Origin of the sequence: Bradyrhizobium sp. AZCC 2289, from assembly GCF_036924615.1 — a bacterium.
Taxonomy (GTDB): domain Bacteria; phylum Pseudomonadota; class Alphaproteobacteria; order Rhizobiales; family Xanthobacteraceae; genus Bradyrhizobium.
The window spans coordinates 2,399,872-2,626,917 of record NZ_JAZHRY010000001.1 but is presented as its reverse complement, the minus strand read 5'-3'; the positions used below and the strand labels follow the sequence as shown (position 1 = coordinate 2,626,917).

The following is a 227,046-nucleotide window of genomic DNA, read 5'->3' as shown; positions in this document are numbered from 1 at the left end:
GCAACGCCGTGCGTCTCGAACCATAAGGCCACGGACTACGCCTCTTCCTCACGCTTGCGCAGCAAATCCTTGGCGAGGTCGGCGAGCGCCGGGCGCGGCAGGGCGGTGAACGGCAGCGGGCGGGTGACGTCGATGGCGGCGAGGCCGAGCCGCGCCGTCAGCAATCCGTTCAGCATGCCCTCGCCGAGCCGCTGCGAGAGTTTTGCGGCGAGGCCGTGGCCGAGCATCTGCTGGATCAGGCTGTCGCTCGCCGCCATGCCGCCGGTGATGGCGAGATGGCCGATGACGTGGCGCATCAGGCGGATCATGCCGAGCGTGCCCGGCCTTCCGCCATAGAGCCGCGCCAATTGCCGGATCATGCGCAACGAGGCGACGAAGACAAACAACACGTCGATCAACGCGCGGGGGCTGACGGCGGTCACGATCGAGACGCGTTGCGCCGCGTTCGAGACCAACCGCCGAGCTTCCTGATCGAGCGGCGACATCAATTCGCGCTCGGCCAGCTTGATCATGTCGGCGCCGTCGATAATGTCGTCGGCATGGTTTTGCAGCGCGGCGCGGGCGCGCGCCAGTTGCGGGTTCTGGTGCGCCAGCTTGAGCAGATCGTCGACGATGGTCCGGCTCGCCTTGCGGTCGTCGCTGAGCAGAACCTCGGCGGCGCGCAGATGCAGTTTTTCGATCGTGGCCAGCCGCGCCAGCCCGAATGCCTCGCGCGCGATCACGACGGTCAGCGCAAGGGCTGCGACCGACGCAAACGCCAGCCCGAGGAAACCCAGGCTTTCGCTTCGGGAAAACAGATCCTCGATCAGATTGACGACGCCAAGCCCGGTGCCGAGCAGCACCAGCCCGCCGACCGCCGTCCAAAACACCGCCCCCCAGCGAAGGCCGCGGCGCGCCGGGAGCAGCGGCGCGTCGATCGGCACCGGCAGCAGCGCGGGGTCGGGTTCCCTGGTGATCTGGACCGTGCCGCGGGCGGGGCGGGCGCTGTCATCCGGATCCATCACGATCACGCCGGGATCGTCGAGCTTGAAGGTCGCCGGCCGCCGATGAGGCGTTTTCTCGCTCATTGCAGTCTGTCTCCGATCAGGAACTGGAGGGCGCGGTCAAGGCGGATGTGAGGCAAGTCCGGCTCGTCCTCGCCGTCGCGTTCGAGCTGTGGCGGCCGGAACCGCAGGAAGCGGAAATCGGCCTTTTCGGAGGGCGTGCTGGAGAGGCCGCGAAACTCGCCCTTGAACAGCGCTTCGGGGTCGCTGGGCAGGTCGCCCGGAAAGGTCGCGACCTCCGTGTTGCCGTCGAACGTCTCGCCATTGGCGATTTCGCCGGGCGCGGGCATCCCGAGGATCGAGGGCAGTTTGTCCCGGCCGCGTGCGACCGTCGCCTCGCGGGTGGCACGCACGGCGGCCAGCGCCACGACGTCGATCGCGGCTCCCGTATGTTCGGCGCGATCGGCGGCCTTGGCGACCGCGCGCCGCAGCACCGCTTCGAGGCGGTCGTGGCTCGAATGATGCAGATGGTCGGCCTTGGTGGCCGCGAACAAGATGCGGTCGATCCGCGGCCGGAATAGGTTGCTCAACAAGGTGCTGCGGCCGATCCGGAAGCAATCGAGGATGCCGGTGAGCGCCGCCTCCAGATCGTGCAGCGCTTCGGGCCCGGCGTTGAAGGCGGCGAGCGCATCGACCAGCACGATCTGGCGATCGAGCCGCGCGAAATGATCGCGAAAGAACGGACGAACCACGACGTCCTTGTAGGCCTCGTAGCGCCGCCGCATCATCGCCCACAGCGAACCGTCCGGTGCGGTGCCGTCGGCAGACACGTCGAGCGGCGCAAAGGTCAGCGCCGGGGTATTGGCCAGATTGCCCGGCATCAGGAAGCGGCCGGGCGGCAGCAGGCTCATCGCAAAGCGCTCGTCGCGGCAGGCGCGTAAGTAATCCGTGAACAGTTTTGCGGCCGCGCGCGTCGCCTGTTCGTCCTCGCGACCTTCGGCGCTCAGCGTCTTCAGATGGTCATGCCACGGCGCCGCCAGTTTTGCGCGCGGCCCCTCGCGCGACAGCGCAAGGCTCTCGGCGGACCATTGTTCATAGCTCTTGTTGAGCAGGGGAAGATCGAGCAGCCATTCGCCGGGATAGTCGACGATATCGAGGGTCAGCGTGCGGTCGGCGCCATTTTGCCGCTGGTAGTCGATCACCAGCCGCAACTCGGAGATGTCGACGGTCGAGTTCGGCCAGCACCGCTCCTGGATCAGGGTGCGGACGTGGTTCTCATAGTCGAAGCGCGGCACCGCGTCGTCGGGCTGCGGCTCCAGCCGGGCGCGGGCGATCCGCCCGGTCGCGTATGGCTCGAACACCGGAAAACGGCCGCCGCGGGTCAGGCCATGGATCAGCGCCGTGATGAACACGGTCTTGCCGGCGCGCGACAGCCCGGTGACGCCGAGCCGCACCGTCGGATTGAACAGACTGTCGCCGTAATCCAGCAGGGCGCGCGCCGACAGGCGCGCTTCCTCGACGATATCTTGAAAACGGGGGGCCATGCGGGGGGCGGCGCTCGCGAGATAAAAACGGGCAAATTGGCGGGATATCACCCGGAAAGTGGCGATTGGCGGGCCAAAATCAAGCTTCACATTTCGGACGCGATGACAGGTCAAGGGTTTGAACGGTTCGTTGACCTCCTGAGACCTATGTTTTATCGCTGACGAAAGTGGCCAGGCCGACATGACTGTCTTTAGACTGAAGCAACTCGCCTCGACTTCGATCCAGGCCGCGGCCGGGGCCATGCATTGGAACTACGACCGGGCCGAGCTGATCGCCGACGGGGTCGTGCATGTCGTCGGCGTCTGTTTTGGCGTCGTGGCCGCCACCGTCCTGATCGTACTGACGGTGGTCTACGCCACCGCGCTCGACGTCGCCGCAGTGTCGGTCTATGTCGCGGGCCTGCTGGCGATGCTGGTGATGTCGGCGACCTATAATCTCTGGCCGGTGTCGCGCGCCAAATGGGTGCTGCGCCGCTTCGACCATTCGGCGATCTATGTGCTGATCGCGGCGACCTATACGCCGTTCATCATGGAACTGAAGGGCAGCTATTTCGCCATCGCGCTCCTGATCGGGGTGTGGTGCGTCGCAATCGTCGGTGTCGCGCTCAAGCTGGCGTTGCCCGGGCGTTACGACCGCCTCGCGGTCGGGCTTTATCTGGCGATGGGCTGGAGCGGCATGATGCTGTATGACAAAGTGGTGAAGGCGCTGCCGGCCATGGCGCTGGGCCTCATCGTCGCGGGCGGTGTGCTGTACAGCCTCGGGGTGATCTTCCACGCCTGGCAGCGGCTGCGTTTCCAGAACGCGATCTGGCATTGCTTTGTGCTGATGGGCGCGGCCTGCCACTACACGGCGATCCTCGATCTGGTTCTGACCTGAAAACAAAAACATAAAGGGGAGAACGACCATGCAGGTGGCTGGCAAAGTCGTGGTTGTGACCGGTGGCGGCAACGGCATCGGAAAGGCGCTGTGCGAGGCGTTTCATCGCGCGGGCGCGGCCAGGGTGGTGGTCGCCGATATCGATCCCGACAGCGCACGCGCCGTCGCCACGCCGATCGGCGGGGCGGCCTTCAAATGCGATGTCGGCAAGGAAAAGGACATCCTCCACGTCATCGAGGAGACCGAGCATCAATTCGGCCCGATTGCGCTGTTCTGCTCCAACGCCGGCATCGGCGGCGGCTTCGATCCGCTGTCGGTCAATGCCGGCGGCACCTCCGACGAACCCTGGTCGCGAAGCTGGGCCGTTCACGTCATGGCGCATGTCTATGCCGCGCGGCACCTGATCCCGCGCATGAAGGCGCGCGGCGGCGGCTATTTCCTCAACACGATTTCGGCGGCGGGCTTGCTGTCGCAGGTCGGCAGCCCGGCCTATTCCGCCACCAAGCACGCCGCGGTGGGCTTTGCGGAAAATCTCGCGATCTCGCACAAGGCCGACGGCATCAAGGTTTCGATCCTGTGCCCGCAGGGCGTCGATACCAACATGCTGCGGTCGATCCCGAAGGGCCCGCAATCCGGCGACGGCGATCTGACGCCGGAGCAGGTGGCGCAGGATGCATTGGCGGGGCTCGAGCAGGAGACCTTCGTGATCCTGCCGCACCCGCAGGTGCTCGGCTACATGCGCAAGAAGACCGAGAACTACGACCGCTGGATATCAGGCATGGCCAAGATCCAGGCCAGGATGCGGGAAGCCTACGGGAAGTGAAGGACCCTCATGGTGGGGAGGGCGATGCGTCCTCATCCGTCATTGCGGGCCAACGGATCGGCGCGAAGCGCCGCCCGATGACAGGCTCCGCGAAGCAATCCATCTCACCAAGCAAAGAAAGAGTGGATTGCTTCGCTGCGCTCGCAATGACGTGGAGGGGCCTGATCCTCAGCCCTTCTGCGCGTAGAGCAGCGGCACCGCGGAATCCACCGTCACCTCGATCAGGCTGGTGCCGTGACGCCCGAGTCCGCGCTTGAGCGCGGCGGCGAGGTCGGATGATTTGCTGACGCGAACGGCGTCGCAGCCCATGCCTTCGGCGAGCTTGACGAAATCGATGTCGGGCAGTTCGAGGCCGGGCACGTTGCGCACCTGCATCACCTGGCTGAACGAGCGCATCGCGCCGTAGCCGGAATTGTTGAGCACCACCACCGTCAGCGGCAGCTTGCGTTGCGCTGCGGTCCACAGCGCCTGGATCGAATACATCGCCGAGCCGTCGCCGATCAGGCAGACGGTCCGGCTGCCGGGACGGCCCAGCGCCATGCCGACCGCGGCCGGCAGGCTGTAGCCGAGGCCGCCGCTGGCCATGGTGTAAAAACTGTCCTGCCCGCGCATCGGCATGAACTTTTGCATCGCCGGGCGATGCGACGGGGCTTCTTCCACCAGCACGTCCTGCGGCCCCATGGCGGCGGAGAGCGAATGCAACAGAAACTCGACCGGGATCGGATCGGCTGCAGCCGGCGCCGGTGGCAATGTGCGGCCTGCGGGAATCGCGCGTTTGGTCTCGGGCAGCATTTCCAGCAGCATCGCCAGCGCCGGCTTCATGGTCGCGATGATGCTGGTGCCCGACGGCGTGACGGCGGCCGCGGTCGGATCGTCGGTGATCTGGAAAATCGTGGTGGCGCCGTCGAAGATCGAGGCGTGGCCTTCGACGTGGAAAGTGAAGACCGGTGCGCCGATCACGACCACCAGATCATGATCGCGCAGCGCGTCCGAGAGCTGGCCAGGTGAAGCGTGCAAAAAACCCGCGAATTGCGGATGCCGTTCCGGGAACGAGCAGCGCGCCGAGAACGGGCTGCCCCAGACCGCGGCTTTTGCTGTCTCTGCGACCTTCACCATGAGATCCACCGCTTCGGCGCGATCGACGCCGGGGCCGACCACGAGAGCAGGGCGCTTGGCTTCCGAAAGGGCTGCGGCCAGCGCCTTCATCGCGCCGGCATCGGGCCCGAGTTCGCGGCTGACCTTGCGGGCCTCGACCGGTTGCGTCGCCCGCGCCCAGTCGTCGATCGGCACCGAGACGAAGGTCGGCCCGCAGGGCGGCTGCATCGCGACATAATAGGCGCGCGCGATCGCCGCCGGCACATCTTCAGGCCGCGCCGGCTCGACGCTGAATTTGACGTAAGGCCGCGGGAATTCCGTCGCGCGCTCGGCATAGAGAAACGGATACAACGGCATGATCGAGCGCGCCTGCTGGCCCGCGGTGATGACGAGCGGCGTCTGGTTACGGTAGGCGTTGAAGATATTACCCATCGCATTGCCGACGCCGGCCGCCGAATGGAGATTGACGAAGCCGGCGTTGCGGCTCGCCTGCGCATAGCCGTCGGCCATGCCGACGACGGAGGCTTCCTGCAAGCCCAGCACGTAATCGATGTCGTCGGGCCAGTCGCTGAGGAACGGCAATTCGGTCGAGCCGGGATTGCCGAAGACTTTCTTGATGCCGAACGCGCGCAACAGGCCGAAGGTGGCGTCCTTGACGGTGGTCGAGGTGTTCGTGGTTTTGGCTGGTTTGCGGGACAATGCCGTATGACCTCAGTTCGTCATTGCGAGGAGCGAAGCGACGAAGCAATCCATGCCGAAGCAAAGGAAGAATGGATTGCTTCGCTTCGCTCGCAATGACGGTCTCACCACGTCGCCGTACCCTTCATCGTCGGCTGGCCCTGTGAATTCGCGGTCCACAATTCCATGCCGGCGGCGGTGTCGTTGGCATTGACCGAAAACTCGCTGCCTTCGAACAGCGGCTGCACGCCGCGATAGCTGAATTTCTTGGGCGCGGTGCCGCCATGCAGCTTGGCGGCCAATTCGACGATGAAAGCCGCCTGCAGTGGGCCGTGGAACACGAGGCCCGGATAACCCTCGACCTTGGTGACGTAATCGCGGTCGTAATGGATACGGTGGCCGTTGAAGGTCAGGGCCGAATAGCGAAACAGCAGCACGGGATCGGCCATGTGGCTTTCGCGGTGCTTTGCGACGGGGGGCGGCGGCGCAGGCTTGGCCGACGCAGCGGGCGCCGCGCCCGACATGTCGCGATAGACGATATCCTGCCGCTCGCGGATCGCGGTGCCGCGCGGCGTCGTGATCGTGTGCTCGACCGAGACGAAGCACAACACGCCGGTAGAGCCGGTCTTCATCGTCACGTCGGAAATGCGGGAAGTGCGTTTCGCCTCATCGCCGACGCGCAGCGCGTCGAGGAATTCAAGTTCGCCGCCGGCCCACATCCGGCGCGGCAGCGGCACCGGCGGCAGGAAACCGCCGCGGGTCGGGTGGCCGTCCTGGCTCAGCTGCGACATCGCAAACACCGGCTGCGCCAGGCACCAATGCGTGGTGAAGGGGGCTGCGTCGTTCGCTTTGGGTTCGCCGATCTCCTGGAACAGCGTCGCGCGCAAACCCTTCACCAGTTGCGCGGTGACGATGTCGGATGCCTCGGTGCTGCGGCCGATCCATTGCCGCAAATGGTCGAGATCGAGTTTTTCGGCGACGGCTTCGGTCATGATGATTTCGCCCGGACACGAGGGGTTTTCGGCAGTTCGCTGTGCTGGCCGATGCCGGGCACCGCGCCGTAGTGGCGGGGTTGGCCGACGAAGATCGCGGCCGGCGCGGCATAGGTTACCTTGCCGTTCGGCGTATCGACCTCGATCCGGCGCAGATGCGGATGCACGGCGAGATCGGCCATGGTGTTGACTTCGGCGAACGCGATATCGGCGTCGGCGAGCTTCTTCAAAAGCACGTCGCGCGTCATGGTCGCAAAGCTGTCGCCGACGGTCTTGTCCGTAGCCACGCGGTTGCGCACGCGCTCGACCATGTTGGCGAAGCGGGGATCGCTGGGCAGGTCGGGCTGATCAAGCACCTCGGCACAGAGCTTCTTCCATTCGCGCTCGCTCTGGATCGAGATCAGGATGCCCTTGCCATCCTTCGAGCTGAACACGCCGTAGGGCGCGATCGAGGGATGCGCCAGCGCCATCCGCTTCGGCGGATTGCCGGCTTCCGAATTGATCAGCGGCACCGCCATCCAGTCGGCCATCACGTCGAACATCGAGATCCTGATGTCGGCGCCCACGCCGGTGCGTCCGCGTGCGATCAGCGCCTCGAGGATCGACGCATGCGCAGTGGCGCCGGTGGCGATATCGACCACGGAAATGCCCACGCGCGAAGGTCCCTCCGGGCCGCCGGTGATCGAGGCCAGCCCGCTCTCGGCCTGGATCAGCAGATCATAGGCCTTGCGGTCGGCGTAGGGGCCGTCGTCGCCATAGCCCGAGATGGTGCAGCAGATCAGCGCCGGATAATCCTTGCGCAGGCGCTCAAGCGAGAAGCCGAGCTTGTCCATCGATCCCGGCTTTAGATTTTGCAGCAGCACATCCGCGCCCGCGATCAGCTGTTCCAGCGCCGCGCGCCCTTCCTTGGTGGCGAGATCGACGACCACGGAATCCTTGCCGCGGTTGAGCCAGACAAAGTAGCTGCTCTGTCCCTTGGCCGCGGCGTCGTAGCCGCGGGCAAAGTCGCCCTCCGGCCGCTCCACCTTGATGACATGGGCGCCGGCATCGGCCAGCCGCGAGCTGCAGAATGGTGCGGCGACCGCCTGTTCGACGGCGACGACGATCAATCCTTCAAGCGGCAGCATCGGCGTTCTCAGTAGGAGCGGGGCATGCCGAGCACATGCTCGGCGACGAACGACAGGATGAGATTGGTCGAGATCGGCGCAACCTGGTAGAGCCGCGTTTCGCGGAACTTGCGCTCGACGTCGTATTCCTCCGCAAAGCCGAAGCCGCCATGGGTCTGCACGCAGGCATTGGCGGCGTCCCAGGACGCGTCGGCCGCCAGCATCTTGGCCATATTGGCCTCGGCGCCGCAATCGAGCCCGGCCTCGTATTTTCGGGTGGCTTCCTTGACCATCAGCTCGGCGGCGCGCATCGCCGCGTAGGCTTTTGCGATCGGGAACTGAACGCCCTGGTTCTGGCCGATCGGACGGCCGAACACCTTGCGCTCGTTGGCATAGGCGGTGGCCTTGGCGATGAACCATTTGGCGTCGCCGATGCATTCGGCCGATATCAGGATGCGCTCGGCATTCATGCCGGACAGGATGTAGCGAAAGCCCTTGCCTTCCTCGCCGATCAGGTTTTCCGCCGGGACCCGCATGTCCGTGAAGAACACTTCTGTCGTGGCGTGGTTCATCATGGTGCGGATCGGGCGTATCTCCAGGCCGTGGCCCTTGGCTTCGCGCATGTCGACGATGAACACCGACAGGCCGTCGGTGCGCTTCTTGGCCTGTTCCTTCGGCGTGGTCCGCGCCAGCAGGATCATCAGGTCGGAATATTCGGCGCGGCTGGTCCAGATCTTCTGGCCGTTGACGACATAGCCGTTGTTGCCATCGCGTTTCGCAAACGTCTTCAGCGACGAAGTATCGGTGCCGCTGGTCGGCTCGGTGACGCCAAAGGCCTGCAGCCGCAATTCGCCGCTGGCGATCTTCGGCAGCCATTTTGCCTTTTGCTCGTCGCTGCCGTGCCGCAGCAGCGTGCCCATGGTGTACATCTGCGCATGGCAGCCGCCGCCATTGCATCCGGCGCGCTGGATCTCCTCGAGGATTGCGGCCGCCGCCGACAGCTTCAGTCCGGCGCCGTCATATTCCTCGGGGATCAGCACCGAGAGGTAGCCCGCCTGCGTCAGCGCATCGACGAACTCGCTGGGATATTTCATCTCGCGATCGAGCTTGCGCCAGTATTCACCGGGGAACTGGGCGCAGAGTTTGGCAACCGCATTGCGGATGTCGGCATATTCGTCGTGCTGGTGTTCTGTGGCGGTCATCGGAACTCAGTTGGAGGATCGAGGGCACGCATATTGGTCGTGCCAAATGCGCGGAGGCCGAAGAACTGCACCAGATCGCCGCGCTGCGCCAGTGCAAGTTCGGCATAGCCGGTTTTCACTTCGGCGAAGCCGCCCGCGCCGGCAAAACCCTTCGCCGTGGTCGATACGGCGAGGCCCGGCGGATGGCGGGCGGCGCCCAGGAAAGGGCTATGCCGGAATACGGACCGGCAACGACTCGATGCCGCGCACAAAACTGGAATAGACCCGCTTCGGCTCGCCGACCACCTCGATGCGGTCGAAGCGTTTCAGCATCTCCTGCCACACGATCTTGAGCTGCAGCTCGGCGAGCCGCATGCCGACGCAGCGGTGAATGCCGAAGCCGAACGACAGATGGGTGCGGGGCCGGGCGCGGTCGATGATGAATTCGTCGGGCTTCTCGATGCCCTCTTCGTCGCGGTTGCCCGAGACGTACCACATCACGACGCGCTCGCCCTTCCTGATCTTCTTGCCACCGATTTCGGTATCGACCAACGCGGTGCGGCGCATGTGCGCCAGCGGGGTCTGCCAGCGGATCACCTCCGGCACCATGGAATCGATCAGCGCGGGATTGTCGCGCAGCTTCTGATACTGGTCGGGATGCTCGTTCAACGCCAGCACCGAGCCACTCATGGTGTTGCGGGTGGTGTCGTTGCCGCCGACGATCAAGAGGATGAGGTTACCCATCAGATTGTCGGAATCCATGTGACGCGTGGCGTCGCTGTGCGCCATCATCGACAGCAAGTCATTGCGCGGCGGGGCATTGACGCGCTCGTTCCAGAGTTTGCCGAAATAGGCCGCGCATTCGTCCATTTCGGCGCGGCGCTGCTCCGCCGATTCCACGATGCCGCTCTTGGGCAGTGCGGTCGAGACGTCGGACCAGCGTGTCAGCTTGCGCCGCTCTTCCCAAGGGAAGTCGAACAGCGTCGCCAGCATCTGCGTGGTCAGCTCAATCGAGACGCGGTCGACGAAATTGAAGGTCTCGTTGCGCGGCAGATTGTCGAGCACCTTGATCGAGCGTTCACGGATCAGTTTTGCGAGTTCGTCCAGATGCGTCGGCGTGAACATCGGCGACACGGTCTTGCGCTGGGCCGAGTGCCGCGGCTGGTCCATCGCGATGAAACTCGGCCAGTCGTAGCCCACCGCCACGTCGCGGATCGAGATACCGCCGAGTGAGACGTCGGAGGAGAAGATGCCGTGGTTGGTATCGACATGCATGATGTCGTCATATTTGGTGACCGACCAATAGGGCTCGATCGGCGCGTTGGTGCAGTAATGCACCGGCTCTTCCTTGCGCAGCCGTTCGAACCAGGGCCACAGCGTATCGTCCTGGAACAGCTTTGGCGCGCCGGGGTGAAAATCCTTCAGCGGCGTGGCATAAGCCTCTTCGCGCGCGAGGCGCAAAAGTTCGGCCTTATCGGCCCGGATGGCGGTCTGGACGTTCATCGGATCGATCCTTGAGCGCGCGTGAAAGAGTTGATTATCCGGCGATGCGGACCGGCAACGTCTCGTAGCCTTTGACAAAGCTGGAATACACCCGCTTGGGCTCGTCCACCACCTCAATCGTGTCGAAGCGCTTGAGGATCTCTTCCCAGATGATCTTCAACTGCAGCTCCGCCAGGCGCAGCCCAACGCAGCGATGGATGCCGAAGCCGAAGGAGATGTGGGTGCGCGGCCGCGCGCGGTCGATGATGAACTCGTAGGGGCGGTCGATGGCCTCCTCGTCGCGGTTGCCCGAGACGTACCACATCACGACCTTGTCGCCCTTCCTGAATTTCTTGCCGCGGAATTCGATGTCCTCGAGCGCGGTCCGGCGCATATGCGCCAACGGCGTCTGCCAGCGGATCACTTCCGGCACGAAACTGTCGATCAATGCGGGGTTTTCGCGCAGCTTCCTGTACTGGTCGGGATGCTTGCTTAAGGCATAGATGCTGCCCGACAGCGTGTTGCGGGTGGTGTCGTTGCCGCCGACGATCAGCAGGATCAAATTGCCGAGGAAGTTCCTTGGGTCCATGTCACGCGTGGCGTCGCTGTGCGCCATCATCGACAACAGATCGCTCTTCGGCGGCTGATTGATCCGCTCCTTCCAGAGCTTTGCGAAATAGCTCGCGCATTCCAGCAGCTCAGCCTGACGTTGGTCCTCTGTTGCGACCAGCCCGCCTACTCCGGGCAACGTCGTTGCGATGTCGGACCAGCGCGTCAGCTTGCGGCGGTCCTCCCAGGGGAAGTCGAACAGCACGGCCAGCATCTGCGTGGTCAGTTCGATCGAGACCCGATCGACCCAGTCGAACACCTCGTTTCTGGGCAAATTGTCGAGGCACTCGGTGGAGCGCTTGCGGATATTGATGGCGAGCTGGTCGAGATGGGTCGGCGTGAACATCGGGGCTACGGTTTTGCGCTGCGCCCCGTGCCGCGGCTGGTCCATGGCGATGAAGCTTTCGCGCCGCAAATCGGCGGGCGCGTCACGGATGGTAATGCCGCCGAGCGACGCCGCCGACGAGAACACCGAATGGTTGGTCTCGATGTCCATGATGTCGTTGTACTTGGTCACCGACCAATAGGGACCGAACATGCTGTCCTTGCAGTAATGCACCGGCTCTTCCTTGCGCAGCCGGTCGAAATACGGCCAGAAGGAATCGGTCTTGAACAGTTCGGGATCGCCCGGATCGAAGTCGGCCAGCGGCATGGCATAAGCGCGCTCGCGCGCGGCTTCCTGCTGGGCGTCTTTAGCGAGATCGATGGTCCCGTGCATGGGTGTCTCCCTGACTGGTATCCCACCGGAGCATGGCCGAAGGGGCGATGTTTTACCCAATTACATCCCGAGCCGGGCGTCAGCGCAAGGGCGAGTTGCGCGCATTTGGCCGCATCGACGACGGGGTCCGGCGAGGGGGCGATTCCGGCCTGTTTCGACCCGTGACAAGGGCATTGGCAGGGACTAAGGCTGATTGAAACAACGTTTAATTTGCCGGAGGCCGCCCGACCATGATCCCCAACGCGTACCGGATATTCAATTTCGATCTCGGCGAGACCGCGGATGCGATTCGCGAGACAGTCCATGCCTTCTCCTCGAACGAGATCGCGCCGCGCGCCGCCGAAATCGACCGGAGCAATCAGTTCCCGCGGGATCTCTGGCCCAAGATCGGCGCGCTCGGCCTGCACGGGATTACCGTCGAGGAGGAATATGGCGGCTCGGGCCTCGGCTATCTCGAGCATTGCATCGCGGTCGAGGAGATGTCGCGGGCGTCGGCCGCGGTCGGCCTGTCCTACGGCGCGCATTCCAACCTCTGCGTCAACCAGATCCGCCGCAACGGCAGCGACGCGCAGAAGCGGAAATATTTGCCGAAACTGATCTCGGGCGAGCACGTCGGCTCGCTGGCGATGTCGGAACCGAACGCCGGCTCCGACGTGGTGTCGATGAAGACCCGCGCCGACAAGAAGGGCGACCGCTTCGTGCTCAACGGCAGCAAGATGTGGATCACCAACGGGCCGGTCGCCGACACGCTGGTGGTCTATGCCAAGACCGACCTTAACGCCGGTCCGCGCGGCATGACCGCCTTCATCATCGAAAAAGGCATGAAGGGATTTTCCACCGCGCAGAAGCTCGACAAGCTCGGCATGCGCGGCTCCGACACCTGCGAACTGGTGTTCGAGGATTGCGAAGTGCCGGAAGAAAATGTGCTCAGCGAAGTCGGCCGCGGCGTCAACGTGCTGATGTCCGGCCTCGATTACGAGCGCGCGGTGCTGGCCGCGGGCCCGCTCGGCATCATGCAGGCGTGCATGGATGTGGTGCTGCCTTACGTGCACGAGCGCAAGCAGTTCGGTGAGCCGATCGGGACCTTCCAGCTGGTGCAGGGCAAGATCGCCGACATGTACACCACGATGAATGCGTCGCGGGCCTACGTCTATGCCGTGGCAAAAGCCTGCGACCGCGGCGAGACCACGCGCGAGGACGCTGCCGGCGCCATTCTCTACGCCGCGGAAAAGGCCACCCAATGCGCACTCGACGCGATCCAGCTGCTCGGCGGCAACGGCTACATCAACGACTATCCGACCGGCCGCCTGCTGCGCGACGCCAAGCTCTACGAGATCGGCGCCGGCACCAGCGAGATCCGGCGCATGCTGATCGGCCGGGAGCTGTTCGACAAATCGGCGTAGAGCTTTTCCGGTTCAGACGACCATGGCCGCGCAATCGGGGCCTCATGGTTCGAGACGCACGGCGGCGCCGTGCTCCTCACCATGAGGGTCTAAGACCTCATCCTGAGGGTCTAAGACCTCATCCGGGCGATGTACCCGAACTTGACAGAAGCTACCCGGCATGGCGTTCCGCTACAATAATCGCTTCAACGAGGACATTTTCGGAACGGCGATTGAGGGCTGCCGATAGGTTAACATATGTCGCATTTGGTTCGGGTGATCGAGAGCAACGGCCAAACGCGCCTTAGCTGGACGTAGTTGAAGCAAACGTCGTAGTAGCCGCCGCCAAGTGGACTGTGGGCGCTCAAGAACGTCTGATTGATTGTGCCTGTACCCTCACGCTTCGGATCGAATCGGAAGGAATGGCTATTCCAAACTTCTCCGTTTCGTTTGAGAAGATCGTTTGCCACACCCGTACCGCGCCTAGCCCATGTCGTTATTTTTTCTGCCGCTAATAGTGCGATGAATTTGGCTCGATCTGTTCCGCCAAGTAGGTCGATTACGGCCGGGGAATCCGCCACGCGAACATTTGGATAACCATCGGCGATATCGTCAGGCTCTCCCGGCCACACCGCGAGCGCATCGCTGCGGTTGACCTGCAAATCTGTGTACGCCGGCCTTCCTGTCTTACGGTCGGCGAAGCAATGCACGCCATCAACCGTTGCTCATGGAAAAAGAAATACGTGAAATACGCTTTGTACCAATACCTCTTTTCAATCGGTGTCAGTGCGGCGCGCGGCCCCACCCAGGGACCGGAATCGGTTTCTTTGAGTCGCCCCCACATGCACAAACGCCCCGTCGAAAGAGCGTCCCTCAATTCATCGCCAACCTTCTCCCAACGGTTATCTTCTAGAAAATCGGGATCAATATGCTGAAAAAGGTCGGTGATCGTCCACTTCGTATCGGCATCTGGTTGTTTTTTCGCAATCCGCAATTCTGCATCCAGGTTGTCCGCTCGCTCCCTCTGCACCCAATAGAGACGGGCAGGCGCCCAGATCAGGCGAAAGAGAAAAATAAGGATGAAGGCTAAGATTACCGACGCCGCTTCAGCCAGCAGCGTGAGCAAAGCCGTCCCCCACATCAGTGCAGGTGCGGCGCTCATCGCAAAATTTCGCAGCGGGGGAAAATAGAGAAGCAGCAGGCTGTGAGCGTCCCGCCAAGAAAGCCAGCCACCGCATTAGCGAGCGTGAGAGAGCCACCCCACGCAAACTTAATGCAGGACCACCCGAATTTGATTGCCTTGCGCATGCAGCCACCCCTCCCACAACCGGGGATCGTACCCCAGAAGGCGGCTTTTGGGATGGCATTCCCGTTCTTTTCGGGTACATCGCCATCGCGTCAGCGATGCGTCTCGAAGGATGAAGTCACTGAACCGGCAGACGCTCTGACGGCTTTATCTGAGGTGTTTCTTCACGCTATTTCCCCGAAAACGCGGTGAAATCGAACCGGATCACATTCCCGGCGACAAATCTGTGGTCTAATCCTGAATTGCCGCTGCCCTGGAGTTGATCCGTGAACCAGATGAGTTGGACCCCGTCGGGACCGCCGTCGCCGCCTCCCGTACCTGGTCCGCCGCCGATGCCGGTGGCGTTTGCCGGCGATCGTGCGGATTTCTTTCGCCTGGTGCAGCGCGGCGCCGGGCTGGAACTCGTCACCCTCGGCTTTTACCGGTTCTGGCTCGCGACCGATATTCGCCGTCATCTGTGGTCGCATACGGAGATCGACGGCGACGCGGCGGAATATACCGGCCGCGGCAAGGAGTTGCTGATCGGCTTCCTGGTTGCGATGGCGATCCTGGTACCGGTGTATCTCGCCTACTTCCTCGCCGGTCTCGAAGCCGAGCGATTCAAGGCGTTCGCCAGCTTTCCGCTGTTCGTATTCTTCTATGTGTTCGGGCAGTTTGCGATCTACCGGGCGCGGCGCTATCGCCTGACGCGGACGGTGTGGCGCGGGGTGCGGTTCTGGATGAGCGGTTCGGGCTGGGCGTACGCCGCGCGGGCGACGCTGTGGGGTCTGCTGGTGATGGTGACGCTCGGACTGGCTTTGCCGTGGCGCAACGCCGCGCTCGAGCGCTACAAGATGCGCCATTCATTCTATGGCGACCTGCAGGGAAGTTTTGAGGGGCGCGGCTGGGAGTTCTTCAAGCGCGGCTGGTGGCTGTGGCTGCTGGCGCCGATCGCCTATTTGGTGTGGCCGATGGCGCCCTTCGTCTATGGCGCGTTCAGGGCGGTGGAATGGCGCTGGTGGCTGTCGGGCATCCGGTTCGGCGGCGTGCGGCTGGAATCGACGTTGCGAAAAAGCGCGCTGATCGGTCTGTACTGGAAGGTGATCGGCTGGATCGCCTTCCTTGCGGCGGTATTCGCCGCCTATCTGGTGATATGCTCGGCGCTGGTCGCAAGCATGAGCGGAACGCCGTTCGAACAGTTCTTCAAATCGCAGGAGTTCCTCAAGAGCATTCCGTTGCTGGTGCTGGCAGGTCTGGGCTATCTGATGGTTGTGCTGGCGATCAACGTGGTGATGCGGGTCTATCTGATGCGCGATCTCTGGGTCAGAATTGTGGGATCGACGATCGTCCTTGACATTGGGGCGGCGGCGAACGTCTCCGCCCGAGGCGAACTGGCCAATGCGCTCGGCGAAGGTTTTGCCGACGGGCTCGATGTCGCCGGCTTCTAGCCCATGACCGATATGCCCACCGAGCGTGGCGCAACCAGCGTTCCGTCGCCGCCTTCGGGCGGCTCGGCCATTTTTTTCGACGGGACGTCGAGCCAGCGGCGCGCGGTCACGCTCCGTTTCGCGGACCGGCTTGAAATCAGCGAGGGCGAACGGACGCTTGGCGTGTGGGCCTATGCCGATATCCGCCGCGCCGACAGTCCGCCCGGTACGCTGCGCCTGAGCTGCGTGACGGCGCCCGCGCTGGCGCGGCTTGAGGTTCGCGACGCCACGGTCGCGGCCGAGCTAGTCGCCCGCTGCAACAGAATGGACGAGAACGTTCCCGGCCGCGGCGTTGCGGCCATCGTCGGCTGGTCGCTCGCGGCCACCGCCTCGATCATTGCCGTCGTGCTGTTCGGGGTCCCGCTCGCCGCCGATCGCCTGACGCCGCTGGTGCCGGATGTCTTCGAACGGCGGCTCGGCGACGTCGCGGATGGGCAGGTCAAGGCGCTCTTCGGCGGCAAGGTTTGCGACAATGCGGCCGGGCAGCAGGCCTTTGCCAAGCTGGTCACAGCGCTTCGCGAACCCGCCGGGCTCGATCCGTCGGTGCAATCCGCCGTGCTGGCGACGCCGGTTCCCAACGCCTTCGCGCTGCCCGGCGGCAAGGTCTATCTGTTCAACGGATTGCTGGCAAAGGCGGAGAATGCCGACGAGATCGCAGGCGTCCTTGCCCACGAACTCGGTCATCTCAAGCATCGCGACAACATGCGGGGTCTCATTCACGACGGCGGCACGTCGTTTCTGATCGGACTGTTGTTCGGCGATATCACCGGTTCCGGCGCGCTGATCTTCGCGTCCCGCACGCTGGTGACGGCGTCCCATTCGCGCGAAGCCGAACAGAATGCCGATGATTTCGCCATCGACATCATGCACAGGCTCGGCCGGCCGACGAAACCGATGGGGGAGTTGCTGTTTCGCGTCACCGGAAAGGAAGGCGAGGGCTTGTCCATCATCTCCAGCCATCCCCTGACCGAGGATCGTCTGGCGCAGATGAGCCGGGAAGACCGACCAGCCTCAGGGCCGCCGCTGCTGACACCGGAAGAGTGGAAATCGCTGAAATCGATCTGCGGTCCTGATCCGAAATTGTGATCGACCGGTCCGGCCGGATATTCCTTACCGTCCGGCGGTTTTTCGCGATCTCGCCGCGGAGATTGGTGCCGAAGCCGCACTGGCCGGCTTGGCGTCCCAGACCGCCAGCATGATCGAGAAGGCGTGTGAAATCGCCGGCTCATGCCGTCGCGAAGTCAGGCAGGCCAGGCTGAGGTCGCAGGTCAGCGTGACCTTGTCGGCGATCACGTAGTTCTGCTTGCGCGGCAGGCGTTGTTCGAGCACGACGTCGCGGGCGAGACAGAGGCAGACGCCGGATTCGACGAAATCGATCATGGCTTCTTCCTGATCGGTATAGGCGACGCGCTTCGGCAAGGGGCCCAGCGGCCGGAAGATATCGTCGAGCAGCCGCCGGTGCGCCGAAGCGGGCGGTGTTGCCAGCCACGGCAGGCCGGCAAGGTCCGCCCAATCCTTTCCCGTCACCTGGTCGCTCCATTCGATGGGGGCGATGACGCGGTAGTCATAGCTCAGCAGCGGAATGAGCTGGAATTTGCCGCCTTCGATCTTGCGCTCGGAAAAGGCCGGCAGCGAAAGCTGTTCGGCGGGCGTCGCATCGACGTAATACCCGACGTCGAGTTCGCCCTTGCCGATCTGGGTCAGCACGTCGTCGCTCATGCCGTAGCGCAGGAAGACCTCGGTCCGCTGCGATTTGGCCAAGCTTCGCACGAACGGCCCGAGCCGGGTGAACTCGGGATCCAGGATGGTGCCGACCCGAAGCGTACCGCGCTGGGACTCCTTCAGCGAATCCGCCATCGTGCAGAAATCCGAGGTCGCCGATACCGCCTTGTGCGCCAGCGGAAGCAGGGCGGCCCCGGCTTCGGTGAGGGTGAAACCACCCGGGGTGCGGTTGAACAGCTGCAGGCCGGTGCTCTCCTCGAGCCCCTTCAGCTGCAGGCTGACGGCGGGCTGGGTCAGGTTGAGAAACGAGGCTGCCCGCGAGACGGTGCCTTCGCGGGCCACGGTGATGAAGCAGCGCAGGGCTTGGGTACGCGGGAGGTCGTTCATTTGAAAATCTTATATAGCATTTCCAAGAACTCATTAGACATGAATCACCCTTGTAAGTCACAACTTTTGGACGACGAAACTCTGCGTTGTCGTGTGCGGAACCCGCCACTCCGTTTCGTGAAAGCGCTGTTGAAGATCGACGATCCGGAGCTCGAGCAGGCGCTGGCCGTGATCATGGACCGGCTGGCGGCAGCGCGTCGGCCGGAGAACGGCATGCCGCCGCCGTCGCCCGAGAGCCCGCACGCCGAGCCGCCGCAGGATTGATTTGATCCATCGTCATTGCCGGGCATAGCCGTCCGAAGGACGGCGTCGCTTCCGCTCGCCTATGCCCGGCAATCCATCATTCTTGAGCGAGAAATCTTTTTGGATGGATGCGCGGGTCAAGCCCGCGCATGACGAATTGGAGATACGGCCATCAGCATCAGCCCGCGCAAGGACTGTTCACTCCGCGAGATTATTGACCTTGCGCACCCAGGCGCGCACGTCCGCGAGCACGTCCGGCAGCACCGCCTTGACCTCCTCGACCGTCATGCCGGCCTTGATCCGGGGATCGTAGAGCACATTGAGGATGTACTGGTCGTAGACGTCGAAAAAACCCATCGAGACGTTGTCGTTGAACATGGTCCAGGGCACGCTGGAGGTATCGTTGATCGGCCCCAGCGACTGCAGCAATTCCTCATAGGCGCAATCGAGGAAGACGAAGTCGCCATTATCGACGGTGAGGATCACGTCGGAATGTTCGATCTCGAACTGTTCGTTCTTGCGGAAGCCTGACAGGCACTGTGGATCCAGCGACGAGCGGATCTCCTTCGCCCGTTCGCTGCCGTAGAACGTGGTGATGGTGCGATAGAGGTCGCGGTCGCGCACCAGCTTCACCAGCACATTGGCATCGTCGCCGTTGTTGGCCATGGCGATGTCGAGATGCTGCACCCGCGCTGCGATGTCGGCCACGACTTTCGTAAGCTGGGCCTTGCGGTCCGCGCGGGTGCCGTCGGCGAACACCCGCACCGGCGTGTCGTATTTGCGGATGCGGTCGACCTTGCCGGCGAGATGATATTCGGCGCCGAACGCGGTCTTCAGAAAGCCGTCGACGATCTCACTGTCGGTGAAGCTCTTCTTCTCGGCGCGCTGGCGTTGCGCTATGGCGGGAATTTCGGCGCCGGCGGCGGGCGGCGCGACAGCCCCGCCGAGTACGGCGGCAACCAAGGCGGCTGCGAGCATTCGCGGAAATAGGGACCGGCCATTGGCGCTCATTGAAATGACGCTGCAGCAATCGGCAGAATCGCGCAAGGATTGTTTCGGGCGCGCCCAACCGCCGGAAAGATGCCGGGTTCCCTGACCGGCACGCGGCCCTAATTCTTCACGACCACCGTAGTGCCGATGGAGACGCGGCCATAGAGGTCGGTGACGTCGTCATTGGTCATGCGGAAGCAGCCCGATGATACCGCCTGTCCGATCGTCTCGGGCTCGTTCGAGCCGTGGATGCGATACAGCGTCGAGCCCAGATAGATCGCGCGGGCGCCGAGCGGATTGTCGATGCCGCCGGCCATATGGCGCGGCAGATCGGGACGCCGCGCCAGCATCTGCACCGGCGGTGTCCAACTCGGCCATTCCTTTTTCGCCGTGATGCGGTGGGTTCCGCTCCAGCGAAAACCGTCGCGGCCGACGCCGATGCCGTAGCGCAGGGCTTGGCCGTTTCCGAGCACCAGATAGAGCCGGCGTTCGGCGGTGTTGATGACGATGGTGCCGGGCGCATAATTGCTCGCAAAGCTGACGGTGGTGCGCGGGATCGGGCTCGCGCCGCCGCCGCCAAAGAAGTTCGGACCGCCGCCCATGATGTCGCGCGAGTCGGTGCCGAAGAAGCCAGAACCTCCGAAGTTTTGCGCCTGTGCGTGGCCGGCGCCGGCCAGCAGCGTCAGTGCGGCAAACAGCAAAGCAACGAAGCGGGTCATTTTCTTCCTCGCGAAAAAATCAAATACGCGATGAGTGAGGCCATAATCGCCGCGATTTCGCAAGCAACCAGTCCGTGAAGCCGCCTATTTCAAACGGTGCGGTTAAAAAAGGCAACACGCCGCAGGCGATGGCTGCAATGATCAGCTAAACCTTTGACGAAACGTGTGAACAATGATTGATCTTGATCGGCCTTCGAGAAAAATCGCGGACGGGAGCGAGACATGAACGGTGCGGAAAGTCTGGTGCGGACATTGGTCGCGGGGGGCGTCGACGTCTGCTTCTCCAATCCAGGCACCTCGGAGATTCATTTCGTCGCTGCCCTTGACCGGGTCGAGGGCATGCGCTGCGTGCTCGGCCTGTTCGAGGGCGTGGTGACGGGCGCTGCCGACGGCTATTTCCGCATGAAGGGCACGCCGGCCTCGACGCTGCTGCATCTCGGACCCGGCCTCGCCAACGGCCTTGCCAACCTGCACAACGCCAAGAAGGCGAATTCCGGCATCGTCAACATCGTCGGCCAGCACGCCACCTACCACATCGGCTATAACGCGCCGCTGACCTCCGACATCGAGGGGCTGGCGCGGCCGATGTCGGCCTGGGTGCGGACCTCGCCGGATGCCAAATCCGTCGCCGCCGACGGCGCGGCCGCGATTGCTGCCGCCAAAAGCGCGCCGCCGCAGATCGCGACCCTCATTCTTCCCGCCGACACCGCCTGGAACGAGGCCGACGGCATTGCCGAGGCGCCGGCAGAAGGCCAGCGTGCCAATTACTCCGCGCAGGCGGTGGACCATGCGGCCAAGGTGTTGCGCAATGGCGGGGCAGAGACGCTGCTGTTGATGACCGGCAGCGCGCTGACCGAAAAGGGACTGGCGCTGGCGGCGCAGATCGCGGGCAAGGCCGGCTGCAAGGTGATGGGCCAGACCTATAATCCCAGGATGGCGCGCGGCAGGGGCCGGTTCGCGATCGACCGGATTCCCTATGTGATCGAGCTGGCTTTGCCGATCCTGAAGGATTTCAAGAACATCGTGCTGGTCGAGGCCAACGACCCGGTGGCGTTCTTCGCCTATCCGAACAAGCCGAGCATGCTCAAGCCGCAGGGCTGCGAGGTGCATCGCATGACCACGGGCGCGGAAAACTCGGTCGCCGCCCTGGAAGCGCTGGCCTCCGCGCTCGGCGCCAAGCCGGAGAACAGGCAGCCGCAAAAAATGGTCGAGATCGCCAGGCCGACCGGGGCTTTGACCTACGCCTCGATCGCGCAGGCGCTGGCGATGGCGATCCCGGAAAACGCCATCGTGGTCGACGAATCCATCACCACCGGCCGCGGCTTCTTTCCGCCGACGGCGGCCGCCGCCCCGCACGACTGGCTGCAGAACATGGGCGGCTCGATCGGCTTTTCGACGCCGGTGGCGACCGGCGCTGCGGTGGCCTGCCCGGACCGCAAGGTGATCTGCATGGTCGGCGACGGCAGCGCGATGTACACGCTGCAATCGCTGTGGACGCAGGCGCGCGAAGGCCTCAACGTGGTCACGATTGTATTCGCTAATCGCATCTACCAGATTCTGCGCGGCGAATTCGACGGCGTCGGCGCCGGCGAGCCGGGCCAACGCGCGCTCGACATGCTGAAGATCGACCGGCCGACCATCGACTTCGTCTCGCTCGCCAAGGGCATGGGCGTGCCGGGCCGCGCAGTCGACAATGCCGACGATCTCAACAAGGCGTTGGCGGAAGCCATCGCCGAGCCGGGACCGCGGTTGATCGAAGTGCTGATGTAAGGGCGGCCGTCGCCGCCCGTCCTTCGGAGGCGACATGCAGGCGGAGTTGCACAAGCTTGTCGGCGCGATCCGGGAGTTCTATGCCCGCGAGGGGCATTTGTTCGAAAAGGATCTGGGCGAGCGCACGCTCACCCACCGCCTGGCGGTACAGATCGAAAAGCACTTTCCGGGTTGGGAAGTCGACTGCGACTATGATCGGCTGGGCGAGCGGACGCTGCGGCTGCCCCATGGGACGGTCGTCTCGACCGACGATCATTTCGGAAAGTCGATCTATCCCGACATCGTCGTGCACCAGCGGGAAATTCCCAACAATCTGCTCGCCATCGAAGTGCGCAAGGCGAACAACCATCAGCCGCTCGAACACGACCAGCACAAGCTGCAGGCGCTGACCGATCCGCATCTGTGGTTCGCCTACCGGATCGGCGTGCTGGTGACGCTCGGCAAGCAGCAGGTGACGTCGTCGGAGGTCTATGTCGGCGGCGCGCTGGACATGAGCCTGTCCGGCTTCTTCGCCCAGCAGCTGAAGGATGTCGGTCTGGAAGCGAGTTAGATGTATTTCGCAACACACGGACTCGCGGCCATCCTTCGAGACGCGGCGAAGACGCCGCTCCTCAGGATGAGGTCCGAGATAGCTTTACAGCCTCCTCACGATGAGCTCTCAAACCCTCATGATGAGGAGCGCGGCAGCGCCGCGCGTCTCCGGACGATGCTTCGCGTCGCCGGGAGAACCATGAGGCCCGGACTCCATCCAAGCCGAATGCCCGCTCTACGCCGCGATGCTCGGGAAGCTCAGTTCGCAGACCAGGCCTTCGGGCTTCCACTGCCGGCTGATGCTGCCGCTCAGCGTGCGGATCACGCCGTCGACGGCGCCGACGCCAAATCCCTTGCGCACGGGTTCGGCGGTTCGCGGGCCGCCGGATTCCGTCCAGTGCAGCAGAAGATTGTCGGCCGCGTCGGTTTGCCAGCTGATGTCGATCGTGCCGCTCGGTTTCGACAGCGAGCCGTATTTGGCGGCGTTGGTCGCGAGCTCATGCACGGACACCGCGATCGCCTGCGCCAGCGTTGCCGGCAGCCGGATATCGCAGCCCGTGATGCTGACCCGCCTGGCATCGTTGGCGGCATAGGGCCGGAGCTCTTCCTCGATGATGGTCTTGAGGCTGGCGCCGGTCCAGCGCGACACCGAGAACAGCCGCTGCACATTGGCCAAAGCGCTCAAGCGGCCCTGAAACGCCGCCTGAAACTCTTCCGCGGTTTCGGCCTTGGTCAATCGCAGCATCGCCTGGATTACGGCGAGCAGATTGTTGGACCTGTGATCGACCTCCTGGGTCAGCAGCATCATCCGCTCTTCGGCCTGCTTGCGGGTGGTGATGTCCACCAGCATGTTGACGGCGCCGATCAGCCGGCCGGACTCGTCTCGAAGCGGCGTCGGATAGGGCATGAAGCAGATGCGCGAGCCGTCCGGCCGTTCGGCGATCGCTTCCATGTCCCGGACCGGGCGATTTTCCTTGAGCGCAATCGCCATCGGACAATCTTCATGGGCCAGCGGCGTGCCGTCCGGCAGGAACAGCTTCCAGGTCACGCACCACATGTCGCCGATTTTCGGCGTCCGTCCGGCGAATTCGACGCAGCCGCGGTTGAAGAATGTGATCCGTCCCTGGGCGTCGGTCGTGTAGATGGCGGCGGGCAGCGCCTGCAGCAGGTCGCGGAATTGCTTTTCGTGGGATTGGCAGTCGTCCGGGGCGCCGGATGCGATGGCGGCGTGCTCGGCCAGGATCCTTTCGAGATCGGCCTCTTCCGAATGCCTGAACAAATTCAACATTATCCGCCCTGTCACCAAACGCCACACCGGTGGCAATGGTCGCTAATTCGTCACAAAGGCAAATGTTCCTGCGGGTTCGTTGCAACTGGCTAAAAATAGCGGAAATCCGCCCCGGGCCGTGATGACGTGCGCAGGCCGGTGCCGGCGAATGAGCCAAGCCAAGTGACAAAGCCAAGCGACAAGGTCAAGTGACGGGTCAAATGAAAGGGCCGCCTGAAGGCGGCCCTTCTGTGCTGCTCGCTCCGTTACTTCGCGTCGTCGCTCGACTTCTTGGCCGGCTTTTTTGACTTCTTTTTGGATGCCATCTTGGTCTTCGGTGCGTCGCCCTTGCTCATGGTGTCGCCGCTCTGGGCTGCGGGCGCCGTGGTGCTTCCGGCCTTGTCCGGCGTTTGTGCCGAGACGGTCGACGACACAAAGGCGAGGGCGGTGGCGGCGAGGATAAGTCTGCGCATCAGGTAGATCTCCAAGTGTTTTTCAGTGAAGTTGTTTTTCAGTGAAGTGTTTTTCTCCTGGTGCTCGTCCCAGGGTTTTTTTTCCGGCGCGCTTCAACGGAACCGGCACGCCCTCGGTTCCACAGCCTGGATCAGTTGTCCGTGAACAGCGCGTGTACGGCACGAGCGGGCAATCCTGCTCATTGCGATCGCAAGCGCCGTCCAGACGCTTGCGATTGCGGTCGTCGGGTTCCCGTCGCATGATCGATGCGTGCGCGACGGCTGCAGTGCCGGCAACAGGGAGTGGAACGATGGCCAAGGGCTCCGACCTATTGGTGGCGGCACTGGAAAACGAAGGTGTCGACCGCATCTTCGCGCTGCCCGGCGAGGAAAACCTCGACGTTCTGGAATCGCTGCGCCATTCGAAGATAAAGCTCGTGCTGACCCGGCATGAGCAGGCTGCGGCCTTTATGGCCGCGACCCACGGCCGGCTGACCGGGCATCCCGGCGTCTGCCTGTCGACGCTCGGGCCCGGCGCGCTGAACTTCACCACCGCCGCGGCCTATGCCCATCTCGGCGCCATGCCGATGCTGATGCTCACCGGCCAGAAGGCGATCAAGAGCGCGCGGCAGGCCCGGTTCCAGATCGTGGACATCGTCGGGGCGATGCGGCCGCTGACCAAGATGACGCGGCAGATTGTTTCCGCCGCCTCGATCCCGGCGATGGTGCGCGACGCCTTCCGCGTCGCCGTCGAGGAACGGCCGGGCCCCGTGCATCTCGAATTGCCCGAGGACATCGCCGCCGAGCCGGCCGACGCGCCTCTGATGTTGCCGCATCCGGTCGACCGGCCGGTGGCGTCCGCCGCAGCGATCGATCGAACGGTCGCGATGATCCTGGAGGCAAAACGTCCGCTGATCATGATCGGCGCCGCCGGCAACCGGCCGCGCCTCGTCGACGCGCTGTCCGATTTCGTGCGCCGCACCCGCATTCCCTTCTTCAACACCCAGATGGGCAAGGGTGCCGTCACCGGCGGCTCGAATCTCTATCTCGGCACGGCCGCGCTGTCGGAACGCGACTATGTCCATGACGCGATCGACCGCGCCGATTTGATCATCGCCATCGGCCACGACACCGTGGAGAAGCCGCCGTTCCTGATGGGCAAGGCTACAGGCGGTCCCAAGGTGATCCATGTCGGCTTCGTCTCCGCCAATGTCGAGGAGGTGTTCTATCCCGACGCCGAACTGATCGGCGACATTGGCGCATCCGTCGCAGCACTGGCCGGACGGCTGGAGGGCAAGCTTACGCCCGATCAGGGTATGCCGGAGCTTCGCAAAAACATTCTTGCCCACATCAACGAGCGCGCCGAGGACGAGCGCTTCCCGATCATTCCGCAGCGTCTGGTGCACGACGTCCGCGCCGTGATGCCGGAGGATGGCATCGTTTGCCTCGACAACGGCATGTACAAGATCTGGTTCGCGCGCAATTATCGCACCCATGTCGCCAACACCCTGCTGCTCGACAACGCGCTCGCCACCATGGGCGCCGGATTGCCCTCGGCGATCTCGGCAAAACTGCTCAACCCGCATCGCCCTGTGATGGCGATGTGCGGCGACGGCGGTTTCATGATGAACAGCCAGGAGCTGGAAACCGCGGTGCGGCTGAAGCTCGATCTGGTGGTCGTGATCGTCGAGGATTTTGCCTATGGCATGATCCGCTGGAAGCAGGCGGTCGATCACTTCACCGATTTCGGCATGACCTTTGGTAATCCGGATTTCGTCACTTATGCCGAGTCCTATGGCGGCCACGGTCATCGCGTCGCCTCCGCCGCCGACCTGGTGCCTACGCTGGAGGCGGCGTTTACGGCCGGCGGCGTCCACATCGTCGCGGTGCCGATCGACTACAGCGAGAACACGCGCGTGCTGGTGGATGAGCTGGGCGGCCGGGTTGGCAATGTGGACGCTGGGTGAGAACCAGACTGAAAGACGACCGGTGTTTTCAGGTCCCGCCAACAACTTGAAAATGATTTGTGCGCCGTTTGAAATCCATAGCGCTGGCGTGCAAGTAAAAGGTAGAGGTCGCCAGCTAAGGCGGCCCGAGGAACGATGGCCATGTGGCTTGTCTTGACGGAAGCTTGATCCGGATCTTCGCCGGAGCGGGTCTCTTTGCGCTGATCGTTTCGAAGAGCTATCTGTTGGCGTTCATTAGGTGCCGGAGTAGTAGTTGTATCCAGCAAAACGAGAATGGACTTCATTCAGGTGGGAGTTGATCTATCCTACCGTCACTGCCAGCACGGAGATCCGACTTGGGGACGATAATTTCTAGCCTCGATGCGCACAAGCACTTGCGCGCCACAATGACGGCCTGCAGCTGGCGAGCCGGTTGGCGCTCGCTGCTGATCCGGGCCTACGAGGATCCGGCAGAGGCCGAGGAATTCGTAACTCCCGCTACTCGCGATCATTTGATCGTTCTCGTTACCGGTGGCTCCTGCGACGTGGAGGTCCGCTATCGCAAGGGTTGGCAGCACTCTCATGCCGAGCCGGGCCACATTGGTATGACGGCTCCGGGACAAGCCGCTACACTGCGATGGCGGGGAAACACGACACACAGCAACCTGCAACTCCATCTTCCGGCCGCGACCATCGAACGCGTCGCACGAGAACTCAGGCGTAAAGGTCCCGCGGCCCCGATCTTGCCGAGCGGTATCGGAAGCAGCGATCCCCTGGTGAGCCAGCTGATGCTGAGTCTGAGCGCTGCGTTTCAAGAATCCGCGCCAGATCTTTATGCTCAGACTGCGGGAGAGATGTTGGCCGCCCATCTCTTGGTCAGGCACGGCGGCTACGGGGAGCCACACTACCGCAACGCGAGCGACGGCCGGCTGCGCAAGGTCGAAGACTTCATGCGCGAGAATCTCGCGTCCGCAGTGAGTCTGGAGGATCTGGCGCGCGAGGCAGGAGTCAGTCGGTTCCACCTGCTGAGATTGTACAAGAAGCTGTATGGGCAGACTCCCCTGCAGCATCTGACCTTCCTTCGCATGGAAGAGGCGAAGCGCCTCTTGAAGGGCCGGAACGAAACGATTCCGACCATTGCCGCCAGATGTGGATATGAGAATCCATCGCATTTTGCGACCGCCTTTCGGCGGGTGGTGGGGGTGACGCCGAGGTCCTATCGCCGATAGATCCATAGCAGGATCGACGAAACTGGGGGCAATAACGCGGGCATCAAAGCAATCCCGCGAGCGACGGTCCGTTCGGGCTGCAATATAGATCTCGTTCCTCAACACTCTATTGGTGCGGGATTGGTGCGGGATGACATACGTTCTCAAGATAAACGGGAAGTCGCATAAGGTGGACGTGGACGGCGAGACGCCCCTGCTATGGGTGCTGCGGGACGTTCTCAAGATGACAGGAACGAAGTTTGGATGCGGTATGGCGCTTTGCGGCGCTTGTACGGTTCACATAGACGGCGCGGCGACACGATCTTGCATCACCACGGTCGACAGTGTCGGGAAGGCCGCAGTGACTACTATCGAAGCCATCGGCGAGACTCCTGCTGGCCGGAAGGTGCAGCGGGCTTGGCTCGATCATGACGTCGTTCAGTGCGGATATTGTCAGTCGGGGCAGATCATGGCGGCAGCTGCGCTGCTGGCGAGCAATCCACGCCCGACGGACTCGGAGATAAACGACGCGATGTCCGGCAATGTATGCCGATGCGGCACCTACAATCGCATTCGAGCTGCCATAAAATACGCGAGCGAGGGAGGGCGTTAACAATGCGGCAAACCACCGACACGCTCACGCGGCCAGTATCGGGCGCAGACGAAGCAAGAGTCTCTCGCAGAGCGCTCCTGAAGGTCGGTGCGACCGCGGCAGGGGGACTCGCCCTGGCGGTTGCCCTGCCGTCCTGGTCCATGGCTGATGGAAGCGATAGCGGCGCGGTCTTGAATGCGTTCGTGAGAATTGAGCCAGACGGCCGCGTACGCTTGACCATACCGTCAGTCGAGATGGGGCAGGGGGTCTATACCTCGCTCTCAATGCTCTTGGCGGAGGAGCTCGAAGTCAAGCTCGACCAGATCGAGGTCGAACACGCGCCTCCGAATGACGCCCTCTACGCCAATCCGTTCCTACATTTGCAGGCGACAGGATTGTCATCCTCGATCCGGGGTTTCTGGTTACCCCTTCGGCAAGCTGGCGCCGCGGCGCGCCTCATGTTGATCACGGCGGCGGCCCGGCGTTGGAAAGTCGACCCGGCGGCCTGCACCGTCAAGGATGGAGTGGTTTTGCATCCGTCGGGCGCCAGGTCGCTGCCCTATCGGGACTTGCTGCGATCCGCGGCCGAATCGGGACCTCCCGCTCTCGATCGCATCAAGCTGAAGGAGCAAGGACAGTTCAGTCTCATTGGAACATCCCCGAAGAGACTTGAGGCTCCCGACAAGATCAGTGGACGAACGCAGTTCGGAATCGACGTGATGCTGCCGGGCCTGAAGGTCGCGGCGATAGCAATATCTCCGGTGCTTGGAGGAAGACCCAAGGCCGTGAACCAGAGCGCGGCACTCGCGATCAAGGGTGTGCATCAGGTGGTCGCGGTCGATGAGGCGGTAGCCGTCGTTGCTGACCATATGGGCGCTGCTAAGAAGGGTTTGGAAGCCGCCGCGATACAGTGGGACGACGGTCCTAACGCCTCGATAGATAGTAAGAAGCTCGTCGAGCAGCTCAAGAAGGCATCCGAAAGCCCGGGGGTCGTGGCGAGAAACGAGGGCCAGTTCGAGCAGGCGTTCTCCGGCGCGGCTCGGCGTTTGGACGCGGTCTATGAGTTGCCGTTTCTGGCTCACGCAGCCATGGAGCCGATGAATTGCACGGTGCACTATCGGAAGGACATCTGCGAAATCTGGGTCGGCACGCAGCAGCCCACCGTCACGCAGGCCGCGGTCGCGACGCTCACTGGAATGCCGAAGGAAGCCATTGTGATCCACAATCAGTATTTGGGTGGAGGCTTCGGCCGCCGGCTTGAGCCAGATGGTACCCTTCTCGCGGTCAAAATTGCCAAGCAGATCGACGGTCCCGTCAAGGTGATCTGGAGCCGCGAGGAGGACATCCAGCACGATCTATACCGACCCTACTACTACGATCGGATATCGGCGGGTCTCGACGAGGCGGGAAGACCTGTCGCGTGGCACCATCGGGTATGCGGCTCTTCGGTCGTGGCCCGGTTTTCTCCGCCCCTGTTCAAAAACGGTTTGGATTTCGATGCGATCGAAGGGGCTGCCGAGCCGCCCTACGCAATTCCCAACATTCTCGTCGAATACGTTCGGGCCGAGCCGCCCGGCATTACGACCGGGTTTTGGCGTGGTGTAGGACCGGTACACAACGTCTTCATCGTCGAGAGCTTCATGGATGAGCTGGCCTCCGCGGCCAGGCAGGATCCCGTCGAATTCCGCAGGAATCTTCTAGCTCACAATCCCCGAGCTTTGGCGGTCCTGGATCTTGCCGTGCAGAAGGCCGGCTGGGGTCAGCCGATTCCTCCCGGAAAGGGCAGGGGCGTCTCACTTCAGTTCGCCTTTGGAAGCTATCTTTCGCAAGTGGCGGAGGTGGCCGTCGACGAGAAAGGAAATGTGAGGGTGGAACGTATCGTCTGCGCGGTGGATTGTGGATTGCCGGTCAATCCGAAGATGATCGACGCACAAATACAGAGCGGAACGATCTTCGGACTCACGGCTGCGCTGCGCGGCGCGATAACGATCAAGGACGGCCGAGTCGAGCAAGGCAACTTTGACTCTTATCCGCCGCTGCGCATCGATGAAACGCCACCAATCGAGACCCATATAGTGGCGAGCACGGCTGATCCTGGCGGCTTGGGCGAAGCGGCTACAGCGGCTGTGGCCCCCGCGGTCACGAATGCCATTTTCGCGGCGACGGGGCGCCGCATCAGAAGGCTGCCGATACAGCCGGCCTAAAATTGGACGCCGATGGGGGGCAAAGTTGAACGCCGATCGACACTTCGGTCCCGGTCCGCCGATGCTTTAGCGAAGGAGGGCACAAGGCCGGGCATGACGAGAGTCTGAGGTGGAACCGGCGACCGTTGCCGGCGTTGTCGTTGCGGGCGGGTCTCGAGGAGAAGCGCCATGCACCGGCGATCGGCAACGGTACGGACCGACACAATGCTCGGGGCCGAAGACGATGAAGCCCTTTACGCCATCGGCTGGACCCTCGGCAGCCTGGCAATGCTGGGGACGATCGTCGCGGTCTGGATATTCGGGATGTGAGGCGTCGGCGTCGTATCGATGATCGACACAGGGGATCGACAGCGGGGATCGAACCGTGGTGATAACCAACCCACGAGAAACAAGGTGGATGCCATGACCTTCGGATATCTCCAGCCGTTTTCCTTCCAGATCGGTCCTCGCACCGGCCCCACCATTTCCCACCTCCGCCATGGCGTGACGGAGATAACCCTGAGCGACGGCCGATCCGTTCGCGCCACTCTGCACGTCAGGTCCGTCACAGCCGACCCAAGAAAGCCGGGTAAGATCGACGTGTCTTACAATGTCATCGCGGAAGTCATCAACACGCCGGACGTTCCAATTCTTGATGTGCACGAAACGATTCAGTGATGGCCGGATGATTTTATGTGAGAATGTCGCGTTCTCGAAGTCCTGATGGCGCTATCTCTGCAGCACCCGCTTGCCGCCGGTCATGAGCAGCCCGAGCCTGCGCCCAATCAACAATCCCAGCACCAGCAGCACGCACCACACCGGAAAGAAAAACAGCGTCAGGATTCCGGCGTCCTCGGGCTCCTTCTGCAGCAGCCATTTGACGACGCCGACCGGTGCGAACAAGCCGATCGCGCCGCCGGTCAGGCTGGTGATGAGGATGACGAGTTTTTGCAGGCTCATGGGCGGCTAGTTCGGCAAGCGTCCGGTGAGGTCCGACTCGCCAGGGAATTTCATCCGGATCGCCAGCGCTTCCCGGTACAGATGCGAAAAGCAGATCAGCAATGAACTGCACAACACGAAGATCGCAAAACTGTCGTAGTCTTCAGGGGTGAGGGGATTGAATTCGAAGATCGGCGGCATGAAGGCCCACCACACGATCGGGATCGCGAGAACGGCGGCAAAAATGCCGGCCGGAACGCCGCCCAAAAGGCTCGCCATCAGGATCGCGGGAAAGAACGCGGCGAAGTACAGCGTAGCGCCGAAAGAGGCCAACACCTCCTGCATGGTCGCTGCAAAAACGACAGCCAAAAATGCAGTCAAGAAGGCGGAGAGCGACCAAGGTTTTAGCTTGAGGATATAATCGGCACCATTACCCATCGAACGCCCCTGAAATCCAACGCTTAAAACTCAAGGGTATCGGAGGCGGAACACAAATAAAAGCCCGGTAAAAGCCCGGATCGGCGTGACGGCCGGGGCCAGTTTCCGGAATTGGCCGGCGCTAGAACCTGCGCGCGCAGCGCGAATTCGTAAGCCGATTCAACGTGATTTGCCCTGCCCAGTCCTTCCTGAGAAAATATTCCTCTTCTCACCTCCCCCAAATCACCGGTAGAAACCCCGCCGTCTCATCCCCCAGAGGGGCGTTGGCCATCGTCACGAACGTTGGGATGAGATGCGGTGGACGCGGCAGCGTCGTCGCGCTTTGGATTCGCAGGGTGGGCTTCGGCTCGTGAGCGATTGACGACGCGCAGACGAACGGCGCTGATGCGTACGGCAAAACCGTGTGGTCCTGGCACCCGTTGCTGGTGTCAAGTCGGCGGAGGTTTTCGTTCGCCCAACCGGGTTCGCAAAACCTTCAATCCGCCGATGACGGTGACAAGACGAATTCGTCGCCGGGAAGAGCGCGGCATAAGCCGTAAAACCATTGCGCGGGGATGCCGGAATGCTCCGACTGTACCTGTATGCTCGTGTGCGCTTTCTTTTGTGCATTTTGCGCACGAGACCGCGGGTGCAGCAAGCACCCGGCATTCCCTGCGCCCTCTTTTCTTTGGGCGAAACGATTTGCAAAGCCCGGCCAAACGCGCCGCGGGAAGGCGGAGGTTTGTTTGATGAGTACGGATGGGCCACATCCTCGGTCGTCATCACCCGCGCATGCGGGTGATCCAGTATTCCAGAGACGCAGCGATTGAACCGAGAGGCCGCGGCGTACTGGATCCCCCGCATGCGCGGGGGATGACGGCTCTGTTGTCATTGCGAGGAGCGACGCGACGAATTGGTCGCGGGGCGAGATGAGGCATGCGGTCGCTCGGCATACGGAACCTGCTGCGGTCAATTCCTCGCCGCAATTATTGAGGTAAATGAACCGTGGCAGGGCAACACAGGACGACGACATGGAGTTTCTCATCCTTGCTGTCATCATCGGCGCGAGCTTTGGCTTGGGGTATGGCGCACGCGAACTCGTTTCCCGCCAACGCCGTCACAGGCGCAGACACAGGCTCCGGGACTGGCCCGGCGAGGCGGTCCCTCGTCCGAACCCAGAGCTGCAAAATCCAGAACCGGATCGGCGGCCTGTCGAACCGGCAGGGGAGTTTGCCATCGATCTCGATCGCCTGCAGATCGCAGCGAACGACGATCGTGCCGGCCGCGACCAGCGATCGCAGGATGGACGGCGTGTCGATCCGGGAATCCGGCGAAACGAGCTTGATGTCGCCGTGCGGGATTTACTGGTCGAACTCAACCGGCTCTCATCTCACGAAGGCGCGTCGCCTGGTCCGGCCAATTTCCAGCGGTTGGGTTAAAGCCGGGATCGCGCTTTGCGCTCTGTCTGTGAATGTCTCTGCCGGGCTTGGCGGCAAAATCAAATATGGTGGACGCACAAGGGATCGAACCTTGGACCTCTCCCGTGTGAAGGGTTTTATCTGAGGTGCTAACATGGCCAGTTCTCCGTCATACGTTGGCGTGAAGGTCTGACAAAAGATGTGGTAGGCAAGCAGTCCTAGTTCGAATCGGCCGCGCATCATGACGGCAGTTGTCTCCGAAGCATCGCGGAATTTAAGCCAAGCCTGTGCCCGTTCGGGGCGGTGTGCGTGAGCAGTGAAAAGAGAATCAACGTCGACATTCGACCGCCAAAAAGGAACGGTCGGGTCGCGGTGGTAAAATTGCATTTCTACTTTTCGATTTCTGCTTACGCGGCGTTCGACTGAGAAGAGGGGATTCCGACTAGGGTTTTTATGTACGCTGGAAAAGTATCGACGGCCCGAAACTCAACTTGCCTAGACGCTTCGCCCACGGCCTCGCACCATTTCTCAGAACACCAACTGTATGACTTTTGTAATTCAGCCCATGCTTCATCGCTGAGTGTGCTGGTTTCACTTGCCAGTCGGTCTAGCTTTTCAGCGGCACGTCCGTTTCGTGGGTCGTCGGGATGCTTGGCCTGCAATGATCTGCGCCAGTTCGCCGAACGTTTCAGGCTGCCGCTAAGAGAAAAAATACAATTCTATTTGCTATTATTTATCATATTCTACTTTTGATGCCGGGTAATCCCGGCTTACTTTGTGCTCACGTCAATTAGCCGCCGTGAGCGGTGCGGTGTTCTTGTTGAATAATTTCGGCCGATTGAGCATTACTAATGCTGAACGTCTGGCACGGTGAGCCGGGTCAGATTAGACGGATAGGCCGCCAACTGAGGCGTTCGATGCGCGACTACACGACGAAAGAGAAAGTTAAGATCACGGTCGGAGCCATCTCCGCCGTCGTCACCGTCGGGTTGCTCGCGGCAATCGCGCTGGGCTTTCTCTGGATGCCACCACCGCCATAGGAAAGTGAGGCGGCCTTACTTCGGCGGTAGGTCGCCAGTGAACCAGCCAACAGCGTCGGATTTCATCGGATCATTCGGAATGGCGATTTGTTCGACGTGATCGCATTCTGAGCAGTTGAACCTGCGAAGATCAAACCCCGTAGGCCCAGGCGAAGTGCGCGCAAGCCGCATGCGCGCTCGGCATTTTGGGCAGCGGAGTTGCTGAATTGCGGACAAAGGGATTGCGGCTGGGTAATCTGTCATTGCATTCCACCTTGCTTCAGGCGGGAGCACAACGCTCTCAGTCACCGGGTAGAAGCCGAAGAGGGCGGTGATGGGATCAGTAGATTCCCCCTACACGCGGGTGTCGACTTTAGAAACATTAATTCGGCGAGCGTGAACCGCGAACGAGCTTAAATTCAAAACAGGCCACTGCACATTTCAAACTAGTACCTCGTCACAGTGATTATGACTCTTTGGACGTTGCGGGATAAGCGCGGCCCATTTTGGCGCGGGCTTTTTCGGTTGTGAACATCCATTTGATGCGGGCAGCGGCGGCGTTTCGTTGCTGCTCCCATGCGGCGATTTCGCTGATCAGACGCTTGGGATCGTCGATTCTGCGGTCCAGGCACTGGCCGCGGAGTACGCCGATCTCGATCTCGACCATGTTGAGCCAACTGGCATGCTTGGGGGTGTAGTGGAACTCCAGCCGGCGCAAGATGCGCCGGGCTTCGGCGGGGGCGAATGCCGCATAGAGGGAGCCTACGGAGTGGGTCGACAGATTGTCCTGCACGACCCGGATGCACGCGGCATCGGGATAATGGACATCGACCAGTTCGCGCATGCATTGGGCGTAATCTTCTGCCGCCCGTCGCTCTGTGACTTTGACCTTGCGCCAGGGCCGATGCACGTCGACGCAGATAAAGAGATTGACGGTGCCGTTGCGGCGATATTCGCAATCGTAGCGTTCGAGTTGGCCCGGCTCGGCGGGGATCGGCTCGCGAACCTCGCCGATGAGCTGGACCGGGCTCTCGTCGAAGCAGACCACCGGCCGGTCGGGATCAGGCGCTTCGGCATAGAGGTCGAGCACGTCTTCCATGCGGGCGACATATTCGCCATCGACCTTTGGAATGCACCACATATCCTTGCGCCATGGCTTGAGGCCGTTTTCGGCCAGCCGCCGGCGTACCGTCTCGCCCGACAGGCTCTCGTGCCCGGTGAGCTTGACCATGGCGTCGGCCAAAAGCTCCAACGTCCAGCGGGCGCGACCCTCCGGAGGGGTTGCGCAAGCCGTTGCCACCAGCAGGGCTTCCTCCTTGCCAGTGAGCTTGCGCTCCGCGCCTGGACGCGGATCCTCGCTCAGCGCCCGTTCCAGATTGCCTTCCACGAAGCGACGCTTGGTCCGGTACACGGTGGAACCGCCCACCGCCACGGCGCGGGCAATCTCTTCATCGCTGCGGCCGGCATCGGCCGCCAGCAAGATCTGGGCGCGCTTGAGCTTGCGGGCGGCCCGCTTGCCCTTGCTCAACATCGCGGTGAGTTCGCTGCGTTCGGCTTGGCTCAATTCGACCCGATAACGTACATTCATCCCGACCTCCTTGTCGGAGGACCGGACGAATCGACAAATGAATCGAAAATCAGGCGCCGCTCGCAGCCTCACGGCTCAAGGCTTCACCGAAAAGCAAGGCCAGTACCTGGCTTTCATCTACACCTACGCGCACATGTTCCGGCGCCCGCCCGCTGAAGCCGACATGCAGCGCCACTTTCAAGTCAGCCCGCCATCGGTCCACCAGATGATCGTGACGCTCGAACGAAACGGTCTCATCAGGCGTCAACCCGGCCTCGCCCGAAGCATCCAAATCCTCGTTGCTCCGAAAGACCTGCCCATCCTGAACTGGCTCGGAATCAACCAGTCATAATCAATGTGACGAGGTACTAGGCCACTGAGGTCGGAAACAGGCCAGCACCCCCTCAGCGGTACTGGCCGAAACAGGCCGCTCTCAGCCAACTGAGGCGGCCTTACGGTAGGCCAATTCGAGCCACGGCCATTTCCGCGATTTCTCGCGGCTCGCTAATGCCGGTCACGCTGACCTCAATAACCTTGCGAGCCACCATCTCACAAAGCGGGTCGTTACGATCAACCAAGCCCATCGCATGTAGGGCAAGGTTGAAGGCCTTGTTTAAAAGTTCGATTTCCTCCGGCGCGTGTTTGCCGGCTTTCAACAATCGATTGATTGGCATTGTCCCGCCCTCAGCCCGAGCGCAAGTTCCGCCCTTGTAGCACGGGAACTCCGTTCACGGGCGGAGAACTACGGAAGTACCTCCAAAAATCTAGGTAGGAGTGCAGACACGCGACCAAATTAGGCCACTACCAAATTCAAAATTGGCCACTAAGGGTCGAAAGAGGCCAGTACCCAAATGACGGAACGTCTCGCGAACCTGCTGCACGGATTTTGCACGGAAGTGCACGCCATTTCGTGCTTTGTTCTGCGTGCAGGCGCCAAACCTCAGCACAATCCACCGCCGCTCTAAACTTTAGATGTTTGATTTTGTTGAGCGTTCTGGTGGACGCACAAGGGATCGAACCTTGGACCTCTCCCGTGTGAAGGGAACGCTCTCCCGCTGAGCTATGCGTCCGGGATTTTTGGCACACGACCAGAGGCCCTAAAGCGGCGCCGGATCGTAAAGATGCCTCGTCAGAGCCCGCGATTTACGAAGTGCAGGCCCATAGTGTCAAGCGATCAGTCAGGTCAAGGGCGAAGAGATTTACGCCCCCTGCTGGCGGGCGCGGGAGGCATGCGACTGCAGCGCCCGGATCCGTTCGGCCAGCGTGCCGCCGCCTTCGGGGATGGCGGCTGGCGCCGCGGCGCCATTGGCCGGTTTAGGCGGGGTTTTGGGCGCCGCCGGTTCCGCGGCCAGCATGGCCTCGATCGCCGAATTCGGACCCTCGAGTTGCATCGCGAGTTTTGCGACTTCGGCGGCGATGTCGTTGATGCGCTCGCGCAGCAGTGCGTTTTCCATCCGCTCGGTCGCCCAGGAACTCTCGGCCTGCTGCTGGATCGCGTTGATGTCGCGCTGCAATTTGGCGCGTTCGTCGCGCGCGACGCGGAGTTGCTCCTCGACCGCGGCCTTCTCGGTGCGCAGCTTTTCGATCGCGGGCGAATTGCCGCCGCCGCTCAGGGCGGCGATCTCGACGCGCAATTCCTTGGCCATGCGGTCGGCGGCCTCGTTGGCCTGCTTGAGCTGGTTGTTTTCATATTCGCGTTCGGCGAGCAGCTTGCCTTGCGTCGCCAGCCGGCCTTCGAGATCGTTGACGCGGTTGCCGAGCATCTCGGCTTCCTTGACCTGGACGATCAATTGGCGGTCCAGATCGGTGACGCGCTGGCTCAAATTCTCAACCCGGCTGCGCGCCTCGTTGAGTTCACGCGTCGCGTTTTCGGATTCGGTCCGCTCCTGTGCGAGGCGGGCCTGGGTTGCCGCGAATTCCTTTTCGGCGTCGCCGACGCGGCCCCTCAATTCCTCGATCTGCGTGCGCACCGCGATCAGTTCGACCTGGCGGCTGTCCGCCATCAACGATCGGTCGGACAATTCGTGATTGATCTTGGCAAGCTCGCGTTGCTTGTCGGTCAGCGCGTGTTCGGCATTGCGCAGCATCTCGGTCTTGGCGGCGAATTCCTCTTCGGTAGCGCGCAACTGCTCCTTGACCGCCTTCTCGCGGGCTTCGAGCGAAAAGATCGTGGCGTTCTTTTCGCCAAGCTCGATCTTCATGCGGTTGATCGCATCGGATTTCTTGCCGAGTTCGGCGAGCTGGCTGGTGGTCTTGTTCTTGAGTTGGTCGACGCTCATCTCGAGCCGCCGCGCCGACATCGCGAATTCCGCGCGCAACTGGTCCTTGTCGGCCTGGATTTCGGCCATCGACAGCGGGGTGGCGGCCTCGAGCCGCCGCGTCGTCAGCCGGACCGCGCGGTTATGCACCAGCGGCACGATCATCAGACCGAACAGCATCGAGACCAGAAAACCGATCGCCAGATACATGATCGGTTCGATCATGGATGGTAACTCCCCGCGGCAATAAACAAATCGTTAATCACAATGCCATGGCGGACCGGCAAAAGGCCAGCCCAATGCCGCGTTAACGTGAATCGTCAACCGGAGGCGTTGCTGTCCCGGACGTTGCCCCGAAAGAGGACGTCAGAACGGGTTCCAGGTCGCGCGCGGGGTGTATTTGAGGTAGCCGATATTGGCGCCGAGTCGCAGCCCGATGCCGGAGCGGATCGGCACCAGCACGATGTTGTTGGCGGTCAGCGCGGTCATGCCGAAGCCGCCGACGATATAGGCCGAGCCGTCGATGCCGACGAAGCGCTGGTAGATCGCGTTGGTGGCCGGTAGATTGTAGACCAGCGTCATGGTGCGAGCGCCGTCGCCGCCCCAGTCGAAGCCGACCGAGGGACCCTGCCAGTAGACCCGCAAATCGCCGGCATTCTTGGTGTAGAGCGTGCCCTCGCCATAGCGCAGGCCGGCCACGAAGGCGCCCGAGCCTTCTTCGCCCAGCACGTAGCCATTGGGCAGGCCCCATTGGCTGACCGCGCGCTCGATGATGGAGGCGAGCCCGCGCGACACGTTGCCGAAGAATTTGTGCCCGGCACCGACCAGTTCGTCCGGCCCGTAGGTGTTGGGGGCGGGCTGGCGCTGTGGCGGAGGTGCCTGCGGCGGCAGCTGTTCCGGTGGCGGTGCCTGCTGCGCCGAGACGGGCACGGTCCAGCACATCAGCGCGGCGAGCGCTACCGCGGCTAGGCGTGATGCGAAAATCATAAAGAACCCCTGGTATCGAATTCCGGCCGCCACCTTAACCTGACACCAACAAGCACGGCTCTAGGTTGCGTCCAGTGTCCCCTCGACTCGAATGTTATCGGTACCAACTATGACGGCACAACGGCAGGAAAGATACGGTTGGCCCCTGGGGAAGGCCTTTTTGGCTCTATTGGCGGGCTTTTTCGCGTCTATTTGCCTTGATTTGCCCGGCTGTGATTTATCGGCCCTGGCCGCGACCACCGAACGGGTGGTGGTCAACCACTATTCGGGCCTCGCCATCGAGGGTTTCGACCCCGTCGCCTATTTCACCGATTCCATCGCAGTGCAGGGCGTGGCCGACTTCGAGGCCTCGGAATCGGGCGCGGTCTGGCGTTTCCGCAACGAGGGCAACCGCGCTTCGTTCGTGGCCCATCCCGAGGTCTACAGCCCGCAATTCGGCGGCTACGATCCGGTCGATCTGGGGCGCGGCGTGACCTATGCCGGTAACCCGCGGTTTTGGCTGGTGACGGGCGCGCGGCTTTATCTGTTCGGCCGCGAGCAAAGCCGCGACGCCTTCGCCGCCGATCCCAACCGTTTCCTGAAAGGCGCCACCGCGCGCTGGCCGGAGCTGGAACAGACGCTGGCGCAGTAAATCAGGACGCTGCCGAAGGATCGCCCCAGGCGATGAACTCCGGCACGATGAAATCCGCAGCACCCGAGCCGAAATGCAAGGCGGCGCCCTTCGAATCCGTGATCTTGCCGCCGGCGGCCGTGACCACCGCATGGCCCGCGGCGACATCCCATTCGCAGGTCGGCGACAGGCGGGGATAGATATCGACGCCGCCCTCGGCCACCCGGCCGAATTTGACCGCCGAGCCGAGCACGGCCCGAACCGCACCCGATCTCGCCGCGATAAAGGCTTCGGTCCGCTCATCGCCATGCGAGCGGCTGACCGCCACGGTCCAGGGCGCGCCACGCGGCGGGCAGGCACGCGTATGGATCGGCTCAACGCGTGGGGCCGCCCCGTCGCGCATCGTCAGCCGCTCCGCGCCGCGGCCGACGATGCCGCGCCAGATCACACCGAGCGCCGGCGCGCCGACGATGCCGAGCAGCGGCGTCCCGTTGGTTACCAGCGCCAGATTGACGGTGAATTCGTTGCGGCCGGCGACGAATTCCTTGGTGCCGTCGAGCGGGTCGATCAGGAAGAAGCTGCCCTTATACGGTAGCCGCGCCAGCTGGACGCGCTCCTCGGACAGCGAAGGCAGGTGGGGGGCCAGCCGCGCGAGGCCGTCGGCGATGATACGGTCGGCCGCGAGATCGGCTTCGGTCACCGGCGATCCGTCGGACTTGCCGTCGACCTGCATGGCCGAACGGTTGACGGCAAGGATAGCGGCGCCGGCCCGGATCACCAGATCGGTCAGCGGTTCGATCAGGCTGGCGGCGGCGTCGCGATCGATCACGGGGGGAAGTGCCTCATTCATATGCGGGGCTCATAGGCTGTTCGTGTTCCCTTGTCATGGCCGCAAGCTGGCCGCACGCGCGTCCACAGTGTATCAAGCCAGCGCGCATGCGTGATTCGTAACTGCCCGCTTCTCGCGCGGCCCTCCAGGAACATCTGATGTCTGCCACTCCGTCTCCCGGTCCCGCTCCCGATGCCCTCGAACTGGCGGCGTTGTTGTGTTCGCGAGTCTGCCATGATCTCATCAGTCCGGTTGGCGCGATCGTCAATGGGCTTGAGGTTCTCGACGATAATCCGAAGCCCGAAGACCGCGAATTCGCACTCGATCTGATTCGCAAGAGCGCCAAGACCGCCTCGGCACGATTGCAGTTCTGCCGGCTGGCGTTCGGCGCCGCCGGATCGGCCGGCGCGCAGATCGATCTCGGCGACGCCCAGAACATGGCGCGGGGCCACATCGAGGACGGCAAGATCACCATCACCTGGAATTTGCCGCGCCTGCTGTTGCCGAAGAACCGGGTCAAGCTGCTGTTGAATATGCTGGTCATTGCGCAGCAGACGATCCCGCGCGGCGGCACGCTGACGATCGATCCGGTCGGCGACGGTGAGACGATGAGCTTTCGCGTTACCGCCGCCGGTCTGAACGCCCGCCTGCCGCAAAATATCGCCGACCTCCTGAGCGCGAGTTCGACCGCATCGGTCGATGCGCATGCGGTGCAGCCCTATTATACCCGGCTGCTCGCACAGGCCTGCGGGCTCAGCGTGACGCTTGCGCCCGACGGGGAAAAAGTGGTCGTCGCCGCGTCCTGAAGCGCAGCCCGGCGCAAACATGGTTAACCAAAGGTTGATCGCCGGTCATCGGATTCGATGAAGCCGTCTTATCTCTTTGTTGATCCCGTTCTTTTCCAATTGCTCAACCAATATTAAACGGTTTGCATAGAAGCTGGCCAAATTCCGTAAGGCGCGTCGATGTCGCGTGCCCGTACGTGCGAAGGCCAGTTTCATGGATGATTTGTTGCGTGAATTTCTGACCGAGACCAGCGAGAGCCTGGATACGGTCGACAATCAGTTGGTGAAGTTCGAGCAGGACCCGAGCGACGCCAAGATTCTGGATAACATCTTCCGCCTGGTTCACACCATCAAGGGCACTTGCGGCTTTCTCGGCCTGCCGCGGCTGGAAGCGCTGGCGCATGCCGGCGAGACGCTGATGGGCAAATTCCGCGACGGCATGCCGGTGACTGCGGGCGCCGTGACGCTGATCCTGTCGTCGATCGACCGCATCAAGGAAATCCTGGCCGGGCTGGAAGCGACCGAGAACGAGCCCGAAGGCACCGACGAAGACCTGATCGAGAAGCTGCATGAGATGGCCGAAGGCGGCGCCCATGCAGCAGCGGCCGAGGTTGCAGCGGCAGCCGTCGAAGTCGCAGCCGTGCCGGTCGTTGTAGCACCACCGGTTCAGCCCGCGGCGACGCAGGGCACGCTGGTGGATCAGGTGCTCGAGCGGCCGTTGCGTCCCGGCGAAGTCTCGCTCGACGATCTCGAACGCGCCTTCCGCGAGACCGCCATCGAAGTTGCGCCCGCGCCGCAGGCTGTGGCTCCCGCCGCCAAGCCGGCTGCGCCGGCGCCGAAGCAGGAAGCCGCCCCCGCCGCTGCGGCCGAGCCTGCGGCCGCAGCGAAGGAGAAAAAGCCGTCCGTGAGGAAGGCCACTGCCGCCGCCGACGGCGATGTCCAGGAGGCCGACAAGATCGCCAACCAGTCGATCCGCGTCAACGTGGATACGCTCGAACATCTGATGACCATGGTCTCCGAGCTGGTGCTGACCCGCAACCAGTTGCTCGAGATCTCCCGCCGCAACGAGGACACCGAGTTCAAGGTGCCGCTGCAGCGATTGTCGAACGTCACCGCCGAGCTGCAGGAAGGCGTCATGAAGACGCGGATGCAGCCGATCGGCAATGCCTGGCAGAAATTGCCCCGCATCGTGCGCGACCTCTCCGGCGAACTCGGCAAGCAGATCGAACTGGAGATGCACGGCGCCGACACCGAGCTCGACCGCCAGGTGCTCGACCTGATCAAGGATCCCCTGACCCATATGGTGCGCAACTCCGCCGACCACGGTCTGGAGACCCCGGCCGAGCGCGCCGCGGCCGGCAAGGGCGAGCAGGGCACGATCCGGTTATCCGCCTATCACGAGGGCGGCCACATCATCATCTGCATCGCCGACAATGGCCGCGGCCTCAACACCGAGCGGATCAAGGCCAAGGCAGTCCAGAACGGTCTCGTCAGCGAGGCCGAACTGGAGAAGATGACCGAAGCCCAGATCCACAAGTTCATCTTCGCGCCGGGCTTCTCGACCGCCGCCGCGATCACCTCGGTGTCCGGCCGCGGCGTCGGCATGGACGTGGTGCGCACCAATATCGACCAGATCGGCGGCACCATCGACGTCAAGTCGGTGGCCGGCGAGGGTTCCTCCGTCACCATCAAGATCCCGCTGACGCTCGCCATCGTCTCCGCCCTGATCGTGGAAGCCGCCGGCGACCGCTTCGCGATCCCCCAGCTCTCGGTGGTCGAGCTGGTGCGCGCGCGCGCCAACTCCGAACACCGCATCGAGCGCATCAAGGACACCGCGGTCTTGCGGCTGCGCAACAAGCTGTTGCCGCTGATGCATCTGAAGAAGCTCTTGAAGATCGACGACGGGACTTCTTCCGATCCCGAGAACGGTTTTATCGTGGTGACGCAGGTCGGCAGCCAGACTTTTGGCATCGTGGTCGACGGCGTGTTCCACACCGAAGAAATCGTGGTCAAGCCGATGTCGACCAAGCTGCGGCACATCGACATGTTCTCCGGCAACACCATTCTGGGCGATGGCGCCGTGATCATGATCATCGACCCCAACGGCATTGCCAAGGCGCTCGGCGCCGCTGGCTCCGCCTCCCGCGAGCTCGCCGACGAGCACGCCGCGTCCCATGCCAATTCCGGCGAACAGCTGACCTCGCTGCTGGTGTTCCGCGCCGGCAATGCCCAGCCCAAGGCGGTGCCGCTCGGCCTCGTCACCCGTCTGGAAGAGATCTCGACCGACAAGATCGAACTCAGTAACGGCCGCTACATGGTGCAATACCGCGAGCAGCTGATGCCGCTGGTGCAGATGCACGGGGTCAATGTCCAGACCGCGGGCTCGCAGCCGATCCTGGTGTTCGCCGATGACGGCCGCTCGATGGGCCTTGTGGTCGACGAGATCATCGACATCGTCGAGGAACGCCTGCACATCGAGGTCGCCGGTTCCGGTGAGGGCATTCTGGGGTCGGCCGTGATCAAGGGTCAGGCCACCGAAGTGATCGACGTCGGCCACTTCCTGCCGATGGCGTTTGCCGACTGGTTCTCGCGCAGGGAGATGCGCCCGGCCGCGACCGCGCAATCGGTGCTGCTGGTCGACGATTCCGCCTTCTTCCGCAACATGCTGGCGCCGGTGCTCAAGGCTGCCGGCTACCGGGTGCGGGTCGCCCCCAATGCGCAGGAAGGCCTGACCGCCCTGCGTTCGGGACAAGTCTTCGACGTGGTGCTGACCGACATCGAGATGCCCGACATGAACGGGTTCGAGTTCGCGGAAGTTATCCGCGCCGACCAGCATCTGAGCACGATGCCGATCATCGCGCTGTCCTCGATGGTGTCGCCGGCGGCGATCGAACGCGGGCGGCAGGCCGGCTTCCACGATTACGTCGCCAAGTTCGACCGTCCCGGCCTGATCGCGGCGCTGAAGGAACAGACCGCCGAGACCAGGCGTGCGGCATAAGGGAATCAGATGATGACCAGCAAGACCGATACCATCGAGGGCACCGTTGCCGAATACGTCACCGCCGTGATCGGCGGGCAGCTGTTCGGCCTGCCGATCTCGCGGGTGCAGGACGTGTTCATGCCGGAGCGGCTGACGCGGGTGCCGCTGTCGTCGGCCGAGATCGCCGGCGTGCTCAATCTGCGCGGCCGCATCGTCACCGTGGTCGACATGCGCGCGCGGCTCGGCCTGCCCAGGAACGACGACGGCAAGCCGCCGATGGCGGTCGGCGTCGATTTGCGCGGCGAATCCTACGGGCTCCTGATCGACCAGATCGGCGAGGTTCTCAGGTTGCCCGACGATAACCGCGAGGAAAACCCCGTCAACCTCGATCCCCGCATGGCCAAACTCGCCGGCGGTGTCCACAGACTGGACGGACAGCTCATGGTCGTCCTCGATGTCGATCGCGTCCTCGAAATCGTGCCCGCCCTGTTGGCGGCGTAAATATCTGCAGCAACGCAAGCGTACTAAAAACTGAAAATGGAAACGTCCCTTTGCGGGATTGGGAAGTAGAGGCCGAAAATGAGAACATGTCTGGTCGTCGATGACTCCAGCGTCATTCGAAAGGTCGCACGTCGTATCCTGGAAGGTCTGGATTTCCAGATCGTCGAAGCCGAGGACGGCGAGAAAGCGCTTGAAGTCTGCAAGCGCGCCATGCCCGAGGCGGTTCTGCTCGACTGGAACATGCCCGTGATGGACGGCTATGAGTTCCTCGGCAATCTGCGCCGCATGCCCGGTGGCGACGCGCCCAAGGTGGTGTTCTGCACCACCGAAAACGACGTCGCGCATATCGCGCGTGCGCTGCATGCCGGCGCCAACGAATACATCATGAAGCCGTTCGACAAGGACATCGTGACCGCGAAGTTCCAGGAAGTCGGCCTCATCTGATCTCGCGTATCCGGTCCGGCGGCAGAGCGGCCTTCGGCGTTAGTGTTGTAACCGTGCCGTTTGAGTCGTTGGTGAAGTAATGAGTGTTGCGTTGACAAGTTCCCCGGCTCCGACTTCGACACGGCAAGAGCCGCTGCGGGTGATGGTGGTCGACGACTCCGTCGTGATCCGCGGCATGATCTCGCGCTGGATCGGCGCCGAACCGGATATGGTGGTCGCGGCCTCGCTGCGCACCGGCCTGGATGCGGTCAACCAGCTCGAGCGCATCAACCCCGACGTCGCCGTGCTCGATATCGAAATGCCGGAGCTCGACGGCATTTCCGCGCTGCCGCAACTGCTGGCAAAGAAGCGCAACCTCATCGTCATCATGGCGTCGACCCTGACTCGCCGTAACGCGGAGATCAGCTTCAAGGCGCTGTCGCTGGGCGCGTCCGATTATATCCCAAAGCCCGAAAGCACGCGTGAAGCCGCCGCCGCCGAGACCTTTCGCCACCATCTGATCCAGAAGATCCGTCACCTCGGCGCCAAGGCGCGCCGCGGCGCGTCCACGCCGGCGAGCCCGCCTCTGGCGCCCGTGCTCGATCGGTCGCGCGACGCATCGGCCCGTCATACACCGGCGCCGGCGGCGCAGCCGCAGCTGATGCGCCGTCCGTTCAGCATGCTGGCACCACGCGTGCTCCTGATCGGTTCGTCGACCGGGGGACCGCAGGCCCTGATGTCGCTGGTCGCCGAGATCGGACCGGTGATCGATCGTTTTCCGGTGCTGATCACCCAGCACATGCCGCCGACCTTCACCACGATTCTTGCCGAGCATCTGGCGCGCACCAGTCGCCGTCCGGCGCACGAGGCCATTGACGGCGAGATCGTCAAGGCCGGCCAGATCTATCTGGCGCCCGGCGGCCGCCATATGCGCGTCGTGCGCCATGGCGCGGATGCCGCGATCGCGCTCGACGATGGACCGCCGGTGAATTTCTGCAAGCCCGCCGTCGATCCGTTGTTCAGCTCCGCGATCGATGTCTGGCAGGGCGGCATCATGTCGGTGATCCTGACCGGTATGGGTTCCGACGGCATGCGCGGCGGCAAGGACATCGTCGCCGCCGGCGGCAGCGTGATGGCCCAGGACGAGGCGACGAGCGTGGTGTGGGGCATGCCCGGTGCGGCCGCCAATGCGGGCATCTGCGCTGCCATCCTGCCGCTCAATCAGATCGGGCCGAAACTGGTTCGGGTGTTTTCGGGAGATCGTTCGTGACGCCTTCCGACTATGAGTATCTGCGCAGGCTTCTGAAAGAGCGTTCTGGCCTCGATCTGTCTGCCGACAAGCAATATCTGGTCGAAAGCCGCCTGGTGCCGCTGGCGCGCAAGTCGGGCCTTCCCGGTATTCCCGAACTCGTCCAGAAGATGAAGAGCGGGGCCGACGCCTTGACCGCCGAAGTGGTCGAGGCGATGACCACCAACGAGACGTTTTTCTTTCGCGACAAGATTCCGTTCGATCATATGAAGGAGACGGTGATTCCGGCGCTGGTTCAGGCGCGGGCCGCCCGCCGCAGCTTGCGGATCTGGTGCGCGGCTTCCTCCACCGGGCAGGAGCCGTATTCGATCGCGATGTGCCTGAAGGAGTTTGGTTCGGCGCTTGCGGGCTGGCGGACCGAGATTGTCGCGACCGACCTGTCGCAGGCCGTGCTGGAAAAATCCAAGGCCGGTATCTTCAGCCAGTTTGAAGTGCAGCGCGGTTTGCCGATCCAGATGCTGGTCAAGTATTTCACCCAGACCGGCGAGCTATGGCAGCTCAACGCCGAGATCCGCGCCATGGTGCAGCACCGCCGGCTCAATTTGCTGCAGGATTTCTCCCACCTCGGCACCTTCGACGTGATCTTCTGCCGCAACGTCCTGATCTATTTCGACCAGGACACCAAGGCCAATATCTTCGATCGCCTCTCGCGCATGCTCGAACCCGACGGCGTGCTGGCGCTGGGTGCCGCCGAATCCGTGGTCGGCATCACCAACGCCTTCAAGCCGTATCCGGAGCGGCGCGGGCTTTATCGTCCGAACACCGCGCCGGCGGCGCGCGCCGGCGTCACGATCATGGCGCCGCCCGCGTTGAGAGCGGTGGCTTCGGCGCGTTGAGCGCGACGGCTGAGAGGCCGTCGTCTTCGCTTGATGATGCTCTACAGGATCGCGTGCGGCAGGAACCGCGACGTATTGCCGGTGATCGGATTCTCGTCCTCGCGGATCGACAGGCCGCACGGCGCATGGTCGACCAGCCAGCTTCCAAGCACCGGATGCTGACCGGAAAAATTCGGCAATGGCGCCAGCGCCTGCCGGACGAAACCCTCGGCGCCATACGGTCCTTCCTGCTCCACGAGCGTGGTGCCGGCGCTGACCAGCGCGATGTTGGCGCCCTCGCGCGAGTATAGCGGCTTGCGCACGAACGACATGCCGAGCCGCGCTGCGTTGGGATCGTCCTCGAAATAGGCCGGCAGCAAATTGGGATGGTTCGGAAACATCTCCCATAGCAGCGGAAGAATGCCCTTGTTGGAAAGGATCGCCTTCCATGGCGGCTCGATCCAGCGCGTCGGCGCCTTCGCAAGTTTTGCGCCGAACGCGTCGCGAAACATCCATTCCCAGGGATAGAGCTTGAACGCGAGCTCGATTTCGCGATCGTCGAGATCGACGAAGCTGCCGTCGTCGCGCAATCCGATGTCCTCGATGTCGATCAGCGTGGTCCCAAGTCCGGCCTGGCTTGCGGTATCCTCCAGATAAGCCAGCGTGCCGGCATCCTCGGTACTGTCGGTCATGCCGGCGAGATGAAGGTGATGCGCGCCGCCGAGTTTCTTCCAGGCCTCGATCAGGCGTTCGTGGATCGAATTGAATTGATCGGCGCGCCTGGGGATGATGTTTCGTTCGATCGCCTGTTCGAGCCAGGTCCACTGGAACACCGCCGCTTCGAAAATCGAGGTCGGGGTGTCCGCGTTGTATTCCAGCAATTTTGCCGGGTTGCGGCCGTCGAAACTCAGATCGAGCCGGCCATAGAGGCTGCCATCGTCGCGGTGCCAGCTCTCCGAAATCAGCGGCCAGAAGGCTTCGGGAATCTTCAGCCGGCCGAGATAGTCTTCATCGTCGACGGCATGGCCGACGAGCTCGAGGCACAGCGCGTCGATCTCGGCGGTCGGCTGCTCGATCTGGCGTTCGATCTCATCGAGCGTGAAGGCATAGTACGCCCGCTCGTCCCAATAGCGCTCGCCGTCGATGGTGTGAAAATCGAACCCGGCGCTTTCGGCGGTCGCACGCCAGTCGTCGCGTTCGGGACAGATGATGCGCTGCATGGGCGTTATTGGCGCACGATCTTGTCGAAAAGCCGATTCCCGCTTTTTTGGATCATGCGTCAGCCGCCGCCATGGCCGTGACCACCGCCGTGACCATGGGCGTGGCCGTGGAAGCGAATACCGCCGAAGCCGCCATAGGCCGCGCGGCAGTAAGGCTTGCCGCCCGGACCGGGCACGGCCGTATTGCCGGGACCGCAGTCCCTTCGCGGCACCAGGCCCATCGATACGGCCCCGATCGCCGCACTTCCCATCAATGTCAGCACCACACGACGCGAGCGTTTCATGGTTGCGATCCTGTTTTCTGAGGGTCCGGAGCGGGTGCGAGTTTCCATCACCTCGTGGCGTCGGGGCAAGCAAAAGCGCTCCATTTCACGGCAACGTGCGGGAAAAAGCTGGTGTGATCAACCGCCGCCGGAAAAATGCGCGGCAAAGCTGTGCGCAAACGAGCCGAAGCCGCCGCGCGTCACCCCGCCCGAGCCGGAATCGGAGCCGCCCGATGACGCATGGCTCGAGGTGGAATCGCCCGAGAAGAAACTGCTGCGGGAGGAGAAGCCTCCGCCACCCGAGCCGCCGGATGAGGATCCCCGCGGGGGGCATTCGGCGTTCATTTGCGGGATCGCCGGACCCGCCATTCCCGGAGAAGGTGGCCGGCAATTCTCGTTTGGCATCAGCGCGTAGGCGCCGCCGCCGATCGCGAGCGTGCCCATCATGAGCAGCCCGACGTGTCCGGAACGCTTCACCGGTGGCTGCGGGCCCGGCCGCGCCACAACCGGTCGGCGTTTCCCGAATTCCTTGTTCTGAGACTTATCCATGGTCAGTAGATCATGCAGGCGGCGTTGAGCGCACCCGCCGCGAGCGAGGAAAGTCCGAGCCAGATCGCAGCCGCAAGTTCGCCCGCCGCGATCCGCGCCGACAGATTCGGCACCGGTATCTTGACGATGTAATAGACGATGATCTGGACCATCAGCGCGATCGTGCTCCAGATCAGGCAATCCCAGACATTGGCGGCGTGGGCGATGGCGCTGACCACCGGCAGCACGAAGCCGAGCAGGCTCAACCCCAGGGCGATCGCCGCCGCCGGGTCATTCTCCCGGATCAACTTGAATTCATCGTGCGGCGTGACGCGGGTGTAGACGAAGAGATAGGCGACGACGGCGACAAGCGCCGCGCAGAAATAGACCAGGAACGCCGGTAGCCCGGCGAGCGATTGTAGGATCATTGAGGGCGCCCCGACTCGTCCCGCTTCGCAGCAGCATAACGCATTAGTCGATGGACGCGAAGCGCTGGTTCAATTTCGAAAGATTGACGGCCGTTCGATCCTCACGCCGCCGGAACGAACGGCCCGTGTCTGTGATCGGCTTCACAGAGAATCCCGGAATGGTCGTCTATAACGCATGCAACCTGCAGTGTTATTCGAATTGGATGACCGACGGATTCCAGCCCTGACATTTTGGAGGAGAGCGACGATGAGACGATCGATCAATACCGCACTCGTTTGTGGTTTATTTCTTCTCCCCCATCTCCCGGCTGCGGCGCAGTCGACGCCGAATCCGGCGATGACGGCGCCGGATCAGGTGGCCTGGCAGCTCTTCATCCAGGCCAATACCCGGGCCGGCGGCAGCAACTCGACATTCGAGACCTGGGCGAGCGACAGCGACACGTTCAAGCCCACCCCGCAATTCCCGACCGGTGCGACGCCGCCGGCATTGCGGCGGCCGATCCTGCCGGCGCTCGCGCGCGAGGGCGTGCAGCAAAGCGGCGGACTGCTTCCCGCGCTGCCGCCCGGCATCGCGCAGGGCGCCACCGAAGAAACCCGCCACAACAAGGCGACGTTCGACTTTATCGTGCAAAACAACCTCTACAAGGTCTCCGGCCTGAAGGCCGCGTTCGGCAAGAATTTGCAGTTCCCGATCGACTCCATGGAGGTCAAGGCAAACTGGATGGCGGTCAGCGATATTCCAGCCTTCACCAATAACCGGGTCACGCTCGCGCAGGTGCCGCAACTCTACCACGTCAACAGCTCCGGCGGCGTCCAGTATGCGATGGTGGCGATGCACGTCATCAGCAAGCTGGTGCCGAACTGGACCTGGGCGACCTTCGAGCACAAGCTCAATCCGGCCAGGTGCGATATCCTCGGCTGCAAGGATGCGTTCGGGGCGCAGACGGCGTTCGTGGCCTCGAACCCGGTCGCCGGCCAGGGTTATCCCGATTGCACCAAGACGCAGGCACTGACCGCCATGCTGGCCAATGCGGACATCGATCCGGTCTATTCGAATTATTGCCTCAAGGGCTCGCAGACCGACTTTGTCGATAATGTCGGTCTCGATATTCGCGTCGGCAATTCCGTGACCGAGGACACCTTCGTGGCCACCGCATCATGCATGACCTGCCACGGCCGGGCCGTGTTCGACAAAACCGGCAAACCGACATCGGTCGCCGGATTCCTCTCGTTCACCGCCAACGGTCCGATCGGTCCGATCGGTCCATTGCTGCCCGCATGGTACTGGACCTTCAACAGCCAGCCGCCAATTTTCGAAGGCAAGCCCGGCCTCAGCCAACTTACCACCTCCGCCGATTTCGTCTGGTCGGTTCCATTATGCGCGATCGACGATACGCAGAATCCGATACCCGCCAGCAATTGCGCCGGAAAATAAAACGGGCTGAAGCGTGGGCATGACCGGGCAAAAGGTAGCGCTCGAAGGCAGTTATCGCGCCGAACCGGAAGGCGCGACTTACGTCGGCGACGTCGATCCGGATCAGCGGATCGTCATCACGGTGCACCTGAAGCGGCGCTCGCCCGACCAGTTTCAGCCGGGCAGCGCCGGCGACCTTGCACGGCTTTCGAAGCCGATCACGCGCCGCGCGCTTTCCGCGCAGCGCCGCCGCACCCACGCCCGGGCGGCGGCGCGCATCAGGAAGCTCGCGAAGGCAAACCACGTTACCGTGCGCAGCTTCGATCTGGCCCAGCGTATCGTGGTGCTGGAAGCAACCGCGCGGACGTTGGCCGAGGTGCTGGGCGCGACGCTGCGTATCTATGACGACGGTCGCGATCGCTTTCGCGCGCGCGTCGGCCAGTTGATGATCCCAAGAGCGATCGCGCCGTGGACCCGCGCCATTCTCGGCTTCGACACGCGGCCGTTTGCGGCGAGGCCGGTGAATTTCGTGCGGCCTCTTGCCGGCGCGGGAAGCGGACCCGGATTGTGGCCGACCGAAGTCGCGGCGCTTTACGGCATCCCGCTGGACCACGACGTGTCGTCGGTCTGCGTCGGCATCGTCGCGCTGGGCGGCGGCTATCTCGCCTCCGATCTCGCCAAGGCGCTGGACGGGATGCAGCGGACGGCCCCTCGCATCATCGACAAATCCGTCGTCGTCGACACCCCGGCCGCGGAAGACGGGTCGGTGCCTGCGGCGAACGGCAACAATTTCGGCGGCGGCACGGTATCCGACCAGGAGATCGCGCTCGATCTCCAGATTCTGGCCGGTTTGCTGCCGAAGGCCAGGATCGTGGTCTATTTCGCCGGCAATACCACGCAGAGCCTGGTCGGCGCGATCAATGCGGCGATCTTCGATGACGTCAATCGGCCGCAGGTGCTTTCGGTCAGCTGGGGCAGCGCCGAGAAATTCTGGTCGGATTCGGCGCGCGACGCCATGCAGGCGGTGCTGGCCGATGCGAAACGCCTGCAAGTCACCGTGCTGTTCGCCGCCGGCGATGAGCTGGCGACCGGTGGATTGACCGACGGCAGGGCTCACGTCTGGTTCCCCGCTTCCAGTCCCTATGCGCTGAGTTGCGGCGGCACGTCGCCGACGCCGGCTGCCGGCGGAACCGGCGTCAGCGCGGAAGCGGTCTGGAACGACGGATCGAGCGGGACCGGCGGCGGTATCAGCGATGCCTTTCCAGTGCCGGCCTATCAATCCGATCTGGCGCTGCCGCCCTCCGTCAACGACGGCGCCAGGCGGCGGGGCGTCCCCGATGTCGCCGGTGCCGCCGCCGGCACGCCCGGCTATCGCATCGTCCTCAATGGCGCCGAGGTGATCAAGGACGGCACCAGCGCGGTCGCCCCCTTATGGGCGGGCCTGATCGCGATCGCCAACGCGAGGCGTGGCGCGCCGCTCGGCTTCGTCAATTCCACGCTCTACGCCAACCCGTCCTCGTTTCGCCAGATCGAGCAGGGCAACAACCGCGTCGGCGGCAAAGGTTATGACGCCGGGCCCGGCTGGAATGCCTGTACGGGATTGGGCGTGCCGAACGGCGCCGACATCATCGCCGCACTCGCCGCGGTGCCGGTGGCATGACGGCGTTGGACGCGATGACGGCTGAACTACCATGGGCTTTTGTGCTAATTAATGTTCCTTAAAGTTGCATCGAGAAACTGGTTTTGCTAGGCTAACGACGTTGTGGGAGCAAGCCATGGTTTGGGCTCTCGACAAGCAGGACTCGCCGGCAGTTGGGTCGCCGCGCGAGCAGGTTGCTACGGAAGTTGCCGGGATCGGCGCGACCGTCCGCCCGGGCAAGGTGCGCAGCTACGCCCTTCTGCTGAATGACCCTATCGCGCGCAACGACTGGGCCTGGTTCGGCGGGGCGATATTCAACCCGATGCACCGGTTGTGCGGGCAGGTCGAAGTCGAAGATCGATTTTTATGCTGTGACTGAATTTTGGCTCCCGCGCGTTTGCGACGCGGGCGCAACCGAGTTGCCGCTGAAGTAAGAGATTTTGGCCGAGTGAGGCTGCAATGAGCGTCATTGAATATCATGATTTCGAGCTAGAGATCAGTTCCGATCCGGCCGGCAGTGGGCCGCAACAATACTATGGCAAGGTGCTGCGGTCTCCGGCCGGGGAAACGCCGCGATGCAAGGTGAAGTTCTGGTTTTCAGAACCGGGCGCGCTCGCCAAGCTGCGCGGCGATCTGGAAAATGCCGTTCTGGAAATCGACGACAAGAATCGCCATGGCCTCGCCTCGCGCGGGGAAAAAGTCCTGCGCGAGTTTGGACAGGAGGTTTTTCGCAGCATCTTCGTGAATACGCCGTCGATCCAGGATCTTTATGCGCGGAGCAAGAGCAAGGACCTGAGAATCAAACTACGCATCGAGTCCGCTGAACTGGCCGGACTGCCCTGGGAATATCTCTACGAAGAAAACGAGATGCCAAGCTTTGTCAGCCTTCGGCTGCCGATCGTGCGCTATCTCGAGACGGCGGGACAGGCCGCGCAAATGGGCGTCAAGGGCCCGCTTCGGATTCTCGGCATGATTGCCGATCCGGCGACCGCGGGCTGGCCGAAACTGGACGTCATCAAGGAAAGGGATCGCATCAACAGGGGGACGGACAGGCTGCAGCGTGAAGGGCGTGTCGACTTCCAGTGGGTTCCGGGCGGGACCGGAAAAGACCTGATGACCAAGCTGCAGGAAGGCGAGTGGCACGTCTTTCATTTCATCGGGCATGGCGGCGTCGAGGAACTGGATGAAGACGGCGGTGCGAGCAGTTTCGACGAGACCGGTTTCATCGTGATGGTCGACGAGGACGGCAAGCCGGTCAAGAAGTTCGCCTCCGATCTCGCGGTGATGCTGACAGGCGCACGCAAATCCCTGCGCCTTATCGTTCTTAACTGCTGCGAGAGCGCCAAGATCAATGTCGGCGACCGGTTCGGAAATCCGGCAATAGGCCTGATGCGGACCGGATGGTTGCCGGCAGTCGTCGCTATGCAGTTTCCGATCACCGATAGTGCGGCGATTTCGATGTCGGAGGGTTTTTATACCGCCTTGGCGAGTAACAGCCCGGTCGACAATGCGATTACGACGGCACGTCAATTCATCCAGAACGGATCGCGGGTCGAATGGGGAATTCCGGTTCTGTACATGCGTTCGGCCGACGGGAAGATTTTCGACGTCGAACACAACCCGCCCCTTGAAGCGACGGCTGCAGCGGTCAAGCCTTCCAGGGAAGTGCTGCTGCTGCAGCGCGCGGAATTCATGCTCGTCGCCGACGCGGCTTCCGGCTCCTCGGAAGAACTCGAGCAACTGTGCCAACGCGGCCAGGCACTGCTTGCCGGCCTGGAGGGCGACACGGAACTTGCCGCGCGTCTTGCAAAGATCTACCTCGATCTGGGAACCCTGCAACAGCGGCAAAAGCTGATCCCGAAAGCCGCAGCCAGCTTCGCCATGATGCTGAAGCTGGATCCTGCCAGGGCCGAGTATCGCGTACGCCGCGCCAATTTCAACGCGATGGTGGGACTCTACGAAAACGCGTTGGCCGATATTACCGAGGCGATCAAGCTCCAGCCGGACAACCCCGAGTTCTACTGGATCAAGGGCATTATCTGCGGCATGGCTTCCGGTCCCGACAACAGGCGCGGCTTCCTGGATGAGGCGATCAAGGCGTACGGCGTTGCGATCTCGCGGAACGCGCAAGAACCGAAATACCTCGTCTCGCGCGCGAACGCCTATGCGCAGATCAAGAATCCCGAGAGCGCGCTGAAGGACATGGACGCGGCGATCGCGCTGGCGCCGGATAACGCGGATTTCTTGTCGCAAAGAACGAGGATCGAGCGCCAGGCGAACGCCAATCAGGCAGCGTAAGAGAGGTCAGATGCCCGCCGTGGCTGGCCTGCATTATCGAGCGTAGCCGCGCATAGGAGGCCACCGTGTCGCTTGAAACGCTTCTCAAGGGATTGAACGATCTTGGTACGCATCTGGGCGGACCGCTGATCGTCGTCCTGTTTTATTGGTTCAGGTTCCGTACGCTGAAGGGCACCCGGTCCTACACCACGCGTGCATTGTTCTATTTCGGCGTCACCATCTTCATCATTCCATTCGTCGTGATCTACCTGTTGCTTCCGGCCAAGCTGTCGCCTCTGGCGGCAATGTGGCTGGCGATCTTCGTTTGGCTGGTACCTGTTATTCCCCTTGCGTGGCGGAACTTCTGTCAGGGCATTGCCGGGATTCCGACCTGTGCGTTCGACCTCCGCGACGAACTGGCTGGATCCCCCTTCGAACTCAGACCTGAAGACTGCGACGTTATCCGGCGAAAGTTCGGGCGGATCGGCTACCAGATTGACGATTTTGTCGCCGTGCAATCAACCGCCATCCAGTCTCGCCTGCTGAAGGTCGCCGCCATCATGCACCATCTGGAGCAGTGGTGCGCGAACGGCGAAACGTTCATCGAGCGCAACTCCGAACATTATGCCGAGCTGCTGCGCGTCTTTGACCTGGTTTCGTTCAAGGCGGTTCGCACGCTCAAGAGCAGCGCGGCAGTCTACGGGGCGATCATGCATGAGGGCAAAGTGGAGCCCGACGACTGGCACGCACTCGACTCGCTTGCCGCGCAAGACAGTCCGAGCAATCAACTTCAGCTGGCGGCCCAGAACGCCGCAGGAGGCATGCTGGAGGATTTGCGCAAGGATCTGGATTTCATGCTCGACAATCTGTTGCTGTTCATTGCGCGCGGGGCATTGGCGGGGGAGGGGGATTTTGCCGGCCGCAAACGCCGGCTGGAAGCGATCGGATTCACGATGAAGGCGCCGCCACCCGGCATCATGTGGACCGTGGCGACCGCGGTGGCGGTCACGGTGGGGTGGTCGTTGCTTTGGCTGATTGCCCTGAACCGTGATATTAGTATCCCCGGGGACAAGCTCTACGGCGTCATGCGTATGTTGATAGTCACGCCGGCGGAATTCGTCGTCAGTTTCTGGCTGGTCCATTATCTCAAGCGTCATTACGCGTTCGCAAACGAGGGTATGTTCGGTCAACCTCCGGTCGGGTTCATCCTGTCGGCCGGCCTTTTGGGCGCGCTGCCGATTTTTCCGGTTCAGGTCTATTTCGACTACAATCAGTTTTACGACCGAAACTTCTGGCAGGTGGTATTGGGCGACCTGCCTGTGTTGCTGTTTCCCTGGAGCCTCGGAACGATGACCGCCCTGCTGGTGCAGGATTCGATGTGGAGCAGCTACAAATCCAGGCGGATGAAGCGCGTACTGGACGGCGTCGTGTTCGGAGCCGGCATGGTGGTGGCGGTGCTGTTGATCTCGGCCATTCACAGGGTGTCCGATATTCCGGTCATGGAGCTGCTGGACCGTACATCCACGGTCGTGATGGTCCTGGGCGTGTTCGTTTGCACCTTCGCCTTTGGATTTGTCATCGGATATCTGGTGATCGCCCGGATCCGGGAGATCTCGTCGTCATCATACGTGGCCGACAAGGCTTTGATCTCGGACCAGGCGCTGATGCGCGCGTAGCCGCGGCAGCGGTGAGGGGCCGGGACAGCCTCCCCGCAAACGAAAACCCCGCCATTTGCGGCGGGGTCCAGTCGGGAGGAGCGAGCCTCGCGGCGCGCGGAAAACCCTGAGAGATCAGGCGGGGATGCGTTCTTCGACTTCGTGCGGCTCGCGCAGCACATAGCCGCGGCCCCACACGGTCTCGATGAAGTTCCGGCCTTCGGAAGCGTTCGCCAGCTTCTTGCGCAGCTTGCAGATGAAGACGTCGATGATCTTCAGCTCCGGCTCGTCCATGCCGCCATAGAGATGGTTGAGGAACATTTCCTTGGTGAGGGTGGTGCCCTTGCGGAGCGAGAGCAGCTCCAGCATCTGGTATTCCTTGCCCGTCAGATGCACGCGCTGGCCGCCGACCTCGACCGTCTTGGTGTCGAGATTGACCACGAGGTCGCCGGTCTGGATCACCGACTGGGCGTGGCCCTTGGAGCGGCGCACGATCGCATGGATGCGCGCAACCAGTTCGTCCTTGTGGAAGGGCTTGGTCATGTAGTCGTCGGCGCCGACGCCGAGACCTTTGACCTTGTCCTCGATCCCGGCGAGGCCGGAGAGGATCAGAATGGGGGTCTTGATCTTCGACACCCGAAGCTGCTTCAGCACGTCATAGCCGGACATGTCGGGCAAATTGAGGTCGAGAAGGATAATGTCGTAGTCGTAAAGCTTACCGAGATCGACGCCTTCTTCCCCGAGGTCCGTCGTATAGACGTTGAAACTCTCGGATTTAAGCATCAACTCGATCGACTGCGCGACGGCGCTGTCATCTTCTATCAGCAAAACGCGCATGCCAGTCCCCTATAGTCGCCGCTCCGGGCGTCAGGTCGGCCGCACTTGCGGCACTCAAAACGCCTTTGAACAACTGATTCGGATCCTGACTGGATATGGTTAACAAAAACTGATTCCTGTTCGCAAGCTCTGACCGTGCAATTTTTGTCGAATCGCCCTAAGATATTGCGTCGAAGCAGCTTTTCTTATCCGTTCTCGTTCAGGCTCCACTTTAAGAGACGGGCCTAACCGACTCCTCCGACTCATCCTTCTTCTGATGGACGAGCGTTCTCAGTCACCAAAGACAGTGACGTAATGATTAACGATGCGGGTAAACACGAGGTTAAGCGCCCCGTTCAAAAACGCGGAAACTTAAGGTTTTCGCAATGAAGGCGCTCGCGGAGCAGATAGGCGACATCGACGGCGTCAATATATATGGCCGCGTGGTCGGCGTGCGCGGGCTGATGGTCGAGATCGCCGGACCCATCCATGCGATGTCTGTCGGCGCGCGCATCGTGATCGACACCGGCGGCAACCGCTTCATCCCCGCCGAGGTGATCGGCTTTAGTGGCAACAATGCTGTCGTGATGCCGTTCGCGGGCCTCGAAGGTGTCCGGCGCGGCTGCCGCGCGGTGATCGCCAATGCCGCCAGTCAAGTGCGGCCGTCGCTGTCCTGGCTCGGCCGCGTCATCAACGCCATGGGCGAACCGATCGACGGCAAGGGGCCATTGGCGCAGGGCCCCTCGCCGATGCCCTATCGCAACTCGCCGCCGCCGGCGCATTCGCGCCAGCGGGTCGGCGCGCCGCTCGATCTTGGCGTGCGGGCGCTGAATACGTTTCTGACCTGCTGCCGCGGTCAGCGGCTCGGCATCTTCGCCGGTTCCGGTGTCGGCAAGTCGGTGCTGCTGTCGATGCTGGCGCGCAACGTCGATGCCGACATTACGGTCATTGGCCTGATCGGCGAACGCGGTCGCGAGGTGCAGGAATTTTTGCAGGACGACCTCGGCGATGAAGGCCTGGCGCGCTCGGTGGTGGTGGTCGCGACATCAGACGAGCCGGCCTTGATGCGGCGGCAGGCGGCTTATCTGACCCTGGCAATCGCGGAATATTTTCGCGACGAAGGCAAGGACGTGCTGTGCCTGATGGACTCGGTGACGCGGTTTGCGATGGCGCAGCGCGAGATCGGGCTGTCGGCTGGCGAGCCGCCGACCGCCAAGGGCTACACGCCGACCGTGTTCACCGAATTGCCGAAGCTTCTGGAGCGGGCCGGACCGGGCACCAGCGCCGGCACTATCACCGGTATCTTCACGGTGCTGGTCGATGGCGACGACCACAATGAGCCGATTGCGGATGCGGTGCGCGGCATTCTGGATGGCCACGTCATGATGCAGCGATCGATCGCCGAGCGCGGACGGTTTCCGGCAATCAACGTCCTCAAATCGGTCTCCCGGACCATGCCGAAATCGGCCGACCCGGCCTATCTGCCCGTCATCACCAAGGCGCGGCAGGTGATGGCGACCTATGCCGACATGGAGGAACTGATCCGGCTCGGGGCCTATCGGGCAGGTTCCAGCGCCGAGGTCGACGAGGCGATCCGGCTGCACGAGCCGCTGGAGGGGTTCCTTCGCCAGGCCAAGGAGGAAAACGCCAGCCTGGGCACCGGTTACCAGCAACTAGCGCAGATCCTCGCGAATTTGGAAACGGAACGCTAACTTTGTCAGGCCATCATCCCCGGCGCACCATTAGCTATGCCGGCGGGGCCCTCGGGGGGAGCCGGCTTTGTCCCGCGTTCAAAATGGGACTTCTGGGGAGTATGAGTCGATGAAGTCACGTGAAACGCTGATCCGCCTGAAGAAGTTTCAGGTCGATGAAAAGCGCCGAAGGGTCACCCAGATCGAAGGCATGATTGCCGACTTTCAGCGGATGTCGGTCGACCTCGAGCGCGAAATCCAGACCGAACAGGACCGGGCCGGGATCAACGATCCCACCCATTTCGCCTACCCGACCTATGCCAAGGCGGCGATCCAGCGGCGGGAGAATCTGACCCGCTCCGCCGACGAACTGCGCATCCAGCTTGAAGACGCCAAGAGCCTGCTGAGCGAAGCCTTCGAGGAGCTGAAGAAGGTCGAACTGCTGGACGAGCGTGACCAGGCGCGCGAGCGCGCCGAAGAAAACGCCCGGGAGCAGGCCGACATGGACAGTATCGGCCTGATGCGCGCCCGCATCGGCGCCATCGCCTGACGCCTCCGCGCCAATCCGAATATTCAATCGAAAGCCCGGGCCCCAAGGCCCGGGTTTTTAGTTTGATAATGCCCTCTGTTCGGCGAGTTGGTGGCCGATTTGGAGCAGGGTATGCTACCAAGGATTCTCGACACCTCCCGGCGTAACAAGCGATGGGGGATCGCGATTGGGGGACGCTGAATGCTGACGCCAGCTGAGCTGGTCTGGCTGATTGCCGCTGTTGCCAAGGGGGATGAAGCCGCTTTTGAGCGGCTTTACGCCGCCACGCGCGCGAAACTCTTCGGCGTGGTGCTTCGTATCTTGCGGCGACAGGATCTAGCGGAGGAGGTCATTCAGGAGACTTACGTCAAGATCTGGAACAGTGCCGGACAGTTCAATCCGGCGCTTGCTTCGCCGATTACATGGATGGCGTCGATCGCGCGCAACCGCGCCATCGACGTGGTGCGCAAGCGCAGCGAAACCTCGATCGAGGAGGAGCCGACGGCGATGGAAGTGGCCGCCGATTCGCCGGATCCGCTGGCGCGCCGCGAGATGACGGAAGAATTGAAGCGGTTGCTTGAGTGCGTCGGCCGTCTGGAGCCGGATCGGCAGAAGCTGGTGCTGCTGGCCTATTACAACGGCTGGAGCCGCGAGCAGCTGGCCGCGAAGTTCGAGACGCCGGTGAATACGGTGAAGACCTGGCTGCGCCGCAGCATGATGGATATCCGGGAGTGTCTCGGGCTTTGAAGGTTCTTGGACTCTGAATGATGGCCTATAGCGAAGACCATATCGCGCTCGCCGCGGAATACGCCCTCGGCACCCTCGATGCCGACGAACGCGCGCAGGTCGAGACCATGATGGCCGTCGACACCGAATTCACCGCCATCGTCCGCGCGTGGGAGCACCGGCTCGGCGCGCTCAACCAGATGGTCGGATCGGTCGAGCCGCGGCCGATCGTCTGGGAGAACATCCGCGCCGCCGTTGGACACGCCGAGCTGCAGACGCCGATGGTGCTGCCGGAAGCGCCGCCGCCGGCAGTACCCGTCGTCGCCGAACAGCCTGCCGCTGTCGTCGAGCCCGCTCCCGTTGCGGACACTTCGAACGTGATCCAGTTGGCGGGCCGGGAGCGGCGGTGGCGCAATATCGCGTCCTTTGCCAGCGCGCTCGCGGCGGCGCTGATCGCGATGCTCGCGGTGCAGCTCTTCCAGCCGGACCTGCTGCCCGAGGGCCTTCGCCCCAAACCGCGCACGCAGGTGGTCGAGGTGAAGACCCAGGTTCCGCCGGCACAGTCGTCGGCGCAATATGTCGCGCTGCTGCAGCCAAACGGCGGCGCGCCCGCGTTCATTCTGACGGTCGACGCCGCCACCATGAATTTCACCGTGCGCAAGGTCGGCGCCGCCGCCGAGCCCGGCAAGAGCTTCGAGCTTTGGCTGATCTCCGACAAGCTGCCGCAACCGCGTTCGCTCGGCGTGATCGGGGCTGCCGATTTTACCGCGCGGCCGGTGCTGGCGTCCTACGACGCCAATACCGTCAACACTGCGACTTATGCGGTGACGGTCGAGCAGGAGGGCGGATCGCCCGACGGCAAGCCGCACTCGGCGCCGGTGTATACCGGCAAGCTGATCGAGACCGTGCCGGCGCGCTGAGTTCCTGACCCCCCCAAAGAGAAAACGCCCGTGGGGAGCGGGCGTTTTCGGTAGTCAACTTGGGGTAGTTGGGGTCTTAAATATCCACGTTGGCGACTTTGGGGGGCTATTAAAGAGCCAGCGTGAATTGGTGAATTCCGTAGGTCCTCTTAGCGTACGAGTGAATTGTTCGAACTGGTGACGGCGACCGGCTTGCCGGCCTTCATCACCCGCGCCGTCTGGGTATAGCCTTCGTCCGAACCGGTGTAGCGCGCCGAGATGCTGACGCCAGCGACCAGGATACCCGCGAAGAGGGCAACGACCACGATCTTGAGATGGGTCATGCGGTCCGCGCTGTAGATCGAATGGTTCATGGAAGTCTCCTGCCGCCCTCCTGCGTTGAGTCTTCGTCGATCTCGTTCGCAGGCAGGTTCAACACCTCACGTCAAGGAACGTAGGGATTCCTCTTTTAGTTCCACAGAGGCGATCACAAGGCGGTGAAAAGACTTGAACGGGCGCGATTGAGGAAATCACGCACAACGCGAATATCGTATTTTATGTAATTATTTCAATTAGTTAAATGCGTAGAAGGTGGGTGGTCAAAACCACCCGCGCCACTGGCTTCCCCGACAAACCATTTGCCTGTGGCGAAAAAGTCTCGCCGCCGGCGCTTGATTTGCCGCCAGCCCTAGACACTGCCGACCGTCTTCAGCCGCGCCCTCGGGTGGATTTCCGCCTGCGACAGCACGGTCGTCTGCGACCGGAAGCGCTCGACCAGCGACCGCACGAACGGGCGGATCGAAGCCGAGGTCACCAGCACCGGCGCCTCGCCTTCGCGGGCGGCCTGCTCAAAGGCGTTGCGCACCGCGGTCATGAACTCCGACAGTTTTGACGGCTGCATCGCGAGGCTGCGGTCGTCGCCGGTGCCGACCAGCGACTCGGCAAAGGCCTGCTCCCATTTGGCCGACAGCGCGATCAGCGGCAGATAGCCGTTGTGCGAGGTGTTTTGCGCGCAGATCTGCCGCGCCAGCCGGGCGCGGACATGCTCGACCATGGTGGCCGGATTGCGCGAGAACGCCAGCGCATCCGCGATGCCTTCGAGGATGGTGGAGAGGTCGCGGATCGAGATGCGCTCGGCCAGCAGCAATTGCAGCACGCGCTGGATGCCGGACACGGTGACCTGGCTCGGCACGATGTCCTTGACCAGTTCGCCCTGTTCCTTCGGCAGGTCCTTCAACAGCTTCTGCACCTCGCCATAGGACAGCAAGTCGCTCATGTTGTTCTTGAGCAACTCGGTCAGATGGGTCGACAGCACGGTGGCGGCGTCGACCACCGTATAGCCCTTCAGGGAGGCTTCCTCCTTCAGGCTGGCATCGACCCAGGTCGCGGGCAGACCAAAGGTCGGCTCGATGGTGTGGATGCCGGGCACGCCGACCTGGTTGCCGGCGGGATCCATGACCATGAACTGGTTCGGCCAGATCTTGCCGTTGCCGGCGTCCACTTCCTTGATCTTGATGATGTAGGTGTTGGCCTCGAGCTGCACATTGTCGAGGATGCGCACCGCCGGCATCACAAACCCCATTTCGACCGCGAGCGAACGGCGCAGCGCCTTGATCTGCTCGGTCAGCCGATCGGTGCCGTCGGGGCCGTTGACCAGCGGCAGCAGCGCATAGCCGAGTTCGATCTTGAGATCGTCGATCTTGAGCGAGTTCGAGATCGGCTCTTCCGCCGCGGCGCTGGCCGCTGCCGCCGCCGCCGCCGGCGCGTTCGCTTCGGCCGCCGCCGCAGCACGGGTGGTGCGGTTGTGGTTGCGCGCCTTCCAGGCGAGGGCAGCCGCGCCGCCGCCGAGCGCCAGGAACGGCAGCATCGGAATGCCCGGCAGCAGCGCCAGCACCAGCATCACGCCGGCCGACATGCCGAGCGCCTGCGGATAGCCCGAGAGCTGCCGGATCAGCGCCTTGTCGGCGGCGCCGCTGATGCCGGCCTTGGAGACCAGCAAGCCCGCCGCGGTGGAGACGATCAGCGCCGGCACCTGGGTGACCAGGCCGTCGCCGACGGTCAGCACGGTGTAGGTCTTGGCGGCTTCGCCGAAAGAGAGGCCCTGCTGGGCGACGCCGATGATGATGCCGCCGATCACGTTGATGAAGACGATCAGGAGGCCGGCGACCGCGTCGCCGCGGACGAATTTCGAGGCGCCGTCCATGGCGCCGAAGAAGCCGCTTTCGTCCTCCAGCGCCTTGCGGCGTTCCTTTGCGACCTTCTCGTCGATCAGGCCGGCGGACAGATCGGCGTCGATCGCCATCTGTTTGCCCGGCATCGAATCCAATTGGAAGCGAGCCGCGACTTCGGCGATACGGCCCGAACCCTTGGTGATGACGACGAAGTTCACGATCACGAGAATCGCGAACACGATAATTCCGATCACGAAATTACCGCTCATCACGAAATTGCCGAAGGCTTCGATGACGTGGCCGGCCGCCGCCGTCCCTTCATGGCCGTGCGCCAGGATCAGCCGCGTCGAGGCCATGTTGAGCGACAGCCGCAGCATGGTCGAGATCAACAGGATGGTCGGGAACGAGGAGAATTCCAGCGGCGCCTGGATGAACAGCGACGTCATCAGGATCAGGATCGACACCGTGATCGAGATCGCCAGAAACAGGTCGAGCACGATCGAGGGCAGCGGCAGGATCAGCACCACCAGGATGGTGAGAACGCCGAACGCCAGCGCCAGATCGCCGCGCCGCAGGATGTCGCCGATTTCACTTAAACTGGGAAACTTGTTGCTGGCGGCTGCGCCCTGACCAGCGGTGACATCGACCATGGTAGCTGCTTCCCCCCGCGAATGCCGGCTGCGGGCGCCAAACGTCTGCGCGGCGGCCGAAAGACCACCGTTTCGAAAGTGAGGCACCGCATTGGCGTCCACGGGGTTCCTCCCGTTTTCCGCGACCGACGACACTCGACTCCACTCGGCAATTTTTGCCGTGTGTATGGTTAGCAAAGGGTTAATTTCCAGCGTCATTCCGGGGCGATGCGTCAGCATCGAACCCGGAATCTCGCCCACACCCACCGCTGTCATACCCGCGCAGGCGGGTATCCAGTACGCCGCGGCTTCTCGGCTCAGGCATCAACCACCACCCCCGTCATTGCGAGCCACCGGGTCGCGCGAACGCGCGCCCGATGACAGGCTCCGCGAAGCAATCCATCGTGCCGCACAAAGGAAGAATGGATTGCTTCGTCGCTGACGCTCCTCGCAATGACGACAAAACACACTTCCGCATTCCCGCGGCGCGTTTCGCCCGGGCCTTGCAAATCGTTTTGCCCAACAAGAAGAGGGCGCAGGGAACGCCGGGTGCTTGCTGCACCCGCGGTCTCGCGTGCAAAAAAACAATAGCAAGCGCACACGAGCATACAGGTACAGTCGGAGCATTCCGGCGTCCCTGCGCAATGGTTTTACGGCTTATGCCGTGCTCTCCCCGGCGACGAATTCGTCTTGTCACCGTCATCGGCGGATTGAAGGTTTTCGCGCCCGGTTGGGTTCGAAAAACCTCCGCCGACTTGACACCAGCAACGGGTGCCGGAACCACACGGTTTTGCCGTACGCATCAGCGCCGTTCGTCTGTCGCGCCGGTCGATCGCTCACGGGCCGAAGCCCGCCCTGCGATCCCGTTCGCGTCCGACGCTGCCGCGTCCACCGCATCCCTGCCCAACGTAGCTGACGATCATGATACGCCCCCTCTCAAGGGCCAGGACGGCGGGAGTTATACTTTTGATTTGCCCGTCGGGATGAACAAGAAAATCTCGCTTCGGGACAGAAAAATGACTCGACAACGGAATTCGGCATTCGAGCAAGTGATTTGCCCGTCGGGCAATTTGGGGCGCGGACTCATGATTAGCGACAACGTAATCTTCGGCCGGACGGCGGATTACGCCTTCGGCTAATCCGCCCGAGCTCAAGTTCACGGGAATGGCTGCGGCGACATTAATCGTCATGTCGGCACACACACGACTCGGTGAAATTTAGGTCTGAATGGATATGTCAGGCCGAAGGGATGAGTAACGAAAATCAGCGCTGGCGCTACAATGGATGCGTAATATCAATCGCGATGTCTGCACTGGTTCTCGGATTGAAGTCCGCCTCGTAAGAGGCAATCTCGTCCTTGAGCATTCTGCTTTCAGATGCATCGCTGCTGGATATGTAAATTACGAAGTCCGGCTTGAGAGCGAGATTTGACAGAAGACGACGCACAGCCACCCCATCGACGATCACAGGTCGTGGCTTTTTGAGCCGGCTCGTAATGACGCGCGCTAGCGCCTCATTCAGGTAGACGAGCTTTCCTTGGTTCGGGATCAGAAACAGATCCGACTCCACCAGCGAAATATTGAACTGCCAAGCCAAGTATCGTCCGAGTGTCGTCTTCCCGACACCTGACTGCCCGTCGATCGCAATCAGCTTTCCCGGCAGATCATAGAGAAGCTGCGTCAGGGACGTGATGACCTCTTTGTATTGAGGTAGCTCTTTAGCATTCATGATTGTTGGTTGCTCCTGTACACCATTGTCAGCGTTGCCGCAGAATACAGGGCCGTAGGGCGGGTTAGTTAGCCGAAGGCGTAATCCGCCATTTTTGTCTTCGATCAGGCGGTGGATTACGCTTCGCTAATCCACTCTACGAGCTGATTTGCCGCCTTGTCACCCATGTGACTCACAAGGTGACGCGAGTCACATAACGCAACCGCGAACCGACGTATTCCTATCGCCACGAGCTGAGGAATGGTCCTCATCGAAGAGACAGGGGAATGACATGAGCAAGCTGAACAACGGCATTCGTGAACTGAACATCGATGAACTCGACCAGGTGAGCGGCGGCAACCGTAGCCAGGTGAACGACCCGTGGTATCGCGGCCCGAAGTTGGGCGCACCGCAAGGCTCAATCGCCCAGGGCGATACGCTCGACAACACGCTGACCTTCGACCAGCTGCCGTGACCGAGGAGGCCGCCTCGGTTGGCGGCCTCTTTATTTCCGATGTTTGCGCCGGGATAATTAGAGTTACGGTGACCAAGCGGCGTTGCGGACCGCGAGGCCGCTGGCTGAGTACCCACCTTCTGCATTGACTCACTGTTCATGTTTTGTTCTTAATATGTCTCTCCCGACCTGGAGGCTGTCATGGATAACAGACTTAACGAATTACGACGCAAAATCAGAACTTTACGCCGGGAAATGCTGGACTTGGAGGCGACCACCCGCGACCAAATCCGGCAAGACCAGGATTGCACGGCCTCAGCCAGTCAGACGATGGCGATGAGGAAGGAGTTGGCCGGTCTCGTCCGGCAATGGGGCATTCTCGGCGGCGGCGACCGGCTTCCGACGATCACGGAACGGTTGCGGAAAAACTCCCGCCCGTTCGTCAGGCCGAAGCCCGGACCGGAGAAAGTGCAAAAGCGCCGGCTCGTCGCCCGAGGCGCTGATCGTTTACGGTGACACCCATTAGCCGGCCGGCTAATGGGTGTCACCGTAATAGCCTGTCACAGAAATTGTCGTGTCTCACTTATGGGGTACAGTCCAGCACTGTCACCGCAGTAACCGGCGACGCTCGCTCTCGCCGGATCACTCACCTTGTTATTGCCGCGTCAAGCGAACCAGGTCCTGCCTCAGGAGATAGAGCGAGACGGCGAGCAGAACGACGTCCTTCATCAAGAAGGGGACGTTGCCGGTCATAGCAGGGAAGCCTCCGGCGGCGACGTCCCAGCCTTCCGGCATGAACGGAATGATGGTGACCGTCGCGATGAAGGTCCCGGTCGAGCCGAGGGCACCGAGAACGCCGAGCCGCTTGTCCCAGAAGCCTGCGAGCAGCAGCGACCCGAAGGTCCACTCCGAGACGCCCAGGAAATAGCTGGCGCCGGCGTGGCCGAACACCGGATACAGCCACCAGATCAGCGGCCCGTTGTCGATGAACGGGACCAGTCTTTCGAACTCGTACGGAAACCACTTCTGGTAGCCGAAGAAGAAGAACATGATCACCATCGCGGTCCGGACGACGTGGTAGTCGAGATCCTCCGCGAGCAGGCCGGACCGGTGCAGCGCGCGGACAAGCGGGTTTTGCGTGATATTTGAGAGCGTGGTCATGGTCGTGATCCTTTCATTCAAGATCTGACGAGGCGCGGCGGCTTCACGCGACTGCGGGAAAGTCGATCTCGGTGTCGTTGATGCGGTTGAAGACGTTGGTGAAGACGGTGGTCGCGAAGGCCAGGCTGATCTCCACCAGCTGGGCGTCGCTGTAGCCCGCCAGCTTGATCGCGGCGAAATCCTCGTCGCTGACGGTGCCGCTGGACTGCGCGAGCTTGCGGACGAAGCCGACCAGCGCGTCACGCCTGGCGTCGCCGCTGGGCCGCCCCTCGCGGATCTGCTTGAGTTCTTCCGGCTTCACGCCGGCGAGCCTGGCCAGATGGTTGTGGGCGGCGACGCAGTAGTCGCAGCCACCGGCGGCGCTGATGACGAGCTTGATGACCTCCTGATCGCGGTTGGTCAGGGTTCCGGCGGCGAGTGTGGCGTCGGCGAACAGGACCGACTTGAGGGCGCCGGGGCCATGGGCGGCGATGGCCGCGAAGGTGTTCGGGACGCTGCCGATGGCCTTCTTGATCTGGGCATAAACCTGGCCCGAGGGACCGGTGTCGGATTCGAGGTTGGGAACTGAAAGACGGGACATGGTGGCACTCCTTCGTTGGGGTTGGTGAACGATTGCGGAGTGACAGTATGGTCGCGCCTTGATACTTTGAATGTCGTGTTGTCTCGACTATATGCTCCATCGTCTCGTTTGGATTGCTTTCTGGAGGTCACCATGGATTGGCTAAGCCGGCTGTTCGAAATGATGCCGGTGCGTGGGCGGCTCGACCTGCGCTGCAACTACGGCACCCCCTGGCGCATCGACCAGGGTCCGGGCGAGGCGAACGAAATCCCGTATCACGCCGTGCTCGCCGGCTCCGGGACGCTGGAGGATCCGGCGGGAGGCCGATCGCTGCAGCTGAGGGCCGGCGACATTCTTCTGCTTCCCGGCAACCCACGGCACGTCATGCACGACGGCAGCGGAGCGTCGCCCCTGCCGGCCCGCAACCGTGCGTCCCTCAACTTCACGATCAGCGAGAATCTCGGTTCGGACGAACGGCTCGATCTGTTGTGCGGACATTTTGCCATCGCGCCGCCGCACGACCGGCTGCTGCGCAGCTATCTGCCGCCGCGCCTCGTCGTGCATGCCGACACTCACACTGGACAGAAGGAAACCGTCGCGCAACTCGCAGGCCTCGTCTCCCTGATGCGCCGTGAGTCCGCAGACGATCATCTCGGCGGCCGCGCGATGCTGAACGCGCTGTCGACGGCGATGTTCGCGCTTGTGCTGCGGCTCGCAAGTGAGACCGACGACGCGCCACGCGGCATCCTTGCTTTGGCTGGTCATCCACGCCTCGCACCGGCAGTGGCCGCTCTGTTCAACGAACCTGCGCGCGCATGGTCGCTGCCGGATCTTGCACGCCTGTGCAACATGTCGCGGGCAACGCTTGCGCGCCAATTCCAGGAGAAGCTCGGACGCTCGGCCAGCGATCTCCTGACCGACATCCGGATGACGCTCGCAGCGAACGAACTGAAAAAATCTTCTCTTTCCACCGGCGCCGTGGCGGAGGCCGTAGGCTATCAATCGGAAGCGGCGTTCCAACGCGCCTTCAAGGGCCACATGGGCGTCACGCCGGCCCAATGGCGCAAGATGCAGGAGCCACCCGGCCAGGATATCTTTGCAAGGCTGGTGGTCCCGGGCGACACGAATCCGACAAAGGCCGAGGGTGGCGGAGCGGTTACGGTGCCAGTGCACTCAATTGATAATTAAACTGTCGCCGCAGTTCCCCGAACGGCTCTCGCCGGGCCATGTGCGGCGGCGTTGGGGCGGCCTACGGCGGCGGGGCACATCCAACCGTTCCCAGAGTTCCGCCCGGCTATGGTTTCAATCGGGCCGTCCAAATTCTCAGCCCCAAATTTTATTGAACCTTGGCATGGCCTTTGCTGACCCAATATCGTCGGGGGGATTTCAGGGGCCCCGGGACTGAACCAACGCCGCCAAGCGATCATATTCCGCTTGGGCGGCGTTGTGCTTTTCTCAGGTGTCCTGATCTGGAATGCGGAGCGTCCCAATTTGGACGAGCACCCGCCCTCCCGGGTACTGGCCTGTTTCGATCCCTGGTGGCCCAATTTGATTTTGGCCGTGGCCTGATTTGAAGCTGTCACGAGCGAGCGACAGTTTTCGCCCGTAGTTTTCCGGTCATGAACAAAGTTCCGCCATCGAACCCCAGGTAAATCGGGTTCGGGACAAGATAGAGGCGGGGCGAATGAAAAAGGGCGATGTGACTTGCTCTGAGTGCGGAGCCGGTTTTCGGCGGCTTGAGCTGGCATCTGGGCCCGCGACCCAGGGCGAATACCGTTGTCCCACCTGTGGCGAGATTTTGGAAAAGTTCGACGGCAGCGCGTTCGTCGCCTATCGCCTCACAATCCAGCCTTCGATAAGGGGCGTGCGCGATTAAGGCCGCCCTCAGCTGATGAACTTCTTTAACTATCTGTTAAATTTCGGGCAGCATGATGCTCCCATGAGAGTAATGACGGCCACTATGGTTGCTCTCCTCATACTCAATTTTGTGGATGAGCATTTCAATGGCGCCCAATATTCCCGCGGGGCGATGGCCGTCATTGCGCACATTGCGAGATCGTTCGGCTAGGCCGCCTCAGTTGGCGGTCTTTTTCATGACAGACCCTTGCCGTCCCCTTGTCGCCGAAACCGGGATTTCGACACGGCCTTTGATGCTGCTCAATGCCGCGTTCTCCGACAATCGTAAGAACCCTCCAACGTCACCACGAACTGCCTGGGGCGGGAGCCTCGGCGATCCTGTCCGACCGGCCGACCGCGGCTTGGCACCTTTGGGAACCTACTCTCGCTAGATCCGATGTGGTGCCGAGGAGTGGTCGGAAGCGCGGGCGCCCAGGTCGTCTGCAGCGTTGCGGCGCCTTCCAGTCTTGCAGGAGGCTATGATGTCTATTGCCGCCGATCCTGACGATCTCGAGTCTGCGGTGCGCGGCGCACTATTGACGACACGGGCGACCGCGGCCTGCCCCTTCCATCCCGACGTAACGATCCGGGTCGGCGATGACGCGGCCGAGACCCATGCCTTCTATCGCGCGAGGAACCTCGTCAAGAGCGACGGCCGCGGCTGGAATCATGAGTTGCTGATGGAAGAGATCGCACGCCAACTCGCCGACGCCGCCGACCGCGTGTGTCCTCGATGTTTGGATGAGTCTTGTGCTTGAGGCCGCTGCGTGCGTATTTTGCGACCGATGGAATTCGGATCCCGAGTTGCTGAAAGGATTCTCGACCAGGTCGCGGATGCCGTGATCTATGCAAACCGTTCCGGCGAGATCATCCTGTGGAACCGCGCGTCCGCCGCTCTGGCCATTCGATTGCGAGCAGCGTCACCAGAGTTCCCCGTAGTCCGGAAACAGTTTGAGTGTCGCGTCGTAGCGCACCGGCACGATCCAGGGTAGCGCCAGCCTGAATATCGCATTCGCAAGGGCGGACGTATGGCGTGCATAGAGATCGATGGGATCGAGCCGGTGCCTCATATGCAGCTTCGGATCATAGTTTAGACCGCTGCTGCGAAACCATTTGTACCCGTTGCTGATCCCCCAACTGATCATGTCGCGAACGATGTAGTGATAAAGATGCAGGTCGAGTGCAACGGTGTAGTCGAAACCCACGTACTCAGCGTACAGCGAATCTCCTTGCACCATGCAAAGGCTGAAGGCCACCAGCGTGTTTCCGCGACGCCAGGCGAAGAACCGAACCTTATCGCTCATTCGCTGGCCGATCTGCCGGAAAAAGTCCTTGGTCAGCTTCTCGAATTGCATTTTCGAGCGCTCGAACACCTGAAGATAGAGGGGGTAAATCTCATCGACGAAACTTGCGGCATCGTCGGTGACGCTCATGCGAATGTCCGATACGCCGGCCGTCGCCGCGAGCTTCTTGCGCAATTTCCTTCGCGATGAACTCTTCAGCGCCTTTTCCGTGTAGGCGTCGAAGCTGTCATATCCGATGTCGAGCATCGTCATGGGCATGCTCGGTGCCCGCGTGAACCCGCGTTGCACGAAGCAGTGAAGTACTTCGCGATAGCGAGAAGGAAATTCCTTCAGTATGATGAGTTGCGCATTCAGCGATCTCGCCTGCTCGACGATGCCGTTCGACAAGGTTTCCGCGACGATGTGGACGGGCAGAGCTTCAGTCGCTGCGAGGTGAGCCTCCCCGGCGGAACAGCCGACCATCAAAGCGCGCAGTTTAAGGAAGCGCGGATAGAAGCGCCGGACCAGCGAAATCCAGTGGATTCGTTCAGCGCCAAGCCCTTCGAGAATATCCTGATCGACGAGGAAGAACGGCTGGATCGCCCGTACCTGGCCGTTGTTGTCGACGATCGCAAAATATCGGTACTCGAAGTTATCCCGGAGAGTGTCGTCAAGGATCTCGTAGTACCGATGATCTTTACGCTGGTCGGCGAAAGTGGATGTCCAGGGCGCGCATCCGGACAATTCGGCGCGCGACACCACGGAAATCGAGAACGATTCACGGGGCGTGCGGGAAATGCCCGGAATAATAGCGCCCATCTCTCCACTCCGCGGGGCTCCAGTGTGATTCATAACCCCGCGCCGGCTAATTATTTCCCGCCTCTTCAGTTGCGGCCGCGCCGGCGCGCAAGAAGCGTAAGAGAGAGTTTCTGACTTGGAATTCTGACTTGGAATTTAGAAACTAACATGCACGGCGCTGGAGGCCGCAGGTTCGTCGCAACGGTGAAATGAACCTGACTGCAAAAAAGAAAACTCCGTATTTACGATCAGTGCGCGCGCTGCGCGTGCACCTCGCGGGGCGAGTACGGCTGCGTCAAAAAGTCGGAACTGACACATCGAACAGGCGTTGAAGCCTTTGGGGCGGGGGCAGGTTTCCATGGTTCAGACAAGCCAGGGAGGACAGTTCATGTCAGTCAAGGCAGTCTTTCGATCGGTCCTTTGCTCTCTCGCGATGGTCGGCGTGTTCTCGCCCGCCCAAGCCCTGACCTAGCAGGAGCTTGTCGCCAAACTTGAATCCGCGGGCTATTCGCAAGTCCGGGATATCAAATCCACCGCTGAAGGCACAGCCGTCAAGGCGACCAAGAACGGCAAGGAGGTTTCCCTCGTCGTCGATAGCAGCGGCCAAATCAAAGAGCGACAGTAAGCGGGGTGGCCGAACGGGTGCGCGTGAGGCGCGCAGCCGGCGCGCGGGGGCGGGTTCATCGAAGGCGTAACCGGCCAGTTCGCGTTGGCAACCGGTGGGTTCGGAACAAGTCTTTCGTCCACGCCCGCCGGTTTCACGCCCGGCGGGCTCGGCGGCCGCATCTAAACTCTCATGAGGCGGAAGGGCTTCACTTGTTCAAGCAGTCTTGTTTCAAGCTGTCTTGTTTCAAGCTGTCTTGGCAAACATCGTCAGGACACCGTCGGCGATGTTGATAGCCACGACCTGTGACGAGTTCAGGCCCTTGGCCTTAAGCACAGCCGCCGCCTCCGGCGTCGCGTCAATAGACTTCCGGAGCGACTGAATATCTTCCTCGCGTGTGTTGGCCACGAGTTCATCCACTTTCGAGCGCACCGCCGGTTGCAGATCCTTGACGTCGACGACCTGTATGCTCCGTATGACCGTGCTGGACTGGGGAGTCTGTGCCTCGGATTGCGAGGGCGCTCCTTGAGATTGCGAGGGCGCTCCTTGTGCCTGCGCGAAAGCCGGCGTCCCCAGGGAGAGGGCTGCAATGATGACGGATGCTGTAACGATGCGCATGCTCACTCCTTTTCAGTTTGCCTGGAGCGTGATCTCCGCGCAAACGCCTGGCGTTTGTCGCGAGGGAAAGCCGGTATCCACTTTTCCGGATCATGCTCGGGAAAAACTTCTATCCACGAAATTTGGTTGGCGTCTGATTCCCATGTGGCCATTCAGTGAAACCAATGCGGCTGCAATGCGTGCGCAAGCCCGCCGGTTTACGCCGGCGGGCTTTCGCGGACGGAACCTTTGCGCGGCTCGGCAGTTTTATGATGACAGCGGCGGAACCGGGAAACCGGCAGTCGCGTATAGAGCCGCACGGAGTCACGCCCGGGGCGGCTTTATGCGTTAGACCACCCTGCGCTCCGGAGAGATATCGTGCGAATAATGAGTACATTCCACGATCGCCGAGAGTGCGGCCCTTCTCAGCGCTACCGGATCTCGCTCGCCTTTCGCGGCGCATGCAAGAATGTGCGACGCCATTTCGGCCTTCCTCGTCGACGTGCGCTTTGCCTCGGGGAGCATGACCGCGGCATCGTCAAGGACTGCCCTCATCAGTTCGATTAGCTCGGGCTGAAAAACCGCTCCAGTTGCACCCATCGCCGTCCTCCCACTCGCTACCCGTTTTCTTCTTTATCCGATGCGGTGATTTGAGCGCGTCTGTTGAACGGACGCAAAGCTTATTTTTATTGCGGCTGATCGTCGCTGGGCGTGCGGCGCAACAAGTCATCAAGTCTGCACCGTGGTTTTCCGGATAGACGCCGCATCGTCGTTTCCCTGAGAATAGGGGCATTCATCTCCTAATCGTTCATCCAATAATACTGGCGCGGTTGCCCGGCGGTTTATCAAAATCGCCGGGCTTTAAATTTGCGGGATCTTGCTTGACCGTCGCCACTGGCATCCGGCGCGGGGGCGATTGAAAGAGGCTGCCAACCGAGGCGGCCTTACTTTGGCGGCTGTAGTTCGCTCTTGAGCCAGCCGGCGGCCTTTTCAGTCTTCAGGGGATCGGGTTCGAACGTCGCTATCTTGCGGTCCGATTGCCAGAGCTCGATGGCGTGGCCGTCTCCCAGCGATGCAGCCTGTTCCCTGGCCGCGTCATCGTCGGCGCAGGTGAGATCGATGCGCTGCTTGATATGGCCATCCTCGCCTAGGACGTAAGCTTGATACTCACGCATCCGGCGGCCTCCGTAGCCGCAACCGATGGAACTTACTTGGCGTCCCACCTGGTTCCTTGGCAAGGAACCTTCTTCTTCACTGGAGACCCTTATGGGGTACCCCATAATATCCATGGAGAACGCACGGCCGCAACCTCATGACGCTCGTTAAGCGTCAGATCAGGTCACGGCTAAATTCAACCTGGACCACGCGTCGGAACAGGCCAATGCGCGTTCCGCTGGAAGAAGCACGGTTTGAAGCGCATATTCGGCGAATGACGACGATTGTCCGATGTACCAATTGCGGCGCCGAGTACAGACGCACTGAAGAAAAGTTCTTGGTGCCACACACCGGTCACGCAAACTGTAAGGTCTGCGGTGACACGCTGGAGTCTTGGCTGGAAAACACCCACGTTCCCATCTTCGAGTTGGTCAAACGTCCGGACGGAACGCCTGAATGAGGCCGCGACCTGTCGGCGTCAGGATGGCTTAACCTGGGCAAAATGAATCGCGGCCACGAAATTGGCGCGGTCCGACGAGAGGTGCACTGGCACTGTAATTCTGTCAGCGTAGTCTTCAGCCTTCGCTATTCGCGCTCACGCCGGACAAGCCACTCATCCACGTCGGCACCGGAAAAATGATCGCTCGCGCCGGGAACGTTATGGTGTCGTGATCATTCCAAATCCAAGGCGTGCGAAGCAAAACGCCAGGCAGGGGTCTCCCTATCAGGGATTTCCATTTCGTCAGCAAGAGATGGAGTTCCGCCAAACAGGCAGAGCAAGCCGATGCTTGCCGCCGCGACAAGCCTCGGATCGGCAGTTGCTGCCGGGGCGTAACCATCAGCGAAAGCAGGTCTGGCAAGCTGCGCGCAGACCGTCGGCAATCGGGGCAGGGCGCAATCCAAACGGCTGAAGGAAACACAGGCCATGAAACTGAATTCGACACAGCTGGAGCGAACCCTGAGCCAGTTTGCGGCGGAAGTGCTGCCAGACGATCATCCGGCACTCAAGCAATTGAGCAACATTTACGGGGATCACACGTTCTTTCTCGACGGGAGCGGCCTCAACGTGCTGGAGCCCGCAGACACCGCGGAAACGGACGCTCAAACCGGCGAAATTGTGAGCCTTGCCGACTGGAGCGATGCGACGCTCACAAGCCTGCGGCCGCACGAGCCGGAACCGACCGGTGTGCTCGTCGTGCTCGAAGCAAAGCACTGATCGGTTGCGACCCTGTCATTCCGGGGCGCGTCGAAGACGCGAACCCGGAATGACGGTTACTGCGAAAACCGCTGCCGATTCAGCTTCACCAAGAACCCGCCACTCGCGCCTACCCCGCCGCTCGCCGCGGCATCGCATCCGCGGCAACATCGGCCGGCGCCGGCACCTGCATCAGGATCGTCTGGTTCGCTGTTGCGATCTCGATCCCGCATTCCTGGAATCGCCGCTTCATGCGGCGGTTGAATTCGCGCTGCACCGGCCAGCGGCCGGCGTCGGTACAGCGGATCTGGCCGACGATCGAGGCCATCGCGCCGTCCACCCGGTCGACGCCCCACAATTCGAGTTGGCCGCGGATCATCGAGCGGTATTCGACCTCGTGGCGCATTTCGTCGACGATGTCCTTCAGGATCTGGCCGGCGCGGTCGGTGTCTTCCTTGTAGGCCACGTTGACGCTGACGGCGGCATTGCCGGCACCGCGGCTGGCATTGGTGAGCGTCGTCACTGCGCTGAAGGGAACGATGTGCACGGCGCCGTCGGCGGCGCGCAGGCGGATGGTGCGGATCGAGACGTTCTCGACCGTGCCCGATAGCCCCGACACCGTGACGTTGTCGCCGACCTGGACGGTGTTCTCCAGCAGCAGAAACAAGCCGGTGATGAGGTCCTGCACCAGCTTCTGCGAGCCGAAGCCGATGGCAATGCCGACGATGCCGGCGCCGGCCAATAAGGGTGCTACGTTGACGCCGATTTCGCTCAGCGCGGTCAAACCGACCACTGTCACGATCAGGCACAGCAGCGCCGTCCGCAGCATCGGCTGAAAGGTGCGCAGCCGGGCCGCGCGCGCGTAATGGCCGTCGCGCGACAGCGCATTCACTTGGCGGTCCATCAGCGCGTTCGCGATCTCCCAGATCGCCGCCGCCGCCAGCGCTGCGATGCCGATCGTCACCACCGCCGACAACAGCCGGCTGCCGATCTGGCCGCCATAGAACCAGACGATGGCGTCGACACCCCAGACCTCCAGCAGGGCCACGAAGCCGATGAAGGCAATGACGGAAGCGACGATCCTGCGCAGCAGCGGCAGATAGCGGTTGGCGCGGATTTCCAGCCCGGGGAAACGCTGCAGGAGTTCCGGGCTGATGCGGAAGCCGCGATCGATCAGGCTCAGCACCACCATGGTGGCGAGACGGCTGATCAGCGCGACCGCGACGGTGCCGACGAAATATTGCAGCAGCAGCGTGTAGCCGTTGTGGATATTGAGCGCCCACACCGCCCACAGCGCGAGGTCGAGCGCGATCGCCAGATAGTGCCACAGCCCGGCGAGACGATTGCGCACACGGGCCGCGGCGCCCTCGCGGCCGGCCGGCGCGCGAATGGCCTCGGCGACGGGCCGGCGGCACTGCAGGATGATGACGACGACAAAGAGATGCACGATCAGCATCACCAGGCGCAGCAGCGCCGCATAGCCGGCGCGATGCAGGCCGAGCAGCAGCGCCACGTTCGCAAAGGCGATGCCCGACACGGCGACGGTGACGATGCGCCGCGCCCAGATCTCGATATAGGCCGCGGTTTCGGCGCTGACACGGAACAGACCGAACGGCCCCGCCAGAGCCCGCACGACGCAGATCAGCCCGCGCGACAGGGCGTAGGCATTCACCACCGCGAGGATCACGAGGCGGGTGGTGGCGAGATCGCCGATCCCGGTCCCCAGCAACATCGTGGCGACGCCGACGAAGACCAATACCGGAAGCAGCTCGAGCGCGAGACGTCCCAGCACGAACGGCAGCCGGACCAGCGATTGCCAGGCGCGCGCCAGGCTGAGGTGCCGTCGATTCCGTTCGCCCGCCGCGGTCACATCCGCGGCCGAGGAGGGCGGATCGGCCATCGCCTGCGTCTGCGCCGGCGCACGCGCGGCTTGCGGAATGCGCGCTTCCAGCAGCGCCACCGGCCGCCTGATCAGGCGGAAGATCAGCCATTCGGCAGCCAAGGCGCAACCGAACACCAGCGCCAGTTTCCAGGCGATATTGAGCAACTGGTCATAGGCCGCGGGATCGTTGGCGGTCCGCACGATCCAGTAATAGAACGCCGGAAAGTGCGTCAGCGACCGCGCCATATAAGCGAACTCGTGCGAGATATCGCCGACCTGCTCGGACACCGTCAGCAGGAGCTGGGCGCCAAGGCTGTCCGCCGTGAGCGGAATCGCGTGGTGCGGTTCGGGCGCTGGCGGTGCGGCTTGCGCCTGCGGCGCGGGTTGGGCCGGTGGCGCGGCTTTGGCGATTGCGCGCAAGATATCGATCATCTGCGCGCGCTTGGTGTCGTCCTGCAGCGTGTCGAGGGCGCGGTTGGCCTGTTCGGGCGTCAGCGTATCGCTGCCATGGGCGGCTGAGGCGGCTGTGTGGGGAGCGGCGCCGGTCTGTGCCAGAGCAGGCCCGGCGAGCAGCGCGAAGGTGAGCAGGATCGCGGACAGGAGTTGGCACAGACGTTGGTGCGACACGAAAGCCCCTTTTTGAAAATTGTGCACGACGGTAAGGCCGGAGCCGGTATTGCCTTCGCGCAAGCGTCATGTCGGATCGCCCCTTTTCGCCGTTATCCTGTGTCGGAAGTTGGCCAGTGAGACGGCTTTGTCTTGGTATTTATTGTTGTATTTTCAATTGCAGTGCTGGGCTGCACTGTCATGGTATTACGTATTACGCGGAAGTGCTGACCACCGTGAGATCAGTCTGCCTGGCGCAGGGAACTTTCGGTTCCTCTCGGCGTCATCTAAATCGGCGTCATTTTAAGGTGACGCGTGAGGCCTGGCGCGGGAGGGTGCCATGTCGAGGTTCCGGATTGGAATTGCCGTTGTCGTTCTGGCAACCCTGCTGTCGAGTGCGGCCCCGGCCGGAGTGCGCCTTGGCATCAGCCCCCTTGGGGTCGCGAGATTCGCGGTAGGGCGCGTATTGTCGCTGGGTGGGTTACATCACCGTCGTGCCTTTGCCCGTCACGGCCAGATCCGCACGGTCTCCCTCAGGCCGCAAGACGTCCGCATTGCCATGGATTCCGGGCTTGGCAGCCCGGCGGCGCGCCGGCAGATCGTCGCGGCTGCAGCGCTGGCCGGCTGGCATGGCGGCCGCGACGCGAACGGGTGGTGGCGACACGGCGACGGCGGATATGGCTGGGTCGGGCCGCTGTTTTGGCCATTCGCCATCTACGATATCTACGACTACGCCGTCTGGGGCGACGGCACCGGCTTCTGGGACTACGGTTATCCGGACATCTATGCCGCGATCTTTGCGCCTTACGGCCATGATGATCTCGCCGCCTATGCGGGACGGGGCCCGCACGGCCCAGGACAGCTCAACTCAAGACATCTCAGCTCGAGATATCGCAGGGTCCCCTTGCTGCAGCAGCTCTGCGGCGATGACAGAAACGACGTTGCCGGCCTCGCCATCGATCAGATGCAGCAGGCAATCCAGCCGAACGAGGTGCTGCGCGCCGCCCTGGACGGTCTTGCCAACGCATTGATCCCGGCCGCCCAGATGATTCAGGCGTCGTGTCCGACCCAGACGGCGTTGACGGCGCCGGGCCGATTGGCCGTCATGCAGCAGCGCATCGGGGCGATGATCATGGCGGCGTCCGCCGTGCAGCAGCCGCTGGGGAAATTCTACGACCTGCTGGAGGACGAACAGGAGGCACGGCTCAATGCACTCGCCGAGGACCGGCGCAAGATGTCCGCCGCAAACGGGGCCACGGAAGCGCCTGCCCAGGCTTGCGGCGTGGCGCAGCCGGCCGCGTTGCAATGGCCGGCGGACGAGATCGAGGCCAGGCTGCACCCGAACGACACGCAACGCGCCGCGCTCAAAGCGCTGCAGGACGCCAACGCCAGGGCGGTCGACATCCTGAACGCCGGCTGCCAGCCGGACGACGCCACCACACCGCCCGCGCGTCTTGACGCAATGGAGGGGCGGCTCGAGGCTCTGCAGCGAGCGGTCTATCTGGTGAGCACCGCGCTCGAAAATTTCTATGCGACGCTGAGCGACGAGCAGAAGGCGCAGTTCGAGGCGATCGGACAAAAACGAACGGCGTGATCCGATCCATTGCCGTCACTGAGCCACGGAGTTACTGTAACAGTGCTTGACTGCACCCCAACGCGCCGCACGCCGTGCCGCGCGTATTTACGACGAGTGAGCGCGCCGCTTCGGTCAGCCCCGACATGCCGGGCGTGACGGGACCGGAGGTCGAATCGCTCCATGTTAAAGGCGCTCAATGGCTAAAGGGCGCATCCATCGAAGTGATCGACGGCAAGACGCAGCGTCTTGCGGCTTGGCCGCTATCGCTACTGCCGGTCTCCTGGGCTAGAACAGCAAGATACAGTTTGAACTGGTGCAGCCCACGCAGCCGAACCAGGACCATGAAGAGACGACAATGACCACACCTTGCATCATTACGGTCGCCATCACCGGTTCACTTCCGCAGAAGTCCGACAACCCGGCCGTGCCCATAACCGTCAGCGAGCAGATCGAGTCGACCCAGGCGGCTTTCGAGGCCGGCGCCACCCTGGTCCACGCGCATGTGCGCAAGGACGATGGTTCACCCACATCCGACCCAGAGCGCTTTGGGAAGCTGGTAGAGGGCCTGCGCAAGCATTGCCCCGGCATGGTTATCCAGCTTTCGACGGGCGGCCGCTCCGGCGCCGGGCGCGAGCGTGGTGGCATGATCCCGCTCAAGCCTGACATGTGCTCGCTTTCCACCGGTTCGTGCAACTTCCCGACACGCGTCTACGAGAATAGCCCGGACCTGGTGGAATGGCTCGCATCCGAGATGCGCACATATGGCGTGAAGCCCGAGATCGAGGCCTTCGATCTGTCGATGATCTTCAAAGCCGTCGAGATGCAAAAAGCCGACAAAATAACAGGTCCATTGCACGTTCAGTTTGTGATGGGCGTGAAGAATGCAATGCCGGTCGACCGCGAAGTATTCGAATTCTACACTGCGACGCTAAAGCGCCTCGCCCCGGACGCGACCTGGACAGGCGCCGGTATTGGTCGCGACCAGATCACGCTCAATCGCTGGTCGCTTGAGCTTGGTGGCCACTGTCGCACTGGTCTTGAAGACAATGTGCGCCTCGACCGCGACACCCTTGCGCCATCCAACGCGGCACTTGTCGAGCGCATCGTCGAAATGGCCGATTCGTACGGGCGCCGACCCGCTACCGTAGCAGAGACAAGGCAGTTGCTGCGGCTAAACGCCTAACGTGGCGTCCGCCGTAGCTCGGAGCGCGAAGGCGGAAGGCGTAATCCGACATTTCGTCTTCGATCGAACGGCGGATTACGCTGATCCGCCGTACGAGCCGCATGAGCACAGCGATATGCGGGTGCCTGAGGAAATCCCGGATCTCCGCCGCCGAAAAACCGCGCCGTTAACCAGCCGTTAACCAAGGACGCCGATCTTTAACCATTCACTAAGAATGGCGAGTCGAGCACGATGGACGCGATTGCGAAGGCCACACGTCAGCCAATCCGGATGAGGGGCCGCTCATACGTTGCGTTTACATTCTGTCCGGTGGTTCCGATCGCCGGCTGGCTGGAGGAAATAGACCTCACGCTCGGCCGCTCGCCCGGCTTTTTCGTCGGCAAGCCGGTGGTGCTCGACCTGTCCGCCGTGGACCTCAGCCAGTCGGCGATCGCTCACCTCGTCACCAGCCTCGAGCAACGCAACATCCGCGTCCTCGGCATCGAGGGCGTCGACGAAACCCGCCTCACCACCAGCATGCCGCCGCTTTTGACCGGAGGGCGCCACACCATGCTGACCGCGAACGAACCGAAAAAGGTGGAAGCCAAGCCGAAGCCGGCGTCGCTTTTGCTCGAAAGCCCGGTGCGCTCCGGCCAGTCGATCTTTTGCGAAGGCGACGTGACCGTGCTGGGCTCGGTCGGCTCGGGCGCGGAGATCGTCGCCGGCGGATCCATTCACGTTTACGGCGCGCTTCGCGGCCGCGCGATGGCTGGTTTCAGCGGCAATTCGTCCGCGCGGATATTCTGCCAGAAGATCGAAGCCGAACTGCTGGCCATCGACGGCTACTACCGGACCGCTGAACAAATCGACTCCGCCTTGCGCAACCGACCGGCTCAGGCCTGGCTCGAGGGCGACATCATGAAGATCACACCGCTGAATTAATTCGACTGAAGGAGATAGCGATGGCCAAAGTCTTGGTCGTGACGTCTGGCAAGGGCGGGGTCGGTAAGACGACTACCACCGCGGCGCTCGGTGCGGCGCTCGCGCAAATGGGAGAAAAGGTCGTCGTCGTCGATTTCGACGTCGGCCTTCGGAATCTTGATCTCATTATGGGGGCGGAGCGACGGGTCGTATTCGACTTCATCAATGTCGCGCAGGGCGTGGCCAAGCTTTCGCAGGCGCTTATCCGCGACAAGCGCCTCGAGAATCTGTGGTTGCTTCCGGCATCGCAGACCCGGGACAAGGATGCCCTGACAGATGAAGGCGTCAGGAGTATCATTGACGATTTGCGAACCAGATTTGACTGGGTTCTCTGCGACAGTCCGGCGGGCATCGAGCGTGGGGCTATGCTGGCGATGCGCTATGCGGACGAGGCTGTCATCGTCACCAACCCCGAAGTCTCCTCCGTGCGCGACTCCGACCGCATCATCGGAATGCTCGATTCAAAGACGGTGAAGGCGGAGCGGGGCGAGCGGGTGGAGAAGCATGTGCTGATCACCCGCTATGACCCGGCGCGCGCGGCGCGGGGAGAAATGCTCAGCATAGACGATATCCTCGAGATACTGGCGACGCCGCTGCTCGGAATCATTCCCGAGAGCCAGGACGTCTTGCGCGCGTCGAACGTCGGATCGCCGGTCACCCTGAACAATGCCGCCTGCGCGCCGGCGTGCGCCTATGCCGACGCCGCGCGCCGTTTGATGGGCGAAACCGTCGCGATGATGGTTCCGACCGAGCGAAAAGGCCTGATCAACCGGTTACTGGGACGGAGGGCGGCATGATGGATCTGCGACGGCTTTTCGGCAGCCGTACTGCTTCCGCGCCTGTTGCACGGGAACGGTTGCAGATTTTGCTCGCGCACGAGCGCGGGTTGCGCGGCCAGCCTGACCTGCTGGGACTGCTGCGGTCGGAGATCCTGGCCGTGGTATCCCGGCATGTCGTGCTCGATCCGGACAAGGTCATCGTCAGGATGGAGAGGGGCAAGACCGTTTCGACGCTTGAAGTCGATATCGAGGTGCCCAACAATTTCGAACGATCGAGAGCAGTGGCTGCGACATGATCGCCGACAGCAATAGCAACATCGCCTGGCACAGGGTCCAGTTGAAGAAGAACCGCGACGCCGTGCGGGCGCTGGAAATTGCCAGGTTCAGGACCGGCGAAATCGGTGGTGCGAGCGGCCAGACGCAAAGCACGATCGCCAAACTGAAGCAGAGGATCGCCGAATCCGAGCGATGCATCGCTGCCCATGAGCGGCAAACCAAGCGGCCGGTCGCGACCGACCTGCAAAGCCTCGCCCGCGTGAGCTGGAGCAACTGGAACGGGCTCGGCGTCAGCCGGCGCTGACGAAACGGCCAGACGGCCTGAAATTGCTGGCAGCCCTGCCGGCTGCCACCGATCTCCTTACTTGAAGGGCGGGCTGTAGGAAGCGCGAAGCTGAGCCGCTTTTTGCCGAATCGGTATGATCTCGTCCTGTGTCAGCAGGCGGGTGAGCTTCGCGTTCTGAAGGGTGCCGGCCGCGACAACGACGCCAACGATCGCCGGAGCCGCAGCGGGATCAGGCACGTCGAAGATTACCAGCACTCCTGGGCCGTCGACCGGGGTGCTGTACATCGAGATCAATTTGCCGCCGGCAGCCTCGATCAGTTTTTTGGCCGCTTCGTAGCGGCTTGTCGTCGGATTCTCCAAAATGGCGTTGATAGCGCGTGGCGTGTATTGTCCGGTGAGGCAGAAATGCATGGCGATCTCCTCTGGTGTTTGGTTCGAACAACTAGGCCCCATTGGGGCACCACCGCCCGATCTTCCCCGCACAGACCGCATGCGATGATTTTCGGCGTTTCGTTCCGCCGGATTTTTCTCGTTCACCGCAACGAAAAGGGAGGCCACTGCTTGGGGGACTGAGTCCTCTTCGCGGTTCCTCGCGGCTTGCGCCGGACGTTTCAGGGGGGCGATGTCCGGCTCCGGAAATGATGCGGAGGCTTCGGAATTCCGGCAATGAACATCATGAAGCTGTGCAGTTTCTTCGGAAGTAATCCGAATTAGTCTCGGCCCGGTCACCCACCGCCGGCGATCTGCTCCCATCCCTTCAGCGCCGGCTGCGCAAGTATCTTCCTCGCTTGTTCCAATTCGGTGGCGCGCTGTGCGGCTGAGGCCATGGCGTTGGCGGCGACGTTGTAACGGTCCGCCATATACTGAATTGGAAATATGAACTGACCGTTCGTCACCTTGTAGATGCCGAATTCCGCCAGCAGAGCCGCGACGCATTTATCGTACGCGCGATAATATTCGGCCCGGGCCGCCAGCATTTTGGAGATCACAGCGGCGATTTCCGCGTGCCGCCTGTCGACGTCCTGCATAAACCTGCTGGCGACATTCTTTTCCATATTCAGTGAGAGCGCGTAATTTTCGAGCCTGTCGCGCTCGGCCTTGAGGAGGGCGAGGTAGCGCGGCATGAATGTCGTCGCGTTGGTTTCCGCGATCTTCAAATCGCGGCGAAGGGCCTCGAGATCGCCGCGGCTCGCTGCCGCCAGGGTGATACCCCTCGAAAGCGCCGGTGGTTCAATTTCACGGGACAGCTTTTCACTGGCCGCGCTGGTCTCCAGGGCGGCCGTGGTCGCCATCGCCATCAGCTTCAGGAATCTGTTTGACGGATATCGTGCCAGCGCCTCGTCGATCGAGGCCGCATTGTTGATGGCTTCGAGCGCCATCCGGCTTTCCTGAGAGGCAATATTTTCCTGAAGCTTACCCAGGTAATAGACCCCGACCGAGAGCGCCGCCGCAACGACAAACAGGAGCACGAAGGCGATCGCGATGCGCGCCTTCGCCCTCTGAACCGAAAGTGCTGCCACGGTGTCCCTTCCTGCTCGAGCAGCGTTGTCTTACGCTTTTTCTCCCTGCTTGGCGATTGTCGGGCCCGGATGGGCAGTGGATTACGCTTCGTTTACTCAAGGCGCGCGCGCCAGAACGATCAAGCCTGATGCAATCAGGCCCACGCCGGCGGCGCGGCTGAGCCGGTGGCCGAGCGGCAGCAACTTCTCGCACGCGACATAGAGGGCGATGCCGGCGATCCAGAACAGGTTCATGATACCGCTGACGAACAGCAGCGCCATCAGGAACCAGCAACAGCCGAGGCAGTAGCTGCCGTGCCGGAGCCCCATGCGCAATGCACCCGCTGCGCCCGGCCGCCAGTGCCGGCTCAGGAACAGCACCGGGCTCTGGCAGTAGCGCAGGCAAACGCTCTTGACGGGCGTGAACTGGTAAAACCCCGCCAACAGCAAAATGACGCCGCCAAGCACGGCGCTGGTGCTCGCCATCGCCATCGACAGCAGGCCAGCGCGTTCGAGTGCCCACTGGGCCAGGGTCGCAACAAGGCTGAAGCCCGCCCATATCATGAGATAGCCACCGAGAAAGATCCAGGCATCGACGAAGGGGGACACCGACGCCGTTTGCTTGCGCTTGATGGCCGCGAATAGCAGGACCATGGGCGCTGCACTCGACACCATCATGGCGATCATCATGATCGACCACATGATGAACATCAGCGCGGCATACGACGGCGACCATGGCATCGGGTCCATCGGCATGTCGGCCATGCTCATGTCGATGCCTGCCCCGGCAAACAGATAGGTCCAGGCCAGCGCCGTCACCCCGGCAATGCCGCCTGCAACGATCAGGCGGTCATGCCGCAAGATTTGTTCGAGCGCTGACGTGTCGCTCATGGAGTAACCTCGCTAGAGCGTTTTCGAGCGAAGGCTCCGGCGCAGCATCAAGCCGCGACGCCATCGGGGGTCTGGACGACGTTGGCAAGCGAGCTATGCGTGCCCTTGGTCTCGAACTTGATCGCCCCGGTCGAGCGGATGTTGGCGGAGGCGACTTCGGCGGCCCTGTGCTCAAAGCCTTCCGGCATCACGACCTGAATGCGATGCGCAGCGCCCGTCACCGGGTTCTTGATCGGCTCGACCTCGGTCTCGAGCACACCCTTGGCGACGACCCGCGCGACGCGCCCGTTCTTGTCGAATGAAAACTCGAAGGGCGCAAACACCGGGTCGTGGATCTTGATTACGATCACGCTGAGGATCTGGAACAGCGTGCCCTCGGCGGAATGCTTGCCCGACATGATTTCGAACAGCGCCTGGCGCTGTTCCGGGGTAGCGCGCTCGTCGATAATCGGCTGCAGTTGCCCATTGCCCTCATGCAGCGCCCCGGGAAAATGCACGGTTCCGGCGAACACGAGACCATCGAGCCTGGTGCCCTCGAAGTGTCCCTTGGTGATCCTCATGCCGACCATGCCCTCGCAGGAACCGTGGGTCGGCGGGGCGTTGAAATCGCAGGGACAGCCGAACGCGCAATTGCAATTCTTGATCCATTCGCCTTCGAGGCGCCAGTCGGATGCAGCCATAGCTCATCTCCCGCAATACTTTTGGTTGGACGATGCAGCCGCTTGATAATCCCCTTCGGGTTGGAAATGTCCGGGTCAATGTGAACAGAATCAGAACCTGTGTTGCTCCAACGAGCCACACTGGATTAGCGGACTGCCATTTGCGGCCCTGATCGCAGGCAAGCATATCAGCGAGCGTCCGCGCCGTACAGGACACCATTCCTGTCTTAATTTCGTCCGTCGCCCTCGCTGGATGACGGCGCTTTAACCTCCCTCCAATCCGCCTCCATCTCCTTTACGGTTCAGTTGAACGTGCAGACGGATTGCTGCGTCCAAGGGGGACTGCCCGGTGACGAGGGACGCTTGTCGATGATTCCATGGTTCGTTTTGTTGATCCCTGCCGCTTCGTCGGCAAGCAAGGCGTGGATGCCCGGCTCAAGGCCGGGCATGACGGCGCGAAGGTAGCGGATCATTTGCGGGTCTTTTGTCGGGACAGCTGCTCGGTTTCGCCCGGGCCGGTCGTCCTTCGTCTCGAATCCGGGCTCGAATTTGGCGGGGTTGAACCAGCGATGATGCTGAAAAGACCGGGGCCTTGTTGGTGGTCCCTGACGACGCTGCCGGGAATGGAGGCGACGGCCCCGGTTCCGCCGGAGGTGCCTTGGGCCAGGGAAGGTTGCGTTAACGCCGGCACGGCAGCAGCGGCGAGCACGAAACAGGCTATGTGCGATTTCATTTGGGTTTCCTTTTGAAATCGTGTCGAAGCGCGTGTGTAGTTGTCATTAGGCTCGAACTCGTGGAGCACGTCCATGCGAAATCGTCAGATTCGCCGCTTTTGACCGGAGTGGCGATCGCGTATTCCAAGCAACTTGCATTCGGCCGCCCAAGCTGTCGTCAATCCGCCCGACGGACTTCGTTTCAAAGAATATACATTCGCTTGGCTGCGGTAAGCGCGCCGCTGCATCCCGTGCGATCGCCCCTGGCATCCAACCGCTTGGCGCGGGCCATCGTCGTCGAGAATTTCGATTGCAGGCGCTTTTGGGCCTGCTTCAAGGAAGCGGGTGTTGGCTGCCGATTAAGTTGGGCGCCAACCGACTGTGGCGCCGTCAATCCCGCGTTCGGATTTCCCGCCGACTGGCGTATGGCGGCTTCGAATTGAGCAATGTCTTCGCTGCAAGGACCGGCCTTCGCGACCGGAATACTGAAGCAGAGCACCGCGCAAACGATCAGTCCCGTCGTTCCCAAAAGTTTTGGCATCGGACCTCGCCTCCCTCATTGCTCAACTTGGGATCGTCATTGATCCCCGCTGTTATAGCCCAAATCCGGATTGCCCATAATGATCCTGTGATGCCGCGCGCCTATGCCCGGACGGCGCCGGCCGATCCGCCCTGCGTGCCCGCCTTGTGGAGTCGCGCGGCTGGATGCACTCTGGTTCGGCATTTGATCGCTTCGAGGAGCGAACAGTTGACCGATGCACCGCACGAGATATTCGATCAGTTGACGGTCGGCAGACTGCCCGACAAATTGCCCCATGAACTCGAGCTCTCGCTCAAGCCATCCGGCAGGGCTTGCCGCAGCTTAGGATTTGATCGGGCCGCATCCCGTGCGGCAAGCGGTCGGCTAACAGGGAGGAGCGAGCATGACTTCGCTGAATTTTCCGCTCTGGCTTCGCTTCGTCGTGCTGGTCGGCGTGGTCGGTCTTGCGGCCGGCGCCGGCCTGTTTGCCTATCGGTACTATACCCGCCCGGTGACTTTGAGCGTGGCGGTCGGCTCGATTGACGGCGAGGCTGCCAAGGCCATGTCGGCCATTGCAAGCCGGCTCGCGACCACCAACGCGGCGGTGCGGCTCAAAGTGGTCGACAGCGGCACCGCGCTTGAAGCGGCTAATGCGTTTGCAGCCGGCAAGGTGGACCTGGCCGTGGTTCGTGGTGATGTCGGCGACCTGTCGCAAGCGCGCGCCGTGGTCATTGTCAGCCACATGGTCGTCCTGATCGTCGCGCCGCCGGGTTCGAGCGTCGACAGCATGGACAAACTAAAGGGACGCCGCGTCGGGGTGATTAGCGCGAGCGCCAATGCCAAGGTCGTCGAGGTGCTGAGCAAGGAATACGGGTTAGATCGGCAGAAAGTATTCAAGGATATCGCCTTGACGGATGCCCGGCGCGCCCTTCAATCCAAAGAGGTTGCAGCACTGCTCGTCGTGATTCCCCTGGCGCAAAAATATTTGTCGCTGGTGCGAGGCTTGTCCCAGCAGGGGTCGAAAGCGCTGCCGGTGCTGATCCCGGTCGATTCGGCGGCGGCGATTGCCGAAACCGAGCCTGCCTTCGAGAGTTTCGACGTCCCGAAAGGCACCTTGCGCGGCGCGCCGCCGGTGCCGGATGACGATCTGACCACCCTGAGAACATCACTCTATCTGGTTGCGAACAAGAAGCTCGGTTCCGATCTGGTCGCGACACTCACGCAGACCATCATGAACGTCCGCAGGGATCTGTTGGCCGAGGATCCGATTTTCGGGCAGATCACCGCACCCAGCACCGATCAGGATGCCTACCTTGCGCTGCACCCCGGGGCGGCCGCCGTCTACAACGGCACCCAGCAGAGTTTTATGGATGAATACGGCAACTGGATTTATCTGACGCCGATGGCGCTCGGCGCCGCCGCGACCGTGCTTGCCGCGGCCTGGAAGTTCCTCGGATTTGGGGCGCCCCTGACCGGACAGGGCCCGCTGGATTCGCTCTACGCCCTCGGGCGCCGCATTCGCAAAGCCGGCTCCGAGGCCGAACTTTTGGAAATCGAGGAGGAAATCGACGCCATTCTCGGCGCGCAACGCGCCAGGACGGCGCGCGGGGACGAGAGCGCAGTGGATGACGCGACGCTGAATGTCGCCGCCCATCGGCTGGAGGGCTTGATTCACGATCGGCGATCCATGCTTGCGAAGAAGCCTGCCGTCGCCTCTGCCGCCTGATCCGGGCGCCCCGAGCCGTTTCCGTTCCGATTGAATCGGAACGGGGCTCTATTTCTTTTTTTGACGCGTTTTCTTGACGCGAACCGGTATCCACTTCGCTGGAAAACGCTCTAAACCTACAGCTTCAGCACATCCGCATACACCAGCCGCTGCTGCGATTGGCCCGCGGTGCCGGTCTGGTAGATCTCGAACTCCTCCAGCCGCAGCCGGAACGCGCGTGCGCCGCGCGGCGCCGGCAAAATGATGGGCGAAGTCCACAGCGTGGTCGCTCCCGGCCCCTTGATCGGCGTCAGCGTTTGCGTCAACAGCGGCACCCACGCGGCATCGCCGGTGGCGTTCTTGGCCTGGGCTTCGAGCGTTACCTGCAGCAATGATTGGGCGGTGTTCGCGAACAGCACGCCGGTCACCGCCAATTGCAGCAGCGTCGGGTCGAAGCCGTCGAAGGCGATGCTCGCCGCGCGGTCCGGCACCAGCTGCACGTAATCGGCGAGCACGACCCGCGACAGGTGGGCGTCGGGCAGCGATTTCGGCTGGTAGCGCGCCAGCGCCAGGCGGATGAAGGGGAAATAGGCGACGCCGGAATCGAGCTCGATATCGCAATACCACAATTCCCGGTCGACGTCGTAACCGACGGAATGTCCCGCCACCGAGATCGGTATGTTGCCGAAGCCCGGCGGCCATTCCAGCGTGAGCCCGCTGGCAATGTCGACTGCGTTGCGGAAATGCTGCGGCAGCGGCACCGCTTGCGACGGTGGCGGCGGCGCGTCCCAGATCGGGTCCATGCCCCACTGCGTCACGACGGCCGACAAATAGTCGGGGACGGTGAACGCAGTGAAGGTGCCTTGCTGCGGCGGCACGCAGCCCCACAGCACGACGCCGAGCAGTTCGCCCGCGCCCGAGGAGAACCACGGCCGATCGAGATAGACCCTGAGTCCGCCGCCGCCGCGCGCGCTGACGTTCCACGTCCCTTCGGTCTTGTCGGACCAGCCGAAGGTCGGCAGCACATACAACACCTTGGGCGCCGCCGGGCGCGCGGTGTTGAGGATGTCGAGCGTCAGGGGCACGGAGTCGCGGGTGAAATCGCTGGCCGGCCGCGTCAGGCTGTCGGCAAAATATTCGCGGAAGCGCGAGGTCGCCGTGGCGACATAGGTGACGCTGCGATATTTGGTGTCGTGAAATTCATGGGCGCCGTCGATCTTCTGCGAGATCGCGGTGCGCTCGACCGGAGTCTCGAAGGCGCGGGTTTGCGCCGGCGGCGTCTTCGGCTGCGGGCCGGAGCCGCCGTCGTCGATGGTCTCGACCCAGCTCGCATTGATGTCGAGCCTGATCGTGCTCTTGCCGCTCAGCGGGATGTCGTCGGTTAGCCGCGCCTTGGTACCGCCGAGCACGCGCGAGGCGGCCAGATCCTGGAATTGCGGCTCGATCAGCGGCTGCTGCACCGCGTGCACCAAAGTCAGAATCCGCGGCGGCGTCAGCATCCAGTGCCCGCCATTGTCGGCCAGTTGCTGCAGCACCGCGAGATTGGGCGGGCCAGCTTCCAGGATCCAGCCCCAGATCGCCAGCTTCGCCAGCGCGTCGGCGGTGGGATAGCAGCTCAGCACCACCGCGATCTCGTCCGCCTTGGCGATCCGCACGGTCAGGAAGCGCTCTTGCGCCGTCTCGGTCAGCACCGGCGCGCCGGCGCCTTCCGCCAGCACGATGCGGAACGGCCGCTCGTTCGGCCACGTCCCGGTGAAGGGAACGGTGAAGACCGTGCCCGCCGCTACGCCGGGAAGGTTGATGAACGCGGCGCCGGCCGCGAGCGGATCCGGCAGATAAGGCAGCACGAGCTGCGCCTCGGGATGCGGCACCGGCTGGTCGGGATGCGCGGGGTCGACGCCGAGATCGCCGTCCTTCTGCGTCAGCATGGTGTAGACGGTCTTGTCGAGCCCCGTCGGCGTGTCGAACATGCCGTGCACCTCGGCCGTCTCCTGCGACACTTTTGCGGGCGCGAGGTGGCGTTCGGAGGGCGCTGCGGCCGGCGTGTTGAAGTTGCTGCGGATCACGATGCGGTCGACGGATTCGCCGGGCGTCGTGGTCGGGCTCAGCGCCGCACGCAGCACCACCACGGGCGCCGCGATCGGCTCATAGCGCAGATAGGGCACCGGCTGCGGCGGAATGCTGAAAGAGGCGGGGATCGACGCGTCGGGCGGCAGGCTGTTGCCGGCGAGGTCGACGGCACGCGCGCGGAATTGGTAGCTGGCGCCGAACCGCAGCCGCGGCAGCCTGAAGTCGTTGGGCGTCAGGACCGGCTTGAACGTCACCACCAGCTTGAACTCGGTCTGCGCCGGGTTCTCGGGCGTCGCCGCGGTGTCCTGCGGCCCCACCGTCTTGCCAATCCGCGGCACCGCGAGGCTCCAGCCGGCCCAGCGGAACAGCGATTCCGGCAGATAGAGATCCGGCGATGTGCCGTCGGCCGATTGGCTGGTGGCCAGCGCCGTAAAACCTTCGTCCGGATCGAGGTGGCGGACGAGCTTGACGTTCTGGAAAGCGTAGGTGCCGTCGCGCCGGCACAGCGAATGCCATTTGCCGGTCAGGCTGTCCCAGGCATCGATGCGATAGCCGCGCGTGAGGTCGTCGGCGGCAAGCACCGGCCCGTTCTGCGGGTTGGCGACGACGGCGCCGTTTTGCGTACTCGCCGCGCCGAAGCGGTCATGCAGCTGCACCGCGCGTCCCTGGCGGGTGGCGGCGAAGCCGGCGGAGCGCAACGAGGGGAAGCCGAAGCGCTTGGCGCTGCCCGGGGTTCGCGTGACATGGTCGAGGCGGCCGAGGTTGAAAGCGAAATCGAGCATCTTGTGCGCGGCGCCGTCCACGTCGACCTCGACCGCGTCGTAGTTGCCGCCGCCAAGCTGCAGCATGCCGTCGGCGACCTCGGTGCCTGCCGCCGGCTGGAAACGCCGGCGCGTGGTGTCGATCTGGTAGGCGGTCCACGGAGACATCGGCGCTGGTCCCGCGAGCTGCGGAATGACCTGGATGTTTCCGTTCGCCGGAACGGTCGTCGGCAGTTCCACGTCGACCGCCAGGCCAAGGCGCCGCAGCAGTTCCGGATATTGCGAGAGCCGGCTCACCACGTCGTGGAAATCGAGTTTTGGCAAGGTCTGCTTCTGCAGTGGCGCCGGCGTGCCGTCGGGGTTACGCCGCGACAGGAACTGATGGAAGGTGCGGACCTGGTAGAAATCGATGGCGGGCGTGCCGAACGCGGGCGGGATGGCGTGGCCGTCCAGAAGCCGGGACTCGATCGCTTCCGCGGTGCGCCGCTCGATCTCGGGCAGCACCAGGGAAATTTGAACGAGGTCGGTGATGGTGCGCGGCGAATCCTCGAAATTGAGATCGCCGCGCGTCGGCGGCAGGTCCGGCGTCTGGATCGCCACCGCCTGGTAGGCGTTCTTCAGGAACGACAACACCTTGCGCACGGGGTAGGAGCGGATGTTCTGCGTCGTGCGCTGCTCGAACTGGTAGGAGCGCACATAGGTGTCCTTGTTGAACAGCGCCGCCCACAGCGGCGATTCCAGCGCGATCGTAGCGGCGCGGGTCACCGTGAATGCCGGCCCGCCCTGAACCTGCACCTTGAACTGCAGCGGCCCGATGGTCGCCGGCCAGTCCTGCAGCTGCGGGAAGAATTGCTGCAGCGTGCCGTCGACGCCATTGTCGGTCACCAGCCGCGGCGAGAGATAGACCGACAGCACGAGCTTGTCGCCGGCGGTCGTGAAGCCGTTGGGCAGCGCGGTCCACATCATGTTGCGAATACTCATGGCCTTCGCTCCTTACGCGGCGAACGCGTCGCAATACTCGTTCCAGTCTCCGGCCGCGATCAGATCGGCAAACGAAACGGTCGGGTCGCCGAACTCGCGCCGCAGCGACAGCGACACCGAGGCGCTGAACATCAGCACGTCCACCTCCACGGTGACCGAGGCCTCGCCGGCGATCTTGCAGGCGGCGCCGCCGCCGGCGGGATAGAAGGTGAAGCCGAGGTAGAACTCGACCGAGAGCGTGATCAGCCCGAGTACGTTGGCGGAGCCGCCGGCGCGCAGATAGCCCGTGAGCTGCGAGTGCTGGGTGGCGAAGTCGAGCTTCAGATAGACGCCCGCCATGATGTGGACGTTGGCGCTGGCCACCACCAGATCGATCGAGACGTTGGCGCCGAACTCGATCGATGCCTCCAGCATCTCGATGCCGTCGGGGCCAAGCTCCAGCCCGAAGAACCCGCCGCCGCCGAGCAGCGATACGCTGACCAGGAAGGGATGCTGGCGCTCGCTGAAGGCGAAGCGGAAGCGGATCGGATTGCCGACGAACGACAGCTCGAGCGCGGCGCCGAGCCGAATGTTCTCGATGCTGAAGACGCCGACGCCGATGCTGGGGATAGCCAGCGAGTATCCGACCGTCACCCCCTGCGAGGTCACCTCGATCGCCGGCGGGTCGGAGAAGCCGCTGGATGGAATGAGTTGCTCCAGCTGGTTCAGGAACGCCAGATCGCCCTCGAAACCGATGTCGCCCATATTGGCGCTGAGGTCGAGCTTCTTGCCGGGCGACGCGGTGAAGTCGACGGAGTTGAAATGCAGCTTGATGACGCTGAGCAGCTCGAGGTCGAAGCTGCGCATATGGCCGGTGACTGTCGCATCCGGCGTTCCGCCGCCGATCGGCGTGGTGATGACGACGTCGAGTTCCAGATTCTTGGGCGCGTCGGGCGCGGTGAAATGCAAATTGGCGACGCCGCCCGCCCAGTCCTGCACGTCGGGCTTCCACGCCAGCGTCGTCACGATCTGGGTGGGCGATCGGGTGGTCACGAGCTGCGGCGCCTTTTCCGGGGCGCCGGTGATGTCCAGGATCACCTGGATGACGTCGGAGAGCGGAACGACGCCGAGCAGCTTGGCGTCGGCGATGGCGCCAAAATATTGTTTCGGATCGAATTTGCCCTGGGAGAAGGTGTCGAGCGCGCCGCCGGTGCCGGAGACCGTGCCGAAATCGCGCGACAGGCCGCCGACATTCAAATTCGGCGTCGCGACGCCGCCGGTCTTGTCGCCGCCGAAGGCGACGCCGAGCGCGTTGACCAGCTGGATGAAAACGCCGCCCTTGTCGAAATTGCTTTGGATATAATGCGGATAGAACACGATCTGCACCGGGCTGGACGCGCCGGTGACCTGTTGCAGCGCCGGGATGGTCACTTGTGCAGCCGACGTCGTATCGAGGATGGGATAGAAGATCGGCTGACCCGGCGGCGGCGGAATAAAGACGTTGAAGAGCGCGGCGTTGAAGGTCATGGTCGACGTGTTGAACGTCGTGCCGCCAGGCTTGGTGCTGGCCGCGAAGGCAATCGACTGGCCACCCATGTCGCGCTGGCGGATCGAAAGATCGGAGCCGGTGTAGAGCGCGTACCCGCCGGTCTGCGACTGCATGTCGCTCAGCGCGATCACCAGCGGCATCGAGAAGTCCGAATTATTGCCGTCCCAGTCCGTCGCGACGATGTGGAACAGGAACGGCTGTCCGCTGACCGTCGGTATGAAATAATTCCAGTTGCCGCCGGGCGGCGTGTCGAGATTGGGCGTCACCAGCGTCGTGATGCGAATCTTCTTGAACGGAAAATTGCGGCCGCCGCTCGCCGTCGTCGTCGCGAGAAAAGTGTAGTCCTTCTCCGGCTCGGTGATCACGACGTAGTGGCGCTGCATCTGATAGGCGGTGGTTGGGCCGGTTGGGTTATCGAGAAATTTGCGCTCGGTCACCTTGACCCGCACCGCGCGGTTGCCGACGGGACAGGCAAACGCTGCGTCGATCACCTTGACGTAATTGTCCCGGCCTGTGGCCGCGCGGTGGCGCCATCCCACGATCGTGAAGGCGCCGCCGGGTGGCCAGCGTCCGTCGAGGTCGAGCCAGGCGCCCAGCGACGACAGCATCAGGCGGTCGACCTGGACGGCCTTGGGCGGCAATTGCGGATTCGAGAAGTCCGATGAACGCACCACGATCTGGTCGCGGTCCATCGTGCTCAGCGACATCAGGAAGGGTGAGGAGTCCATCGTGGGCGGCGGCCCTGGCCTGTAGTCGGGAGACCACAGCGCGCGCACCGTCCGTGTTGCCGCGGACTGCTCGTCGACGATGGGCACGCCACCCTGAATTTTCTTGACCCCGAGCCGGGTGTGCCAGAGCTCGGTCTGGGTGCCGTGCGTGACCGCGTCGGTTTGATTGGCCCAGCCGGCGGTGGCATTGGGCGAGAGAAACAGCGACCACGGCGCTTCAATCGCCGTCTCCGTCGGCTGCGGCGGCGTCGGCGCCGGTCCGCTCAAAGGCTGGGGCGGCGGATCCGGCAACGCCGCGGCGCGCGACACGTTGAGATCGTAGGCTACCCATTGCAGCAGGCCCGCGAGGTCGTACGGCACCTGGCTCACGCCGGCGCCGAGCTTGAAGACGAGGCGGCTCGGCCCCGCCGCCAGCGCCTGTACCGGAGGGCTCGCCGGCAACGGCGGCGGCACCTCGGGAAAGGCCTGGTCGACGATATTCTGCGGCCCGTTAAAGCGCGCGGTCAGCAATCCGTCGGCGGTGGCGTCGATGCGCGCAAGGCGCGGCGCCAGCCCGCCGCCGCCTTCGAGCGCGAGGTTGCCGAACAGAAAATCGAGCACCAGCAAATCGTCGCGCCGCAGCAGCGCCACGGCGAATTCCGGCAGCGACAGCGTCGGCTGTGTGGCAATAGCGGCGGCGGCCAACACGCCCCAGCCCGGTGTCGTGCCCGGCTTGGCCACGAAGTTGAGCCGCGACGTTCCGCTGAGCGCCAGCGGCGTTGCCGCGGCGGCGCCGGCGAGCGGCGCGGCCGCCTGCAGCAAAGCCGGCGCGCAGCGGTGCGTGGTCACCGTGCCGCTGGTCGCATCGAGCTCGAAGGCGGAAGCGCCGGCAGGGTTGCCGACCTGGAGCGCAAAGCCGTCCCGTTGCAGCCATAGCGGGATTGCCGGGAACTGACTGGAAAGAAAAGTCTGGTTGGTCTCGAAGTCGATGGCAAAGCGCGCGGCGCCGAGCGGGACGATCAGCGCATGGCCGTCGAGATTGGTGATACCGCCGCCGGGCGCGAAGGCAAGCTTGTCGGCGCTGGTCGATTGCGCCAGCAACGTGTGGTCCACGTCCGTCGCCGAGTTCTCGCCGGCCTCGATGTCGATTTCGTCAAACAGGTTCGGTTGCGGCGTCAGCGTGCCGATATCGAGCGCCAGCGGCGACGGCTTCAGGTCCCAGTTGAGGCTGCCGCGGTGCAACGTCATCAGCGTGCGCTTCTGCTTGGGCGTGCTGCGCAGGCTCGGTTGCCCCGGCGTCAGCACGCGGAGCAGGAAGTTGTTGGCGGATTGCGCCGCGGCGCCGAGCCCCGTGACCGCTGCGATGCCGGTGCCGGCATAGGTTGTCTGCCACTCCGGCGCAAACAGCGCGGAGGCGGCGTTCTGAACGGTGAGCTTTCCGGCGGCGCCCAGCGGGCAGGCGGTCGCGGCGAGGGTGACCGGCGAAGCCAGCCGCTGACTGCCCGCGAGCCAGCGCTCCAGCACGGATTGACCATGAAAGCCGCCCAGCGACATGGTCATGTCCATCGGTGTGCCGGTTGCGGTCTTCGCCGCGAGCGTCATGACGAAATCCGCCGTCAGGCTCGTCCCGGCGTAGAGCGCGCCCTTCAACTCGATGCGGTAGCCTGTGAGCAGTGGACCGTAGGTCAGGACCGGAGTGCCGCCGAACCACTTCTCATCGACAAGCCAGCGGAGCACACCATTGAGTTTGAAGCCGACGAGGCCGGGGCCGGTGACGATTTGCACGGTTCCGGGCAATGGAAGCGGGATCGGCGGCGGCTCGGGGATCAGCGTGGCAAGATCGCCGCGCAGGAGCGTCAGGTTCAGTGGCATCGTCCACCTCCTGTTGCGGTCCGAACGTTGCCAAAAGCGCATCTTTCCTGGGTGACGCGTTACGGCAACCCGGAGACGAGCACTGATACTATCACACGCTCGTGGCGATTGCATGATAGGTGACGTTTTTTCTTTTTCGGCTCGCCGCGAAACGGCAGCAAAGCTCCCCCATTCGAGAGTTCTCGCGGTTATCGACGCATCCGTATTGGCGTGACGGGTTATCGCTGTTCGCGCGCGGCGACAGTCCGCTGCCGCCACGCCATGGCCGCAACGCTTCGGCCGGCTATGACGATCCTGTGATCTGGTTTCGCGGTGAAGAGGGCGAAGAAACATTTCACCCGGTCGACGAAACCATTTTTGCGGAGCCTCGAAAACGGCCGGAAATCTTGGTCGGGCACTATGATGCGATTGAACGGCCAAATAATGGGAGCGCTGCCATGCTCGCCGAAAAGTTTCTTTTAATTGTCGAACCCCTGATCCGGGCCCAGGGCCAAAGCTACCCGGACGGCGGCACACGGGTCGTCAGCACGTCGCCGCACGTCCCGGTCCAGCTGCCGGCCCGGAGCGGCAAGTAAATTTGATGAGACTGCGCGCGCCGGCGTAGAGCGGGCGATGCCAGTGAATGGCCGGACAACGGTTCTAGGCGCGTGAAGAACTTGTGCGAAACGCCGGTTCAGCGCCGCACGAAGAGTATCGCGCCGTAGGTCAATCCGGCGCCAGCCAGCACCGGTGCGGCCTGATCTGTCCCGCAGGTGAGGCGGTTGGTGCCGCGTAATCCCCACGCATCTGCATGCCCAATATCGCGCCATGGCGGTTGACCTCTGGGCAATTGCCGTCGAAGTTGCGCGCGCCGTGGATATTTCTTCTGATCTTGCCCCAAATTCCGAGCTGTTCGTTCCCGACTCGCGCCGGGCATGGGCGCGGCTTGCCGTCGCCGTGCTGATCGGCTCGCTCGGCAGCGTCGGCATGTGGTCGGTGGTGGTCGCGCTCCCCGTGGTGCAGACCGAGTTCGGCGCGGGCCGGGGCACGGCCTCGCTGGCCTTTACCATGGTGATGCTCGGCTTCGGTTCCGGCGGAGTGCTGACCGGCAAGATCACCGACCGCTACGGCATCGTCACCGCGATCGGGGTTGGCATCGGCATCCTCGCCCTCGGCTATATCGGCGCCGGCATGTCGTCGTCGATCTGGCAATTCATCGTGGTGCATTTCGCCATAGGGCTGTCGTCGTCGGCGACGTTCGGTCCGCTGATGGCGGAAGCCTCGCACTGGTTCTACCGCTACCGCGGGCTCGCGGTCGCGATTGCCGCCAGCGGCAACTACATCGGCGGCACGATCTGGCCGCCGCTGGTGAACTTTGGCATGCAGTCGATCGGCTGGCGCAACACCCATATCGCGGTCGGCCTCTTCGCCGCGGTGGCGATGGCGCTGGCGCTGGTGGCGCTGCGGCTCTTGATGGGCGCCGGCACCCGCCGCAATCATCAGAACGCGCCGCCGCCGCGGGTCGATTTGCGGCTCTCCACCAATGCGCTGACCGCGATCCTGGCGCTGGCCTCGATCGCCTGCTGCGTGGCGATGTCGATGCCGCAGGTCCACATCGTCGCCTATTGCGGCGATCTCGGCTATGGCGTGGCGCGCGGCGCCGAAATGCTGTCGCTGATGCTGGGCTTCGGCATCATCAGCCGCATCGGCTCGGGGTTTTTGGCCGACCGGATCGGCGGCATCGCCACGCTCCTGATCGGCTCGATCGCGCAAGGCACCGCGCTGTTGTTCTACCTGTTCTTCGACAGCCTGACCTCGCTCTACATCATCTCCGCGATGTTCGGCCTGTTCCAGGGCGGCATCGTGCCGAGCTACGCCATCATCGTGCGCGAGGCGATGCCGGCCTCGGAAGCCGCCACCCGCGTCGGCATCGTGATCTTCGCCTCCGTGTTTGGCATGTCCTTCGGCGGCTTCATCTCCGGCGTGATCTTCGACGCGACCGGCTCCTACGGCGCGGCCTTCCTCAATGGCATCGCCTGGAACGCGGTCAACGTCACCATCATGCTGTCCTTGCTGTGGCGCGCGCGGCAGCGGCTGGCGATGGCGTAGGCTCTTACCTCGCCCCGCTTGCGGGGCGAGGGAGAAGAGCGCCTCACACCGCCTGTCCCGCCTTCAACAGACTGCACCCCGTGATCTTCAAACTGCCGTCGGGCTGCTCCTCCAGCGTATAGAGCGCTTCCCAGGCCTCACCGTCGGCGTCGATGATATGGACGCGCTGGGCGATCTGGCCGTCGGCGGCGCGCGCCTCGCCAAATTCGAAGCTCTTGTGGCGGTACACCGGCGCGTAGTTGTTCTGCACCATGTACATGAAGATGTCGGGCTGCCGGAACATCTGCTGAATCTCGGGCGCCGCATAGGAATAGGCGGCTGCAGCGTCGTCGTGGCTGAAGGCCTGCTCCTGCGAGCGGATCACGCTTTGCGCGGCGGCGATGTCGTCCGTGGCGCGGGCGGGCAGGGGGATCGAAACCAGGAATGCGAGAAGCAGGACGATGGCGCGCATGGGGCTGCTCCGTTGCCGATGCACCTGTTACGTTTTACATCGAATGCCGGTTTCCCGCCTGCGCAATTAAATTGCACCGTAGATGACGAGGCCGATGCCTGCGGCGATGAAGATCAGGCCGAGGACACGCATGTATCTTGTGTAGTTCTCTTCCGAGAACATGCGGATCGCGATGCTGGTCTTCATCCACAGGCCGCGACGAAACATCGTCGGCTTCCAGAGATAGATCAGGCCGATCAGGATCAGCGCGATGCCGTAAATCGTCCCGGTCATGGTGGCTCCCGCGGTTCTTTGGCGGTGCAGTCGCCGCAAAAGCTATATCGGCGGGAATGCGGGCGGAAGGGGTTATTGGCCCAGCGCCAGGCGCCGCAGGCCGGAGGCGGTCAGGCCGAGTTCGCCGAGCCGCCGGACCGCGTAGCCGAGGCCAACCAGGCGTTCCCAGTGCAATTGCGGGATTTCAAGCTGCGCGTCGCCCTTGCTGACCTCGAGCAACGAGGCGAACTCTTCCATACTCAGGGCAGGGTGCTGATCTGTCATTCGGCGACCTCGTCGGTCCAGACCTTGAAACTGACCAGCGTGTTCGGTCCGAACGTCTGGGTGATCGGAACGTCGGAAGCATCGCGTCCCTGAGCTATCAGGATGCGGCCGATCCGCGGCACGAAGTTGCGCGGATCGAAGGTGTGCCAGCGGCCGCCGAGATAGGCCTCGAACCAGCCGGCGAAATCGCCTGCGGCCCAGGGCTTTGGTGTCCCCATGTCGCCGAGATAACCGGTGCAGTAGCGCGCCGGAATGTTCATGCAGCGGCAGAACGTGATGGCGAGGTGGGCATAGTCGCGGCAGACGCCCTTGCCCTCGCTGTAAGCTTCGAAGGCGGTCTTGGTGGCGCGGGCGTGCTCGTATCCGAACGCGATGTGGCGATGGACGAATTCGCAAATCGCCTGCACCCGGGACCAGCCCGGCGGCGTGTTTTCGAACAATTTCCACGCGATGTCCGAGAGCCGGTCGGTCTCGCAATAGCGGCTGCCGAGCAGATAAACCAATGTGTCGGTGGGCAGGTCCTCGACCGCATGCTGAGTCGCGGACGCAAACACCGGATCAGGCAGGCCGCTGTCGCGGACGACGCCATCGGCGGCCAGACGCATCCGGCCGGCGGGTGCGACAATACGGCTGCACCAATTACCGAACAGGTCGCGGTAAGGCGTGATCGGCACTGAAGGGCTGGTGGTCAGGAAATCCGGCACGATGACGTCGGAGGCGCGCGTAAAATGCGTGCCCAGCACCATGATGACAGGGGTTGGTTGCGGGAAATCGTACAGCATTTCGAATCCGACGCGAATCTTCATTCGAAATGCTTTCCTGACTGGTATCTCGTCGAAATGGCTACGAAGCCGTCGAATACAAGGCGTTGGCTGCCTTATTCGATCAAATGCGGTCGAAAGCCGAGAAAACGATAGCTAATTGCCGCAAAAGCGCGCACGCTGCGCCGATGTCCGAACATTCAGATGTTTCGTCGCGCAGGTACGCTGGGCTGTGGGCATGACCATGCGCTCGCGGCGGGAAACGGTTCATTTCAGGCACGCGTTCCGCATCAAGGGGATCGATCGCCAGCTCGCGCCCGGAGACTACGAGGTCATCACCGACGAGGAGATGATCGAAGGTCTTTCATTTCCGTGCTATCGGCGCGTCGCCACCATGATCATGGTTCCCGGTGCGCCGCCGCAGCGTTCGGCGATGGAAATGATCTCGATCAGCTCGGTCGATCTGTCCGACGCGCAGCGCATCGACGCGAGTGCACCCCGTGACTGAAATCCCGATCGATCTCGACAAGCATCGCGGCATGGCGGCGCAAAAGGCCACCGATATCCGCCGCGTGGTCGCCGACGTCGAGGCCAACGCAAAACTGCTGCGCGAAACCCAGGGCGTCGTCGAAATCCAGCTCCTTGCCGTGCCGGCCACTTCCTGGCCCGAGGCGGTGGCAAAGGCGCGTTACGTCCTGAACCTGTATTCCGCCAGCCTCGCGCCATCCGACACCCATCACCGCGATCTCGTGACAGCAGTGCTTGCGGACCTTACCCGACTCTCCGGTGAGAACTGAACGAAACGATAGTTCGACTGAACAACTGAAAACTTCATCCATCCGGCTCGATGCAAGATCGAACGGCCCAACCGAAAGTATCTGATGCAAAATCTCTCGCCCCGTCACATCAAGACCGAGGAATCGCTGCGCCTGGGTGTCGTCTCCGGCTGGTACTCCACCAAGGTCAGCGGAACTTTCGTCTCGGGCCCGCATGATTCCGAGGCCGCCTGCCTCAGCCGGATCGCCGAGATCGATCCGCCGCCGGCCAAGAAAAAAAGATGAGCGGAGAAACAAGCAGGGTCGTTGCTCCGCTCAAGGAAGAAAGTCCGATGACGCTCGCACGCGGCAGTATCAGAGGTTACGAATACGATCGCATGGTGCTCTCGTTTTCCATGATGGACGGCGCGAGGGAAGTATCCTGCGCCGTCAGTGCCTCGGCGATGGATGATCTGGAACACGTCTCGCGCACCGCGCCGGAGCAACGCGAAGCGCAATTCCTGCGATTGCGCGACCAGATCGAGCAACGCGCGTCGCGCAAGTTCGTCGCGAGAGAGTTCGAGGGCAATCCAGCCGGCATCATCCTGCGCAGCATCGATTTTCGCGGCTGATCCGGCGACGGTTTCCGGCGTCAAAACCGGCCGCCGGCGAACTGCTCGCGCGTCACCTTTGCATCTCCCGCAAATTCTGCCTGGCTTCGGGATCACCCAGCGCCGCCGCCTTTTCGAACGATTGGCGGGCGACCTTGAGATCGCGCCGCACGCCGTCGCCCTCGTTGTAGATTGCCCCCATGCCGTTCATGGAGGAGGCATCGTTGAGCGCGATGCCTTGTTCGAACAGGCGGCGGGCTTCGGCATAATCGCGGCGGACGCATTGGCCGCGAAGGTAGAGCAGGCCGAGATTGTTCATCGCCGAGGGAAAAATTCAGCAATACCTGCGGAACCCTGCGTCTCCAGCGCCGTTGCCACCTGATCCCCAAGTGTAGCGGGAGTGGCGACCAGCCGCAGTCAGCAGTCTGAAAAATGATTAACTCTCTCACGGCCGTGATACCACAGTGCGCGAGGCCCGTCTGGTGACGGCGCGACGCTGAGGCCCCCTTCATGATGGCTCTCGATCATTCCCGCATCCCGCCAATTGTGCTCGTCGTTGAAGACGAGATGCTGCTGCGTATGCGGGTGGTCGGTATGGTGGAAGACGCCGGCTACATTTCGGTCGAGGCCGTGGATGCGGACGAGGCCTTTGCCATCCTGCAGTCCAGGTCCGATATCGCGCTGCTGTTCACCGATATCCAGATGCCGGGCAGCATGAACGGGCTCGAGCTGGCGCACGCCGTCCACATGCGCTGGCCGCCGATCAAGATCATCCTGGCGTCCGGGCAGTTGCACCTATCTCGGAGCGATATCCCGCCTGACAGCCGCTTTTTCGGAAAACCGCTCAAGTCGGGCGAAATGATCGCCGAGATGCAGGATATGCTGGGCCATGCCTGAGGTCGGCGAGGGCAAAAAATCGCGAATATCGCTGCATTTCCTGGCCAGGCTGCTGGAATCATTACCCTAAAGAAATGTCCGGAACCGGACAGATGGTGGTATTTGTTGACGATGTTCAAAATCGACCATGATGAGGACGCCTCCGGCCTGGAGTCCGATTCGACGTCTCCCCAAGAGCTTTTGGTGGCAGAGAACGTCAGCCTCCGGCTGCTGTTGACGCAGGCGAAGCTCAGCGCCGAGACCCTGCTGGCCCAGGCCGGCATCGACGCCAAGGAACGCGAGGCGTCGGACAAGCTGCAAAAGCTGATCCTGGAAGAGCTTCACCATCGCATCAAGAACACGCTCGCAACGGTGAGCGCCATTGCATCGCAAAGCCTGCGCAATGCGCCGAGCACGCAGCATGCGCAAGCCGCGATCGAAGGCCGTCTGCTGGCGCTCGGCCGCGCCCATGATCTTCTGTTGCAGGCGCGGTGGACCGGCGCGGACTTGCGAACGATCGTTCGGGGCGCGACCGAACCCTTCGATAATCCGGATACGCCCAGATTTTCGATCGATGGGCCCGACGTCCAGATCGCTTCAGGCGCCGTCATTGCGATCGCAATGACCCTCAACGAGCTCTGCACCAACACCACGAAATTCGGCGCCTTGTCGGTGCCCGCAGGACATGTCGACATTAGCTGGGCAAAGGACGCCACGGCGTCGCGGCTGCACTTCGTCTGGAAGGAACAGGATGGTCCGGTGGTCGAGGCCCCGACCAGGCAGAGTTTTGGTACGCGTCTGATCGAGACGCTCGGCAGGCAACTGAAGGGCGACGTCAAGTTGACCTACGAATCGAGCGGATTTGTTTACTCACTCAATGTTCCTCTGGACTCTCTCGCATTGTGAGCGGCCTTTGGCTGTGATTGAATCAGAACCGAAGCGTTAGCTTCCTGTTTTGACGCATTTTCTATCGCAGATAAGTCTGCGCAATCAGCGTAAACTTGATTGCTATGCGAACCGGTATCCACCCCGGATCAAGTCCGGGGCAGGCTTTCGCTCGCAAAGCGCCGCCGCAGCCGCCTTGTCGATCTGCGCATAAACCTGCCAGTCGTAGGTTTGCGGGCCGCCGCCGTCATCGGCATGAATGAAGGTGGCGCCGGCGCGTGCGCAGGCAATGCCTTCCGCGACGATTTCCTCGATCGTGTCGGGAATCCCGGGCTGCAGCGCGCGGCTCCAGCCGCCGTTCAGTGCCGCCTCGATCCAGACTTTTCGCATGGCGCTGTTTCCTTTGCGATGGTGTGAATGAATTCAGGATCTCAAAACGTCGGCGGCGTGCAGGCGCTGATCACTTCGCAGGGCTTTGCACCGACGCAGCGGAAACGGTGTGGCCGGCGGCTTTCGAAATAATAGGCATCGCCGGGATCGAGGATGTGGCGCTCGTCGTCGACGGTCACCTCCAGCCGGCCGGAGACGACGACGCCGCCTTCCTCGCCCTCGTGAACCAGCGGCACCCGGCCGGTGTCGCTGCCGGGCTCGTAGCGCTCCTTCAGGATCTGCAAGGCGCGGCCGAACAGATTGTCGCCGACCTGGCGATACGAAATCGGCTTCTTGCCGATCTCGGTCAATTCGTCGGAGCGGTAAAACGCTTTCTGCTTCCGCTCCGGCTCGAGGGCGAAGAATTCGGCCAGTCCCATCGGAATACCGTCGAGGATGCGCTTGAGCGCGCCGACGGAGGGATTCATCTGGTTGGATTCGATCAGCGAGATCGTCGAATTGGTCACGCCGGAGCGCTTTGCGAGTTCGCGCTGCGAGACCTTGTGACGCGCCCGAATGAATCGCAGCCGTCCACCGATATCGACGCTCATCGAGAAATCCCTGTTGCAGGTGTTGCGGATCGCGCAAATATGCACCTCACCCCTCAACAAGATCAATGGGTTGCGGCAGCGCAGAAAAGGGCTTGTTGCGGTCCCATTAGCGTGGTTCGGCTGCTTCAGTCAGCAATGGAGCGACGCCGTGACCCTTCATCAGATTCCGAACACCCTGCAAACCGATTCGTTCTGGATGCCGTTCACGGCCAACCGGCAGTTCAAGAAAGCGCCGCGTCTGTTCGCCTCGGCCGAGGGCATGCATTACACGACCGTCGACGGTCGCAAGGTGATCGATGGCTCCGCCGGCCTCTGGTGCGTCAATGCCGGCCACGGCCGCCGCCAGATCGCCGCCGCGGTCGAGCGGCAGCTGACGAATCTCGACTTCGCGCCGTCCTTCAACATGGGCCATCCGCTTGCATTCGATTTCGCCGAGCGGCTCGCCGAGATCGCGCCAAAGGGCCTCGACCGCATCTTCTTCACCAATTCAGGCTCCGAGTCGGTCGATACCGCGCTGAAGATCGCGCTCGCCTATCACCGCGCCGCCGGGCAGCCGACCCGCACCCGCCTGATCGGGCGCGAGCGCGGCTATCACGGCGTCGGCTTCGGCGGCATGTCGGTCGGCGGCATGGTCGCCAACCGCCGCGCCTTCGCAACCCATTTGCCAGGCGTCGATCACATCCGCCACACCCATGACCTTGCGCGCAACGCCTTCGCCAAGGATCAGCCGGAGCATGGCGCCGAACTCGCCGACGACATCGAGCGGCTGGTGGCGCTGCATGGCGCCGAGACCATCGCCGCCGTGATCGTCGAGCCGGTGCCGGGCTCGACCGCCGTGCTGCCGCCGCCGAAAGGCTATCTGCAGCGCTTACGTGAACTGTGCGACAAGCACGGCATCCTCCTGATCTTCGACGAAGTCATCACCGGATTCGGCCGACTCGGCGCGCCGTTCGCCGCCGATTTCTTCGGCGTCACGCCGGACCTGATGACGACCGCGAAGGGCATCACCAACGGCACCGTGCCTTGCGGCGCGGTGTTCGCGAGCCGCAAGATCCACGACGGGCTGATGAACGGTCCGGAAGGCGCGATCGAACTGTTCCACGGCTACACCTATTCGGCGCATCCGGTGGCTTGCGCCGCGGGTATTGCGACGCTCGATATCTACAAGGACGAGGGCCTGCTGACCCGCGGCGCCTCGCTGGCCGAATACTGGCGCGATGCCCTGCATTCGCTGAAGGGCCTTCCGAACGTCGTCGACATCCGCAATGTCGGCCTGATGGGAGCCGTCGAAGTCGCGCCGCGCAAGGACGGTGTGGGCGCGCGCGGCTATGACGTGATGGTCGACTGCTTCAATCGCGGCCTTTACCTGCGCATGAGCGGCGATTCCTTTGCGATGTCGCCGCCGCTGATCGTCGAGCGCAGCCATATCGACGAGATGGTCTCGATTCTCGGCGACGCCATCAAACGCGTGGCCTGATCCTTGCTCCAGCTGCGGTATCGAACATCGAGCGGCCGCGAGGCGATGCCGCAGCAGGAGCTTGAAGGATCGTGAAAGTTATCGTTCTCGGCAGCGGCGTCATCGGCGTCACCTCGGCCTATTATCTCGCCAGGGCGGGCCATGAGGTGACGGTGATCGACCGTCAGCCAAAACCTGCGCTCGAGACCAGCTTTGCCAATGCCGGCGAGGTATCGCCGGGCTATTCCTCGCCCTGGGCCGGTCCCGGCGTCCCGGTCAAGGCGGTCAAATGGCTGTTGATGAAGCACGGCCCGCTGGTGATCCGGCCGAAGCTCGATCCTGTGATGTGGATCTGGCTCTTGAAGATGCTGCGCAACTGCACCTCCGCGCGTTACGCGGTCAACAAGAGCCGGATGATTCCGATCGCCGAATACAGCCGCGACTGCCTGCGCGCGTTGCGCAGCGAGACCGGGATTCATTACGACGAACGCGAGCGCGGCACGTTGCAATTGTTTCGCTATTCTGCGCAGCTCGACCACACCGCCGACGACATCGCGGTGCTCAAGAAAAATGGTGTGCCCTTTGAAGTGCTGGATCGCGACGGCTGCGTCGCCGCGGAGCCGGCGCTCGCTGCGGTGAAGGACAAGATCGCCGGGGGCTTGCGGCTGCCGCAGGACGAGACCGGCGATTGCCACATGTTCACGCAGGCGCTGGCGTTCGAGGCTGAAAAGCTCGGTGTGCGCTTTATGTTCAATGTCGGGATCGAAGGGTTGAACGCCGACGCCACGCGCATCACCGGCGTTGCCACCTCGACTGGCGTGATGCAGGCCGATGCCTATGTGCTGGCGCTCGGCAGCTGGTCGCCGCGCCTGGTGCGGCCGCTCGGCATTTCACTGCCGGTGTATCCCGTGAAGGGCTATTCGATCACGGTGCCGATCACGGATCGGGATGGCGCGCCGGTGTCGACGGTGATGGACGAGAGCTACAAGGTTGCGATCACGCGGCTCGGTGACCGCATCCGCGTCGGCGGCACCGCTGAGATATCGGGCTATTCCGACAAGCTTTACGCGGCACGCCGCGCCACGCTCGACCATTCCCTGACCGATTTGTTCCCGCGCGGTGGCGACATCGCCAAGGCAACGTTCTGGTGCGGCCTGCGTCCGATGACGCCCGACGGCCCGCCGATCATCGGCGCCACCCGTTACAGCAATCTGCATCTCAACGCCGGCCATGGCACGCTCGGCTGGACCATGGCCTGCGGGTCGGGGAGGGTGCTCGCTGATTTGCTGTCGGGGCGGAAGCCCGACATCGATACGAGCGAGCTTGCGATCAGCCGGTATGATCACAGGTTTGGGTGACGGGTCGGGACCGCATCGTCGTCATTACTGGCGCCAGACCAGGCGCGATTGGTGCACGGTCCAGGACGCGCCGGGCTACACGCGATTCAGTGCCTGCTCGTGAGCGTTCAGAGCCTTCTTCAATAGCGCCGGCAACGTCTTGGCATACACTTCAATGAACGTGGCGTCGCCGTTCGACTGAGGCTCGTACGCGGCTTGCGCGGCGACGCGTACGGCCTTTGCTTCGCACTTCGCGAAGAGATGCCAGAACCAATCCGGCTTCTCGTCCATCGCCTCTTTGTGCATCTTGATAACGGCGCCGCCTACGGCACCCATGGCGCTTACGACACCCGGGCTCATGGCGCTGATGGCGGCCGGGCTCATGATATCTTCGCGGGCGTCGGTCGCGGCTGCTCGTGCTTTGCCATGCTTCGCTTGGTTCGGCATGCTCGGCTCCCTTGATTTACCCTGCATAAAAGGAGCCTAGACCGCGAAGGTTGACGGCCTCTGAAGCGACAATCCTAAATTCATATTTTCGATTTCGTTCGAGTATATCTAAATTTTTTCATCTCGGCCTTCGCCTCGGCCGTAAGGCTGCGTTGCTTCCGCCTTCGCTCGCGAGCTTCGGCGGACAAGTCGTCGCTTGCCCGCATCGCGATGACGATGAAGCTGTCTATCGCTTCCGCTTCACGCCGGGCTTGGCGCGGCCGCGTTGCGACGGTGATGTCGCCTTGCGACCGGCGTCGGGCTGCACGCGAAGCCCATCGATGAACACATCCATCAGCCGCAGCACGGTCGACTGCCAGCCGGGCTGTTCGTGCATGTAGCACATGCCGATCAGGGCGCGCAGCACGTCTTCGGGGCTGATATCGGCACGGATCTCGCCGGCGGCGCCGGCGCGATCGAGCAGGGTGCCGACCGCCTTTGTCAGGCGATCGAACGAATAGGCGTACAATTCCGAAGAGCCCTGCACGACCAGCGCCAGCGCCGTGATCATCCCTTTCTTGGTGGCGACGAACTCGATATTGGATTTGAGCCAGCGCCGCAGCGCGTCGACCGGTGAGGCGGCGCTTTTCAACTGTTCGGCAAGCTCACTGAGCTGCTCGACCTCGCGGCGATAGACGGCTTCGAACAGCGCCTCGCGCGTCGGGAAATGCCGGTAGAGCGTGCCGATGCCGACGCCGGCGCGTTTCGCCACCGCCTCCAGGCTGCCGTCCGCCCCGCCGGCGCTGAACACCGCCTTGGCGGCCTCCAGCACGCGCTCGCGATTGCGCACCGCGTCGGAGCGGGGCTTGCGAAGCGCTTCTGCGGATGCACCGGCCATCAAAAAATAATCTCGATCACGATTTGGTTAGGCTCGAGCGGATCATGCACTCATCGCGTTGTTTGAGCACGATCTTTTCGGAAAACCAATTGCCGTTTTCACCAGGAGCCGCTCTGTGGCTCGCGTCTTGCTATACGGAGGGCTCCTCCGTATATGGCGTTGAGCGCCACCTCCCGGCGCCAGACCTGAACAAGCTCGCCGGCCGACGCCGACGGGCCGCGTTTTGGATTTGTCTCCAGCTTCGTCGGAGCCTTTGCATGAATTTCCCTATCAGCCTTACCATCAACGGCGTGCGGCGGGATATCGAACTCGATGACCCCCGCGTCACGCTGCTCGACCTCCTGCGCGAACGTCTGCAGCTCACGGGAACCAAGAAGGGCTGCGATCGCGGCCAATGTGGTGCGTGCACGGTGCTGGTCAACGGGCAGCGGATCAATTCGTGCCTGGCCTTGGCGATCAGCCATGATGGCGCCGACCTATTGACGATCGAGGGCGTCGCGCGCGGCGATCAACTGCATCCGCTCCAGGCCGCGTTCATCGCCCATGACGGCATGCAATGCGGGTTCTGCACGCCGGGCCAGATCATGAGCGCGCTCGGCCTGATCCATGAAGGGCAGGCCGGCGACGACCCGGAGCGCGTGCGCGAAGGCATGAGCGGAAATCTCTGCCGCTGCGGCGCCTATGCCGGGATCACCGACGCCGTGCTCGAGGCCCAGAAGATTCTTGCAAATTCCGACCAGAGGCGCTCCGCATGAAGAACTTCGATTACATCCGACCTGCGTCCATCTCCGACGCCATCGACGCCGCCGCCGAACCCGGTGCGGCCTATCTCGCCGCCGGCACCAACCTGCTCGACCTGATGAAGGGTGGAGTCACGCGTCCGGACCGTCTTGTCGACATCACGCGCCTGCCGGGGCTCGACCGCATCGAGTGGCTGCCAGATGGCGGCGTTCGCATCGGCGCCATGGTTCGCAATGCCGATCTCGCGCACGACGTTGATTTCGCGCGCGGCTTTCCCGCCGTCGCCGAGGCGCTGCTATCCGGCGCTTCCGCCCAGCTTCGCAACGCTGCGACCGTCGGCGGCAATCTGCTGCAGCGGACGCGATGCGCTTACTTCTACGATACCGCCAGCGCCTGCAACAAACGCGAACCCGGCACGGGTTGCGACGCCCGCGACGGCGAAAACCGGTTGCACGCCGTGCTCGGCTGGAGCGAGGGCTGTATCGCCACCCACCCGTCGGATTTCTGCGTGCCGCTGGTCGCGCTCGATTCGGTCGCGGAGATCGAGGGCAGGAGCGGAAAGCGCGAAATTGCCCTCGAGGCGCTTCATCGCCTGCCCGGCGACACGCCCGAGCGCGAAAGCGTGCTTGAGCCCGGCGATCTGATCGTCGCATTACGGCTGCCGGCCGAAGCGCGCGGGTTCTCGGCGCATGCACGCTATCTCAAGGTCCGCGAACGCACGTCCTACGCCTTCGCCGTCGCATCGGCCGCCGCAGCGCTGCGGATTGAACAGGGTGTGATCCGGGATGCGCGTCTGGCGCTCGGCGGGGTCGCCGCCAAACCGTGGCGCGCGAGAGCGGCGGAACAGTATCTGGCCGGCCGCCAAGGCGACGCCGTCAGCTTCTTTCACGCGGCAGAGGCCGCGCTCGCGGACGCGAGGCCTTCCGGAAACAACGGCTTCAAAATCGAGCTTGCGCGGCGGATCATCGTGCGCGCCCTGACGCTGGCGGCAGCCGGAACGCCGGCGCGTCTTCCCGCCCTGCCGGCTTCTCACTTCTCTTCCGTTTCCGGAGCGCTTCATGTCGCCTGAGATCATCAGCCTTACCCGCGATCCCGCCAATGTCCGGCATGGCTTGAATATCGGTCAGCCGCTGACCCGCCGCGACGGCATTTTGAAGGTCAGGGGCGAAGCGCGCTACGCCGCCGATAACCACCCGCCCGGAATGCTCTATGCGGTGCTGGCGGTCAGCAGCATCGCCCGCGGCCGCGTCAGCTTTCTTGACGTGCCCGCGGCCAAGCGCCATCCCGGCGTGGTCGAGGTCATGACGCCGGCGAACCGGCCGCCGCTTGCGGAGAATCCGGACGCCAAGACCAATCCCTTCATGTTCCGGCTCGATCTCTTGCAGAACGACAAGGTGCGCTATGCCAACCAGTCGATCGCGGTAGTGATCGCGGAAACGCTGGAGGCCGCAACGGAAGGCGCCGCGCTGCTGGCGCCGCAATTTGACGTGCTGCCGGCCCGCATCGGTCTCGATTCGAACGAAAGCTTTGTGCCGCCTGTCGTCGGCATCGGCAATCCGTCCGAGGTTCGCCGCGGCGATGTCGAGGCGGGCCTTGCGGCCGCATCGAAGCGCATCGAGGCGACCTATGAGACGCCGGCGCAATATCACAATGCGATGGAGCCGCATGCGATCGTCGCGGCCTGGGATGGCGACAAGCTGTCGATCGATACGCCAAGCCAGGGGCTGGCGATGGCGCAGGGACGCATCGCCGGGCTGTTCGGCATTTCGCCTGCGAATATCCATATCCGCAGCCCGTTTCTCGGCGGCGGCTTCGGCTCCAAGGGCTTTATCTCGGGACCGCAGCTTCTCGGCATCCTGGCGGCACGGTTGGTCGGCCGGCCGGTCAAGCTCGTGCTGCGCCGTGAGCAGATGTACGGTCCGGTCGGCCATCGCGCGCCGACCCGCCAGACCATGCGCATCGGCGTGGATGGCGACGGCGCGCTCACCGCGATCGAACATCACGCCAAGACAGTGTCGAGCACGTTCGACGATTTCTTCGAGCCGGCCGCCGACGCCTCGCACACGCTGTATGCGAGCCCTGCGATTGCGACCTCGCATGAAGCGGTCCGCGTCGACACCGGGACGCCGCTGTTCATGCGGGCGCCGGGCGAGGCGACGGGATCGATCGTGCTGGAGAGCGCGATCGATGAAATGGCCTTTGCCTGCGGCATGGATCCGCTGGCGTTTCGCCTCAAGAATTACGCCGATGTCGAACCGATCTCGGGCAAGCCGTTTTCCTCGAAGGCGTTACGCCAGTGCTACGCGCAAGGTGCCGAACGCTTCGGCTGGGCGAAGCGACCGCTCGCCCCGCGCGCGATGCGGGACGAGGCAGGTATGCTGGTCGGCTGGGGCATGGGCACCGCGACGTTTCCGGCGCTGATGTTCCAGGCCGAAGCGCGGGCGGTGGTGCGCAGCGACGGATCCGGCGTGATGGAGACGGGTGCCCACGACATGGGGCAGGGCGCCTGGACCGCGTTCGCCCAGATCGCGGCCGATGGGCTCGGCCTCGATCTCGAACAGGTCGAGTTCAAATCCGGCACGTCTGATCTGCCGGACGCAGGGATCGCCGGCGGCTCGGCCCATACCGCGACCGCCGGCACGGCGATCCACAATGCCGGCGCTGCCGTTATCGCGAAGCTCGCCGATCTCGCGATGGGCGACAAGCGCTCGCCGCTGTTCGGGGCCGGCAATGCCGGCGTGATCGCGCGCGGCGGCCGCCTGCACCGTCGCGACGACGAGACGCGGAGCGAGAGTTATGGCGATATCCTCGGGCGAGCCGGCCTCGCAGAGATCGAAGCCCGCGGAAATAGCGCCGCCGACCCTGCGGCGCAGTCGAACTACGCCATGCACGCGCATGGCGCTGTGTTCGCCGAGGTCAAGGTCGATCCTGATTTGGGTCAGATCCGCGTCACCCGCATGGTCGGCGCTTTCGCCGCGGGCCGCGTCATCAATCCACGCATGGTTCGCAGCCAGCTGTTCGGCGGCATGATCTGGGGCATGTCGTTTGCGCTGCACGAGCAGGCCGTGATGGACTCCCGCTCCGGCCGGATCCTGAATGCGAACCTTGGCGAGTACCACATCCCCGTCAACGCCGACGTGCCGTCGCTCGACGTGCTCACGGTCGACGAGCACGATCCGCACGTCAACGCACTCGGGATCAAGGGCGTCGGCGAGATCGGCATCACCGGCTCGGCCGGCGCCGTCGCCAACGCGCGTCTGGCACGCGACGGGTGTGCGCGTGCGGCGTTTTCCGATCGGGATCGATGATCTCGTGATGGCGCGTCTCGGTTAGGAGCGCCTACGCTATGGGCGAAACGCAATTCACCCACAGCACCACGGCCTTGGCGTCATCGGCGGGATTTGAGAAACGGTGCGGGCGGCGGCTGGCGAAGCGAAAGCTGTCGCCGGTCTTGAGCGACCAGGTCTCGGCGTCGACGGTCAGCGTCATCTCGCCGTCCAGCACGAGGCCGGCCTCCTCGCCGTCATGGGTATAGAGCTCGTCGCCGGTGCTGCCGCCGGGCTCCATATGCACCAGAAACAGATTGAGGCGGTTCTCCGCGCCGGCCGGGCTCAGCAATTGTTTCGAGATGCCGGTGCGCCAGAGTTTCAGCTCGGCGCGCTGCGCCTCGCGCGTCACCACGCCGCCGGAAGCGCCGTCGTCGTCCGGTTTGGCGCCGAACAATGCGGCAATGCCGACGCCAAGCACATCGGCCAGCGTCGCCAATACACGCAGCGAAGGCGACGACAGGCCACGCTCGATCTGACTGACAAAGCCGATCGACAGATCGGTTCGCGCCACCACCGTCTCCAGCGATAATTGGCGCGCGCGGCGCAATTCGCGGATCCGGCGCCCGACCGCGAGATCCATCGCCGGCTCGGCCGCCTTGGCGGACGCCTTCGCCTTCCTTGCCGGCTTGCCCGCCGCCTTCGCATGGGCCTTCCTTTGGGCCTTCCTTCGGGCCTTGCCGATTGCTTTGGGCGCCGGTTTGCGCATTCTCTTGCCACCGCTCACGTCAATCCGCTTCCTTCATGTGCATGAAAACCGCTTGCAATGACTTTGGAAATGTGACCACAATTTCATATTGGTGAAAATAGGCCTGAACGGCCTTGTCCGCAACCTTCTCGTCGAGAAGCCTTCTCGTCGAGAATCGTGTGGGCGACCGCTCGGCCTTCCCTGGTACAGGAGGTAATGCGATGCCCCTCAAGCGACTCGTTCAGGCCGCTATCGCGGTTGTTGCCATTGCCGCCGGCGTGCCGGCCTCCGCGCAGCAGGTATTGAAGGTGGGCTCGACGCCAACCGGCATTCCCTTCACCTTCCTCGATACCAAGACTAACAGCATCCAGGGCGTGATGGTCGATCTCATCACCGAGATCGGCAAGGACGCCGGCTTCACGGTGCAGATCGAGCCGATGCAGTTCTCGGCGCTGGTGCCGTCGCTGACGTCGAACAAGATCGACATCATCTCGGCCGCGATGTTCGCGACCGCCGCACGGAAAGAGGTGATCGATTTCTCCGAGCCGGTCTACACCTATGGCGAAGGTCTCGTGGTGCCGAAGACCGACGCCAAGAATTACGCCTCGCAGGAAGATCTGAAGGGCGAGACGGTCGGCGCCCAGGTCGGAACCGCCTTTGTCGATGCGCTGAAGAAGACGGGATTGTTCAGCGAAGTGAAGGTCTACGACACCATTCCCGACATCCTGCGCGACGTGAATGCGGGCCGCCTCAAGGCCGGCTTCGCGGATTATCCGATCCTGGCCTACAACCTCAAGCAGGGCGCTTTCGGCGAGGTGCGGCTGGTCGATTCCTACAAACCGGCCACGGTTGGCACCGTTGCGATCGGAATCCGCAAGAGCGATCAGGAATTGCTGACCAAGATCAATGCCTCGCTCGCAAAACTCAAGGCGAACGGCGCCCTCGACAAGATTCTCGACAAATGGGGCCTGAAGCCAAAGGCCGCCTGACGCAGGGTGCAGCCGTGATCTGAACCGATGCAAAAATTCCTGAACGACGCCGCCGAGTTCCTGCCGATCCTGTTGCAGGGCGTCTGGCTGACGATCGTCGTCACCATCGGCTCGTTGTTGTTGTCGACGGTTCTCGGATTGCTGTGGGCCTTGATGCGGGTTTCCGGCGTCCGTGCGCTGACGCTGCTGAGCGGCGGCCTGATCAATGTGATCCGCGGCATTCCGATCATCGTGCTGTTGTTCTACCTCTATTTCGTGATGCCCGATTTCGGTGTGGCGATGACCGCGCTGCAGGCGTCGATCCTTGGGCTCGGCATTGCCTATTCGGCCTACCAGGCGGAAAATTTCCGTGCCGGCATCGAGGCGATCGACAAGGGACAGGTCGAGGCCGCGCAGACCATCGGTATGGGCTGGTGGCTGACCATGCGCCGCGTGGTGCTGCCGCAGGCGGTCAAAATCGTGTTGCCGCCCTACGGCAACATCATGATCATGCTCTTGAAGGACTCTTCGCAGGCCTCGACCATCACGGTCGCTGAACTCGCGCTGCAGGGAAAATTGATTGCGTCCTCGACCTTCAAGAACACCTCTGTGTTCACGCTGGTCGCGCTGATGTATCTCACCATGAGCATTCCGCTGATCCTGCTGGTTCGCCATTTCGAGAGCAAGGCGAACCGCAAATGATCGAGCTTCGCGACGTCCACAAGCGATTCGGCGCAGTCGAGGTGTTGAAGGGCATCACGGCCTCGGTCGAGAAAAGCGAGGTGGTCTGCATCATCGGCCCGTCGGGCTCGGGCAAATCGACCATCCTGCGCTGTATCAATGGTCTGGAGAGTTACGAGGCCGGCGACATCCTGGTCGAGGGCGCGCGGGTCGACGCCCACGCGCCGTCGATCGTTGATATCAGGACCCAGGTATCGATGGTGTTCCAGCGCTTCAATCTGTTCCCGCATCGGACCGCGCTTGAAAACATCGTAGAAGGCCCGATCTATGTGAAGAAGGAGCCGCGTGCGGAAGCGCTGGAGCGCGGCCGCGATCTCCTGGCGCAGGTGGGTCTTGCCGGAAAGGCCGATGCCTATCCGCCGCAGCTCTCCGGCGGCCAGCAGCAGCGCGTCGCGATCGCGCGCGCGCTGGCGATGCAGCCGAAGGCGATTTTGTTCGACGAGCCGACCTCGGCGCTCGATCCGGAACTCGTCGGCGAGGTGCTCTCGGTGATGCGCAAGCTCGCCGATGACGGCATGACCATGGTCGTCGTCACCCACGAGATGACCTTTGCCAAGGACGTCGCCGACCGCGTGCTGTTCATCGACGGCGGCGTTATCGTCGAGCAGGGCGCCGCCAAAACCGTGCTCAACCAACCCCAGCATGCGCGCACCCAGGACTTTTTGCGCCGCGTGCTGCATCCGCTCTAGACATCCGGTTGTCATCCATGAACGCGCACTCCCGTTTGCCGCTGCCGCCAAGCCTCTACGCCGATACGGCGGTGGCGCCGGTATCCACGCCGCCGCTCGAGGCGGACACAAGCGTGCCGGTCGCGATCGTCGGTGGTGGCTTCACTGGGCTCTCCACCGCGCTGCATCTGGCCGAGCAGGGCGTGCAGGCGACCGTCCTGGAAGCCCAGGAGCCGGGCTGGGGCGCGTCCGGTAACAATGGCGGCCAGGTCAATCCCGGTCTCAAGCATGATCCCGATCAGATCGAATCCGATTTCGGCGCCGAGCTCGGCCGCCGCATGATCGACTTCTCCTACGGCACCACCAATTTTACGCTCGATCTGATCCGCCGCTACCAGATCCCGTGCGAGGCGCGGCAGAACGGCACGCTGCGCGCCGCCTATAATGCCGCAAGCGCCGCCGCGATCGAAGCCACCGCGAAACAATGCATCCGGCGCGGCATGCCGGTGACACTGCTGGATGCTACGAAGATGCGCGAGATCACCGGCACCGACCGCTATCTCTGCGCCATGCTCGATGCTCGCGGCGGTGACCTGCATCCACTGAGTTATGCGCGCGGCCTGGCACGCGCCGCGATCGCGGCGGGCGCTGCCGTCCATGGCGAAACGCCGGCGCTGTCCTTGCGCCGTGACGGCGCGTGCTGGCGGATCGAAACCCCGCGCGCGGTCGTGCATGCCGAAAAGGTACTGCTCGCAACCAACGGCTTCACCGACAACCTTTGGCCGGCGCTCCGCCGCACCATCGTGCCGGTGTTTTCGTCGATCGCCACGACCGCGCCGCTGTCAGATGACGTCGCGCGCGCAATCATGCCGACGCGCTCGGTTTTGTATGAAAGTGGTCACATCACGGTCTATTACCGCATCGATCAGCACAATCGCCTGCTGATGGGCGGCCGTGGACCGATGCGCTGGATCCGTAAGCCTTCCGACGTTTCCTATTTCATCCGCTACGCAGAGCGGCTGTGGCCGCAACTGAAGGGCGTCACCTGGACGCATGGCTGGAACAGCCGGCTCGCGATCACCGCCGATCATTATCCGCATGTGCACGAGCCCGCGGAAAACCTCCTGGTTTCGCTCGGCTGCAACGGCCGCGGCGTCGCGCTGTCGACCGCGATGGGCGCGCAGCTCGCGCGTCGCCTGATCGGCGGCGCGAATGCGGAGATCGACATGCCGGTGACCGGCATCAAGCCGATCGCGATGCATGCGTTCTGGCCGCTCGGCGTCACGGCCGCGGTGCTGGCGGGGCGGGTGAGGGACCGGCTGGGGATGTAGCGGCAAGCAAGCCGATCACGCCGTCCGCCGGCTCACGTCGCCTGCCGTTGCGCGCAACAGGCGCCGGGGATGCAGTCCGTTGACGTGCCCCATTAACGGCGGATGGATCGAGTAGCCGATCAGTTCGCGGGCGCGTTCCGGCAATTGCTCGGCGACGTCGGCGGGAACGGCGAGCGCCATGTTTTCCAGCTGCCGCACCCAGCCCGCGCAATATTGCGGCGTGATGATCAGGCGCGGCCGGTCCGAGCGGTTGGCGCCGCCGCGGTGCCACAGCGTTCCCTTGGTGATCGCGAGCGAGCCTGACGGCATCATCATCTTGATCGCGTCGGGCCGCTCGCCGGCATCGCGATCGGCGCCCTTGCGGGCGAAATCCGACGGCTGCACCGCGCCCTCGACGATCTGTCCGTCCCATAAATGGCTCCCCGGAATGATCTCGGTGGCGCCGTTCACCTCGGTGGTGTCGTCGATCGCCCAGAACGTGCTGATCCCAAGCGCCGGCCGCGGCCGTGGCACCTTGGCGCCGTTGTCGTCGAAGTGCCAGGGCTGCACGGTCTCGCCCGGATGCAGGTTGATCGCGAGCAGGGCGGACAAAAGGCAACTCGATCCCAGTTCCGCCTCGGCAAAGGCCAGCGCCAGCGGATGGATCGCGAGCTCCGCGAACACCGGAGACTTGGCCAACAGCGCATAGACCCGATTGGTCTTCTCGCCCTCGAAATCGTTGCGGCCCTTGAGATCGCGCGCCAGGAACGGCGCCAGTGCAGCCCGGATTTCGGCGACCTTGGCCGGTGACAGCACGCGCTCGAAGATCACATAACCGCGACGGTCGAATTCCTCGCGCCAGGATTCGAAGGTCCGCCCCTTGAGCCACGGGGATGCTTGCTCTGCTGCGCTCGCCATGGCCTGCGCTCCCGGTCATCGGATTTTTTCAGTCGGCGTTTCCTCCACCATCTTACCGCTGCCGGTCGGCCCGACAAGCCGGGATCGGCGGCGGCAGATAAGACCGGACGGCGTCGTCGGTGAGCACATTCGCGGGAGAAGGCCGCAGGTCCGCAGCCGCAGGCTGTGTCTTTAGCGGGCTGTGTCCTTAGAAGGATTATAAATATCCGACGCCTGCATGCGCGCGATGTACTTCTCGTAGAACCATTCTAGTTTTCTTCGACGATTTAGTTTCGTTCTAATCTTCGATGTTAGACAGATTCCAATTTCGAAAACCTTTTCGGTTTTCGGAAACGCTCCCGAGCGGTGCTAGCTACACTATCGTCGCGGGGTATCGACCCCCGCAGTCTGGGGGCCTCATGTCTTTGCGTCTTTTCACGCCGCGATCCAATCCGTCAAAAGTTGCTCGAACCGGCTATCGAAACAGCGTGAGTCTGTTTCTGGCAGCAACCGCGCTGTCGACCTTCACCGGCGGAGCAGCTTTCGCTGTCGATGGCGATGCCAACGACATTCTCCTGAAGAAAATGGAGAAGATGGAGCAACGCATTCAGTCGCTCGAGGCGGAGCTGAAGCAGAAGCAGGTCGCCAAGCACGAAGAGCTCGCCAAGCCTGCCCGAACATCGGCGCTGCAGGCAAATGCCAAGGATCCCAATAAGGATCCAAATAAGGATCCAATTAAGGATGCCGATAAGGACACCAGCAAGGGTGGCAATAAGGACGCCGGCAAGGATCCCAATGCGACGGCCAGCCCCGCCGATGCAACCGATCTCCGCACCAAATCGACCGGGAAAGCGCCTGGTACGCCGACTTCCTCCCCGGATCTTCCCATTCTCGGATTGGCGGCCTCGCCCGTCGTCGGTCTCAGTATCGGTGCCTATGGCGAGATAAAATACGGCGCGATGCAGAACCCCGCGGCTAATGGCCAGTGGCAGAACGGTTTCGATGCCGCCCGGTTCGTGCTGTTGCCGACCTATGCGATCACCGATAACATCATCTTCAACGCCGAGATCGAATTCGAACATGCAGGCTCCGGGTTCGACGCCGACGACAAGCTGCACGGCACGGCGGAAATCGAGCAGATCTGGATCGACTTCAAGATCATCGATCAGTTCAACTGGCGATCGCCGGGCATCGATCTGGTGCCGATTGGTTACATCAACCAGCACCACGAGCCGACCCAGTTTTACAGCGTCAATCGGCCGGAGCTTTACAACGGGCTCATTCCATCGACGTTCAAGGCCGGCGCGAGCAGTGTCTACGGCACCATCGCGGACGGTTTGAGCTATCAGGTCCAAGTCAGTAGCAGTCTGGAGGACTTTGGCGGCGACTTCGGGCTGCGGACCGATGCCAACACCGTGCCGCCGTTCCCGATCGGTTACGCGCCGGGCATTAGCGGTCTCGATGCACTTGCTTTCGCGGCTCCGGTCCGCGGCGGTTTTTCACAGCTCAGCGACGCGGTTGCGGTTGCCGGAAAGCTGGATTTCGCGCCGGCATTCGTTCCGGGATTTGCGGGCAGCATCAGCGGCTATTACAGCCCCAATGTCACGCCACGCGGTGCCTATGCGGACACCGGAGAGTTGCTCGGCCGCACCAGCCTTGGCATCTTCGATGCCGAATTCCGCTACCGCATCCCCACCACCGGCCTCGAGCTGCGCGGCGAATATGTGTGGGTGAATTTCGGCCACCCCGAAAATCTTCGCGCCAACAACGACACCGATCCGATCAACAATGTCGGCAAGACGATGTATGGCTATTCCGGCGAAATCGCCTACCACGTTCCGCTTGGAACGATCCTGAACAGCGAGTGGGAGGCGGTGCCGTTCTATCGCTACACCTATGAGAACCTGCAGACCGGTGGCTTTGCGGGCACGGACGCGAACATGCCGACGGGGGCCGGGCAGCGCACGTTCCACACCGCGGGCCTTGCGGTCTTCCCGTCACCCAAACTGGTTCTCAAGGCGACCTATCAAAGGGTCATCGACAAGAGCGTCGTTGGCGCCTTGTCGGACTCGTTTCTTGGCGGCGTCGGATTTTTCTTCTGATCCGGCCGGGCTCGATCAAGCCTGACACCACAATGGAGGCAATTGGAATATGACGAAGTGGGTACGATACACCTTACCGGCCGCCGCGATCGTATCGATCGCGTCGCCGGCCTATTCGATGCAGTACCTTTCGATCGCCGAAGCGCAAAAACAGGCGTTTCCGTCGGCGACCAATTTTTCGGAAGTCCAGGCGGGCCGGGTCTGGAAGGCCGAGGCCGGCGGCCGCGCGGTCGGGTTCTTCATTTTCGACCGCGTCGTCGGCAAACATCTCTTGATCGATTATGCCGTCGCCCTGACCCTGGCGGGTGCCGTGCACAACGTCGAGATCCTGCAATACCGGGAATCCTATGGGGGCGAGATCCGGAGCCCGAGCTGGTTGGCGCAGTTTGTTGGCAAAACCAGCGGCAGCCCGCTCAAGATCAACGGCGACATCCGCAACATTGCCGGCGCGACGCTGTCGTCCACCCATGTCACCGAAGGCGTCAAACGGGTATTGTCGGCCTATGGCAATCGATTGCGGTAATATTCGTCGCGCCAAGCCGCTGCTCGGCACGTTTGTGGAAATCCAGGCGTCCGGCGCGAGCAAGGCCGATTTGAATGCGGGCATCGATGCCGCATTCGACGCGGTCGCGAAGGTGCATCGGCTGATGAGCTTTCAAGAGCCGGACAGCGACGTTGGCCGGCTCAACCAATTTGCTTCCAGTCATCCGGTGAGTGTCGACCCCTGGACCTACGAGGTTTTGCGGATAGCGATCGAGCTGTATTTTCGGTCGCACGGTGCGTTCGACATCACGATTGCCCCGGTTCTCCAGGCGCTTGGCTTGCTTCCCGGACCGGGCGAAGGATCGCGGGACGTCCCGCAAGCGCGAACCGCGCACCGGGTCGAGCTGCTGGGCGATAAAACGGTGCGCTTTTCCGGTCCCGGGATCGGAATCGATCTCGGCGGTATCGCCAAGGGTTTTGCGGTCGATCGCGCACTGGACGCCTTGCGCGGCTTCGGCATTGCCAACGGGCTGGTCAACGCCGGCGGCGACCTCGCTGCATTCGGCCCGGATCCGCAGACGGTTTCGATTCGCAATCCGGTCAATCCGCAAAGTTTCATGTGCGACATCAGCATCAGGAATGAAGCGCTGGCGTCATCGGCGCGCCGGTTCGATCCTTTTCGATCGGATGAAACGACGAATTCGGCGATCATCGATCCGATCACGTCCAAGCCGGCCTGCGCGATTCGGGGAACGACGGTGCGCGCGCCAACCTGCGACATCGCGGATGCGCTGACCAAAATCGTGATGATTGCCGGCACTTCCGCGGCCGATTTGCTTGAGCACTATCGCGCAGGCGCGCTATTGGTTCTGGCAGACGGCGACATCCAGATTTCCTCCGACCTGAAAGACCAGGTTTCCCTTGCGGCTTAATCCTCAATTTCGCTACGGCGTTTACGCCGCGGTCGCGGTACTTTTTTTGTCAGGGGGTGGCTGGTTTGCGGCCGATTGGCAAAAGGAGGGCGTGAACGGCGAAGCCTGGCAGCAGATCGCGGTCTATCTGCTGATGCTGCACGGCGGCGCCGCCATGGTGACCCTGCTGCTGCTGGGCGCGCTCGTCCCCGTTCACGTGCTGCGCGCTTGGCGGCGCGGCCACAATCTCGTGATGGGGTCGGTGATGGTCGCGCTGAACGCGATCCTGATCGTGACGGCGTTCGGTCTTTACTATCTGGGATCCGAAGCCGTGCGGCCCTGGATGAGCTGGGTGCATCTGGCCTTCGGGGTTTTATTGCCGGCATTGCTGGCGCTGCACATTTTTCTGGGACGGCGCCAGCGGGCTTGAGCCCATTGCGCCAGCGTTAGGCCTCCGCCACTGCGTCGCCCCAGGGCTGAACCGGCTCGGTGGCGCCACTGTTGGTGGCGCCCTCGCGCAGTACCACGCTCGGACAGGCGAACTTCATCGGCATGGTCTGGGCGCGGGCTTCCTCGTAATCGAAGCGTGCGCGCAAGGCCTCGCGTACCGGCGTCGGCAGCCGCACGTCGCCGATCACGATCGCGCCTTCGCTGGCGTCGATGCGCGGCTGATGGATCGCGGCGTCGAGGTCCATGCCGTAATCCATCACAAAGGACAGAACTTGCGTCACCGCCGGCAGAATGCGCCGCCCACCGGACGCGCCGACGGCCAGACGCCTGCCATCTGCGGCCTGCGCCAGCACCGGCGTGTAGTTGGTCAGGCAGCGTTTGCCGGGTTCAAGCGAATTCGGCAGGCCAGGCGTCGGATCGAACCACATGATGCCGTTGTTCATGGTGATTCCGCTCTGCGGCGCCACGAATTTGGAGCCGAACGCCGACAGCAGGGTTTGTGTCACCGCCGCCATGTTGCCGTCGCGATCGACCACCGAGAAATGCGTGGTGCAGGCCGGCGCCAGTGCCTCGGCGCCCAGCGCCCGACGGCCGTCGGCATCGCCCATATCGCTCAGGCGTTCGCGATAGGCCGATTGCAGGGTCGAGGCGTAGGCGGTATAGGCCGATGCGTCCGGTCCGCCGCGCGCGGGCTGCAGGCTTTGCTGCAGCAGGCGTAGCGTATGCGCAAGCGTCGGTCCGCAGGTCAGCTCCGGCGTCGCGTAGACCTTGCCGCCGCGATAGGGAATCACCAGCGGCTCGCGCAGGTGGCAGCGGAAGGACGCGAGGTCTTCGACCGATAGCGCGCCGCCGCCGGCCTGAATGTCGGCCGAGACGCTGCGCGCCAGATCGCCCTCGTAGAAATCGCGCGGTCCCTCGGCTGCGAGATGCGCCATCGTGGCTTTCAGTCTTTCCTGCGGCAGGCGCACGTGGGACCTGATTCCCCACGGTGCGTTCGGCGGCAGCCCATCGAGGAGATAGGCGGCGGCGCTCGCGGGGTAACGCCGCAGGTCTGCGGCGGAACTCGCGATCATCAGTGTGGTCCACCAGTCCACCAGCAGACCTGCACTGGCGAGGCTGACACTCGGGCCCAGCAATTCCTTCCAGGGCAGCTTGGCGTGGCGGCGATGCGCTTCCTCCATGCCGGCGACGACGCCGGGCACCGCGATCGAACCGGGACCGTGAAGATTGCGGTCGTCCTTGACGCGCGGCCAGGGGAAGAGGTCGGAGGCCGCACCATCGCCGGTGAGCGGATAATCCGCGGTGCGAAGGCTGTTCGGTGAGCGCATGCCGTAATCGATCACTTCGTAACGGTTTTCGCGCGCGCGATAGAGCACCATCGCGCCGCCGCCGCCGACGCCGCTCATCCAGGGCTCCAGCACACCAAGCGCGAATGTGGTCGCGATCACGGCATCGACGCAATCGCCGCCGGCCGCCAGCACCGCGGCGCCGACTTCGGCGGCTTTTCGCGACTGCGCGGCGACGATGCCGCCTTTGGAGGTCACCGCCGGTTTGCGGATCTGCTGGGCGTTGGAGAACAGGTCGTGCATGGTACGGGCTTTCACTGGCTTGGGATGGCGCGCGAAAACTAGGGAATGGACGCGGCCTCGTAAAGGCATTCGAACGCGGCCCTGATCTTCGGCACGGAGGCTTCCGCCAACCAAATCGTGACCGCCTTGCCTGAAACGTCCGGATATAAGCGGTGGTCAGGACATTCTCGGGAGCCGTGCTTGACCCAGGACGCTTTCATCCATCTGCCTAACCTTCGCGACCGGGTGACGTCTCCGGAGAATTCATTGCTGCGCCTGACGCCGGAAATGTTCGCGATGTGGGAAAAACGCGCCCGCGCCGCGGGATTCCCGGCGAACTGGCGATTGTCGGATGAAATCATCGAGGAGTCGCGACTTACGCTGCTCGGCAACCACAGCAACACCGACGACCTCTGGATCTACTCCTACGGATCGCTGATGTGGGACCCCGGTTTCCATTTCACCGAAGTCAGGCTGGCCGACCTTGACGGCTATCAGCGCCGGTTCACCCTGAAGATCGATCTCGGCCGCGGTTCGCGGGAATACCCGGCGCTGATGCTGTCGCTGGAAGCGCAGGCTGGCTGCTGCCGGGGATTGGCGTTCCGGATTGCTGCCGGTTCGGTGGCTGCGGAGTCGGCGATCCTGTGGCGGCGCGAGATGCTGCGGGGCGGCTATGCGCCGGCGATGGTGCCGATGGCGACGCCGCAGGGGCCGATCACTGCGCTCGCTTTTGTCTCGAACCCATCGCATCCGAGCTATGTCGGCGAACTGCCGCTCGGCGAGACCGCGGCGATCATTGCCAGCGGCAAGGGCATTTTGGGCACCAACCGCGAATACCTCGCGCAACTTGCGACACAGTTGCAGGCGCTCGAAATCGAAGACCGCTATGTCGAGCAATTATATGGGCAGGTCAATGAGAGCGTAGGCGCCTGACGGCTCCCGAGCCCTGCTGGTGAAGGTGCCGTCATCGCGGTGCGAACCGGTAGCGGAAGGTGCAGCTCGGGGCGCCCTGCATGATCGTCTGCTCGCGCGTGAGGCTGACCTCGCTGCCGCCCGTTGCCGCAATATCGAAATCGGCCTCGCATATCAAGAGCCCGCCGAGTTCGGGTTCGCCCAATGCGCGGAAGAATTCGGCGAAACGGCAGCGCGTCACGTCGATATCCAGCGCCTCCTTGTCGTGGCGCAGAATCTCGACCTCGACCTCCCGGCCAGAGACCTCGCCGAATACGTTTTGGATGGCCGCCCATTTCTTCCGCGGGCTACCCTCGATGCTGTCGCCGATGGCGGCGAACAACTGCTTCGACCAATCGCGCAAGGCTTGCTTGACGATCGCGTCCGCCTTTTCCTTTCCCAGTTCCGAACGCAGCGCCCGCAGCACCGGCACCAGCACCTGGGCCTGGATACGCGTCTTGTCGAGCAGCGACAAATTGGGATCGACCAGATAGTCGTCGAGTACGCTCATTGCTATTGCCTCCCGGAGCCGGCTATTCCCGCATTTCGGTCATGAAAACCTTTTGCGCGATTTGCCAGCGCCCCTCGATCTTCAGCAGCGACAATTGATCGGTGAAGAAGCGCGGCGGGATCGCGCATTTGAGTTTCACATAGGCCATGGTCGGACTGACGAGGTCGATGGTCAGGACCTGATCGTCGCGGGGCAGGCCCCGCTGCTTCGGCGACGACCTCACGCGAACCTTGTCCAGCCAGATGTCACGGGGGGTGATCACCAGTTCGCCGTCGTCGGTGACGCTCGTCAGCGCGCTGGTCGGATGAAATACGCTGGCAATCTTGCCGGCGTCGCTCTCGTAAAGTCCATCGAGATAGGACTGGATCACGCCTTCGATGATCTTGACGTCGTCGGTGCCGTTCATGGGGATCCTCAAGGATTGATCGCTTGCGACGCAGACCATCGCGTTCGAAATGCGCAATGCTGCGTCGCAAGCACCGATATCGCGGGCTTCGAGCCAGGCGCAAACGATTTAAATTGAGCGATTGACCCAGAAAATCTGATGCATGACACTCCGCCGATCACGGCCGAGAAAATTCCGGAAGCGACATGAGCCATCGACTGCCACCCCTCAATGGTTTGCGTTCGTTCGAGGCGGCGGCGCGCCATCTCAGCTTCACCCGCGCCGCCGACGAGCTTTGTGTGACGCCGGGGGCGGTGAGCCAGCAGGTGAAATCGCTCGAGGACGCGCTCGGCATTGCGCTGTTTCGACGTCTGCCGCGCAGCCTGGTCCTGACCGACGCGGGCGAAGCCTATCTGCCGGCCATCATTTCCGCGTTCGACATTATTTCAAAGGCGACGGAATCGGCCGCGCCGGCGTTGCAGGGGCGAACGCTGCGCCTGGGCATTACGCCGCACATCGCGCGAGCGGCCGCCTCGACGGTGCGGAAGCTTCGTCAGGCAGCAACAGTCAAGGAAGCGGTGAAATTGAGGCTGACCGACGATCTGGCCGAGCTGCTGGATGGCAGACTGGACGCCATGCTTCGCGCGGCCGGCGGCTCCCACCCCGGTCTTCATATCGATCGCCTTGTTTTGGCCGGTGTCGGTGGGACAGAAACGCCCGTTATGCTGTTGACGCATCCCGGCCTCGCCGGATGCCGCGAACATCGCAGGCTCTTGAGGCGGTTGAAGGAAATGGCGTGACCGTCACCCGATGACGGCGCCTTGGGTCAATTTGGTTGCAGCGCAGCGTATGTTGGAATCCGGATGGCAATGCAACGGGCCGCGCCGCGCCGTCAGATCCCGAAGGCCCAGACCGCAATGATGGTCCCGAGCACCGCGAGGCCGGAAATCGTCCAGCCGGTCGCGTAAACCGCATCATCCGTTTCGGGCCTGTCCACCATGGAATCGTGCCAGTGGGTCATCACAGCCTCCTGGAGTTCCCCTCTTAGCTAGGTCTCCGCCATCGGCTAAAGGTTCAACGCTCCCGATGTGATAATCGCGGCGGCGCCCGGCGGGTTCCACGCCGGGTTGGTTATTTCGTTCGTTGGAGGAAGGCGGGCAGGGCAGCGCTCAGGCTCCGCCCGGTTGGGCGAGTATGGCGACGCAGCAACGGCATTGCTCCGCGCTCACACCACCCCGCCAAGATAGAGCCGCTTGACGATGTCGTTGCCTTTCAATTCGTCGACCGAAGCGGCCGCGACGACGATCTCGCCGTGGACGATGATGTAACCGCGGTCGGCGATGCGGATCGCCTGGTTGAAGTTTTGCTCCGCCATCAGCACCGTCAGGCCGACGCGTTTATTGAGTTCGCCGATCTTGGCGATGGTCTGCGAGACTAGCAGTGGCGACAGGCCCACCGACGGCTCATCGATCAGCAACAGCCGTGGCGACGACATCAGCGCGCGCGCAATCGCCAGCATCTGTTGTTGGCCGCCTGACATGGTGCCGGCGAGCTGGCTCTGCCGCTCCTTCAGTGCCGGAAACGTGTCGAAGGCCAGCGCGAGGTTGCGATCGATGTCGCGGCGGGCGGCCTTGCGGAAGGCGCCGAGCATCAGATTTTCCAGCACGGTCAGTTTTGGAAACAGCCGCCGGCCTTCAGGCACCATCGCCACGCCGAGATCGACGATGGCCTCGGGCGACAGTTTTGTCAGATCGTGCGGCTTGCCGTCGATGGTCAACGAGATGCTTCCGCGCCCCGGCCGGACCAGGCCCGCGATGCACTTCATCAGCGTGCTCTTGCCGTTGCCGTTGGTGCCGAGCAACGCGACGGTCTCGCCGGCCTCGACATGGAGACTGACGCCGCGCAGCGCCTTCACGGCGCCGTAACCTGCATCGAGGTCGTTGATGGCGAGGCTAAGTGCCAAGATAGGCCTCCTGCACCCGCCGGTTGGCCATTACCTCATCCGGCGCCCCGAGCGCGATGATCCGGCCGGCGTCGAGGCACATCACGCGCTGCGAAAAGCGCATCACGGCCTGCATGATGTGCTCGATCATGATGATGGTGATGCCTTCGCCGGCAAGTTTGATCAGGAGATCGAGCACCTCATCGACTTCCGAAGAGGAGAGGCCGGCCATGGCTTCGTCGGAAATCAGCAGTTTCGGGTGCGTCGCCATCGCGCGCGCGAGCTCCATCTTGCGCAATTCCACCTGGCTGAGGCCCGTGGTCGGCAGGTCGGCCTTGGACGTGAGGCCGGTCTGCGCCAAAATCGCCATCACGGTGTCGCGCCGATGCGCGGCCGGGACGAAGCCGCCGGCGACGGTCGCAAAATCGAGCGCCACCATCAGATTTTCGACGACCGTCATGCTTTTGAACGGCCGCGGGATCTGGAAGCTGCGCGCAATGCCGCGGCGGGTGCGCATATGCGCCGGCAGCGGCGTGATGTCCTCGCCGCGGAACAGCACGGTGCCGGGCTCGGTGCGGAACGCGCCGGAGATACAGTTGATGAGCGTCGTCTTGCCCGAGCCGTTCGGGCCGATCAGGCCGAAGCGCTCGCCGGCGCGAATATCGACGCTGACATTGTCCAGCGCAGTGAAGCCGCCGAAGCGCTTGGTCAGCCCGCCGATCCGCAGCAAAGGCAGGTCGGGTTCAGTGGATGTCATGCTTCGCGCTCCGCGCGCTTGCGGCTGGCCTTGCGGATCAGGCCGATCAGGCCTTCGGGTGCTGCGACCACGAACACCACCAGCATGATGCCGAGCACCAGCAGGTTCACTTCCGACGAGATGGTGACGGTCAGGAGCTGCTGCGTCGTGCCGAGCAGGATGGCGCCGATCACCGGGCCGGCCCAATGCGCGGTGCCGCCGATCAGCGACATCGCGAGCACCGAGACGGAGTAATTGAGATTGAAGGCGGACGACGGGTCGGCGTATTGCAGGTACATCGCCGCGGGTGCGCCCGCCGCGCACATCAGCGCGCCGGAGATCACGCAGGCCAGCACCTTGAGCCGCAGGGTCGGCACGCCCGTACATTCGGCGGCGAGCTCGTCGTCCTTGAGCGCCTGCAAGCCGCGGCCGATCCAGGAGCTTTGCATGTAACGCGCGATCGCGATTGCCAGCACCACCAGCAGCGCCTGAACGAAAACCAGCATCTGCACATAGCTGTCGAATGGCGCCATCACCGCCGGCCGCTGCATCTGGATGCCGGCCGCACCGCCGACGAAGCGCCAGTTCGTCACCGAGGTCTCGATCACGATGGTCAGCGCAATCGTCGCGATCGAAAAGAAGATGCCCTGCATGCGCAAGGTCAACAGGCCCACCGCGAAGCCGAGCAGGGCGCCGACCGCGGCGGCCGCGGCGATCTGCACCGCAAGCGGCGCCCCCGTCGCCTTGAACAGGAATACGGCAGTGTAAACGCCGACGCCAAAAAACGCGCTGGTGCCGAAATTGACGTAACCGGCATAGCCGCCGAGGATGCTCCATGCCACGGAGAGCACGATGAACTGCAGGATCACATAGGCGGCAAAGAAGGGATATTCGTTGCGGATGAGTTGCGGCAACAGCGCGACGACGACGAGAAAAAGCGCCGCCCCGATCCAGAAAGCGATGCTGTTACGATTCATGACCGCCTGCCGAACAGGCCCTGCGGCCGGATGGCGAGAACGCCGAGCAGCATGGCGAACGAAATCGCCGGCGCCCAGGAGGCGCCGAACAAGGTCAGCACGATGGTTTCGACGACGCCGAGGATGATGGCGGCGATCAGCGTGCCGGTCATGCTGCCGAGCCCGGCCATGACCACGACGCAGAATGTCCGCCCGATATAGGCGCGGTCGAGGATCGGATCGACGGGAGCGACGATAATCAAGAGGGCGCCGGCGATCCCGAGCACGGCGGTGGCAATGCCGAACGCCCATTGCTTGATCTTGACCGGGTTGGCGCCCATCAGCCGCAGCGCCTCCTGGTCCTGCGCGACCGCGCGGATCGCGCGGCCCATAAACGTTTTGGACAGGTACAGCGATAGCAGGATCGTCAGCACAGCGGCGACCGCGAACGCGACGAGCAGCCGGAGCGGAATCCGCATATCGCCGATCCGCCAGGCCTTGCCGATATAGGTCGCGGTCACCGAGCGCTGGTCGACGCCGAACTGCAGGATGATCAGCACTTCGATGATGAAGGCGATGCCGAAGAAGAACGCAATGCCGCGCACCCCGGCGTCGCTGCCGCGCTTTTCGAATGTCTCGTAATACAGGCGGTAGGCGACAAGACCGAACAGGAACAGCAGCGGCGTGATCAACAGCCCCGCCAGCAGCGGGTCGATGTCAAAGCGATCGTTGAGGAAGAACACGGCGTAGGACGCCATCACCAGAAAGGCCGGATGCGCGACGTGCGGCACGTCGAGCAAGCCGAACGAGACCGACAGCCCGAGGCTGACGGCTGCGTAGAAGCAGCCGAGCAGCACGCCGATCACCACCGCATCGAGCAGCAGGTCCATTGAAAACAAGTGAGGTCCCCCTTGAACCGTTCGCCGCTTCCCGCAGCTCGCGCCGCCCGGTTATTCCACCGCCCTGACCGGGGCGCATTTGCCCCCAATCATGGCCGGCAGTGTGATCCACAGAAAAACCGCGAGGTTACGTCCGGGCGGCCTCAAATGGCGTGACGAGTTCGCCGGACTTCAATCTCTCCGGGAACAGGATCACCTGCTTGCCCGGGCTGCGGAACTGCTCAACGTTCTTGTCCTTGACGCCGCGGAACTGCGCCATCAGCGTCGCGGTTTCCTTGCGCTCGCCGTCCGCCGAAAACGCGATCGGACCGACGATGGTCTTGACCTCGTTGGCGTGCAGATATTTTGCGATCGCCTTCTGGTCGAGCGACCCTACGGCCTTGATGGCCTGCTCGACGAGTTGCCCCGAGGCGTAGCCGAACGGCGCCAGATAGTAGCCAAGCGGATCGACCTTCGCTTCCTTGGCGCGCGGCGTATAGGCGTCGAAGAATGCCTTGGTGCCGTCGAAGTACATGTTCGGCTCCGGCAGCCAGGTGTTGTAATTGACGACGCCGTTGAGCAGCGAACCCAGATTCTCCATCACGGCCGCGAATTGCAGGCCGACCATGCCGCCGCCGAAGATCTTGACGTTGTCCCCGATTCCGATCTCGTTCACGGCGCGCAAAATGCCGGCCGAGTCCGGCGGATAGGACGCGACATAGACGATGTCAGGCTTCGCTGCGTTGAGCGCACGGAGAATGCCGGAGAATTCCACGGTGTTTGGCGGATAGGACTGGTCGAAGACGACAGACATGTTGAGCTTCTTTGCGACCGCCTTCGCGGTCACCGCCAGATTCTGGGCGAATTCCTGGTCCGCCGCGAGAAGCGCCATGGTCTTGCCGCCGGCCTTCTGGCCGAGATCAAGGAACGCCGCCGCCCAGCTGTCGGCCGGTCCCCAGGGCGCATTGTTGAACCACATGTCGTGGCCGACCTTGCTGTTCACCTGAAACGAGAAGTTGCCCATCAGCAACAGGCCGCGCTGCTTGACCAGCGGCATGAGCGGCGCCGTCGGCACCGTCGCGTAGGGCGCGAACAGCAGATCGACCTTGTCGACATCCAGAAGCTTCGAGTAGATCGCCGGGGTCTCGGAAGCGCTCGACTTGTCGTCATAGACGATCAGTTCGACCTTGCGGCCGAGCAGGCCACCCTTGGCGTTGACGTCGTCACGCCAGATCTCGATGCCAAGCTGCGAAGCCTTGCCGCCGCCCGCAAGGCCGCCGGTTTGCGCCATGCTCATGCCGATCTTGACCGGCGGCTGCTCGGCGACAACGCCCGAGGTCCGTCCGACCACCGCGGCGGCGATCGTTCCGCCGAGAAATGTCCTGCGTTTCATTGATCCTCCCCAAGTGTTTTGTTGCCAAGTGTTTTTGTCGCCTGCCCGCGTTCGGATTCTGTGCTCCGATTTGTCGCAGACAGAAAGTTAGGACGAAAGCGCGCCGGGCCACAAGCCACAATAAGTCTCGGGTGCGGTCCTCGGCGCTTAACGTTTGTGCGAATCGCTTGCGACGAAGCTGATGCGAACGTCAAGTCCGCAGCCCTAGCTCGCCGCTGGCGCCGACGCGGGAGAATGCCCGTTCCCGGCCCCGGCGGCCGGTTTCAGGATCGCGGACGGGTCGGCGCCGACGCGTCCGCTGATCTTGTCGACCGCGCTCTCGCGTGACAGCCGCATGTCGAAGCGGATGCTCGGCAGCCCCTTGATGGGGCAGGCGGGATCGTTCGGCGTGATGTCGACGGCGAGGTCGCCCGACGAGCCGAACACGACGTCGTCCTCGAGATGCGGATCGTCGCGCAAATAGAGCGCTGTCACCAGTTCGCGATAGCCGGGAGCGCCGACCAGGAAATGGATATGGGCCGGCCGCATGGCGTGTCGCGCCTGCGCCCGGACCATGGCGCCGACGGGGCCATCCATCGGGATCGAGTATCCGATCGGCTTGACCGTACGCAGCAGATAGACGCCATCGGCATCCGTGGTGAACACGCCGCGATAGTCGACGGAGGCGGCATTTTCCTGAATGTCGTAAAGACCGTCTGCGCCGGTCTGCCAGATCGAAACGGTGGCGTTGGCGAGCGGCCTGCCGTTGACGTCGCTGACACGGCCGTAGAGCACGCACTCGCTCCCGGGCTTTACAGTGCCGGCGATCTGGCTGCCTGCCGCCAGTCTGGGCGTGGTCTCGCGGAAGAACGGGCCGAGCAGGCTGGTATGGGTGCCTTCCTCGACGGCCGTGTTGTCGTGCAGGCCGTTGACGAATGCCGAGAGGCCGAGCGTATCCGAAAGCAGAATGCATTCCTGCCGCGCCGGCGTACAGATCTTGCCGACCGCGGTCATGAATTCGATGCCCTTGATCCATTCCGCCGGCGTCAGGTTCACGTCGCGGGCGAAGGCATGCAGATGCTTCACCGCGGAGGCCATCACCTCCCGCATCCGCGGGTCCGGCGTCGTTGCCATCTGGTCGAGCACCGCGTCTGTAATGGTGTCCGGCGTCAGCTCTCGCATGCGTTCCTCCTTTGACCTGACGGATTGTGACCGCTTTGCCGCTAGCCTACCGCCGTCCGGACACGACCGCTAGTTGAGGCTGCCGGCGCGGCTGCGCCACGCGTAGCCCGCCAGGGCGAAGCGTGGCCCGGATCCTGCTTTGACAGGGGGATGCTAACCTGATCCATTTCCGATCGCTCTGGGCCTCTGCAATGGCGGAGGCATCGAAGGGTGGGAATTCAGCACCAGCGAGGGGCCGAACCGATGCAAGAGCGGGAACTTCGAGATCTGATTGCAGACGTCAAGACCGGCCACCTGTCGCGGCGGGCCTTTGTCCAAAAAATGATCGCCGTCGGCCTGACGGCACCGATGGCCAGCATGATGCTGAGCCATTCCGGGGTGGCGATGGCCGCGACCGCGGTCCCCTACAAGCCGACCAAGGCCGGCGGCGGCGGCCTTCTTAGACTTTTGTATTGGCAGGCGGTGACCCTGCTCAACCCGCATTTCGCCGTCGGCACCAAGGACCAGGAAGGCTCCCGGATATTCTACGAGCCGCTGGCCGGATGGGACAATGATGGCAATCTGGTTCCGTTCCTGGCCGCCGAAATTCCGAGCAAGGAAAATGATGGATTGGCCGAGGATGGCCTCTCGGTGGTCTGGAAACTGAAACGGGGCGTCAAATGGCACGACGGCATGCCGTTCACGGCCGATGACGTCGTCTTCAACTGGGAATATGCACGAACGCCCGAGACCGCGGCGGTCTCGATCGCCAGTTACAAGGATATCACGGTCGAAAAGGTCGACGATTTCACCGTTCGCGTGAAGTTTGCCAAGCCGACGCCGTTCTGGGCTGATGCCTTTGTCGGCACCTACGGCATGATCATCCCGAAACATTTGTTCGCTGATTACATCGGCGGCAAATCGCGCGATGCGCCGGCCAATTTGAAGCCGGTGGGCACCGGCCCTTACATGTTCGTTGATTTCAAGCCGGGCGACATGGTCCGCGCCAAGCTCAATCCCGACTACCACGTTCCCAACCGGCCGCATTTCGATACGGTCGAAATCAAGGGCGGCGGCGACGCGGTGTCGGCGGCGCGCGCGGTGCTGCAGACCGGCGAATATGATTATGCCTGGAACATGCTGGTCGAAGACGAAATCCTGCTCAAGCTGGAAAGTGCCGGCAAAGGCAGGGTGAGCATTGTCGAGACCGGCGCGGTCGAGTTCATCATGCTCAACACAACCGACCCGGCGGCCGAGATCGACGGCGAGCGCGCGAGCCTGAAGACCAAACATCCGCTGTTCAGCGACCCGGCGGTGCGCCAGGCTCTCAATCTCCTGATCGATCGCGGCTCGATCCAGAAATTCATCTACGGCCGCACCGCTACCGCCACCGCAAATTTCCTGAACGCCCCGGAGCGCGTCCGGTCAAAAAATACCAAACTCGAATTCAACATCGAGAAAGCCAACGCGATTCTCGAGGCTGCCGGCTGGAAGAAGGGCGCGGACGGCATTCGTGCCAAGGATGGTAAATCGCTGAAGTTTGCGTACCAGACCTCGATCAATGCGCCCCGGCAGAAGACCCAGGCTATCGTCAAGCAGGCGTGTCAGAAGGCGGGCATCGAGATCGAACTGAAGTCGATCGTGGCATCGGTGTTCTTCTCCTCCGATGCCGCCAACCCCGACACCTACCCGCATTTCTATTGCGACGCGCAGATGTACAACACCACCATGACGCAACCGGACCCGCAGTTCTTCATGAACCAGTACACATCGTGGCAGGTGGCGACCAAGGAGAACAAGTGGCAGGGGCGCAATGTCGCCCGCTGGCAAAGCAAGGAATATGACGAGGTTTTCAAACAGGCCGAACAGGAGCTCGATCCGGTGAAGCGGGCGGCGATGTTCATCAAGCTCAACGATCTGGTCGTGGGCGACAATTATATCCTGCCTGTGGTCCGTCGGCCCAAGGTCCAGGCCCTGAGCGCCAATCTGGTCCCGCATTTGACCGGCTGGGATAACGACCTGTACCAGATCGCGAGCTGGTACCGGGAAACATGAGATTTGATGTGAAAGTCTGGATGCGAAAAAGCTGAACGGGCGACGGCGGGACGACGATGGGAAAATACATTCTCCGGCGCCTGATCATCGCTCTTCCCAGTTTGCTCGGCATCAGTCTCGTTCTGTTCGTCCTGCTGGCGCTGGCACCTGGAGATCCGTTCGGCGAGCTCGCCACCAACAGCAATATCCCGCCCGAAGTGCGGGAGGCGCTGCGGGTGAAATTCGGGATCGACGATCCGATTTTCGTTCGTTATGTGCACTGGCTGGTCGCGATGCTGCGCGGCGACTGGGGCTTCTCCTTCTCGAGCCGCATCGACGTCGACAAATTGATCCTGCAGCGCGTTCCGACCACGTTGTTCGTGGTCGGGTCGTCGCAGCTTCTGGCATTGGCCGTTGCGCTGCCAGTCGGCGTCTATGCCGCGATGCGGCCCTATTCGATCTTTGACCAGATCGCCAACACCTTTGCCTTTGTCGGCTTTTCGCTGCCGACTTTCTTCACCGGCCTGCTGCTGATCCTGATCTTCAGCGTCAATCTCGGCTGGCTGCCCTTCGTCTACCGCGTCGATATCCCCGCCACCGGCTGGCACTGGTATTGGGAATATTTCAAGCAGGGCATTATGCCGGTCACGGTGCTCGGCCTGTTTCAGGCCGCATCCTATACGAGGTATGTGCGCTCCGCGGTACTGGATGTCATCCGCCTCGACTATGTCACGACCGCGCGCTCGAAGGGCATTGGCGAAGGCAAGGTCGTGATCAAGCACGTGGTCCGTAACGCGCTGATTCCCGTGGTGACGCTGGTCGCGCTGCAGATGCCCGCGGTGTTCGGCGGCGCCATCGTCACCGAACAGATTTTTCGCATCCCGGGCATCGGCTCATTGCTGATCACATCCATCCTCGCCAACGACACGCCTGTCATCATGGCGGTGACCTTCGTGTTCGCCTGTCTCGTCGTCGTCTTCAACCTCCTGGCTGATATCATCTATGGCTGGCTTGACCCACGCATCTCCTATCGCTGAAATTGCCGTCCCGCTCGAGGGTCGTCCGCGCCGCATCTCGCCGGGCTTCGAGGCGTGGCGAAAGTTTCGCCGCCATCGCATGGCCGTTGCGAGCGTGGTGATCCTGGCGCTGCTGGCGGCGGCGGTTTTGCTCGGGCCGTTGGTCTGGCGCCTGCCGATCAACGAAATCGATTTCACCGCGCGACTTAGTTCGCCGTCCTGGGAGCACCCGTTCGGCACCGACGATCTCGGTCAGGACCTGCTGGCGCGCATGCTGTATGGCGGACGCATTTCGCTCGCGGTCGGCTTCGCGGCCATGTCTGTGGCCATCATCGCCGGCACCCTGATCGGTGCGATATCGGGTATCTCCCGCGGCAGCGTTGACGCCGCGTTGATGTGGATCACCGACCTGTTCCTGGCGCTGCCGCAGCTGCCGCTGCTGTTGCTGGTGATCTATCTGTTCCGGGATTTCCTCAAGAACTGGGTCGGCCCGGAAGGCGGCGTCTTCATCCTGATCGTCCTGGTGATCGGCGCCTTTCGCTGGATGCCGGTGGCACGGCTGGTGCGGGCGCAATTCCTGTCGCTGCGCGAAAAGGAGTTCGTCGAAGCAGCGCGCGCGCTCGGCGCCACGACCCCGCGCCTGGTGCTGAGGCATATTCTGCCGAATTCGCTCGGGCCGGTGATCGTGGCCGGCACCATCGACGTCGCGGCGGCGATCATCGCGGAATCGACGCTGTCGTTTCTGGGCCTCGGCTTTCCGCCGGACATTCCGACCTGGGGCCGCCTTCTGTTCGACGCCAAGGATTACCTCGACATTGCGCCGCATTGGGCGCTGTTCGCGGGCGCTGCGATTTTCCTGACCGTGCTCGCGATCAATTTCATCGGCGACGGGTTGCGCGACGCGCTTGATCCCAGGAAAGTCATGTAGATGTCGAGCGACGCGCCCGTGATAGAGCTCGACGAAAAACCTGCCGGCGAAGCCGCGCTGCTGGATATCAGGGGACTCAGGACTCACTTCGCTACCGACGACGGCATCGTGCATGCGGTGGACGGCGTCGATCTCACTGTCGGGCGCGGCGAAACCGTCTGCGTCGTCGGCGAGTCCGGCTGCGGCAAGACCGTCACCGCGCTGTCCGTGCTGAAACTCATCGCGATGCCACCCGGACGCATCGCCGGCGGGCAGATCCTGTGGCAAGGCCGCGACCTCGTCCCGCTGCCGGCCGCCGAGATGAACAAAATTCGCGCCCGGGAAATCGCCATCGTGTTCCAGGAGCCGATGACCTCGCTCAGTCCGGTCTATACGATCGGCGATCAGATCGGCGAGGTGATCGCGCTGCACGAAGGATTGAGCCGCCGCGCCGTGCTGGAGCGGACCATCGACATGCTGGCGCTGGTCCAGATCCCGAATCCGAAAGCCCGAGTCAACGACTATCCGCATCAGTTTTCCGGCGGCATGCGGCAGCGCGTGATGATCGCGATGGCGCTGTCGTGCCGCCCCAAACTGCTGATTGCCGACGAACCGACCACGGCGCTCGACGTCACGATCCAGGCGCAGATCCTGGATCTGCTGCTGGACATGAAATCCCGCTTCGGCATGTCGATCATGCTGATCACTCACGCCATGGGTGTCGTCGCCGAGGTCGCGCAACGCGTCGTGGTGATGTATGCGGGCAAGGTGGTGGAGGAAGCCTCCTGCGAGAGGCTGTTCGCAAATCCCCGGCATCCCTATACCCAGGGCCTGATCCGCTCGATCCCGCGTCTCGATCTGGCAGCGGTCCGCAAGACCCGCCTGCAGACGATCGCGGGCAGCGTGCCGAAGCTGATCGATCCGCCGGCCGGCTGCCGCTTCGCGCCACGCTGCAGTTTTGCGACGGATGAATGCAGGCACGCGCAACCCGCCTTGCGCGAGCTCGAACCGGGCCACAAGGTTGCGTGTATCCATGCCGAACAGACGGTCGTCCAATGAGTGAGCCGTTGCTCAGGGTCTGGAACCTGACCAAGCAGTTTCCGATCAAAGGCGGCCTGTTCGGCCGTCAGGCCGGCAGCGTCCATGCCGTCGACGGTGTCGATTTTAACGTCGACCGCGGCGAAACCCTCGGGCTGGTCGGCGAATCCGGTTGCGGAAAGTCGACCACCGGGCGTTGCGTGCTTCGGCTGATCGAACCGAGCTCCGGCGAGATCCATTTTGAAGGCAAGAATGTCAGGCGGCTGCAGGCCAGCGAGCTACGGGCGCTGCGCCGCGACATCCAGATCATCTTTCAGGATCCTTATGCGTCGCTCAATCCGCGCATGAATGTCGGCGCGATCGTCGGCGAGGCCCTGATCATTCACCGCTTGACGAAAACCAGACGGCAGTTCGAAGAGCGTGTCGTGAATTTGCTCGAGACCGTCGGTCTGCGAGCGGATCATATGGGGCGCTATCCGAACGAGTTCTCCGGCGGCCAGCGCCAGCGCATCGGCATCGCGCGCGCGCTCGCCGTCGAGCCCAAGTTGATCATCTGCGACGAGCCGGTGTCGGCGCTGGATGTGTCGATCCAGGCCCAGATCATCAATCTCCTGGAGGACCTGCAGCAGAAATTCGGGCTGGCCTATCTCTTCATTGCCCATGACCTGTCGGTGGTCGAGCATATCAGCCGGCGCGTCGCCGTGATGTATCTCGGCCGTATCGTCGAGACCGCGCCGGCCCGCGAGTTGTATACCTCGCCCAAGCACCCCTATACCGAAGCGCTGTTGTCGGCGGTCCCGATTCCGGATCCGAAAGTAAAACGCCAGCGCATCCGGTTGCAGGGCGAGGTGCCGAGCCCAATTCATCCGCCGTCCGGCTGCCATTTTCACACCCGATGCCCGATCGCGCAGTTTCCGTTATGCAGCAGCCAGCCGCCGGCGCTCAAGCAAAGCGCCGACGGGCATTGGGTCGCCTGTCATTTGCGGTGAGAGCCGTTGCCTCGTCCTGACGGTCGCCGCGTGGCTGCGCCACGCATAGACTTCGGGGCGGGGATGGCTTGCCGAGTCGTAGCTCGCGTGCAACGCGGCCCGCCTTCGTCTTCAGTCCGTACGGGTATTCCAGGCCTCAAACCGATTTGACCTCGCCGCCATCCATCCGCAGCGTCGAGCCGGTCATCCAGCGGGCGCCCGGCGATACCAGAAAGGCCATCAGTTCGGCGATCTCCTCCGGCTCGCCATAGCGTGCGATGCCGGCTTCCTGCGGGAATTTCGCGGTCGCCTGCTCCACGGTCATGTTGTGCAGCGGCGCCCAATGCGCGAGGTAGGAACGCCGCCGGCCGGTCATCACCGGGCCGGGCAGAACACTGTTGACCTGGACGCCGTCGGCGATGCCGCGATCCGAAAAAGCCTTGGCGAGCGCCACGATCGCCGCGTTGATCGTGCCCACGGCCGCGTAGGGCGCCTTGGGGAACAGCGCGGAATTCCCCGACATCAGCACGACCGAGCCTTTGGCTCGCTTCAACGCCGGCCATGCCGCGATCGTCAGCCGGCGGGCGCCGTGCAGCTTGAGCGCAAGGCCGCCATCCCATTGCGCGTCGGTCATCTCGAAGAGATCGATTTGCGGCACCGCGCCAGCGATGTTGAGCAGCGCATCGATCCGGCCGAATGCGGAGAGCGTCTGGTCGACAATGCTTTTCGCGGCCGCTATCTCGGAAAGATCGATATCGATGACGAGCGGTTCGGCGCCGGCCGCCTTCACCGCCTCGGCCGTCTTGTCGAGATTGGGACGGTCGCGCGCGGCGAGCACGATCGACGAAAAGTCGCGTGCGAGTCGGATGGCGGTGGAACGGCCGATGCCCTGGCTCGCGCCCGTGACGATCGCTACGGATGTCGACATGTGATGTCTCCCGGTCTTCAGATGTGGACGGCGAGGAATTCGCGAATCGCTGCGGCGATCTCTGCGGCATGCGTCTCCAGCGCGAAATGGCCGGTGTCGAAGAAGCGGACGACCGCACCGGGAATGTCGCGCCTGAAGGCCTCGGCGCCGGGCGGCAGAAAGAACGGATCGTTCTTGCCCCACACCGCCAGGAATGGCGGCTTGTGCGTGCGGAAGTAGTCTTGGAAAGCCGGATAGAGCGCGATGTTGCTCTTGTAGTCGCCGAACAGGTCCAACTGGATCTCATCGGCGCCGGGGCGCGCCAGATAGAAATTGTCCAGCGACAAGCCGTCTGGAGAGACTGTCACCTCGTCAGCCGCACCATGGGTGTATTGCCAGCGCGTCGTTTCGGGCGCGAGGAAGGCGCGGAGCGCCTCGCGATTGGCTTGCGACGGCTCCTTCCAATACGCGCGAATCGGATTCCAGCCCTCGCTCAGCCCCTCTTCATAGGCGTTGCCGTTCTGCGAGATGATCGCGGTGATGCGGTCGGGATGTTTTGCGGCGATCCGAAAACCTGTCGGCGCGCCATAGTCGAAGACATAGATCGCAAAGCGCTTCAGCCCGATCACTTCGGTAAAGCGGTCGATGATTCCGGCGATGTGGTCGAATGTGTAGGTGAAGTTGCTCCGCGCCGGCATGTCAGATTGGCCGAAGCCCGGCAGGTCGGGTGCGATGATGTGGAAGCGATCGGCGAGAAGTGGGATGAGATCACGGAACATGTGGCTCGCGCTCGGAAAGCCGTGAAGCAACAGCAGCGCCGGCGCATCGGGGGCCCCGGCCTCGCGATAAAAGATCTTTAGGCCGTCCACATCCGCGGACCGGTATTTGATCGCAGTCATTGGGGTTCTCCTGGGTTTGTAACCATATTGAAGGGCAGGGAAGGTTATTGGCCGTCTTGTGTAGCTGCCGTTGGCGCGGGATCGCGGTGCCTTTTGCAGTTCCTTGAGATGGGGGGTGGCTATCTCACCGGCCTGGCGTGCGGACCGCCGTTGCGGCGCGCACGGCCTCGCGGATGATGTCCACGACGACGCCGGGCGCCGTCACGATCGGCATATGATCGACCGGATGTGAACGCACCTTCGCCTGCATGCGTTCCGCCATGAAACGCTGGGTGTCTGCGATGATCATGCGATCCTGCTCGGCCACGAGGAACCAGCTCGGACGATCCTTCCAAAGCGGCCGGCCCACCTTGACGCCGATACAGGCAGCAGCGATCGGCCGCTGAACGGCAGCCAGCAATGCCCGCTCTTCGGTGGAAGCATGCTGAGCGAACGCCTCGGCAAAGGCGTGTTCGGGAAGCCAGATCGCGCCATGCTTGTCAGGGGCCAGCAAGGGCGCCTGCGGATGCGGCGCGGCGCGATAAAACACATCCGCGACCGTCTCCCCTTCGTCGGGGGCGAGTGCCGCGACATAGACCAGCGATCCGACTTTCTCGTCGCGGGTCGCCGCAATCACGGCGCCGGCATAGGCATGGCCGACCAGCGCGACCGGGCCTTCGATCCGCTCCAGGGTCCGGTCAAGCGCGGCCACGTCGTCGGCCAGAGAGGTCAGCGGCAGCGGTGCGGCAACGACCCGGGTGCCTTCAGCCCTGAGCGGGCCGATCACCTTGCTCCAGCTCGATCCGTCGGCCCAGGCGCCATGGACGAGCACCACGCTCACATCGTTGACAGACATTTCTCACCTCCTTGCTGGTTCTCTTTGGAGTAACCTGTCTAAATGCTATATAGGGGTTACTTCCAACAAGAATAACTTGTCAAGAGGGCTCAGAGGGGTTATTTTGTGACTGAAAGATGACCAAGGCGCAGAGATGACCAAAACCCCGCACGCTCAAACGGTGCCTCAGCGCCCGCCCGCGATATTCGTCGCCGACGCGCTCGGTCTGGATTTCCTGAATTCGGTTGCGACTCCGGTGGACACGGAAATCGACTGGATCGACGACGGCGATGGTCTGCTGGCCTGGCTGGCGCAGGCGCAACTCGTACCGGCCGAAACGCTTGAAGCTTTGCGGGCACAGGCGATGCCCGGAGAGTTCGACAACGTCGCGGCTCAGGCGCGAAGCCTGCGTGAATGGTTCAGAGGATTCGTCCGGCAGCGCAAAGGGCGGCCGCTTACTTCAGCAGACCTGCGCGAGTTGGCGCCGCTGAACCGGCTGCTCGAACGCGATGAAGGGTTCGGGCGAATCGTAGCTCACGACCGCGGCCATGGCGCGGGTCTGGCGTTTCGAACGATGCGCCGATGGAGGTCGCCGGAAGCGCTGCTGCTGCCGATCGGTGAAGCGCTGGCGAAATTCGTTTGCGAAGAAGACTTCTCAAACGTGAAGGCGTGCGAGGGGCCGGCCTGCACGCTGATGTTCGCCGACCATACGCGAGGCCGTGCGCGCCGATGGTGCATCATGGCGATCTGCGGCAACCGCGCGAAACAGGCTGCTCATCGACGCCGGCTCAAGATGCAACAATAAAGCCGGCAGATGGCGGTCCGCTTCTGCTCCGTCGATCTGATGAATCCCCAAGGTGCTTAGGGCGAGTGAGCCAGATCCTTGGCCAGTTCCAAACCTTGCTTGCGGCCCTCCGCGATGCCCTGCGCGATCGCCCTCGCAATGATCTCAGCTTCATCGCAGGAGAGCCCCTTAAGGGGCGGCGTCCACGAGCGCTCGATTTGACGGGCGCGCATCAGGTCCCTGTCCGTAACGGCGAGCGGTTTAATGGGCATGTGATTCCCCCACCATAGACCAGAGGATCAAGCAGGCAGTCGTCTGCAGATCAAACTGACCCGCTCGGTGGACCTAATCTGAAACCTTTCAGAGGAGACCGCAAGGGATCAGCCATGCTATCGGAACCCAGGTTTCGCCGGACGTTGGTGCTGGCAAGGCATAGCTCCGGCACTCATTTTTCGATCCAGCAGGCTGAGCCAAGTCGTGCGCGAGGATCGCAGTGCTCGGTGTTGGCGGGGTCGTTGCTCTCCGCGCGTCAAGGTGTCCGCGGCCAGAACCGACAAGCGCTGTATGCCCTGCTCAAAGGGCCAAGCCAGAGCGACGTGCCTCGATCAAAGCGGACGTCAACAGACACCTTTGATTCATGAGTTCACGCCCTATGGCGCGAGAGTGGAATTGGATCACCTCGCATGATGCGCTGCATCATAGGCCGGTCCGCATGACGGGATCACGCGATCGCAACGCCGGGTTGAGCTTTAAGGGTGTCGCTATGCGATCAGTCAAGCCAAGGCTATAGTCCGTCGCGGATATCGAAGAAATCCGACCCCAAAGAAACCTCGGCAAGTTCGGGAGTGAATCAAGAACACGTAGGGAGGAAATCAAAATGTCGCTGACCCGTCGTCAAGCGCTGGCGTCCGCCGCCGCCGCGATTGCAAGCACCGTCGCCAAGCCCGCGATCGCCGCCAAGGAGCCGATCCTGATCGGTTATCTACCGGCGCTCACCGGTCCCTCATCCTCCACCGGGATCGGGATCAATCGCGGAGTCCAGCTCGCCGTGCAGGAGATCAACGCGGCCGGTGGCATCGACGGGCGGCAGATCGAGTTGATCGTCCGCGACACCCAAAGCGAACCGACCAAGGCCGTGAACGGAGCCGCCGAGCTCATCCACGCACACAAGGTGAGCGTCGTCCTGGGTCCAGTCAATTCCGGCGAGTCGCTCGCGGTCGTGCCGCTGCTCGCCCATGCGAACACGCCGCAGATCCATCCGTGCTGGGTCGACAGCCTGACTGATCCGAAGAAATATCCGATGTGTTTCCGCAACGCCTCCACCAACCAGCAGATCGGCGCCGCCGCCAACCGTTATGTGGTGGACGTGCTCAAGTGCAAGAAGGTGGCGGTGATCAGCGATACCACCGGCTACGGCACCGCCTCGGTCAACGCCTATGCGCCGATGCTCAAGGCCAGGAACGCGGAAATCGTCTACCAGGGCAACATCGACGCCGCCAATCCGGATCTCACAGCCGAAATCCTGCGCATGCGCTCCGCCGGAGCGGAGGCGATCATGCCCTGGAGCGTGAATCCCGGATTCCTCTCCCGTATCATCAATACACGCGGGCAGATGCAATGGGACGTGCCGATCGTGGGCCAGACCACGCTCGGCTCCGGCCAGACCCGGGCCTTGCTGGAAAAGCCGGAATACTGGGCCAGGGTCTATCCCAACAATTTCCGTCCGGTCTGCTATGACGCCGACGGCAAGCTCACCGATCGCACCGCCGCCTTCCTCGACCGACTGAAGAGCGCCAGGATCGAGCTCAGCGATACGCTTCTGTGGTGGGTCGCGGTCGGCTATGACTCGCCGAACATGATTGCGCAGGCGGTGAAGAACGCCGGCGCCGAACCGGAACAGATCGTCGGCTATCTCAACAAGCTGAACGGCTATCCCGGCGTCTTCGGCGACATCTCATTCACGCCCGAACGCCACGACGGCTATCCGGACGAGGGTATCGTCATGGTCGAGGCCAATTCGCTCAAGAATGGCGCGTTCAAGCTGGCGCCGGGTTACGGGGCTTAGGACAAACGCCTCCACCAAGATTCGTCATGCCCGGCCGTAGCAGTCAAGCGTGCGCAGACTGCGTAAACTTGTCTGCGATGCCGGGCATCCACGTCTTAGTTTCCGCGTGAAAAAGACGTGGATGGCCGGGTCATAGGCGAGCGGAAGCGACGCCGTCCTTCGGACGGCTATGCCCGGCCATGACGATGCGGAAATACCTTACTGCATCATGGCTTCGGCGATCTTCTCGGCCGCCATCAGGGTTGGGAAGTTGGTGTTCGCGCATGGCACCACCGGGAAGATCGAGGCGTCGACGACGCGCAAGCCCTGGACGCCCTTGACGCGGCCCTGCGTATCGACGACCGCCATCGGATCGTCGGCCCGGCCCATGCGACATGAGCACGAGGCGTGCCATACGCCGATGGCCGCCTGGCGCACGAAGGCTTCCAGCGCGTCGCCGTCGTTCATCACGTCGTCGAACGTGAATCCTTCGACGACGAACGTATCGATCATGTAATGGCGTAGCGCCGCCGGCCCGTCCATCAAGGCGGCGGCAATCGAGGTGAGGATTTTGTTCTTGGCATTGACCACGCCGATCTTGCGCACACGGTCGGTGTAGGAAGCCGGGAATGGCTTGTCGGTCACGGCTCTGACAGGCGCGGTCATCTGTAGTGCCGCCATCTTGCGAAAGCCGCTCATGAGGCGGTCGAGGTCGCGCCGGTCCGACAGGAGGTTGAACTCGACGACCGGCTCCGCCTCCGGATTGCGCGAGGCGAGCTTTACCTGTCCGGTCTCGGAGTAGGTCTTGTTGACGAAGGTGAGCAGCGAGGCGATCTGCGCGCCGACCGCATGCCAGGCAGACTTGCTGAGGACGGCAACGAACATGTCGCCTCTTGGCACACCGGGCAACCCGGAGGAGTAACGCAGCCCAAGCTGGATGTGGCGTCTGGTGTGCTCATTCATGCGTGCGCTGCGGCGGACGAATGACGACAATGAGATCGAGGGATGATCCATCAAGCGCTGGCCGACACCTTCAAGGCCCATCAGGACGGGAATGCCCATGTCCTTCAGGTGACCGACCGGGCCGATGCCGGAGCGCAGGAGATGCGCCGGTGAGTGGATCGCGCCGCAGGAGAGTACGACTTCGCGGCCGCGGAACTCCTGCTCTCTGCCGTCGACCACCGCCTTCACGCCGACACAGCGCGTGCCCTCGAACAAGAGCTCCTTCACCTGCGTATTGGTCGAGATGGTCAGGTTGGCGCGCCTGCGCGTCTCGCGATCGAGATAGCCCATCGCGGCCGAGACGCGCTGCTCGGCCTGATTGGAATGCGTGACCGGGAAATAGCCTTCAACGAACTCACCATTCTGGTCGGGCAGGAAATCATAGCCGGCGAGCTCGCAGGCCTCGGCCACGGCCTGCGAATGTCCTGTCCAGTGCTCCGGCGGGATGCGGCGGACGGGGATACGGCCGTCTTTGCCGTGGAACGCCCCGTCGAAGTCGAGGTCGCGCTCGACCGTCCTGAAATAGGGCAGCACGTCGTTCCAGTTCCAGCCGGCAGCGCCGCGCGCTTCCCATTCATCGTAGTCGGTCGGCGCGCCGCGATTGGCCAATTGGCCATTGATGGAGGAGCCGCCGCCCAGCACGCGCGCTTGCTCATATTTGCGCAAGGGCGGGCGTTCCTCGGGGTTGTTGTGGCTGACGACCTGGGTCGTGACTTTGAGCCCGGTCCAGTGGAAGCGCGGATCGAAATAGGCCAGGCCCGAATAGCTATCCAGAATCTCGGACGGCTCGTTGCCGGGCGGTGTGTCCTGTCCCGCCTCGCAGAGGAGGACCTTGTTGGCGCTGCTGGTGGACAGCCTGTGGGCCAGTACGGATCCCGCCGACCCGCCACCAACGATGATGAAGTCGTACACGTTTGGCGCTTCCCCTCGTTTTTATCTTGGCAAGGTAGCGCAGTTCCGTCTTTGGGTCACGCCGGTCGATTGCTTGCGCGGCTTGCCGAGCCGTAGCTCGCGGGCCGAGCAGCCCGCCTCGCCAAGAGGCTCCGGCGCGGCAGCCTTCACTCGCTTCGCGAGCGAAGGCTGGCGGGCCCGGCAGTGCTGACGGCTTGCAGAGAAATCAAGCACCTATCATTTCTTGAGACAATCGGAACTCCCGATGTTTCCTGATGTTTGTCTCAGTTCATTGTCTCGCTTGCCCCTGACGGCGCGGCAAGCGGCAGTCTCATGCGAAACGCCGCGCCGCGTCCCGCCAGGTTCTCTGCCGACAGCCGTCCGCCGTGGGCTTCGACGATGGTTCGCGCAATCGACAAGCCCATGCCCATGCCTTGGGGTTTTGTCGTGAAAAACGGCTCGAACACCTCCTTGAGTTTCTCAACGGGAATGCCCGGACCGACATCCGAAACAGAGAGCTCGGCAGAATTGCCGTCACGTGCAGTCGTGACGGTAATCCTGCGTTCAGCGCTAGGCATGCCTGACATCGCATCCATAGCGTTGACGATCAGATTCAGGATGACCTGCTGAAGTTGAATTAGATCACCTTTGACGGGAAGTGGCGTCGGTGCAATGAAATTGGTCAAGCCAACTTCCCGCGCAATCGCCAGCGCCGAAAGAAACTGCATGGTCTCGCGCACAACATCGTTGAGATCAATATGTTTGGGCTCAAATGGTGCCTTCTTCAGCAGGCTCCGCAATCGGCCAATGACTTCGCTGGCGCGCGCGTCATCCCGGCGTATGTCGGCGAGGATTTCCCCGATCTCCTGCAGATCGGGGGTCGGAGATTTGATCATGATTTCAGCTGTTTCGATGTTGGTCAGAATAGCGCCCAGCGGCTGGTTGATCTCGTGCGCGATCGTGGCGGTAAGTTCACCAGCCGTGGAAAAGCGGTTCATGTGGGCCAGTTCCGCCGAGCGTTGCCGCGATTGAACTTCGGCATAGAGGCGCCGCCGGCGCTGATACAACAGGCCGGAGATCAGCACGCCCTGCAGCAGGAACACCGCGCACATCAAGGCGATCTGCCAGCGATATTGCTGCCACACCGTCGGCTCGCGAAAACGAACCATACTGCCGGCGGGAAGCCGATCCTCGCTGACGTTCCAATGCTGAAGTTCCCGCCAGTCGTACTGCGGTACCCCAATGGCCACCGGTTGCATTTTGAGGTCACCTGGGGATTCGCCGCTCAGGATGCGAACAGCGGCTTGTGCCATCCGTCGTCCTACTTCCTCGCTGGAGAGCATCGGCCCGCCAACGATGCCCGACCCGAGGTAGCTGTCAATATAGCTGAAGATGGGCGCGTTGGTAGCCTCTCTAAGTTTCGGTAGAACCAGATCCCGGTCCAGCGGAACGCCGGCTGCGTCGACACGAAGGTCCACGTAGAATGCGGCAGAGTGCGGCGGCAGTTGCGATATGCGTTTCAACATATCTTCAAATCGCAGGTCATTGAACCATTCGAATGATATTCTGTCCGTGAAGGGCTGCGATGTACGGCGGAACTCCTCCGTCCAGAACCTCTCAAGGGGAGACGCACCAACAACCCATGCGATGTGGGTCGTGTCCGGGAGAACTTCCAAAATATTTTCGATCCACTTCCTGAAGTCCAGCGTCACCGGGACCGGTGCATCAAGCGAAGTGAGCGTGCCGTAGTTGATGGCTCGCTGCTCCGGCCCACCGATGACCAGTGGGATGGAGGGGAAGAACTGCGCCCGGTATTTCTGAACAAAAAAAGCAGCCGGCGCGCCAATCGTCACAATCAGGTCGAGCTTTCGCGTGCCGAAAAGAGCCGCCAGATAATCGACGATCGGGCCTTGCTCGTCCGGTTGTTGAAATCGTGCCCCTTCGAGCGAGGCTTCATAGAGATCGATCTTGTCTGGCGATTGCTTGAAGAGTTCCTCTCGGAAATGTCCTGCAAAGAAGGCCCAGGGTACAAATTGCGGACCGAACGAGTGCAACAGCAGCACGCGCTTCGGCTCTGCCGCAGCAGCGCTGATCGTGGAAAAAATCAGCATTATTAGAATAAGCCAACCCCGCGTCGAGCATGCCATGGCTCACGGTCCGCAATCACGCCTGTGCCAGAATGACGGTAATGTGCCACGGTGCGATGCTGACAGCCATCATTATCATTGCGCCGCAGGTGCATTCAGGGCGACGAGCGCCGACGGACTTTTTGTGTTACGATAGGGTAAAATAACAAAGAGGCAGCTCGAACAGCTGCCTCTTTCACTTCTACTGGCAGGGGTGCTGCAAGCCGTCGTCGAGGCGTACCATGGTGCGGGGCCGGCAGACAAAGCCATTGCGCGTCGCGTAGTCCTGCACGGGGTAGCCGTAAGCCGCGTAAGGACCACCGGAATAATAGCCCGCTCCACCATAGTAGGGTGCGGCAGCGATCGCGCCGGCCGTCCCGATCACGGCGGCACCTGCGATCCCAGCGCCGTACACAGCCCGCCGTGTCTGGCGGCGCGCGACACCCGCGACGCTCACGGGTGTCAGCGGGCGGCCGACCCGTGCCTGGGCGCTCTCGACTGACAGTGAGATGCCGCCTTGTTCAGACCAAGCGAAGGACAACAATACCGCACACGCGAAGGAAGAAGCTGCAAGGGCAGCCTTTGTGGCATATCTCATCGGCTTTCTCCATTTGCAAAGAACACCATGTGCATCCTACTTGCATCTCAACGGAGAGTTTGGGTGTTTCAGCCATGGTAAATCCTCATGTCCAAGCGACAGGCGTTCAGACAATCGGGGAGGCAGCCAGGGGATAACGTCGCCTGTACGGCCTCAGATCTCGTCAAATCAACGAAGGCACCCGTTGATCTAGATCAACGTGAGTTGCGCAGTGGAGACTTGTCCTACGTTCAATGTCCGCTGAGCGGTCAATGTCTTCTCAACGAGGACCCGACGGCCGAGTGATTGCCAGGAAGCTGCCATGCGTCGTGTTGCAGGTTTTGCCCACACTATTCCCGATGAACGCGCGTTAGGTGCAAAACCGTGACCGGCGGTTCATTCCTCGTCCAGTCCGCGTGGGTGACCTCAAGCGTGAACTCGCTCATCTCTGACGACGGTCAAGAAGGAGGCGCCAACACCATGAACCCTCTGCTAACGGAAATCCGACACACCCCGTTACTCTGGACGCTGATATTTGTGCCAGTCGTGCTGGTCGCAGCAAGGATCGTGCCCGAGGCTCACACGCTCCTGTTTGTGCTGGCAGTCCTCGCAATCGTTCCGCTTGCCGCCCTTCTCAGTCATGCAACCGAAGCCGTCTCCGCAAAGACGGGTGACGCGGTAGGCGGGTTGCTGAATGCGACGCTTGGGAATCTGACGGAGTTGATCATTGCGGTGACGGCGCTCCGTGCCGGAGAGTACATGTTGGTGAAGGCGTCGATTGCCGGCGCCATCGTTACCAACACGCTCTTCATGCTGGGAGCGTCGTTTCTGTTGGGTGGCCTCCGGTACCACGTTCAGGAATACAATCGCGCCGGGGGAAGGATGTATTCGGCGTTGCTGTTGATGGCTACGATTGCGCTCCTCGCTCCGGCGGCGGTCTCCGAACTGGATGTGACGCGAGGCGAGGCGATGGCTCAGAAACTCAGCGCCGGCCTCGCAATATTGCTTATCGTGGCCTACGGATTGAGCCTGCTGTTCTCGCTAAAGACGCACAAGGAACTCTTTGCGAGCGAAGAGCATGGCGAGACGGAGGAGGCCAAGTGGCCGATCGGCCTCGCGGTCGGCACGCTCCTCGTTGTCACGGTGTTGGTGGCACTGGTAAGCGAAATTTTCGTTGAGTCCGTGCAAAAGGCGGCCGAGACGTTGGGGATGAGCCCGGCTTTCGTCGGCTTCATCATCGTCGCACTCGTCGGCGCCGCGGCCGAGATGGCGGTAGCATTTTCCGCTGCGCGCAAGAACCGCCTGGACATGAGCGTCAGCATCGCGCTCGGAAGCGCTTCCCAGATCGCGCTGTTCGTCGCACCGGTACTTGTGCTCCTCAGCTACGTCATCGGGCCCAAGCCGATGGATCTGCAGTTCTGGCCGGGCGCAGTGACGATGGTGATGATCGCCACCGTCACGGCCACCTTCGTCACGAACAGCGGTCGTTCGGCATGGTTCATTGGCGCTTTACTTGTGTTCATCTACGCAATATTCGCCATGACGCTCTATATGGTTCCGCCGGGATCGCACGGACCGGTGTGATAAAGGAGGACTGCAAATGAGTGATCTCGTCGTGATCGCGTTTCCTACGGAGGCGAAGGCGGAGGAGGTTCGTCAGAAATTGCTGGCAATGCAGAAGGAGTATCTCATCGAGTTGGGCGATGCGGCGATTGCGGTGAAGGACATCCAGGGACGCATCAAGCTAAATCAATTGATCAACACCACGGCTGCTGGTGCGGTCTCGGGCACCTTTTGGGGAACCCTTATTGGCCTGATCTTTTTAATGCCGTTGGCCGGAGCGGTCCTCGGGGCAGCGTCTGGCACGCTTGGCGGATATTTGACAGATGTCGGTATCGACGACAAATGGATGAAAGAAACCGCTGCTGCCATCCAGCCCGGAACGGCAGCGCTCTTCGTGCTGGTGCGGAAGGTCACCGCAGACAAAGTGCTTGAGGGGCTCAAGGGAGAGGGTGGTACGGTACTAAAAACGTCTCTCGACCATACCAAGGAAGCGGCCTTGCAGGCGGCCCTGGCAGGGGTCCAGGCGGCCGTTCCTTCACCGCCATCGTGAGTGCATCGTTCAGTACGAGGCACCTGCGGACGCCCCGGCTGTTTGGAGGTTATTCCTGCCCAACGCTTACACGCGTCGGTAAACGGCGTTGAAGGCTCAAGATTGGGATAAGGGGCGTCACTGTGTACCAGTTTGAGGCCAACGAAAACAGGCGCGACATGCGACTGTACTTCTACAGCTGTTCCGTTACGTTTTTTGCCCTTATCTTATGTGCGCCACAGAGCGCGATGGCGCAAACTCTTGCGCCGTTCCGCTATGAAGCCCAGGCGCAACGCCATTGTCCCGTGGACACTGTCGTCTGGCTCGATTTCAGAAGCGGACGCTATTACCTGAAAGGTCAGAGGCGCTACGCGTCGGGACATACCGGCAGCTTCGTCTGCAGGAATGAAGCGCGCGATAGCGGTTACCGTCGCTCGCTGCTGGGCCTGAGGTAGGCTTATGCAAGCATTCCGGAGCGGTCCTACGTGAGCTCCAGCACCAGATGCACTGTCTGGGGGTCTCGGCGCGTGGCGGGCTTGAAGCCGAACTTTCCAAATACCTTTAACATCGCGGCGTTTTCGGGCAGAACGTCTGCCGTCAATTCCTGCAGTCGGGCATCGCTCGCGATCTTGACGAGATGACGCATCAGGATCGAGCCGATGCCGCGTCCCTGCCAGGTATCGACGACGACAAATGCCATCTCGGCCCGTCCCGGCTCGAAAACAATGTACCGGCCGCCCCCGACGATGACCTTGCGGCCGGCTTCCTCCGCGACCGCGACAATCGCGACATGGTTCTTGAAATCGATATTCATGAAGAAGGCGCGCTCCTTGTCCGAGAAGTGGCGCTTCATGACGAAGAAGCGGCGCTGCAGCGACTGCGCGCTGGCCTTTCCGACGGCAGCGAGCATGTCAGCCTCATCCTCCGGCCGAAGAGCGCGGATATCGATTTGGCTGCCGTCGCTGAGAAGCTCGCGCGCGGTGTAGTTGGTGGCCTCGGACATGGGGCCTCATATGCGGACAACGAGGCGTCGGCCTCGATCGGCGCCTGCCGATGAAGCCTGGGCCGGCTTGCGGTCGCTTGATCTGGATCAAGACTACTGCGCGAGAGGGGCAGGTAGCCTGACGGACAGCATGCCCGCTCTCAGATGAAGGCGCTCCCTTGAAAACCCTTCGCCAGTACTTGCCGGGAGACGACGTTATCCAGCTCATGATCCGGCTTGGATTGCTCGCTTTCCTGATCTACTGGACGTTCGTTCTGATCCGTCCCTTTGTACCGATCCTGGCCTGGAGCATCGTCCTCGCCGTCGCGCTCAATCCTGTCTTCGGTCTTCTTGCGAGGCTGCTCGGCGGTCGCCCGAGGCTCGCGGCGGCAATCCTCACCGCCGTCAATCTCGGGATCGTCATCGGGCCGGCCACCTGGCTCGGGTTGAGCGCGGTAGACGGGGTAAGGGACCTCGCCGAAAAACTCAGTGCTGGCGATCTGATAGTTCCTTCACCACCAGGCCAAGTCAAGAATTGGCCGCTTGTCGGTCCGCAGCTTTACGAGATCTGGAATCAAGCATCCAACAACATTCGAGCAGTCTTGCGCGAGGTTGCTCCTCATCTGAAGCCCTTGGCGGGCATTATGCTCACCCTTGCGGGCAATGCCGGCCTGGGAACACTCAAGTTCCTTTTGTCTGTCGCGTTGGCCGGCTTTCTCTTTTCCCGCGGGCCGCAACTCGTGGCGGCGGGCAGGGGTTTCCTGTCCCGGGTAGTGCCCGAGCAGAGCGAACATTTTCTGGAACTGGCAGGAGCGACCATCCGCGCGGTATCCCAGGGCGTCATCGGCGTCGCAATTATCCAGTCCTTGCTGGCCGGTATCGGGTTCAAGCTGGCAGATGTTCCCGGCGCCGGCCTGTTGGCCTTCGCGGTCATGATCCTGACGATCGTGCAGATCGGCGCCGCAATCGTCCTGCTTCCCGTGATCATCTGGATCTGGGTGGACAAGGATTTCACCACGGCGCTCCTGCTGACATTGTATCTGGGCATCGTCGGCATACTCGACAACATCCTGAAACCGCTCGTCATGGGGCGCGGCCTGACGACGCCCACACTCGTGATCTTCATCGGGGTGATCGGAGGAACGCTCGCGCACGGAATCATTGGTCTTTTTATCGGACCGATCATTCTCTCCCTGGCCTGGGAACTGGCGGTGGCCTGGATACGCACCGATCGCGCCGGCGCGAGGCCATTGCCGGACTGACTGTCGAACGTTGACCTAAGTCAACGTTCGACTCCGCGGGGCACCTTGAATGAATTACACGACAGTGAGGTCGAGACATGTCTATGAACAATGCAACGTTGCCGGGCGGACCGATGTCAGGGCTTGTCGCTTCGGCCGTAGAGTACATGATGGATGCGGGCCAGCGGAGTGTCCTGTTCCTGGATGTCATGCGTCGGCGCGGCGACCAGTATCGGGAACACATTGCCCAAACCGCGCCGCATGTCCTGCAGTATGCCGCCGAGTTGATCGTCGATGGCCGCAAGCTGGATGAGCCGGTAAATTATGCGCTCGTGCGCATCATTCCTCCCAAAGATGTCGAAATTGATCTCAACCGACGCCCCTTCATCGTGGTCGATCCGCGCGCCGGGCATGGTCCGGGAATCGGCGGTTTCAAGGCGGACAGCGAAATCGGTGTCGCGATGAAAGCAGGCCATCCCTGCTATTTCATCGGCTTCCTGCCGGAACCGATGCCTGGACAGACCATCGAACGCATCGCGCGCGCCGAAGCGGTGTTCATCGAGAAAGTCATCAGCCGCCATCCGCAAGCCGACGGCAAGCCTTGCGTGATTGGAAACTGCCAGGCCGGCTGGGCCGTCATGATCCTGGCGTCGCTGAGGCCGGAACTGTTCGGACCGATCATCGTCGCTGGCGCACCGCTTGCCTATTGGGCGGGTGTGCATGGCAAATACCCGATGCGCTATTCCGGTGGCCTGTTGGGAGGAAGCTGGCTGACTGCGCTGACCAGTGATCTTGGGGGAGGCAAGTTCGACGGCGCCTGGCTGGTGCAAAATTTCGAGAACCAGAATCCGTCGAACACGCTGTGGACCAAGCAGTACAACGTCTACTCAAAGGTCGATACCGAGGCCGAACGATACCTCGAATTCGAACGCTGGTGGGGCGGACATGTCAACCTGAATGCCGAGGAGATTCAGTTCATCGTCGACGAACTCTTCGTCGGCAACAACCTCGCCGCCGGCCGGATCAAGATGTCTGACGGTCAGACGGTCGATCTGCGCAATATCAGATCGCCGATCCTGGTATTCTGCTCCAAGGGCGACAACATCACGCCACCGCAGCAGGCGCTGGACTGGATCCTCGACCTCTACGCCGACGTTGATGAAATCAGGGCCTACGGGCAGACGATTGTCTACACGGTTCATGAAAGCGTCGGCCATCTCGGCATCTTCGTTTCCGGCGGCATCGCCAAAAAGGAACATGCGGAATTCTCCAGCAACATCGACCTGATCGACGTATTGCCGCCCGGCCTCTATGAGGCGACTTTCGAGGCCAAGGACGCGGATACCACGAATGCCGATCTCGCCGTCGGGCAGTGGGTGATGCGCTGCGAGGCCCGGACGCTGGATGACATCCGCGCCATGGGCGGCAATTCGCCGGAGGATGAACGGCGGTTTGCGGCCGCCAAGCGCGTGTCCGAGATCAATCTCGCCGCTTACCAGAAGTTCCTCCAGCCCTGGATCAAGGGCTTGGTGACGCCGCAGATGGCGGAGTCGATGCGCAATCTGCATCCGCTACGGCTTCAATACGAGCTTTTCAGCAGCCGCAATCCCTTCATGCCCGCGGTGGAGTCGCTGGCGGAGAAGGTGAGCGAGGATCGCAAACCTGTCTCGAAGGACAATCCGTTCATGGCGTTCCAGGAGCAGGTCTCCAAGCAGATCGTTCATGCGCTCGACGGCTGGCGCGATTCGCAGGAGGCGCTCAGCGAAGCGATCTTCCTTGCCGTCTACGGCTCGGCGGCGGTTCAGGCGGCCGTCGGAATCGATCCGCAGTCGGTACCGTCGCGCCGGCGGGAAATGTCGGCCCAGCACCGCGAGATGCTGCAGGCACGGATCGCCGAGTTGAAGTCCAGGATCGGCGAGGGAGGTCTTCGGGAAGCGGCCGTTCGCGGCCTGCTGTATGTCGGGTCCGCCCGGGGGATGGTGGACGAGCGCAGCCTTGAAGCGCTGCGTAACCTTCGTCGCAACGACACCGGCGCGCGGCTGACGCTGTCCGAGTTCAAGATGCTGGTCCGCGAGCAGTTCTTCATGTTGCTGCTGGATCGGGAAACTGCATTGGCCGCCATTCCGAAACTGTTGCCCGACAACGCCGATGATCGCCGTACTGCCTTTGCTGCGATCCGCGAAGTGTTGTCCGCCAGCGCCGCGATATCGGGCGAGGTCGCGAACCGTCTGCAACGCGTCGCGGAGCTGTTTGGCGTGGATGCTGAGGGATCCTCGGAGAGGGCTTCGAACGTCGCCCCTTTCGATCCCAAGGCGAAGGCGTCGTAACGCCGGTTGGAAGGATTGGGAGTGAAACGATGTCAGCCGAGACACGCCAAGCGGGAACGCCCAGCAAATATGACCGCTTGATCGCGGCGGCCAAGGCTGTTCCGCCGGTGCCGACGATTGTCGTGCACCCCTGCGACGAAACCTCGCTGCATGGTGTCGTGGACAGCGCGGCGGCCGGTATCATCCGGCCGGTGCTGGTCGGACCGGAGGCAAAGATCAGGAGTACGGCAAGCCGGTTTGGGCTCGATATCTCAGGCTTCGAGATCGTCGATGCAGCACATAGCGAGGAGGCAGCCGCAAAGGGCGTAGAGCTCATTCACGCTGCCAAGGGCGAAATGCTCATGAAGGGCAGCCTGCACACCGACGAATTGATGCGGAGCGTCACCGCGAAGGTGGGCGGCTTGCGGACCGACCGGCGGATCAGCCATGTGTTCGTGATGGACGTGCCCGCCTATGCCGAGACCCTGTTTGTCACGGACGCGGCCATCAACATCTTTCCCGATCTCGATGCCAAGCGGGACATTATCCAGAACGCCATCGATCTCTACACGCAAGCCGGCTTCGGCAGGTTACCGCGTGTGGCGATCCTGTCGGCGGTCGAAACCGTCACCTCCAAGATCCCATCCACGATCGAGGCGGCGGCGCTCTGCAAGATGGCCGATCGCGGGCAGATTACAGGCGGCATGCTTGACGGACCGCTGGCCTTCGACAATGCGATCGATGTGGAGGCGGCACGGATCAAGGGAATCAAGTCAGAGGTTGCCGGCCGGGCGCAGATCCTGCTCGTTCCCGACCTCGAGGCCGGCAATATGCTGGCGAAGAATCTAGCCTACTTCGCCAAGGCGGATGGTGCCGGCATCGTGCTCGGCGCCCGGGTGCCCGTCGTTCTGACGTCGCGCGCTGACTCGGCGCGCGCACGGATGGCGTCCTGCGCGGTGGCGGGGCTCTATGCCCATGCAAGACGTCAGCATGCTCCAACGGTTGCCGCGTGATCGCCATGGATACGATCCTTGTCGTCAATGCAGGCTCCTCAAGCGTCAAGTTCCAGGTCTTTTCGATTGAGGGAGAGGGGAAGCTACGCCGGCTGATCAAGGGCCAGATGGATGGCATTGGCAGCCGTCCTCGTCTGCGCGCGAGTGGTGCGGACAGCGATCCGCTGGCCGACCGCGCCTATCCGATCGAATCGGTCCCGGACATTCCGGCCGCGATGGGTATCGCCGGCGCATGGCTGCGGGACGAGCTTCGCATCAACCCGATGGCTGTCGGACATCGCGTCGTTCATGGCGGTCCGGATTATGACCGGCCGGTGCTGATCGACCATGGCGTCGTCGCCAGGCTGGAGCGGTTCGTCGCGCTGGCCCCGCTTCATCAGCCGCATAACCTGGCCCCGATCCGCTCGCTTCTGGCCAATTTTCCGACTCTTCCGCAGGTGGCCTGCTTCGACACCGCGTTTCACCGTACGCATGACGCGGTCGCGGACTACTATGCGATCCCGCATCAGCTTCATGCCGAAGGCGTGCGGCGTTACGGATTTCACGGTCTCTCGTACGAATATATCGCGAAGACCTTGCCGCAGATCGCACCCGAAGCCGCAAAGGGGCGGGTGATCGTCGCGCATCTCGGTAGCGGCGCTTCCATGTGCGCGCTGAAGCAAGGACGCAGCGCCGAGAGCACCATGGGCTTCACCGCCCTCGACGGACTTCCCATGGGAACGCGCCCGGGGCAAATCGACCCCGGCGTCGTGCTCTATCTCATCTCCGAAAAGGGAATGTCGGCATCCAACGTGCAGAATTTCCTCTATCGCGACTGCGGATTGAAAGGCCTCTCCGGTGTCAGTAACGATATGCGCGAGCTGGAGGCGAGCAAGGATCCCAAGGCGAAACTGGCGATCGATTATTTCGTCTACCGGATCGGGCTCAACGCCGGCATGCTGGCGGCCGCGTTGCAGGGCCTCGACGCCTTCGTCTTTACAGCCGGTATCGGGGAAAACTCGGTGGGCGTGCGGGCTCGCATCGCCGATCAGCTGGCATGGCTCGGCGTTGCGCTCGATCCGGCCGAGAATTCTCGCCACGCGCGCCTGATATCGCGTTCCGACAGCCGTATTCCGGTCTACGTCATACCGACCGACGAGGAACTGATGATCGCGCAGCATACATTGTCGCTGCTGTTGAACAGGCCATCGTCCAGTGCCAGACATGAGAGGGTGTCATGATCCCCGTATTCCCCGATACCAAGGTCGCGCTGAAGGGCAAGAAGGGCCTGATCGTCGGCATCGCCAACGATCAATCGATCGCCTGGGGATGCGCCAAGGCCTTTCGCGCGCTTGGCGCCGATCTCGCCGTCACCTATCTGAACGATCGCGCTAAAAAACATGTCGAGCCGCTCGCACAGGCGTTGGAGGCACCGATCTTCATGCCAATGGATGTCATGGTCGAGGGTCAGACGGAGCAGGTGTTCGAACGGATCGGGAAAGAATGGGGGCAGCTCGATTTCCTGCTGCACTCGATCGCGTTCTCTCCGAAGGAGGCGCTGCATGGACGCGTGGTGGACGTAGGCCGTGACGGCTTCCTCAAGACCATGGATGTCTCATGCTGGTCGTTCATGCGGATGGCCCATCTGGCCGAACCGTTGATGAAGAATGGCGGAACCATATTCACCATGACCTATTATGGCAGCCAGATGGTGGTGGAGAACTACAACGTGATGGGCGTGGCAAAAGCTGCGCTTGAAGCGGCCGTCCGGTACGTGGCTGCAGAACTGGGCCCGAAAGGCATCCGCGTTCACGCGATCTCGCCCGGGCCGCTCGCCACGCGCGCGGCGTCGGGGATCCCCGAATTCGACGAGCTGATGGACAAGGCGCAATCGAAGGCGCCGGCGCGCAGTCTCGTCAGCATCGACGACGTCGGTAAAGCAACCGCGTTTCTGGCGCTCGACGGCGCCAAGCTCATCACCGGAAGCGTCCTCTACATCGACGGCGGCTATCACATCATCGATTGAGCGCGCTTGGCGCGCTCCGGCGCACCGCTTTAGCGATAGTGCAGGGCGATCAGTTCGGCGACGCAAGCCGGGCGCTTGCCGCCCTCGATCTCGATCACGAGATGATAGTTTACGCGCAAGCCATCTGGCGGCACGTCCTCCGCTTCTGATATCGTGACGCGGCCGCGCAGCCTTGAGCCCGCCGGAACCGGCGCCAGATACCGTATCCTGTCCGCACCGTAGTTCAGGGTATTGCGCAAGCCCTTCAAACCGATCACCGATCGAATGAAGAGCGGCGCGAGCGCGAGCGACAACAGCCCGTGGGCGATGGTGGTGCCGCCGGGCAACTCCTGCTTCGCGCGCTCTTGGTCGACATGAATCCACTGCTCGTCACAGGTCGCTTCGGCGAAGAGGTTGATCCGCCCCTGCGAGACCTCGATCCAGTCGCTCGCGCCAATCTCTGTGCCGACGGCGGATTTGATCTCTTTGAAGTCGCTGAATATCCGCATGTGCGTTACCCGGTCAGATCTTCATTTCGGGGACGGTGTCGGGAATGACGAGCTCCGCTTCCGTTACGGCCATAACCTCGGCGATGCTGACGCTCGGCGCGGTTTCCAGCAGGGTCGCCCTACCGTCGAGGAACGCGATGACAGCCATGTCCGTCACGACCAGGCTCACCGGCCTTGTCGATGTGAGCGGCAGGGTGCATTTGGCGACGATCTTTGATTTGCCCTTCGCGGCGTGCTGCATGGCGACGATAACCCGTTTGGCGCCGCTGACGAGATCCATCGCTCCGCCCATTCCTGGGACCATTTTGCCGGGAATCATCCAGTTGGCGAGATGTCCATGCCCGTCGACCTGCAGGCCGCCCAGGACGGTCACATCGACATGGCCGCCGCGGATCAATCCGAAGGACATCGCGCTGTCGAAGGTGCTGGCACCCGGCAGGGCGCTGATCGGTCGGCCGCCCGCATCGGTCAGAAGCGGATGAGCCAACCCTTGCTCCGGTATCGGTCCCGTGCCGATCAATCCGTTTTCCGACTGGAAGAACACCTTGAGCTCAGGCGGAACATAGTTGGCGACCAGCGTCGGAATGCCGATCCCCAGGTTTACGAGGTCGCCGGTATGGAGCTCCTGTGCGACACGCCGGGCGATGATTGTCTGTGCATCCATGGTTCACCCGTTCGTAATGAGGTAGTCGACGAGCGGCGCCGGGGTCACGACGTGGTCGGGTGCAATGACGCCCACAGGCACGATGTGTTCCGCCGTCACGATCACGGTGTCGGCGGCCATCGCCATGATGGGATTGAAGTTGCGTGCGGTCAGCGCGTAGGTGAGGTTGCCGAGGTAATCTGCCAGAAAGGCGTGAACCAGGGCGAACTTCGCCCGCAGCGCGGTTTCGAGCAGAAATGTCGTTCCGGCTACCTCGATCTGGCGCTTGCCTTCGGCAACCAGGGTGCCGACGCCGGTCGGCGTGAGCACCCCTCCGAGACCGCAACCACCGGCACGAATGCGCTCGACAAAGGTCCCCTGGGGTACGAGATCGACGGCGACCTGGTTGGCCAGCATCTGCTGCTGCGCCTTCGGATTGAGGCCGATGTGGGTTGCGGTCAGGCGCGATACGAGAGTCGCGTCGAACAGCTTGCCAACGCCTTTCCCGGGTACGGCAGCGTCGTTGCTGATCACCGAAAGGTCGGTCTTTCTCTGTCTGACGACTTCGTCGAGCAGGCGTTCCGGTGTTCCGACACCCATGAATCCGCCAACCATGATGCTCGAACCGGGCGGGATCATCGCAACGGCTTCTTCAACGGAAACGGCCCTCATGACTGAAACTCCAGCCAGTAAGCGATCAATGAAAGGGCGGACGTGACTGACATGTTGATGAAGCCCTTCAGCGCTCCTTTGATCTGCATCAAGGCTTCCCACTATTCCGTGCGAGGGATGGTAATGCCGACTCCTTCGAGCGCTTCGGCCCATAGCTTGCCAATCTCGGCGTGACGCCTTTCAAGGGCTGCGCTCACGGCGTTGCGAAACGGCGCGAGTTCCGGGCCCTTCAGGAAGAGGATTTGCGCCTGCAGCAGGCGGCCGCTCTCGAACTCGATGCGGCGCAGCGCCATCACAAAGGGATCGTCGGCGTTGGCTTCCACCGGGAGCAACGCGGCCGGCCGGATGCCGGCATGCACGGCATGCGCGAGCGTCGCGAGGCCGGCTGCCACCGCCAAGCTCCGATCCGGGATCCCTTCCATCGGCGCTGGAAACCATGCCGTCTCCCAGGACGCAGCCATATAGCCCAGGGTGAGGTCCGGCACCCACGAGGTTGCGCGCAGCAGCAGGGAAATGATTTCGCTCTCACGATGGAGCTGCGCGTTCAATTCGGTTTGCCAGGCGGGATCGAGCTTCATCGGCAGGGTGAACGCGAACTGCCTCGCCAATGCGCCGTGGGCCGAGATCAGGAACGCTGCGACGCGCGTCTGCTGGCGCGGGGGCACGCGGCATTGGGAATCCAGTGGTCCGAAAAATTCGCTCATGGATTCATTCCCTGCGTGGGAATGGCGCGCAGATGATCGTAGCCGGCTGGAAACGGAGCTAGCGCGCCGCCGGCTTCTTCCGGGGCGATCCACACGGCCTTGTTGCCTTGCCAGCGACCGGCAAGAACGTCTTCGGCGAAGCGCGCCAGCAGGTCTGCCGTGAGAGCCGGTTTCTCAAGGGTGAAGGCGTGATAGGCACGTGGAATGATCACGAGCGAACTGTTGGGAATGTGGACGCGCAAGGTTTCGTGCAGGGCGCGTGGCGTCAGAAAGTCGAACTCGCCGTTCAGGATCATGGTCGGCACGCCGATTGAAGCGAGCTGCGGCGTCAGCGGCTCGAAATCAAGGAAGGATTCCATCAGGTTCTGCAGGGCGTAGACGTCGTTGACCAGCCAACCCTGGCGCTTCACGCTGTCGAGCTTGTCCAGCAACGGCTTCAGCCATTGATCCGATAGATTCATCGGCAGCAGCAGATCCTGCAGATAGCTGGTGCCGCCGAGGATCAGCCCGGTGCGCATGGCGTTGCCGAGCAGAAGGAGTTGCGGCGAGAGCTCCGCGAAGCAACTCATCGGCACCAGTCCGGAAAGCCGCTTGCCATGCGTAATGGCATAACGAAGCGCGATCAGGCCACCGAAGCTGATACCGCTGAGAAAGACGGGGCCGTCCCCGAGCTCGCCGATCAGCAGATCAAGCGCTGCAACCTGGTCGTCCTGATTGATGAACAGCGCCGGCTTGTCGGAAGTGCCCTGGCCAAGCAGATCGAATGTTGCGACGCGAAATTGTTTGGCGACCAGCGCGTCGCGATAGGCCGCCCACAGCTCGGCATATTGCGTGAGCCCGTTCACCAGGACATACGCGGGGCCGATGGCGGGACCGTCGAGCTCGTAGCGGATTCGGTACGATCCGTGGCTGAGGAAAGGCATCCCGGCGGTCCAGCGATAATTGGCGCTGATATCGTTGCCCGCACCGTCGGGATTCCCTTGAGTTAGATCAAAGGACGGGTCGTCATCACACCTAGCCTTCGGCCAAGGAATTGTCGGGAGGAATTCGCCATGATTGGAAGACAAGCTATTAGGCGATGCTTCATCAGCCTGTTGTTGCTTTTGATCGGCACCTCGCTCGCTATCGCACAGCCGTTCACGCGGCGCTCATCGCAGATGCAGCATGACGGTTTGAAGAAAACTTACGAGATCGCTGACTTCCGCCTCGGCGGCAAGTACGACCTCGCAGATCCCTCCAAGTGGGAAAATGGTGGTGAGGGTGGAACGACCCTGGAATCGCTCGGTGCCGGCAAGCTGCGGACGGCCTACATCGCAATCGGCACGCCGCGCCGCAACGCGGCAGGCGAAATCACCAACGCCGTGATCATCAACTCGTATTACTCAGGCGATTCCACTGACATGTACGAGCAATGGGTCAAGGGTACCGCGCTGTCGGGCGGTGTGCCCGTGATCGGTTCGGGCAGGCCGATCGATACCGACCGCTACTACGTCATCATGGTCGATCCGCTCGGGACCTGGGGCGCCAGCAAGCCATCCGACGGGCTTGGCATCAAGTTTCCGCAGTACAGCTATTACGACATGGTGCAGGCGAACTATCGCATGCTGCGTGATCATCTGAAGGTCGCGCGGGCAGCGTTGATCACCGGTGTCTCGATGGGCGGCACGCAGACCTATGTCTGGGGCGTGATGCATCCGGAATTCATGGGCGCGCTGATGCCGATCGGCGGTACGACGCAATCGGACGCCGAGGATCCGGTCGGCAACTGGACCTTCCAGATGATGACCGCCGCAATCGAGTCCGATCCGGTGTGGCAGGCCACCAAGGGGGACTACTACAAACTAGCCAAGGAAAAACATCCCGTGCCAGGCGTTGCCTTCGGCTGGTCGGTGCTCGGCCTGACCGGCTATGATTTTGCGTTTCGCACCACCCAGAGCTTCGCTTCGGTGCAGCCGGAAGTCTTCTACTGGGATCCGCCGAACGAGAAGGCCGGTCTCAACGTGACCAATCGCGCCAAGATTTACGACGCGGTCGATCTCGTGTGGCGCAACCGGGTCGGCGAGACCCATAACGTCAATCCCTATCTCGGCCGCATCCAGGCCCGCACTATGGTGATGCACATCACCAATGACCTGTGGCTGAACTTCAAGCTGGCCGAGCGCGCGGTCGACCGCGTGCCGGGAGCGCAGTTGATTGCCGAGGAAAGCCCGGTCGCCCACTACGGCGTGTTCTCGATCGTCAACCACCGGAAGAACGATCCGAAGTTCGTCGCGTTCATGGACGACGTTGCGAGCCTCGACCGCGCGCAGCAGTTCGTGGACAAGAACTATCGTGTGCCCGCCGTGGCCGCGAACATCGATCCGGCGAAGTCGTTCTGGAAGGAGTTTGTGACCTATCCCTATCCGGTCAAATACGCGACCGCGAAGGACAGCCGCGGCACGTCCTGGCAGATCGGCTACATGGATGAATATGCCGGCACGGACAAGGATCCGAAGGTTCTGGTCATCATCCATGGCAAGGGGGCGTTCGGCGGGCACTACGGCAACATCATGCAGTACGCCCTGCGCAGCGGCCTGCGCGTGATCGTGCCCGACCTGCCGCATTACGGTATGTCCGGGCCCGGCAATCTCGACAAGAGCCCGGCTCGCACCATGCAGGACATGCGCGAAGTCGTGTATGATCTCGTGGTCAACCAACTCGGCGTCAAGAAGGCAGTCTATCTGGGCCACTCGCTCGGCGGCCAGTTGGTCCTCGGTTACGCCTTGACCTGGCCTGATGCGGTGCAAGCGCTGGCGCTCGAGGCGCCCGCCGGTCTCGAGGAATATCCGCGCGAGATCGCCATTTCCAAGGACAAGAAGCTGCCCCTGTTCGACGCTTCCTTCGCTCGCGACTTCGACAAATGGAAGCAGACCTGGGATCAGACCGGCATCCTCGCCTCGGAAATCGCCCGTTCCGAGCAGAACATCCGCGACTTCTACTATTTCAAGAAGCGAGATCCAGTGACCGGTGTCGTAGCTGCTTCCAAGAGCGGCTATTTCATGAACGACAGCGAGTATGCCAATTTTCATACGGACCAGCGCGTCGGGCTGACCAAGGGTAATCCGAAGGAACTCGAGCAGTGGTCCAACGTCTTCATTTTCGACATCTACACCATGGTGGCGGAGCTTCAGCAGGACGATCCGAAGAACCTTTACGAACGGCTTACCCAGATCAAGGTCCCGATCTTCGTCGCCTTCGGTGACAAGGAGCCGTTCATTCCGGGTACCGCCTTCAATGGTCTGACCGACCTCGGACGCGATATCATTACGCCGTTCATGACCCGCATGACGAATGCAGGTAACCGGCCGATCCTGAAGATCTATCCGGACACCGGGCATTTCATCCACACCGACAACCCGGTGGAGTATCCCGTCGACGTCGTGGACTTCGTGACCAAGGGAACGATCGACACCAGCTCACCGCTGGCGATTGATCGCATGATCCGCGGGGCTGTCGTATCGGCACTTCCGGTGGCGCCGACGCCGCCCGGCGCGTCGCCTACGGCCGGCCTGAACAAATAGGACCGCCATGGCACGGTTGCAGGCGGGCGAGGTTCATCTAGGTTGGCGGGAATGGGGAAGAGGCGACGTCACCGTCGTCTTCATCCACGGCAATCTCGCCAGCAAGGACTGGATCGAGCTTGCCGCACCGCTGTTTCCAAGCGGCCTGCGCGCGATCGGAATCGACTGGCGTGGCTGTGGCGAAAGCGATCGCCCAAAGCCGAATGCCGACTATTCCAATTACTCGATGCAGCAGCATGCTCAGGACATGCTGGCGGCGCTCGACGCGCTGGATGTCAGGTTCTGCCATCTCGCCACCCATTCGACCGGTGGCATCATTGCCGCGCGGATGCTCCTGATGCAGCCGCAGCGGTTCGGGCGGGTGTTCGCGCTCGATCCGGTCACGCCGCTTGGCATGTCGTTCAATACCGAACAGATCGGTCTTTTCCGTTCGATGATGGCGAGCAAGGAATTGACGCGGGCGGTGATGGCAACTGCGGCATCCTCGTTGTTCGTGCCGGAAAGTCTCGCGCCGAGCGTCACCCCAAGGTTCCGAGACGGGCTCGGAGAGATCCAGGCGCTCTTCGAACGAATTCTGGAGCAAACGTTTGGTGTCTCCGAAGGCATCTGGATCGGCACGCCGGTCAACCTAACCCGCGAGCGGGAGAGTGGCGAACTTGAGCACCGGATGCCCGATATCCACCATCCACACCTGGTGTTGTGGGGCGAGTGGGATGGCTGGATTCCTCCGGCGGATCTCCGGGCGATGGCTGCGGCAATGCCGGACTGCCGGCTCGTTCTTGTGCCCAGCATCGGGCATTCGATGAACCTGGAACTGCCGGCACTCTACGCCGGTTATTTCGGTGCATGGTTCGGGGGGCTTTCAAAGTAGTCGATCGGGTGCGTTCTTCAAAAGGAGTTAGTCATGTCAGATGCCAACCTTTCCGCCGACAAGATCCGTGCGATGCTGGCCGAGGCCAACGGGCGCCTTCGAAAGGCCAGCGCGGAGTATTTTGACCTGCTCGAGAAGGGCCTGAGTTCCTCGCCACTGCCGGTCGCCGACCAGGCCAAGCAGTTCTGCGGCTACATGCAGCGCAACGTGACCGCGACATTCGATCTCGGCGATAAGCTGATCACAGCCAAGGACATGCAGGACGCGGTCAAGATTCAGTCCGAGTTTTTCCAGGACCAGATGCGCTCGCTGACCGACCATGCAAGGACCATGGGCGAGTCTGCCATGAAGGCCGCGACAGGCGTCTTCACCCCAAAGAGCTGAAGGTAGTTGCAGGGCCGGCCGAGGCGCTCGAAGATACCTCTGCCGGCCTGATCAAGCGTGGGACGGCTATGGCGCTTCAATTCCTGGTTTGCGGCGTCATCAGCGTGGTCAACATCATGATCCATGCGCTGGTGACCGTCGGCGCGGTCGGCATTGCCCGCTCCGCGGGGTTGCGGCACACCCTGTGGCCGAGATCGCACTTGATGGCGGTGATGGTCGCGACCGCCGCGGTCCTGATGCTGGCGCACACGCTGGAGGTCTTCGTTTGGGCGCTGGCCTATGCGATCGTCGGTGCGGCGCCGGCCGGCAGCGATCTGCTCTATTTCGCTTTCGTCAATTACACCACGCTCGGTTATGGAGATATTACGCCTGTGCAAGCATGGCGACTGACGGGTCCGATGACCGCGATGAACGGCATCCTGATGTTCGGATGGTCAACGGCCGTTCTGTTCGAGGTGCTGCGCAAGACGCTTGAGCACCTCGCGTCGGTCGGCGCCCCCGCGGTCAGTTCTGAAGATCGAGGCTAGCGAGGTGCTGGCGATCCAGGAGCACGATCTGGCGCTGATTAGTGCTGATGAATCCGATGACGCCGAGTCCATGCAGTCGCGATAGCGCCCGGGATACCGTCTCCAGTGTCAGGCCTAGATAGTCGGCGATGTCGCGCCGGGACATCGGCAGAGGCATGACGCCGGCCGCCGTCAGTCGTCGGTCCATCTCGATCAGGAAAGCGGCGACCCGCTCCAGCGAAGTCTTGCGGCCGAGCAGCAGCATGTGGTCTTCCGCATGCTGCAGGTTGCACGTGGTCATGCTGAGCAGGTTTCGCGAGACCATGGCATCGCTCTCAGCCACCATCTCGAGGCTGCGCCGCTTGATAAGGCGAACCGTGGTGTTCACGATCGCCTCCGCCGTAAACCGATGTTCACCTCCGTTTTCCAGCCCGAAGATGTCGCCAGCCAAGTGAAATGCGCCGATCTGTCGACGGCCGTCGGACAGCAGCTTATAACTTCGCACCGCACCGATCTTGACCTGATAGACGTAGTCCGCCGGCTCCTTTTCGCCGTAGATTTCGGCTCCCTTATTGTAGGTAAATTCGTTTAAACTGACTTTTGGGTTTGAATCACTCGTTATTCCGAGTTCGCCAAGAGAGGTGGGACGGGGTGCCGGATCGGTCGTGATGCGGACAAACATGGCCAACTCCTGAACTGGTCGTTGAGATGGTTCCTCAGCCTTTATGGATATTTCGCCGCAAGGAATGCGGCGCCGCTTTACCACTCCCGCTCAGGTTGATGTACGACGAAGGCGATATTTCGAACCATTGTCTCAAGGTTCATTGTACCAAAGGACAGGACTGCGATACGATGCCTGAAATGAGACCGGTCCTGACACGGATATCATACCGGCACCACGGTGATCACGCTTTGACCTTAGTCAAGCGGAAAGGCGTTAAGATCGCGGCCACGGCGTGCCGCCAAATGGTTGAACTGTTTGTCGAATTGAGAATGCAGCTTTACCTGCGCACTTGAGGGCGACGGAGACCCTCGGTGATCGAGGCGATGCGGGAGCGGGATTTTGGCGGTCTTGAATGTCGGCCAGGAGGCGAAAAATTGAATGGCCTGGTTCACGTGGTGGACGACGATGCTTCGTTTCGGACGGCGATCGGGCGTCGGCTGAAACTTGCAGGCTATGAGGTCGAAACCTATTCGTCGGCACAACAATTGCTGGACGTCTTACCGGGCGTTGAAAAGCCGGGATGCATCCTGCTCGACGTGCAGATACCGGGATTGAGCGGCCCCGAACTGCAAGGTCGCCTCATCGAGCTCGGTTCGATCCTGCCGATCATCTTCGTCACCGGGCATGCCGACACGCCTACGACCGTGCGAGCCATCAAGGCGGGCGCCGAGGATTTTTTGACCAAGCCGGTATCGTCAGAACAACTGATCGAGGCGATCGAGCGCGCCATGACGCACTACGAGTCGGCACGCCATCAACGGAACGAACTCGATTCCCTTCGCAGGCTGGTGGCGAGCCTCACGCCGCGCGAGCGGCAGGTTTTCAATCTGATCGTCCGCGGAAAGATCAACAAGCAGATCGCCTATGAGCTGGGAACAACCGAGCGCACGGTGAAGGCGCATCGCCACCAGGTGATGGAGAAGATGCAGGTGCATTCGCTTGCCGAACTGGTTTCGAACGCGGAGCGGCTTGGCATGCTTGAACCCAACCGTGATTCAAGCACCTAGTCGATATCCTGACTCTGCGCTCTGCGTTCCCCCAACGATCCTGTACATAAGGACAGTATGAAGCTTTCGTGACGATGTGTTAAAAGGGGGATGCAATGGCCAAACCTAGAAAATTTGCAGGTAGAGCGACATCTTGCCAACACGCAGGTCCATTTTTGTTGTGGACGACGACCCGTCAATGCGCACGGGCATCAAGCGGCTGCTGAGAGTTCACGGCTTCCATTCAAAATTGTTCGAGTCGGCCAGTGCGCTGCTCTGCCACGAAGATTTCGGCGAGGCGCTTTGCTTCATCCTCGACATCAACTTGAATGGGGAATCGGGCATCGCGCTGTGCCGGTCTCTCTCGGAGAAAGGGGTGAGGCTGCCGGTCATCTATATCACCGGCAACGACAGCGAGGCGAACCGCGCGGCCGCGATCGCGTCGGGTTGCATAGCCTACCTGACCAAGCCGTTTGCTGCACCTTCGCTCATCGAATCCATCGAAAAAGCGCGCGTCGCCGCCGCTTAGGCGATCCTTGGCTCATTCATCAATGTCCTGTTCAAACGTCTGCGCGGCCGCTCCCTTGTGTACCGAGGCGAACTGACCAAGCGGCAGCGACGTCGTGAGCGTTAAGAGGCTCGAATCCACGAATTCCAGTCGCAGGGTCTGCCCGGAGTCCATTTCCTCGACCATATTCGGGTCTGCGACAGCGCCTGCGATGCAGGCGTTGGTGAGGCACCAGGTGTAAGGCACACTATAGGGCTTGCCCTGGTCGATCGTAAGCTTGGCCGGCTTCGGCAGATACATGCCGACGGGGGAGAACACCTGCAGCCGCGCATTGGCGTCACCTTCACGCTCCACGATATCGACGCGGACCGCCACCTGGCCGGTCGCGAACGTGCCGGTGATCGAAGTCCGGCAGATCATTTTCGCGCCGCCCGGCTTGAAGCACAGCTTCTTCCAGTCTCCATAAGCAATGTCCTTTACCTCTCGCTGGCCGCGGGGCGCGATTTCTGTCGCCGCGGGTTTCTGTGCGGCGGTCGAACTCTGTTGCGACACGGCCGGCTGGCTGACCGCAATGCCTGCGGCTCCCGCCAACAACAACGCTGCGACGGCAGGGATCGCATGAATGCATCCTGGCCGCGGGTCGGTGCGATGTGATCCCGTCATATTTGCGCCTCCAGTGGTGGCCCTTCGCTATCCCTGCTCATCGAGAAATTTCGTCACGACCGGCGACCAGATCGGGATGGCGTCGGGGGAGCCGATAAAGAAATGCCCATCGTTGCCGAACGGGGGCATCAACCTGTATTCGGCTTTGCCACCTGCCGCGGTAAACGCCTCATGCATGCGTTTGGACAGGGCAGGGCCGAAGAAGGTATCGTTCTCGATATAGATCCACAGCATCGGTATGCGCGACGTCCGGCCGAATTCGCCGGTCGCCTCCACCAGTTTGTCGGGAGCGCAATTATTGTTTGGCTTGCCGTCGACACGCCCGCCACGGCCGGCGGCGAAGGTGATGATCGCCTTGACCTGGGGTGGGTTCAGGCTGGAAAGCGCGATCGAGGCCCACCCGCCGGCGGATTGCCCGACGACGATGACGTCCTTCGGCAGGATTCGCTTTTCGGCGGTCATGTAGTCGATGATCCAGAGGTCAACTTGCGCAACCGCCAGGCCGGGAGCACGGAAATTGGGATTGCTGCACTTCCCGACCTTCGAGAAAAACGGGCCGTAGAGACCATGCTCGGGTATGTCGATGGCCGCTGCGCCATATCCGGTGCCGACGGGGGCCACCACGAGATAGCCGCGTTTGGCAAACCACTTGGCTGCGTCGCGGAATTCCACAAGCGGGAAAAAGCTGCGGCCGGTCGGACTCATTGAAACGCCATGATTCATGATCGCGAGCGGGAACGGCCCGTCGCCGACCGGCCGCACCAAATAGGCGAACATCGGGAGCGGCAGCGGCAGCGCCCAGATCTCTTCCTGGATGGGGCGGGATTTGGCCTGATCGTCCGCGCGCGACGGCGTGATCAGGGTGGCGAACAGCAGCAGTAGCGCAGCGACCGGGCTTCGTAAGTTCTCCTGACACATTTTACGACTCCCTTGATGTAGCAACCTGACCAAATGCTCAGCCAACAAAGGTGCAGGCAACGATGATCGGCCCGAGCACGGTTAGGACAACGTTGCCGACGGCGTAAGGCACGGCGACGCCGAGCACCGGGGGCGCGGCGGTTTGATCGTGCATCGATTTGATTCCCGGAACTCGCGGAAAGCTTGATCCAGATCAAGCCGCACCAAGCCTGAGGGCGTCGCTTATCGAGCCATACCGGATCCGCGACAGCCTGCGTCTTGACATGAGTTCTCTGGATATTGCCGCCAGTCCGCCGATACGCTGCGATGAAACGGTGCAGATCGCGCTGCTGCTTGCTTTCGCCGGTGGCTATATCGACGCCTATACCTGGATTATCCACGGCGTCATGGCCAATGCGCAGACGGCCAACTTGGTCTTGCTCTGGGTTTACGCCACGGTTGGCGAGTGGGAGCGAGCGCTTCACTTTGTTCCTCCAATTGCCGCGTTCATGGTGGGCGTCGTCATTGCCGCCTGGCTCCGTCGCTCCACAGGGGACCGGGCCAGCGCGATCAGTACGCTGGTCGAAATCGTGCTGCTGGTCGCGGTCGGTATCCTGCACAATCGGCTGCCGGACCTCGCGGGTACGCTTGGCATTTCGTTCGTCGCGGCGATGCAGACCACAATTTTCACCAAGGTCGAAGGCGTGGCCTACAGCTCGGTGATGATTACCGGCAATCTGCGCCAGGCGATCGAGGGATTATTCGCCGTGGTCTCCGGACAACTCGGCTCGTTTCGCCGCCCCGGTATCTTTGCAGCATTGTGCGTCGCGTTTGGCGCAGGGGCAGCGGTCGGCGCCTACGCAACGAAGAGTATCCCGGACCTCGCGCTTGGCCTGCCCGTGGTCGCACTGCTGATCGCCTTGCTTCGTTGCGAGATACGCTCCACTGAGGAGCGCACATGAGATTCCGCTCGGCTCAGGTAACCGGCTGGACACGGATTTTTCCGCCCTCGAAGTGGCTTGCTGAATACAGACCATCCTGGTTGCGCCATGATGCAATCGCCGGAGTGACGCTCGCCACCTATGCGATCCCGGTGTCACTGGCCTATGCGGGCCTTGCCGGGTTGCCGCCGCAGGTCGGCATTTACGGTTACATGCTTGGGGGCCTCGGCTATGCCCTGTTCGGGTCGTCGCGCCAGCTTTCGGTTGGCCCGACATCCGCGATCTCGCTCATGATTGCCGGTACCGTCGGGTCGCTCGCCGGGGCAGACGCGGCGCGATACGCACAGATCGCAAGCCTTGCTGCATGTGCCGTAGCGCTGCTTTGCGTGATCTCCTGGTTGTTCCGGTTGAGCATTCTCGTCCGTTTGGTCAGCGACAGCATTCTCGTCGGCTTCAAGGCGGGGGCCGGGCTCACAATCATAATGAGTCAGTTGCCGAGCCTGTTTGGCGTTGCCGGCGGCGGCCACAATTTCTTCGACCGGGTAATTCGGCTTGCCGGTCAGCTTGCCGACATCAACCCGTTCGTATTGGCAATAGGGCTCGTTGCGATCCTGCTCTTGCTCCTCGGCGAACGGTTTCTGCCGGGGAGGCCGGTCGGCCTCACCGTGGTGGCGGTGTCGATTCTCTTGGCGACCTTGTTCGGGTTTCCAACCCTGGGCATACCTGTCACCGGAAACGTCCCGGAAGGATTGCCGGCTTTCGAGGTGCCTGCCTTCGGCATGCTGGAATTCGAAGAGCTATTTCCCATCGCAGCCGGATGTCTGCTGCTGGCCTATATAGAAGGTGTTTCGGCGGCCCGGAGTTTTGCCGCGAAGCATGGATACCGCCTCGATGTCCAGCAGGAATTTCTGGGTTTGGGGGCCGCCAACCTCGCAGTCGCGTTTGGCCATGGCTATCCCGTTGCCGGCGGCTTGTCGCAATCCGCCGTTAATGACACGGCGGGAGCGCGCACGCCCCTGGCATTGGTGTTTTGCTCTTCGGCTCTCGCGCTCTGCCTGCTCTTCTTTACGGGGTTGCTGGCCAACCTTCCCAAGGCAGTGTTGGCTGGCGTTGTCTTTGCCGCCGTTTACAAGCTGGTCGACGTCCGCGCGCTGCTTCGCATGTGGAGAGTCAGCCGGATCGACTTCTACGCCGCGGCAATTTCGCTTGTGTCCGTGCTGTTGCTTGGGATTTTGCAAGGTGTCCTCTTGGCAGCCATTGCATCGATCTTCCTGCTGCTGGCCCGCGCGTCGCAGCCGAACGTAGCGTTTCTCGGACGGCTTCCCGGAACGGGTCGCTATTCCGATAGCGCCCGCCACCAGGGTGTAGAGCCGCTGGTTGGCGTCATCGCTTTCCGCCCGGAAGCCTCGCTGCTTTATATCAATGCCGAGACGATCTTGGAGACGGTTTTGCAGGCGCTCCGAAAAGCGTCCGACATCAAGCTGGTCGCCTGCGATCTCTCGGCATCTCCCTACATCGATCTGGCGGGGGCGCGCATGTTGCACGATCTCCATGATGAACTGGCGTCCCGTCATGTGGCGTTCTGCATCGTCGGCGCCCATGCGCAGTTGCGTGATCTGCTGCTGGCGGAAGGACTGGCGGAGAAGACGGACAGTGGTGAGTGGCTCCGGACACTCGACAGCGTGCTGGGCGACTGCAACGCCGAGGAACGATCCGATCTCCGCGAGGATCGGCCGCCTCGACTGTAAAGCTTAAGCGCCGATCAAATGCAAAGCCGCCCGTGCCGTCCTGTTGCATTGCGAAGTGCACCATTCACCGGTGGCCTGGCGTGTTCGTATTGAGAGAGCGCGACCCTTGACTTGAATCAAAGGAGTAGGGGGCCGGGGGGCCACGATCCAACGAGCCAACGCCCTCGCGAGGATCGGGAGAGAGTCATGTCAAAGGACGCCAAGCTCGCACAGAAGCGCATCGATCAATTCCTTTCCGGGCCCGGTGGACGAGCGGACGACTGGCGCGATCTGGTAGAAGGCGCCAAAGTGTGGGCTCGAGGCGGGGATCGTGCGAACTACGATGCCGCGCTGGCCGATCTGTCGGTGACGGAGGAGTTTCACGGTTATCCCGGCCTGCATTTGATGGCGGCGTTGAGGGAAGCGGCCGCAGCCGGAGACGCCGGAACGTCGCTCTCGCTTGCCACGCGGATCACGCAGGCCCTGACGACGAGGTCCTTCCGTCAGCACGCCGGCGACTGGAGCCTGAAAGATGACGGCAATGGGGAGGCTCCCGACCTCGTGCCGCCGACATTCGGGCAGCAAGCGGTACGCCGTCCCTATTTCGAAACCCTGATCGTCACCGGTCTTTCATCCGGCGACTGGTCGGCGCTCGCGACCGAATGGCGCAAGCTGCGACGTCCTGTCGATGCGTTCGTCTATGAGCCGGTCATCGTCGGAAGCCTGGAAGACGCCTTCTGCGCGGTGATGTTGAACCCCAACATCGCGGCCGTCATCATCAACGAAGGCTTTGCCCTTCGCTCGCGCCATAACGCGGCCGTGCTCCGCCCCATGATGACGGCCGCCGGTCTCAACGATGAGTCCGATGCTTCCGCGCTCCGGCTCGCCCATATCATCAAGCGGGTGCGCCCCGAGCTTGATCTGTATCTGATGTCCAATCGCGATGTCGAGGAGATGGCTGGAAGCCCCGATGCGAACGTGGTTCGGCGGATTTTCTATTCCATCGAAGAGCTTTTGGAGCTTCATCTCTCCATCCTGGAAGGCATCCAGGATCGCTTCGACACCCCGTTCTTCGACAACCTCAAGAAATATGCGCAGCGCCCGATCGGGACCTTTCATGCGCTGCCGATCGCGCGCGGCAAATCCGTCTTCAGATCGGACTGGATCCGTGACATGGGCGAATTCTATGGCCTGAACCTGTTCCTGGCCGAGAGCAGCGCGACCACCGGCGGTCTGGACAGCCTGCTGGAGCCGACCGGCAACATCAAGAAGGCGCAGGACAAGGCGGCCCGTGCGCTTGGCGCGGATCGCGTCTTCTTCGTGACCAACGGCACCTCGACGTCGAACAAGATGGCCGTTCAGGCGCTGCTCGCGCCAGGCGACATCGCGATCGTCGATCGCAACTGCCACAAATCGCACCACTACGGAATGGTGCTGGCAGGCGCGCAGCCGCTCTATGTCGAAGCGTTCCCGATGACGGAGTATTCGATGTATGGCGCGGTGCCGCTGAAGACCATCAAGCAGGCGCTGCTGAACGCCAAGGCCGACGGCCGGCTCGACCGGGTCAAGATGCTTGATCTGACCAACTGCACCTTCGACGGTCATATCTACAACACCCGCCGGGTGATGGAGGAATGCCTCGCGATCAAACCGGACCTGATCTTCCTGTGGGATGAAGCCTGGTTCGGCTTTGCGCGCTTTTCGCCATTCCTGAGGCGGCGCACCGCGATGGGGGCCGTCAACGAGATCGAGGCGTGGATGCACGACCCGAAATCGGTCGCGGCTTACGAAAAGCAGCAGGCAGAACTCGGCAAGAACCCGTCAGACGAGGTGCTGCTCAAGACCCGGCTCATCCCCGATCCGCGTCAGATCCGGCTGCGCGTCTACCAGACCAATTCGACACACAAGTCGATGTCCGCTATCCGGCAGGGCTCGATGCTGTCGGTCAAGGATGTCGAGTTCCATACCGTCGAGCAACAATTCAAGGAAGCTGTCTTTACCCACGCCTCGACTAGTCCAAACCAGCAGCTCATCGCAAGTCTCGACGTCTCGAGACGCCAGATGGAGCTCGAGGGTTATGGGCTCGTGGCCAATGCGATCGAGATCGCGATCGCCATTCGTCGGGCGGTCAACAACAATGCACTGATCTCGAAGTATTTCCGGATTCTCGGTGCGGACGCCATGGTGCCCGCACAATATCGGCAAAGCGGCTTTACAGACTATCTGGCGGCGAGCGCGAACTGGGCAACCGCCCTGAAGAGCCTGGATGACGATGAGTTCTGCCTCGATCCGACCCGCATGACCCTGGTGTGTGGCATGGCTGGATTCGACGGTACGCAATTCAAAGGCATCCTGGCGAATGAGTACAACATCCAGATCAACAAGACCTCCCGCAACTCCGTTCTGCTCCAGTCCAACATCAACAACACGCGCAGCGACGTCGCGCACCTCGTGCGGGTGCTGGCCGAGATCGCCGGTGAAGTGGACCGCGGCCTGACGCAGGGCGGCGCCAATGCGAAGAAGACGTTCGAGGCGCGGGTGAAGAGCCTGATGACCGATGTGCCGGACCTGCCGAACTTCTCGCATTTCCACCCGAGCTTCCGTGGCGATGCAGGCACCAGGACCAACGAAGGCGATATCCGCAGCGGATTTTACGCGGCGTATGACGCGGTGGGTTGCGAATATATCCGTCTCGCCGACCCCGAGATCGACCGTCGCCTGAAGGCCGGGCCCGATCTCGTCTCCGCCAGTTTCGTGATCCCGTATCCGCCGGGCTTCCCGATCATGGTGCCGGGCCAGGTCATTACCCAGGAAACCATCGACTTCATGCGCAAGCTCGATGTGAAGGAGATCCATGGCTACGACGCCAAGGAAGGCTTGAAGCTCGTACGCACCGAAGCCTTGGCGAAGATCGGAAGGCCGAAGCCTGGCGCCGCACCGAAGCTGAAAGCTGCATCATAAAGGGGGGAATGACGACCATGCAGGGCCTTTTTTCATTCCTTCAGCAGAATCCATATCTGCTGCTGTTCTTTGTTGTCGGCCTCGCCGTATGGATAGGGCGCGCCAACATCAAGGGTTACGGCCTTGGCATGGTCGCCGGGGCGATCGTGGTCGGCGCTGCGCTGTCGGTGACAGCGTCGCTATATGGTGTGAAGCTGGAACTAAACAATTTTGCCAAGAGCCTGTTCTATTACCTGTTCATGTACGGCGTCGGCTTGCGCGTCGGACCCTCCTTCATCAATAGCCTGAAGGGCGATGGCCTCAAATTTACTGTCCTGGCGCTGGTGTCGAGCGTGCTCGGGCTTGCGCTTGTCGTGCTCGGTACGAAACTGTTCTCACTGCCAACTGGCGCGGCTGGCGGCATGCTTGCGGGCTCACAGACCATGTCCGCCGCGATCGGCTCCGCCGAGCAGGCAATCACGTCGGGTGTCGTCAAGCTGCCGGAGGGCATGAAGCCCCAGGACGCCACCGGCATGATCGCGCTCTCCTACGGCATCACTTATATCTGGGGCACGGTCGGCATCATCCTGATCTGCAAGTATTTGCCGCGCTGGTGGGGTGTCGATGCCAAGGCGGCGGCGAGGCAGTATGAAGCCGAGTTCGGCGTCAGGGATCTCGAAGGCGGTGGCCTGACCGGGTTCCGGCAGTTTGGCCTTCGTGCCTACCGGCTGGAAAATCAGGCTCAGGTAGGCGTTAGTATTGCCGATTTCCGCAGGAGCAATCCCGAATATCGTATCGTCAATGTGTCCCGAGGCGGCGAACAGCTCGGCGCCGATCCCGGTCTCGTGCTGCAGAAGGGCGATATCGTAGCGCTTGGTGGCTCGACCGGACACCTGACCGAGAAGATGGGGCTGATCGGTACCGAGGTTGCCGACGCCAAGGCGCTCGGCATTCCCTTGGACCAGGCCGAAATCCTCATCACCAACAAGGACGTCGTCGGGCGCACTTTCGAATCGTTCCGCGGCGAAGCCATGGCTGGTCAGCTTCAGGTCACCAAGGTCGAGCGTGGCGGCGTGACGATTCCGGCCGGTCTCAAGACCGAACTGCAGCGGATGGATATCGTCTCGGTCGTCGGCTTGAAATCCGCCGTGAATGAACTCGCGGAAATGTGGGGCCGCATTGCTAGAACCAATTCGGCTACCGACCTCCTCACACTCTCCGGAGGCATGATTTTGGGACTTCTGATCGGCATGATTTCGTTCCCGGCCTTCGGCGCCTCAATCGGCCTAGGAAACGCCGGTGGCCTGCTGTTGTCCGGTGTGATCGTGTCGTCCGTCGTCTCGCGGCTGCGTTTCTTCGGCAACACGCCAAATGCGGCGCGCAATGTGCTGGAGGACCTAGCACTACAGTTGCCTTTTATGCAGTTTTCTGAATCCATGGGCAACCATGATTCGAAGATCGTGGACGCGGCCAGCGTCGATTGAAGAGACGCTTGCGCTGTGGGCGGCGTCGCTTCGTGAGATCAAGCAACGGATACGTCCGTTGTTCAATCAAGATCGTGTTGCGAGGAATGCAGGCTTGTTTCTGGAAAGCCTGCTCGGAGATGAGCAACGCAAGACCGGTTGGATGCGCGCGGAGGCAGCTGGCGATCCCGGTCCTTGGCGGCAACAGGCGATCCTGGGTCGCAGGGATTGGGACGCTGATGCCCTGCGCGACATCGTCCGGGACTATGTCATTGAGCACCTGGCGGATGACGATGCGGTGCTCGTGATCGACGAGACCGGCTTTCTCAAGCAGGGCAAGGCATCGTGCGGAGTGGCGCGGCAATACACTGGTTCCGCCGGCAAGATCACGAACTGCCAGATCGGCGTCTTCGCCGCCTACGTGTCGCGCCACGGTCATGCGTTCATCGATCGCGCGCTGTATCTTCCGAAGGAATGGACCGACGATCCAGATCGTCTGGAAGCCGCATATGTGCCTCCCGGTGCCGGCTTTGCGACCAAGCCAAAGCTTGCAACGAGCATGATCGCACGCGCCATAGCCGCGTCTGTACCATTCAAGTGGGTTGCCGGTGATACTGTCTACGGTGTTGGCGATATCGAACAGCAATTACGCCGGGCAGGCAAAGGCTACGTGCTCGGGGTCAGCAGCGCTCATGTATTTCAATCCTGGGGCAAGCGGCGATCGGTCGCCGGCAAGGCCGCGGACATCGCTCGGACGCGGCGCGCGTCCGATTGGAAACGCCTGTCGGCAGGGGCCGGAACCAAAGGACCGCGGCTGCACGATTGGTGCTATCTCGAATTGGCCGATCTCGAGGTCGAAGAATTTTACAGCGCAAATCATGGTCTTTGGACACGAGGTCTGCTGATCCGTCGTCGCATCGCCGATGATGACCTCGCCTTCTTCACCACCTGGTGTCCAGCGGGAACATCCATCGAAACGCTGGTGGCGGTCGAAGGCCATCGATGGGCGATCGAGGACAGCTTTGAAACCGCGAAAAACGAGTTCGGGCTCGATCACAACGAGAGCAGATCCTGGCATGGCTGGCACCGTCACGTGTCCCTGGTGATGCTCGCCTTCGCCATGATGGCCGCGATCCGACATCGCGCTAACCCGCCACCGCCCAAAAAAACGAAACGGCGCCCCCCGGCAAAAGCCAAAACATATCCACGCCGCCACTGATCCGTTGGTCAATCCAGGAAATCCGCCGCATTGCCATCAGACTCGCTCGAAAACGGATTCAACCCGCACACATCATCGCATGGTCTTTCTGGCGCAGAGCTCACCAGGCCGCCGCTCAACGCGCCCACTTCAAATCAACAAAGCAACTGTAATGCTAGGCCTCGTTGTCTTCGTGGCGATCGTCGGCGTTAATGCCGGTGCGGGGCTCCTCGCGCAACTGACCGGTGCGATCGCACTGAAAATCTTCATCGTCGGCTTCATCGCCTGCACAATCCCGCCATTCATCGTCTGGGCGATCGGCTTTCACGTCTTCAAGATCAACCCAGCCGTGCTGATGGGCGGCGTCGCCGGTGCACGGTCGCACTCCGGCCCGTGTCGTGAGGCTGCGGTGGAGATCCAGAGTTCCGTGCCCTGGATCGGATTTCCGGTCGGCTATGCCGTGTCGGGCATCCTGCTTACCGTGTTCGGATACTTCGCAATGCTCCTGGCCTAATAGGCTGACGTCATAGTTCAGAGGAAAGAAAGTCATGAGGAAATTTGTCAAACGCGGCCTTCTCGCTATCCTGCTTGCGGGCGTCGTCGGCTTCAGCACACCATCACTCGCCGAAACCGGCCAGGTCGCAGTGGTCTTTACCAAGGGCGGCTTCATTGTCGGGGTCGGCGGCGGCGAAGGGGTGCTGGTCTTTCGAGGCAAGCGCTATCCGTTCACCGTATCGGGCATGAGCGTCGGCTTCACGATCGGTGCCTCGACCACCAAGTTCGTTGGACGAGCGCTCAATTTGAGGGGGCCAGCCTCGATCGAAGGCACCTACAGCACGGTCGGAGCCGGCGGTGCCGTCGCGGCCGGGGCTGGAGGCGTTCAATTGCAGAATGCCAATGGCGTGATCTTGCAGCTCAGCGGCCCGAAGGTCGGCGCGGAAGTGTCGGCTGCGGTTGGCGGAGTAACGATACGTTTGAAGTAGATTTTGAACCGGATCAGGCCGCGATTGCGCGGCCCGATCCTTTCAGTAGCGCTCCGCAACGAACTTCATCCCGCGCAAGCCCGTCTGGTCATTATAGCGTCCCTTGTCGGAACGCTTCGGTAGCTTGACCTTGTCCTTCCGCATGCGCTTGTACGGGATCAGTTGCAAGATATGCGCGATGCAGTTCAGCCGTGCCCGGCGTTTGTCATCGGAGCGAATGAGATACCATGGTGCGTGCTTCGTACTGGTCGCCTTGAGCATCAGGTCTCGCGCCCGCGAATAGTCGTACCATCGTCGGTACGATGCCAGATCCATCGGGCTCAGCTTCCATTGTCGGAGCGGATCCGCGATCCGCGCCTCAAAGCGGCGCTCCTGCTCGTCCATCCCGACCTCCAGCCAGAGCTTGATCAGGATGATGCCGCCTTCGATGATGTATTGCTCCATCTGGGGGCAGAGTGAAAGGAACCGCTTGTGCTCGGCCGGCGTACAGAAGCCCATCACATATTCCACGCCGGCGCGATTGTACCAGCTCCGGTCGAAGATCACGATCTCGCCTGCAGCCGGAAAATTCTGCATATACCGCTGAAGGAACAGTTGCGTCTTTTCGCGATCCGACGGCGCGGGAAGGGCGATCACACGAAACACGCGCGGGCTGACCTTTTCCGTGATCGCCTTGATCGTGCCGCCCTTGCCGGCGGCATCCCGGCCTTCGAACAGGACGATGACCCGAAGCTTGTTCGCCTTCACCCATTCCTGGAGATGGCAAAGCTCCACCTGGAGCTTTGCCAGCTCCTTCTCGTAGACCTTGCGCTTGATCCGTGTCGCGTGCGCTTCGGCTGACATGCTCACCATTCCGTTGCTTGAGGTTCAATTCGGCCGGACTGCCCTCAGTCTCCCCAGGCAATGGTGATGGCGATGTCGCCCGGCACGCCTCCCGAGTAATCGATGATCTGGTAGCTGATGCGATAGCCCCGGGGTTTCAGGTAGTCGGCCCAGAGCTGAAATATTTCCTTTGGAATTCCGGTCAGCGTGTTTTCCCAGCCCGCCTCCTGCTGATTGATGGCGCGGCCCTTGTCGGTGCACAGCGAGTTGGGGAACCGATATACTTGCACTTCCGTCAATCCGTTTCGTACCGCCCGCTGGATGATGGTCGAGGCGAGCTGGATTTTTTCTTCCTCGGATTTGCCTGACGGGCGGTTTAGCCGCTCGATCAGGGCCCGCTTCTCGGCTTCGGCGGCAGCTGCAAGACGCGCGTATTGGTCTGCCTTTTCGGCCTCCTTGAGGGCCGCTTCCTTACGAATCTGCGTCGCGCTGGGGATGAGATCATCGATGCTGTCGGGCATGGCTGATGGCTCCTGAATGGTTGTTCTGTTCGAGGGTTCGCGCTAGGCTAGTTTCGGTCGATGTTGTTCCCTTGATCCAAATCAAGAAATCCCGCGCGCGGCGTACCCAACCTGTATCTACCCACTCAGGTCTTCTTGGGGAGAAAGCATTGAGCGAGCAGCTTCATCCGATGGCCCCGCACCATCTGCCTTTCTACCTCGCGCCGGGAAGCGGGGTCGATACGCTGATGGTGGTGATGGGAATCTTCCTCGTCGGCGTCGTGCTTTGGGTGGGCACGTTGTACTGGCGCCTGCATAGCCTTCCCGAACGGATGGCGCACAAGTCACAGAAGCTGCAGTTCGAGATCGTGGCCGTCCTAGGCCTGATCTCGCTCTTCACGCATATCCATGCGTTCTGGGTCGCGGGCCTGCTGCTCGCGCTGATCGATATCCCCGATTTCGGTACGCCGCTGCGCAGCATTGCCGATTCCGTCGAGAAGATCGCCGATGCGGCGCCGGGAGAGGCGAGCGAGGCCGCTCAACCCGGTCCGCCGCCGACGGAACAACCCCGTCCCGCCAAGGAGAAGGAGCGCGGCCATGTTTGAGCTCATGTTCTGCTCGCTCCTGACGATATTGCCCGATTACCTCTTCCGCCGCTATGTCCAGGGCAAGCGGTTCGGCAAGGAAATCACGTTCTTTTCGATCTGGTACGAGTTGCGATGGGGCATCACGGGTTGCCTGATGCTCACGGTGTCGCTGATCACCATGATCTTCTACTTTCATCCTTCAACGACCAGCGCTGCGCTGTATTTTCGCACGGTCCCGATACTCCCCGAAGGATCCGGACGAGTCGCGGAAGTCAATGTCGGATTCAGCGAGCCGGTGAAGAAAGGGGAGGTCCTGTTCCGGCTGGACAGTTCAAAGCAGGAGGCTGCTCTCGAAACAGCCAAACGGAAAGTCGCCGAGGTTGATGCCTCGTTCACGACGGCACAAGCCGACGTAACCAAGTCCGAAGCCCAGATCCAGGAGGCAAGGGCGGCGCATCAGCAGGCCAAGGACGAATTGGACGTCAAATCCGACTTACAGCGTCGCAATCCTGGTATCGTGCCGCAACGCGATATCGAAAAGTTGCAGGTGTTGGTCGATCAACGACAAGCCGGGATCGATGCCGCGACGGCCGCGAAGCAATCGTCGGTTCTGCGGGTCTCAACCCTGTTACCGGCGGAGAAAGCAAGTGCCGAGGCCGCGTTGGCTCAGGCCCAGGTGGATCTCGACAAGACCTTCATTCGCGCCGGCGTCGATGGGCGTGTGGAGCAGTTCCTTGTTCGTGTCGGTGACGTGGTCAATCAGCTGATGCGGCCCGCGGGGGTGCTCATCCCGGAGGGCGCCGGCCAGCAGTCTCTGCAGGCAGGCTTTGGCCAGATCGAGGCCCAGGTCATGAAGGAAGGGATGGTCGCGGAAGCGACCTGCATCTCGAAACCCTGGGTGATCATTCCGATGGTCGTCACGACCGTGCAGGATTACATCGCCGCCGGACAGTTCCGAACCGGGGAGCAGCTGATCGATCCGCAGAATATCGCCAGACCGGGCACCATCCTGGTATTTCTGGAGCCGCTCTATAAGGGCGGTCTCGAAGGTGTGACTGCGGGCAGCAGCTGCATCGTCAACGCCTATACCGGCAACCACGAGGAAATCGTTGCGAAGGAGACCAGCACGGGCCGGAAAATCGTTCTGCATGTCATCGACGGCGTCGGACTGGTGCATGCGTTGCTGCTGCGCATCCAGGCACTGCTCTTGCCGATCAAGACACTGGTGCTCAGCGGTCATTGACGGAGGCTCAAGGGGGAAAGCCGATGATTGCGCTTCGAGAGCTGGTTCTTGCTGCAGCAATTGCGGCAGGCTCCGGCCTGTCAATACCGCAGCAGGTGAACGCGTTCGAGCTCACCGGCGCATGGGCCACGAGTGCTGACCAATGCAGCAAGGTATTCGCCCGCAAAGGGCGCGCGAACCAGGTCAATTTCACCAATTTCTCCGGCGTGTACGGCGGCTTCATCGCCGAAGCCAATCGCCTGAGAGGGAAGTTCGAGAGCTGCCTGATCAAGTCGAGGAAGGAAAGCGATCAGATCATCAATCTGGTCGTCGCTTGTGCCTCGGGCATCATGGTTTCAAACGTCCAGTTCTTCCTCAAGGTGCTCGATGACAACACGATCACCCGCGAATTTCCGGGCATCGAAGGAATGGACGTGACATATCACCGTTGTCAGATCTAGCGGACGAACGACCGCACCATCGTCAAAGCACACCACTGACGGATTTCTGCGGAGAGCCGCGTGTCGGGTGGTGCGCTTTTCACGATCAGGCTTCCGATTGCTGCGGTAGATCAACTTCAGCCTGATCCCGGCGGCCGCGCTGCTCCTGCGCTGCAGCGAGCGGTAACGGGGTTTCCTTGATCTTTATCAAGGAACGAGCTTGCCTCGGATCGATGCTTGCCGCGAGGAACCCCAAAGGAGGGTGTGATGTTCCGCTGCGGCAAGACCCTGATCGCGCTTGCGCTGGTGATGGCGATCCCTGTCGCCTCCTTGGCGCAGACGGCCGACAAGCCATCTGCTCCCAGCAGCCAGGCACAACCGGCGAGCCAACCTCCGCCAACTGCAGAGCTGTTGAAGCCCGAGCAGCTCGAAGCACTGGTTGCGCCGATCGCGCTCTATCCTGACGAGCTGCTGGCAAACGTACTGGCGGCCTCGACCTATCCGTTGGAGGTGGTGCAGGCCGATCGCTGGCTGAAGGAGCGCAAGAATCTGAAGGGTGATGCCTTGAAGAAGGAGGTCGACAAGCAGGCCTGGGACGACAGCGTCAAGGCGCTTGCCAGCACGCCGGACGTCATTTCGATGATGAGCGACAAGGTCGACTGGACCAAGAACCTCGGCGACGCGGTTCTGGCGCAGCAGCCGGACGTGATGGACGCGATCCAGCGCCTTCGCTCCAAGGCCTATGACAACAAGAAGCTGGTCACCACCAAGCAGCAGAAGGTCAGCGTTCAGACCCAGGAAAGCAAGCAGGCTATCGTCATCGAGTCGGCCGATCCAGATACGATGTACGTGCCGTACTATGATCCGGCGACAGTTTATGGAAGCTGGCCCTACACGGATTATCCACCCTACTACTTCGGCTACCCGTCCTATATCGGCGCGGGCGTGATCGCGACGGGCCTCGCCTTCGGCGCCGGCTGGGCGATCGGGCGCTGGGGCAATTACTGGGGCGGCGGATGCAACTGGGGCAACCGCAACCTCTACGTCAATCACTACAACAAGATAAACAACATCGGGAACAACTGGCAGCACAATCCGGCGCATCGCCAGGGGGTGCGATACAACAACGCCAACGTTCAGCAGCGCTTCGGCAACAACAATCTGAAAGCCGGCGCCTCGAATCGGATGGATTTCCGGGGCCGCGACGGGCAACAGGTGCTTCGTCCGGGGCAGGATCGACCGGGCGGAGGAGATCGCGTTGGAGATCGCGCCGGCGATCGCACTGGCGACCGCGTCGGGGATCGTGCCGGTGGTGCTGGTGACCGCGGCAATCGCCCGAGCACAGCGGATCGCGCCAAGGGCGGCGGCGATCGTGCCAAGGCCGCCAAGGGTGGTGGGGATCGTGCCAAGGCCGCGAACCGCGGCGGCAACGCCGCGCGTGGTGGCGGTAGTCGCAGCTCCGCCCTGAACGTGTCGTCGGGTAGGGCGGCCGCTGCGCAATCGGCCCGCGGTCGCGCCAGCATGGCTAGCATGGGTCCGCGGGGCGGTGGTGCTCCCAGCTTTGCCGGGCGTGGCGGCGGCGGCGGCGGTGGCTTCCGAGGCGGCGGTGGCGGAGGAGGCGGCTTCCGCGGTGGCGGCGGTGGTGGACGGCGCTCCGACATCGCATTGAAGCACGATGTTGTATTGCTCGGTTATCTCGCCAATGGCCTCGGCTACTACCGCTTCAGCTATCTCGGCAGCAGCAAGGCCTATGTTGGCGTCATCGCGCAGGAAGTGCAGAGCCTGATGCCGGCAGCCGTGACCCGCGGCCAGGACGGGTATCTGCGGGTCTACTACGAAAAGTTGGGGCTGCGGTTCCGCTCCTACCGCGACTGGCTTGCCGGCGGCGCAAGGATCCCGACGCCATCGGAGGTCTTGCCATGATCATGTTTCAACCGCTCCGATTTCGTCGCGCGTCGGCGACCGTCGCTGCCATTCTGATGTTGGCGCTGTCGATCTCCATGGCCCGGGCTCAGCAGGCCTATTCCTCGCCGGAGGACGCCGCGGCGGCGCTGGCCGCCGCTGTCAAGACTGGCACGAAGGGCACCATTATGAAGGTGCTTGGTCGCGGCGCCGAAGACATTGTCGAATCCGGCGACGATGTCGCCGATGCCGAGATGCGCCAACGATTCCTCTCCGCGTACGACGCGAAGCATTCTGTAAAGGCGGAAGGAAACAAGAAGGCCACGCTCATCCTGGGCGCGGATGACTTCCCGTTCCCGATCCCCCTGGTCAACAACAAGAGCGGCTGGGAATTCGACTCGGATGCGGGGCGTATCGAAATTCTGTATCGTCGCATCGGGCGCAATGAACTGGACGCCATCCAAACCTGTCTGGCCTTCGTGGATGCCCAGAATGAATATGCCGAAAAGGATCGCACCGGCGAAGGGGCGGGAGTCTACGCCCAGCGCATCGTCAGTAGCCCCGGCAAGAAGGACGGGCTGTTCTGGCGCGACGATCGCGATCCGAGTCCGCTTGGCGAACTGGCGGCGCAGGCGTCGGCCGAAGGGTACAAGGTCGGAGAGCAGGCGGCGCCCTATCATGGATACTATTTTCGAATCTTGAAGGGGCAGGGTTCCGACGCGCCGGGCGGAGCTTTGAACTACGTCGTCAGGGGAAAGATGATCGGCGGCTTCGCGCTGATCGCATATCCCGCCGAGTACGGAAATTCCGGCGTCATGACTTTCATGGTCAATCATGCCGGTACCGTTTACGAAAAAGATCTCGGAAACCGGACCGAGGGCATCGCAAGACGTACCTACCTGTTCGATCCTGATCAGACCTGGAAAAAGATCGATGTGGCGGTTCCTTGAACGCGGCAAAGCCGCAACGATGTTGTCTGCGTTTCGCGTCGCCGTGATCGCGCTCTTCGCAGTAGTTGTTCCGGCAACATCATCGCTCGGGCAGGCGGCCGGCTACGTCCGGGTCAAGTTCGTGAAGGCGGGTCTGATGATGGGCGCTGGTGGCGGCAGCGGCGTTCTGTCGTATCTCGGTCGCGACTATCCATTCAGAATTTCCGGTCTCAGCCTGGGTGTTACAGCTGGAGCATCTGTCATTCGGCTGGAAGGATGGGCTTCAGGCATAAGGGAGGTGAACGACTTTGCCGGCACCTACAGCTCCGCCGGTGCCGGCGGCGCCTTCGTTGGCGGCCTCGGAGGCATTCATCTACGGAATGCGAAAGGCGTCGTCATCGAATTGCAAGGACCGAGAGCGGGAATGGAGTTCGCCGCTAACATCAGCAGGATCGCGATAGCGCTGAAGTGATGGCCTATGATTTCACTTCTCCCGCTCCGTCCCTAAAGCGCCGTGACAGGCAAGCGAAGCGGTCTTACCGCATGAACAGCACAATAAACGCTAGTGCGACCGGCACCAGTCCCAGACCAATGACGCAAATTTGGAACACAAGGTCATCTTTCATAACGCCAGTAAGACTAGGTCCAAATCGGCGGGCAGCCCAGTGCAGTTTGTGCCACGGACGGAATTAGGACCGTGCTGACCCTCAAACCAGCATTTGGAGAAGGCTGTGCGCCGCAGACGATACAGTTGTACCGCGAGTGGGGATGGACAGAGCGTCCGCGCCGCGCAGCCACGCCGCTTTGGCAATCGGGGCTCCGGATGCTTAGTCGGACCATGCAGTTTGTGCCACCTTGCGGGGTGGCCTCACAATTCCCACTCAATTGATCCAAATCAAGCCGAGAACCAGCTGCGTCCTAAAACTGACCGCACTGTTTTAACCCGCCAAGGGAGGTCGCCATGAAGACGTTTAACGCGAAACGGATGCTGCTTGCCGTTGCTGTCCTGGGTTTTGGAATATTTGCCTCGATCGACTTGCCGCAAAGCGGCGGCCTTGCGCTGTCCATCCAAAGCGCCGAAGCCAGGGTGGGACGACCAGCTACCCCCGCTAGCGTTGCCGGCGTTGCGCGTCGAACAACGCGCCGAGCGGTCGTGGGAGGAGCGGCTGTCGGTGCCGCAGCTGCAGGCACGGCTTGCGTCCGCGTTCTTGTAAATGGCGCATACGTGTGTCGCTGATGCACTTCTTGCGGGTGACTCAAGGTCACTCGCAAGAAATGTTGACGATATTTACCGCGAAGGTACTTCCAGCCTGGTTAGAGCGCAGCTAACGGGAGAATTGCTGTTGCCTGACGACGGTTTGATCAGGTTTGAAGCAACCAGACATCATGATGGTCTCAGGAGCGACGAGAGTTCTCTTCTTGGATACGAATACGTCTCGCTTGAATCAACACGCTTTCGGTTTCTCGCTGCCAAGTTTTGGCAGAGGTCTGACGTAAAGGGATGGCGATAAGTTGCACTCGCGCGCGCAACGGCCCCGGACTTGGGGGTAACCGGGGCCGTCGCCTCTCACGAGAGCGCGACGCGTGGGTCGAACATGCGCTAGCGGAAACGAATGCCAGAAAGCTTGACTGCGCAATTGCCCGAAGGTGCAGTATCCGACTGTAAGTTATTTCCTGATTTGGAAGCCGCGCGCCAGGTCCGGCGAAACCAGATAACCATTGACCTATATCAATAAGTAGAAGGCTTTGTGGCAAACCATAGCAACCTCGAAGGCGGATTATTCGAGGCATGAAGATGAAGTTGGCGGGCCGTCTGCTCCTTGTTCTCGCAATAGCGCTGGTGTCGGCTAGTGCGATGTCTCCGCAATCCTCAACCGAAACGGAGATCCGTATCGGCAATCTCATGCCTTATACCGGACCGTTGGCTGAGTTTGCAGCTATCGGAAAGGCCGAGTCCGCGTATTTTGACATGATCAACGATCGCGGTGGCATCAACGGCCGCAAGGTCCGTTTCATTTCCCTCGATGACAAATCCGATCCAACCGTTGCGCTCGACCTGACCCGTGGATTGGTCGAGAGAGACAACGTCCTGCTGATGTTCGGGTCGTTTGGATCGGCCGCGAATCTGGCGGTGCGAGGCTTTTTGAATGAAAGGAAGGTTCCCCAACTGTTCGTTGACTCGGGCGCCGAGCAGTTGATCGCGCCGGATGCGTTTCCCTGGACCATGGGCTGGCAACCGTCGTTCCGTGCCGAGGGTCGCATCTACGCTAACTACATCGAGGCCTCCTATCCGCAGCGCAAGATCGTAGTGCTTTGGCAGAATGACCAGTTCGGGCGGGACATCTTCAAGGGAATTGAGGAAGGACTTGGCGATTTGGCCCACCTGATCATTGTCGACGTCGCCTTCGATATCGCGGACCAGTTTATCGATGGACATGTCTCGATCCTGAAGCGCTCGGGTGCCGAGATTTTGGTTTTTGCGGGCGTACCGTCCACCGCCTCTCATGTCATTCGATTGGCGGCGGATATGCATTGGCACCCAGTCGTCCTTCTGAACGATGCGGCCGCCTCGATAGGTAACGCCTTGAACCCGGCGGGTATTGAAAACTCCGCGGGCGTGATCTCGGCATCCTTCCTGAAAGATCCAAGTGACCCGGCATGGAAGGATGATGCGGGGATCAAGAACTGGCTGTCCTTCATGGAGAAGTATTATCCGAACGGAGACAAGGGCAGCAACGCCGCGCTTTACGGCTACGCAGCCGCTGAAACGCTCGCGCAGGTATTGAAACAATGCGGCGACGATCTCTCGCGCGAAAACGTGATGAGACAAGCAACCTCACTGAGGGAAGATGAGCCCTCCGCGTTGCTGCCGGGCGTCAAGATCAACACGGATCCTGAGAATTTTCGTCCGATAAGACAGCTGCGATTGGTTCAGTTCGACGGCCGGACTTGGCAGCCAATCGGCGACGTGATTGAAACCGCGTTTTCTGACGCGCGGAAAAGATAGCTGTCGTCAGCGCGACATAGACGAAGTCCCGCGCAACGAATGGCGTTCATGCCCGATGTCATAGGCTTCGGTAGATAGATCGTGATCCCTGCTTCCTCTAGCACTATTCTGCGGGCGAATCGGGAGCTTCACCGATCTTATGGATGGCGACGTTGACCGTCATGCCCAAGTAGTCTTTCGCTTCACCCAACCGCGAACCTGCCAGGGGAATTGCCTGACCTGGCTGTCGGGCGACCGCCACCGGGATCAAATCAAAGCAGGCACTGATTTGGTTGGTTGGGTCGTAATCCAGCCTGCCGGCACTTGGGAGAAATACCTGTAGCCACGCGTGGGTTGCTCCAGACCCGCTCATGCCGACCGCGCTGCTATCCAGCGCCCCATCGTACATCCGGATCCTCGGCGTGAGGACGCAGATAGCTGGCAAGATCGGTCCACTCGTCGGGTGTGCAAAAGAACTTTGTTAGCAAGCACCGTCAGTGAGTCCCTGACTCCATTTCTGCGAAAACCTGCTCATCGGTGTTGATCGGCGTATCTCAATGATTTCAATGGTCTGGCCCAGGGTCGAAAGCCGCGTTCGGCGAACGACCGCCTGTGGCACACAGTAGCCACGTAAGGAACACACGCCGAGGTGCTCCTTGCGCTTTGAGCCTCGATAGGTTTTAAGCCCGGTGACTCATGACCACAGGCATGAACGAGAAGCGAACTGCGTGGGTTTGCCGCGCTTTAAACAGAGTGACGCACCCCCCCGTAGCTCATGCGCTTTAAAGCTGTTCTGAGCCTCCACAAAGGAATCCATCATGGCCAAGATGACCAAGAATCAGTTGATTGATGCAATTGCAGAGGGAACGCAGGTTTCCAAAGGAGACGTAAAGGCCGTCATCGAGCAGATGGCGACTGTAGGCTATAGGGAACTGAATGAATCCGGCGAGTTCGTCATTCCCGGCTTCGTCAAAATGTCGGTCGTGAACAAGCCTGCTACTGAAGCCCGCAGCGGTGTAAATCCTTTCACGAAAGAGCCTATGGAGTTTGCGGCCAAGCCAGCCAGCAAGTCGGTCAAGGCGTCACCCCTGAAGGTTGCCAAAGATGCTGTTTGAAGCGGACGGGTTGGTTGAGGCGTGTTCGTTCGCCTGTGGGTAATTCCATCCTACCCTGGACAGGCACTTCCACCCGCACACTATGCGCCCCGAGACGGAATCTCTGGAGGGCCTAGCTAGGGGGACAGTCTCGCAAAAGCCATGCGGTGTAATGCCCGCGTGGCCTTTCGTCTTTTTTTGTCTGACCGTAAAAACAGGGACCTTGGGTGAACGGCCCCGTCTGGCGCAAAGCGGCCGCAGGGACGGGGCGCCAGCCGGGTGACCGGCTTCAACGCTTCTTGGGCGCTGGCCGCCAGGCACAACGCGTGGTCGTCGGCGTGTCCGGACCATCTCCAAGATGATCAGTGAAGATGCTCCATCTCAATCCGACAGGGACCGGTTCACGGGGTGCGCGGACGGGATCCCGGCGTCTGGTCCAACCCCCTTGGCGAGGTTGCTGGCAATCCATACGACCTTCCAAGGACAAAGGGGAGCGTACCAGCCGAGCCTCCGGAAGACCTTATCCTCGCCGCATCTTCTTGCAATCGCCGAGGATTATGGACTTGAGGCCATGAAAAACCATGTAATATTGACCGAGCGGTCAATCAATGCTGGTTCAGGCAACGCGGGTCTGCGGACTCGCCCGTTGTGTGATTTGGAAATTTACCTTTATTGATTTAGATCGTAAATCGGTCGAACGCCGATTTGGCAGACAACGGAAGATGATAATGGCTCGATCCCGCGCCAAGGACTACGACGACAAACGTCTGTTTATCCTGCACCGCTCGGCTCAGCTCTTCGCGGAATCGGGATACGTCGGGACGCCGATGAACACGATTGCGGACGCCTGCCGCGTCTCGAAGGCGCTTCTCTATCACTACTATCCGGACAAGGAGGCGATCCTTTTCGATATCCTGTCCTCACATCTCGAAAAGCTGGTCGCGGCCGTCCAGAAGGCCGATGAAGAGACCACGAATCCCCAAGCTCGATTCAAGACGATCGTCGCGACCCTTCTCGAGCTGTACCGTCATGCCGATGCCGAGCATCAGGTGCAGATCGGAAGCCTCAAGCTCCTGCCGAAGGACAAGCAGGAGCCGTTGCTGGCGAAGGAGAGGGTTCTGGTCGACATGCTCGCCGATGCGCTGGCCGCAGCGCGGCCGAGCGTGAGCCACAAGCGCATCTTGAAGCCGCTCACCATGTCCGTCTTCGGGATGTTGAACTGGCACTATCTTTGGTTCCGCGAAGGCGGCTCGATGACGCGGGCCGAATATGCGGACCTCGTCACGCGCCTTGTCCTCGCCGGTGCCGCCGACGCGGCGGCGGCGGTATCCCGAGCGAACGGCAAGTCCAAGCCGGCGAGCAAAAGCCGTCAGAAAGAACTGCTCTAAGGCGTCACCGCAGGCCATCGCTGACGCCTTAACGCGCATTGCGTCGGGCATGGTTTTTTTACCGTCGCACCCGGCCCGACCGGCTCAACTCCTTCACCGCCGACATGCACGGCGCTCTCCTCGCCGCGTTGTCCGAAGCTGAGCACGACAAGGCCTGCCGCGCGCTGATCTTGACCGGCGCGGGACGCGGATTTTGCGCGGGACAGGATCTTTCAGACGGCGTCTTTACGCCGGGCGAGACGCCCGATCTCTCGGTCCCGATCGCCAAGTACTACAACCCGCTCGTGCGCAAGCTGCGCCAACTACCGATGCCTGTCGTCTGCGCGGTCAACGGAGTGGCCGCCGGCGCCGGCGCGAACGTGGCGTTCGCCTGCGATATCGTCATCGCCGCTCGCTCGGCCAAATTCAATCAGGCCTTCGCCAAGATCGGTCTCGTCCCCGACTCGGGCGGCACCTGGTTTCTGCCGCGCCTCGTCGGCGGAGCACGAGCGCGAGCGCTGATTCTGCTCGCAGAGACCGTTCCGGCCGAAAAAGCCGAAGCCTGGGGAATGATCTGGAAGACAGTGGAGGACTCGGCGCTGATGGCGGAGGCCCATCGGCTCGCCGCCTACCTCGCCCGCCAACCCACCGACGGTCTCACGCTGATCAAGCAGGCCCTCGATGCCTCCGAGACCAGCAGTCTCGATCAGCAACTCGACCTCGAACGGGATCTTCAGGGTCGGGCAGGCCGCACCCCCGACTTCGCGGAAGGGGTGAGCGCGTTTCTGGAAAAGCGGACCGCAAGCTTCGTGGGGCGGGTGTAGGCGGCAAGCTTTCAATAAGACCAATCCGCGACCGGGGCGGGCAAGACGCATCATCGATCATCGACCAAGGGGTAGACTTCAATGACACAGCCTCGAACGAACTGCGCACTGCCGGGCCAATCGGCGGAGGACGTCATGAGGCTTGCAAGCTTCATCCGCGGAAACTGGTCGGTCGGCCGGGATTCGACGGAGGTGCTCAGCGCCGTCACGGGCGACGTAATCGCACTCGCAACCGGCGGCAGTTTCGACATGCGGGAAATCCTCGCTTTCGGGCGCACGGTCGGCGGCCACAATCTGCGACGGCTGACCTTCCATCAACGCGCCGCCATGCTGAAGAAGCTTGCGGAGCATCTGACCGAGCACAAGGAACCACTTTACAAGCTTTCGTTCCAGACCGGCGCCACGCGGACTGACGCCATGATCGACGTCGACGGCGGAATCAACACATTGTTCGCATATGCCGGCAAAGGCCGCCGCGAACTTCCCAATTCGAAGTTTCTGCTCGACGGAGACATCGAGGGGCTCTCCAAGGGCGGTACGTTCGTCGGCCAGCACGTCGTGATGCCGCTGCGCGGCGTGGCCGTCCACATCAACGCGTTCAACTTTCCCTGCTGGGGCATGCTCGAGAAGCTGGCCCCTGCCCTGCTCGCAGGCGTTCCTGTCGTCACCAAGCCCGCGACAGTCACGTCCTACGTCGCCCATGAACTCGTGCGGACGATCATCGAATCCGGCATCCTGCCCGAGGGAGCGCTGCAGTTCGTGGTGGGTTCGACCGGAGATCTGTTCGACCACCTGACCTGCCAGGATGTGGTTTCCTTCACCGGATCGGCCGATACCTCGCAGAAGCTGCAAAGACACCCGGTGATCTCGCGCGAAGCCGTCCGGTTTGTCGCGGAGAGAGATTCGCTCAACGCTGCCATTCTCGCGCCGGATGCGACACCTGGAAGCCCTGAGTTCGACCTGTTCATCAAGGAGGTGACGAAGGAGATGACGGTGAAGGCGGGGCAGAAATGCACAGCCATCCGCCGCGCCCTCGTGCCTGCGGCACACGTCGATGCGGTCGTATCGGCGCTCCGCGAGCGTCTATCGAAGGTGACGGTCGGCAATCCCGAACTCGATTCCGTCAGGATGGGACCGCTGGTGGGACTCGCTCAGAGAAGCGACGTGCTGACCAATCTGACGCAGCTCCGCACCGAAGCGGAGATCGTCGCTGGCGACATCGACAACTTCCGGCCCATCCAGGCCGACGCGTCGCGGGGCGCGTTCGTTCCGCCGATCCTGTTGTATTGTCCCGATCCACGGGGCGCGACCCGCGTCCACGAGATAGAGGCATTCGGTCCCATCTGCACCGTCATGGGCTACGACGGCCTGGACGACGCCGTCGCGCTCGCGAATCGCGGCGGCGGCAGTCTGGTCGCCTCCGTCTACACGCACGACGCCGCGACCGCTGCCGAGCTCACGTTCGGCATCGGGAGCTTCCATGGACGCATGATCTTCATCGATCGCGACTGCGCCAGGGAGCAGACGGGTCACGGGTCCCCGATGCCGCAAATGGTGCACGGAGGACCCGGAAGAGCCGGCGGCGGCGAGGAACTGGGCGGCGTACGCAGCCTCCATCACTACATGCAGCGTACCGCGCTGCAGGGCTCGCCCGCGATGCTCGCCGGCGTTACGCAACGGTGGTCGAAGGGCGCTCCCGTCCTCGACGGTGAGTTCCATCCTTTCCGCTATCACTTCGAGGATCTCGACATCGGCCGAACGTTCATCTCGAAAGAACGTACGATCACGCTGGACGACATCGAACACTTCGCCCACTTCACCGGCGATACCTTCTACGCCCACATGGACGAGGAAGCGACCAGGGGACATCCCTTCTTTCCGGGCCGCGTCGCGCACGGATATCTCCTGCTGTCGTTCGCGGCCGGTCTGTTCGTCGATCCCGAATACGGCCCGGTGCTGGCCAACTACGGTTTGGACTCCCTGCGCTTTCTGAAACCGGTACAGCCCGGTGAGGCCATAAAGGTCAGGTTGACCGCCAAGGAAAAGGCTCCGCGCAACAAGCAGTACGGCGAGGTTCGCTGGGACGTCGAGATCACGACAGGAACGGGCGAAACCGTCGCGACCTACGAGCTTCTGACGATGAATGCGATGCGGACATAGGATCCGAAAAGGGATGGCGCTCCATTTCCGTTCAATTCTCGGTACGCTGTCGAGCCAGCGCAACTCGAGCATAGGAAACCAGCCGACGGCATCGGACCCGATCCGAGGACGCGCGCCGGAAACGGCGCCGGTCGTCGATCACCCCGGGACGCCGGCCGATGCCGTGAGCAACGCCGGGAGCGACTGGGCGAAGGAGATCCTCGATCTCATCGAACTCGAAGTGGGGTCGATGATCCGCCGTCTCGAGCGCGCTGCCATTTCGGTCGCCGGCGGCGCCGAGGCCACCGCGTCGACGCTAACCACCATCCGACGGCGCACGGACGCCCTGATTGGGCGCACGAGCTCCGCGCAGGTGACCGCGACAAGTTTCTCACAAGCGGCGGAAAAGTTCACGCTGTCGGCTCATGATATCGCCGCCCAGGTGCGCGACGCGCGCAGACTTGCCGATCTCGCGAGCACAGCCGCCGAGGAGGCGCGACTCAACGTCGACAGGCTCAGGGCCTCGTCCGCCGCCATCGGAGACGTCGTCAACCTCATCGCGCAGATCGCCAAACAGACCACGCTGCTCGCACTCAACTCCACCATCGAGGCGGCGCGCGCCGGGCCGGCCGGCGCCGGCTTCGCGGTCGTCGCCACCGAGGTCAAGGGCCTGGCGGTCAAGACCAAGGACGCCACCGAAGAGATCAAACGGAAGATCGACGCACTGCAAAGGGACGCTGCCGGCTCGGCAGACGCCGTGCATCGCATCTCGCAGGCGATCGAGGCGATCCGGCCGGTCTTCGAGAACGTTAACGGAGCCGTCGACGAGCAGAACCGGACTACCGGCGAGATTTCGAACAACGCCACCTCCGCCTCCCAGTTCATCGTCGCGGTCGCCGACAACGCCGCCGAGATCGACAGCGCGACCAGGGAAGCGGCGGCCCATGGAGACGACGTCGCCAGCGCCGGCAAGGCCGTCACCAACTTCGCGCAGAAGCTGAAGTCCCGTTGTGCGGTCCTGCTCCGCCAGGGCGAGCGCGAGGATCGGCGGAAGATCGAACGGTTGCCCTGCAATCTCAAGATCGAATTGAGGACCTCGAACGGCGCGATCATCACCGCACCCGTCTACCAGATATCCATGGAAGGCATCCTGATAGGGGGGCCGGACGTCGGCCGATTGCCGGAGCGCGAAATCGTGGATGCGACGCTGGAAGCCGCGGGCTCCTACCGGATCCGGCTCGTCGAACATTCGAAGGCAGGGGCGCGAGCACTGTTCGAGCGCCCCGACGCACATCTCAGCGAGAAGATCGAAGACATCGTCTGGTCGATCCACGAGGAGAATACCGAATTCGTGACCCGCACGATGCAGGCCGGCGCCACGCTTGCGATGATCTTCGAAACCGGCGTCACGAGCGGAGCAATTTCCACCGACGACATGTTCGACACCAACTATGTCGAGATCGGAGGCACCAATCCGTTGCAATATCGCAGCCGGATCCTGTCCTGGGCCGAGAGAGCGCTTCCAGATTTCCAGGAGAAGTTCCTGGCTGAAAACCCCACCCTGGCCTTTTGCGCGTGCCTCGACCGGAACGGCTACCTGCCGGCCCACAACAAGATGTACTCGCACCCGCAGCGCCCGGGCGACGTCGCCGGGAATACGGCCAATAGCCGCAACCGCCGTATCTTCAACGATCCCGAAGGGCTGGCCGCCAGCCAAAATCTGCGCTCCTACCTGATACAGAGCTATGCGCGCGACATGGGCGGTGGCAAAAACATCATGCTAAAGGAGATCAGCGTGCCGATCCGCGTCAACGGTCGGCACTGGGGCTGCTTCCGGACCGTCTGGACGCCGCATCGCAGGGGCGCAGCCGCATCGTGATGCCCCTCCGGATCTGGAAGAAAACCGTCTAAGGCGGGAGTGAAAGTGACAACTCTGGACCGGGCGGTGTTGCTCATTTAGCACGCGTCATCGAAAAATCGTCTGATCGCAGAAGGTGTGCCCGGTAGTCGACAGACGACCGGTGAAATCGCGAACTAGCCTCATGCCCGCAGTATTTGAACGCCTTGCGGGTCGGGGGCGGGTAGTGAGTTTTCAGATTACAGTTCTCAAGGTGTTGGCCGGATATCCAGAAGGACGCGCTTCGCTGGAAGAGCTGAGGCGCGCGGTGGCCATTCTAATTTCCAGTGGCCCAGACTGGACTGACCGGACAAAACGTTGGGCGGCGTGTGTGCCTGGCCTCGATATCTTTACCCAAGCATTGGTCTTGCGTGACACGTCCGGCTGGCAGATCACCGAAGCTGGCCGAGCTTTGCTCGCCTCGATCGAGGCGTCGCTACAGAAGATAATACCAGAAGAGCCGAGCGGCGCCGTTGTTTTACTTGTCCGACCTCCCGCTGCACCACCTCCACTCCGGCGCGCGGGCACGAAGCGTCGCCGGGTGCGTCACCGCCGGACGGCTGGCGCCAGCGCCTAGTCAGTGACATTGGCCGAGCGGCCTCATTCTGGACCAATTTGATCACGAGGCTTGGAGCCTCTCTGCATAGGGGGCTCCCACGTGATTAGAGCCGTCGCGCTTGGAGTGGCTTGCCTGGCTGGACTAGGTGTTATTGCTGCAGCTGCGAAGAAATCCGCGCCGCCGCCCGCGCCAGAAGTTGTCATGCCTGTAGTGGCCGGTAACAAGGCTGATCGCCTGCCGCTTGTAATCAATCAGGACACGCCGACGGCCGCTGAGAGGGTGGATGTTGTGTATGTTCGGCCCAGCGAACCACCAGCACCAAGGCAAGCCGCTATTCCACCGCATCGGGACATTACTCCTCGTCATTGGCACGATCCGCATGATCTCAAGGCCAAGGCCGCAAACAATAGAGCCAGCACCACAAAGGAACCAAAGAAGGACGCCGCTGATAAGCCTCCAAAGCAGGTTAGTGAAGTTAAGCGGTGTCGTTCTGACGGGCTGGATCCACTCCTAAGAAAGCTGAACTTATCACCCCCGTGTGATTCCTGACGTCACTTCAGCGATCCGGCTCCATTGCGATTAATGATCGCCCTCTGCCCAATTCATTCCGGCCCAAGCCTTGCGGCTGATTCGCCGTTAATGGTTGGTTTAGTTCCAAGCATGATCATTGGGGACCACAAGGAGTCCGATCATGCAATTGCACCAGGCGAATACCTTGGAAAGGATCGAGTCGGCTGGAGATGAAGGCAGTAGCGAAGTCATAACGCAGCCTGCGACGGGGGAGCCATGGGATTTCTCAAGTCCCAATGGAGATGAAATCCTGGCGTTGTTGAAGCCAGACGGTGATCGAAAGCGCACTATTTGGCTGGTCGCAAGCGCACTGGTTGCGGGCTTTGCATTGGGATGGGCTGGCGGCTTTAGTTGGTACGGTCCTGCAAATATCTCGGCCCTCAATCCAATCACTCAGACAGAAACGCCTTCGCATCGAGTTGCCGAAACAAGGTTGGGCGGGAAGATCGAAGGCGCCCGAAAGACGACGTCCACGTTAGGTTTGCGAACACCATCAGGCGCAACTCAGATCTCCGCAGTTGGAGCGAGCGTTTCCGCCAAGCCTCTAGCCGCGGCGTCGGATGGGGCTCAATTATCTGTGGAACAAGCAGATATGACGCCGACCGGCTCGATAGCGCCCAAGGGACCTATGACGCCGGCGCCAGAGACAGGACCGACGACCATTGAGGGTTGGACAGTTCTTGACGTTCGAGGCGGAACCGCGGTCCTCGGAGGGCCCGATGGGGTTCGGATGGCAAAGCGCGGCGACACAGTGCCCGGCATTGGGCGTATCGACTCTATCGTGCGTTGGGGCAACCGCTGGATAGTTGCAACAGCTAGCGGATTAATCGCGACGCCGTAAGCCCTGCAAACGCAAAGCGGCTCAAGATCGATCGCCCCAACGAACTATAACGCTCAATTACCGTAAGTCAGGATTGCCCGGCAGTCATCGTCGGTCCGTGTCGCTTGAGCACCGGCATCAGCGCTTGGGTCGGTACGTCACGGCACTAGCGCACTGACCATGGCCATGCCGATGACGGTTGCGGCTTTTTAGCTTGCGGCCGCGCCGGGGTTGGCGCCGGCTTGTGCGTCTGGGCGACATTGGTCGACGGCCGCGGACGCGGCACTGGTATTTCGGGCATCACCTTTGGCTCTTCGGGGCTCACCTTTGGCTCTTCAGGCGTTACCTTTCGCTCTGAAGCGTTGGCGATGACGCGGGCCAGTTGTTCCTGGCTTGCGTTGAGCCGCTCGGTAACCGCCTCGCTTTCGCGCGCCATCTGTATTTGGGTCGCCTTGATCTGGTCAATGATATTGTTGTTGCGTGCCATTTCTGCGTTGCTCGCCTTGAGTTGGCTCGCGACATTTTCATTGTCGCGGACCAATTGTTCTTGCCTCATCTCGAGCTGTTCGACCGCTTGCCTCAAGGTAGCGAGATCGCGCGCTATCGGTTGGAGCTGTTGCGCGAAGTCGGACGACAGGGCGACCGCGTTCGGCGCGACATTAGTCGGCGCGGCGTCCTTCGGCGCGGCCTGTGTCAGAGGTGCTGGGTCTGAGGGGGCCATCGTCTCCGTATGAACGGAGGACGACCACCACCAGGCAGCGACACCAATGGATGCTGCCAACAGAGAACCGACGAAAGCCAGGTAGCGCCAATCCGCCAATCCATGAATCGTTGCCCGCGGAGCGCGAAACGTCTTCATGCTGGTCGGCGGGTCCGAAGGATTGACTCCCGCTTCGCGCGCCAAGTTCGAAAGCTGCTCCTCGAAGCTCGCGAACTGCCCTTCCGCGAGTTTGTCGTCCAGCGTGGAATCCATGTGGGTGCTCCGTATCAAACGCAATGTCTCCCGCCTGAGAGCGATCCGCGCATCTGCGCTACGGCGAGCTAACATTCAACGGAACGCAGATGGTTTTTTGCAGCCTGCGTAGCTTCCTAGGGATGAGCATGCAGCCTGCACGTCACATCGCCTCTTTTATAAGCTCACCCCTGAACTGTCCCTGCGTTTTTAACGCAGCCGACGAGGCGGAACTATGTTCACGGCCGGAGAACTACGGAAGGAACCCTTACTCTTCCATCTGGTCCCAGCGCATCCAAGTTGAGCCCCGTCTCGCTGCGGCATCTCGGTCGAGCTGGCCGCGCTCGCGATCCAGCACCGGGTGCCAGCGGTCTACCAGAACCGAAGCTTCGCCGAGGCGGGCGGCTTGGTCAGCTACGGTGGGAGCACCGCCGAAGCGTGGCACCTCGCCGGGGTCTATGCGGGCCGGATACTTCGCGGCGAGCGCCCGGCCGACCTGCCTGTGCAGCAAGCGACCAAAGTGGAGTTGATCCTCAATGGTAAGACCGCCAAAGCACTCGGCCTCAGCTTGCCATCATCGGTGCTTGCCCGCGCCGACGAGGTGATCGAATAAGTCGCTCTTTGCTGCGGCGCATGAGTCCGGTTTTGGCACGAAACGGACCAGCCCGGCCGGGATGATGATGTCCGTTGTTTGGGGTAGACCGGAGTGCGCCGGGAGACCGGCAAGGAGTAGATGGTGCAAGTCCATCACGATGAAGGAGTAGCGAACCGCATCGACCCCGAGTCATGCGCAGGTGCCCGCGAGGGTATTGGCGAAGCGTTGACAGGGGAGCGCATAGGCCAGCCATTGAGCCGCGAAAGTACCCTCATCCTGGGTGCCGACGTCGTTCCGGTGACGGAAGGCAACACGGATGGGCGCGATAACGCGAGCGCCCAGACGACCCGGCGTGGTCTTAGACACTGGCATGTGCGGACGCTCTTTGCTCGGGAACCGGGAGATCTCATGGTCGGCCAGCGCCACATGCGTGCTGCACTGGTCCGTGTCGGGAAGGCGAGGAGCCGTAGCCGATGATGTACGATCATGAGAAGTCTGACCCCGCCATAGTAGCTGGGAAGCCGACGAACAAAGCCGGGCAACCGGCTGCGGAGTTGGTGGAGCCAAGGGCGGGGGCCGAGGGGAATGTGAGTCAGCAAAGCACGGGCCGGGCACAGTACCGGGGAACCGTGTCACAGGCGCTGAAGCGCATACGGAATTTCGTGAGAATATCACGACGCGCCGTTAGACACCCAAGGTGGGAGCCGTATGCCCGAATTGGGCCCGTACGGATCTGTGCGGGGGCGCGAGGTAACTCGCGTCCCTACCGCGAAAGTCGCGCGGCGGGGCCGTCAGGGCAGCTTTTGACCCACTTCAGACCGAAACCGCCGCGCGATATAAAAGGGGGATGGTCGAACGAGTAAGCGAGAGCACTCTTGGACCACTAGAACCATGGAGGTCTGCGTGGAGAAAAAGAGACCTTACAAGCCCTTTCGCTACAAAGCTAAGACCACTTGGAGTTCTGCGCGGCGGGGTTTGCTCTCGGCAGAGGACAAACCGAATATCATCGTTGGCAGCCCGCCGGAATTCAAAGGCGAGCCCGACATCTGGGCGCCTGAAGAACTACTCGTCGGCTCGGTTAACACATGCATGATGCTGACGTTTCTCTCTCTTGCTCAAGCGCGAGGCTTGACCCCGGCTAAATATGAAAGCGAAGCCGAAGGCCTGCTTGAGCACGTCGAAGGCAAGTACCGTATCACCGAAGTGACGGTTCGACCTCATATAACCCTCAGGGGCGAAGCGGAGCTTGAGCGTGCGCGTGAGATCATGGAAAGCGCCGAAGCACAGTGCTTCATTTCAAATTCTGTCAGGTCACAGGTTAAGCTCATGCCGGAGTTTGTCGTTCCCGCGTCGCCAAAGTGAGAACAAATGGCTCCGACCGCATGGTCCGCTCTTGGCACTTTTCGGACATGCCGATGAAGTCGCTGCATGTCCGCTATTGGGGGATCAGCGGGCCTTACTCAGACGCGGCCTGAGGTCTGAAAATGACCCATTTCAGACGTCCGACGCTTGGACCTATGCCGAAAATTGCTTACGGTTGGCTTGAGAGTGTTGGGAGCAGGATTGGCAATGAAGCGACGAGAGTTCATTACGCTTGTTGGCGGCGCTGCGGCATGGCCGTTGGTGGCACGCGCGCAGCGGTCTACGGGCATGCCGAGTGTTGGCGTGTTGATGACGGTCGCAGAAGGCGACCCCGAGAGCCATGCACGCATCATGGCGTTTAGTCAGGGATTGGCGGGCCTCGGCTGGAAGCAGGGCGAAAATGTCCGCGTCGAATACCGGTGGTCGGCCAGCAACAGCGAACTCATTCGGCAATATGCTAAGGAGTTGGTATCGCTCGCGCCCGATGTAATTCTCGCCAATGGCACGCCAGCAGTCGCGGAACTGAAAAAAATCACCAGTTCGATTCCGATCGTTTGCGCGCTGGTACAGGATCCGGTAGGCCTCGGCCTCGTGAAAAGCCTGTCGCATCCGGGGGGCAACATTACCGGCTTCACTTTCGTCAATCCGGAATTGATCGGAAAGTGGATCGGACTTCTCAGGGACGTAAAGCCGCACATCACCCGAGCGGCGCTGATGTTCAATCCAAAGACCACTCCTTTTTTCTACGATTTTCTCCGTGAAATCGAAGTCACGCGCCAACCGGCAGGCATCGAACTCGTCGCAATGCCGGTCGGCACGCCCGATGAAATAGAATCGACTATCAACGTTCTGAGCAAACAGCCGGGCAGCAGTCTGATCATCCCGCCCGACCCCTTCAACGTCGATCACATCAAGCGGATCGCTCAGTTCGCCGCACAAACCCGGTTGCCTGCTGTCTCGGTCTATCGGCCGTTCGCCGTCGAAGGCGGGCTCATGACGTATGGGCCGGACGCGCCGGAAATCTTCCGTCGATCCGCCGCCTATGTGGACCGCATTCTTAAAGGCGCGAACCCTGCCGAGCTTCCGGTACAACAGCCGACAAAGTTCCAACTCATCGTTAATCTCAAGACCGCGCAGTCGTTCGGGTTGACCGTGCCGCCGACGTTGCTCGCGACCGCCGACGAGGTGATCGAATAGTTCTGCCGTATTGCTGCGGTGCATGAGTCTCCTGTTGGCACGTTTGAGACATGCTGACCGGCACCCAGGATGTCCGTTTCTGGGGGAAGACCGGATGTGAGCGGCGCACGGTCAGAACGGCGCTTTTGACCCTGAGCTGCCGACTGGCCGGGCCGACGTTTACGTCTGCCGCTGGGGGAAGACCGGACTGGGTTCGCGAGATCCGTTACTATCGGGTTTGCCTCATCGCGTTGGGTGCATAGAATTGGCCGGCGCGCTTTGCTTGTGCGAGTGACTAAGCGTAACGCTGGATAAATTGCACCTTGATCAACAAAGTCAGAGCCAACGAGGAGTATAAACTCCTTCAATTTGGCTTCCGGGAAAGCGCACGCAAATGGTGCGCGCGTAAGGTTGCAGCGGCCATTGCCGACGGCGGATAGCAGTGTCGCCCCTGGTTTCGATTTTCCACGTTAGAGGTGGCCGAATTCTTGCCGGCTGAATTCTGCGCCTCTACGAACAGGAAGCAGCGTCACGCGAGTTGGAAGAAATCGGTTTCGGCAACAGCGCGATCAATGTTTGGGTGCGGGATGCCGATGGCGAACGTTTTCACTGCTTGCCAGGAGCTGATCGTACAATCGATCGATCTCGCGCGCCTGATGGGGCGTGACATCCTCCTGATGCAAGGCTCTAAGCTCATGCTCGGTTGGCTGGTAATCGCGACCATTGCGAATCGGCCATGGTCCCTTGTGAAGTGACGAGGCGCCCTCTGCAGATCCGATGTTTGCCAGCAATAACGACGCCAGAGCCAATGCGGCCCCAAAGACAATCTTGCTTGACATGGCTCCCTCTCAATCAGCTATCGAGCTCAGACGTAAACCCGGCTAACCCGGACCGGTACACCATCGTCGGGATAGTCCAAATGCTATGAATGCCGATCTTGCGGGAATCAGAATTCCCGACAGCAAACTCGCTCGCGAAATAATGGAGCTGGTGCGGGACACGGAAATCACCGCTGCTGTTCAAGATCAATATTCATTGCACGACTCCTGGCGATTGATCATGAGAGAAGATCGCCAATGCGAAAGCGACTTTTACCGAGGTGTTGGACATGAGGAAGTTCCACTATGTTCACGAGAACGCCGAATGCGTGAAGCTGAGGTAGGTTCGCAGTCCGCCGGCGCCATTAACTTTTGATTTAGAAAGCACTTCGGTGCGGCGTTCGGTCATGGAAGCCCACGGTGGCCGGCTGTGGGCCACGGCAAACCTACCCCACGGTGCCACGTTTCAGTTCACCCTGTCGGTGAACGCAGACACTGCGTCGTGAGGTTGCGCCCGTAAGTCGTCCAAAGAACAGGCGGTCCGGCCACGAGTTCAGCTCTGGGTCAAAAGCCACATTTGAGGAAGGTCCGGTTTTGCAAAGCGGACATCCTGACTACAGACGCTGGCGCCATCGAATGGTCCACTCAGTACTGATTGGCGCCGCTGTTTGATCCCATCGTGCGGGTTTTGTTTCGCGGGCTGGCACATCCGGGACGACGGTGACGGTACCGTCAGAAAAATCCGGCACCGATATCAAGACCGAAAGATGCCACGCAAAGAGAGGCGGCCAAACCAATACGGCAAAACAGTGCGACGGTCTTGGGGGGTTGAACGCTGGTCTGCGTTTCGGGAATGACGCGCATGTAAACGTTTGAAATGACGTTCATAGCAATCTCCAAAATGTCCGCCCTGGAAATGCATCGGGCGCGGAGTTTGTAGGCTCAAAAAATTTTAGAAAGCCCCTTCTTTCAATTTGAATGAAATGCATCAATCGGCGAGACACCAGCGACGTTCATGGAGCCAGCGGCGCGGCGTGGCAGTGGAGCGCCGGTTCAGCGCCCAAGTCTCACAGCATCTTGCGGCAACGCGCTCGTTGCGATTGGATAAGCCCTTAAACGGGGGAATTTCATAAATGACAGGTCCACGCCCAGCCGGGCGCCCTTGGACACCCGCGGAAGAGGCTCAATTACGTGAGCTTATTATATCCCGGGTCAAGGTCGGTCTGCTTGCCAAGAAACTGACACGCTCTCCGGGTGCCGTTTATGCCAGGATAAACTCGCTCAAAAAGCCGCCCCGCGACTTAGCGTTCGGTAGGCAGCCCCGCTCGCTCCCTTCCGAGCGTTTGGCACAGGCGAAAGCTCTGAACAGCGAGCCAGAGCGCTGACGGTTAAGGGTGAGCGAGCAGCCCCGGGGTGTCAAGCGAACCCGGGGCAAATCGGTGCGCCGCCAAAGCGATTGAAAAATGCCGGTCCCACTTCTGAGATTGGCACGAACCGGACCATCAGCGATGTCCGCAGTTCGGTCACTATCGGGGGTAAACCGGACATGGCGAGGAAAGCCCAATTCGATCAAGGGATCGACCGCGCGGCGAAACCTCAACCGCGCGTTGACTAGAGACTGCAATTTTGGGGCGGCGGCTCCCGCAATCGTCCCCGTAGAAACGAGCCTGCACGCCCACCTTGACCGGCCGGCCTTTCCAATAAAGGCTTCGTCAAAACGCGCGCGTCGATTGAACAGGGATAGATGCCGATGCCATCGATTGCTGGAGCCATTGGGAAACGCATCGCTGGCGCTCTATTGATCGCGTTGGGAGGCTTGGTCCTAACCACGCCGCTCGTAGCCGGTCGATGGTCACTTGCGAGCCTCGGGCTTCCTCTGATCGCGATGGCGATTGCAGAGGCATATATCGCTTTCACATCGCCGCGAGGCGCCGAGGCGAGTGCCTATCTGCCTAGTGCGCTTGCATTTCTCGCCGGAAACGTCCTGCTGCTCAGCTCAGCCCTCGTTGGCCACGGATTGCTTGTCTTGCTGATAGCAATTCTGACGGTCGATGGATTTGGAAAAATCATTGTCGCGTGGCGCAGTTCGCATTCGGACCGCCTCCCATTAGTGTTGAACGGACTCTTCGATCTCACATGTGCGTCGGTGATCTGGTATCTCAGTCGTTTCATCGGCATCGTTCAGGCCATTGGCATCATCGTCGGCGCCTACGTTGTTGCCGCAGGCTGGCGGTTGCTGATGGTGCCGGTTGAACCGGTCGCACCAGATACGGCCGCCAACGTCTCAAACGTTCACCCGGACGCAGGGTTGGGCGTTCCCGGGAACGAGACTTTTGCCCGTTTGCGTTCCGAGACCGACAGCGGATTTCAGTTCGTGCGCGCCGCCGATCTATTGTGGATATCAACGCTCGGGATCGTGTTCCTGGCGATCCATGCCGGCCGGATGCCACTAACCGATGACACGCTCGGCCGCATTTCCCCATTTGTTGCCACGGTCGGAGACGTTCTAATGACGCTCGTCTTCGCCACGGTGCTCATGCTTCCAGCGCGCCTGGCTTGGCGTCGCGTGACCAGACCGGTCGAACGTCTGGCATGGTCCCTGCGCTTAGATGCGGAGCAAGGGGCTGTACGGATGAATCCGGTGGCGGACTGGCTGATGCGTCGATGGCTGGAAGCCCGATTTGGTTTTAGCCTGCGCCTGCGGGAGGCGCGCCTCTCGCTGCCGTTCGCGCTGATCCTGCTGCTGCGGCTCGGCCTGCCGGTGACTGCCTTCTTCGTGGCGTTTAATCCGATCTGGGGTTTCAGCTGGTACTTCAACACTGAAAGCTGGGCGACTGGCATTTATCAGAAGCTGACAGAGTTGCGGGTCGATCCATGGCGCGCCAACATGATCGAGGCCGTGACGCGCGCCTACGGCGGCGGCGATGAGCTCTTTCGGATCGATCCGCAGGGCACTGCGGGAAAGGGCGACTTCAGCTTCCTCGTAATCGGCGATCCGGGCGAAGGCGACGCTTCCCAATATTCGCTGGCCTCGCGCTATCTGAAGCTCGGACAGAGCGATGACGTAAAATTTCTCGTGATCTCTTCGGACGTCATCTATCCGGCCGGAGCTATCGAAGACTATGAGGCTAAGTTCTATCTCCCCTTCCAAGGGTTCGCAAAGCCGGTTTATGCGATCCCCGGCAATCATGACTGGTTCGATGCGCTCGAAAGCTTCAACGCGAACTTTCTCGAACCCAAGGCGGCGCGTAGCGCAATGGAAGCCCGGGTCGAAGCCGATCTGGGATTGACCGGCACGAATGCGCGCCGGATCGACAATCTTATGGCACACGCAGCGCGTCTGCGCCGGCTATACGGTGTAAATATTGGGATCCAGCGAGGGCCCTTTTTCGAATTGCAGACCGATGATTTTGCCCTGCTTGCGATTGACACTGGCATCTTACGCACCGTGGACGAACGACAACTGGCGTGGATCGAGCGAGCCCTCGATCGAACTCGCGGTAAATTCACCATGGCCATCGTCGGCCATCCACGTTTCGCAGGCGGCCACGACATTCCGCCGATTGCCGAAGGCCAGGATGTCTCCGAATCTTCGGAAAAGTTCGCTGCGCTCTATCGGCTCCTGGCGGCCCACAACGTCAAGGTCGCCATGGCCGGCGATACGCACGACTTTGAATATTACCGGGAAAACATCGTCGGCGACGGCCCCGCTCGGGTGATGCACCACTTCGTCAATGGCGGCGGCGGAGCCTACCTCAGCATCGGCACGGCCCTCGACTTTCCGAAGGAGCCTGCTGCAGCGGACTGGGCGTTCTACCCGAGGACTGACCACCTTCGCGCCAAGATGGATGCCGAGATGCCGCTATGGAAGCAGCCGTTCTGGTACTGGATAAAGTGGTTTAGTGCTTGGCCGTTCAGCGTTGAGGCTTTTTCCGGCATCTTCGATTTCAACCGCGCACCCTTCTTCCAGACCTTCATGGAAGTGCGGGTCGAGAGATCGAAGAAGCGCGTAGTCCTCATCCTCAACGGCGTCCACGGTCCGCTGCAGTGGAATGACCTGCAGGCCAGTGGCGCAGTCATCTCACTCGGTGTGAAACCCGATGATCCAGTTGAATTCACTGTCTCGATGGATCGTCAGTGATCGACCCAATGTCGCTTATTGGCACGAAACGGACCAACCGGGCCGGTCTGACGATGTCCGTTGTTTGGTGGAGACCGGAAGTCGTCGGGGTCAGAACGACGAGATTTACCGATTGCACGTCAGCCTCAGGTGCGTGTAGGCCCGCGTCGCCGTGACCGGGCGAGTCGGCACGCAAGCGGCGCGGCTCGCCCTGGACGCCAGCGGGATCCCGTCAATCCGGAATCTTCACCTGTCCGGGCGTGAAGGTGATCTGTGCACCCGGTGGTGGCGCGGCGGCGATCGGCGGCACGTTGCCGGCCGTGATCGGCGGCGCACCCACGCCGCGCGGCGTTGTGTGGACGACTTGACTGGGCGGCAGCGGGCGTCCGTTCCGCAGATGGGCGTACATGAGATCCATAGCCTGGATGAAATAGCGATGCAGAGGGATGAACACGGTGTTGTAGCCGGGGAATTGATTACAACGCGAAAACTGCCCGGTCGCCGCGTCCACCCCATAATGCATTCCCACCCCGCAGGCGCCCAACCTAAGCCTGAGCCATTCACTACCTGCGATGGTAGACACGGACAAAACTACAACCACAAGAGGATATACGCGAAATGCTGGAGTCGCGTGCGTCGAGTCCCCACATTCTTACCTGATCGCCCAGGCGAAATGGATCGCCGTCACTTCGTCGAAGCGCGTCCCGCTCAAAACCGACGGAACCTGACGCGGAGCAGGTTCGGGCTCAACGCTAGACGAGATGGAAATCCGCAGCCGTCAGGCTGGGGTGCTGGGTGTTGGGTGATGGTGATGGCGTGGTTGGCATCAAGCGTGAGGACGCTGTCGGCCCCGACCCCCGAGGGGAGCGTCAGGACGTGGTCTCGTCGATGTCTCAGTCTGGCACGAACCGGACCAACCGGGCCGACCTAATGATGTCCGTTGCTCGGGGTAACCCGGAAGTGGCGGTTCGGGGCCGTTAGGACCGTTTTTGACCCAACTGAGACATTGGCGCGGGCTTCTGTCCCGCGTTTTGCGTTTAGGACCACGGCGGCTCTTCGCTCGCCCCGGCTGCCTCGTGGTGGATCGTGACACCCGCCGAACGCAACCCGGTCAGCAATACAGTTCTTACAGAGGCAGGATCGAATCCAATATCCTTGGCGTTTGGTGGATGTGCTTCGCTGCCCTTCAATCGGAGCGCCAAGTGCAATTGCTCGCAAAGGTGCTGAACGACGAGATTGACCTGATCGTCAGTCATGATCTGCTTTTCCTGCTACCATTTTGCTACCCAACTAGGTAGCACACATGAAAATAGGGCGGTACGTGATTGGACCGCCCCAAGGATCAACGTCTGGGATGGAACCGTCTGGCATGTGTCATATCTGTCTCACGCAGACGTATTTCCCCAGGGGGGCTGTTCTGCCGCACTCTGGACGTATTCGAAGGTCGATTATCACTCCTTGCTTTGGAGGGACTGTCAGTAGGTTGCTGCTTGTTCTTCTGACCTAAAGGAGACGTACCGTGATGAAAATTGTGACTGTTGCGGTTGCAACGCTCGGCATGGTGGCTGCCGCGAGCGCTGCCGACCTCCCGCACCGACAGCCCGTGCCCGTCTATCCGCAAGCTCCTATTGGCAAGATGCCGATTGGCAAGACCCCGATCGGGAAGACACCGATCGGGAAAACGCCCGTCGCGGCACGATACTGATAGGCCTCGCTGAATCAGTGAAACGACGAAGCGTGGCCAATAGAGCGAGGAGACTATGCCGGCTTGGGGGATTCGCGCTGGCTGTTTTGTTGCCGTGCAATTTCCAATCGGCTTCCGGACGCGAGATCGACACTCGCGTCGGATCGGAACGCTTCACGTCCCAGGAACTCCACAAGCGCACCGCTAACGCGAATGCGCTTGAGTCCCGTGAGGCCAGTGAATCCAAACCGGCAGCACAGTCGACGGCAAGGCTGGGATCAGCAAAGGGCCCGTACTACGTCGATTTCCGAGCCAGAACGGCGGCAAGCTGGGGCCACGCCTTCGTCTGGTATGGGAAGACGAGCGAGCGACAAGTTGAAGTCGCAGGCCTCACCCCTGCGGGAGACACCTTGGCTTATGTACTTGGGCACGTGACGTGGGTGCCGTCCGAGACCGGCGCAAGTTACGGCGATCTTGATCCGCAATACCTGACTGCGAGTTACCGAGTCTACTTGAGTGAGACAGACGCAAAAAGAGTTTTCGCCTATATCAAGAAGTTGCAGGCGACTTCGCCGGTGTGGAACGCTGAAACGTTCAATTGCACAGGATTTATCGGCGACATCGCAAGTTTTATGGGATTGAAAGTTCCTAATCGCTGGCAGCGCCCTGAGAATTACGTCAACAGCCTCAAGGCGATGAATGGTGGGCGCCAGATGGTCCACCTGTCGTCAGAACAATAGCTCGCGCTTGGCAAGATATAAGCCTGCCCTATCGGTTGCCATCGAGCGCATGAGTCCGCTGTTGGCACAAAGCAGACGTGCTGAAGGCCAGCCCAAATGTCCGCTTCTGAGCGTGATGCAGACATCCGCAAGCCCTTCGCGCTCATCGCGTCATCACGACCGACGACGACAACAGCGACATGTGACTAGGGTCACAGTAGCGGCGGAAGCGTTGGGCCAGTGTGCCCGCACAGCGACGGATGGTCCGCGCTGGCTTGAATGGAGAAGATGATGAGCAAGACTACTACTCATGTAATCACTGCGAAGAGCGAAGTTTTGGACGTGCGCGATGAATTGTCCCCTCAGGAACTCGAAGCGGTGTCTGGTGGCGACGTTTCCGTCGAGGTCTTCGGCCACAAAGTAACGAGTAGCGATGTTGCCAGTGCGGCCAAGTGGGTGTGGAACAAACTCTTCTAGTTGGAGCTAAGCGCGGCCAGCGCGAACTCTTACCCCCTGCGCCTGGTGTGCTCTTTTTCATTTTGCTTCTCTGGCGGGTACGCACCAGCGACGGTTGGTCCGCGCTGGCTTGAATGGAGAAGACCGTGAGCAAGACCAACGACACTTCGAACATGAACACGGAACGAGAACTGAGCAACGACGAACTGGATGCGGTGAGCAGCGGCGTCTTCGACTTCGGCAACCTTATCGCCCAGACCAATAACGCAACACAGGTGGGGGCACGCCTGCAGGACCGCCGGATGTGTGGGTGGGTTGTGCGTGGGTGCCGCAGTGGTGGTGACCAGCCAGTCCCGACAGAGGGATGATCCGCGCTGGCTTGCATGGAGAAAGATGATGAGCGACACTAACGACAACTCAAAGCTCGATCACCGAGAACTCACCGATACCGAATTGGATGGAGTGAACGGCGGCCTCGTTGTGATCCCGATCATCGGCATCTTGGTCGGTCTGTTACTCCCCGCAGTTAATTCTGCTCGAGAGGCTTAACCGACTAGATCGATGTGGCTTACTGAGAGCTTACGACAGCGCATTTCCGTTTTTGGCACAAAGCGGACATCGCGGTCATATCGGCGAATGTCCGCTCTGGGGTGCAACGCGGACATCGCGCCGGCAATGACGGCGTCGGCGGCGACAACGGCCGTCACCTGATGCCGGCCTGCAACGAGACCAACGTCACCCTGGCCCCGGCGCTCGATGGCACGTTCAGCCTGATCCGGTAGGCGGCAATCGGCACCGAGCTGGTGCAGAGCTTGGTGAACTGGATGCGGCGCTACCCTGAGCTGAATGCACTGACCTCGGACCAACTGGTCGGCTTCATCGAAGGCAAGCTCGTCGAGCACGGAATCAGAAAGGTGATTCCGCAGGACGATCTGCTCGGCTATGCCTACCGCCTCTTTGTCAGAAGCGCGCGGCTGAAGAAGATAGTCGAGAAAGCAATCGAAGATATTCAGGATCAGGACGACCTTGTCGCGCCGGTCGATCTTCGCGAAAGCGTCGCCGAGTATCTGCTGCAACACCCAGAATTGAGTTGGGACGCAGCGGTCGCCGCGATTGCTGATGAGGTTGATTTGGATGAAGGGGTCGGCGACTGAGCGAACCTATGCGGCGTGTGGGTGGGCGGCAAAAACGACGCGAGTGACCCCAACTCGGACATCGCACCGTCGCGTCAGATGTCGGTCGGCACCATTTCTTCCTCGCTGTCCGATCGCAATTTTGCTGAGTTTCCTCATTTGCTTTGCTTGAGCATCGCTTCGAGTTCTTCTTCGAGCGATCGCGGCGAAATGCCGAGCATACGAAACCCCGGCAAGTTGTCCGAGGCTGTGGTGTCGATCTGCATAAGCTCGACCTGATTGCGGGTGAGGGGCGGGTGCGGCAAGATTTCAGCGACGCCGGCAAGTGCCTCCCATAAGGCAAACGGCATTCGCATCAGCACCGGCCGCAAACCTGCGGTACGGGCAATGGTTCGCAACAACTCCTCGTATGAATAGACGCGTGGGCCGGCCAGTTCGTAGACAGGATACGGCTTTTTGCTCTGCCGCAGAACTTGTGTAATCGCCGCAGCAACATCATCCGCGTACGCCGGCTGGAGCCTCGTCCTGCCGTCGCCGAATATCGGATAAGCCGGCAGGACCCGAAGCAGCCTGAGAATTGTCGTGAGAAAGCCGTCGTCCGACGCAAACATCACTGCTGGGCGTATGATAACCGCGCCAGGGAATGCGGCCTGCACGGCCGCCTCGCCTTCGCCGCGACTGCGAATATAAGGCGAAGGCGAGGCCGCGTCGGCGCCGATTCCTGATAGGTGAACTAGCCGTTTGGCCCCGACCCGCCGCGCTACGCTCGCGATCCTAGCGGCCGTTTCGACGTGCGCCGAATGAAATGTATCGCTTCCGTGCTCGACGTACAGGCTAATGGCGTTGACCACGCCATCGGCGCCCGCAGCGGCGGCCTCTACGGAGCGCTCGTCGTGTGCGTCGGTGGCGATCTGTTTGACGTCGTCGCCCTCACCCCCCCTGGGATGCCGCGAGGCGACGCGCACCTTGGCGCCGGACTCGCACAAATAGCGCACGACGCGACGGCCAACAAAGCCAGTTCCCCCAAACACGGTTACGCAGCTCATTCGCTGATCGATCCAATGATCCTGGGCGACGCTCTTGATTGAGCCGTCAAGCGCAGTGCGGACTGCCTCAGCGGCCTCTGCCGGCGAACTCCCTTTGTTGACATGATGCCCGATAACATCGATCAAAATTTGCGCCGCGGGGCCGACAGTCTGCCACTCTTTCATTGCTTCATCGATCAGCGGCTCAGCTTCTGCGTACAGCTTGTGCGCCTGTTCGATGATCGGCTGTGCCCGATTGAGAAGATCGATCAGCGCCTTGCTCGCCGGCAACGATTTCTCAATTTGCCTAAGTTGTGCATCGCTGAGACCGGAAACGTGACCAATGAGGTCAATGAGCCAGTGCTTCAACATAGTCCACCTTGCTGTTGGCTTTACCGCTGGCCAATTACCCGTTCTAAACGGACAGACGACCTGCGCCCTTTGGGTATCCGTTTACACCAAATGGCCCGCGAAGGCTGCTGTTGGCACCCTTGATACATGCCCGCCTATCCTGAGAATGTCCGTTCACCGGGGTAGACCGGAGTGCGCCGGTGTCCGGTCAAACTGACGCGGATGACCCCAACCGGACGTTGCGCGCCCCAAGGCGGGAACTGTGGTATCCTCCGTCAAACGCGATGGGACGGTTCAATGAAGCGGCGGACCTCAAACGGCACTTGCTGCTCGTGCTGAGCGTCCTCCTGTCCTGCGATTGCACACGGACCTGAAGATAGCTCTCCCGGGTCTCGAGGAGGACCAACGTCGTGAAGCGAGACTTCGACCTTATCGTCTATGGCGCGACGGGTTACACTGGCCGTCTCATCGCCGAATATCTGGCGACGTCCTATCGCGGCGACGATGCTCCGTCCTGGGCGATCGCAGGACGCTCGACCGACAGGCTCCAGAGGGTGCGTGCCGACATCGGCGCACCGGGCGATTTGCCTTTGGTTAAGGCGGATGCCGCCGAGCCGGCCAGCCTGCGTTCGATGTGCGAGCGTGCGGCCGTGATCATCACGTCGGTCGGGCCTTATCAGCTCCACGGTCCCGGGCTTGTGGCGGCCTGCGCGGCCACGGGCACGGCCTATGTTGATCTGTGCGGCGAACCGGCTTGGATGCGGCGCATGATCGACGCCCATCACGAAGAGGCGAAACGGACCGGCGCGCGCATCGTCTTCTCCTGCGGCTTCGATTCCATCCCGTTCGATCTCGGTGTGCTCACGTTGCAGGAGAAGGCGCGCGAGAAATTCGGACGCCCGGCGCGGCGGGTCAAAGCTCGCCTGCGTAACGTGAAAGGTGGCATGTCTGGCGGCACCGCGGCGAGCGCTCAGGCAACGTTGGCCGCCGCCGCGCGCGACCCGGCCCTGATCCGGCTGCTGACCGATCCCTTCGCGTTGACGCCGGGGTTCACCGGGCCGTCTCAGCCGTCGGGCCTCATCCCCCATTACGACCCGAGCATGAACGTGTGGCTCGTGCCGTTCCCAATGGCGCCGATCAACACCAAGAACGTGCACCGCACGAATTTCCTGTTGGGTCATCCCTACGGCACGGACTTCGTTTACGACGAGATGATGGTCGCGCCGGGATTTGGGGAAATCGCTCGCGTGTCGACGGAGACGTTCGCCACGATGGTTTCCTTGTTCAGGACCGGCGGCCTCAAACCCGGCGCAGGCCCGACTCGGGAAGAGCGCGAGAAGGGCTTCTACGACATCCTCTTCCTGGGCGAGCTGCCGGATGGCCGACGGGTCGAAGCGGTAGTTACGGGCGACCGCGATCCGGGCTACGGCTCGACCAGCAAGATGATCGCCGAGAGCGCTCTCTGCCTCGTGCGCGACGTGCAGGGCGAGGGCGGCACCTGGACGCCGGGCGCGCTGATGGGGCCGGCGTTGCGCAAGCGTCTGAAGGAGCGCGCCGGCCTCACCTTCAGCGCGCGTTGAGGTAACGCTCGGAACTGCAGCGGCGTGCGGATTACGTGGATCGTAACCAACGAAAGCGCGGCCTGGCGAGCGTGAGCCTCAAATACGGGTTCAAGGGCCGCTTCTGGCCCTGATTGGAAGAACGCGGCGACCATTGGATACGTCGGCTTCCGCGCGCAGACCGGACGCGGCTGGCGCCGGCCCGGACTTCCCGCGTCTGACCCAGCCGACATCGTAGCGCGGCTGCCGTTCGACCGCTTCTCGGCGACTTCGCAAGTCGACGAATCTCAGAGACCGTGGATAGCACTATATTTCGACTTCGAGGCCAACCTCCACGACCTGCGCGGGCGGAACTCCGAAATACGCCGCCGGGAGGTTGGCGTTGAGGTGCATTGTGGCGAACAGGGATTTTCTCCAGACCGCCATGCCCGCTACTTTATCGGTCGCGATCACCATCACGCGCCTGAAATAGTAGGTAATGTTATCGGGATCGATGCCGGCAAGCTCGGGCTTGCGGCAGGCAAGCCTCAGTCCCTCCATCACATCAGGTGTTTCCATGAAACCGAAATGGAAGAGGACGCGCGTAATGCCCGCGCCGACCGGGACAAGCTTGACGCGCTCACTGGCTTCGACCCGCGGCTCGTCGACAATGATAGACGCGATAAACAGCACGCGCTCATGCAGCACGCGATTATGCCGCAGGTGATGGGTCAGGCAGAGCGGGATCCCGGTGGTCGCCGCGGTGAAGATCGCCGCCGCCCCGGGCAGCCGTATGGGCGGCGTGTTGATGACCCACTCGATGAACGCGTCCTCCGGCTGGCGCAGCTTGGAGCGCTCCTGCTCAAGCAACTGCCATCCGGTGCGCCAGGTCAGCATGAGGAATGCAATGACGCTTGCCAGCAGGAGCGGGAACCAGCCGCCTTCGACCAGCTTCGTCATGTTCGCGGCAACGAAAACCACCTCGATGACGAGGAAGAACCCGTTCACCGCCACGACCAGAAGCGGGTTGTAGCCCCATCTCAGGGCGACGAGAGCGGCCAGCACCGTGGTGATCGCCATCAGCATCGCGACGGCGATGCCATAGGCCCCGCCGAGGGCGTCGGACGAGCCGAACTGGAGCACGGCGGTGAGCGTGCCGGCCGCCAGCAGCCAATTCACCACGGGGATGTAGATCTGCCCCTTCTCATGGCTTGCCGTGTGGTGCACCCGCATGCGAGGCAGGAAGCCGAGTTGCATTGCCTGTTGGGTGAGCGAATACGCGCCCGAGATGATGGCTTGTGAGGCGATCACGGTGGCGATGGTCGCGAACGCCACCATCGGGTAATGCGCCCATCGCGGCACGAGCAGGTAGAACGGATTCTCGGCCGCATGGGGATCGGCCAGAAGCAACCCTCCCTGGCCGAGATAATTGAGCATTAAGGCGGGTGACACGATCGCAAACCACCCAAGCTGGATGGGCAGCCGGCCAAAATGGCCCATGTCGGCATACATGGCCTCCGCGCCCGTGAGCGTCAGAAAGGCGGCGCCGAGCACGGCGAAGGCGATGCCGGGTCCCGCGTGACTGAGGTAGAGAACGGCATGATGGGGGCTGATCGCGGCGAGGATGGCTGGGCTTTGCATGATGCCCTTGAGGCCGAGCAAGGCAATTGCGACGAACCATACGAACATCACCGGCCCGAAAATGTTGCCGACGAACTCCGTTCCCTTGCGCTGCACCAGGAACAGGCCGACGAGGATCGCGATGGTGATGGGAACGACCATTGGTGCCAGGGCGGGAGCGTCGATCTTCAGACCTTCGACGGCGCTGAGCACCGAGATCGCCGGCGTGATCACGCCATCGCCATAGAGCAAGGCTGCCCCGATCAGGCCGACGACGAGCAGGGAGGCGCGCGCGCCTCCGCGCGGTGCGTGCCTTGCATCCAACAGCGCGAGCAGAGCCACGATGCCGCCCTCACCATGATTGTCGGCGCGCAGGATCAGAATGGCGTATTTGAGTCCGACGATGAGAAGAAGCGCCCAGAAGATAAGCGACACGGTGCCTGTGACCGTTTCTGGCGTGGGCGCCCCGCCGGCGGCGACGGCCTGTTTCAGCCCGTACAGCGTGCTGGTGCCGATATCGCCGTAGACAACTCCAAGTGCCGTCAGCACCGCGGCGGCGGGCAGCTTCTGGGGATCTTGCCGCGGCCTCCCCTCAGCCTGAAGGACCTGGGCCATGCGCACGTCCCTTCCGACGGTTGCGCAAAGTATGCATGAAAATGCTGCGCTGGGAAGCGGGCCGTGCGGTCAACGACGGTATTGAGCTAACAGGCGCATCGGCCAAGTGGTATCTCGCAAACGCGAGATGTTCGGTCGCAGAAGGCTTGTCGTCACGCGCTGCGGGTCCGCGGAATGGCGAAACGCTCGCGTCCGCTTCCGCCCATCTGGGACGTGATGCTGAGGCCCGTGAGGCCGCGGCGCGTCTGCTTGAGGTCGATCCCGCCTTCACAATACCTGCGTGGATCGCTCGGGGCGGGACAGCAAACATGAAGCCGTCGATTGAGGCTCTTCCGAAAGCGGGGTTTCCCGAATGATCCGTGCTCACTGGCGTCGACGAGGTGATCGAATAGAACGCCCTTTTGCTTCGGTCATGAGTCTGGATTTGGTCCGTACGCGATGAGCCCGATCCATGGCCTGGCGTCGGCTTTCAGGGGCAGATCGGGCATGATCGAGACTGGGCCAAATCGACGCGAATGACCCACACCAGAAGTCACCCACTGACTCACCCTGACGGTATCGACAGCTTTATTGCTGACGCTGCAGTCTATGTTTTGGCGGGTCTGTCCCCGTAATTGCCCGATACCACGCGGCGTCTGATTGAACGCGCGCTCTGGCAGCGGCAAGGTCCGATTGTCCCCGATAGAGCTGACTTAGGGCGAGATAGCAATCGGTGCGCGCCGGTCCGTGAGGTATCGCGTCGCATCTCACCTGCGCGCTCGCGACGCCGGAAAAACTTGCCAGCAAAATTACGACGACACTTTCGGTCCAATGTGTCATGCCACCTCCAGATCGGATTTCAGCTTGGGCCCAAGCCGACATGCGAAGTGATCGCCACAAGGTATGCTGTCAGGGGTCGAGCGGGCAAGGCCGGATGGAGCGACGGCGTCCGGTTGTTGACCCATCGCCGCACTCAAGGCTTGCTTCCCTCCGCTTTAGATGCGCTCAATCGGAGCGGAAGTCGCAGGGCCGGATGCAACTCTCACGTCCTCATAAGTCGATCGGACGGCATTGAGTACCGCTTCGTCCGACGACGTGACCTCATAGAAGGTGCTGTCTATCGCGCGTATGACGACCCATGCGTCGCTCTGTTCTGGGAGTGTCGCGGCGAATTGCCCCCAAATGACCTGCCATGCTTCATGAGCGGCCTCCGAAAGCGCTGCACCGCTAACCGATGAACCACTGGCCGCAAGCATCTCCAGCTTGTCTTGTCCCGGCTGACCTGGTCCCGTGATCATGAATTCATCAAAGGAACGGCCAAGTGCCTGATGATATGCTTGAGAATGCGCCCGACTTCGCGGGCAGCCTTGATGGGAGCCGGAAGTTTCTGGTCAAACTGGGTGGTGTTCCAGTTGACCTTGGTCAGAGCAAGAACCTCTTCGGCCAGCTTGGGAAGCGCGCTAGACGCGCGAATTTTGTTGTTTTCCCCCGCACGCTACGCAGGCGAACGAGATGGCCCGCAACCTTGCACAGCCGTCGCCCGCTGGTTGGCGGTTCGGCCGCGCGAAACCCATCCGGCATAGCGATTGCCAGACACTAGGCACAGACCACAATCTGTCAATTTTACCACAATATCAATTATTTACACAATATCGTATACAACATACAAAAAATGATTGCTGATACGCGCCAAATAAACCAGACTTCGATTGCCGGTAATTGGAGAGAATAATGAGCAATACAATCTCAGCCGTCGCGGCGACCGACGTAGCCAAACCAACCGGTGTTCGTTGGAAGATTTTTCTTCTGATGCTGTTTCTGATCTCGATCAACTATATCGACCGCGCGTCGCTCTCGGTCGCGATGCCGCTGATCTCCAAGGAATTCGATCTCGATCCTGCGATGCAGGGCTTGATTCTCAGCTCGTTCTTCTGGACCTACGCGTTCATGCAGGTTCCAGGCGGCATGCTTGCGGATCGTTTCAAGCCGCGAATCGTCATCGCATCGGCGACGATTTTCTGGGGAGCGTTCCAGGCTATTGCGGCGGTGGCCACGAACTGGCCGGTGTTGCTGTTGACCCGGCTTGGACTGGGTGCGTCGGAAGCGCCGATTTATCCCGCGGGCGGCAAGCTCAATGCCATCTGGATGACGCAGACCGAGCGGGGGCGCGGTGCGACGCTCCTCGACGGTGGCGCACCGCTGGGCGCGGCACTGGGCTCGATCGTGATCGCGTGGCTGATTGCAGCCTTCAATTCCTGGCGCATCGCTTTCGTCATCGCCGGTGTCGGAACCATGCTGTGCGGACTGCTGGCCTGGTATTACATTCGCAACGCGCCGCGGGAGCATCCGTCAGTCAATGAAGCGGAGGCGCGTTACATCGAACAGTCGCACGCGCTGGAAGACGCAGCCACCCCGGCGTCGCGCGGCGGAAGCTGGATGTCCTACTTCCGGTATCGCTCGGTCTGGTGCATGTGCCTCGGCTGGATGTTCTTCAACACCACCTTTTATGGCTTGCTGACCTGGATGCCGACCTATCTGTTCAAGGTTCACCACTTTGACATCAAGACGCTGGGCGGAGCTTCCTTCATCATATTCTTCTCCGGCTTTGTCGGCGAACTGGTCGGCGGCTGGATTGGTGACTTCTGGCGCAGCCGCGGAGGTTCGCCAAACCTGGTATTCCGGACCTTGTTCGGCATTGCCGCCATATTAGCCACGATATCGATCTTCTTCGTGGCCTATGTGACAGATCCGGTCGCCGTCGTGGTGTTGCTGTCCGCCACCCTGTTTTTCCTGCGCTGGTGCGGGATGTATTGGGCCATTCCCTCCGCGCTCGCGGGTCGCGGAAAATCCGGATTCCTCGGCGGGTGCATGAATCTCGGCGGCAACATTGCCGGCATCCTGACGCCGCTGATCGTCGGCTTGATCGTTCAGGCTACCGGATCCTATTTCCTGGCGTTGATGTACTTTGCCGCCGCCGGCGTTGCGCTGCTGATCTGTTCGACCTTGATCGATTACAGTCGCAAATTGCCGGTCTGAACACGGTATCGGTGGGGTGGAGATGACCGCCCCACCGGGTTCATAGTCATGAGGCTTTGTATGATCACGCGGCCGGTCCGTCTCGGTATGCTGACCCCATCGTCCAACACCGCGCTTGAGCCGATCACCAACGCGATGCTGGCCGGCAGTACGGATATCTCGGTGCATTTCTCGCGCTTCAAGGTCACTGAAATCGCCTTGTCGGAAACCGCGCTGCGCCAATTCGACGACAGTGAAATCCTGCGTGCGGCAGAGCTTCTGGCGCATGCCAAAGTCGACATCATTGCCTGGAACGGAACATCGGCAAGCTGGCTGGGGTTCGAGCGGGACGAGCGCTTGTGCGAACGTATAACCGAGGCGACCGGCATCCGCGCGTGCACCACCGTGCTCGCCTATCGCGATCTGTTCCGGCGCCTCGGGACGACGCGCATCGGACTGGTGACGCCCTATCGCAGGGAAGTCCAGGACAAGATCATTGCCAACTGGGGCTCCGAAGGACTGCAGTGTGTCGCGGAGCGGCACCTTTCGCTGCAGGACAATTTTTCGTTCGCGGAAGTGCCGGAAGCCGAGGTGGCCGGCTTGATCGAAGACGTCGTGCGCGAGGGCTGCGACGCCGTAGCCGTGGTCTGCACCAACATGCGCGGCGCCGGAGTGGCGCATCGTCTGGAACAGCAGCTCGGAGTCCCGGTATTCGATTCGATTGCGGTAACGCTGTGGGCGTGCTTGATCGCGGCCGGAATAGATCCGCGGCGTATCCAGGGCTGGGGTAGCTTGTTCACGAGGCCTGGTCTCGCGGGTCCCGCGAGCCCGCTCGTGGATCGTCCCCGGGATGCTCAAAGGCACCAATCCTCATGAACCGTACGAAATCGACCGCGATCGGGACCAAGGCCAAGACCCGGCCCAAGCGGCCACGGGATGTGGCGGCGCTTCCGCGACGGCTGCTCCGTGTGCCGCGAACCGGCCTCCATGAGCGGGCCGCGACACGGCTTCGTCTGTTGATCGTCCGCGGCGATTTTGCGCCCGGACAACAATTGCTTGAAGCCGATCTGTCCGATGCGCTCGGGGTCTCGCGGACGCCGTTGCGCGAAGCCCTGAAGCAATTGGCATCCGAAGGTCTGGTCGAGCTTCGCCTCAACCGAACTGCCATCGTCGCGCCGCTGCGGCGTGACGAATTGACCGAACTGTTCGAGGCGCTGAGCGGCATCGAAAGATGCGCGGCGGAACTCGCCGCAACACGGATGGAGCCGCGCGATCTGGAGCAGCTCGAGGCGCTGCAGGCCAGCATCGAATGGCATCACGGCCGCGGCGAAATGCGTCACTATTTTGAGATCAACCAGCAAATTCACCGCGCCATCGTCGGTTTTGCCCGCAACGGCGTGCTGAAGGCCACCCATGACGTGTTGCTGCCGCGCGCGGAGCGCGCGCGCTTCTTTGGCCTGTCGGTTCTCGGACGATGGGATGAATCGGTACGCGATCATCAGGAGATTCTGGAAGCCCTCAAGGCTGGCGACGCCAGCCGTGCAGGACAATTGCTTGGGCACCATGTCCGCCGCACCGGTGAGGTCGTGGCCAGTGCGCTGCCGATGCAGGCGGACGATGCGGATGCCGCGAAACCGCCGCGCAATGTCCGGGCCGCAATGACGAGAAAGGCCGGTCCGTGAAGATCCTGCTGCTCAATCCCAACACCACCCGCGCCGTGACCGATCTGCTCTATAGCGCCGGCACAAAGGTCATTTCGCCGGGAACCGAACTGGTTGCAGCGACCGCCGAGCGCGGCGTGCCCTATATCGCCACCCGGGCCGAAGCACAGATCGGCGGCGCGATTGCGCTCGAAATGCTGGCTGCGGCCGATTCCAGCGTCGACGCCGCGATCATCGCAGCGTTTGGAGATCCCGGCCTGTTCGGGGCGCGAGAGTTGTTCGACATTCCGGTCGTCGGCCTTGCCGAAGCGGCGATGCTGACAGCCTGTATGCTGGGTCGCCGGTTTTCCATCGTGACGTTCGCTCGCGCGCTGGCGCCCTGGTATCAGGAATGCGTCACCATGCACGGGCTCGATGCCCGCTGCGCCGGCATACGCACGCTCGACGGCACGTTCGAGTCCATTTCCAATGTCCAGGCCGAGAAAGAGGACATGCTGGTTTCACTGGCGAACCGCGCGGTCGAACAGGACGATGCCGATGTCGTCATTTTGTCCGGCGCACCGCTGGCTGGCCTGGCAGACAAGGTCCGTGATCGAATTCCGGTCCCGGTGGTCGATCCGACCGCGGCCGCCGTGCGCCAGGCTGAGACGCTGGTCACGCTCAAGCCGCGCAAGGCCACCGCCGGGACGTTTCGTCGCCCGGATCCGAAGCCGACGATCGGATTGGCGAAGGCACTGGCCGCGGTGATCGAGCACAGGCGGTCTTCCGACGCGAAAGGAGGGTCGCTCTGATGCCGTTCGACACCATCATTCGCGGCGGCACGATTGCAACCGCCGCAGACACGTTTGCCTGCGACATCGCCATCCGTGACGGTCGAATCGTGGCGCTGGGCCACGATCTCGGGGCGGCGGAAACGATCATCGACGCGAGGGATCGGCTGGTCTTGCCGGGCGGCATCGACAGCCATGTTCACTTCGCCCAGCCCTCGGGCGACGGCATCGTCATGGCCGACGGCTTTGCCACAGGCACGCGTTCGGCGGCATTCGGCGGCAACACCACAGTGCTGCCGTTTTGTCTTCAGCAGAAAGGCCAAACGCTCCGCGAGGCGTTGCGGAATTACCACGCGCAGGCGGACGGAGAATGTCATGTCGACGTTGCCTTTCATCTCATCGTCACCGATCCGACGGATCAGGTGCTCGGGCAGGAACTGCCGGCGCTGGTGCAGGATGGCTACACCTCGCTCAAGGTGTTCATGACTTATGAAGGCATGGCGCTTTCGGACCGCGAGCTTCTCGAAACGATGGCGGTCGCGCGCGAGACCGGCGCGGTGCTGATGGTGCATGCGGAAAATTTCGATGCCATCCGCTTCCTCACCGACCGCCTCGAGCGTGCCGGCAACACCGCGCCGCGCTTTCATGCGACCTCGCGGCCGATCCCGGTCGAGCGTGAGGCCACGCATCGCGCCATTTCGCTTTCCGAACTCGTCGACGTGCCGATCATGATCGTGCACGTATCGAACCGCGGGGCGATGGAAGAAATCCGCCGCGCCCAGCAACGCGGACTCAATGTGATGGGCGAGACTTGCCCGCAATACCTGGTTCTGACGGAGAAAGACCTCGACCAGCTGAACATGGAAGGCAGCAAATACGTATGCTCGCCGCCGCCACGCGACGTTGACAGTCAGAAGGCGTGTTGGGAAGGCCTGCAGCAGAACGTTTTCTCGGTGTTCTCTTCGGACCATTGTCCGTTCCGCTACGACGATCCGCACGGCAAGCTCGCGCCCAAGGGGCGTACCAGTTTCCGGTGGGTGCCGAACGGAATTCCAGGCGTAGCGACGCGTCTTCCGATCCTGTTCTCGGAAGGCGTCGTGAAGGGCCGAATTGACCTCAATGCTTTCGTCGCGCTCACCGCAACCAATCACGCCAAGATTTATGGTCTCTATCCGCGCAAGGGAACGATAGCGGTGGGATCGGACGCCGACATCGCATTGTGGGATCCGAAACGAAAGGTCACGATCCGCCACGACCTCGTCCACGACGGTTCGGACTATACACCGTATGAAGGGCTCGAAGTGACGGGCTGGCCGGTCCTGACCATGGTCCGCGGGCGCGTGGTCGTCGATGACGGCGTCCTGGTCGGCGCCAAAGGCCACGGCACCTATTTGCAGCGAACCAGGCCGCCGGCTCGCCCCGACTCGGCGCAACGATAAACCAATAGCTGGACGGAGACCGACATGCCCTATGCCACCACGGACGACGGAGTGCGCCTGTATTTCGAGGAAACCGGATCGGGCCGTCCGCTGATCCTGGTTCATGAATTCGCCGGCGATTTGCGCAGCTACGAGCCGCAGATGCGCCATTTTGGAAAACGCTATCGTGCCATCGCCTTCAACGCACGTGGTTTCCCGCCGTCCGACGTGCCGGAGCACGTCTCCTCCTATTCGCAGGCTCGCGCCGCCGATGACATCCTCGCTGTGCTCGATCATCTCGGCGAGCCGCAGGCGCATGTTATCGGACTGTCGATGGGTGGATTCGCGACGCTCCATTTCGGTCTGCGACATCCGCATCGAGCGCTGTCACTGTGTATCGGTGGCTGCGGTTACGGCGCAGAACTCGACAAGCGCGACACATTCCGGGCCGAAGCCGACGTGATAGCCGGCATGATACGGACCGACGGCATGCCGGCATTCGCCGAACGATACGCTTATGGGCCGACCCGCGTTCAGTATGAAAACAAGGACCCCCGCGGCCACGCCGAGTTCAAAGCGATGCTGGCCGAGCATTCCGCGGTCGGATCAGCTAACACTCAGCAGGGTGTTCAGAAGGAGCGCCCGTCGCTTTATATGCTAGTCGAAGAAATGCGGCGCATCATCGTGCCGACGCTTATTATCACCGGCGATGAGGACTGGCCGTGCCTTTTGCCGGGCATCCTCATGAAGCAAAGCATTCCATCGGCAGCCCTCGTGGTGATGCCGAACGCGGGTCATGCCATCAATATTGAAGAGCCGGGTGAATACAATCGGATCGTCGGCGATTTCCTTTCCCAGGTCGAAAGCGAGCGCTGGCCGAGTCGCGATCCTCGCGCCGTCAGCGCTTCCATCACCGGAATGCAAAAGGGATAGCGTCGCCTGTACGCGACGGAGATCGTTGCCGTCCGTTCTCGAATCAGAACCTGCCCTGCACGTGGACCAGCGCGATGGCCGTCTGCTCGAACCTGTGAGTAATCGACGCCACGGGCGATTGATGCGTCTCCCTCCGTCGAGGGACGTTAACCTGAGTTGCAGAGGCTCGGAATCGAATTAGATAGCTATTTCAATAGCATTGAGTTCGTAGTTTTATTCTGAATGGCGCCATTCGCTAATACTCTCCACTACGACCAATGCCTGTTACCGTAGCATTACCATAAGCAATCGTTGCTAGGATGGTGATGCGCAAGCGATGCGCCTCCCGGGCGCAAAAAACTCTTCGCTGGCGAGATAGAGTTTCACGCGACAACTAGATAGCGGAGCGTGTTTTTGCTGTTACGCCGCGGCCCCGATCATGGACCGTAGCCAAAGCTCGAATGACTGCTTCTCGCGCAAAGCGGGCATTCGCGTGTCGCTCGATTGATGTTCGCGCTTAGATAAGCAAAGGGGCGAGTGAGCGCTTCAAGCGGACTGTTAGTTCGGAGCTCTCCGTGCTGTTCTCGTATCTTCGCATACGACGGCGTGACTTCACGAAGCATTTTGCAGAACGTCCGCGTAACGTGGGGAAGCGTTCGCCCTTGTATTTTGACGATTGCAAACGTTTCGTTCGATTTTGCAATCCGTGAGGGTGAGTGACGTGACCCCAATTGTTATAATCTGCGCGAGCGCCAACGTCTTCCGCTCTTGTAGTCGATAGCAGCGTCGAAGTGTGCCTCGTCGCGGCGCCCGTTAATAATCTGTTAACCAACGCAGCCTAGCTTGCGGTCATCGCCCGGTCATCATCAGCCGATTACCGTCCGGTTCGTTCTAGGAGAACAGCCGATGTCCGTTGAGGCGCTGACATATACCGCTCTAGGTGCCCGCCTGACAGTCTCGCCAGAGGCCGCTCGTTCGCTTGCCAAGCGACGCCGGTTGCCGCGCTCACTTTCGGATGATGGCAAAGCCCTAGTGAGCGTTGATCTCGCTGAAATACAGCATACGCCCCGGCCGCCACGTGGTCGCCAGGCAGCCATGGTCGCCCCATTTGCGGCAAAGATCGAGGCATTGAAGGCGGAGATCGTGCGGCTCGAAGCAAGGGCAGCGGATGACAGAGCAGATTTCGAGCGCGAGTGCGAGCGCTCCGCTCGCCTGACGGTTGAGCTGCTGCAGGCGACTGCCGAGACTATGGCAGCTAAGGAAGTGACCGCACGGCTTGAAGATGAGGTGGCGGCTCTGCGAGCTGGCGGCTCGGTCGACAGCCACGGACAAGCTGCACGCCGACTGGGATATCTAGCCGCGACCATAGTGGAAGCAGACCGCAAGGCTTGTAGGTAGCAAGCCGTGTCCTCTCATTCCCCAGCTCGCCGGAGCAACGTGAGGCAAAAATGACCGACATCACCGATATTCGCGAGATGAAGGCGCGTATTATCGTGTTTGGGGTCGGCGGCGCCGGCGGCAATGCCGTCAACAACATGATCGCGGCCGGGCTGCAAGGCGTCGACTTCATCGTCGCCAATACCGACGCACAGGCGCTCACCATGTCGATGGCCAAGCGCGTCATCCAGATGGGTACCCGGGTGACCGAAGGCCTTGGCGCCGGCTCGCAGCCCGAAGTGGGGCGCGCCGCAGCCGAAGAGGCAATCGATGCGATCCGCGATCATTTGACCGGTGCACACATGGTGTTCGTTACTGCCGGCATGGGCGGCGGTACCGGCACCGGTGCAGCCCCCATTATCGCCAAGACCGCACGTGAGCTTGGCATTCTCACCATCGGTGTAGTCACCAAACCATTCCACTTCGAGGGCCAGCGCCGCATGCGTTTTGCCGAAGCCGGCATCGCCGAATTGCTGAAGGTGGTGGACACCCTGCTGATCATCCCAAACCAGAACCTGTTCCGGGTGGCCAACGAAAAGACCACGTTCGCCCATGCCTTCGCCCTGGCCGATCAGGTGCTTTATTCGGGTGTCGCCTGCATCAGCGACCTTATCGTCAAGGAAGGTCTCATCAATCTGGATTTTGCTGACGTTCTCGCCGTGATGCGCGAGAAGGGCAAGGCCATGATGGGCAGGGGCGAGGCTTCTGGCGAGAAGCGCGTGCTCAACGCCGCTGTGGCTGCGATTTCCAATCCATTGATCGAGAATCCCTCGATCAAACGCGCCAGTGGCCTCATAATCTCCATCACCGGCGGCAAGGACCTGATGTTATTCGAGGTCGACGAAGCTGCCACCCGCATTCGCGAAGAGGCCGACCAAGACGCCAACATCATCGTCGGCGCATCTTTCGATGAAGGTCTGGAAGGTATCGTCCGCGTCTCGGTGGTGGCGACAGGCATCGATAATCTCGATCCGGCGCACCAGACGCAAGCAGCGGAAAGCTCACTCACGGAACTCGCCGGCAGGCTGCGCAACGACAGCCGTCGCATCGCCGGCCGCATCGAGCGTAGTCCACTGCTGCCGCAATTAGAGAGTCCGCTGGTCCTCCCAGCGGCCCGACACCCCGAAGGGTGGGCGGCAAACCCGAATGCGGAATATGCGCGCCCCGCGGCTCCGGAGGGCCTCGATCCGTACGGTCGCTCCTTTCCTGCGCGTAATTTGATCGAGGAAAACGTTCTCGATATCCCGGCCTTCCTGCGCCGCAAGGCCAACTGAGCCGTCGCAAGAACGGGCGCAACTCTTCTCATGCGGTTTTGCACGCGAGCGAAGTACGGATCGCGCGGATCGCTGGAAAATACTCGACTGGGAACAGAGGAGGGCCAACATTGGGAGGGGGCAGCTCGCTCTTTTGCAACTGCAAATGGGGATGGCTTGTTATCGCGAGCTTTCCCCACAGAGGCCTATCATAGCCGATTTCGGCCCGCCAAACCTGCGAATGAGCATCGAGGCTCTGTGAGGTCCGCGCGCACCGATAATTCACGCAGCTGTGCTGTGCGGGTTCTCCGCAGTTTCTCTTTTTTCCACCTCCTTGGAGCGAGACAGCCATATTGGAAAGCGGATTAAGCGAAGTAAGCGATCATTATTATCTTTTGGCAGTTCGGTCGGCGCCTCGTTGGCTAAACACGGGAGATCCAGTGCAGCGTGGCCGACTCGCACCGCATCCGCGCGTCGGTCCAGTTCGCGCAATAAGGGATCGACTACGGTTTCAACTTCGGCGGCGACGGACGATAGAAAGTTATTAAGCTCGCGAGCTTCGGGTACGACTGCCGCCGCCATCTCGGTCGCCTCGCAGAGCTCACTGACGAC

At 62.0% G+C, this 227,046-nt stretch carries 225 protein-coding genes, 1 tRNA gene and 1 pseudogene (1 of these 227 only partly in view); 134 read left to right on the top strand and 93 right to left on the bottom strand.

Going from position 1 to position 227,046, the window contains the following annotated elements; genetic code table 11:
• Positions 1–35: 35 nt before the first annotated feature.
• On the bottom strand, positions 36–1,067 hold the full coding sequence (locus V1289_RS12830; protein WP_334397295.1) for a YcjF family protein: 1,032 nt from the start codon (positions 1,065–1,067) through the stop codon (positions 36–38).
• Entirely contained in the window at positions 1,064–2,527 is a 1,464-nt protein-coding gene (locus tag V1289_RS12825) for a YcjX family protein (RefSeq protein ID WP_334397294.1), read from the bottom strand. Before V1289_RS12825 ends, V1289_RS12830 begins: the two co-directional genes overlap by 4 nt.
• A 181-nt stretch (positions 2,528–2,708) precedes the next feature.
• Between V1289_RS12825 and trhA the strand changes: the two genes are divergently transcribed.
• Together trhA and V1289_RS12815 are read left to right on the top strand one after the other, a co-directional pair.
• Complete coding sequence (gene trhA / locus V1289_RS12820) at positions 2,709–3,404, top strand: PAQR family membrane homeostasis protein TrhA (RefSeq protein WP_334397293.1); 696 nt, start codon at positions 2,709–2,711, stop codon at positions 3,402–3,404.
• A gap of 28 nt (positions 3,405–3,432) precedes the next feature.
• The gene (locus V1289_RS12815) at positions 3,433–4,227 is read left to right on the top strand and encodes an SDR family oxidoreductase (protein WP_334397292.1); all 795 of its coding nucleotides are present in this window, start codon (positions 3,433–3,435) and stop codon (positions 4,225–4,227) included.
• Positions 4,228–4,395: 168 nt separating this feature from the next.
• On the opposite strand, the gene mdlC is transcribed toward V1289_RS12815, so the two are convergent.
• The 7 genes from mdlC to V1289_RS12780 form a co-directional block, all read right to left on the bottom strand.
• Positions 4,396–6,021, bottom strand: coding sequence for a benzoylformate decarboxylase (mdlC, locus tag V1289_RS12810; protein WP_334397291.1), 1,626 nt, complete (start codon positions 6,019–6,021; stop codon positions 4,396–4,398).
• Positions 6,022–6,125: 104 nt separating this feature from the next.
• The gene (locus tag V1289_RS12805; protein WP_334397290.1) at positions 6,126–6,992 is read right to left on the bottom strand and encodes an FAS1-like dehydratase domain-containing protein; all 867 of its coding nucleotides are present in this window, start codon (positions 6,990–6,992) and stop codon (positions 6,126–6,128) included.
• Positions 6,989–8,119, bottom strand: coding sequence for a CaiB/BaiF CoA transferase family protein (locus V1289_RS12800; protein ID WP_334397289.1), 1,131 nt, complete (start codon positions 8,117–8,119; stop codon positions 6,989–6,991). The genes V1289_RS12805 and V1289_RS12800 overlap by 4 nt, the downstream gene beginning before the upstream one ends.
• 8 nt (positions 8,120–8,127) lie before the next feature.
• The gene (locus V1289_RS12795) at positions 8,128–9,300 is read right to left on the bottom strand and encodes an acyl-CoA dehydrogenase family protein (RefSeq protein WP_334397288.1); all 1,173 of its coding nucleotides are present in this window, start codon (positions 9,298–9,300) and stop codon (positions 8,128–8,130) included.
• On the bottom strand, positions 9,297–9,419 hold the full coding sequence (locus V1289_RS12790) for a hypothetical protein (RefSeq protein ID WP_334397287.1): 123 nt from the start codon (positions 9,417–9,419) through the stop codon (positions 9,297–9,299). The genes V1289_RS12795 and V1289_RS12790 overlap by 4 nt, the downstream gene beginning before the upstream one ends.
• 88 nt (positions 9,420–9,507) lie before the next feature.
• The gene (locus V1289_RS12785; protein WP_334397286.1) at positions 9,508–10,782 is read right to left on the bottom strand and encodes a cytochrome P450; all 1,275 of its coding nucleotides are present in this window, start codon (positions 10,780–10,782) and stop codon (positions 9,508–9,510) included.
• A gap of 34 nt (positions 10,783–10,816) precedes the next feature.
• On the bottom strand, positions 10,817–12,088 hold the full coding sequence (locus V1289_RS12780) for a cytochrome P450 (protein ID WP_334397285.1): 1,272 nt from the start codon (positions 12,086–12,088) through the stop codon (positions 10,817–10,819).
• Positions 12,089–12,318: 230 nt separating this feature from the next.
• On the opposite strand from V1289_RS12780, the gene V1289_RS12775 reads away from it, so the two are divergent.
• Complete coding sequence (locus V1289_RS12775) at positions 12,319–13,491, top strand: isovaleryl-CoA dehydrogenase (RefSeq protein WP_334397284.1); 1,173 nt, start codon at positions 12,319–12,321, stop codon at positions 13,489–13,491.
• Positions 13,492–14,029: 538 nt separating this feature from the next.
• On the opposite strand, the gene V1289_RS12770 is transcribed toward V1289_RS12775, so the two are convergent.
• Positions 14,030–14,632, bottom strand: a complete 603-nt coding sequence (locus V1289_RS12770) for a hypothetical protein (protein ID WP_334397283.1) — start codon at positions 14,630–14,632, stop codon at positions 14,030–14,032.
• Between the two features lie 419 nt (positions 14,633–15,051).
• Here V1289_RS12770 and V1289_RS12765 point away from each other — a divergent pair, with 419 nt between their 5' ends.
• Positions 15,052–16,203: a DUF898 family protein gene (locus tag V1289_RS12765; RefSeq protein ID WP_334407433.1), complete on the top strand. Its 1,152-nt coding sequence runs from the start codon at positions 15,052–15,054 to the stop codon at positions 16,201–16,203.
• Positions 16,204–16,215: 12 nt separating this feature from the next.
• Positions 16,216–17,328, top strand: a complete 1,113-nt coding sequence (locus V1289_RS12760) for a M48 family metallopeptidase (protein WP_334407431.1) — start codon at positions 16,216–16,218, stop codon at positions 17,326–17,328.
• A gap of 24 nt (positions 17,329–17,352) precedes the next feature.
• Here V1289_RS12760 and V1289_RS12755 read toward each other — a convergent pair whose 3' ends face one another.
• A complete protein-coding gene (locus tag V1289_RS12755; RefSeq protein WP_334397282.1) occupies positions 17,353–18,351 on the bottom strand; it encodes a LysR family transcriptional regulator in 999 nt (332 codons plus the stop codon).
• 129 nt (positions 18,352–18,480) lie between these two features.
• Here V1289_RS12755 and V1289_RS12750 point away from each other — a divergent pair, with 129 nt between their 5' ends.
• Entirely contained in the window at positions 18,481–18,615 is a 135-nt protein-coding gene (locus V1289_RS12750; protein ID WP_334397281.1) for a hypothetical protein, read from the top strand.
• A 177-nt stretch (positions 18,616–18,792) separates the two neighbouring features.
• Here the strand turns inward: V1289_RS12750 and V1289_RS12745 are convergent, their stop codons facing one another.
• Together V1289_RS12745 and V1289_RS12740 are read right to left on the bottom strand one after the other, a co-directional pair.
• The gene (locus V1289_RS12745) at positions 18,793–19,572 is read right to left on the bottom strand and encodes a DUF2927 domain-containing protein (protein WP_334407430.1); all 780 of its coding nucleotides are present in this window, start codon (positions 19,570–19,572) and stop codon (positions 18,793–18,795) included.
• A 131-nt stretch (positions 19,573–19,703) separates the two neighbouring features.
• Positions 19,704–20,303: a L,D-transpeptidase gene (locus V1289_RS12740; RefSeq protein ID WP_334397280.1), complete on the bottom strand. Its 600-nt coding sequence runs from the start codon at positions 20,301–20,303 to the stop codon at positions 19,704–19,706.
• Positions 20,304–20,525: 222 nt separating this feature from the next.
• Between V1289_RS12740 and V1289_RS12735 the strand changes: the two genes are divergently transcribed.
• Complete coding sequence (locus tag V1289_RS12735) at positions 20,526–22,073, top strand: acetolactate synthase large subunit (protein WP_334397279.1); 1,548 nt, start codon at positions 20,526–20,528, stop codon at positions 22,071–22,073.
• Positions 22,074–22,107: 34 nt separating this feature from the next.
• Positions 22,108–22,623 carry a hypothetical protein gene (locus V1289_RS12730; protein ID WP_334397278.1) on the top strand — a complete coding sequence of 172 codons (516 nt, stop codon included), beginning with the start codon at positions 22,108–22,110 and terminating at the stop codon, positions 22,621–22,623.
• A 216-nt stretch (positions 22,624–22,839) separates the two neighbouring features.
• Here the strand turns inward: V1289_RS12730 and V1289_RS12725 are convergent, their stop codons facing one another.
• Together V1289_RS12725 and V1289_RS12720 are read right to left on the bottom strand one after the other, a co-directional pair.
• Positions 22,840–23,892, bottom strand: coding sequence for an HWE histidine kinase domain-containing protein (locus V1289_RS12725; RefSeq protein WP_334397277.1), 1,053 nt, complete (start codon positions 23,890–23,892; stop codon positions 22,840–22,842).
• 245 nt (positions 23,893–24,137) lie between these two features.
• Positions 24,138–24,344, bottom strand: a complete 207-nt coding sequence (locus V1289_RS12720; protein WP_309179526.1) for a hypothetical protein — start codon at positions 24,342–24,344, stop codon at positions 24,138–24,140.
• Positions 24,345–24,634: 290 nt separating this feature from the next.
• On the opposite strand from V1289_RS12720, the gene V1289_RS12715 reads away from it, so the two are divergent.
• From V1289_RS12715 to V1289_RS12690, 6 genes are all read left to right on the top strand, one after another.
• The gene (locus V1289_RS12715) at positions 24,635–26,290 is read left to right on the top strand and encodes an acetolactate synthase large subunit (protein ID WP_334397276.1); all 1,656 of its coding nucleotides are present in this window, start codon (positions 24,635–24,637) and stop codon (positions 26,288–26,290) included.
• A 386-nt stretch (positions 26,291–26,676) separates the two neighbouring features.
• The gene (locus tag V1289_RS12710) at positions 26,677–27,498 is read left to right on the top strand and encodes an AraC family transcriptional regulator (protein WP_334397275.1); all 822 of its coding nucleotides are present in this window, start codon (positions 26,677–26,679) and stop codon (positions 27,496–27,498) included.
• Positions 27,499–27,628: 130 nt separating this feature from the next.
• Positions 27,629–28,090 (top strand): (2Fe-2S)-binding protein, encoded by a 462-nt coding sequence (locus V1289_RS12705; RefSeq protein ID WP_334397274.1) that lies wholly within the window; start codon positions 27,629–27,631, stop codon positions 28,088–28,090.
• A 2-nt stretch (positions 28,091–28,092) separates the two neighbouring features.
• Positions 28,093–30,273, top strand: a complete 2,181-nt coding sequence (locus V1289_RS12700) for a xanthine dehydrogenase family protein molybdopterin-binding subunit (RefSeq protein ID WP_334397273.1) — start codon at positions 28,093–28,095, stop codon at positions 30,271–30,273.
• 168 nt (positions 30,274–30,441) lie between these two features.
• Entirely contained in the window at positions 30,442–30,582 is a 141-nt protein-coding gene (locus V1289_RS12695) for a hypothetical protein (RefSeq protein ID WP_334397272.1), read from the top strand.
• A gap of 93 nt (positions 30,583–30,675) precedes the next feature.
• On the top strand, positions 30,676–30,930 hold the full coding sequence (locus V1289_RS12690) for a hypothetical protein (RefSeq protein WP_334397271.1): 255 nt from the start codon (positions 30,676–30,678) through the stop codon (positions 30,928–30,930).
• Between the two features lie 51 nt (positions 30,931–30,981).
• Here the strand turns inward: V1289_RS12690 and V1289_RS12685 are convergent, their stop codons facing one another.
• Both V1289_RS12685 and V1289_RS12680 read right to left on the bottom strand, forming a co-directional pair.
• On the bottom strand, positions 30,982–31,212 hold the full coding sequence (locus V1289_RS12685) for a hypothetical protein (RefSeq protein ID WP_334397270.1): 231 nt from the start codon (positions 31,210–31,212) through the stop codon (positions 30,982–30,984).
• A 6-nt stretch (positions 31,213–31,218) separates the two neighbouring features.
• Positions 31,219–31,629 carry a DUF4118 domain-containing protein gene (locus V1289_RS12680; RefSeq protein ID WP_334397269.1) on the bottom strand — a complete coding sequence of 137 codons (411 nt, stop codon included), beginning with the start codon at positions 31,627–31,629 and terminating at the stop codon, positions 31,219–31,221.
• 1,010 nt (positions 31,630–32,639) lie between these two features.
• Between V1289_RS12680 and V1289_RS12675 the strand changes: the two genes are divergently transcribed.
• Both V1289_RS12675 and V1289_RS12670 read left to right on the top strand, forming a co-directional pair.
• The gene (locus V1289_RS12675) at positions 32,640–33,047 is read left to right on the top strand and encodes a hypothetical protein (protein WP_334397268.1); all 408 of its coding nucleotides are present in this window, start codon (positions 32,640–32,642) and stop codon (positions 33,045–33,047) included.
• 896 nt (positions 33,048–33,943) lie between these two features.
• Positions 33,944–34,066, top strand: coding sequence for a hypothetical protein (locus tag V1289_RS12670; RefSeq protein WP_334397267.1), 123 nt, complete (start codon positions 33,944–33,946; stop codon positions 34,064–34,066).
• Between the two features lie 445 nt (positions 34,067–34,511).
• Here V1289_RS12670 and V1289_RS12665 read toward each other — a convergent pair whose 3' ends face one another.
• Entirely contained in the window at positions 34,512–35,633 is a 1,122-nt protein-coding gene (locus V1289_RS12665; protein ID WP_334397266.1) for an IS630 family transposase, read from the bottom strand.
• A gap of 37 nt (positions 35,634–35,670) precedes the next feature.
• On the opposite strand from V1289_RS12665, the gene V1289_RS12660 reads away from it, so the two are divergent.
• Positions 35,671–35,964: a LexA family protein gene (locus V1289_RS12660; RefSeq protein ID WP_334397265.1), complete on the top strand. Its 294-nt coding sequence runs from the start codon at positions 35,671–35,673 to the stop codon at positions 35,962–35,964.
• 100 nt (positions 35,965–36,064) lie between these two features.
• Here the strand turns inward: V1289_RS12660 and V1289_RS12655 are convergent, their stop codons facing one another.
• From V1289_RS12655 to V1289_RS12640, 4 genes are all read right to left on the bottom strand, one after another.
• Positions 36,065–36,286 (bottom strand): hypothetical protein, encoded by a 222-nt coding sequence (locus tag V1289_RS12655; protein ID WP_334397264.1) that lies wholly within the window; start codon positions 36,284–36,286, stop codon positions 36,065–36,067.
• 321 nt (positions 36,287–36,607) lie between these two features.
• Positions 36,608–36,682, bottom strand: a tRNA-Val gene (locus tag V1289_RS12650).
• Positions 36,683–36,811: 129 nt separating this feature from the next.
• The gene (locus V1289_RS12645; protein ID WP_334397263.1) at positions 36,812–38,095 is read right to left on the bottom strand and encodes a hypothetical protein; all 1,284 of its coding nucleotides are present in this window, start codon (positions 38,093–38,095) and stop codon (positions 36,812–36,814) included.
• Between the two features lie 141 nt (positions 38,096–38,236).
• A complete protein-coding gene (locus V1289_RS12640) occupies positions 38,237–38,857 on the bottom strand; it encodes a DUF1134 domain-containing protein (RefSeq protein ID WP_334397262.1) in 621 nt (206 codons plus the stop codon).
• 109 nt (positions 38,858–38,966) lie between these two features.
• Here V1289_RS12640 and V1289_RS12635 point away from each other — a divergent pair, with 109 nt between their 5' ends.
• A complete protein-coding gene (locus V1289_RS12635; protein WP_334397261.1) occupies positions 38,967–39,488 on the top strand; it encodes a YHS domain-containing (seleno)protein in 522 nt (173 codons plus the stop codon).
• Position 39,489: 1 nt separating this feature from the next.
• Here the strand turns inward: V1289_RS12635 and V1289_RS12630 are convergent, their stop codons facing one another.
• A complete protein-coding gene (locus tag V1289_RS12630) occupies positions 39,490–40,317 on the bottom strand; it encodes a 3'(2'),5'-bisphosphate nucleotidase CysQ family protein (RefSeq protein ID WP_334397260.1) in 828 nt (275 codons plus the stop codon).
• A gap of 137 nt (positions 40,318–40,454) precedes the next feature.
• Here V1289_RS12630 and chpT point away from each other — a divergent pair, with 137 nt between their 5' ends.
• The 6 genes from chpT (at position 40,455) to V1289_RS12600 (ending at position 47,130) form a co-directional block, all read left to right on the top strand.
• Positions 40,455–41,102, top strand: a complete 648-nt coding sequence (gene chpT, locus V1289_RS12625; protein WP_309179509.1) for a histidine phosphotransferase ChpT — start codon at positions 40,455–40,457, stop codon at positions 41,100–41,102.
• A 193-nt stretch (positions 41,103–41,295) separates the two neighbouring features.
• On the top strand, positions 41,296–44,079 hold the full coding sequence (locus V1289_RS12620) for a hybrid sensor histidine kinase/response regulator (protein ID WP_334397259.1): 2,784 nt from the start codon (positions 41,296–41,298) through the stop codon (positions 44,077–44,079).
• A 12-nt stretch (positions 44,080–44,091) separates the two neighbouring features.
• Positions 44,092–44,562 (top strand): chemotaxis protein CheW, encoded by a 471-nt coding sequence (locus V1289_RS12615; RefSeq protein ID WP_334397258.1) that lies wholly within the window; start codon positions 44,092–44,094, stop codon positions 44,560–44,562.
• Positions 44,563–44,640: 78 nt separating this feature from the next.
• Entirely contained in the window at positions 44,641–45,006 is a 366-nt protein-coding gene (locus tag V1289_RS12610) for a response regulator (protein WP_074273443.1), read from the top strand.
• Between the two features lie 79 nt (positions 45,007–45,085).
• Positions 45,086–46,255 carry a protein-glutamate methylesterase/protein-glutamine glutaminase gene (locus V1289_RS12605; protein ID WP_334397257.1) on the top strand — a complete coding sequence of 390 codons (1,170 nt, stop codon included), beginning with the start codon at positions 45,086–45,088 and terminating at the stop codon, positions 46,253–46,255.
• On the top strand, positions 46,252–47,130 hold the full coding sequence (locus V1289_RS12600; protein ID WP_334397256.1) for a CheR family methyltransferase: 879 nt from the start codon (positions 46,252–46,254) through the stop codon (positions 47,128–47,130). Before V1289_RS12605 ends, V1289_RS12600 begins: the two co-directional genes overlap by 4 nt.
• Before the next feature lie 41 nt (positions 47,131–47,171).
• Here V1289_RS12600 and V1289_RS12595 read toward each other — a convergent pair whose 3' ends face one another.
• From V1289_RS12595 to V1289_RS12580, 4 genes are all read right to left on the bottom strand, one after another.
• Positions 47,172–48,329, bottom strand: a complete 1,158-nt coding sequence (locus tag V1289_RS12595) for a glutathionylspermidine synthase family protein (protein WP_334397255.1) — start codon at positions 48,327–48,329, stop codon at positions 47,172–47,174.
• A gap of 59 nt (positions 48,330–48,388) precedes the next feature.
• The gene (locus V1289_RS12590; protein WP_334397254.1) at positions 48,389–48,613 is read right to left on the bottom strand and encodes a hypothetical protein; all 225 of its coding nucleotides are present in this window, start codon (positions 48,611–48,613) and stop codon (positions 48,389–48,391) included.
• A gap of 117 nt (positions 48,614–48,730) precedes the next feature.
• Positions 48,731–49,141, bottom strand: coding sequence for a hypothetical protein (locus tag V1289_RS12585; protein ID WP_334397253.1), 411 nt, complete (start codon positions 49,139–49,141; stop codon positions 48,731–48,733).
• 2 nt (positions 49,142–49,143) lie between these two features.
• Entirely contained in the window at positions 49,144–49,548 is a 405-nt protein-coding gene (locus V1289_RS12580) for a DUF350 domain-containing protein (RefSeq protein WP_334397252.1), read from the bottom strand.
• A gap of 247 nt (positions 49,549–49,795) precedes the next feature.
• On the opposite strand from V1289_RS12580, the gene V1289_RS12575 reads away from it, so the two are divergent.
• The 5 genes from V1289_RS12575 to V1289_RS12555 all read left to right on the top strand — a co-directional run bounded on the left by V1289_RS12575 (position 49,796) and on the right by V1289_RS12555 (position 56,554).
• Positions 49,796–50,983, top strand: a complete 1,188-nt coding sequence (locus V1289_RS12575) for a hypothetical protein (RefSeq protein WP_334397251.1) — start codon at positions 49,796–49,798, stop codon at positions 50,981–50,983.
• 19 nt (positions 50,984–51,002) lie between these two features.
• Positions 51,003–52,622: a S53 family peptidase gene (locus V1289_RS12570; protein WP_334397250.1), complete on the top strand. Its 1,620-nt coding sequence runs from the start codon at positions 51,003–51,005 to the stop codon at positions 52,620–52,622.
• 115 nt (positions 52,623–52,737) lie between these two features.
• Positions 52,738–52,980, top strand: a complete 243-nt coding sequence (locus tag V1289_RS12565) for a hypothetical protein (RefSeq protein ID WP_334397249.1) — start codon at positions 52,738–52,740, stop codon at positions 52,978–52,980.
• An 80-nt stretch (positions 52,981–53,060) separates the two neighbouring features.
• A complete protein-coding gene (locus V1289_RS12560) occupies positions 53,061–54,899 on the top strand; it encodes a CHAT domain-containing tetratricopeptide repeat protein (protein WP_334397248.1) in 1,839 nt (612 codons plus the stop codon).
• Between the two features lie 284 nt (positions 54,900–55,183).
• Positions 55,184–56,554, top strand: a complete 1,371-nt coding sequence (locus V1289_RS12555; protein WP_334397247.1) for a hypothetical protein — start codon at positions 55,184–55,186, stop codon at positions 56,552–56,554.
• Between the two features lie 114 nt (positions 56,555–56,668).
• Here the strand turns inward: V1289_RS12555 and ctrA are convergent, their stop codons facing one another.
• Positions 56,669–57,370, bottom strand: a complete 702-nt coding sequence (ctrA, locus tag V1289_RS12550; RefSeq protein WP_007600544.1) for a response regulator transcription factor CtrA — start codon at positions 57,368–57,370, stop codon at positions 56,669–56,671.
• Positions 57,371–57,735: 365 nt separating this feature from the next.
• Between ctrA and fliI the strand changes: the two genes are divergently transcribed.
• The 4 genes from fliI to V1289_RS12530 all read left to right on the top strand — a co-directional run bounded on the left by fliI (position 57,736) and on the right by V1289_RS12530 (position 61,215).
• Positions 57,736–59,061, top strand: a complete 1,326-nt coding sequence (fliI, locus tag V1289_RS12545) for a flagellar protein export ATPase FliI (protein WP_334397246.1) — start codon at positions 57,736–57,738, stop codon at positions 59,059–59,061.
• Positions 59,062–59,170: 109 nt separating this feature from the next.
• Positions 59,171–59,590, top strand: coding sequence for a flagellar export protein FliJ (gene fliJ / locus V1289_RS12540; protein ID WP_074273457.1), 420 nt, complete (start codon positions 59,171–59,173; stop codon positions 59,588–59,590).
• A 180-nt stretch (positions 59,591–59,770) separates the two neighbouring features.
• Positions 59,771–60,316: a sigma-70 family RNA polymerase sigma factor gene (locus V1289_RS12535; protein ID WP_074273458.1), complete on the top strand. Its 546-nt coding sequence runs from the start codon at positions 59,771–59,773 to the stop codon at positions 60,314–60,316.
• A gap of 20 nt (positions 60,317–60,336) precedes the next feature.
• The gene (locus tag V1289_RS12530) at positions 60,337–61,215 is read left to right on the top strand and encodes an anti-sigma factor (RefSeq protein WP_334407429.1); all 879 of its coding nucleotides are present in this window, start codon (positions 60,337–60,339) and stop codon (positions 61,213–61,215) included.
• A 149-nt stretch (positions 61,216–61,364) separates the two neighbouring features.
• Here the strand turns inward: V1289_RS12530 and V1289_RS12525 are convergent, their stop codons facing one another.
• Positions 61,365–61,568 (bottom strand): hypothetical protein, encoded by a 204-nt coding sequence (locus tag V1289_RS12525; RefSeq protein ID WP_334397245.1) that lies wholly within the window; start codon positions 61,566–61,568, stop codon positions 61,365–61,367.
• A 314-nt stretch (positions 61,569–61,882) separates the two neighbouring features.
• Positions 61,883–64,015, bottom strand: a complete 2,133-nt coding sequence (flhA, locus tag V1289_RS12520; RefSeq protein WP_334397244.1) for a flagellar biosynthesis protein FlhA — start codon at positions 64,013–64,015, stop codon at positions 61,883–61,885.
• Between the two features lie 356 nt (positions 64,016–64,371).
• On the opposite strand from flhA, the gene V1289_RS12515 reads away from it, so the two are divergent.
• Positions 64,372–65,133 (top strand): hypothetical protein, encoded by a 762-nt coding sequence (locus tag V1289_RS12515; protein WP_334397243.1) that lies wholly within the window; start codon positions 64,372–64,374, stop codon positions 65,131–65,133.
• Positions 65,134–65,269: 136 nt separating this feature from the next.
• On the opposite strand, the gene V1289_RS12510 is transcribed toward V1289_RS12515, so the two are convergent.
• Positions 65,270–65,722 carry a hypothetical protein gene (locus V1289_RS12510; RefSeq protein WP_334397242.1) on the bottom strand — a complete coding sequence of 151 codons (453 nt, stop codon included), beginning with the start codon at positions 65,720–65,722 and terminating at the stop codon, positions 65,270–65,272.
• A gap of 271 nt (positions 65,723–65,993) precedes the next feature.
• On the opposite strand from V1289_RS12510, the gene V1289_RS12505 reads away from it, so the two are divergent.
• Both V1289_RS12505 and V1289_RS12500 read left to right on the top strand, forming a co-directional pair.
• Positions 65,994–66,176 carry a bacteriocin gene (locus V1289_RS12505; RefSeq protein WP_074274328.1) on the top strand — a complete coding sequence of 61 codons (183 nt, stop codon included), beginning with the start codon at positions 65,994–65,996 and terminating at the stop codon, positions 66,174–66,176.
• A 243-nt stretch (positions 66,177–66,419) separates the two neighbouring features.
• Complete coding sequence (locus V1289_RS12500) at positions 66,420–66,671, top strand: hypothetical protein (protein ID WP_334397241.1); 252 nt, start codon at positions 66,420–66,422, stop codon at positions 66,669–66,671.
• A 138-nt stretch (positions 66,672–66,809) separates the two neighbouring features.
• On the opposite strand, the gene V1289_RS12495 is transcribed toward V1289_RS12500, so the two are convergent.
• A complete protein-coding gene (locus tag V1289_RS12495) occupies positions 66,810–67,316 on the bottom strand; it encodes a YkgB family protein (protein ID WP_334397240.1) in 507 nt (168 codons plus the stop codon).
• A 43-nt stretch (positions 67,317–67,359) separates the two neighbouring features.
• The gene (locus V1289_RS12490; RefSeq protein WP_334395509.1) at positions 67,360–67,896 is read right to left on the bottom strand and encodes a carboxymuconolactone decarboxylase family protein; all 537 of its coding nucleotides are present in this window, start codon (positions 67,894–67,896) and stop codon (positions 67,360–67,362) included.
• A gap of 132 nt (positions 67,897–68,028) precedes the next feature.
• On the opposite strand from V1289_RS12490, the gene V1289_RS12485 reads away from it, so the two are divergent.
• From V1289_RS12485 to V1289_RS12475, 3 genes are all read left to right on the top strand, one after another.
• The gene (locus V1289_RS12485; protein WP_334397239.1) at positions 68,029–69,063 is read left to right on the top strand and encodes an AraC family transcriptional regulator; all 1,035 of its coding nucleotides are present in this window, start codon (positions 68,029–68,031) and stop codon (positions 69,061–69,063) included.
• Between the two features lie 496 nt (positions 69,064–69,559).
• Positions 69,560–69,751 carry a hypothetical protein gene (locus V1289_RS12480; protein WP_334397238.1) on the top strand — a complete coding sequence of 64 codons (192 nt, stop codon included), beginning with the start codon at positions 69,560–69,562 and terminating at the stop codon, positions 69,749–69,751.
• 502 nt (positions 69,752–70,253) lie between these two features.
• On the top strand, positions 70,254–70,529 hold the full coding sequence (locus V1289_RS12475; protein WP_334397237.1) for a hypothetical protein: 276 nt from the start codon (positions 70,254–70,256) through the stop codon (positions 70,527–70,529).
• Positions 70,530–70,691: 162 nt separating this feature from the next.
• Here the strand turns inward: V1289_RS12475 and V1289_RS12470 are convergent, their stop codons facing one another.
• The 3 genes from V1289_RS12470 to V1289_RS12460 form a co-directional block, all read right to left on the bottom strand.
• Positions 70,692–71,873, bottom strand: coding sequence for a GNAT family N-acetyltransferase (locus tag V1289_RS12470; protein WP_334397236.1), 1,182 nt, complete (start codon positions 71,871–71,873; stop codon positions 70,692–70,694).
• Positions 71,874–72,702: 829 nt separating this feature from the next.
• The gene (locus V1289_RS12465; RefSeq protein ID WP_334397235.1) at positions 72,703–73,074 is read right to left on the bottom strand and encodes a hypothetical protein; all 372 of its coding nucleotides are present in this window, start codon (positions 73,072–73,074) and stop codon (positions 72,703–72,705) included.
• Positions 73,075–73,997: 923 nt separating this feature from the next.
• Positions 73,998–74,228 carry a hypothetical protein gene (locus V1289_RS12460; RefSeq protein ID WP_334397234.1) on the bottom strand — a complete coding sequence of 77 codons (231 nt, stop codon included), beginning with the start codon at positions 74,226–74,228 and terminating at the stop codon, positions 73,998–74,000.
• A 206-nt stretch (positions 74,229–74,434) separates the two neighbouring features.
• Between V1289_RS12460 and V1289_RS12455 the strand changes: the two genes are divergently transcribed.
• Together V1289_RS12455 and V1289_RS12450 are read left to right on the top strand one after the other, a co-directional pair.
• The gene (locus V1289_RS12455) at positions 74,435–74,668 is read left to right on the top strand and encodes a hypothetical protein (protein ID WP_334397233.1); all 234 of its coding nucleotides are present in this window, start codon (positions 74,435–74,437) and stop codon (positions 74,666–74,668) included.
• A 465-nt stretch (positions 74,669–75,133) separates the two neighbouring features.
• On the top strand, positions 75,134–75,424 hold the full coding sequence (locus tag V1289_RS12450; protein ID WP_334397232.1) for a hypothetical protein: 291 nt from the start codon (positions 75,134–75,136) through the stop codon (positions 75,422–75,424).
• A 109-nt stretch (positions 75,425–75,533) separates the two neighbouring features.
• On the opposite strand, the gene V1289_RS12445 is transcribed toward V1289_RS12450, so the two are convergent.
• Positions 75,534–77,912, bottom strand: coding sequence for a mechanosensitive ion channel domain-containing protein (locus V1289_RS12445; protein ID WP_334397231.1), 2,379 nt, complete (start codon positions 77,910–77,912; stop codon positions 75,534–75,536).
• A gap of 319 nt (positions 77,913–78,231) precedes the next feature.
• On the opposite strand from V1289_RS12445, the gene V1289_RS12440 reads away from it, so the two are divergent.
• The 6 genes from V1289_RS12440 (at position 78,232) to V1289_RS12415 (ending at position 82,969) form a co-directional block, all read left to right on the top strand.
• Positions 78,232–79,485: a Spy/CpxP family protein refolding chaperone gene (locus V1289_RS12440; protein ID WP_334397230.1), complete on the top strand. Its 1,254-nt coding sequence runs from the start codon at positions 78,232–78,234 to the stop codon at positions 79,483–79,485.
• Between the two features lie 337 nt (positions 79,486–79,822).
• Positions 79,823–80,650 (top strand): 3-keto-5-aminohexanoate cleavage protein, encoded by an 828-nt coding sequence (locus V1289_RS12435; protein ID WP_334407428.1) that lies wholly within the window; start codon positions 79,823–79,825, stop codon positions 80,648–80,650.
• Positions 80,651–80,881: 231 nt separating this feature from the next.
• Positions 80,882–81,571 (top strand): septum site-determining protein MinC, encoded by a 690-nt coding sequence (gene minC / locus V1289_RS12430; protein ID WP_334397229.1) that lies wholly within the window; start codon positions 80,882–80,884, stop codon positions 81,569–81,571.
• A gap of 20 nt (positions 81,572–81,591) precedes the next feature.
• Positions 81,592–82,407, top strand: coding sequence for a septum site-determining protein MinD (gene minD / locus V1289_RS12425; protein ID WP_334397228.1), 816 nt, complete (start codon positions 81,592–81,594; stop codon positions 82,405–82,407).
• On the top strand, positions 82,407–82,685 hold the full coding sequence (gene minE / locus V1289_RS12420) for a cell division topological specificity factor MinE (RefSeq protein WP_074273476.1): 279 nt from the start codon (positions 82,407–82,409) through the stop codon (positions 82,683–82,685). Before minD ends, minE begins: the two co-directional genes overlap by 1 nt.
• Positions 82,682–82,969 carry a hypothetical protein gene (locus V1289_RS12415; protein ID WP_334397227.1) on the top strand — a complete coding sequence of 96 codons (288 nt, stop codon included), beginning with the start codon at positions 82,682–82,684 and terminating at the stop codon, positions 82,967–82,969. Before minE ends, V1289_RS12415 begins: the two co-directional genes overlap by 4 nt.
• Before the next feature lie 57 nt (positions 82,970–83,026).
• Here V1289_RS12415 and V1289_RS12410 read toward each other — a convergent pair whose 3' ends face one another.
• From V1289_RS12410 to V1289_RS12385, 6 genes are all read right to left on the bottom strand, one after another.
• Complete coding sequence (locus V1289_RS12410; RefSeq protein WP_334397226.1) at positions 83,027–83,362, bottom strand: GYD domain-containing protein; 336 nt, start codon at positions 83,360–83,362, stop codon at positions 83,027–83,029.
• Between the two features lie 314 nt (positions 83,363–83,676).
• Positions 83,677–84,471: a hypothetical protein gene (locus V1289_RS12405; RefSeq protein ID WP_334397225.1), complete on the bottom strand. Its 795-nt coding sequence runs from the start codon at positions 84,469–84,471 to the stop codon at positions 83,677–83,679.
• 96 nt (positions 84,472–84,567) lie between these two features.
• Complete coding sequence (locus V1289_RS12400) at positions 84,568–85,341, bottom strand: DUF2182 domain-containing protein (protein WP_334397224.1); 774 nt, start codon at positions 85,339–85,341, stop codon at positions 84,568–84,570.
• A gap of 47 nt (positions 85,342–85,388) precedes the next feature.
• Positions 85,389–86,021 carry a DUF1326 domain-containing protein gene (locus tag V1289_RS12395; protein WP_334397223.1) on the bottom strand — a complete coding sequence of 211 codons (633 nt, stop codon included), beginning with the start codon at positions 86,019–86,021 and terminating at the stop codon, positions 85,389–85,391.
• A gap of 281 nt (positions 86,022–86,302) precedes the next feature.
• Entirely contained in the window at positions 86,303–86,473 is a 171-nt protein-coding gene (locus V1289_RS12390) for a hypothetical protein (protein WP_334397222.1), read from the bottom strand.
• The gene (locus V1289_RS12385) at positions 86,470–86,808 is read right to left on the bottom strand and encodes a hypothetical protein (RefSeq protein ID WP_334397221.1); all 339 of its coding nucleotides are present in this window, start codon (positions 86,806–86,808) and stop codon (positions 86,470–86,472) included. Before V1289_RS12385 ends, V1289_RS12390 begins: the two co-directional genes overlap by 4 nt.
• 828 nt (positions 86,809–87,636) lie before the next feature.
• On the opposite strand from V1289_RS12385, the gene V1289_RS12380 reads away from it, so the two are divergent.
• A complete protein-coding gene (locus V1289_RS12380) occupies positions 87,637–88,959 on the top strand; it encodes a TAXI family TRAP transporter solute-binding subunit (protein WP_334397220.1) in 1,323 nt (440 codons plus the stop codon).
• Positions 88,960–89,075: 116 nt separating this feature from the next.
• Here the strand turns inward: V1289_RS12380 and V1289_RS12375 are convergent, their stop codons facing one another.
• Together V1289_RS12375 and V1289_RS12370 are read right to left on the bottom strand one after the other, a co-directional pair.
• Positions 89,076–92,750, bottom strand: a complete 3,675-nt coding sequence (locus V1289_RS12375; RefSeq protein ID WP_334397219.1) for a hypothetical protein — start codon at positions 92,748–92,750, stop codon at positions 89,076–89,078.
• A 12-nt stretch (positions 92,751–92,762) separates the two neighbouring features.
• A complete protein-coding gene (locus tag V1289_RS12370; protein ID WP_334397218.1) occupies positions 92,763–96,857 on the bottom strand; it encodes a hypothetical protein in 4,095 nt (1,364 codons plus the stop codon).
• A 119-nt stretch (positions 96,858–96,976) separates the two neighbouring features.
• On the opposite strand from V1289_RS12370, the gene V1289_RS12365 reads away from it, so the two are divergent.
• Positions 96,977–97,432 (top strand): hypothetical protein, encoded by a 456-nt coding sequence (locus V1289_RS12365; protein WP_334397217.1) that lies wholly within the window; start codon positions 96,977–96,979, stop codon positions 97,430–97,432.
• Positions 97,433–97,664: 232 nt separating this feature from the next.
• On the top strand, positions 97,665–98,945 hold the full coding sequence (locus V1289_RS12360; protein ID WP_334397216.1) for an MFS transporter: 1,281 nt from the start codon (positions 97,665–97,667) through the stop codon (positions 98,943–98,945).
• A gap of 43 nt (positions 98,946–98,988) precedes the next feature.
• Here the strand turns inward: V1289_RS12360 and V1289_RS12355 are convergent, their stop codons facing one another.
• The 4 genes from V1289_RS12355 to V1289_RS12340 all read right to left on the bottom strand — a co-directional run bounded on the left by V1289_RS12355 (position 98,989) and on the right by V1289_RS12340 (position 100,739).
• Positions 98,989–99,396, bottom strand: coding sequence for a DUF4864 domain-containing protein (locus tag V1289_RS12355; protein WP_334397215.1), 408 nt, complete (start codon positions 99,394–99,396; stop codon positions 98,989–98,991).
• Between the two features lie 66 nt (positions 99,397–99,462).
• Entirely contained in the window at positions 99,463–99,669 is a 207-nt protein-coding gene (locus V1289_RS12350) for a hypothetical protein (protein WP_074273488.1), read from the bottom strand.
• 72 nt (positions 99,670–99,741) lie between these two features.
• Positions 99,742–99,933 (bottom strand): hypothetical protein, encoded by a 192-nt coding sequence (locus V1289_RS12345; protein ID WP_334397214.1) that lies wholly within the window; start codon positions 99,931–99,933, stop codon positions 99,742–99,744.
• Positions 99,930–100,739, bottom strand: a complete 810-nt coding sequence (locus tag V1289_RS12340; RefSeq protein WP_334397213.1) for a transglutaminase-like domain-containing protein — start codon at positions 100,737–100,739, stop codon at positions 99,930–99,932. Before V1289_RS12340 ends, V1289_RS12345 begins: the two co-directional genes overlap by 4 nt.
• Positions 100,740–100,932: 193 nt before the next feature.
• Between V1289_RS12340 and V1289_RS12335 the strand changes: the two genes are divergently transcribed.
• From V1289_RS12335 to V1289_RS12320, 4 genes are all read left to right on the top strand, one after another.
• Positions 100,933–101,202 carry a hypothetical protein gene (locus V1289_RS12335; RefSeq protein WP_334397212.1) on the top strand — a complete coding sequence of 90 codons (270 nt, stop codon included), beginning with the start codon at positions 100,933–100,935 and terminating at the stop codon, positions 101,200–101,202.
• Positions 101,195–101,491, top strand: coding sequence for a hypothetical protein (locus V1289_RS12330; protein ID WP_334397211.1), 297 nt, complete (start codon positions 101,195–101,197; stop codon positions 101,489–101,491). The genes V1289_RS12335 and V1289_RS12330 overlap by 8 nt, the downstream gene beginning before the upstream one ends.
• An 84-nt stretch (positions 101,492–101,575) precedes the next feature.
• On the top strand, positions 101,576–101,755 hold the full coding sequence (locus V1289_RS12325) for a hypothetical protein (RefSeq protein ID WP_334397210.1): 180 nt from the start codon (positions 101,576–101,578) through the stop codon (positions 101,753–101,755).
• A gap of 47 nt (positions 101,756–101,802) precedes the next feature.
• Positions 101,803–102,081 (top strand): DUF1488 family protein, encoded by a 279-nt coding sequence (locus tag V1289_RS12320; RefSeq protein ID WP_309179456.1) that lies wholly within the window; start codon positions 101,803–101,805, stop codon positions 102,079–102,081.
• 52 nt (positions 102,082–102,133) lie between these two features.
• Here V1289_RS12320 and V1289_RS12315 read toward each other — a convergent pair whose 3' ends face one another.
• Positions 102,134–102,379, bottom strand: a complete 246-nt coding sequence (locus V1289_RS12315) for a tetratricopeptide repeat protein (protein WP_334397209.1) — start codon at positions 102,377–102,379, stop codon at positions 102,134–102,136.
• Between the two features lie 191 nt (positions 102,380–102,570).
• Here V1289_RS12315 and V1289_RS12310 point away from each other — a divergent pair, with 191 nt between their 5' ends.
• Both V1289_RS12310 and V1289_RS12305 read left to right on the top strand, forming a co-directional pair.
• Entirely contained in the window at positions 102,571–102,957 is a 387-nt protein-coding gene (locus tag V1289_RS12310; RefSeq protein ID WP_309179455.1) for a response regulator, read from the top strand.
• 111 nt (positions 102,958–103,068) lie between these two features.
• The gene (locus tag V1289_RS12305; RefSeq protein ID WP_334407424.1) at positions 103,069–103,842 is read left to right on the top strand and encodes a sensor histidine kinase; all 774 of its coding nucleotides are present in this window, start codon (positions 103,069–103,071) and stop codon (positions 103,840–103,842) included.
• A 102-nt stretch (positions 103,843–103,944) separates the two neighbouring features.
• Here the strand turns inward: V1289_RS12305 and V1289_RS12300 are convergent, their stop codons facing one another.
• Both V1289_RS12300 and V1289_RS12295 read right to left on the bottom strand, forming a co-directional pair.
• Positions 103,945–104,211 carry a 3-keto-5-aminohexanoate cleavage protein gene (locus tag V1289_RS12300; RefSeq protein ID WP_334397207.1) on the bottom strand — a complete coding sequence of 89 codons (267 nt, stop codon included), beginning with the start codon at positions 104,209–104,211 and terminating at the stop codon, positions 103,945–103,947.
• A gap of 41 nt (positions 104,212–104,252) precedes the next feature.
• Entirely contained in the window at positions 104,253–104,801 is a 549-nt protein-coding gene (locus V1289_RS12295; protein WP_074278142.1) for a cupin domain-containing protein, read from the bottom strand.
• Between the two features lie 148 nt (positions 104,802–104,949).
• Here V1289_RS12295 and V1289_RS12290 point away from each other — a divergent pair, with 148 nt between their 5' ends.
• Both V1289_RS12290 and V1289_RS12285 read left to right on the top strand, forming a co-directional pair.
• Positions 104,950–106,278 (top strand): aspartate aminotransferase family protein, encoded by a 1,329-nt coding sequence (locus tag V1289_RS12290; protein WP_334397205.1) that lies wholly within the window; start codon positions 104,950–104,952, stop codon positions 106,276–106,278.
• A 71-nt stretch (positions 106,279–106,349) separates the two neighbouring features.
• Positions 106,350–107,615: a D-amino acid dehydrogenase gene (locus tag V1289_RS12285; RefSeq protein WP_334397204.1), complete on the top strand. Its 1,266-nt coding sequence runs from the start codon at positions 106,350–106,352 to the stop codon at positions 107,613–107,615.
• 75 nt (positions 107,616–107,690) lie between these two features.
• Here V1289_RS12285 and V1289_RS12280 read toward each other — a convergent pair whose 3' ends face one another.
• Both V1289_RS12280 and V1289_RS12275 read right to left on the bottom strand, forming a co-directional pair.
• A complete protein-coding gene (locus V1289_RS12280; protein ID WP_309179452.1) occupies positions 107,691–108,041 on the bottom strand; it encodes a hypothetical protein in 351 nt (116 codons plus the stop codon).
• Positions 108,042–108,267: 226 nt separating this feature from the next.
• Entirely contained in the window at positions 108,268–108,918 is a 651-nt protein-coding gene (locus tag V1289_RS12275; RefSeq protein WP_334397203.1) for a TetR/AcrR family transcriptional regulator, read from the bottom strand.
• 257 nt (positions 108,919–109,175) lie between these two features.
• On the opposite strand from V1289_RS12275, the gene V1289_RS12270 reads away from it, so the two are divergent.
• The 3 genes and pseudogenes from V1289_RS12270 (at position 109,176) to V1289_RS12260 (ending at position 112,992) form a co-directional block, all read left to right on the top strand.
• Positions 109,176–109,673: a (2Fe-2S)-binding protein gene (locus tag V1289_RS12270; protein ID WP_334397202.1), complete on the top strand. Its 498-nt coding sequence runs from the start codon at positions 109,176–109,178 to the stop codon at positions 109,671–109,673.
• On the top strand, positions 109,670–110,728 hold the full coding sequence (locus V1289_RS12265; protein ID WP_334397201.1) for an FAD binding domain-containing protein: 1,059 nt from the start codon (positions 109,670–109,672) through the stop codon (positions 110,726–110,728). Before V1289_RS12270 ends, V1289_RS12265 begins: the two co-directional genes overlap by 4 nt.
• Positions 110,718–112,992 (top strand): annotated as a pseudogene (locus V1289_RS12260) (xanthine dehydrogenase family protein molybdopterin-binding subunit). Before V1289_RS12265 ends, V1289_RS12260 begins: the two are co-directional and overlap by 11 nt.
• Positions 112,993–112,998: 6 nt before the next feature.
• Here V1289_RS12260 and V1289_RS12255 read toward each other — a convergent pair.
• Complete coding sequence (locus tag V1289_RS12255; protein WP_334397200.1) at positions 112,999–113,694, bottom strand: helix-turn-helix domain-containing protein; 696 nt, start codon at positions 113,692–113,694, stop codon at positions 112,999–113,001.
• A gap of 200 nt (positions 113,695–113,894) precedes the next feature.
• On the opposite strand from V1289_RS12255, the gene V1289_RS12250 reads away from it, so the two are divergent.
• From V1289_RS12250 to V1289_RS12235, 4 genes are read left to right on the top strand one after another with little or no spacing between them, the layout of a single operon-like run.
• Positions 113,895–114,662, top strand: a complete 768-nt coding sequence (locus V1289_RS12250; RefSeq protein WP_334397199.1) for an ABC transporter substrate-binding protein — start codon at positions 113,895–113,897, stop codon at positions 114,660–114,662.
• 27 nt (positions 114,663–114,689) lie between these two features.
• Entirely contained in the window at positions 114,690–115,343 is a 654-nt protein-coding gene (locus tag V1289_RS12245) for an amino acid ABC transporter permease (protein WP_334397198.1), read from the top strand.
• Positions 115,340–116,071, top strand: coding sequence for an amino acid ABC transporter ATP-binding protein (locus V1289_RS12240; RefSeq protein WP_334397197.1), 732 nt, complete (start codon positions 115,340–115,342; stop codon positions 116,069–116,071). The genes V1289_RS12245 and V1289_RS12240 overlap by 4 nt, the downstream gene beginning before the upstream one ends.
• 17 nt (positions 116,072–116,088) lie before the next feature.
• On the top strand, positions 116,089–117,381 hold the full coding sequence (locus V1289_RS12235) for an NAD(P)/FAD-dependent oxidoreductase (RefSeq protein WP_334397196.1): 1,293 nt from the start codon (positions 116,089–116,091) through the stop codon (positions 117,379–117,381).
• Positions 117,382–117,396: 15 nt separating this feature from the next.
• On the opposite strand, the gene V1289_RS12230 is transcribed toward V1289_RS12235, so the two are convergent.
• Positions 117,397–118,278, bottom strand: coding sequence for a phytanoyl-CoA dioxygenase family protein (locus V1289_RS12230; protein ID WP_334397195.1), 882 nt, complete (start codon positions 118,276–118,278; stop codon positions 117,397–117,399).
• A gap of 467 nt (positions 118,279–118,745) precedes the next feature.
• Here V1289_RS12230 and V1289_RS12225 point away from each other — a divergent pair, with 467 nt between their 5' ends.
• The 4 genes from V1289_RS12225 (at position 118,746) to V1289_RS12210 (ending at position 122,183) form a co-directional block, all read left to right on the top strand.
• A complete protein-coding gene (locus V1289_RS12225) occupies positions 118,746–120,359 on the top strand; it encodes a hypothetical protein (RefSeq protein WP_334397194.1) in 1,614 nt (537 codons plus the stop codon).
• A gap of 49 nt (positions 120,360–120,408) precedes the next feature.
• Positions 120,409–120,882: an FMN-binding protein gene (locus tag V1289_RS12220; protein ID WP_334397193.1), complete on the top strand. Its 474-nt coding sequence runs from the start codon at positions 120,409–120,411 to the stop codon at positions 120,880–120,882.
• Positions 120,863–121,774, top strand: coding sequence for an FAD:protein FMN transferase (locus V1289_RS12215; RefSeq protein WP_334397192.1), 912 nt, complete (start codon positions 120,863–120,865; stop codon positions 121,772–121,774). Before V1289_RS12220 ends, V1289_RS12215 begins: the two co-directional genes overlap by 20 nt.
• 91 nt (positions 121,775–121,865) lie before the next feature.
• A complete protein-coding gene (locus V1289_RS12210; protein ID WP_334397191.1) occupies positions 121,866–122,183 on the top strand; it encodes a hypothetical protein in 318 nt (105 codons plus the stop codon).
• Between the two features lie 16 nt (positions 122,184–122,199).
• Here V1289_RS12210 and V1289_RS12205 read toward each other — a convergent pair whose 3' ends face one another.
• Positions 122,200–123,792: a gamma-glutamyltransferase family protein gene (locus V1289_RS12205; RefSeq protein ID WP_334397190.1), complete on the bottom strand. Its 1,593-nt coding sequence runs from the start codon at positions 123,790–123,792 to the stop codon at positions 122,200–122,202.
• Between the two features lie 180 nt (positions 123,793–123,972).
• Between V1289_RS12205 and V1289_RS12200 the strand changes: the two genes are divergently transcribed.
• Positions 123,973–124,704, top strand: a complete 732-nt coding sequence (locus tag V1289_RS12200; protein ID WP_334397189.1) for a gamma-glutamylcyclotransferase — start codon at positions 123,973–123,975, stop codon at positions 124,702–124,704.
• 31 nt (positions 124,705–124,735) lie between these two features.
• Here V1289_RS12200 and V1289_RS12195 read toward each other — a convergent pair whose 3' ends face one another.
• Together V1289_RS12195 and V1289_RS12190 are read right to left on the bottom strand one after the other, a co-directional pair.
• On the bottom strand, positions 124,736–125,233 hold the full coding sequence (locus V1289_RS12195; RefSeq protein WP_334397188.1) for an L-2-amino-thiazoline-4-carboxylic acid hydrolase: 498 nt from the start codon (positions 125,231–125,233) through the stop codon (positions 124,736–124,738).
• 22 nt (positions 125,234–125,255) lie between these two features.
• Positions 125,256–125,639, bottom strand: coding sequence for a nuclear transport factor 2 family protein (locus V1289_RS12190; protein WP_334397187.1), 384 nt, complete (start codon positions 125,637–125,639; stop codon positions 125,256–125,258).
• A gap of 185 nt (positions 125,640–125,824) precedes the next feature.
• Here V1289_RS12190 and V1289_RS12185 point away from each other — a divergent pair, with 185 nt between their 5' ends.
• A complete protein-coding gene (locus V1289_RS12185; RefSeq protein WP_334397186.1) occupies positions 125,825–126,418 on the top strand; it encodes a LysR family transcriptional regulator in 594 nt (197 codons plus the stop codon).
• 92 nt (positions 126,419–126,510) lie between these two features.
• On the opposite strand, the gene V1289_RS12180 is transcribed toward V1289_RS12185, so the two are convergent.
• From V1289_RS12180 to V1289_RS12150, 7 genes are all read right to left on the bottom strand, one after another.
• Positions 126,511–126,639 carry a hypothetical protein gene (locus V1289_RS12180; protein ID WP_309179433.1) on the bottom strand — a complete coding sequence of 43 codons (129 nt, stop codon included), beginning with the start codon at positions 126,637–126,639 and terminating at the stop codon, positions 126,511–126,513.
• A gap of 204 nt (positions 126,640–126,843) precedes the next feature.
• Positions 126,844–127,581, bottom strand: coding sequence for an ABC transporter ATP-binding protein (locus V1289_RS12175; protein ID WP_334397185.1), 738 nt, complete (start codon positions 127,579–127,581; stop codon positions 126,844–126,846).
• Positions 127,571–128,317 carry an ABC transporter ATP-binding protein gene (locus V1289_RS12170; protein WP_334397184.1) on the bottom strand — a complete coding sequence of 249 codons (747 nt, stop codon included), beginning with the start codon at positions 128,315–128,317 and terminating at the stop codon, positions 127,571–127,573. Before V1289_RS12170 ends, V1289_RS12175 begins: the two co-directional genes overlap by 11 nt.
• The gene (locus tag V1289_RS12165; protein WP_309179431.1) at positions 128,314–129,273 is read right to left on the bottom strand and encodes a branched-chain amino acid ABC transporter permease; all 960 of its coding nucleotides are present in this window, start codon (positions 129,271–129,273) and stop codon (positions 128,314–128,316) included. The genes V1289_RS12170 and V1289_RS12165 overlap by 4 nt, the downstream gene beginning before the upstream one ends.
• Complete coding sequence (locus V1289_RS12160) at positions 129,270–130,142, bottom strand: branched-chain amino acid ABC transporter permease (RefSeq protein WP_334407423.1); 873 nt, start codon at positions 130,140–130,142, stop codon at positions 129,270–129,272. The genes V1289_RS12165 and V1289_RS12160 overlap by 4 nt, the downstream gene beginning before the upstream one ends.
• A gap of 136 nt (positions 130,143–130,278) precedes the next feature.
• Positions 130,279–131,523, bottom strand: coding sequence for an amino acid ABC transporter substrate-binding protein (locus tag V1289_RS12155; protein ID WP_334397183.1), 1,245 nt, complete (start codon positions 131,521–131,523; stop codon positions 130,279–130,281).
• A 204-nt stretch (positions 131,524–131,727) separates the two neighbouring features.
• Positions 131,728–132,684 (bottom strand): dioxygenase family protein, encoded by a 957-nt coding sequence (locus V1289_RS12150; RefSeq protein WP_334397182.1) that lies wholly within the window; start codon positions 132,682–132,684, stop codon positions 131,728–131,730.
• A gap of 243 nt (positions 132,685–132,927) precedes the next feature.
• Here V1289_RS12150 and V1289_RS12145 point away from each other — a divergent pair, with 243 nt between their 5' ends.
• The 5 genes from V1289_RS12145 to V1289_RS12125 are packed head-to-tail and all read left to right on the top strand — an operon-like array spanning position 132,928 to position 138,647.
• Complete coding sequence (locus tag V1289_RS12145; RefSeq protein ID WP_334397181.1) at positions 132,928–134,718, top strand: peptide ABC transporter substrate-binding protein; 1,791 nt, start codon at positions 132,928–132,930, stop codon at positions 134,716–134,718.
• A 56-nt stretch (positions 134,719–134,774) separates the two neighbouring features.
• Positions 134,775–135,734 carry an ABC transporter permease gene (locus V1289_RS12140; protein ID WP_334397180.1) on the top strand — a complete coding sequence of 320 codons (960 nt, stop codon included), beginning with the start codon at positions 134,775–134,777 and terminating at the stop codon, positions 135,732–135,734.
• Positions 135,700–136,641 carry an ABC transporter permease gene (locus tag V1289_RS12135; RefSeq protein ID WP_334397179.1) on the top strand — a complete coding sequence of 314 codons (942 nt, stop codon included), beginning with the start codon at positions 135,700–135,702 and terminating at the stop codon, positions 136,639–136,641. The genes V1289_RS12140 and V1289_RS12135 overlap by 35 nt, the downstream gene beginning before the upstream one ends.
• On the top strand, positions 136,642–137,679 hold the full coding sequence (locus V1289_RS12130) for an ABC transporter ATP-binding protein (RefSeq protein WP_334397178.1): 1,038 nt from the start codon (positions 136,642–136,644) through the stop codon (positions 137,677–137,679).
• Complete coding sequence (locus V1289_RS12125) at positions 137,676–138,647, top strand: ABC transporter ATP-binding protein (protein ID WP_334397177.1); 972 nt, start codon at positions 137,676–137,678, stop codon at positions 138,645–138,647. Before V1289_RS12130 ends, V1289_RS12125 begins: the two co-directional genes overlap by 4 nt.
• A gap of 136 nt (positions 138,648–138,783) precedes the next feature.
• Here the strand turns inward: V1289_RS12125 and V1289_RS12120 are convergent, their stop codons facing one another.
• The 3 genes from V1289_RS12120 to V1289_RS12110 form a co-directional block, all read right to left on the bottom strand.
• Positions 138,784–139,554, bottom strand: coding sequence for an SDR family oxidoreductase (locus tag V1289_RS12120; RefSeq protein WP_334397176.1), 771 nt, complete (start codon positions 139,552–139,554; stop codon positions 138,784–138,786).
• A 17-nt stretch (positions 139,555–139,571) separates the two neighbouring features.
• Positions 139,572–140,432 carry an alpha/beta fold hydrolase gene (locus V1289_RS12115; RefSeq protein WP_334397175.1) on the bottom strand — a complete coding sequence of 287 codons (861 nt, stop codon included), beginning with the start codon at positions 140,430–140,432 and terminating at the stop codon, positions 139,572–139,574.
• 124 nt (positions 140,433–140,556) lie between these two features.
• Positions 140,557–141,267: an alpha/beta fold hydrolase gene (locus tag V1289_RS12110; protein WP_334397174.1), complete on the bottom strand. Its 711-nt coding sequence runs from the start codon at positions 141,265–141,267 to the stop codon at positions 140,557–140,559.
• A 133-nt stretch (positions 141,268–141,400) separates the two neighbouring features.
• Between V1289_RS12110 and V1289_RS12105 the strand changes: the two genes are divergently transcribed.
• Positions 141,401–142,051: a CGNR zinc finger domain-containing protein gene (locus V1289_RS12105; protein WP_334397173.1), complete on the top strand. Its 651-nt coding sequence runs from the start codon at positions 141,401–141,403 to the stop codon at positions 142,049–142,051.
• A gap of 56 nt (positions 142,052–142,107) precedes the next feature.
• On the opposite strand, the gene V1289_RS12100 is transcribed toward V1289_RS12105, so the two are convergent.
• A complete protein-coding gene (locus tag V1289_RS12100) occupies positions 142,108–142,302 on the bottom strand; it encodes a hypothetical protein (protein ID WP_334397172.1) in 195 nt (64 codons plus the stop codon).
• Positions 142,303–142,907: 605 nt separating this feature from the next.
• Here V1289_RS12100 and V1289_RS12095 point away from each other — a divergent pair.
• Positions 142,908–144,095 carry an ABC transporter substrate-binding protein gene (locus V1289_RS12095; protein WP_334397171.1) on the top strand — a complete coding sequence of 396 codons (1,188 nt, stop codon included), beginning with the start codon at positions 142,908–142,910 and terminating at the stop codon, positions 144,093–144,095.
• A 198-nt stretch (positions 144,096–144,293) separates the two neighbouring features.
• On the opposite strand, the gene V1289_RS12090 is transcribed toward V1289_RS12095, so the two are convergent.
• From V1289_RS12090 to V1289_RS12080, 3 genes are all read right to left on the bottom strand, one after another.
• Complete coding sequence (locus V1289_RS12090) at positions 144,294–145,988, bottom strand: GMC family oxidoreductase (protein WP_334397170.1); 1,695 nt, start codon at positions 145,986–145,988, stop codon at positions 144,294–144,296.
• A gap of 263 nt (positions 145,989–146,251) precedes the next feature.
• Positions 146,252–148,078, bottom strand: coding sequence for a sensor histidine kinase (locus V1289_RS12085; protein ID WP_334397169.1), 1,827 nt, complete (start codon positions 148,076–148,078; stop codon positions 146,252–146,254).
• 217 nt (positions 148,079–148,295) lie between these two features.
• Positions 148,296–148,691 carry a hypothetical protein gene (locus V1289_RS12080; RefSeq protein ID WP_334397168.1) on the bottom strand — a complete coding sequence of 132 codons (396 nt, stop codon included), beginning with the start codon at positions 148,689–148,691 and terminating at the stop codon, positions 148,296–148,298.
• A gap of 459 nt (positions 148,692–149,150) precedes the next feature.
• On the opposite strand from V1289_RS12080, the gene cax reads away from it, so the two are divergent.
• From cax to V1289_RS12065, 3 genes are all read left to right on the top strand, one after another.
• Entirely contained in the window at positions 149,151–150,254 is a 1,104-nt protein-coding gene (gene cax / locus V1289_RS12075; protein WP_334397167.1) for a calcium/proton exchanger, read from the top strand.
• Between the two features lie 16 nt (positions 150,255–150,270).
• Positions 150,271–150,783, top strand: coding sequence for a DUF1269 domain-containing protein (locus tag V1289_RS12070; RefSeq protein ID WP_074270941.1), 513 nt, complete (start codon positions 150,271–150,273; stop codon positions 150,781–150,783).
• A 122-nt stretch (positions 150,784–150,905) separates the two neighbouring features.
• Positions 150,906–151,217 (top strand): hypothetical protein, encoded by a 312-nt coding sequence (locus V1289_RS12065; RefSeq protein ID WP_334397166.1) that lies wholly within the window; start codon positions 150,906–150,908, stop codon positions 151,215–151,217.
• Positions 151,218–151,243: 26 nt separating this feature from the next.
• Here V1289_RS12065 and V1289_RS12060 read toward each other — a convergent pair whose 3' ends face one another.
• Positions 151,244–151,765: a GNAT family N-acetyltransferase gene (locus V1289_RS12060; RefSeq protein ID WP_334397165.1), complete on the bottom strand. Its 522-nt coding sequence runs from the start codon at positions 151,763–151,765 to the stop codon at positions 151,244–151,246.
• Between the two features lie 158 nt (positions 151,766–151,923).
• Here V1289_RS12060 and V1289_RS12055 point away from each other — a divergent pair, with 158 nt between their 5' ends.
• The 5 genes from V1289_RS12055 (at position 151,924) to fabI (ending at position 158,309) form a co-directional block, all read left to right on the top strand.
• Positions 151,924–153,006, top strand: coding sequence for an AI-2E family transporter (locus tag V1289_RS12055; RefSeq protein ID WP_334397164.1), 1,083 nt, complete (start codon positions 151,924–151,926; stop codon positions 153,004–153,006).
• A 77-nt stretch (positions 153,007–153,083) separates the two neighbouring features.
• The gene (locus V1289_RS12050; RefSeq protein ID WP_334397163.1) at positions 153,084–155,312 is read left to right on the top strand and encodes a DUF3141 domain-containing protein; all 2,229 of its coding nucleotides are present in this window, start codon (positions 153,084–153,086) and stop codon (positions 155,310–155,312) included.
• Positions 155,313–155,341: 29 nt separating this feature from the next.
• Positions 155,342–156,304, top strand: a complete 963-nt coding sequence (locus V1289_RS12045; protein WP_334397162.1) for a phosphate acetyltransferase — start codon at positions 155,342–155,344, stop codon at positions 156,302–156,304.
• A gap of 5 nt (positions 156,305–156,309) precedes the next feature.
• Positions 156,310–157,524: an acetate/propionate family kinase gene (locus V1289_RS12040; protein ID WP_334397161.1), complete on the top strand. Its 1,215-nt coding sequence runs from the start codon at positions 156,310–156,312 to the stop codon at positions 157,522–157,524.
• A complete protein-coding gene (gene fabI / locus V1289_RS12035; protein WP_334397160.1) occupies positions 157,521–158,309 on the top strand; it encodes an enoyl-ACP reductase FabI in 789 nt (262 codons plus the stop codon). Before V1289_RS12040 ends, fabI begins: the two co-directional genes overlap by 4 nt.
• A gap of 29 nt (positions 158,310–158,338) precedes the next feature.
• On the opposite strand, the gene V1289_RS12030 is transcribed toward fabI, so the two are convergent.
• The 5 genes from V1289_RS12030 to V1289_RS12010 form a co-directional block, all read right to left on the bottom strand.
• Positions 158,339–158,797, bottom strand: coding sequence for a MaoC family dehydratase (locus V1289_RS12030; protein WP_334397159.1), 459 nt, complete (start codon positions 158,795–158,797; stop codon positions 158,339–158,341).
• 13 nt (positions 158,798–158,810) lie between these two features.
• Positions 158,811–159,461, bottom strand: a complete 651-nt coding sequence (locus tag V1289_RS12025; protein ID WP_334397158.1) for a 3-oxoacid CoA-transferase subunit B — start codon at positions 159,459–159,461, stop codon at positions 158,811–158,813.
• A 3-nt stretch (positions 159,462–159,464) separates the two neighbouring features.
• Complete coding sequence (locus V1289_RS12020) at positions 159,465–160,112, bottom strand: CoA transferase subunit A (protein ID WP_334397157.1); 648 nt, start codon at positions 160,110–160,112, stop codon at positions 159,465–159,467.
• A gap of 101 nt (positions 160,113–160,213) precedes the next feature.
• Entirely contained in the window at positions 160,214–160,816 is a 603-nt protein-coding gene (locus V1289_RS12015) for a hypothetical protein (protein WP_334397156.1), read from the bottom strand.
• Positions 160,813–161,739: an alpha/beta fold hydrolase gene (locus V1289_RS12010; protein ID WP_074270931.1), complete on the bottom strand. Its 927-nt coding sequence runs from the start codon at positions 161,737–161,739 to the stop codon at positions 160,813–160,815. The genes V1289_RS12015 and V1289_RS12010 overlap by 4 nt, the downstream gene beginning before the upstream one ends.
• Positions 161,740–161,868: 129 nt before the next feature.
• Here V1289_RS12010 and V1289_RS12005 point away from each other — a divergent pair, with 129 nt between their 5' ends.
• The 4 genes from V1289_RS12005 to V1289_RS11990 all read left to right on the top strand — a co-directional run bounded on the left by V1289_RS12005 (position 161,869) and on the right by V1289_RS11990 (position 166,158).
• Positions 161,869–164,376, top strand: coding sequence for an alpha/beta hydrolase (locus V1289_RS12005; RefSeq protein ID WP_334397155.1), 2,508 nt, complete (start codon positions 161,869–161,871; stop codon positions 164,374–164,376).
• Between the two features lie 7 nt (positions 164,377–164,383).
• Positions 164,384–165,247, top strand: coding sequence for an alpha/beta fold hydrolase (locus tag V1289_RS12000; RefSeq protein WP_334397154.1), 864 nt, complete (start codon positions 164,384–164,386; stop codon positions 165,245–165,247).
• A 33-nt stretch (positions 165,248–165,280) separates the two neighbouring features.
• A complete protein-coding gene (locus V1289_RS11995; RefSeq protein ID WP_309179399.1) occupies positions 165,281–165,631 on the top strand; it encodes a phasin in 351 nt (116 codons plus the stop codon).
• A gap of 68 nt (positions 165,632–165,699) precedes the next feature.
• Entirely contained in the window at positions 165,700–166,158 is a 459-nt protein-coding gene (locus V1289_RS11990) for a potassium channel family protein (protein ID WP_334397153.1), read from the top strand.
• On the opposite strand, the gene V1289_RS11985 is transcribed toward V1289_RS11990, so the two are convergent.
• Positions 166,136–166,819 carry a helix-turn-helix domain-containing protein gene (locus V1289_RS11985; protein ID WP_334407421.1) on the bottom strand — a complete coding sequence of 228 codons (684 nt, stop codon included), beginning with the start codon at positions 166,817–166,819 and terminating at the stop codon, positions 166,136–166,138. The genes V1289_RS11990 and V1289_RS11985 overlap by 23 nt on opposite strands.
• Before the next feature lie 416 nt (positions 166,820–167,235).
• On the opposite strand from V1289_RS11985, the gene V1289_RS11980 reads away from it, so the two are divergent.
• Positions 167,236–167,868, top strand: coding sequence for a response regulator transcription factor (locus V1289_RS11980; RefSeq protein WP_334397152.1), 633 nt, complete (start codon positions 167,236–167,238; stop codon positions 167,866–167,868).
• Positions 167,869–168,028: 160 nt separating this feature from the next.
• A complete protein-coding gene (locus V1289_RS11975) occupies positions 168,029–168,376 on the top strand; it encodes a response regulator transcription factor (RefSeq protein ID WP_334407419.1) in 348 nt (115 codons plus the stop codon).
• A gap of 12 nt (positions 168,377–168,388) precedes the next feature.
• Here V1289_RS11975 and V1289_RS11970 read toward each other — a convergent pair whose 3' ends face one another.
• Together V1289_RS11970 and V1289_RS11965 are read right to left on the bottom strand one after the other, a co-directional pair.
• Positions 168,389–169,018 carry an invasion associated locus B family protein gene (locus V1289_RS11970; RefSeq protein ID WP_334397151.1) on the bottom strand — a complete coding sequence of 210 codons (630 nt, stop codon included), beginning with the start codon at positions 169,016–169,018 and terminating at the stop codon, positions 168,389–168,391.
• 27 nt (positions 169,019–169,045) lie between these two features.
• Positions 169,046–169,936, bottom strand: a complete 891-nt coding sequence (locus V1289_RS11965) for an alpha/beta hydrolase family protein (RefSeq protein ID WP_334397150.1) — start codon at positions 169,934–169,936, stop codon at positions 169,046–169,048.
• Positions 169,937–170,199: 263 nt separating this feature from the next.
• Here V1289_RS11965 and V1289_RS11960 point away from each other — a divergent pair, with 263 nt between their 5' ends.
• From V1289_RS11960 to V1289_RS11930, 7 genes are all read left to right on the top strand, one after another.
• On the top strand, positions 170,200–170,877 hold the full coding sequence (locus V1289_RS11960) for a YoaK family protein (RefSeq protein ID WP_334397148.1): 678 nt from the start codon (positions 170,200–170,202) through the stop codon (positions 170,875–170,877).
• Positions 170,874–172,604: a SulP family inorganic anion transporter gene (locus V1289_RS11955; RefSeq protein WP_334397147.1), complete on the top strand. Its 1,731-nt coding sequence runs from the start codon at positions 170,874–170,876 to the stop codon at positions 172,602–172,604. Before V1289_RS11960 ends, V1289_RS11955 begins: the two co-directional genes overlap by 4 nt.
• 186 nt (positions 172,605–172,790) lie before the next feature.
• The gene (locus tag V1289_RS11950) at positions 172,791–175,544 is read left to right on the top strand and encodes a decarboxylase (protein ID WP_334397146.1); all 2,754 of its coding nucleotides are present in this window, start codon (positions 172,791–172,793) and stop codon (positions 175,542–175,544) included.
• Positions 175,545–175,561: 17 nt separating this feature from the next.
• Positions 175,562–177,007 carry a transporter gene (locus V1289_RS11945; RefSeq protein ID WP_334397145.1) on the top strand — a complete coding sequence of 482 codons (1,446 nt, stop codon included), beginning with the start codon at positions 175,562–175,564 and terminating at the stop codon, positions 177,005–177,007.
• Positions 176,970–178,205 carry an IS701 family transposase gene (locus V1289_RS11940; protein WP_334397144.1) on the top strand — a complete coding sequence of 412 codons (1,236 nt, stop codon included), beginning with the start codon at positions 176,970–176,972 and terminating at the stop codon, positions 178,203–178,205. The genes V1289_RS11945 and V1289_RS11940 overlap by 38 nt, the downstream gene beginning before the upstream one ends.
• A gap of 151 nt (positions 178,206–178,356) precedes the next feature.
• Positions 178,357–178,698 (top strand): hypothetical protein, encoded by a 342-nt coding sequence (locus V1289_RS11935; protein WP_334397143.1) that lies wholly within the window; start codon positions 178,357–178,359, stop codon positions 178,696–178,698.
• Positions 178,699–178,732: 34 nt separating this feature from the next.
• Positions 178,733–179,167, top strand: a complete 435-nt coding sequence (locus tag V1289_RS11930) for a hypothetical protein (protein ID WP_334397142.1) — start codon at positions 178,733–178,735, stop codon at positions 179,165–179,167.
• Between the two features lie 42 nt (positions 179,168–179,209).
• On the opposite strand, the gene ppk2 is transcribed toward V1289_RS11930, so the two are convergent.
• Both ppk2 and V1289_RS11920 read right to left on the bottom strand, forming a co-directional pair.
• Complete coding sequence (gene ppk2 / locus V1289_RS11925; RefSeq protein ID WP_334397141.1) at positions 179,210–180,010, bottom strand: polyphosphate kinase 2; 801 nt, start codon at positions 180,008–180,010, stop codon at positions 179,210–179,212.
• Between the two features lie 44 nt (positions 180,011–180,054).
• The gene (locus V1289_RS11920) at positions 180,055–180,510 is read right to left on the bottom strand and encodes a hypothetical protein (protein WP_334397140.1); all 456 of its coding nucleotides are present in this window, start codon (positions 180,508–180,510) and stop codon (positions 180,055–180,057) included.
• A gap of 170 nt (positions 180,511–180,680) precedes the next feature.
• Between V1289_RS11920 and V1289_RS11915 the strand changes: the two genes are divergently transcribed.
• From V1289_RS11915 to V1289_RS11880, 8 genes are all read left to right on the top strand, one after another.
• Entirely contained in the window at positions 180,681–181,094 is a 414-nt protein-coding gene (locus V1289_RS11915) for a hypothetical protein (protein WP_334407418.1), read from the top strand.
• A complete protein-coding gene (locus V1289_RS11910; protein WP_334397139.1) occupies positions 181,087–182,319 on the top strand; it encodes an HlyD family secretion protein in 1,233 nt (410 codons plus the stop codon). The genes V1289_RS11915 and V1289_RS11910 overlap by 8 nt, the downstream gene beginning before the upstream one ends.
• A gap of 23 nt (positions 182,320–182,342) precedes the next feature.
• Positions 182,343–182,759, top strand: a complete 417-nt coding sequence (locus V1289_RS11905) for a hypothetical protein (RefSeq protein WP_334397138.1) — start codon at positions 182,343–182,345, stop codon at positions 182,757–182,759.
• Positions 182,760–183,005: 246 nt separating this feature from the next.
• A complete protein-coding gene (locus tag V1289_RS11900; protein WP_334397137.1) occupies positions 183,006–184,661 on the top strand; it encodes a DUF3300 domain-containing protein in 1,656 nt (551 codons plus the stop codon).
• Positions 184,662–184,717: 56 nt separating this feature from the next.
• On the top strand, positions 184,718–185,590 hold the full coding sequence (locus V1289_RS11895; protein WP_334397136.1) for a DUF2950 domain-containing protein: 873 nt from the start codon (positions 184,718–184,720) through the stop codon (positions 185,588–185,590).
• Complete coding sequence (locus V1289_RS11890; protein WP_334397135.1) at positions 185,574–186,041, top strand: hypothetical protein; 468 nt, start codon at positions 185,574–185,576, stop codon at positions 186,039–186,041. Before V1289_RS11895 ends, V1289_RS11890 begins: the two co-directional genes overlap by 17 nt.
• A gap of 489 nt (positions 186,042–186,530) precedes the next feature.
• Positions 186,531–186,806, top strand: a complete 276-nt coding sequence (locus tag V1289_RS11885) for a hypothetical protein (protein ID WP_074270909.1) — start codon at positions 186,531–186,533, stop codon at positions 186,804–186,806.
• A 558-nt stretch (positions 186,807–187,364) separates the two neighbouring features.
• A complete protein-coding gene (locus V1289_RS11880; protein ID WP_334407414.1) occupies positions 187,365–188,576 on the top strand; it encodes an ABC transporter substrate-binding protein in 1,212 nt (403 codons plus the stop codon).
• Positions 188,577–188,679: 103 nt separating this feature from the next.
• Here V1289_RS11880 and V1289_RS11875 read toward each other — a convergent pair whose 3' ends face one another.
• Complete coding sequence (locus V1289_RS11875) at positions 188,680–188,964, bottom strand: hypothetical protein (RefSeq protein WP_334397134.1); 285 nt, start codon at positions 188,962–188,964, stop codon at positions 188,680–188,682.
• Between the two features lie 409 nt (positions 188,965–189,373).
• On the opposite strand from V1289_RS11875, the gene V1289_RS11870 reads away from it, so the two are divergent.
• The 5 genes from V1289_RS11870 to V1289_RS11850 all read left to right on the top strand — a co-directional run bounded on the left by V1289_RS11870 (position 189,374) and on the right by V1289_RS11850 (position 195,858).
• Positions 189,374–189,670 carry an HU family DNA-binding protein gene (locus V1289_RS11870; RefSeq protein ID WP_309179384.1) on the top strand — a complete coding sequence of 99 codons (297 nt, stop codon included), beginning with the start codon at positions 189,374–189,376 and terminating at the stop codon, positions 189,668–189,670.
• A gap of 707 nt (positions 189,671–190,377) precedes the next feature.
• The gene (locus V1289_RS11865; protein WP_442896177.1) at positions 190,378–191,037 is read left to right on the top strand and encodes a TetR family transcriptional regulator; all 660 of its coding nucleotides are present in this window, start codon (positions 190,378–190,380) and stop codon (positions 191,035–191,037) included.
• A gap of 38 nt (positions 191,038–191,075) precedes the next feature.
• Positions 191,076–191,840 carry a 2-(1,2-epoxy-1,2-dihydrophenyl)acetyl-CoA isomerase PaaG gene (gene paaG, locus V1289_RS11860; RefSeq protein WP_334397132.1) on the top strand — a complete coding sequence of 255 codons (765 nt, stop codon included), beginning with the start codon at positions 191,076–191,078 and terminating at the stop codon, positions 191,838–191,840.
• Between the two features lie 135 nt (positions 191,841–191,975).
• Positions 191,976–194,000 (top strand): phenylacetic acid degradation bifunctional protein PaaZ, encoded by a 2,025-nt coding sequence (gene paaZ, locus V1289_RS11855; protein WP_334397131.1) that lies wholly within the window; start codon positions 191,976–191,978, stop codon positions 193,998–194,000.
• A gap of 13 nt (positions 194,001–194,013) precedes the next feature.
• Positions 194,014–195,858 carry a methyl-accepting chemotaxis protein gene (locus V1289_RS11850; protein WP_334397130.1) on the top strand — a complete coding sequence of 615 codons (1,845 nt, stop codon included), beginning with the start codon at positions 194,014–194,016 and terminating at the stop codon, positions 195,856–195,858.
• A 2,133-nt stretch (positions 195,859–197,991) separates the two neighbouring features.
• Here V1289_RS11850 and V1289_RS11845 read toward each other — a convergent pair.
• Positions 197,992–198,798: a hypothetical protein gene (locus tag V1289_RS11845; protein WP_334397129.1), complete on the bottom strand. Its 807-nt coding sequence runs from the start codon at positions 198,796–198,798 to the stop codon at positions 197,992–197,994.
• A gap of 301 nt (positions 198,799–199,099) precedes the next feature.
• Between V1289_RS11845 and V1289_RS11840 the strand changes: the two genes are divergently transcribed.
• The 3 genes from V1289_RS11840 to V1289_RS11830 all read left to right on the top strand — a co-directional run bounded on the left by V1289_RS11840 (position 199,100) and on the right by V1289_RS11830 (position 201,931).
• Positions 199,100–199,390: an ABC transporter substrate binding protein gene (locus V1289_RS11840; RefSeq protein WP_334407412.1), complete on the top strand. Its 291-nt coding sequence runs from the start codon at positions 199,100–199,102 to the stop codon at positions 199,388–199,390.
• 885 nt (positions 199,391–200,275) lie between these two features.
• Positions 200,276–200,734, top strand: a complete 459-nt coding sequence (locus V1289_RS11835) for an OsmC family protein (protein ID WP_334397128.1) — start codon at positions 200,276–200,278, stop codon at positions 200,732–200,734.
• 309 nt (positions 200,735–201,043) lie between these two features.
• Positions 201,044–201,931 carry an ABC transporter substrate-binding protein gene (locus tag V1289_RS11830; protein WP_334397127.1) on the top strand — a complete coding sequence of 296 codons (888 nt, stop codon included), beginning with the start codon at positions 201,044–201,046 and terminating at the stop codon, positions 201,929–201,931.
• 548 nt (positions 201,932–202,479) lie between these two features.
• On the opposite strand, the gene V1289_RS11825 is transcribed toward V1289_RS11830, so the two are convergent.
• Positions 202,480–202,749, bottom strand: coding sequence for a hypothetical protein (locus tag V1289_RS11825; protein WP_334397126.1), 270 nt, complete (start codon positions 202,747–202,749; stop codon positions 202,480–202,482).
• Positions 202,750–202,834: 85 nt separating this feature from the next.
• Between V1289_RS11825 and V1289_RS11820 the strand changes: the two genes are divergently transcribed.
• On the top strand, positions 202,835–203,104 hold the full coding sequence (locus V1289_RS11820) for a hypothetical protein (protein ID WP_334397125.1): 270 nt from the start codon (positions 202,835–202,837) through the stop codon (positions 203,102–203,104).
• A 356-nt stretch (positions 203,105–203,460) separates the two neighbouring features.
• On the opposite strand, the gene V1289_RS11815 is transcribed toward V1289_RS11820, so the two are convergent.
• The gene (locus V1289_RS11815; protein ID WP_334397124.1) at positions 203,461–203,616 is read right to left on the bottom strand and encodes a hypothetical protein; all 156 of its coding nucleotides are present in this window, start codon (positions 203,614–203,616) and stop codon (positions 203,461–203,463) included.
• An 862-nt stretch (positions 203,617–204,478) separates the two neighbouring features.
• Between V1289_RS11815 and V1289_RS11810 the strand changes: the two genes are divergently transcribed.
• A complete protein-coding gene (locus tag V1289_RS11810; RefSeq protein WP_334397123.1) occupies positions 204,479–206,869 on the top strand; it encodes a metallophosphoesterase in 2,391 nt (796 codons plus the stop codon).
• Positions 206,870–207,080: 211 nt separating this feature from the next.
• Here the strand turns inward: V1289_RS11810 and V1289_RS11805 are convergent, their stop codons facing one another.
• The gene (locus tag V1289_RS11805; protein WP_334397122.1) at positions 207,081–207,359 is read right to left on the bottom strand and encodes a 3-hydroxybutyrate oligomer hydrolase family protein; all 279 of its coding nucleotides are present in this window, start codon (positions 207,357–207,359) and stop codon (positions 207,081–207,083) included.
• Positions 207,360–207,885: 526 nt separating this feature from the next.
• Positions 207,886–208,104: a hypothetical protein gene (locus tag V1289_RS11800; protein ID WP_057855775.1), complete on the bottom strand. Its 219-nt coding sequence runs from the start codon at positions 208,102–208,104 to the stop codon at positions 207,886–207,888.
• Between the two features lie 266 nt (positions 208,105–208,370).
• Here V1289_RS11800 and V1289_RS11795 point away from each other — a divergent pair, with 266 nt between their 5' ends.
• The 7 genes from V1289_RS11795 to V1289_RS11765 all read left to right on the top strand — a co-directional run bounded on the left by V1289_RS11795 (position 208,371) and on the right by V1289_RS11765 (position 210,861).
• Positions 208,371–208,553, top strand: a complete 183-nt coding sequence (locus tag V1289_RS11795; RefSeq protein ID WP_334397121.1) for a hypothetical protein — start codon at positions 208,371–208,373, stop codon at positions 208,551–208,553.
• A gap of 32 nt (positions 208,554–208,585) precedes the next feature.
• The gene (locus V1289_RS11790) at positions 208,586–209,272 is read left to right on the top strand and encodes a hypothetical protein (RefSeq protein ID WP_334397120.1); all 687 of its coding nucleotides are present in this window, start codon (positions 208,586–208,588) and stop codon (positions 209,270–209,272) included.
• Positions 209,273–209,542: 270 nt separating this feature from the next.
• On the top strand, positions 209,543–209,728 hold the full coding sequence (locus V1289_RS11785) for a hypothetical protein (protein ID WP_334397119.1): 186 nt from the start codon (positions 209,543–209,545) through the stop codon (positions 209,726–209,728).
• A 125-nt stretch (positions 209,729–209,853) separates the two neighbouring features.
• Entirely contained in the window at positions 209,854–210,075 is a 222-nt protein-coding gene (locus tag V1289_RS11780; RefSeq protein WP_334397118.1) for a hypothetical protein, read from the top strand.
• Positions 210,076–210,103: 28 nt separating this feature from the next.
• Positions 210,104–210,256, top strand: coding sequence for a type II secretion system protein (locus V1289_RS11775; protein WP_334397117.1), 153 nt, complete (start codon positions 210,104–210,106; stop codon positions 210,254–210,256).
• A 101-nt stretch (positions 210,257–210,357) separates the two neighbouring features.
• Positions 210,358–210,489, top strand: coding sequence for a hypothetical protein (locus V1289_RS11770; RefSeq protein ID WP_334397115.1), 132 nt, complete (start codon positions 210,358–210,360; stop codon positions 210,487–210,489).
• Between the two features lie 33 nt (positions 210,490–210,522).
• Positions 210,523–210,861 carry a hypothetical protein gene (locus V1289_RS11765; protein ID WP_334397113.1) on the top strand — a complete coding sequence of 113 codons (339 nt, stop codon included), beginning with the start codon at positions 210,523–210,525 and terminating at the stop codon, positions 210,859–210,861.
• 134 nt (positions 210,862–210,995) lie between these two features.
• Here the strand turns inward: V1289_RS11765 and V1289_RS11760 are convergent, their stop codons facing one another.
• Entirely contained in the window at positions 210,996–212,237 is a 1,242-nt protein-coding gene (locus tag V1289_RS11760) for a complex I NDUFA9 subunit family protein (protein WP_334397112.1), read from the bottom strand.
• A 389-nt stretch (positions 212,238–212,626) separates the two neighbouring features.
• On the opposite strand from V1289_RS11760, the gene V1289_RS11755 reads away from it, so the two are divergent.
• The gene (locus V1289_RS11755; protein ID WP_334397111.1) at positions 212,627–213,796 is read left to right on the top strand and encodes a saccharopine dehydrogenase family protein; all 1,170 of its coding nucleotides are present in this window, start codon (positions 212,627–212,629) and stop codon (positions 213,794–213,796) included.
• 285 nt (positions 213,797–214,081) lie between these two features.
• Here the strand turns inward: V1289_RS11755 and V1289_RS11750 are convergent, their stop codons facing one another.
• A complete protein-coding gene (locus tag V1289_RS11750) occupies positions 214,082–215,989 on the bottom strand; it encodes a potassium transporter Kup (protein ID WP_334397110.1) in 1,908 nt (635 codons plus the stop codon).
• Positions 215,990–216,024: 35 nt separating this feature from the next.
• Between V1289_RS11750 and V1289_RS11745 the strand changes: the two genes are divergently transcribed.
• From V1289_RS11745 to ftsZ, 9 genes are all read left to right on the top strand, one after another.
• The gene (locus tag V1289_RS11745; protein WP_334397108.1) at positions 216,025–216,345 is read left to right on the top strand and encodes a hypothetical protein; all 321 of its coding nucleotides are present in this window, start codon (positions 216,025–216,027) and stop codon (positions 216,343–216,345) included.
• Positions 216,346–217,699: 1,354 nt separating this feature from the next.
• Positions 217,700–219,004 (top strand): MFS transporter, encoded by a 1,305-nt coding sequence (locus tag V1289_RS11740; protein ID WP_334397107.1) that lies wholly within the window; start codon positions 217,700–217,702, stop codon positions 219,002–219,004.
• Between the two features lie 63 nt (positions 219,005–219,067).
• Positions 219,068–219,859, top strand: coding sequence for a maleate cis-trans isomerase family protein (locus V1289_RS11735; RefSeq protein ID WP_334407410.1), 792 nt, complete (start codon positions 219,068–219,070; stop codon positions 219,857–219,859).
• Entirely contained in the window at positions 219,856–220,665 is an 810-nt protein-coding gene (locus tag V1289_RS11730) for a GntR family transcriptional regulator (RefSeq protein ID WP_309179371.1), read from the top strand. Before V1289_RS11735 ends, V1289_RS11730 begins: the two co-directional genes overlap by 4 nt.
• Positions 220,662–221,435, top strand: a complete 774-nt coding sequence (locus V1289_RS11725; RefSeq protein WP_334397106.1) for an aspartate/glutamate racemase family protein — start codon at positions 220,662–220,664, stop codon at positions 221,433–221,435. The genes V1289_RS11730 and V1289_RS11725 overlap by 4 nt, the downstream gene beginning before the upstream one ends.
• A complete protein-coding gene (hydA, locus tag V1289_RS11720) occupies positions 221,435–222,853 on the top strand; it encodes a dihydropyrimidinase (protein ID WP_334397104.1) in 1,419 nt (472 codons plus the stop codon). The genes V1289_RS11725 and hydA overlap by 1 nt, the downstream gene beginning before the upstream one ends.
• A 24-nt stretch (positions 222,854–222,877) precedes the next feature.
• Positions 222,878–223,765, top strand: coding sequence for an alpha/beta fold hydrolase (locus tag V1289_RS11715; protein WP_334397102.1), 888 nt, complete (start codon positions 222,878–222,880; stop codon positions 223,763–223,765).
• A gap of 885 nt (positions 223,766–224,650) precedes the next feature.
• Complete coding sequence (locus V1289_RS11710) at positions 224,651–225,142, top strand: hypothetical protein (protein WP_334397101.1); 492 nt, start codon at positions 224,651–224,653, stop codon at positions 225,140–225,142.
• Positions 225,143–225,192: 50 nt separating this feature from the next.
• On the top strand, positions 225,193–226,455 hold the full coding sequence (ftsZ, locus tag V1289_RS11705) for a cell division protein FtsZ (RefSeq protein ID WP_442895988.1): 1,263 nt from the start codon (positions 225,193–225,195) through the stop codon (positions 226,453–226,455).
• A gap of 261 nt (positions 226,456–226,716) precedes the next feature.
• Here the strand turns inward: ftsZ and V1289_RS11700 are convergent, their stop codons facing one another.
• A protein-coding gene (locus V1289_RS11700; protein WP_334397099.1) for a hypothetical protein crosses the window boundary here: on the bottom strand, positions 226,717–227,046 show its 3' portion. Its footprint extends 225 nt past the window's final position; only the last 330 of its 555 coding nucleotides appear in the window; its start codon lies beyond the right edge, outside the window — the gene reads right to left on this strand; its stop codon occupies positions 226,717–226,719.

Coding starts and splice junctions, on each gene's coding strand:
- V1289_RS12830 (WP_334397295.1), bottom strand. CDS start 1,067: ATGAGCGAGAAAACGCCTCATCGGCGGCCGGCGACCTTCAAGCTCGAC.
- V1289_RS12825 (WP_334397294.1), bottom strand. CDS start 2,527: ATGGCCCCCCGTTTTCAAGATATCGTCGAGGAAGCGCGCCTGTCGGCG.
- trhA (WP_334397293.1), top strand. CDS start 2,709: ATGACTGTCTTTAGACTGAAGCAACTCGCCTCGACTTCGATCCAGGCC.
- V1289_RS12815 (WP_334397292.1), top strand. CDS start 3,433: ATGCAGGTGGCTGGCAAAGTCGTGGTTGTGACCGGTGGCGGCAACGGC.
- V1289_RS12805 (WP_334397290.1), bottom strand. CDS start 6,992: ATGACCGAAGCCGTCGCCGAAAAACTCGATCTCGACCATTTGCGGCAA.
- V1289_RS12800 (WP_334397289.1), bottom strand. CDS start 8,119: ATGCTGCCGCTTGAAGGATTGATCGTCGTCGCCGTCGAACAGGCGGTC.
- V1289_RS12795 (WP_334397288.1), bottom strand. CDS start 9,300: ATGACCGCCACAGAACACCAGCACGACGAATATGCCGACATCCGCAAT.
- V1289_RS12785 (WP_334397286.1), bottom strand. CDS start 10,782: ATGAACGTCCAGACCGCCATCCGGGCCGATAAGGCCGAACTTTTGCGC.
- V1289_RS12780 (WP_334397285.1), bottom strand. CDS start 12,088: ATGCACGGGACCATCGATCTCGCTAAAGACGCCCAGCAGGAAGCCGCG.
- V1289_RS12775 (WP_334397284.1), top strand. CDS start 12,319: ATGATCCCCAACGCGTACCGGATATTCAATTTCGATCTCGGCGAGACC.
- V1289_RS12770 (WP_334397283.1), bottom strand. CDS start 14,632: ATGAGCGCCGCACCTGCACTGATGTGGGGGACGGCTTTGCTCACGCTG.
- V1289_RS12765 (WP_334407433.1), top strand. CDS start 15,052: ATGAGTTGGACCCCGTCGGGACCGCCGTCGCCGCCTCCCGTACCTGGT.
- V1289_RS12760 (WP_334407431.1), top strand. CDS start 16,216: ATGCCCACCGAGCGTGGCGCAACCAGCGTTCCGTCGCCGCCTTCGGGC.
- V1289_RS12755 (WP_334397282.1), bottom strand. CDS start 18,351: ATGAACGACCTCCCGCGTACCCAAGCCCTGCGCTGCTTCATCACCGTG.
- V1289_RS12745 (WP_334407430.1), bottom strand. CDS start 19,572: ATGCTCGCAGCCGCCTTGGTTGCCGCCGTACTCGGCGGGGCTGTCGCG.
- V1289_RS12740 (WP_334397280.1), bottom strand. CDS start 20,303: ATGACCCGCTTCGTTGCTTTGCTGTTTGCCGCACTGACGCTGCTGGCC.
- V1289_RS12735 (WP_334397279.1), top strand. CDS start 20,526: ATGAACGGTGCGGAAAGTCTGGTGCGGACATTGGTCGCGGGGGGCGTC.
- V1289_RS12730 (WP_334397278.1), top strand. CDS start 22,108: ATGCAGGCGGAGTTGCACAAGCTTGTCGGCGCGATCCGGGAGTTCTAT.
- V1289_RS12725 (WP_334397277.1), bottom strand. CDS start 23,892: ATGTTGAATTTGTTCAGGCATTCGGAAGAGGCCGATCTCGAAAGGATC.
- V1289_RS12720 (WP_309179526.1), bottom strand. CDS start 24,344: ATGCGCAGACTTATCCTCGCCGCCACCGCCCTCGCCTTTGTGTCGTCG.
- V1289_RS12715 (WP_334397276.1), top strand. CDS start 24,635: ATGGCCAAGGGCTCCGACCTATTGGTGGCGGCACTGGAAAACGAAGGT.
- V1289_RS12710 (WP_334397275.1), top strand. CDS start 26,677: ATGACGGCCTGCAGCTGGCGAGCCGGTTGGCGCTCGCTGCTGATCCGG.
- V1289_RS12705 (WP_334397274.1), top strand. CDS start 27,629: ATGACATACGTTCTCAAGATAAACGGGAAGTCGCATAAGGTGGACGTG.
- V1289_RS12700 (WP_334397273.1), top strand. CDS start 28,093: ATGCGGCAAACCACCGACACGCTCACGCGGCCAGTATCGGGCGCAGAC.
- V1289_RS12695 (WP_334397272.1), top strand. CDS start 30,442: ATGCACCGGCGATCGGCAACGGTACGGACCGACACAATGCTCGGGGCC.
- V1289_RS12690 (WP_334397271.1), top strand. CDS start 30,676: ATGACCTTCGGATATCTCCAGCCGTTTTCCTTCCAGATCGGTCCTCGC.
- V1289_RS12685 (WP_334397270.1), bottom strand. CDS start 31,212: ATGAGCCTGCAAAAACTCGTCATCCTCATCACCAGCCTGACCGGCGGC.
- V1289_RS12680 (WP_334397269.1), bottom strand. CDS start 31,629: ATGGGTAATGGTGCCGATTATATCCTCAAGCTAAAACCTTGGTCGCTC.
- V1289_RS12675 (WP_334397268.1), top strand. CDS start 32,640: ATGGAGTTTCTCATCCTTGCTGTCATCATCGGCGCGAGCTTTGGCTTG.
- V1289_RS12670 (WP_334397267.1), top strand. CDS start 33,944: ATGCGCGACTACACGACGAAAGAGAAAGTTAAGATCACGGTCGGAGCC.
- V1289_RS12665 (WP_334397266.1), bottom strand. CDS start 35,633: ATGAATGTACGTTATCGGGTCGAATTGAGCCAAGCCGAACGCAGCGAA.
- V1289_RS12660 (WP_334397265.1), top strand. CDS start 35,671: ATGAATCGAAAATCAGGCGCCGCTCGCAGCCTCACGGCTCAAGGCTTC.
- V1289_RS12655 (WP_334397264.1), bottom strand. CDS start 36,286: ATGCCAATCAATCGATTGTTGAAAGCCGGCAAACACGCGCCGGAGGAA.
- V1289_RS12645 (WP_334397263.1), bottom strand. CDS start 38,095: ATGATCGAACCGATCATGTATCTGGCGATCGGTTTTCTGGTCTCGATG.
- V1289_RS12640 (WP_334397262.1), bottom strand. CDS start 38,857: ATGATTTTCGCATCACGCCTAGCCGCGGTAGCGCTCGCCGCGCTGATG.
- V1289_RS12635 (WP_334397261.1), top strand. CDS start 38,967: ATGACGGCACAACGGCAGGAAAGATACGGTTGGCCCCTGGGGAAGGCC.
- V1289_RS12630 (WP_334397260.1), bottom strand. CDS start 40,317: ATGAATGAGGCACTTCCCCCCGTGATCGATCGCGACGCCGCCGCCAGC.
- chpT (WP_309179509.1), top strand. CDS start 40,455: ATGTCTGCCACTCCGTCTCCCGGTCCCGCTCCCGATGCCCTCGAACTG.
- V1289_RS12620 (WP_334397259.1), top strand. CDS start 41,296: ATGGATGATTTGTTGCGTGAATTTCTGACCGAGACCAGCGAGAGCCTG.
- V1289_RS12615 (WP_334397258.1), top strand. CDS start 44,092: ATGACCAGCAAGACCGATACCATCGAGGGCACCGTTGCCGAATACGTC.
- V1289_RS12610 (WP_074273443.1), top strand. CDS start 44,641: ATGAGAACATGTCTGGTCGTCGATGACTCCAGCGTCATTCGAAAGGTC.
- V1289_RS12605 (WP_334397257.1), top strand. CDS start 45,086: ATGAGTGTTGCGTTGACAAGTTCCCCGGCTCCGACTTCGACACGGCAA.
- V1289_RS12595 (WP_334397255.1), bottom strand. CDS start 48,329: ATGCAGCGCATCATCTGTCCCGAACGCGACGACTGGCGTGCGACCGCC.
- V1289_RS12590 (WP_334397254.1), bottom strand. CDS start 48,613: ATGAAACGCTCGCGTCGTGTGGTGCTGACATTGATGGGAAGTGCGGCG.
- V1289_RS12585 (WP_334397253.1), bottom strand. CDS start 49,141: ATGGATAAGTCTCAGAACAAGGAATTCGGGAAACGCCGACCGGTTGTG.
- V1289_RS12580 (WP_334397252.1), bottom strand. CDS start 49,548: ATGATCCTACAATCGCTCGCCGGGCTACCGGCGTTCCTGGTCTATTTC.
- V1289_RS12575 (WP_334397251.1), top strand. CDS start 49,796: ATGAGACGATCGATCAATACCGCACTCGTTTGTGGTTTATTTCTTCTC.
- V1289_RS12570 (WP_334397250.1), top strand. CDS start 51,003: ATGACCGGGCAAAAGGTAGCGCTCGAAGGCAGTTATCGCGCCGAACCG.
- V1289_RS12565 (WP_334397249.1), top strand. CDS start 52,738: ATGGTTTGGGCTCTCGACAAGCAGGACTCGCCGGCAGTTGGGTCGCCG.
- V1289_RS12560 (WP_334397248.1), top strand. CDS start 53,061: ATGAGCGTCATTGAATATCATGATTTCGAGCTAGAGATCAGTTCCGAT.
- V1289_RS12555 (WP_334397247.1), top strand. CDS start 55,184: ATGTGGCTGGCGATCTTCGTTTGGCTGGTACCTGTTATTCCCCTTGCG.
- ctrA (WP_007600544.1), bottom strand. CDS start 57,370: ATGCGCGTTTTGCTGATAGAAGATGACAGCGCCGTCGCGCAGTCGATC.
- fliI (WP_334397246.1), top strand. CDS start 57,736: ATGAAGGCGCTCGCGGAGCAGATAGGCGACATCGACGGCGTCAATATA.
- fliJ (WP_074273457.1), top strand. CDS start 59,171: ATGAAGTCACGTGAAACGCTGATCCGCCTGAAGAAGTTTCAGGTCGAT.
- V1289_RS12535 (WP_074273458.1), top strand. CDS start 59,771: ATGCTGACGCCAGCTGAGCTGGTCTGGCTGATTGCCGCTGTTGCCAAG.
- V1289_RS12530 (WP_334407429.1), top strand. CDS start 60,337: ATGGCCTATAGCGAAGACCATATCGCGCTCGCCGCGGAATACGCCCTC.
- V1289_RS12525 (WP_334397245.1), bottom strand. CDS start 61,568: ATGAACCATTCGATCTACAGCGCGGACCGCATGACCCATCTCAAGATC.
- flhA (WP_334397244.1), bottom strand. CDS start 64,015: ATGGTCGATGTCACCGCTGGTCAGGGCGCAGCCGCCAGCAACAAGTTT.
- V1289_RS12515 (WP_334397243.1), top strand. CDS start 64,372: ATGACAGGCTCCGCGAAGCAATCCATCGTGCCGCACAAAGGAAGAATG.
- V1289_RS12510 (WP_334397242.1), bottom strand. CDS start 65,722: ATGAATGCTAAAGAGCTACCTCAATACAAAGAGGTCATCACGTCCCTG.
- V1289_RS12505 (WP_074274328.1), top strand. CDS start 65,994: ATGAGCAAGCTGAACAACGGCATTCGTGAACTGAACATCGATGAACTC.
- V1289_RS12495 (WP_334397240.1), bottom strand. CDS start 67,316: ATGACCACGCTCTCAAATATCACGCAAAACCCGCTTGTCCGCGCGCTG.
- V1289_RS12490 (WP_334395509.1), bottom strand. CDS start 67,896: ATGTCCCGTCTTTCAGTTCCCAACCTCGAATCCGACACCGGTCCCTCG.
- V1289_RS12485 (WP_334397239.1), top strand. CDS start 68,029: ATGGATTGGCTAAGCCGGCTGTTCGAAATGATGCCGGTGCGTGGGCGG.
- V1289_RS12480 (WP_334397238.1), top strand. CDS start 69,560: ATGAAAAAGGGCGATGTGACTTGCTCTGAGTGCGGAGCCGGTTTTCGG.
- V1289_RS12475 (WP_334397237.1), top strand. CDS start 70,254: ATGTCTATTGCCGCCGATCCTGACGATCTCGAGTCTGCGGTGCGCGGC.
- V1289_RS12470 (WP_334397236.1), bottom strand. CDS start 71,873: ATGGGCGCTATTATTCCGGGCATTTCCCGCACGCCCCGTGAATCGTTC.
- V1289_RS12465 (WP_334397235.1), bottom strand. CDS start 73,074: ATGCGCATCGTTACAGCATCCGTCATCATTGCAGCCCTCTCCCTGGGG.
- V1289_RS12460 (WP_334397234.1), bottom strand. CDS start 74,228: ATGCGTGAGTATCAAGCTTACGTCCTAGGCGAGGATGGCCATATCAAG.
- V1289_RS12455 (WP_334397233.1), top strand. CDS start 74,435: ATGCGCGTTCCGCTGGAAGAAGCACGGTTTGAAGCGCATATTCGGCGA.
- V1289_RS12450 (WP_334397232.1), top strand. CDS start 75,134: ATGAAACTGAATTCGACACAGCTGGAGCGAACCCTGAGCCAGTTTGCG.
- V1289_RS12440 (WP_334397230.1), top strand. CDS start 78,232: ATGTCGAGGTTCCGGATTGGAATTGCCGTTGTCGTTCTGGCAACCCTG.
- V1289_RS12435 (WP_334407428.1), top strand. CDS start 79,823: ATGACCACACCTTGCATCATTACGGTCGCCATCACCGGTTCACTTCCG.
- minC (WP_334397229.1), top strand. CDS start 80,882: ATGGACGCGATTGCGAAGGCCACACGTCAGCCAATCCGGATGAGGGGC.
- minD (WP_334397228.1), top strand. CDS start 81,592: ATGGCCAAAGTCTTGGTCGTGACGTCTGGCAAGGGCGGGGTCGGTAAG.
- minE (WP_074273476.1), top strand. CDS start 82,407: ATGGATCTGCGACGGCTTTTCGGCAGCCGTACTGCTTCCGCGCCTGTT.
- V1289_RS12415 (WP_334397227.1), top strand. CDS start 82,682: ATGATCGCCGACAGCAATAGCAACATCGCCTGGCACAGGGTCCAGTTG.
- V1289_RS12410 (WP_334397226.1), bottom strand. CDS start 83,362: ATGCATTTCTGCCTCACCGGACAATACACGCCACGCGCTATCAACGCC.
- V1289_RS12400 (WP_334397224.1), bottom strand. CDS start 85,341: ATGAGCGACACGTCAGCGCTCGAACAAATCTTGCGGCATGACCGCCTG.
- V1289_RS12395 (WP_334397223.1), bottom strand. CDS start 86,021: ATGGCTGCATCCGACTGGCGCCTCGAAGGCGAATGGATCAAGAATTGC.
- V1289_RS12390 (WP_334397222.1), bottom strand. CDS start 86,473: ATGATCCGCTACCTTCGCGCCGTCATGCCCGGCCTTGAGCCGGGCATC.
- V1289_RS12385 (WP_334397221.1), bottom strand. CDS start 86,808: ATGGACGTGCTCCACGAGTTCGAGCCTAATGACAACTACACACGCGCT.
- V1289_RS12380 (WP_334397220.1), top strand. CDS start 87,637: ATGACTTCGCTGAATTTTCCGCTCTGGCTTCGCTTCGTCGTGCTGGTC.
- V1289_RS12375 (WP_334397219.1), bottom strand. CDS start 92,750: ATGAGTATTCGCAACATGATGTGGACCGCGCTGCCCAACGGCTTCACG.
- V1289_RS12370 (WP_334397218.1), bottom strand. CDS start 96,857: ATGCCACTGAACCTGACGCTCCTGCGCGGCGATCTTGCCACGCTGATC.
- V1289_RS12360 (WP_334397216.1), top strand. CDS start 97,665: ATGGCGGTTGACCTCTGGGCAATTGCCGTCGAAGTTGCGCGCGCCGTG.
- V1289_RS12355 (WP_334397215.1), bottom strand. CDS start 99,396: ATGCGCGCCATCGTCCTGCTTCTCGCATTCCTGGTTTCGATCCCCCTG.
- V1289_RS12350 (WP_074273488.1), bottom strand. CDS start 99,669: ATGACCGGGACGATTTACGGCATCGCGCTGATCCTGATCGGCCTGATC.
- V1289_RS12345 (WP_334397214.1), bottom strand. CDS start 99,933: ATGACAGATCAGCACCCTGCCCTGAGTATGGAAGAGTTCGCCTCGTTG.
- V1289_RS12340 (WP_334397213.1), bottom strand. CDS start 100,739: ATGAAGATTCGCGTCGGATTCGAAATGCTGTACGATTTCCCGCAACCA.
- V1289_RS12335 (WP_334397212.1), top strand. CDS start 100,933: ATGACCATGCGCTCGCGGCGGGAAACGGTTCATTTCAGGCACGCGTTC.
- V1289_RS12325 (WP_334397210.1), top strand. CDS start 101,576: ATGCAAAATCTCTCGCCCCGTCACATCAAGACCGAGGAATCGCTGCGC.
- V1289_RS12320 (WP_309179456.1), top strand. CDS start 101,803: ATGACGCTCGCACGCGGCAGTATCAGAGGTTACGAATACGATCGCATG.
- V1289_RS12315 (WP_334397209.1), bottom strand. CDS start 102,379: ATGAACAATCTCGGCCTGCTCTACCTTCGCGGCCAATGCGTCCGCCGC.
- V1289_RS12310 (WP_309179455.1), top strand. CDS start 102,571: ATGATGGCTCTCGATCATTCCCGCATCCCGCCAATTGTGCTCGTCGTT.
- V1289_RS12305 (WP_334407424.1), top strand. CDS start 103,069: ATGTTCAAAATCGACCATGATGAGGACGCCTCCGGCCTGGAGTCCGAT.
- V1289_RS12300 (WP_334397207.1), bottom strand. CDS start 104,211: ATGCGAAAAGTCTGGATCGAGGCGGCACTGAACGGCGGCTGGAGCCGC.
- V1289_RS12295 (WP_074278142.1), bottom strand. CDS start 104,801: ATGAGCGTCGATATCGGTGGACGGCTGCGATTCATTCGGGCGCGTCAC.
- V1289_RS12280 (WP_309179452.1), bottom strand. CDS start 108,041: ATGCCGAACCAAGCGAAGCATGGCAAAGCACGAGCAGCCGCGACCGAC.
- V1289_RS12275 (WP_334397203.1), bottom strand. CDS start 108,918: ATGGCCGGTGCATCCGCAGAAGCGCTTCGCAAGCCCCGCTCCGACGCG.
- V1289_RS12270 (WP_334397202.1), top strand. CDS start 109,176: ATGAATTTCCCTATCAGCCTTACCATCAACGGCGTGCGGCGGGATATC.
- V1289_RS12265 (WP_334397201.1), top strand. CDS start 109,670: ATGAAGAACTTCGATTACATCCGACCTGCGTCCATCTCCGACGCCATC.
- V1289_RS12255 (WP_334397200.1), bottom strand. CDS start 113,694: ATGCGCAAACCGGCGCCCAAAGCAATCGGCAAGGCCCGAAGGAAGGCC.
- V1289_RS12250 (WP_334397199.1), top strand. CDS start 113,895: ATGCCCCTCAAGCGACTCGTTCAGGCCGCTATCGCGGTTGTTGCCATT.
- V1289_RS12245 (WP_334397198.1), top strand. CDS start 114,690: ATGCAAAAATTCCTGAACGACGCCGCCGAGTTCCTGCCGATCCTGTTG.
- V1289_RS12240 (WP_334397197.1), top strand. CDS start 115,340: ATGATCGAGCTTCGCGACGTCCACAAGCGATTCGGCGCAGTCGAGGTG.
- V1289_RS12235 (WP_334397196.1), top strand. CDS start 116,089: ATGAACGCGCACTCCCGTTTGCCGCTGCCGCCAAGCCTCTACGCCGAT.
- V1289_RS12230 (WP_334397195.1), bottom strand. CDS start 118,278: ATGGCGAGCGCAGCAGAGCAAGCATCCCCGTGGCTCAAGGGGCGGACC.
- V1289_RS12220 (WP_334397193.1), top strand. CDS start 120,409: ATGACGAAGTGGGTACGATACACCTTACCGGCCGCCGCGATCGTATCG.
- V1289_RS12215 (WP_334397192.1), top strand. CDS start 120,863: ATGGCAATCGATTGCGGTAATATTCGTCGCGCCAAGCCGCTGCTCGGC.
- V1289_RS12205 (WP_334397190.1), bottom strand. CDS start 123,792: ATGCACGACCTGTTCTCCAACGCCCAGCAGATCCGCAAACCGGCGGTG.
- V1289_RS12195 (WP_334397188.1), bottom strand. CDS start 125,233: ATGAGCGTACTCGACGACTATCTGGTCGATCCCAATTTGTCGCTGCTC.
- V1289_RS12190 (WP_334397187.1), bottom strand. CDS start 125,639: ATGAACGGCACCGACGACGTCAAGATCATCGAAGGCGTGATCCAGTCC.
- V1289_RS12185 (WP_334397186.1), top strand. CDS start 125,825: ATGAGCCATCGACTGCCACCCCTCAATGGTTTGCGTTCGTTCGAGGCG.
- V1289_RS12180 (WP_309179433.1), bottom strand. CDS start 126,639: ATGACCCACTGGCACGATTCCATGGTGGACAGGCCCGAAACGGATGAT.
- V1289_RS12170 (WP_334397184.1), bottom strand. CDS start 128,317: ATGACATCCACTGAACCCGACCTGCCTTTGCTGCGGATCGGCGGGCTG.
- V1289_RS12165 (WP_309179431.1), bottom strand. CDS start 129,273: ATGAATCGTAACAGCATCGCTTTCTGGATCGGGGCGGCGCTTTTTCTC.
- V1289_RS12160 (WP_334407423.1), bottom strand. CDS start 130,142: ATGGACCTGCTGCTCGATGCGGTGGTGATCGGCGTGCTGCTCGGCTGC.
- V1289_RS12155 (WP_334397183.1), bottom strand. CDS start 131,523: ATGAAACGCAGGACATTTCTCGGCGGAACGATCGCCGCCGCGGTGGTC.
- V1289_RS12150 (WP_334397182.1), bottom strand. CDS start 132,684: ATGCGAGAGCTGACGCCGGACACCATTACAGACGCGGTGCTCGACCAG.
- V1289_RS12145 (WP_334397181.1), top strand. CDS start 132,928: ATGCAAGAGCGGGAACTTCGAGATCTGATTGCAGACGTCAAGACCGGC.
- V1289_RS12140 (WP_334397180.1), top strand. CDS start 134,775: ATGGGAAAATACATTCTCCGGCGCCTGATCATCGCTCTTCCCAGTTTG.
- V1289_RS12135 (WP_334397179.1), top strand. CDS start 135,700: ATGGCTGGCTTGACCCACGCATCTCCTATCGCTGAAATTGCCGTCCCG.
- V1289_RS12130 (WP_334397178.1), top strand. CDS start 136,642: ATGTCGAGCGACGCGCCCGTGATAGAGCTCGACGAAAAACCTGCCGGC.
- V1289_RS12125 (WP_334397177.1), top strand. CDS start 137,676: ATGAGTGAGCCGTTGCTCAGGGTCTGGAACCTGACCAAGCAGTTTCCG.
- V1289_RS12120 (WP_334397176.1), bottom strand. CDS start 139,554: ATGTCGACATCCGTAGCGATCGTCACGGGCGCGAGCCAGGGCATCGGC.
- V1289_RS12115 (WP_334397175.1), bottom strand. CDS start 140,432: ATGACTGCGATCAAATACCGGTCCGCGGATGTGGACGGCCTAAAGATC.
- V1289_RS12110 (WP_334397174.1), bottom strand. CDS start 141,267: ATGTCTGTCAACGATGTGAGCGTGGTGCTCGTCCATGGCGCCTGGGCC.
- V1289_RS12105 (WP_334397173.1), top strand. CDS start 141,401: ATGACCAAAACCCCGCACGCTCAAACGGTGCCTCAGCGCCCGCCCGCG.
- V1289_RS12100 (WP_334397172.1), bottom strand. CDS start 142,302: ATGCCCATTAAACCGCTCGCCGTTACGGACAGGGACCTGATGCGCGCC.
- V1289_RS12095 (WP_334397171.1), top strand. CDS start 142,908: ATGTCGCTGACCCGTCGTCAAGCGCTGGCGTCCGCCGCCGCCGCGATT.
- V1289_RS12085 (WP_334397169.1), bottom strand. CDS start 148,078: ATGCTGATTTTTTCCACGATCAGCGCTGCTGCGGCAGAGCCGAAGCGC.
- V1289_RS12080 (WP_334397168.1), bottom strand. CDS start 148,691: ATGAGATATGCCACAAAGGCTGCCCTTGCAGCTTCTTCCTTCGCGTGT.
- cax (WP_334397167.1), top strand. CDS start 149,151: ATGAACCCTCTGCTAACGGAAATCCGACACACCCCGTTACTCTGGACG.
- V1289_RS12070 (WP_074270941.1), top strand. CDS start 150,271: ATGAGTGATCTCGTCGTGATCGCGTTTCCTACGGAGGCGAAGGCGGAG.
- V1289_RS12060 (WP_334397165.1), bottom strand. CDS start 151,765: ATGTCCGAGGCCACCAACTACACCGCGCGCGAGCTTCTCAGCGACGGC.
- V1289_RS12050 (WP_334397163.1), top strand. CDS start 153,084: ATGTCTATGAACAATGCAACGTTGCCGGGCGGACCGATGTCAGGGCTT.
- V1289_RS12045 (WP_334397162.1), top strand. CDS start 155,342: ATGTCAGCCGAGACACGCCAAGCGGGAACGCCCAGCAAATATGACCGC.
- V1289_RS12040 (WP_334397161.1), top strand. CDS start 156,310: ATGGATACGATCCTTGTCGTCAATGCAGGCTCCTCAAGCGTCAAGTTC.
- fabI (WP_334397160.1), top strand. CDS start 157,521: ATGATCCCCGTATTCCCCGATACCAAGGTCGCGCTGAAGGGCAAGAAG.
- V1289_RS12030 (WP_334397159.1), bottom strand. CDS start 158,797: ATGCGGATATTCAGCGACTTCAAAGAGATCAAATCCGCCGTCGGCACA.
- V1289_RS12025 (WP_334397158.1), bottom strand. CDS start 159,461: ATGGATGCACAGACAATCATCGCCCGGCGTGTCGCACAGGAGCTCCAT.
- V1289_RS12020 (WP_334397157.1), bottom strand. CDS start 160,112: ATGAGGGCCGTTTCCGTTGAAGAAGCCGTTGCGATGATCCCGCCCGGT.
- V1289_RS12015 (WP_334397156.1), bottom strand. CDS start 160,816: ATGAGCGAATTTTTCGGACCACTGGATTCCCAATGCCGCGTGCCCCCG.
- V1289_RS12010 (WP_074270931.1), bottom strand. CDS start 161,739: ATGCCTTTCCTCAGCCACGGATCGTACCGAATCCGCTACGAGCTCGAC.
- V1289_RS12005 (WP_334397155.1), top strand. CDS start 161,869: ATGATTGGAAGACAAGCTATTAGGCGATGCTTCATCAGCCTGTTGTTG.
- V1289_RS12000 (WP_334397154.1), top strand. CDS start 164,384: ATGGCACGGTTGCAGGCGGGCGAGGTTCATCTAGGTTGGCGGGAATGG.
- V1289_RS11995 (WP_309179399.1), top strand. CDS start 165,281: ATGTCAGATGCCAACCTTTCCGCCGACAAGATCCGTGCGATGCTGGCC.
- V1289_RS11990 (WP_334397153.1), top strand. CDS start 165,700: ATGGCGCTTCAATTCCTGGTTTGCGGCGTCATCAGCGTGGTCAACATC.
- V1289_RS11985 (WP_334407421.1), bottom strand. CDS start 166,819: ATGTTTGTCCGCATCACGACCGATCCGGCACCCCGTCCCACCTCTCTT.
- V1289_RS11970 (WP_334397151.1), bottom strand. CDS start 169,018: ATGACGGGATCACATCGCACCGACCCGCGGCCAGGATGCATTCATGCG.
- V1289_RS11965 (WP_334397150.1), bottom strand. CDS start 169,936: ATGTGTCAGGAGAACTTACGAAGCCCGGTCGCTGCGCTACTGCTGCTG.
- V1289_RS11960 (WP_334397148.1), top strand. CDS start 170,200: ATGAGTTCTCTGGATATTGCCGCCAGTCCGCCGATACGCTGCGATGAA.
- V1289_RS11955 (WP_334397147.1), top strand. CDS start 170,874: ATGAGATTCCGCTCGGCTCAGGTAACCGGCTGGACACGGATTTTTCCG.
- V1289_RS11950 (WP_334397146.1), top strand. CDS start 172,791: ATGTCAAAGGACGCCAAGCTCGCACAGAAGCGCATCGATCAATTCCTT.
- V1289_RS11945 (WP_334397145.1), top strand. CDS start 175,562: ATGCAGGGCCTTTTTTCATTCCTTCAGCAGAATCCATATCTGCTGCTG.
- V1289_RS11940 (WP_334397144.1), top strand. CDS start 176,970: ATGATTCGAAGATCGTGGACGCGGCCAGCGTCGATTGAAGAGACGCTT.
- V1289_RS11935 (WP_334397143.1), top strand. CDS start 178,357: ATGCTAGGCCTCGTTGTCTTCGTGGCGATCGTCGGCGTTAATGCCGGT.
- V1289_RS11930 (WP_334397142.1), top strand. CDS start 178,733: ATGAGGAAATTTGTCAAACGCGGCCTTCTCGCTATCCTGCTTGCGGGC.
- ppk2 (WP_334397141.1), bottom strand. CDS start 180,010: ATGTCAGCCGAAGCGCACGCGACACGGATCAAGCGCAAGGTCTACGAG.
- V1289_RS11920 (WP_334397140.1), bottom strand. CDS start 180,510: ATGCCCGACAGCATCGATGATCTCATCCCCAGCGCGACGCAGATTCGT.
- V1289_RS11915 (WP_334407418.1), top strand. CDS start 180,681: ATGGCCCCGCACCATCTGCCTTTCTACCTCGCGCCGGGAAGCGGGGTC.
- V1289_RS11910 (WP_334397139.1), top strand. CDS start 181,087: ATGTTTGAGCTCATGTTCTGCTCGCTCCTGACGATATTGCCCGATTAC.
- V1289_RS11905 (WP_334397138.1), top strand. CDS start 182,343: ATGATTGCGCTTCGAGAGCTGGTTCTTGCTGCAGCAATTGCGGCAGGC.
- V1289_RS11900 (WP_334397137.1), top strand. CDS start 183,006: ATGTTCCGCTGCGGCAAGACCCTGATCGCGCTTGCGCTGGTGATGGCG.
- V1289_RS11895 (WP_334397136.1), top strand. CDS start 184,718: ATGTTGGCGCTGTCGATCTCCATGGCCCGGGCTCAGCAGGCCTATTCC.
- V1289_RS11890 (WP_334397135.1), top strand. CDS start 185,574: ATGTGGCGGTTCCTTGAACGCGGCAAAGCCGCAACGATGTTGTCTGCG.
- V1289_RS11885 (WP_074270909.1), top strand. CDS start 186,531: ATGAAGACGTTTAACGCGAAACGGATGCTGCTTGCCGTTGCTGTCCTG.
- V1289_RS11880 (WP_334407414.1), top strand. CDS start 187,365: ATGAAGTTGGCGGGCCGTCTGCTCCTTGTTCTCGCAATAGCGCTGGTG.
- V1289_RS11875 (WP_334397134.1), bottom strand. CDS start 188,964: ATGTACGATGGGGCGCTGGATAGCAGCGCGGTCGGCATGAGCGGGTCT.
- V1289_RS11870 (WP_309179384.1), top strand. CDS start 189,374: ATGGCCAAGATGACCAAGAATCAGTTGATTGATGCAATTGCAGAGGGA.
- V1289_RS11865 (WP_442896177.1), top strand. CDS start 190,378: ATGGCTCGATCCCGCGCCAAGGACTACGACGACAAACGTCTGTTTATC.
- paaZ (WP_334397131.1), top strand. CDS start 191,976: ATGAGGCTTGCAAGCTTCATCCGCGGAAACTGGTCGGTCGGCCGGGAT.
- V1289_RS11850 (WP_334397130.1), top strand. CDS start 194,014: ATGGCGCTCCATTTCCGTTCAATTCTCGGTACGCTGTCGAGCCAGCGC.
- V1289_RS11845 (WP_334397129.1), bottom strand. CDS start 198,798: ATGGATTCCACGCTGGACGACAAACTCGCGGAAGGGCAGTTCGCGAGC.
- V1289_RS11830 (WP_334397127.1), top strand. CDS start 201,044: ATGACGGTCGCAGAAGGCGACCCCGAGAGCCATGCACGCATCATGGCG.
- V1289_RS11825 (WP_334397126.1), bottom strand. CDS start 202,749: ATGTCAAGCAAGATTGTCTTTGGGGCCGCATTGGCTCTGGCGTCGTTA.
- V1289_RS11820 (WP_334397125.1), top strand. CDS start 202,835: ATGAATGCCGATCTTGCGGGAATCAGAATTCCCGACAGCAAACTCGCT.
- V1289_RS11815 (WP_334397124.1), bottom strand. CDS start 203,616: ATGAACGTCATTTCAAACGTTTACATGCGCGTCATTCCCGAAACGCAG.
- V1289_RS11810 (WP_334397123.1), top strand. CDS start 204,479: ATGCCATCGATTGCTGGAGCCATTGGGAAACGCATCGCTGGCGCTCTA.
- V1289_RS11800 (WP_057855775.1), bottom strand. CDS start 208,104: ATGACTGACGATCAGGTCAATCTCGTCGTTCAGCACCTTTGCGAGCAA.
- V1289_RS11795 (WP_334397121.1), top strand. CDS start 208,371: ATGAAAATTGTGACTGTTGCGGTTGCAACGCTCGGCATGGTGGCTGCC.
- V1289_RS11785 (WP_334397119.1), top strand. CDS start 209,543: ATGAGCAAGACTACTACTCATGTAATCACTGCGAAGAGCGAAGTTTTG.
- V1289_RS11775 (WP_334397117.1), top strand. CDS start 210,104: ATGAGCGACACTAACGACAACTCAAAGCTCGATCACCGAGAACTCACC.
- V1289_RS11760 (WP_334397112.1), bottom strand. CDS start 212,237: ATGTTGAAGCACTGGCTCATTGACCTCATTGGTCACGTTTCCGGTCTC.
- V1289_RS11750 (WP_334397110.1), bottom strand. CDS start 215,989: ATGGCCCAGGTCCTTCAGGCTGAGGGGAGGCCGCGGCAAGATCCCCAG.
- V1289_RS11745 (WP_334397108.1), top strand. CDS start 216,025: ATGAAAATGCTGCGCTGGGAAGCGGGCCGTGCGGTCAACGACGGTATT.
- V1289_RS11740 (WP_334397107.1), top strand. CDS start 217,700: ATGAGCAATACAATCTCAGCCGTCGCGGCGACCGACGTAGCCAAACCA.
- V1289_RS11730 (WP_309179371.1), top strand. CDS start 219,856: ATGAACCGTACGAAATCGACCGCGATCGGGACCAAGGCCAAGACCCGG.
- hydA (WP_334397104.1), top strand. CDS start 221,435: ATGCCGTTCGACACCATCATTCGCGGCGGCACGATTGCAACCGCCGCA.
- V1289_RS11715 (WP_334397102.1), top strand. CDS start 222,878: ATGCCCTATGCCACCACGGACGACGGAGTGCGCCTGTATTTCGAGGAA.
- V1289_RS11710 (WP_334397101.1), top strand. CDS start 224,651: ATGTCCGTTGAGGCGCTGACATATACCGCTCTAGGTGCCCGCCTGACA.
- ftsZ (WP_442895988.1), top strand. CDS start 225,193: ATGACCGACATCACCGATATTCGCGAGATGAAGGCGCGTATTATCGTG.